The 230,686-nt window shown below is 43.5% G+C and carries 210 protein-coding genes, 3 tRNA genes, 1 pseudogene and 1 riboswitch; of the genes and pseudogenes, 131 read left to right on the top strand and 83 right to left on the bottom strand.

Annotated elements, in window-relative coordinates:
- Positions 1-22: 22 nt before the first annotated feature.
- The gene (locus tag FQV37_RS03620) at positions 23-1,837 is read right to left on the bottom strand and encodes an FMN-binding glutamate synthase family protein (RefSeq protein ID WP_160021332.1); all 1,815 of its coding nucleotides are present in this window, start codon (positions 1,835-1,837) and stop codon (positions 23-25) included.
- Between the two features lie 268 nt (positions 1,838-2,105).
- Here FQV37_RS03620 and FQV37_RS03615 point away from each other — a divergent pair, with 268 nt between their 5' ends.
- Genes FQV37_RS03615 through FQV37_RS03605 form a run of 3 tightly spaced genes read left to right on the top strand, consistent with a single transcriptional unit; the run spans position 2,106 to position 4,207 of the window.
- The gene (locus FQV37_RS03615) at positions 2,106-2,321 is read left to right on the top strand and encodes a hypothetical protein (protein WP_160021331.1); all 216 of its coding nucleotides are present in this window, start codon (positions 2,106-2,108) and stop codon (positions 2,319-2,321) included.
- 3 nt (positions 2,322-2,324) lie between these two features.
- Positions 2,325-3,176, top strand: coding sequence for a hypothetical protein (locus tag FQV37_RS03610; protein ID WP_160021330.1), 852 nt, complete (start codon positions 2,325-2,327; stop codon positions 3,174-3,176).
- 35 nt (positions 3,177-3,211) lie between these two features.
- Positions 3,212-4,207: a Hint domain-containing protein gene (locus FQV37_RS03605; protein ID WP_160021329.1), complete on the top strand. Its 996-nt coding sequence runs from the start codon at positions 3,212-3,214 to the stop codon at positions 4,205-4,207.
- A 73-nt stretch (positions 4,208-4,280) separates the two neighbouring features.
- On the opposite strand, the gene FQV37_RS03600 is transcribed toward FQV37_RS03605, so the two are convergent.
- Positions 4,281-5,108, bottom strand: a complete 828-nt coding sequence (locus FQV37_RS03600; RefSeq protein ID WP_160021328.1) for an IclR family transcriptional regulator — start codon at positions 5,106-5,108, stop codon at positions 4,281-4,283.
- A gap of 176 nt (positions 5,109-5,284) precedes the next feature.
- Here FQV37_RS03600 and FQV37_RS03595 point away from each other — a divergent pair, with 176 nt between their 5' ends.
- Both FQV37_RS03595 and FQV37_RS03590 read left to right on the top strand, forming a co-directional pair.
- Complete coding sequence (locus FQV37_RS03595; protein ID WP_160021327.1) at positions 5,285-6,469, top strand: acyl-CoA dehydrogenase; 1,185 nt, start codon at positions 5,285-5,287, stop codon at positions 6,467-6,469.
- A gap of 205 nt (positions 6,470-6,674) precedes the next feature.
- Complete coding sequence (locus FQV37_RS03590) at positions 6,675-7,883, top strand: CaiB/BaiF CoA transferase family protein (RefSeq protein WP_160021355.1); 1,209 nt, start codon at positions 6,675-6,677, stop codon at positions 7,881-7,883.
- A gap of 53 nt (positions 7,884-7,936) precedes the next feature.
- Here FQV37_RS03590 and FQV37_RS03585 read toward each other — a convergent pair whose 3' ends face one another.
- Entirely contained in the window at positions 7,937-8,707 is a 771-nt protein-coding gene (locus FQV37_RS03585; protein WP_160021326.1) for an IclR family transcriptional regulator, read from the bottom strand.
- 230 nt (positions 8,708-8,937) lie between these two features.
- Between FQV37_RS03585 and FQV37_RS03580 the strand changes: the two genes are divergently transcribed.
- From FQV37_RS03580 to FQV37_RS03565, 4 genes are all read left to right on the top strand, one after another.
- On the top strand, positions 8,938-10,401 hold the full coding sequence (locus tag FQV37_RS03580) for an NAD-dependent succinate-semialdehyde dehydrogenase (protein WP_160021325.1): 1,464 nt from the start codon (positions 8,938-8,940) through the stop codon (positions 10,399-10,401).
- A 201-nt stretch (positions 10,402-10,602) separates the two neighbouring features.
- A complete protein-coding gene (gene gabT / locus FQV37_RS03575) occupies positions 10,603-11,865 on the top strand; it encodes a 4-aminobutyrate--2-oxoglutarate transaminase (protein ID WP_160021324.1) in 1,263 nt (420 codons plus the stop codon).
- Positions 11,866-12,181: 316 nt separating this feature from the next.
- Positions 12,182-13,624 (top strand): APC family permease, encoded by a 1,443-nt coding sequence (locus FQV37_RS03570; RefSeq protein WP_160021323.1) that lies wholly within the window; start codon positions 12,182-12,184, stop codon positions 13,622-13,624.
- A 270-nt stretch (positions 13,625-13,894) separates the two neighbouring features.
- Positions 13,895-14,119, top strand: a complete 225-nt coding sequence (locus FQV37_RS03565; RefSeq protein ID WP_160021322.1) for a hypothetical protein — start codon at positions 13,895-13,897, stop codon at positions 14,117-14,119.
- Positions 14,120-14,582: 463 nt separating this feature from the next.
- Here FQV37_RS03565 and FQV37_RS03560 read toward each other — a convergent pair whose 3' ends face one another.
- The 9 genes from FQV37_RS03560 to carA all read right to left on the bottom strand — a co-directional run bounded on the left by FQV37_RS03560 (position 14,583) and on the right by carA (position 27,167).
- Positions 14,583-15,956 carry an NAD-dependent succinate-semialdehyde dehydrogenase gene (locus tag FQV37_RS03560; protein ID WP_160021321.1) on the bottom strand — a complete coding sequence of 458 codons (1,374 nt, stop codon included), beginning with the start codon at positions 15,954-15,956 and terminating at the stop codon, positions 14,583-14,585.
- Positions 15,957-16,027: 71 nt separating this feature from the next.
- The gene (locus FQV37_RS03555) at positions 16,028-16,297 is read right to left on the bottom strand and encodes an agmatine deiminase family protein (RefSeq protein WP_338103977.1); all 270 of its coding nucleotides are present in this window, start codon (positions 16,295-16,297) and stop codon (positions 16,028-16,030) included.
- A gap of 2 nt (positions 16,298-16,299) precedes the next feature.
- On the bottom strand, positions 16,300-17,616 hold the full coding sequence (locus FQV37_RS03550; protein WP_160021320.1) for a glycosyltransferase family 4 protein: 1,317 nt from the start codon (positions 17,614-17,616) through the stop codon (positions 16,300-16,302).
- A gap of 154 nt (positions 17,617-17,770) precedes the next feature.
- Positions 17,771-18,643, bottom strand: coding sequence for a TIGR03915 family putative DNA repair protein (locus tag FQV37_RS03545; protein WP_160021319.1), 873 nt, complete (start codon positions 18,641-18,643; stop codon positions 17,771-17,773).
- 76 nt (positions 18,644-18,719) lie between these two features.
- The gene (locus FQV37_RS03540) at positions 18,720-19,988 is read right to left on the bottom strand and encodes a putative DNA modification/repair radical SAM protein (protein WP_057760729.1); all 1,269 of its coding nucleotides are present in this window, start codon (positions 19,986-19,988) and stop codon (positions 18,720-18,722) included.
- Positions 19,989-20,336: 348 nt separating this feature from the next.
- Positions 20,337-21,230 (bottom strand): hypothetical protein, encoded by an 894-nt coding sequence (locus FQV37_RS03535; RefSeq protein ID WP_240990932.1) that lies wholly within the window; start codon positions 21,228-21,230, stop codon positions 20,337-20,339.
- 471 nt (positions 21,231-21,701) lie between these two features.
- Positions 21,702-22,178 (bottom strand): transcription elongation factor GreA, encoded by a 477-nt coding sequence (gene greA / locus FQV37_RS03530; RefSeq protein WP_057760725.1) that lies wholly within the window; start codon positions 22,176-22,178, stop codon positions 21,702-21,704.
- A 330-nt stretch (positions 22,179-22,508) separates the two neighbouring features.
- Positions 22,509-25,772: a carbamoyl-phosphate synthase large subunit gene (gene carB / locus FQV37_RS03525; protein WP_102091162.1), complete on the bottom strand. Its 3,264-nt coding sequence runs from the start codon at positions 25,770-25,772 to the stop codon at positions 22,509-22,511.
- 153 nt (positions 25,773-25,925) lie between these two features.
- Positions 25,926-27,167 carry a glutamine-hydrolyzing carbamoyl-phosphate synthase small subunit gene (gene carA, locus FQV37_RS03520; protein ID WP_160021318.1) on the bottom strand — a complete coding sequence of 414 codons (1,242 nt, stop codon included), beginning with the start codon at positions 27,165-27,167 and terminating at the stop codon, positions 25,926-25,928.
- Between the two features lie 502 nt (positions 27,168-27,669).
- Here carA and FQV37_RS03515 point away from each other — a divergent pair.
- The 4 genes from FQV37_RS03515 to ppnP all read left to right on the top strand — a co-directional run bounded on the left by FQV37_RS03515 (position 27,670) and on the right by ppnP (position 30,649).
- Entirely contained in the window at positions 27,670-28,206 is a 537-nt protein-coding gene (locus tag FQV37_RS03515) for a gamma carbonic anhydrase family protein (RefSeq protein ID WP_160021317.1), read from the top strand.
- Between the two features lie 158 nt (positions 28,207-28,364).
- Positions 28,365-29,066, top strand: a complete 702-nt coding sequence (locus FQV37_RS03510) for an HAD family hydrolase (protein ID WP_160021316.1) — start codon at positions 28,365-28,367, stop codon at positions 29,064-29,066.
- Between the two features lie 124 nt (positions 29,067-29,190).
- A protein-coding gene (prfB, locus tag FQV37_RS03505; RefSeq protein WP_102078362.1) for a peptide chain release factor 2 occupies positions 29,191-30,286 on the top strand; the annotation gives its coding sequence in 2 pieces (ribosomal slippage) (positions 29,191-29,262 and positions 29,264-30,286; 1,095 coding nt in all).
- 78 nt (positions 30,287-30,364) lie between these two features.
- A complete protein-coding gene (gene ppnP / locus FQV37_RS03500; RefSeq protein ID WP_160021315.1) occupies positions 30,365-30,649 on the top strand; it encodes a pyrimidine/purine nucleoside phosphorylase in 285 nt (94 codons plus the stop codon).
- A 126-nt stretch (positions 30,650-30,775) separates the two neighbouring features.
- Here ppnP and FQV37_RS03495 read toward each other — a convergent pair whose 3' ends face one another.
- Positions 30,776-31,228, bottom strand: a complete 453-nt coding sequence (locus FQV37_RS03495; RefSeq protein ID WP_160021314.1) for a GNAT family N-acetyltransferase — start codon at positions 31,226-31,228, stop codon at positions 30,776-30,778.
- 189 nt (positions 31,229-31,417) lie between these two features.
- Here FQV37_RS03495 and FQV37_RS03490 point away from each other — a divergent pair, with 189 nt between their 5' ends.
- The 9 genes from FQV37_RS03490 to FQV37_RS03450 all read left to right on the top strand — a co-directional run bounded on the left by FQV37_RS03490 (position 31,418) and on the right by FQV37_RS03450 (position 46,137).
- Positions 31,418-32,548 (top strand): DNA topoisomerase IB, encoded by a 1,131-nt coding sequence (locus tag FQV37_RS03490; protein WP_160021313.1) that lies wholly within the window; start codon positions 31,418-31,420, stop codon positions 32,546-32,548.
- 304 nt (positions 32,549-32,852) lie between these two features.
- Complete coding sequence (locus FQV37_RS03485) at positions 32,853-34,568, top strand: AMP-binding protein (protein WP_160021312.1); 1,716 nt, start codon at positions 32,853-32,855, stop codon at positions 34,566-34,568.
- A gap of 72 nt (positions 34,569-34,640) precedes the next feature.
- Positions 34,641-35,432, top strand: a complete 792-nt coding sequence (locus FQV37_RS03480; protein ID WP_160021311.1) for an SDR family NAD(P)-dependent oxidoreductase — start codon at positions 34,641-34,643, stop codon at positions 35,430-35,432.
- Positions 35,433-35,543: 111 nt separating this feature from the next.
- Entirely contained in the window at positions 35,544-36,131 is a 588-nt protein-coding gene (locus FQV37_RS03475) for a L,D-transpeptidase family protein (RefSeq protein ID WP_160021310.1), read from the top strand.
- A gap of 309 nt (positions 36,132-36,440) precedes the next feature.
- Complete coding sequence (gene clpB / locus FQV37_RS03470; protein ID WP_160021309.1) at positions 36,441-39,038, top strand: ATP-dependent chaperone ClpB; 2,598 nt, start codon at positions 36,441-36,443, stop codon at positions 39,036-39,038.
- 207 nt (positions 39,039-39,245) lie between these two features.
- Complete coding sequence (locus FQV37_RS03465) at positions 39,246-40,511, top strand: PQQ-dependent sugar dehydrogenase (RefSeq protein ID WP_160021308.1); 1,266 nt, start codon at positions 39,246-39,248, stop codon at positions 40,509-40,511.
- Positions 40,512-40,700: 189 nt separating this feature from the next.
- Positions 40,701-42,344, top strand: coding sequence for a BCCT family transporter (locus FQV37_RS03460; protein WP_160021307.1), 1,644 nt, complete (start codon positions 40,701-40,703; stop codon positions 42,342-42,344).
- 244 nt (positions 42,345-42,588) lie between these two features.
- Positions 42,589-44,241: a BCCT family transporter gene (locus tag FQV37_RS03455; RefSeq protein WP_160021306.1), complete on the top strand. Its 1,653-nt coding sequence runs from the start codon at positions 42,589-42,591 to the stop codon at positions 44,239-44,241.
- A 243-nt stretch (positions 44,242-44,484) separates the two neighbouring features.
- Positions 44,485-46,137, top strand: coding sequence for a BCCT family transporter (locus tag FQV37_RS03450; RefSeq protein WP_160021305.1), 1,653 nt, complete (start codon positions 44,485-44,487; stop codon positions 46,135-46,137).
- A gap of 283 nt (positions 46,138-46,420) precedes the next feature.
- On the opposite strand, the gene FQV37_RS03445 is transcribed toward FQV37_RS03450, so the two are convergent.
- The 8 genes from FQV37_RS03445 to dnaQ form a co-directional block, all read right to left on the bottom strand.
- On the bottom strand, positions 46,421-46,777 hold the full coding sequence (locus FQV37_RS03445) for a hypothetical protein (RefSeq protein ID WP_160021304.1): 357 nt from the start codon (positions 46,775-46,777) through the stop codon (positions 46,421-46,423).
- A gap of 233 nt (positions 46,778-47,010) precedes the next feature.
- Entirely contained in the window at positions 47,011-47,367 is a 357-nt protein-coding gene (locus FQV37_RS03440) for a DUF3144 domain-containing protein (RefSeq protein ID WP_160021303.1), read from the bottom strand.
- Positions 47,368-47,443: 76 nt separating this feature from the next.
- Positions 47,444-48,610 carry a methionine adenosyltransferase gene (gene metK, locus FQV37_RS03435; protein ID WP_160021302.1) on the bottom strand — a complete coding sequence of 389 codons (1,167 nt, stop codon included), beginning with the start codon at positions 48,608-48,610 and terminating at the stop codon, positions 47,444-47,446.
- 489 nt (positions 48,611-49,099) lie between these two features.
- A complete protein-coding gene (gene nth, locus FQV37_RS03430; RefSeq protein ID WP_160021301.1) occupies positions 49,100-49,795 on the bottom strand; it encodes an endonuclease III in 696 nt (231 codons plus the stop codon).
- Positions 49,796-49,915: 120 nt separating this feature from the next.
- Positions 49,916-50,761 (bottom strand): RnfABCDGE type electron transport complex subunit B, encoded by an 846-nt coding sequence (locus FQV37_RS03425; RefSeq protein WP_160021300.1) that lies wholly within the window; start codon positions 50,759-50,761, stop codon positions 49,916-49,918.
- Between the two features lie 257 nt (positions 50,762-51,018).
- Positions 51,019-51,963: an NAD(+) diphosphatase gene (gene nudC / locus FQV37_RS03420; protein ID WP_160021299.1), complete on the bottom strand. Its 945-nt coding sequence runs from the start codon at positions 51,961-51,963 to the stop codon at positions 51,019-51,021.
- Positions 51,964-52,230: 267 nt separating this feature from the next.
- Entirely contained in the window at positions 52,231-53,913 is a 1,683-nt protein-coding gene (locus FQV37_RS03415) for a hypothetical protein (protein WP_160021298.1), read from the bottom strand.
- A 144-nt stretch (positions 53,914-54,057) separates the two neighbouring features.
- On the bottom strand, positions 54,058-55,698 hold the full coding sequence (gene dnaQ / locus FQV37_RS03410; RefSeq protein ID WP_160021297.1) for a DNA polymerase III subunit epsilon: 1,641 nt from the start codon (positions 55,696-55,698) through the stop codon (positions 54,058-54,060).
- Between the two features lie 350 nt (positions 55,699-56,048).
- Between dnaQ and FQV37_RS03405 the strand changes: the two genes are divergently transcribed.
- Both FQV37_RS03405 and FQV37_RS03400 read left to right on the top strand, forming a co-directional pair.
- Positions 56,049-56,594: a hypothetical protein gene (locus FQV37_RS03405; protein WP_240990931.1), complete on the top strand. Its 546-nt coding sequence runs from the start codon at positions 56,049-56,051 to the stop codon at positions 56,592-56,594.
- Positions 56,595-56,686: 92 nt separating this feature from the next.
- Positions 56,687-56,992, top strand: coding sequence for a hypothetical protein (locus tag FQV37_RS03400; RefSeq protein ID WP_102078823.1), 306 nt, complete (start codon positions 56,687-56,689; stop codon positions 56,990-56,992).
- A gap of 108 nt (positions 56,993-57,100) precedes the next feature.
- On the opposite strand, the gene FQV37_RS03395 is transcribed toward FQV37_RS03400, so the two are convergent.
- Positions 57,101-57,580 (bottom strand): YkvA family protein, encoded by a 480-nt coding sequence (locus FQV37_RS03395; protein WP_160021296.1) that lies wholly within the window; start codon positions 57,578-57,580, stop codon positions 57,101-57,103.
- 199 nt (positions 57,581-57,779) lie between these two features.
- On the opposite strand from FQV37_RS03395, the gene FQV37_RS03390 reads away from it, so the two are divergent.
- Positions 57,780-59,057 (top strand): LD-carboxypeptidase, encoded by a 1,278-nt coding sequence (locus tag FQV37_RS03390; protein ID WP_160021295.1) that lies wholly within the window; start codon positions 57,780-57,782, stop codon positions 59,055-59,057.
- A 19-nt stretch (positions 59,058-59,076) separates the two neighbouring features.
- Here FQV37_RS03390 and FQV37_RS03385 read toward each other — a convergent pair whose 3' ends face one another.
- The gene (locus FQV37_RS03385; protein WP_160021294.1) at positions 59,077-60,099 is read right to left on the bottom strand and encodes a GlxA family transcriptional regulator; all 1,023 of its coding nucleotides are present in this window, start codon (positions 60,097-60,099) and stop codon (positions 59,077-59,079) included.
- A gap of 181 nt (positions 60,100-60,280) precedes the next feature.
- Between FQV37_RS03385 and FQV37_RS03380 the strand changes: the two genes are divergently transcribed.
- The 6 genes from FQV37_RS03380 to arfB all read left to right on the top strand — a co-directional run bounded on the left by FQV37_RS03380 (position 60,281) and on the right by arfB (position 66,689).
- Positions 60,281-62,086 (top strand): acyl-CoA dehydrogenase family protein, encoded by a 1,806-nt coding sequence (locus FQV37_RS03380; RefSeq protein WP_160021293.1) that lies wholly within the window; start codon positions 60,281-60,283, stop codon positions 62,084-62,086.
- 22 nt (positions 62,087-62,108) lie between these two features.
- On the top strand, positions 62,109-63,116 hold the full coding sequence (locus tag FQV37_RS03375; protein WP_160021292.1) for an NADP-dependent oxidoreductase: 1,008 nt from the start codon (positions 62,109-62,111) through the stop codon (positions 63,114-63,116).
- A gap of 3 nt (positions 63,117-63,119) precedes the next feature.
- Positions 63,120-63,902: an SDR family NAD(P)-dependent oxidoreductase gene (locus tag FQV37_RS03370; RefSeq protein WP_102078818.1), complete on the top strand. Its 783-nt coding sequence runs from the start codon at positions 63,120-63,122 to the stop codon at positions 63,900-63,902.
- Between the two features lie 174 nt (positions 63,903-64,076).
- Complete coding sequence (locus FQV37_RS03365; protein ID WP_101205627.1) at positions 64,077-64,838, top strand: SDR family oxidoreductase; 762 nt, start codon at positions 64,077-64,079, stop codon at positions 64,836-64,838.
- Between the two features lie 237 nt (positions 64,839-65,075).
- On the top strand, positions 65,076-65,918 hold the full coding sequence (locus FQV37_RS03360) for an HpcH/HpaI aldolase/citrate lyase family protein (protein WP_160021291.1): 843 nt from the start codon (positions 65,076-65,078) through the stop codon (positions 65,916-65,918).
- Between the two features lie 357 nt (positions 65,919-66,275).
- A complete protein-coding gene (gene arfB, locus FQV37_RS03355) occupies positions 66,276-66,689 on the top strand; it encodes an alternative ribosome rescue aminoacyl-tRNA hydrolase ArfB (RefSeq protein ID WP_102091188.1) in 414 nt (137 codons plus the stop codon).
- 151 nt (positions 66,690-66,840) lie between these two features.
- On the opposite strand, the gene FQV37_RS03350 is transcribed toward arfB, so the two are convergent.
- The 3 genes from FQV37_RS03350 to FQV37_RS03340 all read right to left on the bottom strand — a co-directional run bounded on the left by FQV37_RS03350 (position 66,841) and on the right by FQV37_RS03340 (position 71,932).
- Positions 66,841-68,694 carry an autotransporter domain-containing protein gene (locus tag FQV37_RS03350; RefSeq protein WP_160021290.1) on the bottom strand — a complete coding sequence of 618 codons (1,854 nt, stop codon included), beginning with the start codon at positions 68,692-68,694 and terminating at the stop codon, positions 66,841-66,843.
- A gap of 398 nt (positions 68,695-69,092) precedes the next feature.
- Positions 69,093-70,454: an MFS transporter gene (locus FQV37_RS03345; protein ID WP_160021289.1), complete on the bottom strand. Its 1,362-nt coding sequence runs from the start codon at positions 70,452-70,454 to the stop codon at positions 69,093-69,095.
- Positions 70,455-70,732: 278 nt separating this feature from the next.
- Positions 70,733-71,932, bottom strand: coding sequence for a sugar transporter (locus FQV37_RS03340; protein ID WP_160021288.1), 1,200 nt, complete (start codon positions 71,930-71,932; stop codon positions 70,733-70,735).
- Positions 71,933-72,674: 742 nt separating this feature from the next.
- Between FQV37_RS03340 and FQV37_RS03335 the strand changes: the two genes are divergently transcribed.
- The 6 genes from FQV37_RS03335 to FQV37_RS14205 all read left to right on the top strand — a co-directional run bounded on the left by FQV37_RS03335 (position 72,675) and on the right by FQV37_RS14205 (position 77,057).
- Positions 72,675-73,589, top strand: coding sequence for a hypothetical protein (locus FQV37_RS03335; RefSeq protein WP_160021287.1), 915 nt, complete (start codon positions 72,675-72,677; stop codon positions 73,587-73,589).
- Positions 73,590-73,646: 57 nt separating this feature from the next.
- Positions 73,647-74,231: a YqiA/YcfP family alpha/beta fold hydrolase gene (locus FQV37_RS03330; protein ID WP_160021286.1), complete on the top strand. Its 585-nt coding sequence runs from the start codon at positions 73,647-73,649 to the stop codon at positions 74,229-74,231.
- Between the two features lie 97 nt (positions 74,232-74,328).
- Positions 74,329-74,961 carry an acrylate utilization transcriptional regulator AcuR gene (acuR, locus tag FQV37_RS03325; protein WP_160021285.1) on the top strand — a complete coding sequence of 211 codons (633 nt, stop codon included), beginning with the start codon at positions 74,329-74,331 and terminating at the stop codon, positions 74,959-74,961.
- Positions 74,962-75,041: 80 nt separating this feature from the next.
- A complete protein-coding gene (gene acuI / locus FQV37_RS03320) occupies positions 75,042-76,025 on the top strand; it encodes an acrylyl-CoA reductase (NADPH) (RefSeq protein WP_160021284.1) in 984 nt (327 codons plus the stop codon).
- Between the two features lie 396 nt (positions 76,026-76,421).
- Positions 76,422-76,820 carry a hypothetical protein gene (locus tag FQV37_RS14210; protein ID WP_240990930.1) on the top strand — a complete coding sequence of 133 codons (399 nt, stop codon included), beginning with the start codon at positions 76,422-76,424 and terminating at the stop codon, positions 76,818-76,820.
- Positions 76,821-77,057, top strand: coding sequence for a hypothetical protein (locus tag FQV37_RS14205; protein ID WP_240990929.1), 237 nt, complete (start codon positions 76,821-76,823; stop codon positions 77,055-77,057). It abuts the gene before it with no gap.
- Between the two features lie 67 nt (positions 77,058-77,124).
- Here FQV37_RS14205 and FQV37_RS03310 read toward each other — a convergent pair.
- A pseudogene (locus FQV37_RS03310) lies at positions 77,125-77,872 on the bottom strand (IS5 family transposase).
- 208 nt (positions 77,873-78,080) lie between these two features.
- The gene (locus FQV37_RS03305) at positions 78,081-78,719 is read right to left on the bottom strand and encodes a TetR/AcrR family transcriptional regulator (protein ID WP_156410701.1); all 639 of its coding nucleotides are present in this window, start codon (positions 78,717-78,719) and stop codon (positions 78,081-78,083) included.
- Positions 78,720-79,097: 378 nt separating this feature from the next.
- Between FQV37_RS03305 and FQV37_RS03300 the strand changes: the two genes are divergently transcribed.
- From FQV37_RS03300 to FQV37_RS03270, 7 genes are all read left to right on the top strand, one after another.
- Positions 79,098-80,249, top strand: a complete 1,152-nt coding sequence (locus FQV37_RS03300; RefSeq protein WP_160021283.1) for an acyl-CoA dehydrogenase family protein — start codon at positions 79,098-79,100, stop codon at positions 80,247-80,249.
- Between the two features lie 62 nt (positions 80,250-80,311).
- Positions 80,312-81,520, top strand: a complete 1,209-nt coding sequence (locus FQV37_RS03295; protein WP_160021282.1) for an acetyl-CoA C-acetyltransferase — start codon at positions 80,312-80,314, stop codon at positions 81,518-81,520.
- Positions 81,521-81,591: 71 nt separating this feature from the next.
- Positions 81,592-83,781 carry a 3-hydroxyacyl-CoA dehydrogenase NAD-binding domain-containing protein gene (locus FQV37_RS03290; protein WP_227679255.1) on the top strand — a complete coding sequence of 730 codons (2,190 nt, stop codon included), beginning with the start codon at positions 81,592-81,594 and terminating at the stop codon, positions 83,779-83,781.
- Positions 83,774-84,913 carry a CaiB/BaiF CoA transferase family protein gene (locus FQV37_RS03285; protein ID WP_160021281.1) on the top strand — a complete coding sequence of 380 codons (1,140 nt, stop codon included), beginning with the start codon at positions 83,774-83,776 and terminating at the stop codon, positions 84,911-84,913. The genes FQV37_RS03290 and FQV37_RS03285 overlap by 8 nt, the downstream gene beginning before the upstream one ends.
- A 283-nt stretch (positions 84,914-85,196) precedes the next feature.
- Positions 85,197-85,901 carry a hypothetical protein gene (locus FQV37_RS03280; RefSeq protein ID WP_160021280.1) on the top strand — a complete coding sequence of 235 codons (705 nt, stop codon included), beginning with the start codon at positions 85,197-85,199 and terminating at the stop codon, positions 85,899-85,901.
- Between the two features lie 312 nt (positions 85,902-86,213).
- On the top strand, positions 86,214-87,218 hold the full coding sequence (gene rluF, locus FQV37_RS03275; protein ID WP_160021279.1) for a 23S rRNA pseudouridine(2604) synthase RluF: 1,005 nt from the start codon (positions 86,214-86,216) through the stop codon (positions 87,216-87,218).
- An 81-nt stretch (positions 87,219-87,299) separates the two neighbouring features.
- Complete coding sequence (locus tag FQV37_RS03270; protein WP_160021278.1) at positions 87,300-87,743, top strand: SRPBCC family protein; 444 nt, start codon at positions 87,300-87,302, stop codon at positions 87,741-87,743.
- A gap of 75 nt (positions 87,744-87,818) precedes the next feature.
- Here the strand turns inward: FQV37_RS03270 and FQV37_RS03265 are convergent, their stop codons facing one another.
- The 4 genes from FQV37_RS03265 to FQV37_RS03250 form a co-directional block, all read right to left on the bottom strand.
- Positions 87,819-88,130 carry a DUF1244 domain-containing protein gene (locus FQV37_RS03265; RefSeq protein WP_160021277.1) on the bottom strand — a complete coding sequence of 104 codons (312 nt, stop codon included), beginning with the start codon at positions 88,128-88,130 and terminating at the stop codon, positions 87,819-87,821.
- A gap of 131 nt (positions 88,131-88,261) precedes the next feature.
- Positions 88,262-88,882, bottom strand: a complete 621-nt coding sequence (locus FQV37_RS03260) for a class I SAM-dependent methyltransferase (RefSeq protein ID WP_160021276.1) — start codon at positions 88,880-88,882, stop codon at positions 88,262-88,264.
- Between the two features lie 23 nt (positions 88,883-88,905).
- Complete coding sequence (locus FQV37_RS03255) at positions 88,906-89,979, bottom strand: HNH endonuclease family protein (protein ID WP_160021275.1); 1,074 nt, start codon at positions 89,977-89,979, stop codon at positions 88,906-88,908.
- Positions 89,980-90,244: 265 nt separating this feature from the next.
- Positions 90,245-90,319: transfer RNA gene (locus tag FQV37_RS03250), tRNA-Gly, on the bottom strand.
- 260 nt (positions 90,320-90,579) lie between these two features.
- On the opposite strand from FQV37_RS03250, the gene FQV37_RS03245 reads away from it, so the two are divergent.
- The 3 genes from FQV37_RS03245 (at position 90,580) to FQV37_RS03235 (ending at position 94,844) form a co-directional block, all read left to right on the top strand.
- Positions 90,580-92,250 carry an alpha-keto acid decarboxylase family protein gene (locus tag FQV37_RS03245; RefSeq protein ID WP_160021274.1) on the top strand — a complete coding sequence of 557 codons (1,671 nt, stop codon included), beginning with the start codon at positions 90,580-90,582 and terminating at the stop codon, positions 92,248-92,250.
- A gap of 189 nt (positions 92,251-92,439) precedes the next feature.
- Positions 92,440-92,775 carry a GlpM family protein gene (locus tag FQV37_RS03240; RefSeq protein ID WP_224737711.1) on the top strand — a complete coding sequence of 112 codons (336 nt, stop codon included), beginning with the start codon at positions 92,440-92,442 and terminating at the stop codon, positions 92,773-92,775.
- 278 nt (positions 92,776-93,053) lie between these two features.
- Positions 93,054-94,844, top strand: a complete 1,791-nt coding sequence (locus tag FQV37_RS03235; protein WP_160021273.1) for a potassium/proton antiporter — start codon at positions 93,054-93,056, stop codon at positions 94,842-94,844.
- A gap of 16 nt (positions 94,845-94,860) precedes the next feature.
- Here the strand turns inward: FQV37_RS03235 and FQV37_RS03230 are convergent, their stop codons facing one another.
- Positions 94,861-95,763 (bottom strand): LysR family transcriptional regulator, encoded by a 903-nt coding sequence (locus FQV37_RS03230; protein WP_240990928.1) that lies wholly within the window; start codon positions 95,761-95,763, stop codon positions 94,861-94,863.
- 212 nt (positions 95,764-95,975) lie between these two features.
- Between FQV37_RS03230 and speB the strand changes: the two genes are divergently transcribed.
- The 6 genes from speB to FQV37_RS03200 all read left to right on the top strand — a co-directional run bounded on the left by speB (position 95,976) and on the right by FQV37_RS03200 (position 104,688).
- On the top strand, positions 95,976-96,944 hold the full coding sequence (speB, locus tag FQV37_RS03225; RefSeq protein WP_101205270.1) for an agmatinase: 969 nt from the start codon (positions 95,976-95,978) through the stop codon (positions 96,942-96,944).
- Positions 96,945-97,093: 149 nt separating this feature from the next.
- Positions 97,094-98,815 carry a 5-guanidino-2-oxopentanoate decarboxylase gene (locus tag FQV37_RS03220; protein ID WP_160021272.1) on the top strand — a complete coding sequence of 574 codons (1,722 nt, stop codon included), beginning with the start codon at positions 97,094-97,096 and terminating at the stop codon, positions 98,813-98,815.
- Between the two features lie 105 nt (positions 98,816-98,920).
- Complete coding sequence (dld, locus tag FQV37_RS03215) at positions 98,921-100,756, top strand: D-lactate dehydrogenase (RefSeq protein ID WP_160021271.1); 1,836 nt, start codon at positions 98,921-98,923, stop codon at positions 100,754-100,756.
- Positions 100,740-102,146: a YjiH family protein gene (locus FQV37_RS03210; protein ID WP_160021270.1), complete on the top strand. Its 1,407-nt coding sequence runs from the start codon at positions 100,740-100,742 to the stop codon at positions 102,144-102,146. The genes dld and FQV37_RS03210 overlap by 17 nt, the downstream gene beginning before the upstream one ends.
- A gap of 155 nt (positions 102,147-102,301) precedes the next feature.
- A complete protein-coding gene (locus FQV37_RS03205) occupies positions 102,302-103,828 on the top strand; it encodes an aldehyde dehydrogenase family protein (RefSeq protein WP_240990927.1) in 1,527 nt (508 codons plus the stop codon).
- A gap of 248 nt (positions 103,829-104,076) precedes the next feature.
- A complete protein-coding gene (locus tag FQV37_RS03200) occupies positions 104,077-104,688 on the top strand; it encodes a TetR/AcrR family transcriptional regulator (RefSeq protein WP_160021269.1) in 612 nt (203 codons plus the stop codon).
- Between the two features lie 44 nt (positions 104,689-104,732).
- Here FQV37_RS03200 and FQV37_RS03195 read toward each other — a convergent pair whose 3' ends face one another.
- The 7 genes from FQV37_RS03195 to FQV37_RS03165 all read right to left on the bottom strand — a co-directional run bounded on the left by FQV37_RS03195 (position 104,733) and on the right by FQV37_RS03165 (position 113,183).
- Complete coding sequence (locus FQV37_RS03195; protein WP_160021268.1) at positions 104,733-105,359, bottom strand: CDP-alcohol phosphatidyltransferase family protein; 627 nt, start codon at positions 105,357-105,359, stop codon at positions 104,733-104,735.
- Positions 105,360-105,439: 80 nt separating this feature from the next.
- The gene (locus FQV37_RS03190; protein ID WP_160021267.1) at positions 105,440-106,072 is read right to left on the bottom strand and encodes an ATP-binding cassette domain-containing protein; all 633 of its coding nucleotides are present in this window, start codon (positions 106,070-106,072) and stop codon (positions 105,440-105,442) included.
- A 79-nt stretch (positions 106,073-106,151) separates the two neighbouring features.
- Positions 106,152-107,915 (bottom strand): ABC transporter permease, encoded by a 1,764-nt coding sequence (locus tag FQV37_RS03185; RefSeq protein WP_160021266.1) that lies wholly within the window; start codon positions 107,913-107,915, stop codon positions 106,152-106,154.
- Complete coding sequence (locus FQV37_RS03180) at positions 107,912-109,210, bottom strand: ABC transporter substrate-binding protein (RefSeq protein ID WP_160021265.1); 1,299 nt, start codon at positions 109,208-109,210, stop codon at positions 107,912-107,914. The genes FQV37_RS03185 and FQV37_RS03180 overlap by 4 nt, the downstream gene beginning before the upstream one ends.
- 182 nt (positions 109,211-109,392) lie before the next feature.
- Entirely contained in the window at positions 109,393-111,546 is a 2,154-nt protein-coding gene (locus FQV37_RS03175; RefSeq protein ID WP_160021264.1) for an FAD-dependent oxidoreductase, read from the bottom strand.
- 244 nt (positions 111,547-111,790) lie between these two features.
- A complete protein-coding gene (locus FQV37_RS03170) occupies positions 111,791-112,195 on the bottom strand; it encodes a hypothetical protein (protein WP_160021263.1) in 405 nt (134 codons plus the stop codon).
- Positions 112,196-112,649: 454 nt separating this feature from the next.
- Entirely contained in the window at positions 112,650-113,183 is a 534-nt protein-coding gene (locus tag FQV37_RS03165) for a DUF2058 domain-containing protein (protein WP_102078489.1), read from the bottom strand.
- Positions 113,184-113,603: 420 nt separating this feature from the next.
- On the opposite strand from FQV37_RS03165, the gene FQV37_RS03160 reads away from it, so the two are divergent.
- Positions 113,604-114,467, top strand: a complete 864-nt coding sequence (locus FQV37_RS03160; protein ID WP_160021262.1) for a universal stress protein — start codon at positions 113,604-113,606, stop codon at positions 114,465-114,467.
- A gap of 92 nt (positions 114,468-114,559) precedes the next feature.
- Positions 114,560-115,243, top strand: coding sequence for a cupin domain-containing protein (locus FQV37_RS03155; protein ID WP_160021261.1), 684 nt, complete (start codon positions 114,560-114,562; stop codon positions 115,241-115,243).
- 145 nt (positions 115,244-115,388) lie between these two features.
- Here the strand turns inward: FQV37_RS03155 and FQV37_RS03150 are convergent, their stop codons facing one another.
- The 5 genes from FQV37_RS03150 to FQV37_RS03130 all read right to left on the bottom strand — a co-directional run bounded on the left by FQV37_RS03150 (position 115,389) and on the right by FQV37_RS03130 (position 119,895).
- On the bottom strand, positions 115,389-116,357 hold the full coding sequence (locus tag FQV37_RS03150; protein WP_160021260.1) for an acyltransferase: 969 nt from the start codon (positions 116,355-116,357) through the stop codon (positions 115,389-115,391).
- Between the two features lie 531 nt (positions 116,358-116,888).
- Entirely contained in the window at positions 116,889-117,431 is a 543-nt protein-coding gene (locus FQV37_RS03145; RefSeq protein WP_101205252.1) for a peroxiredoxin-like family protein, read from the bottom strand.
- A gap of 187 nt (positions 117,432-117,618) precedes the next feature.
- Positions 117,619-118,506 carry a glutathione-dependent disulfide-bond oxidoreductase gene (yghU, locus tag FQV37_RS03140; protein WP_160021259.1) on the bottom strand — a complete coding sequence of 296 codons (888 nt, stop codon included), beginning with the start codon at positions 118,504-118,506 and terminating at the stop codon, positions 117,619-117,621.
- A gap of 70 nt (positions 118,507-118,576) precedes the next feature.
- A complete protein-coding gene (locus FQV37_RS03135) occupies positions 118,577-119,230 on the bottom strand; it encodes a DsbA family oxidoreductase (protein WP_160021258.1) in 654 nt (217 codons plus the stop codon).
- Positions 119,231-119,340: 110 nt separating this feature from the next.
- Positions 119,341-119,895 (bottom strand): carboxymuconolactone decarboxylase family protein, encoded by a 555-nt coding sequence (locus FQV37_RS03130; RefSeq protein WP_160021257.1) that lies wholly within the window; start codon positions 119,893-119,895, stop codon positions 119,341-119,343.
- A 593-nt stretch (positions 119,896-120,488) separates the two neighbouring features.
- Between FQV37_RS03130 and FQV37_RS03125 the strand changes: the two genes are divergently transcribed.
- From FQV37_RS03125 to FQV37_RS03115, 3 genes are all read left to right on the top strand, one after another.
- Positions 120,489-121,169, top strand: coding sequence for a glutathione S-transferase family protein (locus FQV37_RS03125; RefSeq protein ID WP_160021256.1), 681 nt, complete (start codon positions 120,489-120,491; stop codon positions 121,167-121,169).
- A 171-nt stretch (positions 121,170-121,340) separates the two neighbouring features.
- Positions 121,341-122,510 carry an IS200/IS605 family element RNA-guided endonuclease TnpB gene (gene tnpB / locus FQV37_RS03120; RefSeq protein WP_338103976.1) on the top strand — a complete coding sequence of 390 codons (1,170 nt, stop codon included), beginning with the start codon at positions 121,341-121,343 and terminating at the stop codon, positions 122,508-122,510.
- A 113-nt stretch (positions 122,511-122,623) separates the two neighbouring features.
- Positions 122,624-123,208, top strand: a complete 585-nt coding sequence (locus tag FQV37_RS03115; RefSeq protein ID WP_101205246.1) for a TetR/AcrR family transcriptional regulator — start codon at positions 122,624-122,626, stop codon at positions 123,206-123,208.
- Between the two features lie 199 nt (positions 123,209-123,407).
- On the opposite strand, the gene FQV37_RS03110 is transcribed toward FQV37_RS03115, so the two are convergent.
- Positions 123,408-124,325, bottom strand: a complete 918-nt coding sequence (locus FQV37_RS03110) for a haloalkane dehalogenase (protein WP_160021254.1) — start codon at positions 124,323-124,325, stop codon at positions 123,408-123,410.
- Positions 124,326-124,604: 279 nt separating this feature from the next.
- Positions 124,605-125,900: a siderophore-interacting protein gene (locus FQV37_RS03105; RefSeq protein ID WP_160021253.1), complete on the bottom strand. Its 1,296-nt coding sequence runs from the start codon at positions 125,898-125,900 to the stop codon at positions 124,605-124,607.
- A gap of 193 nt (positions 125,901-126,093) precedes the next feature.
- On the opposite strand from FQV37_RS03105, the gene FQV37_RS03100 reads away from it, so the two are divergent.
- The 7 genes from FQV37_RS03100 to FQV37_RS03070 all read left to right on the top strand — a co-directional run bounded on the left by FQV37_RS03100 (position 126,094) and on the right by FQV37_RS03070 (position 137,573).
- A complete protein-coding gene (locus FQV37_RS03100) occupies positions 126,094-126,858 on the top strand; it encodes an ABC transporter ATP-binding protein (protein ID WP_101205244.1) in 765 nt (254 codons plus the stop codon).
- Positions 126,859-126,971: 113 nt separating this feature from the next.
- Positions 126,972-127,883 carry an ABC transporter substrate-binding protein gene (locus tag FQV37_RS03095; RefSeq protein WP_240990925.1) on the top strand — a complete coding sequence of 304 codons (912 nt, stop codon included), beginning with the start codon at positions 126,972-126,974 and terminating at the stop codon, positions 127,881-127,883.
- On the top strand, positions 127,880-130,078 hold the full coding sequence (gene fhuB / locus FQV37_RS03090; protein WP_160021251.1) for a Fe(3+)-hydroxamate ABC transporter permease FhuB: 2,199 nt from the start codon (positions 127,880-127,882) through the stop codon (positions 130,076-130,078). The genes FQV37_RS03095 and fhuB overlap by 4 nt, the downstream gene beginning before the upstream one ends.
- A gap of 207 nt (positions 130,079-130,285) precedes the next feature.
- Complete coding sequence (locus FQV37_RS03085; RefSeq protein WP_160021250.1) at positions 130,286-131,785, top strand: MFS transporter; 1,500 nt, start codon at positions 130,286-130,288, stop codon at positions 131,783-131,785.
- 639 nt (positions 131,786-132,424) lie between these two features.
- On the top strand, positions 132,425-134,821 hold the full coding sequence (locus FQV37_RS03080) for a TonB-dependent receptor (protein WP_160021249.1): 2,397 nt from the start codon (positions 132,425-132,427) through the stop codon (positions 134,819-134,821).
- 192 nt (positions 134,822-135,013) lie between these two features.
- Positions 135,014-135,181: riboswitch (yybP-ykoY riboswitch) on the top strand.
- Positions 135,153-135,764, top strand: coding sequence for a manganese efflux pump MntP (locus FQV37_RS03075; protein ID WP_240990924.1), 612 nt, complete (start codon positions 135,153-135,155; stop codon positions 135,762-135,764). Its footprint overlaps the riboswitch before it by 29 nt.
- Before the next feature lie 558 nt (positions 135,765-136,322).
- Positions 136,323-137,573, top strand: a complete 1,251-nt coding sequence (locus FQV37_RS03070; RefSeq protein WP_160021248.1) for a tyrosine-type recombinase/integrase — start codon at positions 136,323-136,325, stop codon at positions 137,571-137,573.
- Here FQV37_RS03070 and FQV37_RS03065 read toward each other — a convergent pair.
- From FQV37_RS03065 to FQV37_RS02990, 16 genes are all read right to left on the bottom strand, one after another.
- Positions 137,570-137,869 carry a hypothetical protein gene (locus FQV37_RS03065; protein ID WP_160021247.1) on the bottom strand — a complete coding sequence of 100 codons (300 nt, stop codon included), beginning with the start codon at positions 137,867-137,869 and terminating at the stop codon, positions 137,570-137,572. The genes FQV37_RS03070 and FQV37_RS03065 overlap by 4 nt on opposite strands.
- Positions 137,856-138,113 carry a HicB family protein gene (locus FQV37_RS03060; protein WP_160021246.1) on the bottom strand — a complete coding sequence of 86 codons (258 nt, stop codon included), beginning with the start codon at positions 138,111-138,113 and terminating at the stop codon, positions 137,856-137,858. Before FQV37_RS03060 ends, FQV37_RS03065 begins: the two co-directional genes overlap by 14 nt.
- Positions 138,110-138,370: a hypothetical protein gene (locus FQV37_RS03055; protein WP_160021245.1), complete on the bottom strand. Its 261-nt coding sequence runs from the start codon at positions 138,368-138,370 to the stop codon at positions 138,110-138,112. The genes FQV37_RS03060 and FQV37_RS03055 overlap by 4 nt, the downstream gene beginning before the upstream one ends.
- Positions 138,363-138,914, bottom strand: coding sequence for a hypothetical protein (locus FQV37_RS03050; RefSeq protein ID WP_160021244.1), 552 nt, complete (start codon positions 138,912-138,914; stop codon positions 138,363-138,365). The genes FQV37_RS03055 and FQV37_RS03050 overlap by 8 nt, the downstream gene beginning before the upstream one ends.
- Positions 138,907-139,452 carry a hypothetical protein gene (locus FQV37_RS03045; protein WP_160021243.1) on the bottom strand — a complete coding sequence of 182 codons (546 nt, stop codon included), beginning with the start codon at positions 139,450-139,452 and terminating at the stop codon, positions 138,907-138,909. Before FQV37_RS03045 ends, FQV37_RS03050 begins: the two co-directional genes overlap by 8 nt.
- Positions 139,453-139,464: 12 nt before the next feature.
- Positions 139,465-139,875, bottom strand: a complete 411-nt coding sequence (locus FQV37_RS03040) for a hypothetical protein (protein WP_160021242.1) — start codon at positions 139,873-139,875, stop codon at positions 139,465-139,467.
- 9 nt (positions 139,876-139,884) lie between these two features.
- Positions 139,885-140,274: a hypothetical protein gene (locus FQV37_RS03035; RefSeq protein WP_160021241.1), complete on the bottom strand. Its 390-nt coding sequence runs from the start codon at positions 140,272-140,274 to the stop codon at positions 139,885-139,887.
- Positions 140,275-140,419: 145 nt separating this feature from the next.
- Entirely contained in the window at positions 140,420-141,211 is a 792-nt protein-coding gene (locus FQV37_RS03030) for a hypothetical protein (RefSeq protein WP_160021240.1), read from the bottom strand.
- A 14-nt stretch (positions 141,212-141,225) separates the two neighbouring features.
- Entirely contained in the window at positions 141,226-141,885 is a 660-nt protein-coding gene (locus FQV37_RS03025) for an ATP-binding protein (RefSeq protein WP_160021239.1), read from the bottom strand.
- Positions 141,885-142,115 (bottom strand): hypothetical protein, encoded by a 231-nt coding sequence (locus tag FQV37_RS03020; protein ID WP_160021238.1) that lies wholly within the window; start codon positions 142,113-142,115, stop codon positions 141,885-141,887. The genes FQV37_RS03025 and FQV37_RS03020 overlap by 1 nt, the downstream gene beginning before the upstream one ends.
- Positions 142,112-142,780 (bottom strand): hypothetical protein, encoded by a 669-nt coding sequence (locus tag FQV37_RS03015; RefSeq protein ID WP_160021237.1) that lies wholly within the window; start codon positions 142,778-142,780, stop codon positions 142,112-142,114. The genes FQV37_RS03020 and FQV37_RS03015 overlap by 4 nt, the downstream gene beginning before the upstream one ends.
- A complete protein-coding gene (locus FQV37_RS03010) occupies positions 142,777-143,055 on the bottom strand; it encodes a hypothetical protein (RefSeq protein ID WP_160021236.1) in 279 nt (92 codons plus the stop codon). The genes FQV37_RS03015 and FQV37_RS03010 overlap by 4 nt, the downstream gene beginning before the upstream one ends.
- Positions 143,056-143,352: 297 nt before the next feature.
- The gene (locus FQV37_RS03005; RefSeq protein WP_160021235.1) at positions 143,353-144,207 is read right to left on the bottom strand and encodes a DNA adenine methylase; all 855 of its coding nucleotides are present in this window, start codon (positions 144,205-144,207) and stop codon (positions 143,353-143,355) included.
- A gap of 7 nt (positions 144,208-144,214) precedes the next feature.
- Entirely contained in the window at positions 144,215-145,909 is a 1,695-nt protein-coding gene (locus FQV37_RS03000) for an AAA family ATPase (RefSeq protein WP_160021234.1), read from the bottom strand.
- A gap of 66 nt (positions 145,910-145,975) precedes the next feature.
- On the bottom strand, positions 145,976-146,368 hold the full coding sequence (locus FQV37_RS02995; RefSeq protein ID WP_240990923.1) for a hypothetical protein: 393 nt from the start codon (positions 146,366-146,368) through the stop codon (positions 145,976-145,978).
- A 121-nt stretch (positions 146,369-146,489) separates the two neighbouring features.
- The gene (locus tag FQV37_RS02990) at positions 146,490-147,230 is read right to left on the bottom strand and encodes a helix-turn-helix domain-containing protein (RefSeq protein WP_160021233.1); all 741 of its coding nucleotides are present in this window, start codon (positions 147,228-147,230) and stop codon (positions 146,490-146,492) included.
- 115 nt (positions 147,231-147,345) lie between these two features.
- Here FQV37_RS02990 and FQV37_RS02985 point away from each other — a divergent pair, with 115 nt between their 5' ends.
- From FQV37_RS02985 to FQV37_RS02915, 15 genes are all read left to right on the top strand, one after another.
- Positions 147,346-147,555 (top strand): hypothetical protein, encoded by a 210-nt coding sequence (locus FQV37_RS02985; RefSeq protein WP_160021232.1) that lies wholly within the window; start codon positions 147,346-147,348, stop codon positions 147,553-147,555.
- A gap of 2 nt (positions 147,556-147,557) precedes the next feature.
- Positions 147,558-147,947, top strand: coding sequence for a hypothetical protein (locus FQV37_RS02980; protein ID WP_160021231.1), 390 nt, complete (start codon positions 147,558-147,560; stop codon positions 147,945-147,947).
- The gene (locus tag FQV37_RS02975; RefSeq protein WP_160021230.1) at positions 147,944-148,108 is read left to right on the top strand and encodes a hypothetical protein; all 165 of its coding nucleotides are present in this window, start codon (positions 147,944-147,946) and stop codon (positions 148,106-148,108) included. Before FQV37_RS02980 ends, FQV37_RS02975 begins: the two co-directional genes overlap by 4 nt.
- Positions 148,105-148,317 carry a hypothetical protein gene (locus FQV37_RS02970; RefSeq protein WP_160021229.1) on the top strand — a complete coding sequence of 71 codons (213 nt, stop codon included), beginning with the start codon at positions 148,105-148,107 and terminating at the stop codon, positions 148,315-148,317. The genes FQV37_RS02975 and FQV37_RS02970 overlap by 4 nt, the downstream gene beginning before the upstream one ends.
- Before the next feature lie 3 nt (positions 148,318-148,320).
- On the top strand, positions 148,321-148,821 hold the full coding sequence (locus tag FQV37_RS02965) for a hypothetical protein (RefSeq protein WP_160021228.1): 501 nt from the start codon (positions 148,321-148,323) through the stop codon (positions 148,819-148,821).
- A gap of 69 nt (positions 148,822-148,890) precedes the next feature.
- A complete protein-coding gene (locus FQV37_RS02960; RefSeq protein WP_160021227.1) occupies positions 148,891-149,631 on the top strand; it encodes a phage antirepressor KilAC domain-containing protein in 741 nt (246 codons plus the stop codon).
- Complete coding sequence (locus tag FQV37_RS02955; protein ID WP_160021226.1) at positions 149,631-150,632, top strand: YdaU family protein; 1,002 nt, start codon at positions 149,631-149,633, stop codon at positions 150,630-150,632. The genes FQV37_RS02960 and FQV37_RS02955 overlap by 1 nt, the downstream gene beginning before the upstream one ends.
- Complete coding sequence (locus FQV37_RS02950) at positions 150,629-150,949, top strand: hypothetical protein (RefSeq protein WP_160021225.1); 321 nt, start codon at positions 150,629-150,631, stop codon at positions 150,947-150,949. The genes FQV37_RS02955 and FQV37_RS02950 overlap by 4 nt, the downstream gene beginning before the upstream one ends.
- A gap of 12 nt (positions 150,950-150,961) precedes the next feature.
- Entirely contained in the window at positions 150,962-151,159 is a 198-nt protein-coding gene (locus FQV37_RS02945) for a hypothetical protein (RefSeq protein ID WP_160021224.1), read from the top strand.
- Positions 151,159-151,503: a DUF1064 domain-containing protein gene (locus tag FQV37_RS02940; protein WP_160021223.1), complete on the top strand. Its 345-nt coding sequence runs from the start codon at positions 151,159-151,161 to the stop codon at positions 151,501-151,503. Before FQV37_RS02945 ends, FQV37_RS02940 begins: the two co-directional genes overlap by 1 nt.
- 25 nt (positions 151,504-151,528) lie before the next feature.
- Positions 151,529-151,690, top strand: coding sequence for a DUF4222 domain-containing protein (locus FQV37_RS02935; protein ID WP_160021222.1), 162 nt, complete (start codon positions 151,529-151,531; stop codon positions 151,688-151,690).
- Positions 151,687-152,262 carry a hypothetical protein gene (locus FQV37_RS02930; RefSeq protein ID WP_160021221.1) on the top strand — a complete coding sequence of 192 codons (576 nt, stop codon included), beginning with the start codon at positions 151,687-151,689 and terminating at the stop codon, positions 152,260-152,262. Before FQV37_RS02935 ends, FQV37_RS02930 begins: the two co-directional genes overlap by 4 nt.
- 49 nt (positions 152,263-152,311) lie before the next feature.
- A complete protein-coding gene (locus tag FQV37_RS02925; protein WP_160021220.1) occupies positions 152,312-152,536 on the top strand; it encodes a hypothetical protein in 225 nt (74 codons plus the stop codon).
- Positions 152,537-152,647: 111 nt separating this feature from the next.
- Positions 152,648-152,806: a hypothetical protein gene (locus FQV37_RS02920; protein ID WP_160021219.1), complete on the top strand. Its 159-nt coding sequence runs from the start codon at positions 152,648-152,650 to the stop codon at positions 152,804-152,806.
- Positions 152,807-152,882 (top strand) — tRNA-Ile (locus FQV37_RS02915).
- A 339-nt stretch (positions 152,883-153,221) separates the two neighbouring features.
- Here the strand turns inward: FQV37_RS02915 and FQV37_RS02910 are convergent.
- Positions 153,222-153,614: a DUF6173 family protein gene (locus tag FQV37_RS02910; protein ID WP_160021218.1), complete on the bottom strand. Its 393-nt coding sequence runs from the start codon at positions 153,612-153,614 to the stop codon at positions 153,222-153,224.
- A gap of 86 nt (positions 153,615-153,700) precedes the next feature.
- On the opposite strand from FQV37_RS02910, the gene FQV37_RS02905 reads away from it, so the two are divergent.
- From FQV37_RS02905 to FQV37_RS02750, 33 genes are all read left to right on the top strand, one after another.
- Positions 153,701-154,264, top strand: a complete 564-nt coding sequence (locus tag FQV37_RS02905; protein WP_205962046.1) for a putative metallopeptidase — start codon at positions 153,701-153,703, stop codon at positions 154,262-154,264.
- Between the two features lie 32 nt (positions 154,265-154,296).
- Entirely contained in the window at positions 154,297-154,773 is a 477-nt protein-coding gene (locus FQV37_RS02900; protein ID WP_160021217.1) for a DUF2280 domain-containing protein, read from the top strand.
- Positions 154,754-156,019 (top strand): PBSX family phage terminase large subunit, encoded by a 1,266-nt coding sequence (locus FQV37_RS02895; RefSeq protein WP_160021216.1) that lies wholly within the window; start codon positions 154,754-154,756, stop codon positions 156,017-156,019. Before FQV37_RS02900 ends, FQV37_RS02895 begins: the two co-directional genes overlap by 20 nt.
- Positions 156,016-157,539 (top strand): phage portal protein family protein, encoded by a 1,524-nt coding sequence (locus FQV37_RS02890; RefSeq protein ID WP_160021215.1) that lies wholly within the window; start codon positions 156,016-156,018, stop codon positions 157,537-157,539. Before FQV37_RS02895 ends, FQV37_RS02890 begins: the two co-directional genes overlap by 4 nt.
- 1 nt (position 157,540) lies before the next feature.
- A complete protein-coding gene (locus FQV37_RS02885) occupies positions 157,541-157,864 on the top strand; it encodes a hypothetical protein (protein WP_160021214.1) in 324 nt (107 codons plus the stop codon).
- Between the two features lie 11 nt (positions 157,865-157,875).
- Positions 157,876-158,676 (top strand): phage head morphogenesis protein, encoded by an 801-nt coding sequence (locus FQV37_RS02880; RefSeq protein ID WP_160021213.1) that lies wholly within the window; start codon positions 157,876-157,878, stop codon positions 158,674-158,676.
- Positions 158,677-158,797: 121 nt separating this feature from the next.
- On the top strand, positions 158,798-159,025 hold the full coding sequence (locus FQV37_RS02875) for a hypothetical protein (RefSeq protein WP_160021212.1): 228 nt from the start codon (positions 158,798-158,800) through the stop codon (positions 159,023-159,025).
- The gene (locus FQV37_RS02870; protein ID WP_160021211.1) at positions 159,003-160,208 is read left to right on the top strand and encodes a S49 family peptidase; all 1,206 of its coding nucleotides are present in this window, start codon (positions 159,003-159,005) and stop codon (positions 160,206-160,208) included. Before FQV37_RS02875 ends, FQV37_RS02870 begins: the two co-directional genes overlap by 23 nt.
- The gene (locus tag FQV37_RS02865; RefSeq protein ID WP_160021210.1) at positions 160,208-160,588 is read left to right on the top strand and encodes a hypothetical protein; all 381 of its coding nucleotides are present in this window, start codon (positions 160,208-160,210) and stop codon (positions 160,586-160,588) included. Before FQV37_RS02870 ends, FQV37_RS02865 begins: the two co-directional genes overlap by 1 nt.
- A 12-nt stretch (positions 160,589-160,600) precedes the next feature.
- The gene (locus FQV37_RS02860; RefSeq protein WP_160021209.1) at positions 160,601-161,695 is read left to right on the top strand and encodes a major capsid protein; all 1,095 of its coding nucleotides are present in this window, start codon (positions 160,601-160,603) and stop codon (positions 161,693-161,695) included.
- 55 nt (positions 161,696-161,750) lie between these two features.
- The gene (locus FQV37_RS02855; protein WP_160021208.1) at positions 161,751-162,032 is read left to right on the top strand and encodes a hypothetical protein; all 282 of its coding nucleotides are present in this window, start codon (positions 161,751-161,753) and stop codon (positions 162,030-162,032) included.
- Between the two features lie 2 nt (positions 162,033-162,034).
- Positions 162,035-162,472 carry a gp436 family protein gene (locus FQV37_RS02850; RefSeq protein WP_160021207.1) on the top strand — a complete coding sequence of 146 codons (438 nt, stop codon included), beginning with the start codon at positions 162,035-162,037 and terminating at the stop codon, positions 162,470-162,472.
- Positions 162,473-162,474: 2 nt separating this feature from the next.
- Positions 162,475-162,912 (top strand): phage virion morphogenesis protein, encoded by a 438-nt coding sequence (locus FQV37_RS02845; protein WP_160021206.1) that lies wholly within the window; start codon positions 162,475-162,477, stop codon positions 162,910-162,912.
- The gene (locus tag FQV37_RS02840; protein ID WP_160021205.1) at positions 162,909-163,331 is read left to right on the top strand and encodes a phage tail terminator protein; all 423 of its coding nucleotides are present in this window, start codon (positions 162,909-162,911) and stop codon (positions 163,329-163,331) included. The genes FQV37_RS02845 and FQV37_RS02840 overlap by 4 nt, the downstream gene beginning before the upstream one ends.
- Positions 163,332-163,341: 10 nt before the next feature.
- Positions 163,342-164,091, top strand: coding sequence for a phage tail tube protein (locus FQV37_RS02835; protein ID WP_160021204.1), 750 nt, complete (start codon positions 163,342-163,344; stop codon positions 164,089-164,091).
- A gap of 92 nt (positions 164,092-164,183) precedes the next feature.
- Positions 164,184-164,615 carry a hypothetical protein gene (locus FQV37_RS02830; protein ID WP_160021203.1) on the top strand — a complete coding sequence of 144 codons (432 nt, stop codon included), beginning with the start codon at positions 164,184-164,186 and terminating at the stop codon, positions 164,613-164,615.
- Positions 164,616-164,654: 39 nt separating this feature from the next.
- Complete coding sequence (locus FQV37_RS02825; protein ID WP_160021202.1) at positions 164,655-164,927, top strand: hypothetical protein; 273 nt, start codon at positions 164,655-164,657, stop codon at positions 164,925-164,927.
- Positions 164,920-165,177, top strand: coding sequence for a hypothetical protein (locus FQV37_RS02820; protein WP_160021201.1), 258 nt, complete (start codon positions 164,920-164,922; stop codon positions 165,175-165,177). Before FQV37_RS02825 ends, FQV37_RS02820 begins: the two co-directional genes overlap by 8 nt.
- A 72-nt stretch (positions 165,178-165,249) precedes the next feature.
- The gene (locus FQV37_RS02815) at positions 165,250-168,870 is read left to right on the top strand and encodes a hypothetical protein (protein ID WP_160021200.1); all 3,621 of its coding nucleotides are present in this window, start codon (positions 165,250-165,252) and stop codon (positions 168,868-168,870) included.
- A complete protein-coding gene (locus FQV37_RS02810; RefSeq protein ID WP_160021199.1) occupies positions 168,870-169,214 on the top strand; it encodes a hypothetical protein in 345 nt (114 codons plus the stop codon). The genes FQV37_RS02815 and FQV37_RS02810 overlap by 1 nt, the downstream gene beginning before the upstream one ends.
- A gap of 1 nt (position 169,215) precedes the next feature.
- Positions 169,216-169,440 carry a hypothetical protein gene (locus tag FQV37_RS02805; RefSeq protein ID WP_160021198.1) on the top strand — a complete coding sequence of 75 codons (225 nt, stop codon included), beginning with the start codon at positions 169,216-169,218 and terminating at the stop codon, positions 169,438-169,440.
- Positions 169,441-169,573: 133 nt separating this feature from the next.
- Positions 169,574-170,458, top strand: a complete 885-nt coding sequence (locus FQV37_RS02800; RefSeq protein ID WP_160021197.1) for a hypothetical protein — start codon at positions 169,574-169,576, stop codon at positions 170,456-170,458.
- 1 nt (position 170,459) lies between these two features.
- Positions 170,460-170,783 carry a hypothetical protein gene (locus FQV37_RS02795; protein WP_160021196.1) on the top strand — a complete coding sequence of 108 codons (324 nt, stop codon included), beginning with the start codon at positions 170,460-170,462 and terminating at the stop codon, positions 170,781-170,783.
- Positions 170,784-170,792: 9 nt separating this feature from the next.
- Entirely contained in the window at positions 170,793-173,243 is a 2,451-nt protein-coding gene (locus tag FQV37_RS02790) for a hypothetical protein (protein WP_160021195.1), read from the top strand.
- A complete protein-coding gene (locus FQV37_RS02785) occupies positions 173,243-173,476 on the top strand; it encodes a hypothetical protein (RefSeq protein WP_160021194.1) in 234 nt (77 codons plus the stop codon). Before FQV37_RS02790 ends, FQV37_RS02785 begins: the two co-directional genes overlap by 1 nt.
- Before the next feature lies 1 nt (position 173,477).
- Complete coding sequence (locus FQV37_RS02780; RefSeq protein WP_160021193.1) at positions 173,478-173,951, top strand: hypothetical protein; 474 nt, start codon at positions 173,478-173,480, stop codon at positions 173,949-173,951.
- Between the two features lie 2 nt (positions 173,952-173,953).
- Positions 173,954-174,088, top strand: a complete 135-nt coding sequence (locus tag FQV37_RS14285) for a hypothetical protein (RefSeq protein ID WP_277342675.1) — start codon at positions 173,954-173,956, stop codon at positions 174,086-174,088.
- Positions 174,089-174,142: 54 nt separating this feature from the next.
- Complete coding sequence (locus tag FQV37_RS02775) at positions 174,143-174,745, top strand: hypothetical protein (protein ID WP_160021192.1); 603 nt, start codon at positions 174,143-174,145, stop codon at positions 174,743-174,745.
- A gap of 61 nt (positions 174,746-174,806) precedes the next feature.
- Positions 174,807-175,124, top strand: coding sequence for a hypothetical protein (locus FQV37_RS02770; protein ID WP_160021191.1), 318 nt, complete (start codon positions 174,807-174,809; stop codon positions 175,122-175,124).
- A gap of 72 nt (positions 175,125-175,196) precedes the next feature.
- On the top strand, positions 175,197-179,021 hold the full coding sequence (locus FQV37_RS02765) for a tape measure protein (RefSeq protein ID WP_160021190.1): 3,825 nt from the start codon (positions 175,197-175,199) through the stop codon (positions 179,019-179,021).
- Between the two features lie 135 nt (positions 179,022-179,156).
- The gene (locus FQV37_RS02760) at positions 179,157-180,137 is read left to right on the top strand and encodes an acyltransferase family protein (RefSeq protein WP_160021189.1); all 981 of its coding nucleotides are present in this window, start codon (positions 179,157-179,159) and stop codon (positions 180,135-180,137) included.
- A gap of 64 nt (positions 180,138-180,201) precedes the next feature.
- Complete coding sequence (locus FQV37_RS02755; protein ID WP_160021188.1) at positions 180,202-180,594, top strand: hypothetical protein; 393 nt, start codon at positions 180,202-180,204, stop codon at positions 180,592-180,594.
- 64 nt (positions 180,595-180,658) lie between these two features.
- Positions 180,659-181,240 (top strand): M15 family metallopeptidase, encoded by a 582-nt coding sequence (locus FQV37_RS02750; protein WP_240990922.1) that lies wholly within the window; start codon positions 180,659-180,661, stop codon positions 181,238-181,240.
- A 180-nt stretch (positions 181,241-181,420) separates the two neighbouring features.
- On the opposite strand, the gene FQV37_RS02745 is transcribed toward FQV37_RS02750, so the two are convergent.
- The 7 genes from FQV37_RS02745 to FQV37_RS02715 all read right to left on the bottom strand — a co-directional run bounded on the left by FQV37_RS02745 (position 181,421) and on the right by FQV37_RS02715 (position 190,784).
- Positions 181,421-181,497, bottom strand: a tRNA-Ile gene (locus FQV37_RS02745).
- Between the two features lie 95 nt (positions 181,498-181,592).
- A complete protein-coding gene (locus FQV37_RS02740; RefSeq protein ID WP_240990921.1) occupies positions 181,593-182,405 on the bottom strand; it encodes a pteridine reductase in 813 nt (270 codons plus the stop codon).
- 40 nt (positions 182,406-182,445) lie between these two features.
- Positions 182,446-183,624, bottom strand: a complete 1,179-nt coding sequence (locus FQV37_RS02735; protein ID WP_160021187.1) for a tRNA nucleotidyltransferase/poly(A) polymerase-related protein — start codon at positions 183,622-183,624, stop codon at positions 182,446-182,448.
- Between the two features lie 278 nt (positions 183,625-183,902).
- Positions 183,903-186,221, bottom strand: a complete 2,319-nt coding sequence (locus FQV37_RS02730) for an NADP-dependent malic enzyme (protein ID WP_160021186.1) — start codon at positions 186,219-186,221, stop codon at positions 183,903-183,905.
- Positions 186,222-186,603: 382 nt separating this feature from the next.
- Positions 186,604-188,070 carry a protein adenylyltransferase SelO gene (locus FQV37_RS02725; protein WP_160021185.1) on the bottom strand — a complete coding sequence of 489 codons (1,467 nt, stop codon included), beginning with the start codon at positions 188,068-188,070 and terminating at the stop codon, positions 186,604-186,606.
- Between the two features lie 335 nt (positions 188,071-188,405).
- On the bottom strand, positions 188,406-189,584 hold the full coding sequence (locus FQV37_RS02720) for an acyl-CoA desaturase (RefSeq protein ID WP_191115423.1): 1,179 nt from the start codon (positions 189,582-189,584) through the stop codon (positions 188,406-188,408).
- Between the two features lie 471 nt (positions 189,585-190,055).
- A complete protein-coding gene (locus FQV37_RS02715) occupies positions 190,056-190,784 on the bottom strand; it encodes a glycerophosphodiester phosphodiesterase (protein ID WP_160021184.1) in 729 nt (242 codons plus the stop codon).
- 331 nt (positions 190,785-191,115) lie between these two features.
- Between FQV37_RS02715 and FQV37_RS02710 the strand changes: the two genes are divergently transcribed.
- Complete coding sequence (locus FQV37_RS02710) at positions 191,116-192,090, top strand: hypothetical protein (RefSeq protein WP_160021183.1); 975 nt, start codon at positions 191,116-191,118, stop codon at positions 192,088-192,090.
- Positions 192,091-192,222: 132 nt separating this feature from the next.
- Here the strand turns inward: FQV37_RS02710 and FQV37_RS02705 are convergent, their stop codons facing one another.
- Positions 192,223-192,819, bottom strand: coding sequence for a cob(I)yrinic acid a,c-diamide adenosyltransferase (locus FQV37_RS02705; RefSeq protein ID WP_160021182.1), 597 nt, complete (start codon positions 192,817-192,819; stop codon positions 192,223-192,225).
- A 232-nt stretch (positions 192,820-193,051) separates the two neighbouring features.
- Between FQV37_RS02705 and cysS the strand changes: the two genes are divergently transcribed.
- From cysS to pdxH, 5 genes are all read left to right on the top strand, one after another.
- Positions 193,052-194,512 (top strand): cysteine--tRNA ligase, encoded by a 1,461-nt coding sequence (cysS, locus tag FQV37_RS02700; protein WP_160021181.1) that lies wholly within the window; start codon positions 193,052-193,054, stop codon positions 194,510-194,512.
- Between the two features lie 154 nt (positions 194,513-194,666).
- On the top strand, positions 194,667-196,652 hold the full coding sequence (locus tag FQV37_RS02695; protein ID WP_240990920.1) for a mechanosensitive ion channel family protein: 1,986 nt from the start codon (positions 194,667-194,669) through the stop codon (positions 196,650-196,652).
- 277 nt (positions 196,653-196,929) lie between these two features.
- Positions 196,930-198,402, top strand: a complete 1,473-nt coding sequence (gene guaB, locus FQV37_RS02690) for an IMP dehydrogenase (RefSeq protein ID WP_057760534.1) — start codon at positions 196,930-196,932, stop codon at positions 198,400-198,402.
- Positions 198,403-198,614: 212 nt separating this feature from the next.
- On the top strand, positions 198,615-199,982 hold the full coding sequence (glmM, locus tag FQV37_RS02685; protein WP_160021180.1) for a phosphoglucosamine mutase: 1,368 nt from the start codon (positions 198,615-198,617) through the stop codon (positions 199,980-199,982).
- A 109-nt stretch (positions 199,983-200,091) separates the two neighbouring features.
- Positions 200,092-200,763 carry a pyridoxamine 5'-phosphate oxidase gene (pdxH, locus tag FQV37_RS02680; protein ID WP_205962048.1) on the top strand — a complete coding sequence of 224 codons (672 nt, stop codon included), beginning with the start codon at positions 200,092-200,094 and terminating at the stop codon, positions 200,761-200,763.
- A 142-nt stretch (positions 200,764-200,905) separates the two neighbouring features.
- Here the strand turns inward: pdxH and FQV37_RS02675 are convergent, their stop codons facing one another.
- From FQV37_RS02675 to FQV37_RS02645, 7 genes are all read right to left on the bottom strand, one after another.
- Positions 200,906-202,177 carry an HlyD family secretion protein gene (locus tag FQV37_RS02675; RefSeq protein ID WP_160021178.1) on the bottom strand — a complete coding sequence of 424 codons (1,272 nt, stop codon included), beginning with the start codon at positions 202,175-202,177 and terminating at the stop codon, positions 200,906-200,908.
- A gap of 85 nt (positions 202,178-202,262) precedes the next feature.
- Positions 202,263-203,951 (bottom strand): MFS transporter, encoded by a 1,689-nt coding sequence (locus FQV37_RS02670; protein ID WP_160021177.1) that lies wholly within the window; start codon positions 203,949-203,951, stop codon positions 202,263-202,265.
- Between the two features lie 398 nt (positions 203,952-204,349).
- A complete protein-coding gene (locus FQV37_RS02665; protein WP_160021176.1) occupies positions 204,350-204,979 on the bottom strand; it encodes a glutathione S-transferase family protein in 630 nt (209 codons plus the stop codon).
- A 30-nt stretch (positions 204,980-205,009) separates the two neighbouring features.
- Positions 205,010-205,687: a type 1 glutamine amidotransferase domain-containing protein gene (locus FQV37_RS02660; RefSeq protein ID WP_160021175.1), complete on the bottom strand. Its 678-nt coding sequence runs from the start codon at positions 205,685-205,687 to the stop codon at positions 205,010-205,012.
- A 239-nt stretch (positions 205,688-205,926) separates the two neighbouring features.
- Positions 205,927-206,976, bottom strand: a complete 1,050-nt coding sequence (locus FQV37_RS02655) for an NADP-dependent oxidoreductase (RefSeq protein ID WP_160021174.1) — start codon at positions 206,974-206,976, stop codon at positions 205,927-205,929.
- A gap of 164 nt (positions 206,977-207,140) precedes the next feature.
- Positions 207,141-208,355, bottom strand: a complete 1,215-nt coding sequence (locus FQV37_RS02650) for an iron-containing alcohol dehydrogenase (protein WP_160021173.1) — start codon at positions 208,353-208,355, stop codon at positions 207,141-207,143.
- Positions 208,356-208,722: 367 nt separating this feature from the next.
- Entirely contained in the window at positions 208,723-209,322 is a 600-nt protein-coding gene (locus tag FQV37_RS02645) for a TetR/AcrR family transcriptional regulator (RefSeq protein ID WP_057760518.1), read from the bottom strand.
- A gap of 428 nt (positions 209,323-209,750) precedes the next feature.
- Here FQV37_RS02645 and FQV37_RS02640 point away from each other — a divergent pair, with 428 nt between their 5' ends.
- Positions 209,751-211,229: an aldehyde dehydrogenase family protein gene (locus FQV37_RS02640; protein WP_160021172.1), complete on the top strand. Its 1,479-nt coding sequence runs from the start codon at positions 209,751-209,753 to the stop codon at positions 211,227-211,229.
- Between the two features lie 114 nt (positions 211,230-211,343).
- On the opposite strand, the gene FQV37_RS02635 is transcribed toward FQV37_RS02640, so the two are convergent.
- Entirely contained in the window at positions 211,344-211,592 is a 249-nt protein-coding gene (locus FQV37_RS02635) for a hypothetical protein (protein WP_057760515.1), read from the bottom strand.
- A gap of 210 nt (positions 211,593-211,802) precedes the next feature.
- Between FQV37_RS02635 and FQV37_RS02630 the strand changes: the two genes are divergently transcribed.
- The 4 genes from FQV37_RS02630 (at position 211,803) to FQV37_RS02615 (ending at position 215,945) form a co-directional block, all read left to right on the top strand.
- Positions 211,803-213,173, top strand: a complete 1,371-nt coding sequence (locus tag FQV37_RS02630) for a DASH family cryptochrome (protein ID WP_160021171.1) — start codon at positions 211,803-211,805, stop codon at positions 213,171-213,173.
- A 69-nt stretch (positions 213,174-213,242) separates the two neighbouring features.
- Positions 213,243-213,680, top strand: a complete 438-nt coding sequence (locus tag FQV37_RS02625; protein WP_160021170.1) for a DUF3429 domain-containing protein — start codon at positions 213,243-213,245, stop codon at positions 213,678-213,680.
- Positions 213,681-213,891: 211 nt separating this feature from the next.
- Entirely contained in the window at positions 213,892-215,145 is a 1,254-nt protein-coding gene (locus FQV37_RS02620) for an NnrS family protein (RefSeq protein WP_160021169.1), read from the top strand.
- A gap of 284 nt (positions 215,146-215,429) precedes the next feature.
- Complete coding sequence (locus FQV37_RS02615; RefSeq protein ID WP_160021168.1) at positions 215,430-215,945, top strand: Rrf2 family transcriptional regulator; 516 nt, start codon at positions 215,430-215,432, stop codon at positions 215,943-215,945.
- Positions 215,946-216,070: 125 nt separating this feature from the next.
- On the opposite strand, the gene FQV37_RS02610 is transcribed toward FQV37_RS02615, so the two are convergent.
- From FQV37_RS02610 to FQV37_RS02600, 3 genes are all read right to left on the bottom strand, one after another.
- Positions 216,071-216,817, bottom strand: coding sequence for a hypothetical protein (locus tag FQV37_RS02610; protein WP_160021167.1), 747 nt, complete (start codon positions 216,815-216,817; stop codon positions 216,071-216,073).
- Between the two features lie 119 nt (positions 216,818-216,936).
- Complete coding sequence (locus tag FQV37_RS02605) at positions 216,937-217,683, bottom strand: hypothetical protein (RefSeq protein ID WP_160021166.1); 747 nt, start codon at positions 217,681-217,683, stop codon at positions 216,937-216,939.
- 309 nt (positions 217,684-217,992) lie between these two features.
- On the bottom strand, positions 217,993-218,925 hold the full coding sequence (locus FQV37_RS02600; RefSeq protein WP_160021165.1) for a dienelactone hydrolase family protein: 933 nt from the start codon (positions 218,923-218,925) through the stop codon (positions 217,993-217,995).
- A 536-nt stretch (positions 218,926-219,461) separates the two neighbouring features.
- Between FQV37_RS02600 and FQV37_RS02595 the strand changes: the two genes are divergently transcribed.
- From FQV37_RS02595 to FQV37_RS02565, 7 genes are all read left to right on the top strand, one after another.
- Positions 219,462-220,652, top strand: coding sequence for an MFS transporter (locus FQV37_RS02595; protein ID WP_205962047.1), 1,191 nt, complete (start codon positions 219,462-219,464; stop codon positions 220,650-220,652).
- Positions 220,653-221,131: 479 nt separating this feature from the next.
- Positions 221,132-222,802, top strand: a complete 1,671-nt coding sequence (locus FQV37_RS02590; RefSeq protein ID WP_160021164.1) for a fatty acid--CoA ligase — start codon at positions 221,132-221,134, stop codon at positions 222,800-222,802.
- Positions 222,803-223,115: 313 nt separating this feature from the next.
- The gene (locus tag FQV37_RS02585; protein WP_160021163.1) at positions 223,116-225,137 is read left to right on the top strand and encodes a propionate--CoA ligase; all 2,022 of its coding nucleotides are present in this window, start codon (positions 223,116-223,118) and stop codon (positions 225,135-225,137) included.
- Positions 225,138-225,511: 374 nt separating this feature from the next.
- Positions 225,512-226,996 (top strand): CoA-acylating methylmalonate-semialdehyde dehydrogenase, encoded by a 1,485-nt coding sequence (locus FQV37_RS02580; RefSeq protein WP_160021162.1) that lies wholly within the window; start codon positions 225,512-225,514, stop codon positions 226,994-226,996.
- A 219-nt stretch (positions 226,997-227,215) separates the two neighbouring features.
- Positions 227,216-228,376, top strand: coding sequence for an acyl-CoA dehydrogenase family protein (locus FQV37_RS02575; protein ID WP_160021161.1), 1,161 nt, complete (start codon positions 227,216-227,218; stop codon positions 228,374-228,376).
- Between the two features lie 32 nt (positions 228,377-228,408).
- Positions 228,409-229,191 carry an enoyl-CoA hydratase gene (locus FQV37_RS02570; RefSeq protein WP_160021160.1) on the top strand — a complete coding sequence of 261 codons (783 nt, stop codon included), beginning with the start codon at positions 228,409-228,411 and terminating at the stop codon, positions 229,189-229,191.
- 59 nt (positions 229,192-229,250) lie between these two features.
- Positions 229,251-230,510: an enoyl-CoA hydratase/isomerase family protein gene (locus tag FQV37_RS02565; protein ID WP_160021159.1), complete on the top strand. Its 1,260-nt coding sequence runs from the start codon at positions 229,251-229,253 to the stop codon at positions 230,508-230,510.
- Positions 230,511-230,686 lie beyond the last annotated feature (176 nt).

Raw genomic sequence — 230,686 nt, 5'->3', positions numbered from 1 at the left:
GTACAACGATTTAGGCGCTGATTCAGTCGCTAGCAGGCGGGAAGTCGCGGATTGTATTATTCACATTACCAATTAATCGTCCACCATCGGTGAGATTGGTCAAGTGCTCAGAATTATATCCAGCGCTGTGTTCTGTTGGTGCGCCAGTCTCTTTGCCCTTATCGCGTGAGTCCTTGTTATAAGCAATGAGCGCATCGTTGTTGGCTAAGAAGCTATCAGGGCTTGCCATGACCCACATCTGGTTAAATACGTCGGCACGGGCGCTATGATCTAGCAGCGCACCTTTATCAGCAAAATAGAAAAACTTGGACAATAGCTTAATCTGCCCATCGTCTAAGCGGCGTGCGATATGATACGGCTGTAATTGGCTAGGATGCTGTAAACCGACCGCGCCTACGATACTGGCAAGCGATTTTAGCGTGTTTTTGTGGAAACTTGCAACACGCTCAGCCTTACTAGGGACGTCGAGCGCCTTTTGACGGTAAGGGTCTTGAGTTGCCACACCTGTCGGGCAAGTGTTGGTATGACAAGAGCGCGACTGAATGCAGCCGACTGCAAACATAAAGCCACGTGCTGAGTTACACCAATCGGCACCTAGCGCAATCATGCGCGCGATATCAAAGCCTGATACGATTTTTCCACTAACACCAAGCTTAATTTTGTCACGAATACCTGCACCGACCAAGGTATTATGTACCAGCAAAAACCCTTCGACCATTGGCATGCCGACATTGTCCATAAACTCGACGGGCGCTGCACCTGTGCCGCCTTCAGCACCATCGATAACGATAAAATCAGGATAGTTATCCGTCTCGATCATGGCTTTGACAATTGCCATAAACTGCCAAGGTTGACCCACGCATAGTTTAAAACCAACAGGCTTGCCGCCAGATAAGTCACGTAGCTGTTGCCAAAAGGCGACAAGCTCGCGCGGTGTACTAAATGCAGTGTGCGAGGAGGGTGAGATGCAATCTTGACCCGTAGGTACTTGACGAGTATCCGCAATCTCTTGCGTGATTTTGCTAGAGGGTAGGACGCCACCTTTACCAGGCTTAGCGCCTTGTGACAGCTTGATTTCGATCATTTTAACTTGTGGATCAATGGCTTTTTCGGCAAAAGACTGTGGATCAAAGTTACCATCATTATCGCGGCAACCAAAATAACCCGTACCCAACTCCCAAATCAAATCACCACCGAACTTGCGATGATAGGGGCTGATAGCGCCTTCGCCCGTGTCATGAGTAAAGCCGCCGAGTTTTGCGCCTTGATTGAGCGCCATGATGGCGTTGGCTGACAGGCTGCCAAAGCTCATCGCGGAGATATTGAATACCGACATATCGTGCGGCTGCTGACAACGCTCACCGCCGACCATGATACGAAAATCTTTGTTCTCTAGTGGTGCACTGATGGTGGATTGCAAAAACCACTCTTTGCCATGAGTATATAGATTATCCAACGTACCAAAGGCATTGGTGTCACTGACGTTCTTAGCACGTTGATAGACTAGCGCACGCTGCTGACGTGAGAACGGTACTTGTTCTTTATCGTCCTCAAGCAAGTACTGGCGAATCTCAGGACGGAAATCTTCCAATACATAGCGAATATGTCCAGCGACAGGGTAGTTGCTCAATATCGCGTGCTTGGACTGAATCAAATCATAAATACCAAGCGCCACAGCCAAACCACCGATTACAATCAGCCACCAACTTACCAACAATAAACCCGCTAATAGAATTAAAATCGCCGCGCCAAACGTACTATAGCGAAGTAATAATCCGATAAAATACGGCGAGCTGGTTTTTGGTTCAGGGTTTAGATTGGTACGAGATTCAGGCATAGCGAGGCTCAATAGTAATGATTGATATAGATAAGATGCTTACATTTGTCGCGTACATCATACACGCATGACGTCATTACGTCGGTATCAATGGGTAACAGTTTGGTCAGAATCACTTTCGTTAGGAGCTGCGTTAGTTCGGTTGCACAAACAAGTAATGACAGTATATGCAATAAAGTGATTAAAAATAGCTCATATGCTACTTTAGATAGCGAAAACCATCGAGCAGGGTAGCCATAATATTTTAAGAAGATATTTCGATGAAGACATGCTGACAACTATTGATCCATTTGATGCGGTGCAATTGGCATGTGTGATTGAGATTTGTATTAATCATAGAAACCAAGCGCCAGCAGGGCGCTATCTGTATGCCAACTCTAGAAATCAGCTAAAAAGCAATAACGACAGCGACCGACTGCGTAAGTATCTGCTAAAGTTTGGACTGAGGTTTGATGGGTTAAAACGACAAGATCAAAAAGGATAAGACATGAATAACACAGGATTCGTGGCAGGTACCCTTATTCATACGGATAAAGGCTTAGTACCGATTCAGGATGTCAAAGTGGGCGACTTAGTTTTATCAAAGCCTGTACTCTCCAAGCCTGAAGATGGTAGTGGTGACATAGAGTATAAGCCTGTGGTCAAGACCTTTGTGCATGAAGACAAAGCGGTATGGATCGTGCGTTTAGAGAGAAATCATACTTCACCTTATAGATTAAAACCAGGTGATGAAAATTTTGATATTCAAAACTATTTGCTTGCTGATGAAAAAATCCAATCAGCTAGCCGCTTTAGTAGTTTTCTAGCGACGCCCAATCACCCTGTTTGGGTAGTCGGTGCCATGGAAAATCCACAGGAAGATATTGAGTTCTATGATCAGCCTTACTTTAAACGTGTGGACGAACTACAACAGTATGAGATTGCTGTGAATACCGATGGCGTAATGTATACCGTTGAGCGTGTGCAACCTACCTATCAAATCGCTCATGAAGATTTGGAGAGTAATCCAAACTATTTTTGGTATCAAAAGCATTATCATGAAGACTACTACGATGATTATGTGCAAGATGCCGAAGCGCACATGCTCGACTACAGCGAAGTAGAATATAAGGGTATGGGATATGTTAATGACATTAGCTTTTATCAGGAGAAAGGCTATTTGGGTCAACATATTGAAGATAATGGAGGCACCATGCGTATGTTCAATCAATTGACCAACGCGCAAGGTGAACATATTTTATATCAGGCAACTGTCTATAATTTTGAGGTGGTAGACAACCATACCTACTTCATTGGTCGAGCAGGACTATGGGTGCATGACGCCAGTTCAAATAACTAATTGCATCAATAATAAAAACAGTAAAAGGAAAGTACATGAACAACAAAGGATTTGTAGCGGGAACGCTCGTCCATACGGATAAAGGTCTAGTGCCAATTCAAGATATTAAAGTAGGTGACTTAATTTTATCAAAGCCTGTGCTCTCCAAGCCTGAAAGTGGCATTGGTGATATAGAATATAAGCCTGTCATAAGTACGTTTACATCTCCGAAAAAGGAAAGAATCTTTAAAGTTGAATACTTTAACGAAACGGTAGCCAAACAAGGTAAAAAAGGTAGAAACTATATCTTATGTACCAGTAACCACCCATTTTGGGTAACTCGCCAGCCTGAAGATACGAAAGGTGAATGGCTATCGGCAGAGCACTTGCCAGCTGGATATCTAACGTCTGCTCATGTTGATACGATTGCGCTTGATGATTATTCGTTTATCCCTGTACGCACCTTACCGAACTTCCCTGAAGGTACAGCGTATACTCAAAGTATTGAGGAACATGACTTATGGGAGACAGATGGTCTGGTTCAGTTTGTGAGATTTACGGATGATGGCTACGAGTTTGTTAGTTTAGCCAATACAGAAGAAGCGTTCAAAGAAGAAATCAAAACCGTCAATATGCAAACTTCCGATGCCAAGTTGCTTATTAATGAAAAGGCACCCTTTATTATAGACCCTGATCTTTATAAAACTTTAAATACTAGACTAGATCAAGACATGGGTGGTTTATATACACACTCCTCTGAAAGCTTTATTGAGTTTGCAAACTCACCTTTAGTGCATGAGGGTAAAATAGTAAGAGAAAATAAGATAATTAACTTAGGTAGACATAAGATAGTTCTTAATAACATTGAAAGATATGGTAATGCAACAGGATTGTTAGAGGGTAGTATTCACGAGCAGATGCGACGCTATAACGATGTCTGCCCCAATCCTTATGAAGACTACGTCTATAACATAGAAGTGGCGGACCATCATACTTATTTTGTCGGGCATGATGTGGTGTGGGTGTTGGACGCTAAAGAGCCAGCCAATTAACCAGTCCTTTAGTCTATATCAATAGAAAAATTATGACTGGCTAGAAGGCTTATATCTTCACCATATTACTGCTTTAAATCCCACCACCAATCTGCTCCGCTAATGCCTGCAACTTAGGCACTATCATCGCAGCATACTCATCCGCTTCCCAGTTGGCACTTGGCACACTAGCATTCAGCGAATACGCGTATTGTCCTGTTGCGACATCATAGACCCCAACCGCGACTGCCAGTATGTCAGTAGAAAACTCCCCATCAGACACGGTATAGCCGTATTTTTCATAATGCTCTGCTGAGCTAGCTAGGGCATCTTGTGCATGGTTGAATTCCTCAACAGATAAATTCTCTTGGAGATTATTAATGATGATCGCCTGTCTCGCTTGCGAGCTTGCCGCATAAAAAGCGCGTCCAATAGCAGTGCGTGCGATAGGTACAGCGGAGCCAACCTGTAAGTTGACCGATAGACGAGCAGGGCTACGGCAGCAGGCGTGATAGCGCATTTCTCCTTCGACTTCGGTTGCCAAATTCACCGATACTTCATTCTCACTAGCGAACTGACGTAATAGTGGTTCAGCCGCTGCCACCATGTCGTGGCGACTCCACGCGGTAGCACTGAGACGTACTGCACTACTGCCCAATTGATACTGTCCGTACTCATTAGTACGCAAAAATCCCAGCATAGTCAATGTGTGGATAAGACGGGTAATGGTCGCTTTTGGCAAATCTGTCATCTGACACAATTGCTGATGGGTGAGCTGCTCATCATGTTCAAAGGCAGCCAGTATGACCAATCCACGACCCAGTGCCGTCACAAACTGTCGGTCATTCTCTTCCTTGTTTTGACTCATTGTCGCATGCATACGTTCGAGTAGCGGAGTAGCTGTTGATAAGGGTTTTGTCATTTTATACTCATCTTTTTTTGATAAAGGTTTACAGGGCAGCGAAAGTTTGGTTAAATGGTTTTAAATTATGAAACTAAGTTTCGCACAGCGGAATAATGAAGTCAATGACTTGTTAGACCAAATGATGTATCAATCACTATTCGTCAGTCAGGATGACTGATACCAAGGAGATCCACATGGCAACATCTACCAGCCCACGTTTTGATTGGGAAGATCCTTTTTTACTACGTGACCAGCTCACTGAAGAAGAGCGTATGGTCACCGACAGCGCGCGTCAGTTTTTTCAAAAAGAGTTGATGCCTGGCATTATTGAGGCCAATCGTAACGAGAATTTTGACCGTAATATCATGCGTCAAATGGGTGAGATGGGTCTGCTAGGCGTCACGATTGAAGGTTATGGCTGTGCTGGTCTATCAAGTGTCGCCTATGGTCTGATTGCCAAGGAAGTGGAAGCCGTTGATTCGGGCTACCGTTCAGCGATGAGCGTACAGTCAAGCTTGGTTATGCATCCTATCCATGCATACGGTACTGAAGAGCAGAGAGAGCGTTATTTGCCTAAACTTGCCACAGGTGAGTATGTTGGCTGCTTTGGTTTGACTGAGCCAGACTCAGGGTCAGATCCTTCATCAATGTCTACTCGTGCGCGCGCTGTAGATGGCGGCTATGAGCTGACGGGTAACAAAATGTGGATCACCAACAGTCCTATCGCAGACGTATTTGTCGTCTGGGCAAAAGATGATGCTGGAGAGATTCGTGGTTTTGTTTTAGATAAAGGTATGAAAGGATTATCTGCGCCGAAAATCGAAGGCAAGTTTTCACTACGTGCGTCAGTTACGGGTGAGATAGTCATGGACAAAGTATTCGTTCCTGAAGCCAATGCTTTCCCAGATATCCGTGGTCTAAAAGGACCATTTGGCTGCTTGAACAAAGCCCGTTATGGTATCGCTTGGGGTTCGATGGGTGCGGCTGAATTCTGCTGGAAAGCCGCCCGTCAATACACGCTCGATCGTAAGCAGTTTGGTCGTCCGCTAGCGGCAACGCAGCTCGTGCAGTTGAAGCTTGCCAATATGCAGACAGAAATTACCTTGGGCTTACAAGCAGCGCTACGTGTCGGTCGTCTGATGGATGAAGACAACGCAGCGCCTGAAATGATTTCACTCATTAAACGTAATAACTGCGGTAAGGCACTGGATATCGCTCGTATCGCTCGTGATATGCATGGTGGTAACGGTATCTCTGATGAGTTCCACATCATCCGTCACGTGATGAACTTGGAAGCCGTCAACACTTACGAGGGTACACATGATATTCATGCGCTTATCCTAGGCCGTGCACAGACAGGCATTCAAGCGTTCTTTTAAGCGTTTTTAGCTAATAATTTTTGGTACAGCTGTATTTTATGACGTACGTTACTGCTTGGCTTTTTATCAAAAGAGCATTAACAGTAGCGTACGTTTTTCAGTTGTTATTCATGATTTAACTACTTTGTAATTACATCCTGAATAACAATTTTCTAATCAGAAAATCGAAGAATACGCCACAGAGTAAGGGAATCTCATGACAGATATGATTGATATGGCTAATATGCCAAAGGGCGCATTGCATGGTATCAAGGTGCTCGATTTATCGAGAGTGCTTGCTGGCCCTTCTTGCACACAAGTACTTGCTGATCTTGGTGCCGAAGTTATCAAAGTTGAGCGTCCACATATCGGTGATGAGACTCGTCATTGGGCACCGCCAACATTCAGCGATGACACCTCTGCTTATTACGCTACGATTAACCGCAATAAAAAATCGCTGACGGTAGATATCACTACGCCGACAGGGCAAGACATCATTAAGCAGCTGATCGCTGAGAGTGATATTTTGGTTGAGAACTTCAAAGTCGGTGGTCTGAAAAAATACGGCTTGGATTATGACAGCTTAAAACAAGACAATCCGCGTCTGATTTATGCGTCATTGACAGGGTTTGGGCAGACAGGACCAGATGCTGCGCGGCCTGGTTATGATTATATTATCCAAGGATTGTCAGGGCTGATGAGTATCACGGGTCCAAGCGATGGCGAGCCGCACAAAGTTGGTGTGGCAGTGGTTGATTTGTTTGCAGGTTTGCAGCTGACGATAGGCATACAAGCGGCACTATTGGCGCGTCATCGTACTGGACTTGGACAACACGTCGATGTGGCATTGCTTGATAGTGCACTCGCCATGCTTGCCAATGTCGGCATGAATCATTTGGCCTCAGATAAGATACCGCCAAGGCTAGGCAATCAGCATCCTAATATCGTGCCGTATCAAGTATTTGCTGGCGAGGGTGAGCAGCACTTTATTTTAGCCTGTGGTAATGACAGTCAGTTTGCCAAACTGTGTGAGGTGCTCGCAGTTGATTGGCATACCGATGAGCGCTTTGCGACCAATCCACAACGCGTTGCCAATCGCGAACTGCTGTGCGGTGCGCTGAGCAAGAAATTTTCTGAGCAACCACGTACCTATTGGCTAGAGGTTTTAGATCAGGCAGGTATTCCATGCGGCGCGATTCATAATGTGGCTGAAGCCTTGGCCATGCCGCAAGCGCAAGCGAGGAATATGATTGTTAATTTCACCGAGCAAGGCAGTCCAGTACGCGCACTTGGTAACCCTATTAAGTTATCCGCATCACCAGTCAGCTATCGTACGCCGCCACCGCAGTTAAGCGAACACACTGATAGTACGCTTGCTGATTTAGGTTATGACAGTGAGATGATTGCTAAACTAAAAGCCGATGGGGTCGTTTAACAGAGTTTTTTGGTTTATATTTTTTAGACCTGCACTGATATTCAATCCTAACGCTACCTTTCAGCGTTAGGATTGAAGCCTAAATGCTGCTCAATTTGCTCCGCCAATTCAATCAATACCGCACTGACCTCAGCCCGCTTAGACTCATACTCCCCTTGCAAAAAACTCACTGCCATACCAGCGACCGCATTGCCTGATGCGTTACGGATATAAGTGCCCAAGCAGTACATCCCATCGCGCAACTGTCCATCATCGAGTGACAATCTACTTTTCTGAGTCGCTGCAAGCTCAGCGGATAAATCCGTAAAATTCTTGACCCCATGCTGGGTCATAGGCGTTGGAAAGGCATCTTTATACAATGATTTGATACTGTCCATAGATAACGTAGATAGCATAGCCTTGCCAGTTGCAGAAAATACCGCAGGTACACGAACACCTGCACGAAAAGTAAAGCCAAGCGGAGCAGGAGACTCGTGGCATGCCAAAAACACCACCTCTCCCAAATCCAGTTTGGATAAGGTAACCGTGTGCTGAAGGAGCACCGGATACTGCACAATCAAATCTTTAAACAACTGGGTGACGCCTTGCTGCTGCTCGTATTTTCCTGCCCAATACATCAAATATGAACCCAAATAAAAACGGCTTTCAGGGTCTTTATAAATGACATGCTTGGTCAATAGACTTTGCAAAATGTTGTGAGTGGAGCTACGCGGTAGCCCAAGCTCTTTTGCGATATGAGCCGCTGTCAGAGGCTGTGAGCTATCAGTAATTAAGTCTAAAATCTGAAAGGTTTTGTCTAGCGCAGGCACGGCAGTCGAGCTCATAAGTAACCTATAAAAGTAAATAAAATGAAATAAAAGATAGAAGTACAAGATAATTTTTAAAATAATGAGATTAAGGGTTGCAAATCGCGTCATATCGTTCTTATAATAACGTCTCGTATATAGAATACGTGTTCAGTATATTGAACAAAAAATAAATTATCAATAATTATTTACGACTTACTATTTTATCCATTCTTATAAATACACCCTATATGACAAGGAGCGTCAACATGTCACACGCGCTGCAGTTATCAAATCCAGATTTACTCAAACAATCTTGCTTCATCAAAGACGGCTGGCATGCTGCTAGTGATGAAGCTGTACTTGATGTAAACAATCCTTTTAATGGCGAGCTCATTGGTACTGTACCAAGTCTGACCACAGAAGATGTCAACGAAGCCGTTGCTTATGCTCATGATGTCCAAGCAGACTGGGCAGCAAAAACAGCCAAAGAGCGTGCAGAGTTATTGCAAAAGTGGGCTGATCTGATCGATGCCAATAAAGAAGATTTGGCCATTATCATGACCGCTGAACAAGGCAAGCCGCTGACTGAATCACGTGGTGAAGTGGGTTATGCCAACAGCTTTATCCGTTGGTTTGCTGAAGAAGGCAAACGCGTCTATGGTGATGTGATTCCTGCTAATAGCACACATCTACGTCATGTCGTTCTCAAGCAGCCAGTCGGTGTTTGTGCCGCTATCACGCCTTGGAACTTCCCAGCTGCGATGATCACGCGTAAAGTTGCTCCTGCACTAGCAGCGGGCTGTACGATTATCGTCAAACCAGCCACCGAGACACCTTACTCTGCATTGGCACTGGGTATATTGGCAGAGCAAGCGGGTATTCCAGCTGGCGTCATTCAGGTCGTCACTGGTAAGTCTTCTGTCATCGGCGACATCCTAACGGGTGATGCTCGCATTCATAAATTGTCATTCACAGGCTCTACAGAAGTAGGCCGTACGTTGATGGCACAATGCGCGCCAACTATTAAGAAGCTATCGTTAGAGTTGGGTGGCAATGCGCCATTTATCGTCTTTGATGACGCCGATCTAGAGAAAGCCGCTGCTGGTTTAATCGCTTCTAAATATCGCAATGCTGGTCAGACCTGTGTTTGCGCCAACCGCGTATACGTTCAAGACAGCATTAAAGACGAATTTTTAGATATCTTTGTCAAAAAAGTTGCTGAATTAAAAGTAGGTAACGGCTTAGAAGAAGGCGTAGATATTGGCCCTCTAGTCAACAAAAAAGCCTTAGATAAAGTCCAAGCCTTGCTAAAAGATGCGCTAGACAAGGGCGCAAAGCTGGTCACTGGTGGTAGTGTCAATGATGCTTCAGAACTGACTTATAACCCAACCGTTATCACTGATATTAGTAGTGATATGGATATCGCTTCTGAAGAAATCTTTGGACCGATTGCGACTATCTTTACCTTCAAAGACGAAGCAGAAGTTATCCGTGCTGCTAACGATACTATCTATGGCTTGGCCGCTTACTTCTATAGTAGCGACTATGCACGCTCATGGCGTGTTACAGAAGGGTTGGAGTACGGCATTATCGGTCATAATACTGGTCTAATTTCTACAGAAGTTGCCCCATTTGGCGGTGTGAAGCAGTCTGGCTTTGGCCGTGAAGGTTCAAAATACGGTATCGAAGACTATATCACGACCAAATACTGGTGTTCTGATATCACCTAATAGCCATAACCTAATGAGTTGGATTAATGGTTAGCAAAGTAACAATTAATAAAGTATCAACTAGCGCAAATTTTTAGATATCTATGGTGTTTTGGGTCAAACAAGCACCATTTGATATCTAGTGAGTACAAAGATAAACATCAAATAAACCGCCAATCTCTAGATGGCACTTATGTTACGAACACAGAAAAGGACATTCCCATGACGACTACCAATCAATCATTACTTGAGCGCCGCAAAGCTGTTTTACCAACAGGACTTGGGGTTGCCTTTCCTATCTTTGCAGAAAAAGCAAAGAACTCAGAAATCTGGGACATCGAAGGCAAGCGCTATATCGACTTTGTCGGTGGTATCTCAGTATTGAACACGGGTCACAGCCATCCAAAAATCACTCAGCGTGTGCATGAGCAGCTAGACAAATTTACGCACACTGCGGCACAAATGATCAACTATGAGTGCTATGTGGATTTGGCTGAAAAGTTGTGTGAAAGAGCGCCTATTACTGGTCCGACAAAAGCGTTCTTTTTGACCACTGGCGCAGAAGCGGTCGAAAACTGCATCAAGATTGCTCGTGCTAAAACCCGTCGTCCAGGCGTGATTTCTTTCGTTGGCGGCTGGCATGGTCGTACCATGATGTGTATGAGCTTGACTGGTAAAGTATTGCCATACAAAAAGAACTTTGGCCCGATGCCAGGACCTGTGTTCCATGCGTTGTTCCCTGCAGAAGAGTTGAACGTGACAGAAGCACAAGCGCTGCATAGCCTTGACATGATCTTCCAAGCAGACATCGATCCTAGTGAAGTGGCGGCAATGATCATCGAGCCAGTCCAAGGCGAGGGTGGTTTCCATCAAGTAACGCCATCATTTGCCAAAGCGCTACGCGACATCTGTGATGAGCATGGCATCGTGCTTATTTTTGATGAAGTACAGTGTGGTTTCGCCAGAACCGGTACGCTATTTGCGGGTGAGCAGTTAGGTGTTGAGCCTGACCTTATGACGACTGCCAAGAGCTTAGCAGGCGGCTATCCTATCTCTGCGGTCATCGGCCGTGCTGACATTATGGATGCGCCGCAAGTCGGTGGCCTAGGCGGTACTTACTCTGGTAATCCACTAGCCTGTGTGGCAGCACTCGCTGTTATGGAAGTCATTGAAGAAGAAAACTTGCTTGAGCGTAGTGTGGTGATTGGCGATACCATTGCTGCATTCTTGAAAGGCTTAGACCTAAGCAGCATCGGTCATATTCGTTATAAAGGCGCTATGCTAGCGTTTGAATTGATCGATAGCGAAGGCAAACCTGATGCAGCAGCAGCAAACAATCTAAAAGCCAAATCATTTGAGCAAGGCTTGCTACTAGCGTCTTGTGGTATGTATGGCAATGCCATTCGTGTGATGGTGCCATTGACGGTTGAAGATGACGTATTACAAGAGGGCCTTGATATCATTGGCGGCATATTAACTGCGTAATAAGTACTGAGTGTCATTTATTTAAGCGATGGATCACTTCTAACCAAACTGCAAAGTTGGTTAGAAGGTTATATTTAAAATAACGGCAAGGTTGCCCTTATGACACTCCATTTGAGTATGTTGTTAGACGGCGCCTTGCAAGTCAAGACGCCGTTTTTTTTGTGCCTGAATATTTGTGCCTGAATACCCAAATGGCACATAGGCGGTCTGATGTGAAACAACGCAAATAGTAAATAGGATGAGTGCTGTCGCACGACATAAACATGGTGTAACCGTAAAAGGTTCACACGGATGAAACACAGACAAGGAGTAGGTTATGTCTGAATTAAAAAAGTCGCTAGGGGTGTTCGATATCATTGCACTGGCATTCGGTGCAATGGTCGGTTGGGGCTGGGTTGTATTGGCAGGTAGTTGGATCATCTCAGCAGGTATATGGGGCGCAATTAGCGCCTTTTTGATAGGCGGTCTGGTAGTTGTGTTGATTGGTGTGACGTATGCTGAACTTGCGGCCTCTATGCCAATTACTGGCGGTGAGCATACTTATACCCACCGAGCACTAGGGGTCAATGTATCCTTTATTTGCTCATGGAGTATTTTGTTTGGTTATTTTTCCGTCGTTGCTTTTGAAGCGGTGGCATTACCGACCGTTGTTGAATATGTCATTCCTAATTACAGCCAAGGGTATCTTTGGAATATCGCTGGCTGGGACGTATATGCCACATGGGTCGCTGTTGGGATGCTTGGTTCAATCATTGTCACATGGCTAAATATACGCGGTATGGAGGTCAGTGCTTGGTTTCAAAAGCTGGCAGTCGTGGGTATTTTCTGTGTAGGTATATTACTGTTCGTTGGGGCATTGATGTTTAGTCCTGAAACCTCTAATACAGTACAAGCGCCTAACTTCATCGGTGGTATGGGTGGCATCATGACTGTGATGGTAATGGTACCGTTCTTATTCGTTGGCTTCGATGTTATTCCGCAAGCTGCAGAAGAAATCAATCTTACCCGTCCAAATATCGGAAAATTTTTGATTGTCTCTATTATTATCGCGGTGCTTTGGTACGTGGCTGTCGCTTGGAGTGTGGGTAAAACATTACCACTATTACAAGCGCAAGACTCAACATTGGCAACGGCTGATGCGATGACCAATGCTTGGAATGGTAAGTGGGCAGGCACCTTGCTAGTTATTGGCGGCGTGCTAGGTATTTTATCGAGCTGGAACGCGTTTCTTATTGGTGGTAGTCGTCTGCTATATGCTATGGGCAAAACGCACATGTTGCCGCAGTTTTTATGCAAACTGCATCCGAAATACAATACGCCCGTCAATGCGATTTTATTGATCGGTGGTCTAGCGACACTTGCGCCATTATTTGGTCGCAAAATGCTAGTATGGATTGTAGATGCTGGTGGGTTCGGTATCGTTATTGCTTATACTTGTGTGGCCCTGTCTTTCCTAGTGCTGCGCTACCGTGAGCCTGATATGGTACGTCCGTTTAGAGTACCAGCAGGTAAGTTGGTTGGCATCATCACTATTATCTTAAGTCTCGGTATGTTGGCGCTTTATCTACCGGGTATGCCATCAGCTCTTGTTCCTATCGAGTGGTGGATATTCCTTGGTTGGACGGTTCTTGGCGGCGCAATGTATGGCTATGCATCGATGAAGAATCCTGGTAAGAGTAAAGAGATTATGGATCATGAGCTGCATGAGCTCAAAATTGTTAATCAACAATGGTTAAAAGAAAATCCATATAAAAAGTAGACTTACTTTAATTACCTTTGCATAAAAAAGCCTAACGTCAAACGTTAGGCTTTTTTTGTTGTTTTTGTTCTGTTCAAAAATGAGTTTACACATTTAGGACAGTAATAATTTACTTAAAGTCGTTTTCTATCCTTTCTTGATTAGATGAGAGTCTTAATTATTTTTGTTAAATAATCAACTAGCATAATATTCGCATATTGACATTTAACGATAAAAAAGTAAAATAGCTCACTCTTGTTTACTATTATCGTTGTCGTGAAGGTTAGCTATATGATCAGAAGTGGAGATAAACTAAAATGTATTTGTGGCAACGATTTTTTTGTAGAAGGCTCGGTCTACACTGTCGGTAATATTATAAGCAATAAGTTTTTCCAAATAAATATTAGTGCAAATGATGAGTATTGGTATGCAACAAAGGACAGTGAAGGGATATATGTTCGTTTTAATCAAGAGGACCACTTAGTCAATGACGCCTTTTTTGCTTTAGAAAAATAATAGTATTAGCGTCTCATTGAGAAAGCTATGAGTTTCGAGTGTCAGGTGATAGATTGAGGTGCTGCTACTGCCCGATATTATATTTAATAAACAGAACGACATTTTTCTAGTTTTTGGCAGTGTACTCGACATCGCATCATCTAACTATGTAGAGACAATTTAACGTAAAAATAATGAATAAAAATATCCTAACGAAAAAACCTAATATTTGATATGAGGCCTTTTTTGGCGTTCTGAAATACTTGCAATCGTAATACTCTTGAACATGCGTAGAAAAATAACTACGTCTAAGCTTTAGATTTCGTGAAATGAGTATGATCAATGAGATTAACCAAGTCTTTGATGTTCGATATCGTCAACTAAAAATAAGAAAATCCATATAAAAAGTAGACTTACTTATCGTTAATAAAAAAGCCTAACGTCAAACGTTAGGCTTTTTTTATTTCACTAAGGTTTTAATCTATTAAGACTTATCACGAATCAGCTTATAATTTAAGAACTCGGTGATGCCAAGAGTGCCAAGCTCACGGCCAAAGCCTGAACGTTTAACACCGCCAAATGGTGTATTGGCTTCAGAACCAGAAGGCGCATTGATAGTGACCATACCCACTTCTAGTTTGTCTGCGATTTCAGCAGCCAGTGCCGCATCTTGCGTCTGGATAGACGCACCCAGACCGAAAGGCACATCGTTGGCAATCTTGATAGCATGGTCGATATCATTTGCTTTATAGACGACTGCTACAGGACCAAACAGCTCCTCACGATATACGTCCATGGATTCTGTCACATCTGTCAGTACCGCAGGTTTAAACCAAGCGCCAGGCTTGTCTTTATCCATGCCGCCTTCTACCAATACTGTCGCACCTGCTTGGATAGCACTGTCTAGCTGCGCTTGCAAGTTGACCGCAGCGGCTTTTGATGACATTGGGCCAATGAACGTATCTTCTTTAAGCGGGTCGGCCAAAGTCATGTTACTGACCGCATTGGTAAAGCCTTCAACGAATTTATCATATACGGATTCAATGACGATCAAACGTTTGGCAGCATTACAGGCTTGTCCAGTATTACCAAAACGACCAGAGATAGCGCCTTGTATCGCTTGCTCGATATCGGCATCTGCTGCAACGATAAAGGCATCTGAACCGCCCAATTCTAAAACGACCTTTTTGAGTGCGCCGCCAGCTTCTTTTGCGACCGCTTGTCCAGCGCGTTCAGAACCTGTTAGCGAGACACCTTGTACGCGTGTGTCATTGATAATGGTCGCTGATTGCTCATTGGTTGCAAAGATATTGTTATAAACGCCTTCAGGTACGCCTGCATCTTTAAAGATATCGACGATAATTTCTGCTGTATTTGGACACTGCGGTGCGTGTTTTAAGATAATTGTATTACCTGCCATAAAGTTTGGCGCGACAAAACGGGCTACTTGGTAATGTGGATAGTTCCACGGCATGATACCTAGTAGCGCGCCTACAGGGTGCTTTTCTACCGACGCTGACCCTGAGTCTACATCAATAGTGCTTGGCGCTAGTAGCTGCTCAGCGTTGTCTGCATAGTAGCGATAGATATCAGCAACCAGACCAATCTCACCTTTCGCTTGGGCAACAGGTTTGCCCATCTCGTTGGCAACGATACGTGATAGCTCGTCTTGACGCTCAAGATAGATATCAGCGATTTTATGCAGTAGTGCACTGCGCTCATTTAATGGCACTTTACGCCAATCTTGATAAGCAGTGTCTGCTTGTTCAATGACTTGTTGGATATCTTGTTCAGTGGCGGTAGGGTAAGTGGCTTCTACTTCACCAGTGGCTGGGTTATTAACTTGATAATCGCTCATATTATGTCCTTTATTTTAAAATATTATTGGGTTCAAAATCCATTTGGGTCTATATTTTTATGCGGGTACTTTTAGTTACTGCCTTTGATGGATGGTTCTGGTTGCTGTTGCGTAATACAGTGAATATTACCGCCACCAAAAACAATCTCTCTTGTTCGTACTCCCACTACCTGATGCTGAGGAAAGACTTTTTCAAGCTGCTCGATGGCGAGTGCATCATTTATATCATCATATTGGGGTACGATGACCGCGTCATTACAAATCAAAAAATTGGCATATGAGGCGATACAAACATCACCCGTTAGGCGAGGTTTGGCATCGTCAGAATGACAAGTATTTATGGCTATTGATTGTCTTCTGTCGTATCTACATTATGCGTTGTCTTCGATTTTTCTTTAGTTAGCTTTATTTTTGGATTTTTAGCAACAGGTTCAATATTTTTTACAGCGACGTTGAGCGCAGGTTTAGATGCTTTCTTCAGACTGCGTTTGATGCGTCGAACTGCGATAGCATCTGCTTTTGCTTGTTCTTCGGCAAGCGCTGCATCATGTAAGCTTTGATAGACTTCAAGCGTCTTTTCAATCATCTCACGCATGGTGAATTTGTTGGTCATTTCAGGACGCGTCACGCTCTCTAGCTGATTTCTAACCGCTTTACAGAGCGCATTGGCATTATATTTTTTTACCAGTCCTTGCGGGTAGAGCGGTTGTAAAATCTCGCTAAAGGCTGCTTGATCCCAACCAATGACTGGCGTACCTAGATGTATGGCTTGTAGGGCATTGATACCGATTGACTCGGGCTCATTGGCAAGTGCCATGACAATGTTGGCCGCCGATAGCCATTCTCGCATATCATTACGTTTGCTGCCCACATAGGTAATGCGCTCAGCCAGTCCCAAGCTGTTAGTACGTTGACGAAAATCTTCATGAGCGACATCGCCGTCTTTATAGTCTTCATCCATAATAATAACGTGAATATTGGGGAATTGCTCTTGCAGGTTACCCAAAATATCTATCAGCCACTCTTGTCCGTACTCATTACCGATTACAGTTGGGAATACGAGCCATTTTTTGTGCTCAAGCTCAGGGTATTCAGCAAAGGTATGACGTAACCAATAGACCGAAGGATTATGACGATAAGGGTAGCGCCGAGTGTCGATACCACGATAGATACGCGTGATGACTTTGGGATCTACGTCTTCGAGGCGCAGTCCTTTTTTTAAGTATTGAGTGACACTGTCAGATACGGTGATTATCGTATCAACATTGAGTAGGGCTTGAGAGTATTTATTAATAGGATAAAACCCATACATAGTCGAGACCAGTTTGGGAAAACGCCTGACGCGTGCGCGGCGCAGTGCCAAATGTAATATCCATGCAGGGGTACGCGAATGTACATGAATGACATCGGGTTCGTACTTTTCTATCAAATGCCGTAGGGCAGAGACTTGCAATAGCGATAGCCAAGACTTTTTATTCACGTGCAACTGATGGTAAATATTGCCATCACGTTTGAGACGTCTGACCAAGTCGTTGTCTTCATCGGCACTCGAGACAATGATAGAGGTATGCTCATTTTTGACCAATGCCCGCCCAAGATGAAAAATGCCGCGCTCGGATTCATCATGCTTTAGAGACGACAGTAAGCGCATAACTTTCATAATAGCGTTGGTTACCGGTTAGTAATATCAATTTGCTATTGTCAGTTAAAAGCGATTAAAACTCAACCATCAAGATAAAAAGATGAGGTCAGATAGGCGGTTTTTAGACTATATAAGCGTAAGACGTAGATTAATTAATAAGCACCAAAAGCCATTAGCGTCGTTTTTGTAAGTGCTCAGCATTGGGAAGTACTTGTTTTTCACTCAAGTATTTCCAGTAGCGCTGCGGGAGATATTGTTTATGCAGCTTAGGGTTTTTGCGCTCTTTGATATTGACGTTGGTAAAATACCCTTGCCAGAATTTTTGATAGCGCTGTTCATCAGGGCTATGGATGCTAGCAGGGTTGAGTAGTACCGCATCATCGAGGTCGGTGATGGTTTGTAGCTTTGCTGGACGTGATGGTGTGCTATTACTTTTATCGTAATAGATGCCATAGCCCCGAGTCAGATCATAGATCGCCCAGTGTTGATCTTGATAGCGCTGACGAAAGTGCTCTCCGATGAGTGGCAATACGTTAAAATCAGGCTCTACACGTGCAAAATAAATATCATCGGTTGTATGCTCAAAACGTACAAACGCCTCCATACGATGTTTCTCACGGCCAACCGATTTGACTGTCTGCACCAGTTCAAGCACGTCCAAATTACCCAAATCCTGCATAATCTGACGGCTAGGGTAGTCGATGGCGTATTTGACCACACGAAACAATGTCGTACCGATATCATCCTTTTCTGATAAAAAACCCCATAAGATATTTCGCATGCCTGAGCGACCTAATAGGGTATTTAATTTGACCAACACACGCTCGGCTCTATCCTCATCAGTTGCCACGCTAGTCGCCTGAGCGATGAGTGATGGCACATAGCAATCTTGCGCAGTTAGTTTCAGTGACATATCATTTTGCAGACGATTGGCATAGACATAAAACACAGCACTCAGCCAACCTTCAAAGCTAGGCTCATACAGTACAATGCTAGGCGTCAATTGACCGACAGCGTAAGAGTCGTTTTGCATAAGTGCTGACATGTTTTATCCTAAATTTTTATTATAAATACAGTAGCCAGATGGCAACTTTCTCTAGCACCCACTATCTAGAGCCATTCTAAAATAAAGCCAACTGCCCAGTACGTTGATCGTTAAACTTGGTTTGCGTTTGAGCCAATACATACTGACGGAAATTATCGCGCGTTAAATGAGCAAGGTGTTCGTTTTTGCCAGTGGTCGCGATGAAGTATTTAGCACGGTTGACCGCAGCGCCCATCTTTTTTAGATGGTATAGCGTTAATTGATTGAACTTACGTGCTTTGACGATTTTTTTAGCAGTTTTTGTACCGATACCTGGGATACGCACTATCATTTCATAAGTCGCTGTCTGGATATTGACTGGGAAATGCTCGCGATGGCGTATTGCCCAAGCAAGCTTTGGATCGCAGTCTAAATCTAAAAATGGCGACTCTGGCTCCACAATCTCATGCGCGCCAAAACCATAAAAGCGCATTAACCAATCTGCCTGATACAGACGATTCTCTCGTACCATCGGCACAGGCGTTCCAATCGCAGGCAAGCGATTATCAGAGAGCATAGGTACATAACCTGAGTAATAGACCCGCTTGAGATCATACGTTTTGTAGAAGTGACTCGATAGCTGAATCACCTGCAAGTCAGTCTCGTTACTCGCACCGACAATCATTTGACTGGTCTGACCTGCTGGCGTGAACTTAGGTGCTTTTTTGTGAGTTTTACGGCTTTCACGAATGGTGATGATTTCTTCTTTTACCGTCTCCATCGGTGCTTTTAATTGATCATGAGATTTTTCTGGCGCAAGCAAAGCCAACCCTGATTTGGTTGGAATCTCAATATTGACGCTCAAACGATCCGCATATAACCCTGCTTCTAGCAGCAGTTCTTTTGAGGCACCTGGGATGGTTTTTAGATGGATGTAACCATTAAAGCGCTCACGCGTACGTAAGAGTTTGGCGACTTCGACCAGTCGCTCCATTGTATAGTCGCCACTTTTAAAGATACCAGAGCTGAGAAATAGCCCTTCGATATAGTTACGGCGATAAAACTGCATGGTCAAGTCGACGACTTCTTCCACACTAAACGCAGCGCGCGGCGTGTCATTGCTTTTACGTGAAGTGCAATAAGCACAGTCATAAATGCAGTGATTGGTCAAAAGAATCTTTAATAGGCTGACGCAGCGACCATCTTCGGTGTAGCTGTGACAGATACCTGTTGCTGAGGCATCACCTAGTCCGCCGCCTTGGTTCTTACGAGTACCAGCGGAGGATGAGCAAGAGACATCATACTTGGCAGCATCGGCCAAGATATTGAGTTTGCCCTGTAATCTTTCATAATTGATGTTTGCCATAAGTCGCGTTTTACCAATTAATTATTGAGAGACTATTTTACCAAAATTATCGCTAAGTCATTGTATTTATAGGTGAAGTTAGAATGATATGCGACAACGGTTGTCGTCACAAAAATCTGAATTTTTGGATGTGATTTGAATTTATATAAAGATTTTTTCAGATAATAATCCAATGACCAAACCGCCAACGATACCTGCAATACCGAGTAATAAGAGAGGAATGGCTAGTATCGTGAATACCTGTGCTTGGCTTTTTTCCAAAAAAAGGTCTTGCTGACTAGAGCTAGTCCACAAGACCTTTTACATATTCAGATAGCTGTTAAATAATAATATGCGACAGTTTAATGTTTATTGAACCTTGGCACGTATGACGACGGTTTTGGCCGCATTGGCATCAAAGTTCACCAAGTTCCATTTTAGACCAGAGTAGTTTTCTTGGACAACTACCGTATTACCAACTTGCTGAATGGTTTGATAGCTGTCTCCGCCAGTGGTAGCAAGCGTCGGCAGAGGACTATTTAACGAGACTAACTGGACGCCACTTGGTAATGAGATCATGGCGTTGATGTCATTAACCGGCTGTGCTGTGGTATTGGTGTACGTGGTGTGATACTCAATCACATCACCAGGGGCAATATGATTGGCAGGAACGGCAACTTCACGTCCATCAGCATTTTTTAGAATTTTCATGACTTTGGTGTTGGCATTGACTACGCCAGGCGTGCTAAAAGTTGGGGTCAGTTGCAACGTATCCAAAGTTGTCGTCGTTGTCGTTACTTGATTGGTCACTGGCTGCTGCATAATCACTGGCGGGGTGACATTGGTTGCGACAGGTAGTACTTGCGTCACGCTGCTGGCAGGCGTGGTAATCACATCTACTTTAGTGACTTTATTGGTAATAGAGTTAGTCACTGGTACGCTAGTAACGGTCGTCGTACCTTGGACAACAGGAGACTGACGTACGACGTAGCGTGGCACAGTGGTCACCTGAGTCACCGCGTACGGCATGCCGTCTTGCATGGTGATACCGTTTGGTGTCGCCGTAATCGTAGCAGTTTTGCCATCAGAGTATTGCTCGACCACCGTGGTGCTACCGCTCGCAGAGGAGCTAATGGCAATCTCAGGGGCAGCATTGGCCGATGATGCGGCCAACATGATACCTGCTAGTAATGCAGACAGAGTTGCATTTTTTGCCATAGTCGTTTTAGTAGTTAACGCTTGAAAACCATCGTTCATAATCATAAAAGACTCCTCAAAAATAATAGTAAGTAATACAACAATAGATAATGCCTAGATAAACAAAACCCCCGCTAAATGACACCGAAAAATATGCCAAATAACGAGGGTAGTAGTGCTGATATTAGCCTATGTGTGCGATCAGACCATCATTATTTTTAGTAAGAGCGCAGCAGTGTTGACTTATATCAAAGTTATTCAATCTTAACTATTTCTTATTGAATAAACTTAATATTGAAGCTGTTGTGCACTCAAACTCAAATAATTATGCGCCAAAACAAATCACGGATAAAAGCAGCATTGTGTAACCGAAATGGTATAAATGCTATTTATGTGTAGTACAGTTTTCATCTATGGAGTCGCATAACTAAGTAGCTAGGCGCAATTATTGTCATCGAAGCTGCTATCTAAAAGACATTTCTCAAACTGTCTTCAATTGAGAACATCAAATTTATAGATTAGAACGCAGTGTAGCTATTAGTCGTATATAACTTTCATGACTTCATATTCGACTACACCTTTTGGCGTTTCAATGCGCACTTCGTCGCCTTCGAATTTACCAATCAAACCACGAGCGATTGGAGAGTTGACTGAGATTTTGCCAGCTTTAAAGTCAGCCTCATCATCGCCAACGATTTTGTACTGTTTCTCTTCTTCGGTGTCCATGTTTTCAATCACGACGCTGACACCAAACACGATACGGCCTTCTTTTGGCAGTGTCGAAGGATCGATGACTTGAGCGCCACCAAGTTTGGCTTCGATGTCACGAATACGTGCTTCACAAAAACCTTGTTGCTCACGGGCAGCATGGTATTCAGCATTTTCTTTCAAATCGCCGTGTTCACGTGCTTCAGCAATTGATGCTGTGATGCGTGGACGGTCGACACTTTTTAGCTGTTTTAATTCGGCTTCTAGAGCCGCGTGTCCTTGCGGAGTCATTGGGTAACGTTGCATGTTTTTTCCTTAAACCAATAACACCACACCACCTCATAATGAGATGGTGTCAGTGTTGTTGCAATGGATATAAAATATAAAAGAGTGATAATTAAGACGATGTAATGAATAAGTTGGCTATCATTTATGAGTGTATCTCACCTCAATTCAAGCATAGGCGCACTTAAGCTTACGTAATAAAAAGCATAGTCGCAATTTAGCCACTATGCTTTTTAGGTCTATCACGGTAAAGGTATCGTTCCTCAAGCATGGTTGGCTATATTTAAAGCAAACAACGATACTTGAGTGAGCTTTTAGGCAAGCCTAACGGTTATGCTTAATCTACTGAAATTATTCAGCCACGTCAATAGACTTTGCTTGCTCATGCAAATCTTGTAACTTATAAACATCAAATGGTAAGTCAATCGCGTAAGATTTGCAGACGGCATCAGCGGCACCTAACGTGGTGACGTAGAATACTTTGCCCTGTAGCGCACTGCGGCGAATAGAGAACGAATCCTCTTGAGCTTGCTTACCTTCAGTGGTATTGATGATAAGGTCGATTTTGCCATTTTTCAAGGCATCAACGATATGCGGGCGACCTTCAGTGACCTTGTTGATTTGCTGACTTTCGATACCAGCGTCGCTCAGTACTTTTTGTGTGCCAGTAGTCGAGACAATCTTAAAGCCAAAGTCTGCAAGCTGACGAGCAATCGGAGCGATTTGGGCTTTGTCACTGTCACGAACTGAGATAAAGACGGTTTTTGTCTCGCCTTCAGTTGGTAGACCTGGCAGACGCTCGTTACTACCGATAATGGCTTTGTAGAATGCTTCGCCAAAGGTTTTGCCCACGCCCATAACTTCGCCCGTTGATTTCATCTCAGGACTCAAGATTGGGTCAACACCTGGGAACTTAGCGAATGGGAATACCGCTTCTTTGACCGCATAGAATGCTGGGACAATTTCAGTGGTAAAACCTTGGTCTTTGAGCGAGGTGCCAGCCATACAGCGAGCAGCAACCTGTGCTAATGAAGTACCGATACACTTAGAAACAAACGGTACTGTACGTGCAGCACGTGGGTTCACTTCTAGGATATATACGGTTTCGCCTTTTACAGCGAACTGTACGTTCATTAGACCGATAACGCCTAGCTCTTTTGCCATAGCGACCGTTTGTGCGCGCATCACGTCACATAGCTCTTTAGACAGTGAGTATGGCGGTAGTGAGCATGCTGAGTCACCTGAGTGGACACCCGCCTGTTCGATATGCTGCATGATACCGCCGATGACAACATCAGTACCATCGCATACACAATCAACGTCGACTTCGATAGCGTCATCTAAGAAGCGATCGAGTAGGACAGGCGCTTCGTTTGAAGCCTGAACTGCGGTACGTAGGTAATGTCTTAGCTCGTCTTCGTTGTAGACGATTTCCATCGCGCGGCCACCTAATACATAAGATGGACGTACAACCAATGGATAGCCTACGTCTTTTGCTTTAACCAAGCCATCTTCCAAGCTGGTTGCTAGTGCGTTTGATGGCTGTACTAGGTTTAGCTGCTGAATCATATGCTGGAAGCGCTCACGATCTTCGGCACGGTCGATTGCATCTGGGCTAGTACCGATGATTTTAACGCCTGCTGATTCTAGTGCACGAGCAAGTTTCAATGGTGTTTGACCACCGAACTGTACAATCACGCCATCAGGGTTTTCGATACGAACAATCTCTAGCACGTCTTCTAATGTGATTGGCTCAAAGTATAAACGGTCAGAAGTGTCATAATCGGTTGAAACCGTTTCAGGGTTACAGTTGACCATGATGGTCTCGTAGCCGTCTTCACGCATGGCAAGCGCTGCATGTACACAGCAGTAGTCAAACTCAATACCTTGGCCGATACGGTTAGGGCCACCGCCGATAACCATGATTTTCTTTTTGTCTGTTGGGTTTGCTTCACATTCGCTATCGTACGTCGAGTACATATAGGCCGTGCTAGTAGCAAACTCTGCGGCACAGGTATCTACACGCTTATAGACTGGATAGACGTTCAAATCCCAACGCTTTTTGCGTAGTTGCTTTTGTGAGATACCTAGCAATTTAGCCAAGCGCAAATCTGATAAACCTTTGCGTTTAAAGCTGCGTAGATTTTTCTCGTTCAAGCCGCCAAAACCCAGTGATTTTACGGTAGCTTCTGTTTTAACGATGTCTTCGATTTGTACCAAGAACCATGGGTCAATCTTAGTAAAGTTAAACACTTCATCGACACTCATACCGACGCGGAATGCATCTGCAACGTAGTAGATACGCTCAGGTGTTGGAATGGTTAGGCGGTTGATGATTTCGCTACGTGCTTTTTCGGCGCTTACTTTTGATAAGTCAATTTGCTCATCAAAACCATCCGCACCTGTTTCCATACCGCGTAAGGCTTTTTGCATCGACTCTTGGAAATTACGACCAATCGCCATCACTTCACCGACCGATTTCATCTGAGTCGATAGGATGTTGTCTGCTTGCGGGAATTTTTCGAAGTTGAAACGAGGTATCTTAGTCACGACATAATCAAGCGCAGGCTCAAAGCTCGCTGGCGTTTTGCCACCAGTGATGTCGTTTTGCAATTCGTCTAGCGTGTAACCAATGGCCAGTTTCGCTGCGATTTTGGCAATCGGGAAGCCAGTGGCTTTTGAGGCTAGGGCAGACGAGCGTGACACGCGTGGGTTCATCTCGATGACGACCATGCGACCAGTATCAGGGTTGATACCGAACTGTACGTTTGAGCCGCCTGTTTCAACACCGATCTCACGCAGTACTGCTAATGACGCATTACGCATGATTTGGTATTCTTTGTCCGTCAAGGTCTGTGCTGGCGCAACGGTGATTGAGTCACCGGTATGCACGCCCATTGGGTCAAAGTTTTCGATAGCGCAGATGATGATGCAGTTGTCGTTTTTGTCACGAACCACTTCCATCTCGTATTCTTTCCAACCAATCAATGATTCATCGATCAATAATTGATGGTTTGGAGACAAATCAAAACCGCGCTCACAGATTTCAATGAACTCATCGCGGTTATAGGCGATACCGCCGCCTGAACCACCCATCGTGAATGATGGACGAATAATACACGGATAGCCCATTTTTTCTTGAGTAGCAAAGGCTTCTTCCATGGTTTCAGCGGTTTCAGCGCGAGGGCACTCAAGGCCGATACGCTTCATGGCTTTATCAAACAAGTTGCGGTCTTCTGCCATCTCGATTGAGTCTTTGGTCGCGCCAATCAACTCGCAGTTATACTTGGTCAATACGCCGTGCTTGTCTAGCTCTAGCGCACAGTTGAGCGCGGTCTGTCCGCCCATGGTTGGCAAGATCGCATCAGGACGTTCTTTGGCAATGATTTGCTCAACGGTCTGCCAAGTAATCGGCTCGATATAGGTTGCATCAGCCATGACAGGGTCGGTCATGATGGTCGCAGGGTTTGAGTTGACCAAGATGACGCGGTAGCCTTCTTCTTTTAGTGCTTTACACGCCTGTGCGCCTGAATAGTCAAACTCACATGCTTGGCCGATGACGATAGGGCCTGCGCCAATGATAAGAATGCTTTTTATGTCGGTACGTTTTGGCATAGTTAGAGCTACCTTCGTTTGGGTGATAATTTGAGTAATCTTTATTTTTGATAACGCTCATGGCGTCTTATGCTTGCAGTGCTTTATTTAATGCCGCTTGAAGCGCTATGGACGATTCAAGCGTTTACTTATTATGTAGTTATAATCAACCGTTTACGCTTGGGCAGTTTTAGACTGTTCCATCATATCCGCAAACTTATCAAACAATGGCGCGCAGTCATGTGGACCAGGGCTGGCTTCTGGGTGACCTTGGAAGCTAAATACAGGCTTATCGGTCAGCTCGATACCTTGGTTGGTACCATCAAATAGTGAGCGATGAGTAGATTTAACGTTGTCAGGTAGCGTGTCTTCATCAACCGCAAAACCATGGTTCTGACTGGTAATCATAACCGTGCCATTCGCCAAATCTTGTACTGGATGGTTGGCACCATGATGGCCTGTTTTCATCTTGATGGTATTTGCACCGCTAGCCAGACCAATCAGCTGATGGCCTAAGCAGATGCCAAACGTTGGCACGTCAGTTTGCTCAATGATGTGGCGTACCGCATCGATAGCGTAATCACAAGCTGCAGGATCACCAGGGCCGTTTGATAAGAAGATGCCATCTGGGTTCATTGCTAGCACATCAGCGATAGGGGTCTGTGCTGGTACAACCGTTACGTGACAACCGCGGTCGACGAGCATGCGTAGGATGTTGGTTTTGCTACCGAAGTCATAAGCGACTACGTTGTGTTTAGAATCGATGTGAGTGCCGAGTTGCTTAAAGAAGCCGCCAGTACCGCTATCATGACTACCAGGGATATCGCGGTTGAGTAGGGTGTCTGATAAATCCCAGGTACCCGCTGTCCACTCGAAGTTCTCTTTAGTACAGCATTCTTTTGCCAAGTCCATGCCTTTTAGACCTGCAAAGCCTTTCGCTAACTCAATCGCTTTTTGCTCATCGTCGCTACTGATCGTCTCGCCGTTTGAGGCAGTCATGATACAGCCGTTCTGTGCACCTTTATCACGTAATAGACGTGTTAGCTGACGGGTATCAATTTCAGCGATAGCCACTGTCTCATTACGCTGTAAATAGTCGCTAAGTGACTCTGAGTTACGGAAGTTAGAGGTTACCATGGTGGCATCACGGATGATAAGACCGTCTGCCCATACTTTATGGCCATTGCCAGATTCTGTGTCCTCAGCGTTGGTGCCTGTATTACCGATATGAGGGTAAGTCAAAGTCACCAGCTGGCGGGCATAACTTGGATCGGTTAGGATTTCTTGATACCCTGTCATGGCTGTGTTAAATACCACTTCACCAATACGATGACCTAGGCTGCCGATACTGACACCGCGAAAGATTGTACCGTCTGCTAGTGCCAAAATTGCTTGTATTTCTGCCGATGAATTCAAGGATTGCCTCCGCTGTTATTGGTGAGTGCCATCGTGTTTTGTTGGTCTAGAATTGCTCCGTATCCTTTTATTTACGGCATTTGACTGTTGTCATATAAAAGTAAAAAAAGGGCGATACACAAAAATTTTCCACAAAAAAGCGAGAAGACATTATTGATGAAAACTACAAAACCCACTAGATAGTGAATAGGTAACTTGCATCATGTCCGCTCGCTTAGGCACAGATTTTGCGTATTATATACAAAATAGACGGTTATAGCTAGCCGATTTACTGGGTTAATAGTCATTTCATGGCTAATAATGAGGACTTTATAAAGATATTGACTTTATAAAATAGCCTAAGCAAAAATTAACTACTTACTCTTTTATCGAATTCGACATCAAGCGTATATTAATAGCGCTGGATTTTCGCAGTTGGCTTTGCCACAATGGACAGCGCAGCGCTAGACCCAATTTTTATGGTCGTTTGTTATAACAATAATGAAGATGACAAGGAGTCGTTATGATTTATCAGTATTTAGACAAAACCCCTGAGTTTGCTGCACCGTTCAATGGCTGGGTAGCAGATTCAGCGCAAGTGATGGGCGATGTATATTTAGGTCATCAAGCCAATGTGTGGTTCGGTGCAGTGATACGCGGTGACAACGATCGTATCCATATCGGTGACTATAGTAATGTGCAAGAAAACAGTGTGATTCATACTGATGCAGGTATCAAAGTCACTATTGGTAATTACGTGACTATCGGTCATCTGGCTATGCTACATGGCTGTGAAGTCGGTGATAACAGCCTGATTGGCATTGGCGCTGTGGTACTTAATAATGTCAAAATCGGTAAAAACTGTCTGATAGGGGCAAAAGCCTTGATTACTGAAGGTCAGGTTATTCCAGATAACTCGCTAGTGATGGGTGCGCCTGCAAAAGTGGTCAAGACGCTGACAGATGAGCAAGCAGCGATGCTAAAAATGTCAGCGCTACATTATGCTGAGCGTTGCCAGAAATTTAAAACAGGCTTAACAGAAATAGCGATGCCTGATTAAAGGTAAATAAACGAGTTAAGTTTAAATAGATAGACGATAGGGCGCATACTTATTTCATTGATAGACTGTTCAATTAATACGCTCAGCCTTAATACATAACTGTACCCAGTTTTATAAAACGATTTATATTTTTTCGCAACCAACGATAAGGTCTCACCATGCAGGCAAATCAAGCACAAACAAAACAAAAACAACTGGCATTATTTGATTTAGATCATACATTACTTGATGTCGATAGCGATTATCTCTGGGGCGAGTATATCGTAAAGCATGACCTTGTCGATGAGGCGCAGTACCGCACTGCCAATCAGAAATTTTATAATGACTATATCGAAGGCACGCTAGACGCGACAGAGTACAATGAATTCGTCGCGCAGTTTTTAAGCAGTCTGCCGCTTGATAGACTTGATGAGCTAAGAGAAGACTATATCAAAAGCGAAATCGAGCCACATATTCGCCCAAAAGCGATGGAAGTGTTGTGTCAGCATATTGAACAAGGGCACGATGTGGTGATTATTTCTGCGACCAATGATTTTGTAGTATCCGCCATTGCCAAGCGTTTTGGTATAGAAGCCGCCAATGTGTTATCAACACCGCTCGAGATAAAAGACAATCGCTATACAGGTAAGTTAGCGGACAAGCCCAATTTTAAAGAAGGTAAGATATATCATCTAGACAAATGGGTGAATAAGCAGCAGTTAGCTGGTGTTACCTTTGAAAAAACGTATGCGTATTCAGATTCTAAGAACGACATCCCATTGCTCGAATGGGCAGATGTGGCCGTTTGCGTGTCACCTGATGATGCGTTACATGCGCATGCTTTGGCCCATCGCTGGGCAGTAGAAGATTGGTCGATCTAGATTATTTAAGCTAGTAATAGTAGCAACATTGGCAATAGCGACAATTAGCGAACCATTTAGTCTCAATCTCATTTAAAATAGCGCCACATGCGTTATTTATTTTATTAGAAAAACAGGAACATTTATGGAAATCAATCCGTATCAAGAGCAGATTAAAGATTTATCAGAGCGTGGTCAGGACTTGCGGAGGTATCTTTGACTTCGATGGTAAGCAAGAACGCCTAGAAGAAGTCAATTTGGAATTAGAAAACCCTGAGCTATGGAATGATCCAGAGCGCGCGACCAAAATTAATAAAGAAAAAAGTCACCTTGATGGTGTCATCGATGTGGTAGTGTCACTTGAGACGACATTAGAAGATGCGTCTGCCATGCTAGAGTTGGCAGTCGAAGCAGAAGATGAGTCATTGCTAGCCGATGTGCAGAGCGAGCTAGATAGCGCTGAGAAACGCGTTGCTGATTTAGAATTTCGCCGGATGTTTAGCGGTGAGATGGATCCAAACAATTGCTACTTGGATATTCAGTCAGGCAGTGGCGGTACTGAAGCGCAAGATTGGGCCGAAATGCTACTACGTATGTATACGCGCTGGGCAGAAGCACATGGTTTCAAAGTAGATGTGATTGAAGTGTCATCAGGTAGCGTAGCTGGTATCAAGTCGGCAACCATTGAGATTAAAGGCGATTATGCGTTTGGTTGGTTGCGTACCGAAATCGGTGTCCACCGTTTGGTACGTAAGTCACCATTCGATAGTAATAATGGTCGTCATACGTCGTTTGCTGCGGTGTTTGTGTCACCTGAGATTGACGACAACGTCGAGATTGATATCAATCCAGCGGATTTGCGTATCGATACCTATCGCTCATCTGGCGCGGGTGGTCAGCACGTAAACACGACAGATTCTGCGGTACGTATTACCCATGAGCCGTCGGGCGTGGTAGTGACCTGTCAGAATGAGCGTAGTCAACATGGTAACAAAGCCACCGCGATGAAGATGCTGCGTGCTAAGCTCTATGAGCTAGAAATGCAAAAACGTATGGAATCGCAGCAAGCGGTTGAAGATGGGAAGTCTGATGTCGGTTGGGGCAGTCAAATTCGCTCGTACGTGCTCGATGACTCACGTATCAAGGACTTGCGTACGGGTGTTGAAACCTTTAACACCGGAGCGGTGCTAGATGGTGACCTCGATCAGTTTATCGAAGCGAGTCTAAAAGCAGGACTGTAAAAGGCCGTTTTAAATAAGCAGCCGTTTTAAATAAGCAGCCGTTTTAAAATAGTAACCAATATTTAATTAAGGAAAATTATGCCAAGCGTTAATAATTATTTTGATGATAAAGTGACTTCTATTGCTTTTCAAACGGTGACCAAGCCTGCGACTGTCGGCGTCATGGAAATTGGTGAATATGAGTTTGGCACCAGTGAATTTGAAACCATGAGCGTGGTGAGCGGTGCATTGACCGTAAAATTACCAGAGAGTGATGAGTGGCAAACGTTTAACGCTGGCGAGCAGTTTACCGTTGAAGCCAATCAGAAGTTCCAAGTAAAAGTAGACGTCGAAACCGCTTACTTATGTGTATACGGCAAATAACGACTTCTAAGTTATAGCAATATTAAAACGAAAAACGCCAAGTATTTTATGCTTGGCGTTTTTTATGCATGTTTTTTAAAATAGGCATGAACTTTAATAAAGCAGTCAACACAGGGTTAATTAAAATTATAGGTTTTTACGATACTGCACCATGTTGGTCAAGCTGGCGATATTGTCGTATAGCTTACGTGCAGATGTATTATTTTCTTGCGTTACCCAATAGACACGGTTGCAGTTTTTCTCATTGGCAAAAGCATATACCGCTTCGATCAACGCACGTCCAACGCCTTGACCGCGCATATTTTCACTCGCGTATAGATCTTCTAAATAGCAACAGTCAGTAGTGTTCCAAGTATTGGGGTGCAGCACGACATGGGTAAAACCTACCAAGATATCATCCTTCCATGCTCCAAATCCATAAATAGGGATATCGTTGTTAAGCAGGTTGTGCCATGTCGCATCAATTATGCTCATTGGTAAACTGGTCTCATAAAATCTGAGATAATTTTGCCATAAATTTAACCATGAAGAGTAATCGTTGTGAGCCAGTAGCTTAATTTTTACAGATGAATGTTTCATTTTTTTAATAAACTTAAGTCGTGGATAGCGCTAAATTATGCCTCAAAAAAGTAGCGTTTAGAACCCATATCACGATTTTGTCACTGCTTTATTTTACACAGCATTACACTTTGTCTGTGTCAAATAAACAGCAAAAAAGACGGTCATTAATTATGCTAAGACCATGAATTCTCGAAGGTATATAGTGTTATGACAAAGGCAAAATTACAGACAAGCCAGCAAACGATGACCAAAGATGCGCGCCACGATTACGAGCATCTCGCACGCCGCGCTAATTTGCGTTATGTGAGTGACGACGAGCCAGGCTACGAGCGTAGGCGCTGGGGACGCGGCTTTACTTATCGTGATGCAATGGGCAACACGGTAAAAGACAAAGCGCTGCGTCAGCGTTTTGATGCATTGGTGATACCGCCCATGTGGTCGGAGGTGTGGATATGCCAAGACGAAAGGGGTCACCTGCAGTCAACAGGGCGAGACGAAAAATCGCGCAAACAATATTTGTATCATCCGTCATGGAATAACATCCGTGACCAAGCAAAGTTTGATGCGATGATAGGGTTTGCAGAGGCACTGCCAAATCTACGCGCGCAGGTGGAGGCAGATTTGGAAGCAGAGTCCTTATCGCGCACCAACGTACTCGCTGCCGTTGTTAAATTGCTAGAAACAACATTGATTCGTATTGGTAACAGCCGCTACGCCAAGCAAAATAAAAGCTATGGTCTGAGCACATTACGTAGTAAGCATGTCAGCGAAACCGACAATGGACTGGCGTTTGATTTTGTCGGAAAAAGTGCAAAAGAGCATCATATTGAGCTACAAGACGAGCGATTGATTGACATCGTGCAGGCCTGTTCTGAGCTGCCAGGCTATCAAATATTCAAATACTTAGATGACAACGGACATAAGCAAGTCGTTGACAGTAGTGATATCAACGACTACTTGCGGATGCATACGTGCGGCATGGACTGCGAAAGTAAACTGTACAGCGCAAAGGATTTTCGTACATGGATGGCAAGTGTGCTCGCGGCAAGCTACCTATATGACGAGCTACAAACGACGGCAGGTGCTAGCATACTAGCCAGTGCGCCAGAAAGCGCTGAGCGACAGCAATTAGTCACTGATATGGTAAAAAGTGTGGCAGCAGAGCTAGGCAATACACCAACCGTATGCCGTGCCTCTTATATTCATCCCATTGTCATTGAGCGCTTTTTGGCAGGGCAGTTTTTTGAAACTTACAAACAAGCGCGCCGTGGTCGAACCAAAAAATACCAAAGCTGTGAAGAAAAAGCATTGTTAGGGTTTTTAAGAGCCGGTGTTTAAGTGTGAGGTTTTAGATAATAATATTGAGGTATTAATTCTTTAATAGGAAATTGAAAATATGCGGCAGTACTTTGGCTATTGTAGGTGTCTTTGCAGATTTATGGTGAACTAATGATAATTAGTTATAGATTATCTCTATTTCTATAAAATAAAAATGATACGTTATGTATTGAAATAAACGTAAAAATGCGTTACTAATAGAGCATGATAAATACGAACCTATGAAACGGTCTATAGGATGTGGCCGTTTTTTAATCATAAATACCATTTTACCAGTTACCTGATATTGCTAAAGGATTAGCTTATGAACACCGCCTCTCAAACTCCGACGAATATTGATACAGATACTACCATTACGCCAAAAAACTATAGCGATTACTATAATAATTTTGATATGGATAAACTGCTGTCAGAAATCTTTGGCGAGCAGGTAGACGATCGGTTAAATGCTTATATGGCTTGCTGTGGTCGCCATGTACGCGATGGCCGCGCTGACAATGCTGCGTTAGTACATGAAGACACGGCAGGCAATATAACGCGCATGAGCTTTGGTGAGCTTGACAAAGCAAGTGCTCAAATCGCCAATTTGCTACAGTCGTATGGGGTAAAAGCGGGCGACAAAGTAGCGACGATGCTACCGCGTACGCCAGAGCTTCTTACCGTTGTGTTGGCGACATGGCGCATCGGGGCCGTATATCAGCCGCTATTCACTGCTTTTGGCTATGATTCAATCAAATATCGGATGGACAAAGCCGACACCAAAGTCGTTTTTACCAATCTAGAGAATCGCAGCAAGTTTGAAGATTTGGCTGAGCAAACCAAAATGGTGTTGGTCAGCAGTATAGAAGATGCTCAGACATGGGGTGACGATCACTATAGCCAGTCTATGGCAGCACAGTCGCAAACGATCGAACCCGTGATGCTCGATACGGATGCGCCATTCTTGCAAATGTTCACCTCTGGTACGGTTGGTAAATCAAAAGGCGTCAGCGTTCCATTGGCCGCGTTACCTGCTTTTTACCTATATATGCGTTATGCCATCGACCTACGCGAAGACGATCAATATTGGAACATGGCCGATCCCGGTTGGGCATATGGATTATATTATGCCATTACAGGGCCTTTGCTACTGGGTATCACAACTTATTTTAATGAAGCAGGATTTGACGCGACCCATACCCGTGACTTTATGGTGCGTCATAAGATTACCAATTTAGCCTCTTCACCCACCGCATTTCGAATGATGAAATCTAGTGGTGTGTTTGATAGTGTTGATAAAGGCGCTCATAACGATACTAATACTAAGCTGTCTTTACGCTGTGCCAACTCGGCAGGGGAGACATTGAATACCGAAGTGGTCAACTGGGTTGAAACCTATCTGGCGTGCCAAGTCAAAGACCAATATGGCCAAACAGAGACTGGCATGACTTGCTGTGCACATCATGCATTGGCGCATGATTGTCCTGTTGGTTCGATGGGTATGGCGCTACCAGGTCATACGCTAGTCGTACTAGATGATGATATGAATGTACTGCCAGATGGTGAGCAAGGGCAACTGGCAGTCGTGGTCAGTCAGTCACCTGCGTTTTACTTCCGTGGTTATAGCTGGAATGAGAAGCAAGCCTTTGTAGATGATTACTATCTGACAGGCGACGTGGTCGAGCGTCATAGTGATGGCAGTTACTGGTTCTCAGGCCGTGATGATGACATCATTATTACCGCAGGTTACCGCGTAGGGCCTACTGATGTAGAAAATACCGTCTTAGAGCATGAAGCAGTCGCAGAGTCTGCGGCGGTAGGCGTGCCAGATGAAGTGCGCGGTCATACCATCAAGTCTTATGTGATGCTAAAAGATGGCATCGAAGGCAGTGAGCAAATCGCCAAAGAAATCCAAGAGCTGGTACGCAAACGGCTATCCACTCATGCGTATCCGCGTGAGGTCGAGTTTGTGACAGAACTGCCGAAAACACCGAGTGGTAAGATTCAACGCTTTTTGCTGCGTAGTCTGTCTGCCGCATAAATAATTTGGTAAAACTTACATAAATTTAATAGAAAAATGTCTAATAAAAAGTGAAGATTTAAAGGAATAATCATGCAAGTTAAAGAAAACAGCTTTTTGGTCACAGGCGGTGCATCAGGTTTGGGAGAGTCAGTGGCTCGGGCGATTGTAGAGCAAGGTGGTAACGTCGTTATTGCTGATTTAAATGAATCTGCTGGGCAAGCATTAGTCGCTGAGTTAGGTGATAATGCGCGCTTTGTACGCTGTGATATAACTAATGGCGATGAAGTACAATCAGCGGTCGAAATGGCAGAGTCAGCTTTCGGTGGTTTGCAAGGTTCAATCAACTGTGCTGGTATCGTAGTGGTACAAAAGCTGCTAGATCGTGATAACAATCCGGCAGACCTTGAGGCATTTAGCCGCGGAGTCAATATCAATCTGGTCGGCTCATTTAATGTCGCTCGTTTGGTAGCTGCTAGCATTGCCAAGCGTATAGCGAATGATAGCAATGCAGGCGACCATGTAGAGAAGAACATAGATCAAGGCATTATTATTAATACAGCATCTATCGCAGCCTTTGACGGTCAAGTAGGACAAGCAAGCTATTCATCGTCTAAAGCAGGTGTGGTTGGTCTGACCTTACCGCTTGCTCGCGAGCTGGCACGTCATGGTATTCGCGTGATGACCATCGCACCAGGTGTCTTTGCTACGCCGATGATGGAATCTATCCCAGAAAAAGCCCGCGAGCAGCTAGAGGCAGGTGTGCCATATCCTAAACGTTTGGGCGCACCCAATGAGTTTGCTAAACTTGCCCTCCATATCATTGATAATGCCTATCTAAATGGAGAAGTCATTCGCTTAGATGGTGCGATTCGCATGGTGTAACAGTCTCGTGAGTGATTCATCACTTTTGCACAAAACGTATCTACAGAATCTGGCATAGTGCTTTGATACATATGATTAATGACAAAAAATTAATTATGGGAAACAGAGTCTATGCCATTTTTTTATAAAAAATCTTACTCATCAAATGAGCAGCGTACACCTTGGTTGCCCATTGTCATTGGCCTTAGTCTTGCTGCCATTGTTAGCACTAGCACCAGCGCCATTGCTTATGCCAAAAGCACCTCAAAAATCAAAAACCCCATTCCTCCTTCCATAGTTATTGACCGAGTCTTTGTCGACAAATCAGATCGTATCTTAAAATTGATGAGCGATGGTAAAATCCTTAGGTCGTATCGTATTGCGCTAGGGGGCAGTCCATCAGGTCACAAGCAACAAGAAGGTGACCAGCGTACGCCAGTTGGGGTTTATACATTAGATTATAAAAATGAGAACTCTATTGCCCATCGCTCTATTCATATTAGCTATCCCAATGATGAGGACAAGGCACGAGCGAAATCATTAGGAGTCAGCCCGGGCGGTAATATCATGATTCACGGGCAAATGAATGGCTTTGGACATTTGGGCTGGTTGAATCAACAACGCGATTGGACCGATGGTTGTATCGCGGTCACCAATGATGAGATGGATGAAATTATGGCAGCGGTGACACTTGGTACTCCTATCGAAATCGTGGAGTAGAATAGTCGGTTTATGATTGGGTCTATGCCAAATAGGTACATTGCTCATTACCGTATCCAATGGAGATTTATTTTTAATTTTCATTGATAAAATGGCATAACTTATCTACTAACTACCTTTAACTGATATTAATAGCTCATTTAAATATTATTAATAGTAAATATCATTGCTTTAAGTAAGGTTTTATTTGGTAATCGTCTTGAAATAGGTATATATATACCTTATATAAGTGACAGATAACAGTAGGCACTAAACTAAGATAATCCTTAGAGGTGCTACTGAGAATACCAATTATAAAAGGATATAGACATGAGATTTGAGAAGTTTACTCAAAAACTGCAATCCGCCATTCAAGAAGCACAAAGCCTAGCATTAGGTCGCGATCATACAGGCATCGATCCTGTGCATTTGCTTGCCGTGTTGCTACAAGATGAGTCTAATTTATCGATCTGCCAACAAGCAGGTGCTTCTATTCCAGCACTAAAAAATGGCGTTGCGAAAGCATTGGATAACCAAGCAACGATTTCGGAGCCGACAGGTGACGTCAATCTAAACCCAAACTCGGTCAAAATCTTGAACTTGGCCGATCGTCAGGCGCAAAAAGAAGGCGATGATTTTATCGCAACAGAATGGGTGATGTTGGCACTCGCTGAGCAGGGCGAAACCAAGAAAATCTTTGAAAATGCAGGCGTAACGGCAAGCAAGCTAAAAGCGGTAATTGAGCAATTGCGCGGCGATGATACAGTGAATAACCAAAACGCCGAAGATCAGCGTGATGCACTCAACAAGTACACGATTAATCTGACTGAACAAGCAGAGCTTGGCAAGCTAGATCCAGTCATTGGCCGTGACGAAGAGATCCGCCGTACTATTCAGGTGCTGTCACGCCGTACCAAGAATAACCCTGTGCTGATTGGTGAGCCGGGCGTTGGTAAAACAGCCATCGTCGAAGGTTTGGCACAAAAAATTATCAATGGTGACGTACCAGAAGGTCTGCGCCGTAAAGAAGTGTTGTCATTGGATTTAGGTGCGCTCATTGCAGGGGCAAAGTTCCGAGGTGAGTTTGAAGAGCGCCTCAAAAGCGTACTCAGTGATTTGGCCAAGCAAGAAGGCAATGTCATCCTATTCATCGATGAGCTACATACGATGGTTGGTGCGGGTAAATCTGAAGGTGCAATGGATGCGGGTAATATGCTAAAACCTGCACTAGCTCGCGGTGAGCTACATTGTGTTGGTGCAACGACGCTTGATGAATACCGCAAGTACATCGAAAAAGATGCAGCGCTTGAGCGTCGTTTCCAAAAAGTACTAGTCGATGAGCCAACGGTCGAAGATACCATTGCGATATTACGTGGTCTAAAAGAGCGTTACGAGCTGCATCATGGCGTCGATATTCAAGATAGTGCCATTATCGCTGCTGCGCGCATGAGTCATCGCTATATCACTGACCGTAAGCTACCAGATAAAGCGATTGATTTAATTGACGAAGCGGCCAGTCGTCTGCGCATGGAGATGGATAGCAAGCCTGAATCATTAGGTAAGCTTGATAGCCGTTTGATTCAATTAAAAATGCAGCGTGAAGTGCTCAAAAATGAAGAAGATGCTGGCGCGCAAGCCGAGCGTAAAGTGCTCGATGCGCAAATAGCGGAATTGGAAAAAGAGTATGCTGATCTCAACGAGGTTTGGCAGGCAGAGAAAGCACTGGTCAAAGGCAGTCAACAGCTAAAAGACGAGCTAGATAAAGCCCGTATTGCGTATGACAAGGCTAGCCGAGAAGGCGATTATGAGACCATGAGTAAGCTGCAATACGAAACCATTCCGCAGTTAGAACGACGTATTCATGAGTCTGACTTGGCAGAGCAAAAAGAACAGACAGGTGAAGGTAGCGGTGTCAAATTGCTACGTAATAAGGTGACAGACAATGAAATCGCCGAAGTGGTTGCGGCCGCGACTGGTATTCCAGTCAGCAAAATGATGCAAGGCGAGCGTGATAAGATGATCGCAATGGAAGAAAAGCTCCATGAGCGTGTTATCGGTCAAAACGAAGCGGTCGAATCGGTGGCCAATGCGGTACGTCGTAGCCGTGCAGGCTTATCTGATCCAAATCGTCCTTCTGGTTCGTTCTTGTTCTTGGGACCTACTGGTGTTGGTAAAACTGAGCTGACCAAATCACTAGCAAACTTCTTGTTTGACTCTGAAGATGCGATTGTACGTATCGACATGAGTGAGTATATGGAAAAACACAGTGTCAGCCGCCTCGTAGGAGCGCCTCCAGGCTATGTTGGCTATGAAGAAGGCGGTACATTGACTGAAGCAGTACGCCGTAAGCCGTACAGCGTCATATTGTTCGATGAAGTAGAGAAGGCGCATCCTGATGTATTCAACATCTTGCTGCAAGTATTGGACGATGGTCGCTTAACCGATTCGCAAGGTCGGGTGGTAGATTTCAAAAACACTGTGATTATCATGACCAGTAACTTGGGTTCGCATAAGATTCAAGAAATGGTAGGTGAAAGTTACGATGATATCAAAGCGGAAGTAATGGATTCTGTTGGGCAGCATTTCCGTCCAGAGTTCGTCAACCGTATTGATGAAATCGTAGTCTTCCATCCGCTTGGTATGTCGCAGATGGCAGGTATTGCAGATATTCAACTGAATCGCTTACGTCAGCGTATTCAAGAGCGTGAGATGGATATTGAGCTGTCAGCAGATGCGATGAATAAATTGGTTGCCGTGGGTTATGACCCTGTTTATGGTGCTCGTCCTTTGAAGCGTGCCATTCAACAAGAGATTGAAAACCCATTATCATTGAAGCTATTGGCAGGTGATTTTGTCGCTGGTGATATTATCAAAGTCGATGTAGGTGCCGATGACAAGCTAACCTTTGATAAGCTTAGAATGAGCTAATCAATTTATCTTTGACGTCTTTATGAGCTAACTTTACGCTTAAAATAAACCCCTTATCTACAATTGTAGGTAAGGGGTTTTTATTTATAGGGCGCGTTTTACGTTACTGTTCCTTTACCATTTCGATATCTCTTAAGTCTTAGGACTATGCTATAACTAACTCAAAGACTAATAGCATAAGTATCAATTGAATGGAGAAATAGACTGATGACAGCCCATATTGAACGTATAAATATACCTTTAACCTCGCCGCTAATCATTGCAGCACTGCTGTTTAGCACCGCCGCGTGCTCCAATCCTTCAGCAGTAAGTACTAGTAATAATAAAAGTACCACAACAGAGCATAAAGAGGTTTCCACTTCAGATAGCGATACTCAAACCATCACACAAACAAAGACTAGCAAGCCTGACTTTACGACCAAAGCAATCGCTACCTTTGATGAGCCTTGGGCCATGACAGCGTTACCCATTACAGATAGCAAAGCGCCAAAATTACTAGTAACACAAAAAACAGGTGAGCTATTTATCGTAGATACCGCGACGGGTAATAAGTCCAAAATCGAAGGCGTTCCTACAGTCGCTTACGGTGGTCAAGGCGGCTTGGGAGACATCATCGTGGCTCCAGATTTTGCGACGTCCAATACCGTCTATCTTAGCTACGCGGAAGCAGGAACAGGAAATGATAGCAATAAATTTGGTGCCAAAGTGATCAAGGCGACACTCTCAGGATTAGAGACAGCCACACCTACGTTGCAAGGTATCACACCTATCTGGCAACAGTCTCCGAAAGTCACAGGGCAAGGACATTATAGTCATCGCCTGCTGTTTTCACCCGATGGCCGCTATCTATATATCAGCTCAGGCGAGCGTCAAGACAAAGACCCAGCACAAGACATGAGTGGTAATTTGGGTAAGATAATACGGTTGAGTCCTGATGGTAACGCCCCGACAGACAATCCGTTTACTGATAATGAGTTGGCCAAACAGTTTTGGACCATCGGACATCGCAATGTGCTTGGTATGGCATTTGACGATAGCGGACAGCTTTGGGCGCACGAGATGGGACCAAAGGGCGGGGATGAATTTAATATTATTGAGAAGGGTAACAACTATGGCTGGCCAGTGGTATCCAATGGACGCAATTATTCAGGTCTAGATATTCCTGACCATGATACTAAGCCAGAGTTTGCGGCACCCAAAATTACTTGGACACCTGTCATATCACCATCTGCTATGAGCATCTATGCGGCTGGTACTCATAATGACTTTCCTAGCTGGCAGGGCAATGCGCTTATCAGTGGCTTATCGTCTAAAGCGCTTATCGTAGTGGGCATAAACGACGACAATACCGCGGCTGAGCGTTATCGCTATGACATGGGAGAGCGTGTACGCAGTGTGCTAGCAGTAGACGGGCAAGTGTGGACACTTGAAGACGGTAATGATGCACAATTACTCAGATTATTGCCCAAATAACATCGAAACAATATTGAAAAAACATCAAATTAAAGACGTATTTATCTACCTGTATATTTAATTATTTTAATAAAACTATCGAATTCTTTTAGAGTAAATTAATAGTTTTATCAAGTTTTATTTTGTAATAGATTGATAGTTAAGACCTATTTTGTTAAGGTAACGTTCCTTGAAATTTGAGACTTGCACATGGAAGAAGTAAAAGTAGGCAGATTAGGACCTTTTCCGCGGGTAAGTAAACCTGTGTTTATTACATCGTCACTGCTGATTGTTGGCTTTATTATTTTCGGTGCGTTTTTCACCGAAACAGCAGGGGCTGTTTTTAGTTTTTTACAAAATTTTATTACCGATAAGTTTGGTTGGCTATTCATTATTCTAGTTAATACTGCGCTTGCGCTTTGTATTTACTTGGCAATGAGTCGCTATGGTGATATTCGACTAGGTAACCAAACAGAACGACCGCAGTACAATCTGTTCTCTTGGATTGGCATGCTATTCTCTGCCGGCATCGGTATTGGACTTGTCTACTGGGGTACAGCCGAGCCGTTGTATCACTTTATGGCACCACCAATGGGCGATGCCGAGACAGTAGAAGCCGCCAAGCAAGCAATGAATATCTCGTTTATGCATTGGGGTCTACATGCTTGGGCGATTTATACGATTGTAGCGCTATCTTTAGCGTACTTCCATTTCCGTCGCGGCCTACCATTATCGATTCGATCTACTTTGTATCCTTTACTTGGTAAAAAGATCTATGGTCGTTGGGGACACACGGTCGATATCTTGGCTGTGTTTGGTACGATGTTTGGTGTGGTTACCTCACTCGGGCTTGGGGTTATGCAGATCAACTCTGGACTCGAAAAGCTGTTTGGTATGCCTAACAGTCTTACCGTACAGTTTGGTTTGATCGCTTTCATCACAGCGCTAGCAGCAGCTTCAGTCTTGATGGGTTTGGATAAAGGTATTAAGCGTTTAAGTGATATCAATATTGGTTTCACTATCGTCTTATTAGCGTTTATGGTCATCTTAGGACCAACGCTATTTATCTTTGATAGCTTTATCGAAAACATCGGCAACTATCTGACTGTGATTGTACCTCTAGGTACATGGGGTGAGTCTTATAGCGGTACAGATTGGCAAAGTAGTTGGACGATATTTTATTGGGCATGGTGGGTAAGCTGGGCACCATTCGTTGGTATCTTTATTGCTCGTATCTCTCGTGGCCGTACTATCCGTGAATTTACGCTTGGTGTACTACTGATTCCAATGCTGATTTTGTTCTTCTGGTTTACCACCTTTGGCGGCGTTGCTGTTCATATGGAGCTTGCTTCTGCTCTGTCAGGTGTTAGCCCAGGATTGGTTGAAGCAGTACAAGCGGATTCTGGTAGTGCCATCTTTAAGTTGGTCGAGTACTATCCATTGGCAAAACCGATTACGCTACTGATTGTCGTCATGATTATGCTATGGTTTGTGACCTCGTCAGATTCTGCTAGCTTTGTCATCGATATGTTGACTGCTGGTGGCGATACCAACCCACCTAAAATCCAGCGCTTATTTTGGGCGACGACAGAAGGCGTTATCGCCGCTATCTTGCTAGCGGCTGGTGGATTGTCTGCGCTACAGGCGGCGGCTATCGTAGCGGGACTACCGTTTGCCTTAGTGGTCTTTGTCATGATGTATGCGCTACTGCGTGGTTTGAGTCGCGATCGTCTGATTCTATACAGAGCGCAACAAGGCTTTATTACGGATGAATCAGCAGACCATAACTCAGCGAATGAATTCGTTGATGAGCATCTGCTAAAAGGGCCACCTAAGATTGTTAAAGGTGACTAAGAAGTAGATAGGATTAAGACAGCTACTTAAGCTTTTAATAGAAGAAGCCCCAATTTAAAAGTAAATTGGGGCTTCTTTATTGGGTAAAGATATTTAAATTTGTTCAGAACAAATTCAGTTTGTCGAAATATTATTGCTGCAATGTTACTACGATTTCTATACATTCGGCAGTATTTACATGGTGTTATATTTAGTGATTCGTTCATACCTTGCTATGGTTACGCTCTTTTTTGGGGATATACCTATGGATCATGTAAAAGTTGGCAGGTTAGGCCCTTTCCCGCGGGTAAGTAAACCTGTTTTTTTAACTTCAGCATTACTTATTATTATATTTATTGTTCTTGGCGTTTTTTTTACTGAATCTGCCGGTACGTTGTTCAGTTTTTTACAAGGCTTTATTACCGATAAATTTGGTTGGTTTTTCATTATTCTCGTTAATGTGGCCTTAGGACTTTGTGTTTATTTGTCTATGAGCCGTTATGGCGATATTCGTCTTGGTGCTCAAACTGAGACACCACAGTACAGTCTATTTTCGTGGATCGGTATGCTGTTCTCTGCTGGCATCGGTATTGGACTTGTCTACTGGGGTACAGCAGAGCCCTTATATCACTTTATGGCACCGCCACTCGGTGAAAAGGAAACGATAGAAGCCGCCAAACAGGCGATGAATATTACCTTTTTACATTGGGGCTTACATGCTTGGGCATTGTACGCAATTGTAGCGCTATCTTTAGCCTATTTCCATTTTCGCCGTGGCTTACCACTATCGATTCGCTCAACCCTTTATCCTATATTCGGTAAAAAGATATATGGCTCGTGGGGTCATGCCGTTGATATCTTAGCCGTATTCGGTACGATGTTTGGTGTGGTGACGTCACTCGGTCTTGGCGTTATGCAAATTAACTCAGGGCTTGAGAAGTTATTTGGTATTCCTAATACTCTCACAATACAAATCGCTCTGATTGCTTTTATTACTGCTTTAGCCGCCTGTTCTGTCATGATGGGCTTGGATAAGGGTATCAAGCGTCTAAGCGATGTGAATATCGGTTTGACGGCTATTCTACTTGGTTTTATGGTCGTCTTAGGACCGACGCTTTTCATTTTTGATAGCTTCCTAGAAAATATCGGCAACTATCTTTCAGTGGTTGTGCCATTAGGTCTGTGGGGTGAGTCCTATGAAGGTGAGGCAAACTGGCAGTCAGCATGGACGATATTTTATTGGGCATGGTGGGTAAGTTGGGCACCATTTGTCGGCGTGTTTATTGCTCGTATCAGCCGTGGTCGTACGATTAGAGAGTTTGTACTTGGGGTGTTACTTATTCCTATGGCCATATTGTTCTTTTGGTTTTCAACTTTCGGCGGCGTTGCTATTCATATGGAGCTGCTCGCTGCCATTGATCCAGCGTTGGTTAGTCCTGGACTGGTCGAGGCGGTACAAACAGATTTTGGTAGTGCCATTTTTAAATTGGTTGAATACTATCCACTGGCGCAACCCATCACATTTATGATTGTGATTATGATTGTATTGTGGTTCGTGACCTCATCAGATTCAGCAAGTTTTGTCATCGATATGTTGACTGCAGGTGGTGATACCAATCCGCCAAAGATTCAACGTTTATTTTGGGCAAGCACTGAAGGTGTCATTGCTGCTGTTTTGTTGGCTGCTGGTGGATTGAGCGCGTTACAAGCAGCCGCTATCGTAGCAGGATTGCCATTTGCCTTGGTTATATTTGCAATGATGTATGCGCTACTGCGTGGTTTGAGTCGTGATCGACTGATACTATATAGAGCGCAGCAGCATTATATTACTGAAGAATCAGCAGATCACAACTCGGCAGATGAATTTGCTGATGAGCATCTGCTAAAAGGACCACCCAAGATTGTAAAAGGTGACTAAGAAGTAGATAAAAGTAAGACAGATACTTAAGCTTTTAATAGAAGAAGCCCCAATTTGTTTTTAAATTGGGGCTTCTTTATTGGGTAAAGATACTTAAATTTATTCAGGATAAATTCGGATTTTTGAAAATTATTACCGAAATGTTACTACCATTTCTATACATTCGGCAGTATTTACAAGGTGTTATATTTGATAATTCGTTCATACCTTGGTATGGTTACGCACTTTTTTTTGGATATACCTATGGATCATGTAAAAGTTGGCCGATTAGGCCCTTTTCCGCGGGTAAGTAAACCTGTATTTTTGACTTCAGCAATCTTGATACTGGCGTTCATTATTTTTGGCGCTTTATTCAACGAACAAGCAGAAGTAGTATTTAACCAAGCAAAAGCATTTGTCTCTTTACGCTTCGGCTGGTTCTTTATTGTCGTGGTCAATTTAACATTGGTCATGAGTATATATATGATATTTAGCCGCTACGGCGATATAAGACTCGGTCATCAGAATGAGAGACCAGAGTACAATATGGTTTCTTGGATTGGCATGTTGTTTTCAGCCGGTATCGGTATTGGGCTGCTTTATTGGGGCACCGCTGAGCCGTTGTATCACTTCATGGCACCACCATTAGGCGAGGCGGAGACAGTTGCCGCTGCCAAACAAGCGATGAATATCTCGTTCCTACATTATGGTCTACATGTATGGGCGCTATATGGCATGGTTGCGCTATCGCTTGCTTATTTTCATTATCGAGTAGGTTTGCCACTGGCTATCCGTTCGACACTTTATCCAATATTGGGTAAAAAGATCTATGGCGGTTGGGGGCATACGGTAGATACGCTTGCCGTATTTGGTACGATGTTTGGGGTAGTGACCACGTTGGGTCTTGGTGTCTTGCAGATTAACTCAGGCCTCGAGACGTTATTTGGTATACCCAATAATATTACGGTGCAGATTATTTTGATTGGCTTTATCACCATGCTAGCAGGGTTGTCTCTGTTTATGGGATTGGATAAAGGCATTAAGCGTCTGAGTGATACCAATATATTGTTCACTGTGATATTGCTCAGTTTTGTGATTATCTTTGGGCCTACGCAGTTTATTTTTAATAGCTTCGTAGAAAACATCGGCAACTATTTGCATCAAATCGTGCCGTTAGGTCTATGGACAGAGTCTTATAGAGGCGAAGAAAACTGGCAAGCTTCTTGGACGATTTTTTATTGGGCTTGGTGGATCAGCTGGTCACCATTCGTAGGGGTGTTTGTTGCGCGTATTTCTCGTGGCCGTACCATTCGTGAGTTCATACTAGGTGTATTATTAATTCCTATCACGATACTTTTCTTGTGGTTTACCGCCTTTGGTGGTTCTGCGGTAAATATGGAATTGATGGCAGCGGCAGATCCTAATCTCGTTAGTCCAGGTCTGATCGAAGCCGTTAAAGCAGATACAGGCAGTGCTATCTTTAAGCTCATGGAATCTTATCCACTTACTGATGCGGTGAACCTACTCATCGTGGTCATGATTGTACTGTGGTTTGTTACGTCATCAGATTCAGCTAGCTTTGTTATCGACATGCTGACCTCGGGCGGCGATACCAATCCGCCAAAGATTCAACGTTTGTTTTGGGCAGGTGCTGAAGGCGTTATCGCTGCTGTACTATTGGCAGCAGGTGGCTTAAGTGCATTACAAGCGGCATCGATTGTCTCAGGCTTTCCTTTTGCTATTGTGATCGTCGTGATGATGTATTCTCTATTGCGCGGTCTCAGTCGAGATCGTTTGATACTGTATCGTAATCAGCAATGGTTCACCACAGAAGAGTCAGCAGAGCATAACTCAGCCAATGAATTCCGTGATGAAGAGTTACTAAAAGGTCCACCAGCACTTGAGAAAGATGCTTAAGCTTTAGATTTTATTTTCTAGCTACAAAAATACCCAGCTTGTCATAAGCTGGGTATTTTTATGGATGTTCAATATTTTTAATAAAAAATCTTCCAATACAGCAGCTTTCAGTACAGTAGCTTTCGATATAATCGTTGATGGTGTGTCAAAAAGTATGCTGATTAAAATTTGAACAATTTTTGAAGCCTTGAAAGCCCTATAGAATCAGAGAACTTAGCATAGATTTCGTATTGACTTTTATCGCCAGCATACTTTTTAGAACACCACCTAATCGTTTTATAGATTAATTGCATTTGCCTTTTGTATAACCAACGGCTTCGGGGATATTACAGGCTGAGCAGGCATTACTAGCCGTTCGGTAGCTGATCACTGTTCCAACTTTCGTCTTTACACAGACGGGTTCATATTGTACCGTACAGATATTATTGGCGGGGTTAGCGGGCGGGCATTGAGTCAGAGGACCTTCAAACTGCTGACTGATATCAGGACTGGATGGGGTAGGTATTTGACCAGACGTGCCTACATCAGACATAGAGCTACAGCCAGTTAAAGCTAAGGCTAAAGTCAGTATCAGTAATGACGGTTTGAACGAAGATTGATTAATTGTGGAAAATCGACGAGTAGATATAGTTTGTTTCATAAGAAATGTCCTTATTCATAATATTCGATAGCGTCCTGTTATCGCTGATGTATTTGCCTACTAATGATAAATATTTAGTCTTTTATGGTAGCTCATTTGTCAGTAGCTATCTACTTAAACACCATACAAAAACCCCCAAGCTCAATTAAGCTTGGGGTTTTATTTTCTGCCATCAAATACTGATTTTACAACAGTATATCTAAATCAAAGACATCTAAACTGACGACATTCGCTTATTCAGCTGGTTTGTCGTCTTGATTTAGCTGTACGTACTTGTCAAAGTTTTGAGCATAATCCGTTAAGTTATCGCTTAGCATTTGGCGATACTGTTTGACATAAAACTCGATGATATCGTCTTTTTCTTTGGCGAAATCATCGCTTTTGACGAAGCCGATAGAGGCAACTGATGCGCTATAGCGTGCTGCAGCATACAATAAAGAAGCACCTACTTGACCTGAGTGCGCTTCAGGGCCTAGCTGACTGTTGGCGATACCGATGATAGCGTCAGCACGTTGATAGAATGCCTGCATTTCAGGGGTGATTTCGATGTTGGCATCAGCGTTTTGGTCTTGAATATTGTCTTGAGACATAAGCAACTCCTAATAATAAGTGTCAGTAGTTTTTAGTATATAAAAATGGTTGGTAAACGTTTTAAAGTAGTGACTCTTATAAACCAGAGTCTGCTTTTAAGATATCAGCTTTGTCTGTTTTTTCCCACGTAAAGGCAGTCTCTGAACCTGGACGACCAAAGTGTCCAAAGGTAGCAGTCTGCTGATACATTGGCTGTAGTAAGTTCAACATACGGGTAATGCCGTAAGGACGTAGGTCAAAGTGCGTACGAATCAAGCGGATAATCTCATCGTTACTTATCTTGCTAGTACCAAAGGTATTAACAGAAATAGAGGTCGGCTCAGCGACACCAATCGCGTAGCTGACCTGTACTTCACAGCGCTCAGCTAATCCTGCTGCTACGATGTTTTTGGCCACATAACGTACCGCATAAGCAGCACTGCGATCCACTTTTGAAGGATCTTTACCACTGAATGCACCGCCACCATGACGTGCCATGCCGCCGTAAGTATCAACAATAATTTTACGACCAGTCAGACCAGCATCACCAACAGGACCACCAATCACAAACTTACCAGTTGGGTTGATATGATAGCGTGTGCCAGCGTGTAGCAAATCAGCTGGTAGCACTTGCTTGATGATAGATTCCATCACGGCTTCTTGCAGATCTGACTGCGAGATGCTTGGATCATGCTGTGTTGATAATACAACAGCATCGATGGCGACAGGACGATTGCCGTCATACTTCAAGGTTACCTGCGCTTTGGCATCTGGACGCAACCATGGCAACTCGCCAGCGCGGCGCAGCTCCGACTGACGCTCCATCAAACGATGGGCATACTCGATAGGCGCTGGCATCAGTACTTCGGTCTCATTACTTGCATAACCAAACATCAAGCCTTGGTCACCTGCACCTTGCTCTTCTGGGTCGCTACGATCGACGCCTTGCGCGATTTCAGGAGATTGCTTACCTAGCATGTTGATGACTGCACAAGTCTCGCCATCAAAGCCTAGGTCTGAATGGTGATAGCCGATGCCATTTACGGTGTCACGAACCAGACGCTCTAAATCGATATTTGCCGTTGTAGTGATTTCACCTGCAAGTATGACTGCGCCTGTTTTTACTAAGGTTTCGCATGCCACACGTGCATGTAGATCTTCACGTAAGATAGCGTCAAGGATAGCGTCTGATATTTGGTCAGCCATTTTGTCAGGATGGCCTTCGCTCACAGATTCTGAGGTAAATAAGTTGTATTCACGCATAATGGGATCGCTTAATTGAATCAATAAGGGTAGGAAAATCAGCACATCTGGGTGCTGCTCTAATTAATTTTGACCACGCATTTACGCGGCAGATAATCGGTATTTCTTAATTTAAAATCGGTTTTGACTAAAATCTTTGCTAATAAATTTGACCAAAGGGTGAGCTGACTATCATTCAATCAATATATAAAATGATACTGCCTTGCTCTAATATGGTCTTGGCGGTAATGAGTTGAGTCTGTACTTGCCCTAATAGACAACGCTAATGTGCAGATTGCCTTATCAGAAGCAGGGTAATGGCCAAAATCTCTTAACGCAAAATAGGGTTATTCTACCTTGAAACGTTATAAAACTCTAGTGAGCAACACTTGCTCTACTATAAGAAATGCTCAACAAGCAGTTCACTGCAATCAAAGGTGGTTACTAGATAGCGGTTTATCTAGCTGAGTGATTAGCTAGCAGTAGCGTCTGCTTTAAATGAACAATACGTTACAACTCTAAAAATGCAGCTTTATCTTTGAACATACATTCTTCATAGACAGGGCAAGCGCCGCATTTGGGTGTACGTGCCTGACAGGTATAGCGGCCGTGTAAGATAAGATAATGATGGGCGTCTATGATGAAGTCTTCTGGGATGCGCTCGACCAGCTTTTTTTCGACGATAAGTACGGTTTTGCCAGTGGCAAGCCCAGTACGATTGCCCACGCGAAAGATATGTGTGTCAACAGCCATGGTCGGCTGGCCAAATGCCGTATTTAACACAACATTGGCAGTTTTACGACCGACACCTGCCAGTGACTCTAAGTCTTTGCGGTTATCAGGAACAGTGCTATCAAATTTCTCAATCAAATCACGGCAGGTTTTGATAACGTTTTTTGCTTTGGTATTATATAAACCAATGTTTTTGATATAAGGTTTGAGACCGTCTTCGCCTAATGCTAGTATCGCCTCAGGCGTATTGGCCACAGGGTACAATTGCTTGGTGGCAATATTGACACTGATATCAGTCGCTTGTGCGGACAAAATTACCGCGATAAGTAACTCAAAATTACTATCATAATTAAGTTCGGTGACAGGCTCATCAATAGTCGCTGCTAGCTTTTCAAAGAATGGACGCACGTCACGATTGGGCATTCGTCTAGAGGGCGGTGTGTCAGCTGTTTTATGTTTGACCGTTTTACTCATGGCATTTTGACTATTATTTTGATGAATGATTGTGCCAAATTATATGCTAGCGTTAGCATTCATGTTAATGATTAAAGTATCAATTTATTAACGCATTAATTGCGTAATCAGCTATTACCGTTATAGCGCTACTTGCAATGACTCAAGCTCGGCTTGTAAAGATTCGAGCTCTACTTGTTTCTTATCGTTTGCACGCACACTCAGTTGCTTTTCCAGTTTTTTGATTTTGGTACGGAGCTTGGCAGCCGCAATGGTATTTTTCGCTTGCGACTCACTGATGTTTAGAGACTGGCTTGCTGCGTTATTGAGCTTAGCCTCTACCATACTAACGACAGGTCTACTATTGCTCGTATCAGCAAGCTGTTCTGTCACACGTTTCAAATGAGTGTGGTAGCGTTGTCTTAAATCCTCTTGCTCTGCTATTCGCTCAGGCTCAGATATTTCCCGCTCAATCGTAACTAAGTCGATGCAATCAACAGGGCAGGGCGCGATACATAGCTCACAGCCCGTGCACAAATCTGTAAAAATCGTATGCATATGCTTGCCAGTACCAACGATAGCATCGACTGGACAAGCAGGAATGCATTTGGTACAGCCGATACAGTCATCTTCACGGATAACCGCACGAACCTCAGTCGGACGTTCAGAGGTGGCATCTATTGGCCACTGTGAAGGCACTGCCGTCAGCGTAGTGTTAGAAGTATCTATATCGAGAGTCTGAGCAATCGCATTGGTGACTGGCTGACCACCAGGCACACATTTATTATACGGCTCGCCATCTAATACAATTGCAGCGGCATATGGCAGGCAACCATCTGGATGCTCACATAGACCGCACTGCGTCTGTGGCAGACACGCATCCACACGTGCAATTTTTGCCTGTATGTCAGCGGACAAGGTATCAATGTGTAATGCATCGAATAAGATAGGTAGATTGACTAAGCGTATATTGGTGCTACTTTGCATTTAATTAAGGACCTTAATACCAGTCGTAAGAATTGGTATTAGTATAAATAGAGATAAAAGGTTGAGAAAGCGGTCTTTGTAAAACAGTATCTATAAAAGCATCTGCTCATGTTAGCGTGTTACTTCTCATTTTGGCGTGTTACTTACTAAAAATGAAGTTCGAAGTAAAACGCTTATCACAGGAGCAGCGATTTTAAAGAGATGAGATTGAAAATACAATACTATAGCGTAATGAGGTATTGATAGATAAGGACTGATTATAAATCTATATTTTGCTCTTTAGCTACTTGGTCAATCAAATCGCGAGCGATACTACCCTTTGGCGGAATTCTAGGTAGGTTTGAGAGATCAAAGAAATCAGCATGAGCTAGCTCATCTTCTTGCAAGATAATATCGCCACTGGCATACGATGCTCGAAAACCGAGCATCAAGTTAGAGGGGAATGGCCATGGCTGACTACTGACGTAGCGGATATCTGATACGCTGATATTGACCTCTTCTGCGACTTCACGTACTACAGCATGCTCCAGACTCTCTCCAACTTCTACAAACCCTGCGATCAAACCATACATTGGCGGTAGGTTTTGCTGTCCATGACGATGATGGTGAGCCAATAAGATTTGCATCTCACCCGTTACTGGATTTGGCCGAGTAATAGCAGTAATGACGCACGGTTGTACGCGAGGGTATTGGCGCAATCGACATACTGGACAAACCATGGCACGCTCGCCTTGGTCAGCATGTACAGTAGGGCTAGCACAGCGACTACAAAACTGTGTATCTGCTTGCCAGCTTAATAGTTGTATTGCTTGGCTAATCTGATCTGACAAGGCGACTGGCAAATGAGTCATCAGTTTTCGATAAGGAACAAAAGTGTTACCACTACTTTCAGCAATAATTGGTAGCGTCACGTTATGAGCAACTGCATAGTCATAAGTCATGGCGCTCGTCGCTTGGGCAGTAAAGCTATGAGCTATATTGGCATCAACCGTATCATCTGCATGGTTGCCAGTGCTATTGCTATCGTTTGATAACCAATGATTTGGTGCTAGGCTCTCGTGTAGCGTTACGTGACCAACCTGATAAGCTTGCTCATTTGAGTCATTACTATCAGACGATAGCTGAACCTGTAAAGGCCACCAACCATCTGGCATTTGACGGCATAAGATACTGTCATCACTTAATATAAAAGCATGGGCCATATAAAATTCCAAACATTATAAAGTAAGTCCGCATCGACGTAGACACAGACTGTTTTAGAGTAAAATATCATCAATTCTATGTAAACCAGATACCCAGATATCCATATATGTTGCCAGGCTGGTTCAGCCTCATGACCAGGCTAGTTCAACCTAATGACTGTAGCGCTTTCACGTGCCTGACTCGTACCTACATTATCTTGAATTATCTATACGTAAATGAGATGTCATGGCTAAGAGATAATAACCATGCCATGACAATAAGAAAAGTTAAGCAGCAAGTAGGTGGCTTAAGCTTTGCTGCCCCACATCAAGCGCTTGTTTGCTGACAGGGCGATTATTCTCAAAACCATCTAAGTGATGATCGACCGCCATGATAACATCAGCGATGCAGGCTAACGTACTGTCTTCGATACGTCGTCCGCCTTCGATACGCTTTTCAATGTAGTTGGCTAGCTGACTCAGCATGCTGGAAGGTGTGGGCAGTTGTAAGAAGCGTACTGCGCCTGCTACTTGACGCATCATCCCAGGAATATTTTGGATATTGAGCATATCGCGCTCAGGCTCCGCCAAATAATCATTGATGGCTTGCTCGGCACTAGCAATAGCAGTTCGGCTTTCTTGTATCAAGGTATCATTAGCCGTATTAAGCTGATGCAATGAGATATGCGGGTTATTCAGTGGCAGATAGATTGCCCCTGGTGTATGCATCTCTGCCATGGCAATGGCGGCGTTCTCTGCATGCATTAACGCTAGTAGCAAATGATCAAAATCGTCAGGGGAAGGTGCTTGCCAATGGCTCACAGCTTCTGCTGCTTCGCTAAGACTATTGGCTGCGTTGGACAGACCTAATAAACGTAATGCTGAACTAAGCTCAGTCAGCTCTTCGATAATTTGCGCGGTCTGCATATCAATAGGGTTGATTGAATCGCCACGTGCATAACTATCGACGTGTTCTTTAATATTATTGATCTGATTTTGAATAATTGTGTTTAACGTATCGGTAAGTTCGCGGTTAGGACCGAATAAAAAGCGTTTCATTTGTTCTAGCTGAGCACCTTCTAAATGGTTACTGGCATACTGTTCACGTAGTTGATGCGCTTGCTCGTTATCACGTTGACAGGCAAAGCTCACTAAATCTGCAAAGCGGGTATCCATGACTGGTAAATAGCTTTGAAATTGCTGCTCTAAATAGATAAGTGTGTGTTTTTGACTCAAGTTTAATGGTAATACTGCTGCGATATCAGTCACAGCAGCAGTCGCCGCTTGCCAAAATAAGCTATCAGTATTTGAGGCAATTAATGCACAAGCTGCACTCATAGCATCCAGCTTTTGCTGATCTGCTGAGTCAATTTTGCCATCTTGATTGAGTAGTGCAATGCTAAGGCCACTACGATACGCGTTGGTCAGCAGCTCTGTGTCTAGATTAAGCGTGCTTAGAGATTCAAAGTTTTGTTCAGGATTGGCGATGATGACACTACTGCTACCAAAAGCTGCAAAATAGTCTGCCGTAATAGGAGCTTCTTGACTATGCGCATTAAGCTTGTTGATTACAGGTATCAGTAGAGTAGGCTCTACCGATTCAGTCAAGAGGACAAACTCAACATAACGATCCAAGGTCATGATGGCTTCTGATAGATCCATGATCAAATCAGTATCGTTATTATCACCATTGTCATAAAGTCTCTGTAAACCACCAACAATGGCATCATTCAATGCTTCTGCACCGACCAAAGAAATGAGTTTGAAAATACAAGACAGCTGCTTTAATACTTCGATAGAATCTGACAACAAAGGCGCCTGACTACTATCATCATTGAACTCACCTAAATGAATCTCGGTATCTTTAAGCGTTGCTATAACCTCATCATGCAGTAAATGGAGTGATGGTAGGTTAAAATCAGTAACACTAAGCGTTGGGGCGGTTAGCTTCATTTGCGCAGACTGGTCCATAAGTATTTTTCCATAATGTACTGATGAGAATAGCAATATAAATTTGATTCAGAAAGTATTGGCTAGTGATGTTTTAACGCTTTCTATCATAATAATCAAGACTAAATTATACAAATGTCGGTTCAATAAAAATTCGAACGACAATTACATGCTAGCTTTTAGGGCAGGATAATCTTCTGCCAAAGCGGCATACCAGCTTTGGTCAGCAGTTTCATCCGCCGTTGATGCCAGCAATAAATTCGCTAAATTGGCGAAACTTGCATGAGCGGTTTGTCCGCCATCGGTATCTGTATCCTCTTCGATGGCAAGCGTGACCTGTCCACCAGTCATCGCCAGATAAACTTCGGCTAAAATCTCTGAGTCAAGTAATGCCCCGTGAAAAGTACGGTCTTGCTTACCAACATTTAGGCGACGCACGAGGGCATCTAGCGTGTTTTTTTGCCCAGGATACTGCTGCTTGGCCATCGCCAGTGAATCGGTTACTTGCACTCGATTAGCAAAATCATTCAGACCAACTTTTGCAAACTCCATATTTAAGAAGTTCATATCAAAAGTAGCGTTATGAGCGATAATCTCAGCGCCATCCATAAAGTCATACAAAGACTGAGCCACTTGATCAAAGGTCGGTTTGTCAGTCAAAAATGCTTCAGAGATACCATGAATACGAATGACTTCGTCATCCATGCCACGCTGTGGATTGATATAAACGTGCAGCTTTTCACCAGTAAACTTACGTCCGACCAGCTCCACAATACCGACCTCGATAATACGGTCGCCTTTTAGTGCATCAAGCCCTGTGGTTTCTGTATCCATAATGAGCTGACGATCTGCTTCATGACGATGTATCGGCTTTGGTAGTAGCGGCTTAAAATGTGGGTTGGCACGGCTAGTATCCCCATCGAACTTAGGGGCGTCAGATTCTACACTTGGCAACATATCATTGTCGACGGTATCATCTAGGTGCGTTTGAATATCTGGCATAGCTTTGGTACTCGTCGGGTTGTATGTATTATCTTGATGGCTGTTAGATTCTACAGCAATGTCTTTATTTATTTTAAGGGTGTTAGCAGCACGCTGACTATCTTCTCTTAGCGGCTCAGGTTCTAAGAGCTCTTCATCAAAATTATCGTCCATCATATCTAGACCCAATGGATCGAAACTTAGCCAGTCAGCGCTAGACGATTTTTGCAAGGTATCAGTGTCAGTATTAGGATTAATATCAGTCGCTATGTGGTCTTTTTTTTTAGCCGTATCTGCTTTACTGACTATAGCTGAATGGCCGCTGTTTGAGGTGACACCTAAGTTTGCCAGCTCATCTGCTTTTTCGTTACCAGCATGTCCAGCGTGACCCTTGACCCAATGCCAGCTAACATCACGCTGTTGGCAGAGCTTATCCAATTGTTGCCATAGGTCTTGATTGGCGACGGGCTTTTTACTGGCAGTTTTCCAGCCCTTTTTCTTCCAACCTTCAATCCATTCAGTTATGCCTTTTTTGACATAACTGGAGTCAGTCCAAATCTCAAGAGTATGCTCATGCGGGCTATGCGTCAGGGCTTGTATCGCACCCATTAGTTCCATACGGTTATTGGTGGTTTCTTTGTCGCCGCCGTATAAATCTTGTGTGCTGCCATCACTAAATATAAGATGTGCGCCCCAGCCGCCAGCGCCAGGATTGCCTTTGCAAGCACCATCAGTATAGGCCACAGTGGTGTTTGTTTTAGCAGCCAATGGATCAATCGCGTTGTCTTTATGAGTGTTTGGCATTGAATTACGGTTGTCTGACATAAAAGAGTATGGACCTGATAAGTGGTAAGCATAGGGTAGTACTAGAGCATCTCGTTTACGTTATTCGAACGATGATGATGACGTTGTGAGTATAGCAAATCTATCATAAATATGGGCAGTCGTGACGCACAAAGTCAGAAAACCGTTACGGTAACTTATAACATAATAGTAACGTCCTAGTTTTCTGTTAAAATAGCGAAGCTCACTGAAAGCCACTGGTTTTTAATGACTGAGCTGTCTTTGCTACCAAGATGCCTAAGCGCATTTTTCTTATACAGCTATCTAGTGACATTTTGATAATAGTACACTTAATAAAAGTTTTTAATGCATGATTGCAGGATAACCCCATTATGTCCTTACGCTCGAATTTATTTAATAAGAGACTGACGTATCTGATGCTCAGTGTAACTACTAGCAGCGCGATTTTTCTGAGCGCTTGTAGTGATACTAGCCTTCAAGCAGATACCGAAGTTGCGGCAGATCTGTCTGTCTTTGAGGGTTGTTATACGGTGAGTCAAGATGAACCTGCACAGATAAAGGTCAGCCAGCAAGATGACACTTGGGTGATGCAGATGAAAGAGCCCGTCACTGCTAAGCGCGTCTGGGACAATCCAGAGCCGTTAGAAATAATAGACAATAGCGACATACCGCAGTTTTTCTCTATTGATCCAGATAATGTCGATGCGGTTATTGGTCGTCCTGATCGAGTGCTTGTACTGGCTCATGTCAAACCAGCTTACGCAAATATTGATCCGCTCTTAGACAGTGAGTACTTGTCGTATATCTACCGAGGTGCCAACACGATCTACCGTGTGGAGTGTGATGAGGTGAATACCGATATTTTAGCCAATCCACATGCTAATCTTGTTATCGATAATGTTGATGATAGTATTTAAATAAGTATCGACTATAAATATCATTGTTGGTCGATAATATTTGTATAAACAGTATTTTGTTATAAACAGTCATACCATTAGAGTTAAGCGATATGAATTTTTTCAGTTACGTGGTATTAGGTGGGTTCTCTTATGCAGCTGGTTGGGCGGTAAGGACGTATGTATTAGACAAACAACCGACGCCTGAACAGCCTTATAATTTGAAACACCCTGCGATTTTGGCATATTTGGGTGCATTTTTTATTATCATGTTGATCGTCTCTTGGCTGCTTGGTCGCTATGCGCTTGGTCATGCTGCGATTGATTTGCCTTTCATTATTGTCAATAGCCTCGTTGCGACCTTCGTTTACTCGTTTGGTCTTAACCCAGAAAAAGCCAATTATGAAGTGCCTGATTAAAATATAGTATTGAATAAGTCAAAAATAACAAAAGCCACGACCGAAATATTAATTCGCGGTTGTGGCTTTTTCGATAGTGCAGTTTTTAATCGCTGAAAGTATTAATATTTATGAGGCTTTCTTCAGATTCGTACCAGTCTCGTCGCTGTCTTTCTGATCACTACTAGTTTTATCGTTATCAGTCTTATCCGTGTCGTTCTTATCTTCTAATTTATCCTTAGTAGCTGATTGTTCCTGCTTCCATTCTTTATATTTTTGCAGATCTTTTCGGGCCTGCTTTAAACAAAATTTAAGTACTAACGCATCATCGATATGGCCGATAAACGGAATAGAATCAGGAATGAGGTCAATTGGATTTAGCACATAGAGCGTACCAATAACGCCAGCTGAGATTGTCTTAAAAGGAATTTTACGGTAGTCACCTTTGTAATAGTCTTTGACAAGACTCATAAATAGCATTAAATCATCACTAAACGGCTCAAGGTAGCCGTTGTCCTCTAACTTTTCTTTCAGCTTGTCTTCTTTGCCCAGCAAGTATTCCAAATTAGAATCAAGTGACTTGTTTTTATCGGTTTTTTTATTAAACATAATTATTACCCTTTGTTTTTTGCGATGAATTTGTATTTACAGTAACAAATCTAGTCGACCTATATTGTGTGTCTCAGTAGCGAAAAAGTAAATATCGGTAAAGATCAGGCAACCATCAATGTCAGAAAAGCGTCTACAATATGCTGTCATAAGGTTTAAAAAAATCATAAAAATAAAAGCGATAAGGTAGCAGTAAGATATGGGGATTAAGCGTCAGTCATGGAAAGATGATAAAAATAATCGTGCAACTGAAACAACATCTGGGCTAAACCGTCGGCAGTTTCTACGTCGAATCGGTGTGAGTGCAGGCACAGCAGTACTAGCGAGCCAAGGTATGTCTCAAGCGCTGGCAGCCAGTCCTATCGAGTCTGGTCATAGTACGCAGCTGACCAAGGATGATCTGCCAACTTCGTTATTGGATGATAGCTCATCATCACAAACGTCACAGGAATTATTGACGCAGACAGGTTGTATCACGGCTATGATTGAGACGCGACTTTTTGCTAGCTCTAACGTTGGTGGTAGTGATGAGCGTAATCAATTGGCATTAGATCGTGTGGCTTGCGCTGGGTTTAAAGTAGAGAATCCTGCTATTACCAATCGTCAGTATTTACGCTTTGCGGGAACGGACTCACAGCGTGCTAGCGATTTTCAAAATCTTGCCACTGGGGCAATAGCCGCGCCCAAGTTACTGCTAGGTGTGCGCGGTGGTTACGGTGCCATGCGCATATTGCCTATGGTGGATTGGGCGACGCTAGGACGGATTATGAAGGAGCGTGGCACGATACTCGCAGGCTTTAGCGATGTAACGGCTATTCAGTGTGCGCTATTGGCAAAAGGGTCAATGAGCTCGCTTGCCGCGCCAATGCTCTATAGCGAATTTGGTAAAACCGCGCCCGATAAAGTCAGCTGTCAGCAGTTTGTTGAAGCACTAACCAATCCCAATCTAACTATCAGCATACAAGATGCTTCATTAACCAGTCAGCAGCTACCTGTCATACTGACAAAGGGTGAGCCGAAACCATTAACTGGTACGATTTGGGGTGGCAACCTAAGTGTCGTATCGGCGCTGGCAGGTAGTGAGTACTTACCGCGTATCGATGGCGGCATTGTGTTTTTAGAAGATGTCGGCGAGCAGGCGTATCGTATTGAGCGCATGTTATATGACTTATATCTCGCAGGTGTGTTCAAAGGGCAGCAAGCGATTGTATTTGGGGCATTGTCTGGTACGGGCGAGGACAGCTATGACAAACGTTATGATGTCGCCACAGTCATTCGTCAGCTGCATGAATTAACAGGATTGCCGATATATAGTGGTATGCCTTTTGGTCATATCGGCAAAAAATACAGCTTTCCGCTGGGAGCGACTTGCCAGCTTATACCTAATACAGATGGTGGCTATCAGTTATCATTTAACGATTACCCAACTATTAAAGCTGATGCTATCCAAGTAGAAGGCTTGTGGCAGACTGCTTAAACGTTAATCACTGTCCTTTTTAAATAGCCAACCGCGAAAACTTATCTTGATACTCTTTAGGCGTCAGCTCTGTCGCGCGTTTAAATAGACGCGTGAAGGAGGAGATATCATCATAACCTACTTGATCGGCAAGCGACTTTATCGATACATCGCCCAACTCAAGTAAGCGTTTGGCTTGTTCAATTCTAACGGCCTGAATATACTCAATCGGTCGCATCGCCACGCAGGACTGAAAGCGCCTGTTTAAAGTGCGCGGGGTAATATTTACCATGGCAGCCAGACTGCTGACCTGCAAAGAATGTTGAAAGTTCTCTTCGATATATTCTTGGACATGTTTAATTAAATGGTCGGAATGCGGCTTGTGTAAGGTCACATTGGTATAGCTATTTTGACTGCCTCTTTTGCTATCGATAATTTGGGTTTTTGCCACTTGCGTAGAGATCTCACGTCCGCAGTAGCGCTCAATCAATAATAACCCCAAATCATAAAAGGCGCTGCCGCCAGCTGCACAAAATATATTGCCTGATTGGTTTGTTGACTCGCTTCTTGAATGGGTCACAAACTGATTTTCTTGTAGATCCACCAATGGAAAATCTGCCTTAAACTTATTGGCATAGCCCCAGTGTGTGGTGGCTATCTTATGATCTAATAATCCCGCCTTTGCCAAAAAAAATGCACCGCTACAGTTGCTTGCTATATCGGCCTTGGTATTTGCAAGCCGTACTAAGTGTGGCAGTAGCTCACTGTTTTGTTTTAGCACCTTGTCAATAGAGTCGCCAATGGTGGGCACGAGCAATAAATCGCACTCTGTCACGTCTCGGATATCACAGTGGGCTTGCATGATTAAGCGATTACTGCACCTGATATCACCGCCACCCAAGCTTGCGATCTGCACATTAAATCGTGGCTCTACAGACTCATCCGAAAAGCGCTGCCAGCTGACCCCTGTGAATGAAAACAAGTCCAATGCGCCAGAGAGCACACTGCCAAGTACACCATCAAAGCCAAGAATAATCATTTTAAAAGGTTTGAAATAGGGCATAAGTCACTCTTTTCCTTTGCTGTACTGACCAAAATAGCCATTATTTGGTTGATTTTAACTGGTTAGATACTCTGTTTATGTCTTATTTAACCATAATTATGTCATAAATGACAATACGGACAGGTGTCAAATTAGACTAATATCAATTGATAACCACATTTAATCAGTTAACGAGAATACTATGGCCGCAGATACCCTCCTAAACGATTTTGAATTACCTTTCCAATTGTATGATGTACTAGGCACAGAATCACTCACCGAGCACGCAAAGTTCTCAGAACATAGCCGCGAGACATTTGATGCTGTGTTAGAGACGGCAAATAAGATTGCGACAGATTTATTTTTACCACACAACCATATCGCAGATAAGAACGAGCCGCAGTTCGATGGTAAAAAAGTCAGCATGATAAACGATGTAAAAGTCGCTTTTGATGCGTTCCGTGAGTCTGGCTTTATCGCAGGTCGTTATAGCTTCGAAGATGGTGGCATGCAGTTACCTGAGACGGTTATGACTGCTGTGGCAGGCTACTTTATGGCAGCCAATCCATCAACGACTGCCTATCCATTTTTGACCACTGCGGCAATCAACGTTATCTCGCATTTTGCTAGCGATGATATCAAAGCAGCCTTTATGCCGCGTATGCTGACAGGTGAGTTCACCGGCACCATGGCACTGACTGAACCACATGCAGGTTCATCGCTTGCCGATATCAAAACCATCGCGGTAAAACAAAACGATGGCTCGTACCGCGTCAAGGGCAGCAAGATTTATATTTCAGCAGGTGATCATGAGCTATCTGACAATATCGTGCATTTGGTATTGGCCAAAGTGCCAGGTGGTCCAGGTGGCGTAAAAGGCATCTCTTTATTTGCCGTGCCTAAGTATCGCTTGAACGATGACTTGTCTGTTGGCGAGCGTAACGATGTACATCTGACTGGACTGATTCATAAGCTTGGTTATAGAGGTGCGACTTCTACGGCATTGAGCTTCGGCGATGAAGGCGATTGTTATGGTTATTTGATCGGCGAAGAGCATTTTGGCTTGCGTTATATGTTCAAGATGATGAATGAAGCACGTATCGCAGTTGGTTTTGGTGCTTCTATGATTGGTTATCGCGGCTATCAGTATTCGCTAGATTATGCCAAAGACCGTACACAAGGTCGCATTGCGCCAAACAATAAGCCTGAAGATGATGCAACGGCCATTATTCAGCATGGTGACGTAAAGCGCATGCTATTGGCACAAAAAGCTTATTCTGAAGGCGGCATCTCATTATGCTTATATGGCTCAAACCTAATTGACCGTATCAATACCTGTGAAGACGAAACACTAAAAAATGAGCTAACTGAACTATTAGATTTGCTAACGCCAGTGCTAAAAGCATGGCCATCTGAATATGGTCCAAAAGCCAATGATTTGGGTATTCAAGTATTGGGCGGCGCAGGCTATACACGTGAATATCAGGCTGAGCAGTTTTGGCGTGACAATCGTCTAAATCCTATCCATGAAGGCACAAACGGTGTGCAGGCGCTAGATTTGTCATTCCGTAAGTTATGGCAAAAAGGTGGGTTAGGCATTCAAATCCTAAAACGTGAAATTACACAAGATTTAGAAAGCATCACTACACCTGAGAGCGCGCAACTTGCAGGCAAGCTGATGCCTTATATGGGTCAGTTGCATGAAGTGCTCGTGCATTTGGGCAAAGTGTTGCAGACAGAAGAAGCACTGACATTGACTGGTAATGCTCAAGCACTAATGAATATTTTTGCCTCAATTGTACTGAGCTGGATTTGGATTCGCCAAGCCAGTAAAGCCGAGCAGCTGCTAAGTACGACGCAAGATGTCGAGCAGCAAAACTTTTACAAAGGCAAGATACAAGCAGCCAAATACTTCATCGATTGGGAACTACCATTAGTTAAACGCGACATCGAATTATTAACCAACACCAATTCAGTTTGCACTGATATGCAAGCGGACTGGTTCTAAGGACAACTCTAAGGAAAGAGACATGACAAAGATAAATAAACAATGGCGCCTAAAAGCAAGACCAGTAGGCGAGCCGAGCGCTGAAACTTGGGATTATACCGAGACAGAAATACCGACGATTACTGATGGTCAGCTACTGATCAAGGTTGAATACATCTCTATCGATCCGGCGATGCGTGGTTGGTTGAACGATGCCAAATCTTACATCGCGCCAGTACAAATTGGTGAAGTGATGCGCGCCGGTACTGTGGGCGAAGTGATTGAAAGTAAGCATGAGAAATTTGCAGTAGGTGACTATGTCGCAGGTCACGACGGCGTGCAGTCATATGCAGTCAGCGATGGTACAGGTCTACATAAAGTTGATCCAAGTCTAGCGCCGCTGTCTTACTACTTAGGCGTCCTCGGTATGCCGGGGATGACAGGATATTTTGGGTTGCTAAAAACGGGTCAGCCAAAAGCAGGCGAGACGATAGTGGTATCAGGAGCTGCTGGTGCGGTTGGTAGCTTGGTCGGTCAGATTGCCAAAATTAAAGGCTGCCGTGTCGTTGGTATCGCGGGCGGCGCTGAGAAATGCAAATTCTTGGTCGATGAGCTTGGGTTTGATGCGACGATTGATTACAAAAATGAAGATGTGAAAAAAGCACTAAAGAAAACTTGCCCAGACGGCGTCGATGTATACTTTGACAACGTAGGCGGAGATATCTTAAATGACGTGCTTACCCAGATTAATCTACATGCGCGTATCGTTATTTGCGGAGCTATCAGTCAATATAACAACACCACAGCAGTAAAAGGCCCATCGAACTATTTATCATTATTGGTCAATCGTGCTCGCATGGAAGGCATCGTGGTGTTCGATAATATCAAAGAATATCCAATCGCAATGAAGGATATCGCTGGCTGGATTCAGTCAGGTGATATGAAAGTAAAAGATCATATCGTTGAAGGTATCGAGACGTTCCCAGATACTTTGATGATGCTCTTTAACGGTGAAAATTTCGGCAAACTAGTACTTAAGGTAGAGGGATAGATCATGACACTGAATACAAACGGAATTGCATCAGATGTAGCTGGCAAACGAATTTTGATCACGGGCGGTGCATCAGGCATCGGTGCAGCCAGTGCATTGTTGCTGGCCAGTCGTGGCGCAAAAGTCGTCATTGGTGATATGGCAGAAGAAATGGGCGAAGCAGTTGCCAAACAAGGTCAAGACGCTGGCAACAGTATCGTCTTCAAAAAAGTAGACGTGACCAGTGGTGATGAAGTACGTGCGTTGTTTGACTTTGCAGTAGAAACGCTTGGTGGCCTAGATGTTGTAGTAAACAACGCTGGTATCGACCACAAGCCTTCACCAATGCATGAGCTAAGCGATGATGATTTTGATCGTAATATCGCAGTGAATTTAAAGGGTGTTTGGCACTGTATGCGTGCTGCGGTCAATTGTATGATACCTAATGGCGGTGGTCATGTGATTAATGTCGCATCTATTGCAGGTCTGCGTTCAGCGCCTATGATCTCAGCTTATAGTGCAGCTAAACATGGGGTTATGGGTCTGACCAAATCTGCTGCTCATGAGTATGCTCGTGCCAATATCCGCTTTAACGCGGTATGCCCAAGCTTCATTGATACGCCGATGGTACGCAATACCATGGCAACGATGGATGAGCGTACGCAGCAAGCAACGATTAAGGCCAGTCCACTGCGCCGCCTAGGAAACGTCAGTGAAATCTCTAGTGCAATTGCATGGCTTGCCAGCGATGAAAGCAGCTTTATGAACGGTCATGCCTTTACACTCGATGGTGGTATGCTAGCGTAACCGTGATCGTTGAGCGCTCTTTGTTCAGTTCATTAGTGCTCGATAATCGCTGTTAGTTGTGACAGCGATTATCTGCGTTTAGTTATCTGATTTTAGATACACGTTTTAGATATATGAGTTCAGCGCTCAAAAATTATTGAAAATATAAAGTTTATAAAAATATAAGGAATAACGATGAAAGATTTATTTGATTTAACCGGTAAGGTTGCTCTAGTAACTGGTGCTAGCCGCGGTATTGGTGAGTCTATTGCTCGTCTATTGGCATCAAGAGGCGCACATGTGATTGTCTCAAGCCGAAAAATCGATGCTTGCCAAGCAGTCGCTGATAGCATCAAAGCTGACGGTCATAAGGCCAGTGCTTTTGCTTGTCACGTAGGAGACATGGAGCAAATTGACGCAATTTTTGAGCATATCAAAAGTGAATTTGGTCAAATTGATATCTTAGTCAATAACGCTGCAGCTAACCCTTACTATGGTCATATCTTAGATACAGATTTAGCCGCCTTTGATAAAACGGTTGAAGTTAATATCCGTGGTTACTTCTTTATGTCGACTGCTGCTGGCAAAATGATGAAAGAGCAGGGTGGCGGTGTCATCTTGAATACCGCATCGGTCAACGGCTTAGTAGCAGGCGATAAGCAAGGTATCTACTCAATTACCAAAGCGGCAGTCATCAGCATGACCAAAGCATTTGCTAAAGAATGTGGTCCACTTAATATCCGTGTCAACGCGCTATTGCCAGGTTTGACGGATACTAAGTTTGCCTCTGCATTGACTACTAACGATAAAGTCTTAAAAATGGCATTACACTCGATTCCGCTAGGACGCGTGGCTGAACCTGACGAAATGGCTGGTACCGTATTGTATCTAGTGTCGGACGCTTCAAGCTATACCACAGGCGCGACTATCGTTGTCGATGGTGGCATGCTAGCTTAATTAGCTAATCTATAAGACATAGGTTAGATAAGAAAGTAATTGTTCAAAACTGCATTAGACTCAAGAGCCGCATGAAATTTATTTTCATGCGGTTTTTTTGATTTATTTTTTAATAGAATGTCTAAGTAATCTTGGTTTTGCACTATCGAATAAATTGCTAATCTTAAATGAGCATCAACTGTATAGTGGCATAATAAATATGCTAATAGCTACTTGAACAATATAATGGGGTCACGCATGGATTCAGTTATCAATAATAAAATAAAAACGATTTCTCAAAATAAAACATGGCTGTTTGTGCCAGCGACTCGCATCGATAGAGTGGCGAAAGCCTTTGCTAGTGGCGCAGATGCGGTTATTGTCGATTTAGAGGATGCCGTGGCGCCAGGAGATAAAGCATCCGCACGCGAAGCATTACAGCAATATCACGACAGTGCAGGTTATCAGCCGATTTGGGTGCGTATTAATAAGGCAGGTAGCGAGGAGTTTTTTAAGGACATAGTTCTCTGTCAGAAGATGTCTCATTTGGCTGGCTTGTTATTGGCCAAAGCTGAGCAAGCAGAAGATATTAATAGCGTATATCAGCTTACCAATTTACCCGTGATTGCATTGATTGAGAGTGCGATAGGATTGTATCAACTCGATAGTATGGCAAAAGCAATCGGGTTAGCCGCGTTTAGTTATGGATTTTTAGATCTGTGCAATGATTTGCAAGTGCAAGTAGGAACGCCTGCTGCTGATATCATCGCCAATCAAATCCGCTATCAACTAATCCTGACGTCAAAAGTGCACCAATTATCGCCACCCATCGATACCATTTATCCTGACTTTAATAATGAAGTTGGACTGAGCGATCGAGTACAGTTATGGTCACAAATGGGGATGTCAGGAATGCTATGTATCCATCCCAAGCAAGTGGCAGTTGTCCAACAAACATTGCAACCAACAGATGAGGCCCTGTTATTCGCACAGCGTGTGGTTGAGGAGTACGAGCGGAGCGGGCAGGCAGTATTCAAAATAGATGGCGAGATGGTAGATGCACCTGTAATTGAGCGCAGCCGTCAACTGTTGGCAAAGTAGCAGACCAATCCGTATATAGTTAAATATAAGTAGTCGGTTCAGTATAATTTAGATACTAGGGCGTGTCCTCAATTCAATCGATAGTTATCTAAATGGGTTAAAAATGGCTAAATCTTGCCAAATGGCGTCAAATAGCTGACTAATATCTCGATATTATCTGCGCTATTTTCCTTGTTTGACTGCGATTTATCTCATTTTTATTATCATTCTTAAAATGAGGACACGCCCTAGGAAGCCGAGTGAAAGTATTACAAGCAGTATACTAAGCGAGACTGACACCGTACCTAATTTATAGAGGATTGACTATATAATGCTTTATCATAAACCATATCCATTCACATTCGATAACAGCATACTATGATTTTCATTAATAACAATATTAGCCTCAATGATAATGAGGTAGAGATCAGCGCCATACGAGCGCAAGGCGCAGGTGGGCAGAATGTCAACAAAGTATCTTCTGCCATTCACCTACGTTTTGATATTAACAACTCAAGTCTGAGCGATGAGTACAAGCAGCGACTGCTAAATAGCAAAGATAGCCGAATAACCAAGGAAGGCGTGCTAATTATCAAGGCGCAGCAGTTTCGAACGCAAGAGCGCAATAAAATAGATGCGCTTGAACGTTTGCAAAGCTTTATCACCAAAGCCACTTACGTTAATAAAACCAGAAGGCCTACCAAGCCAAGCAGAAATGCCAAACGTAAACGGGTGGATAAAAAGACCCAGCGTGGTAAGACAAAGGCTTTGCGCGGTAAAGTAGATTTTTAGAGAGTTTGTGATAGTAGGTTTGGTCGTTGAGAAGTTATACGGCAGAAAACTTATAGAACAAAAGCTATAGTAGGTTATGGCAACGTTTGAATTTAGAATGGTATAGGCGATTAATTACCACCTATACCATTATTCTAGATTAACGACTTATTTAGAATGCACCATTAAGTCCAACAAATAGGCTGGTTGAGTCATCGTCATTACCTTGTGAATGTGTGACACCAGCGTTGGCATTCAATAGACCAAAGCTTCTAGATAGGCCAAGTGTCATAGCAACGTTATCATCATCAGTTTCGACCATAGGCGTCTCAAAGCTGATATTTGGTAGCGTATTCAAACGTGCGGTTACCGCTTCGCGATTGTCACTCAGCTGTTTTTGGTAATGAATGTCACCAAATAGGTTGAGGTTCTCCATCAAGCTATGATTGGCTTTGAGACCAAGCTTGCCATATGTCGTAGAGTATTTCTGCTCATCGAACTGCATAGCAATGCCAGACATCTCTTTTTCTTTGAGTCCGTCAATTTTTACGCGGCTCGCTGTTGCACCGATATAAGGTGTGACAGCAATATTGCTCACTTGCATTGGGTAGCCTGCCTGCAAGTTGGCATAAAAGCGCTTGCCATCAGCATTTGACTTAAACTGCTGTTGATTACTGCCTAGTGTCACAGCACGTGTGACATCGACATCCATGTTGCCAAATCCTGCAGCACCATTGATCTGTAAACCACCAAACTTGTTGCTGTGATAGACACCAAAACCGACCTCTCCTAGATCAATATCACTCAAACCTGTGCCAACGTCTGAGTTTTCAAAGTCTTTTTGGGTAATGTTACCGTATAAGCCTGTCACTGCATTGGCTGAGTTAGGATGAGCAAAATCTACGCCAAGTAATACTTGGGTATTATTATCACCATCAAACCCTGCAATTTCTTGATTAGCGACTTCACCAACGGCCCATAGTGTACGGGCAGGTTTTTGCTCACTGCTTTGAATTTGGTTGACGTGTGACTGTAAGCGCTCATTGGTTGCAAGTCCAGTTGTCGTTGCAATATGTGGCAGCACACCGATTAAGCTAGGCGCTGTGACTACAGCATTTGCATAGTCAGCAATCAGTTGATGAGTAGCACCTGTTGGATGTATGCCATCAGCGAAGAAGTAGGTTTCGTTGGCATTTGCTTCTACAAGAGTATCAGGTCCACAAGTTAGAGAGCTATTGTTGTCGCCGCAAGCTTCATCGGTGACATTAGTGAAACCATACTGAGCAGGCGATGCAATGATCTCCTGAGTTAAGCTAAACATATCTAGCGGTATGATATTAGCGCCAGTATTTGCTGCGGCACTAAGCATAAATTGATTATATAGGCTAGTAGCACCAGTACTTTGCGCCTGTGCTACAGGCCCTTGATCGATAACTCTAGGGGTTAGACCGACATCGGGAATATTAGGTACCAAGATATATTTGGCACCATTGTCTTTTAATGCATTAATCGTTTCGGTTTGGCTAGCGACTGCTCCAAGTATGGTTGCTTGGGCATTAGCAGGATCTTCAGCCGCCGCAAGCAAGTCATTTGCACCTGCCCACACGACATATAATCCGTTAGGATCTACTGTGTTATTAGCGAGATAGCTATCGACTTGGCTATTGGCAGAAGCAATAGGAATACCGCCAGGGAAAAGCGCTTCTTCGCCTGCTCTTGCCCCGCCGATAGCGTAGTTATTACCAGTTTGAGGACTACCGAATACAACGGGAACAGCCGTGGTACCTAGCTGCTCAGTGAATGAGGTTGCCCAAGTGTTGTCAGGGTTGGTGGTAAACTGAGCAGGACCTGGTACAACTTGACTAAAATAGCCACCATCGGTCAGGCTATCACCAAAAAAGGTGACACTGTCATAAGCATTTGCGTGAGAAATACCAGCGATAGATAGGCTGACAGCCAGCATGCTTTTGGTAAAAGTTTTGAAAGGGGTATGGCTAATTTTAGAACGTGAAGTATTACGAGGCATAGTGACTTCCTTGTCATCAATGTAATAGTTTGTCAACCGAGTGTAACCACTTTTTAGAAAGCTAGCAATCGTTTTGATTGCAAGTTGCAAGAATATTGCCTTATCTAAGTAAGTTTTTAGAGCATAAAAAAGGGGGAGCAAGTACTGAAAAATCATACTGTCTCGCTCACATAATATTTTATTTCCTTCTATGTAATTATGCTGTAAGCACCTGATTTTTATTGAAAGGTATAAGAATTATCTATCGATATTGCTTGTTTAACCTAAGCAACTGCCCAATCATAAATAGTATCAAAGCAGCACTCCACAATAAGATAGTCAGACTAAATGCGTATAAAGATGTCACTGGCGGTAATAGCAAAGTATAGCTAGCAGTATCAATACTATAGAAACTGAAATTAAGCTTGTTTTTGTGGACGCAATAATAAGGCAAGTCCAAGCGCTACAAAAGCGGCGATACCAGATATCATATAACTGATACTAAAGTCACCAGTGACTTCTGCAAGATAACCTGCGGTTACTGGCCCAAGAGCTTGCCCACTTGAAAAAGCAAACGTCAGCGCCGCGAGTGCACTTGCCGCCGCCGCAGGCCCGAAATAATCACCTGCAGAAGCTGCCATAATGACAGGCACACTCCACACCACTATGCCAAACAAGATAATGGACAAATACAGCCCTAAACTCCAATTAGTAAGTCCGACTAGCAGATAAGCGATGGCAAGGAAGAAATAAGCCAGCGCTAGACCAAGGCGTCTACCAATATGGTCAGAAATCCAGCCAAACAACATGCCTGAGAACATGCTAAGCAGCCCAATCCATGCCCAAACACCACCAGCAGTCGCTTCACTCAGCTGATATGAGCCAACCATACTGGTCACGATGAAGGTAACGTAAACCATATAAGTAGCACCATAAATAGCAAAGATGACACCTAAATGTACGAGCAGCTTAATATTGCTACGTTCTAGCTTTTTCTTATTTTTAACAGGTAAGGTAGGTGCGCGCCCAAAAGGGCTTTGTCTGACATCGTCTGGATGATTGCGAATCAAAGTAAAAGTAAGCCAAGCTACCGCAATATTAATCACGGCAAAAATTAGCCAACCTGTCTGCCAAGACAATAGAGTAGAGAAGGGTAAGAGTTTGGGTACGACGAAGCCTGATAAAATGATACCAAAGCCGGGTCCCGCCATGACTAATCCTAAAGCAAGCCCGCGGTGCGAAGGAAAAAACCAATGAGACATGACGCTCATCATTGGTAAGACCACGCCGCCGCTACCGATACCAGTCAGCACATAGAGTGCGCAGAGTATTGGAAAACTGGTGGTAAAAGCCATACCGAGCATAGAGACAGCAATGAGGAGGAGACTTGCCGTCGCAGTCGTTCGAGTACCCAACCGAGGTAGGATAAACGGGCTTAGAAGCACTGCAACCAGATATCCTATCAGGTTGGTGAATCCCAAGATTCCGCTTTGAGTATAATTTAATCCTAAAGAGGATGACATTGACGGTAGTAACATACCAAATGCGAATCGTCCTAACCCAAGTCCGCAGAACATTGCTACAGAGCCTGTCGCAGCAACGATCCAAGCATAGTGTAATCTGCCTAGCTTAGGGGGCGCAGGGTTATCTTGATTTCCTTGATCTCGACTGTCTCGTTGAGTCATTCCATCAGGCTCTCCAACAAGTTGAAAACTCGCAGTATATATCGTCACTAAATTTAGATCGTAGGTAATGACTTCCTTGTTTTGAATAGTATCCATTTCACACTCATCCTTTTGTGCTTAATCCCTATCAGTCCTTTATTAAATATACTTATAGTTTAAGTATACTTATGTCCAATAAAATTAGTATAACTGCACCTGAACGTTCGTTCAATCAGTGTGTAAGAAATCTTTGAAATGTTTTATGGGCTACATTGTTGTATTCATACATAAAGAAAATGCCAGCCTATTTATATGGCTGGCATTCTGCTTATTATTTTCTGACGGTTACTTACTGACTACTGTTTTTTGGGTATCCTTTAATATCGACTTATTATTTAGCCAAGTCGTTTACTCAATTCAGGAAAACGCTTGATCATAAACAGCATTAATAGTAACGCCACAACTGCGATAGCCGCACCGGTGTATCCTACGCTAGATAGTGAAATATGCGTCACGGCATAACCGCCGAATAGTGCACCCGTACCAATTCCCAAATTAATAATACCTGAGAACATCGACATCAGCATGTCTTGTGCATTGACATCGACCATGATGACTTTGGCCTGCATTGAGATAATCAGTAGCATAAGCGCCGCGCCCCAAAGCAAAGCAATAAAGCTGAGCGCCCATACAGAGGTCACTGCTAGCAATAGTGCAAGCATAGACACGAGCATGAGTATGGTCGATATTAGCATCAATCTGGTATTGAACCGATCTCCCCAACGACTGAAAATAATACTGCCTACAATTCCTGCTGCACCGAATAGCAACAGTACAAAAGTAGCAGCGTTTTCACTGATATTACCGACTTGGCGCATGAATGGTTCTATATAAGAATAAGCCGTGTAGTGGGCTGTAAAGACTAATAAAATAAGCAGGTACAAACAGACTAATAGGGGGTTTTTAAGGAGTTCTGGAATCTTTCTAAAAGATCCTTCAAACATACTAGGTAACGTCGGTAAGAGTCTCGCTTGTAGAATAAATACAATTGAGGCAATGACGCCAATACCGCCAAAGGTAGCCCGCCAGCCAAACCATTGCCCAATTAAGCGTCCTAGCGGCACACCGAGTACCATTGCTAACGACGTACCCGTCGCCAGTACGCTAAGCGCCATGGCTTTTTTGCCTTCAGGTGCGACACGTATCGCGATTGCGGCCGTAATGGACCAAAATATCGCATGCGATAACGCAATCCCAACTCGGCTAATGAGCAGCACGTCAAAGCTCCATGCAAATACGGAAAGTACGTGACTGGCAATAAATACTACAAAAAGCCCCAAGAGCAAGCGTTTGCGTTCAAATCGACTGGTCAGTAGCATTAGTGGTAATGACATCGCTGCGACAATCCAAGCATAGAGTGTCAACATCCAGCCAGTTTCTGCCGTCGTAATAGAGAAGTCTTGGGCAATGTCGCTCAACAGCGCCACAGGGACAAATTCTGTGGTGTTCATAATAAAGGCACTAACGCCCATCAAAAATACTTGAAAATACTGAGTTCGGCGAGCGTTGGGGCTTACCTCAAGGTTATGTGTCATAAAATCCAATATAGATGCAGATACTACGTGTGATAGGTCAAAGTGGGGTAGGTTTAATTAGAATACAAGGGTTGCGCGGCAAGATAGCAAACCCAAGCCAATCGTGGAAGTTGTTTTTTGATAAGGATTGTTAATCGAGCGTTTGGTAAGGATGCTTGAGCAATATGAAACTGTCGCTAATGATACTTATTGCGTTGGGATACTTGCTAACGACTAAACTACAATTCATTTAAAAAGAAGCGACACCAGTTGTCGTAGAAGGTTTTAAACAGCTTTATTTTTATGTGAACTTATACTATAGTTATTAGGTCAGGCAAAATGACATGAGATAAAAACCAGTTAACCCTCGGAGCGCAACGCTTCACTTTTTAACTAAGTTTTTGAAACGCTATTTTAGCGAAGTCTTTCTAGTAGTGTTATTTACGTTTAATCCTAAACTTCTACGCCTGTACAAACCCAAAAAACCATCATTATTAATAAACAAAAAAAACTAAACAGAAAAAATGCTCGTTTGCGTTGCAAAAATATAAGCAATGCAACAGCGAAAAACTGTGGCTAAAAAGTCTATCAGAATTAAAAACTACCACCTTACCAAGTCGATTAATTTACTTAATTTTATAGATAATGACGTCATTCAAACAATGGCGAACAGACTCGGCTGGCTTGAAATCGGCACTCAGAATATAACAACAACGAAAAACTGCAGCTAAACAACCGAAATCAAAATAATAAGGATATAACGATGACCACATTAACGTATCAGTTTGAGAAAAAACAATTAGACAATATGCAGTGGTCGGGTGGCTCAAAGCTATCTGGTATAAAGGCACTAGCAAATGATGAGAAAGGCCGAGTACGAAAACAGCCATTGTTTTACCTCGAAACGGTTTCTATAGACAGTTATGAGGATGATATTTACTTCGTGAACAATACCGATGAGACGCTCAGATGGGTAGCACCCTTTAAGCTCTATCGAAATATAGGGGAAGCAAGAGCAAAGTTGGGCGATACCAGTGATGAAAACTTACGTAAAGTGACGCTTTATAGTGATGACATGGATAGCGTATATCAGGATGTACTGCCTAAGCAGGGCGTGCGGATTGGTAGCACTCATATCATGTACGACAGTGATGTGATGATGCAGTGGTTTATACATGTGCCTTATAAGGGGCCAGATACGAATTATGCGATCTGGCAATTTAATGTAGTGGAAAAGGGCGGGATTCGAGGAACTTATCCATTGCTATGGGATGATTTTAGTAAGCCCTCGCACATGGTGAGTTGTGACTGTTTGTTTGATCAAGCTGATATGCCGATAGAGGTCAGTATTTATGAAGAGCGCTGTGCAATGCTTGACAGGCTTGTCGGTTCATTTGGGGTGTCCAATGCTGTATTCATATTGGCGATCAATGATGTGCTCTATCGTTATGGCGTGGGCTGGAGCGCGCCCTATAGCGAGTCGGATATACAAGCGCAAGACATTGCGATGAAACTAACAGAACAAAAGCCAGAAAATGCAGAAGCGGTGAAAGCTATTGTCCAAGCGGTTTATGACTTTTGGTTTAACGAAGGCTTTGCAAGAAATATCTCAATGCAGGCTTGTGAGGAGCTTTTAAGCTTGTACCAAGCGCAGGTTGCTAGTCAAAAATCGGTTTAATTCATAAACTAAATTACCAAGAATAAGCCTAAATAATAATTAAAAAAGGAGAACCTTATGATGTTCCCTATCGAAAACAATGATACGTTTTTACTGTTTTTTCATGGTCTTGATTCAAGCAATGAGACTAGTAAATATACTTGTATCACGCGTGAGCCAAAATACTGTCAAACGGTCAATTACCGCGAGAGTTTTGCAGAAATATTTGAGATCTACGACGCCTTAATCCGCGAAAAAATGACACAGTATCCACGAGTGGTGTTGGCAGGGCATTCGCTTGGTGGTTGGTTTGCCAATCATTTTGCTCATAAATACAACTTGCGCGCACTATTGATTGCACCTTGTATCTATCCAAGTGAGGTATTGGCGGACCGTATCCCTGACGTGGCTGATATGAAGCTGTCTTTTCCCACGACCAATACCGAGATGGTACGAGTTATGGTAGAAGTTGGCGATGAAAGTTTGGACGTAGCAGTCGCCAGACGAACATTAGTAAATCTGCCAGACAGCTGGGAAGTCGATTACTTTGAAGGCGGTCATCATCGTATCGCTCGTAGTAGTGATATTTGGTATCACATAACTGATTTGTGCGAAGATCCCATCGTTTGGATGGATGAGACGACATATCATGGTGAAGACTGATAGCAAGGGCAGTCAAAAAACTGTCGCGACTGATGGATAAATAAACTGCTTAAAATAATTAATTGACATTAAAGACGATCGGTCATAATATCTATGCATGACGATTACTAAGCCAAAAGCCCGTCGAGGGCGTCCACCCAATGTTGAACGAGAGTTTACGGATACCCGTGAAGCTCTTTTGAGATCTGGGATGGAGATGCTGACAGAGCAAGGCTTTGCGACCACTGGTATCGATGCCATACTCAAACGTATCAATGTGCCTAAAGGTTCCTTCTACAATTACTTCAAAAACAAAGAGGCGTTTGGACAGGAAGTATTACGGCAGTACGCGTTGTATTTTGCTCGCAAGTTAGATTATTGTTTTTTAAACGAGCAAGTGTCTCCTATGCAGCGCATTAGTGACTTTGTTGAAGATGCTAAGTCGGGAATGATCAAGCATGAATTTCGACGCGGCTGTTTGGTAGGGAACTTGGGTCAAGAGATTGTCGTGTTGCCTGAGAGTTTTCGCTGTGAGTTAGAAAACATACTGCTTGATTGGCAGGAGCGTTTAGCGGCTTGCTTGCGTCTTGCAGTACAACAAGGACAAATACATTCTAATAGTGATTGTGATGAGCTTGCTGCTTTCTTTTGGATCGGATGGGAAGGTGCGGTTTTGCGTGCTAAGTTGACGCAAGATGTCAGTCCATTAGATGCTTTTTTCCGAGGTTTTGTAGCAGGAATACAGAAGTAATTTTTTATCTATATTTTTAGACGACCGGTCTAAATTATTTTTTACTCATTTATAGACGATTGGTCTAAATAGGAGCTACCATGTTTAATGCAATATTAATTGAAAAAAATGACGATGTTTATCAGTCTAATTTGACAGAGATACAGGATACGCAATTGCCAGAAGGCGATGTCACGGTTCGTGTGGCATTTAGCACGCTTAATTATAAGGACGGATTGGCCATCACAGGCCGTAGTCCTGTGGTACGCACATTTCCTATGGTTCCAGGGATTGATTTAGCGGGAACTGTGGAAATGAGTAATCATCCTCGCTACAAAGCTGGCGACAAAGTGTTGTTGAATGGATGGAGTGTGGGTGAGAAGTATTGGGGCGGTCTATCACAAAAGGCGCGATTAAACGGTGATTGGCTGATCCCGCTCCCTGAGTCGATGACTGAACGTCAAGCAATGGCGATAGGTACAGCAGGATATACCGCAATGCTTTGTATAATCTCATTAGAGCGTCATGGACTCACACCAGAGCGCGGTGAAGTATTGGTGACGGGTGCTAATGGCGGCGTTGGTAGCTTTGCCATCGCACTTTTAGCAAACCAAGGTTACTCTGTCACCGCCTCTACGGGACGTCTGGAAGAAGCAGAATACTTAAAAAGCCTTGGTGCAACGACGATCATTGACCGAGCTGAATTAAGTAGTCCGGGACGCGCACTTGGTAAAGAGAAATGGGCCGCTGCAATCGATTCTGTCGGTAGTCATACGCTGGCCAACGTTTGTGCTAGCACCTGTGAAGATGGTTTAGTCGCTACCTGTGGATTGGCTCAAGGCATGGATTTCCCTGCTACTGTCGCGCCCTTTATTTTGCGCGGTGTCAGTTTGCTTGGTATCAACAGTGTGACACGACCTTATGATGAGCGTGTAGAAGCATGGCAGCGTTTGAGCACAAGCTTGGATATGACACAATTGGATGCAATCACTAGAGAGATTGGACTAAGCGAAGTCATTCCGACAGCCAGCGAGTTGTTGGATGGTAAGGTTCGTGGTCGAATAGTCGTTGACGTCAATCGTTAGGCGTTAAGCGTTAATACTTCAACCCTAATATTTCGATGTTGAACCTCGTGTTAACACATGAATAAGTGGCGCATCGAAACGTCTAAGATTGAGTGCTCAACGTGAAAAAAAATTATTCACAAACGGTCACAAATATCGGTATTTATTTTTTGTCATCTGATGTGCTATCATCGTTGAACGATCTATCGTGGGTTTAACAGTTTTGTTATTGCCGACCATGACAATAGTCTAATGGCAGCGTAACAAACCTTGCAACTTCCAGCACGATATAAAACAACTCTGGTAAAGCGCATGAGCCTGTACTCCGACAACCTCATTTGTGCCTGATTTTTTGCCTATTTGGGCGTATATCATACTTTTTCGTCGGAGTTACAGGAGTCTAAGGTGTTCAATATCATGAGCCACATTGCTAACCCATCTAAATATACCCGTCGTTATCACCCACGCCATTCTTTAGCGCAATATATTATCAATCAAATAGAGTCGCTTGAGCTGCGCCCGCAAGATATCGTCAAGCAAATGGGCTATCCTCTTAAACATACCATACCTGCCTATGACCGCCTGCGCCATGTACTGTCGAGCAAATTCCTTGGGCTTGATGGTAGCTATATGGACAAACACTTTACCGCTGATGAGTTTTTGGCAAAACTGTTTGCCGTGCTTGAGATACCGTATCAGCCATTCGCAGAAGATATTGCGCAGATTAAATATGACTTGGCGAATCACTCTAACACGCTACCTAGATATAGCTTACGAGCGGAAGTAGATTTTACATTTACGAGTGCTGACAATTAGATGTCTCGTGGCGCGGCTTTACGTTTTGCGCAAGTACATCTGCCTAGCGGTTTTGCCAAATTAGACGATGCTGCACGTAAATCAGTGATTCAAGACAGCATCTGCGAGCATTATCAGCAGTATGAGGGCAGTTTGCCATACGACGGTATAATCAAAGCCTATCGACTGACTATTGAACAAGACAACCATGTGGTCGACCATGCAGAGTATGGATTGCCAAAATCTAGCAGTATCTAAAATGCTGTGAGTATATGAAGAGTGTAATAATCTAAGCTCATCGACTAAGAAGCCTTAGGGCGTGTCATCAATTAAGCCAAATGACACAAGAAACCAGATAAATAGCACTCAAGAAATGACGGGCTAACTTATCATAGCGAGTAGCAATCGCACGATACTGCTTAATCTTGGCAAAGAAGTTCTCAATTAAATGCCGTGCTTCATAGAGCTCTTTGTCAAAGTCTCTTGGCTGCAACCGATGACACTTAGACGGTATAACTGCGTTGCCTTGTACGGCTTTAATCGGTTCAATGACACGGGCATCAGCATCATAAGCTCTATCGGCAAGCCAGGTTTGGCTAATACTGACATCTAACAACACGTCTGACCCCTGCAAGTCATGAGCGCCGCCACCCGTCAAATAAAAGCCTGTAGGATTGCCTAGCGCATCTGTACGAGTATGTATTTTGGTCGTCAGTCCACCTTTACTGCGACCGATGGCTTGATCCCTTTTTTCCAGCACTATGCTGATGGGCTTTAACAATAGTGGCATCTAGCATGGCATATTCATCATCGGATTGCTCAGACAACTGATTAAAAACCTGTTCCCATACGCCTTTTTGTGACCAACGGCTAAAACGAGTATGAATCACTCTAAAGTCGCCAAAACGCTCAGGTAGGTCACGCCAAGGTATGCCTGTTTTATAGCGGTACAAGACGGCTTCTACAAATAAGCGGTTATCCTTTGCAGTAACACCAACGTCATTTGGTTGACCTGGCAGAATGTCTTTAATTCTCGCCCATTGGTCATCTCGTAGGGCATGGCGTCTTGTCATGAGGGTTTTACTCAGATTGCTAAATATAGAGTTACTATAGCTTATTCTAAAATAACTGTGCTAATTGATGACACGCCCTAGTATAAATTAGAAGACTCAGTATAAAAAAGCCTCACTTTATTGTGGGGCTTTTTGGTTTTTTACGTTATGTTTTCTTGTAAGAGACAAACACTGCTAAATATCAGTTTTATAAAATTCATTTTAAGCGTCAGGCTTCAGGCTTAGAGATGGCGCGCCATAAAATCACAAATAGCGCATCAAACTCTGCATTTAACGGTGTTTCTGTTTGGCGAATGGTATGCATTAAACCAAGTCGACTGATAAACCCCATAAACACATCAAAGAGTATGTGCAAAGGAACAGTGTCATTGAGCACCCCACGATTTTGTCCATCTTCTAATACCGCTAAAAACGCCCCAATTAACTCTTTGTTTTCATAGATTGCGATATTACGTATACGTGAGGCCGAGACAGAAGACAGAACCATCACCGCATCTGGATGCGAGTCTACAAAATCAAAGCAGACCCACAGTGTCTTACGTAGACGATCTTGTACGCTATCAATCCCTTGCAGATGATCCATAATTCGAGCGGCTAATCTGCCGAGCACAATATCCATAATGGTATAAAACAGCGTTTGCTTGTCTCCGAAATACTTGTAAAGCGTTTGCAAAGAAACGTTTGCAGACTTTGCAATCTGCGCCATCGTCACCTCATTGGCGTCAAATCCTGCAAAGACTTTACGAACAGCTTGTTCAATTTTATCCAAAGTTGCGGGCCGCATATCGGATAGGGGCGCTAGAGATCGAGTTTGCGTGAGGCTATCTGATTGATTAAAGGTTTTCATATTTATCGCTTCTTAAAGTATTGACTATTTGATACGTCCTATCAGTTAAATGATTTTCTCAATAATTTAAAGTGATTAAATCAATAAGTAATATAAATTACCATTTTTATTTAATTGATTGCGAAGTGGTTTTTCGTAGCCTAGTATAAGACTCATATATTAATAAATACAAAGCATTTATAGTATATCTATAACGGTAATATAAATTACCATAATTTACAAAATGGCTTAGATATAGTCAGTTCAATATAATTTCGATACAAGGAAACCGAGTGTAAGTTATATATTAGTATGCTTAGCGAGGATGACGATGTAGCGGATTTATATAGACTTGACTATATAGTTGTTATTCACTCCACCTTGTCAAGGATAGACATCATGAGTATCGAAAAACTTACCCCAAACTGGATGACCGAAGAGCATCAGATGGTGTACGACAGCGCCTTAAAAATGTTTCAATCTTGGGATCCTAAAGATGAGCAGTGGCGCAAAAATGGCATGATTGATCGCGCTGCTTGGGAAGAGGCAGGCGAGATGGGGTTTCTGTGTGCGGCGATACCAGCTGAGTATGGCGGCGGTGGCGGGGATTTTGGCCATGAAGCGGCACTTATCTACGCACAGACTGAGGCCAATCAATCGGGATTTGGCGGTATGGTGCACTCAGGCATTGTCGCGCCTTATATTTTAGGCCACGGTACTGAAGAGCAAAAACAAGCGTGGCTACCCAAAATGGCAACGGGTGAATATATCGGCGCTATCGCCATGACCGAGCCTGGTACTGGCTCTGACTTACAAAACATCAAAACCTATGCGGTAAAAGATGGTGATGACTACATTATCAATGGTTCTAAGACTTTTATCACTAATGGTCAGCATGCCAATCTTATCCTATTAGCATGCAAAACAGACCGTGAAAAAGGCGCACAAGGCGTCTCACTTATCATCGTAGAAACGGACAAAGTAGAAGGGTTTGAGCGTGGACGCAATCTCGACAAGATTGGTTTGACGTCGCAGGATACCTCAGAGTTGTTCTTTAGCAATGTACGTGTGCCACAAACCAACCTGTTGGGTACGGTAGAAGGTATGGGCTTTATCCAAATGATGCAGGAGTTGCCACGTGAGCGTTTAATCATTGCGCTATCAGGGGTTGGCTCGATGAAGCTGGCAATCAATTTAACCTTAGATTACGTAAAAGGGCGCGAAGCCTTTGGCAAACCTATTTGGAAGTTTCAAAATACCCGCTTTAAGATGGCGGAATGCTATGCCGATTATCTTGCTGCTAGCACCATGTGTGATGCGGCAGTAGATGCGATGTTAGATGGCAAACTGTCTGTACCGCATGCCTCATTGATCAAATATTGGGTCACCGAAAAACAGTGTGAAGTTATCGACGAATGCGTGCAGCTGTTTGGTGGCTATGGTTATATGACAGAGTATCCTATCGCACGTTTATATGCTGATGCGCGCGTGCAAAAAATCTATGGCGGCACCAATGAAATTATGAAAGAGCTGGCTTCACGCTTTATGTAGACGCTTATATTATAAGACTACGATAATTGTTGTTTATTTAAAAAATAAAAAAAGGATTTTTTATGACTGAGACTGCTTACATTTATGACGCTATCCGTACGCCACGGGGTAAAGGGAAAAAGGATGGTTCGTTGTATCAGGCATCACCGATTTGGCTGACGCGAACTTTACTAAAAGAGATGCAACAGCGCCACAACTTGGATACCAGTTTGGTCGATGATGTCGTACTTGGCTGTGTGACGCCAGTGGGTGAGCAAGGCTCTGATATTGCCCGCATTGCTGTTATTGATGCTGGCTGGGCACAAAGTGTGGCAGGTCTTACTCTGTCTCGCTTCTGTGCCTCTGGTCTAGAGTCCATTAATTTAGCTGCTGCCAAAATCATGTCAGGTATGGAAGACATGGTGGTGGCAGGCGGCGTTGAGTCTATGAGCCGCGTACCGATGGGCTCAGATGGCGGTGCTTGGTACATGGATCCGCGAGTCAATGAAGCGACGCATTTCGTACCGCAAGGAGTAGGTGCGGATACCATCGCAACGCTCAAAGGCTTTAGTCGTAGTGATGTCGATGCCTTTGCCACCGAGTCGCATCGCCGCGCTGCAAAGGCTTGGGAGAATGGCTACTACGACAAATCTGTCGTCCCTGTCACCGATATCAATGGCATGATGCTGTTGGATAAAGATGAAACCATCCGTCCTAATACCAATGTCGAAACCTTAGCGGGTCTAAAACCTTCTTTTATTATGCCGGGCAAAATGGGCTTTGATAGCGTTATTTTGGACAGATACACTACGATTGAAACCGTCAATCATGTGCATCATGCAGGCAACTCTTCGGGCATCGTTGATGGGGCTGCCATATGTTTGGTCGGTAGTGCGGCGGCTGGTCAAAAAGCAGGGTTAAAACCACGTGCCAAAATCACGATGGCCTCAGTCATTGGCTCAGAGCCTGCCATTATGCTCACAGGCCCAACGCCAGCTTGCCAAAAAGCCCTCGATAAAGCGGGCATGCAAGCTTCTGATATAGACCTTTGGGAAATCAACGAGGCATTCGCTGCTGTCCCGATGAATACCGCTGATGATTTTGACATCTCGCTTGATATCGTCAATGTAAATGGTGGTGCAATCTCCATGGGTCATCCGCTTGGAGCAACAGGAGCGATGCTAATGACGACCGTCCTTGATGAGTTAGAACGCCGCGATCTACAGACCGCTATGATTACGCTATGTGTGGGCGGTGGCATGGGTATTGCCACCATTATCGAGCGCGTTTAACTTTTTCTAAAATAGACTAAAGCACAATTAGATTAAGAAATAATAGATAAAGAATCATTTAAGGGATAAAAATGATGACAAATAACCAGACAGCAGATAGCGTGACAGCCATTAATGCACTAGAAAACTTCTCAGCTCAGCGTGATGAGGATGGTATCGTCACTGTCACGATTGACCAAAGCAAACGCAAAATGAATGTCATCGGTGGCGGTTTTACAGAGTCGTTCGCCACGATAGTTGATAGTTTTATCAAGGATGGCACAGCCACAGGCTTGATTCTCACATCGACCAAAGACACCTTTGTGGTTGGTGCAGATATTGATCAATTGAACCAGATAAAGACAGCCGAGCAAGCATTTGCACTGACTGAAGAATTAAAAGGTAGTTTGCGTAAGCTTGAGACCTCAGGCAAACCTGTCGTCGCTGCTATGACAGGAACCGCATTAGGCGGTGGTTTAGAGTTGGCACTTGCCTGTCATTATCGTATTGCCATTGACACGCCTAAGACCAAGCTAGGTTTGCCTGAGGTGAAATTGGGTTTGCTACCTGGCGGCGGTGGTACTCAGCGCTTACCGAGGTTGGTCGGTATTCAGACGGCATTGGAGCTCATGACGCAAGGCAAAAAATTAAGACTAGCAGCGGCAAAAGACATTGGACTTATTGATGCAATAGCTACTGATCAAGCAGATATGCTGAAGCAAGCAAAAGACTGGATTCAAAATAATCCAAGTGCGCAGCAGCCATGGGATAAGAAAGGCTTTAAAATTCCTGGCGGCGATAGTAAGCATCCAAAGGTGGTTCCTATATTCTCTATCGCCCCAGCCATGGCCAATCAAAAGTCACATGGCAACTACCCAGCGATTACTCATATCATGTCTTGTGTGTTTGAAGGGTGCTTAGTAGACATTGATACTGGGCTTGAAATTGAGTCGCGTTATTTTGCCGCTTGCGTACTGTCCACTGAATCTAGAAACATGATCAACACCTTATGGACGCAGCTGAATAGCATCAAAAAAGGTCAGTCTCGTCCTCAAGGGTTTGAACGCACAACCACCAAAAAAGTCGGTATTTTGGGTGCTGGTATGATGGGTGCAGGCATTGCTTATGTCACTGCCAAAGCAGGGATAGACGTCGTTTTATTGGACACAGAGATTGCCAATGCTGAAAAAGGTCAAGCGTACTCTGCTGATATTTTGGATAAAGCCATTAGCAGAAAGCGTGCTACCGAAGAGAAAAAACAAGCTCTCTTAGAACGCATTATGCCAACCGTTTCTTACGATGATTTGGCAGATTGTGATCTTATTATCGAAGCAGTGTTTGAAAACCGAGAAATCAAAGCCAAGTGTACCCAGCAAAGTGAGGCAGTGATTTCAAACACGGCCGTCTATGCTTCTAACACCTCAACGCTACCGATCACAGGACTGGCAAAAGCCAGCACTCGTCCAAACCAATTTATCGGTCTGCACTTTTTCTCGCCAGTAGACAAGATGCCGCTGGTTGAGATTATCATGGGCGAGAAAACCGACGATGCAACGTTGGCCCAAGCTTTCGATTATGTTGTGCAAATAGGTAAAACGCCTATCGTCGTCAATGACAGTCATGGCTTCTATACCTCGCGGGTATTTGGTACCTATGTGTCAGAGGGCATTGCGATGCTAGGAGAGGGTGTGCATCCGCGTAGCATTGAAGTTGCCGGACTGAAAACAGGTATGCCAATGCCGCCGCTAGCATTACAAGATGAAGTGTCATTAAGCCTCGCATTGCATGTCAGCGAACAGCAGCAAGCGGATATGGTAGCCGAAGGTAAGCCAATCGTAGTGCGTCCTTCTTATGACATACTAAAAACACTGGTCAATGAGCATGGGCGCGAAGGTAAGAAAAATGGCAAAGGGTTCTATGACTATCCAATAGAGGGTGATAAGCATCTATGGCCTGATCTGATAAATTTATATCCGCCAAAATCAGAGCAACCGTCGCAGCAAGATTTGGTTGATCGCCTGATGTTTATTCAAGCCAATGAATCTGCTAAATGCTATGAGGAAAATGTTGTGCGCTCAGTAGCTGATACCAATATAGGGTCTATCTTTGGTTGGGGGTTCGCACCGCAGCATGGTGGTACGCTACAGTTTATCAATGCAATGGGTGTTAGTGCGTTTGTTGAGCGGAGTCGTGAGCTGGCTGCGAAATATGGTGAACGTTTTGAGCCAGCTCAAATCTTGCTAGACATGGCAGTCAAAGGCGAGGCGTTCTCTGATGACTGATAGATATGTATCAAATCCTGATCAAATGAAGGACTGTCTACAAGGGTTACGAGTGATCGATCTGACTCGTAATCTACCTGGGCCTTTTGCCACGCGCCTGCTTGCGGACTTAGGCGCGGACGTTCTTAAAATCGAGCCCAAACAAGGCGATCCTGCTCGGGTATTTGGTGAGCTCTTCGCAGCTCTGAACCACGGTAAGACTACCGAAAAATATGACTTTCATGACGCTAAAGCGATTGGAGCTATAAAAGCACATCTTAAAGAAGCTGATGTGATGCTAGATAGCTTTCGCCCAGGTATTTTGGCAGAAATGGGACTAGATGCTAAGACCTTGCATACCATCAACCCAAAGCTAGTAATGGTATCTATTACTGGTTATGGCTTAGCAGGCAATTACGCGAAAGAAGGTATCTATTTAGAAGATGCTGACTCAAAAAATAGCTCTCAAGTGAATCATGACTGGTCCAATAAGGCAGGTCATGATATCAACTTTATGGCCATGAGCGGTGTGCTGGATCAGTTAAAAACAGCGCAGGGTGAGCAGGCCATGCCCAATATCCAGTTTGCGGATTTGGCAGGTGGTAGTGACACAGCAGTGATAGCACTGTTGGCTGCCGTATTTGCCGCCCAGCGTACTGGCAGAGGACGACACATTGCTATTAGCATGACGCACAGTTTGTACAATCATATGGTCATGCCAAAGGTCACAGGCAAACTGATTAATAGCCTTTCAGGAGATGGCTTAAACGACACTCTACTGCCGCAGCATGACTTTTTGGGTGGTGCCTTACCATGTTACCGACTATACCAAACCGCTGACCAGCGCTATATGGCGGTTGGTTCCTTGGAGCTGAAATTTTGGCAAGGGCTATGTGAGGTACTGGAGCTGCCGTCGCTTAAAGAAACACACTGGCAGCTTGGTATCATGCCCAATAGACCTGAGAGTGAAGCGGCGACCAACACAATCGCGGAAAAATTCGCCAGTCAAACGCTTAAGCATTGGCAACGTGTATTTGCAGCAACGGATGTCTGTGTGACCCCTGTGCTGAGTTTGCATGAAGCCAAAGCTCACCTTTTATTTGCGCATCAAGATGAACATCACGCAACGTCAGGATGGCAGCAAGTGAATTAATAATTAGTATGTAATAGCTCTGGAGAAAAGAGAAGAAGATATTGAGCCGCTGCTGGCTAGTATCGTCTTTTTAGTCTGTATTATTCTGACTGCCTGTCTAAACCAGAGTGATTGAACTTGTATATTTACAACTGTCTATCTAAAATTGCCTGAATAAGAGACAATACGCCCATAAATCCTAAAGTCTTAGGGTACTGAAAAATAGTAGCACGTTTAAAGGCTCTTAGAGATTGAGCAGCACAGACATTTAATAAATTCAACTTAAGCAAAAAGGCAGTTCTGAATGACCAAACATAACCCGTATAATTTTTTACCTTTGCAGCCAACAGGTAGAAACGAGACCAATACTGCTAATACCTATGCTCCTGAAGATATGATTAAAATATACGAGCAGCAGTTTCTCATTCAAGTGCCAGAAGAAGAGCTGACCGAGTTTTTGCCAGCGTTAAAAGCATTCTATGATATCGACAACCATACCTTAGATGTCAGTGCCATTATTTTTGATGCAATCGCAGACTCTGCTATCATTTATAATCATAAAATCAAAGTCGGCGAATATCAGATATTAGGTGAGTTGATAGAAGAGGCGATTGAATATGATGAAGATAACAAAAGTGATGAAAGCGCTGAGAGTGAAGAGATTCAAGCCTATACATTAGAGTGCCAACGTACATTTTTCATCAATGATGTAGAGATACCTTATCATTTCAACCTGTTCATTTATGGCGATGGTTATTCTACTTTGACCAAAAAAGAAACCGTACTAGAAAAAATGTACTGGTTTGTCAGAGGTAGATTTGAAGAGGATTTATTAGATGACGCTGAAGATAACGACAGCTTAGAATCTATTAATTCGCAACTAGCCAGTTTAGGTATTCGTGAAATGGATCTGACGACTGTGGATGAGATAATCAGCTATGTAGAAGGTAGCATCATTGACGATCCAATGGTGGACGAGCTTAACAAACTGTTAGATGATGCTGAGTAGTGTGGAAGATAAGTTAGTAGAGTAATCAGCAAAAGAACAGATTTGAAAAATTATATAGCTGAAAAACTAGAAAAAAGCCTCACTGCTCGTATGATGAATGGTGAGGCTTTTTAAATTTCTAACCTCATAAACCAGTTCTTTCGACATCATCCAAAATTACATGACGCGATACATTTCTAGGTTTTTACCCATCTCCCCTCAAAGGGTCAGTCGATTTCATATATAATGTGAGCTATTTCGTTATTGTTGATCCATTCAATTTAGGCTTTTTTCTTAGCAAAAAAAGCTTCATATCAGGTAAAACGGTGCTTTATGTTCAACGCTTCCTCGACTCGTTTAAATAAATACATCAGCGAAAGTGGTATTTGCTCTAGGCGAGACGCTGACCGCTTTATTGAACAAGGTAATGTATATATCAATGGCAAACGTGCGTCGGTAGGTGATCAGGTGGTCGCTGGTGATGCAGTAAAAGTCAACGGGCAGCCTATTGAGCCAAGAGAGCCTGATGATTTTATTTTTATTGCATTAAATAAGCCAGTGGGCATTGTGAGCACCACGGAAAGCTCTGAGAAAAATAATATTGTCGATTTTGTGCGACATAGTTTGCGTATTTTTCCGATTGGCCGTTTGGACAAAGATTCTCAAGGTTTGATCTTTTTGACTAACAATGGTGATTTGGTCAATAAGGTATTACGTGCTGGCAATAATCATGAGAAAGAGTATCTAGTTACAGTAAATAAGCCGTTAACGGATAGTGTTATCGAAGGTCTGGCGGGCGGTGTGCCGATGCTTGGCAAGATGACCAAAAAATGCCCAGTGACTAAAGTGGCGCCTAATGTATTTAACATCACGCTCGTTCAAGGTCTAAACCGTCAAATTCGCCGTATGTGTGAGCACTTTGGCTACGAAGTCGTCAAGCTTGAACGTACGCGGATTATGAATGTAAGTCTCAAGGGTCTTCCTGTTGGTGACTGGCGAGACTTAACCCCAAAAGAGCTGTCTGTGTTACTTAAATCTGTAGAAGACTCTTCTTCACAAGACAATCACTCAAACAAGAAATCTCGCAATACGCCACGAAAAAAACCTCGTGCTGATGCTTCATCAAAGTCAAAACCATCTACAAAATCGGCAGGTGCAGCAAAGGGGCGTAGCAAATACGCCAAAGATGATGCTAGAAAACCAGCAGGTTCTAAAGGTAGGGATGGACGTCCTACTGGTCGTGGTAAGCCATCAGGGGGTAATGGTAAGTCCGGAGGCAATGGCAAACCTACTACCAATGGCAGGCGTCCTTCAAAAGGAAGAGGCTCTTCACGGTAATAATTTTTCACAATGTGGCCACTATATTTATTTCTAAAATAGCAGTAAGCTAAATAAATTTAGTCTTAACGAGATAATATTATGTTTAAAATAAAAGTAGAGCGCATTGTCAAAAAACCGATTGATGAGGTATTTGAAGCACTGAGTGACCATGCCAGTTATGGCTCATTTAAAGCGGTGGGGGCTGCTAAGTTAGTAGCTGAAGGTAACGAAGAGCGCAATGGCGTCGGGGCTTTACGTAGCATTCAAACGGGACCTGTTAAGTTCTGGGAGCGGATTACGGCGTTTGAGCGTCCTACTCATATGCAATACCAAATCGAGAAATCTAAACCTATAAAAATGCAGCATGATAAAGGTATCATTGATTTAAAGGACTTGGGCGATGGCACCACACACGTGACTTGGGTATCTGAGGGTCGATTGATTGTACCACTGCCATTAGTCGGTCGCCTATTTGACCGTCAAATGCAGAAACAAGGAACCATAGGGTTTAGTAGCATCCTCAAATCCATAGAAAGCCGCTAATCTAGCGGCAATGTTGGGTTTTTTGATATTACTTTCTACTGGTGGCTTATTTTATCTGAGCCATCACTGTCAGTTTTAATTCGCTTTATTTTTAGCAGCTTCAATCTCGTTAAAACGCGCTAACTGCTCTGGCGTTGCTTTCTGTTGATATTTCTCTTTCCACTCAGCATAAGGCATACCATAAACAAGCTCGCGCGCATCCTCGTAGTCGATGCCAATACCACGCTCTTCACCAGCCGCTTTATACCATTTGGATAAACAGTTACGACAAAAGTCGGCAAGGTTCATCAGTTCGATATTTTGTACATCTTTACGTTCATCTAAATGAGCTAGTAAGCGACGAAATGCCGCGGCTTCTAGCTCAATGTTTGATTCTAATTTTGCCATGATATTTTCCTAATTGTAATTGAGTCATTTCAAAACTGAAATGATACTAACGATATAAATATTGCGCAACCTATGTCGTTCTATATTAAAAACGTGCACATCGAAACTCATCATAGCTTCGGCTCATTTGTTTAAACCTTTTTAATCATAATATTAAACCATGCTTTATTTCTATTCGTTCTTTGATCAATCGTAAGCCAAGTTTCTTCTTTGAACTTATGATTGATTTTTTGCTTTAAGGTTTCCCAGCATTCTTCATTCATATCGCAGAAAAAACGTCCATTATCAACGTACTCACTATTGCCATACTTGAAAGATGCGTAAAAACTACCTTTATCTGTCAGCGTAGTAAGCAAATTATCTACTAATTCAGGAAGCTCTTTAGAAGGTACATGAAGCAGCGAAGCACATGCCCAAATACTCGTAAATCGTTTATACCAATTTTGAAATGGAATTTGCTCGAAAGTTAAGCATTGCCAATAAATCATATTATTGTGATGGATTTTTGCCCGCTCAATCAGCTCTCGGCTACCATCAATAGCAGTAACATTGAAGCCTAAGTTAGCAAAGTGAATACTGTCACGACCTGAGCCGCAGCCTAAATCTAGTATGTTTTGCTGGTGTACTGGTCTAACAGGCAAGTTGTCTATAAAGGGTTGGTATAGTCGATGCATATCCACACTAATGGTTTGCTCAAAGAATGAATTTGCGTTGCTATTATAAAAATCTAGGGTATTTGATTGATTTATCATGGGCTATATATCGCTGTTCATTATTAGAAGAGACTACTTCCTTGTTGTCTAGGTTGCCAGACATGAATCAAATGTTCTTTTGAAAAGTTGAAGGACTTCTGCAAAAACTGTTGACGTGTCTTCTCATTTATACCCGTTTGATTGATTAAGGTTTCGCGTAATGGGTGGTGACTGCCAATCAAATATTCGTTGCGTGTATGCAGTCTTTTCAATAACTCAATATTAGGTACTTTAGCAGCTTTACCATCTATACCACGGTTGCAATTAGAGCAAGCAAGTACTAAGTTCCAAACCCCATCGACATTAACTGGCCGACAGCAACCAGCGGTTGCTACTTGGGCTTTTAAAGTATGCGGAAAGAAGTGGTCAACGTCTGCTAGCATCATGTCATTAGAAGCAATACTGATTTCTGTAAAGCAGTAAAAGCATTTGCTCTTTTGATACCCGTTTAATGCACCTCTTGAACTGGTAATATCAATGCGGCAATGTTTCGTATCTTTAGTAAATAATTGTTTGGTATCTTGGTCAAATTCAACCGAAATTAAACCTTTATTAATATTGAGCTCCCACGCTTTTTCTACCAAGTTCCAACGTGACTCTGTCTCTAAATTCAGATTTTTAGCTGAATTGTCAAATACATGAAATAATTTGAATAAGTTATCTGTTAGACGTATTCCTTTATTGTGTTTACGCTCGTCAACAAAAAACTCTTCATCAATTACATCATAAAAACGTTCTTGCACTGCTTTAGTATTGACTACATGAAATGCGTCCAAAACGTATTTAAATCCTTCTTTATTCGTGACATGAATGAGTTCATCTTCGCTAATCTGTTGATGGTTGAATTGAATGCAAGCATTGATAAACTTACTACTATTAAAAGTGCTTTGTTTAGGGGTATGTTTTAGATGTTCACATAGATGAAAGGCGTAGGGCAGCGCTAAATCTTCGAGCGAAATCAAGTCAGAATCTCTCTCTAAGCTGACATCGATTAGAGTTTTGGCAAGCGCGAATTTATAAGAAGCAGTGTTTCTACCAAACAGAATAATAGCTCGCCAGTAATTTTCTAGCGTGGGCTCAACGTCTATGAAGTTCATGAATGGCTCAATCTGTCGTTAATTAGAATGGACTGTAGTGATAGTCAACTCTAATAGTACTATAACTTTGACAATTGAAATGATATTTCCACTTTAGATGGTTAGTTCGAAATAGTCACGTTTTGGTCACGGTGCTGATTGTTGAGCTTTTAATATATTAGCTAGACTTAGCAATTAGACTGAATAGCTCATGTTGAAAAACGCTACAGACCTTGAAAATTAGACAAAAAAAAGCCTCACTGTTAAGTGAGGCTTTTTAAGTATTTGGAGCGGGAAAAGAGATTCGAACTCTCGACCCCAACCTTGGCAAGGTTATGCTCTACCACTGAGCTATTCCCGCTAATTATCAATTAACTATCGTCAGTTGATGAAGGCGTATTATACGCAGTTTTTTTTAGGTGTCAACACCTATGACGAAAAAAATTAAAGTTATTAAAATAGGCGTGTCTTCTGGCCATAGATATATGTTATAACGGTTTATTATAATATGTATTCCAAAAGCTTTGTAGTACATAAATAAGCTGGGACGCACTTTATAATTTAACCGTAATTACATTCACAGTTATCAATACTTACAAAGATAAGTCATAAGGATAAAAAATGAGTCAACAATATACCATCGCTGATTATTTGTTTGATCGTGTCGCAGAAGCGGGTGCATCTGAGATATTTGGCGTACCTGGTGATTTTAACTTAACTTTTTTGGATAACGTTCTCGCCTCTGACAAGCTGCGCTGGGTAGGTAATACCAATGAGCTAAATGCTGGCTATGCTGCCGATGGCTATGCACGCGAGCGTGGGTTTGCCGCCATGGTGACGACTTTTGGCGTAGGCGAGCTGTCAGCGATTAACGCAACTGCAGGTTCTTTTGCTGAGTACGCGCCAGTGTTGCATATCGTCGGTGCACCAAGCACAGCGCTACAAGATTCAAAGCGCCGTATTCATCATTCGCTTGGTGATGGCGTATTCAATCATTTTATTAAGATGGTTGAGCCTGTGACGGTAGCACGAGCGCAGCTTACTCCTGAAAATGCTGCTTCAGAAATTGATCGAGTGATTCGCTTAATTCTCAAAAAGCATCGCCCAGGTTACTTACTATTATCACCAGATGTTGCTCGTCAGCCTATCTATCCACCAACGACCAAGCTGATCGATAGCCAAGAAGACATTACTAGCCAAGCGGCATTATCAGATTTTAAGCAAGCACTAACCGAGTTTTTGCCAAATAAGACCACGACGCTAATGGCAGATTTGATGGTGCATCGTTTGGGGTTACAATCACAGCTCAAAGCACTGATTGCTGATACCGATATTCCTTATACCACGCTATCTTGGGGCAAGACACTGCTTGATGAAAATAGTGATCGTTGGGCAGGCACTTATGCGGGTGTTGCTTCGCGTCCAATTGTCAAAGATGCGGTAGAAAACTGCGAATGCCTTATCAAAGTAGGGGTGCAATATACTGACACTACTACCGCAGGGTTTAGCCAAGATATCAATGAAGATGTGGTCGTAGACTTACATTATGAGCGTGCTTCTATCAGTGGTAAGAACTTTGCACCGATTGCGCTAAAAGATGCGTTGCAAGCCCTGCATGAAGTGATGACCTCTGGCATTAACATCGTGCCAAAACCTTTCTGTGAAGAAGTTAAGCCGCACGAACAAAAAGGCAAAGACAGTGAGGCTATCCGCCAAGATGATTTATGGCATATTATCGCCGACCGCTTAGATCATAATAACTTGGTGTTTTCTGAACAAGGGACAGCCTATTTTGGTATCAGTGATGTGCGTCTGCCAGAAGGGGTGACATCATATGGACAGCCGATGTGGGGGTCAATTGGCTACACGTTACCTGCCAGCTTGGGCGCAGCGATTGCATCACCAGATAAGCGCAGTGTGTTATTAATTGGGGACGGTTCAGCATTGCTAACAATCCAAGAGTTGGCGGTCATGATTCAAGAGCGCATCAACCCTGTAATCGTCTTAATCAATAATGATGGCTATACGGTAGAGCGCGCAATTCATGGCGAAAACCAATACTATAATGATATTCCTAAATGCGATTGGCAAATCATGCCGCGAGCGTTTGGCGCGACAGAAGAAAATAGTGTACTACTCAAAGCAGAGACAGCAGGCGAGCTAAAATCTGCCCTCGAAAAAGCTGCAGCGACGACCGATAAGCTTATAATGATTGAGGTGATTGCAGACAAGCATGATATCCCACCATTGCTAGCAGACATCAGCGCGGCATTAAAGCCAAAAAAGGACTAAGTAATTCGTAAAAGCTTACTGAATAAAAGTAACAGCCCCATTTAGCAACTTAGCTAGATGGGGTTTTTGCATTTTTTTATCATAGGAATTAATTAATCAGCGATTGCTCTTATGTCAGTTTGCAGACTTTAGTATCATGGCGGATTGGGCTACGTTCAGCCTTTATAGTCAACAGGAGATGGACCCGTCGTGATTTGGTTAAAAATGCTTATCGGCGCATTGATGGTACTGGCGATTCAAATGTTCGCCCAAACCCGATTTTTCTATTTGGCGGCACTTGCGCCACTATTCCCCACTTTTACGTTAATCAGTCACTTTATCGTTGGTACTGAGCGCAGTCCCGCTGATTTAAAGGTCGCGCTGATATTCAGTATGCTTGGCGTCATACCGCATTTGATTTATACCTTTGTGGTGTTTTTTAGCATCAGTTATATGAGCTTATATAAGGCATTGCTATTAGGCGTAGTCGCTTGGACGGTTGCGGCTGCGATTCTGGTACTGACATGGCAATACATTCAAGGTTAAGTAATATTAAGACGTAAACTCTTTTAGCGCAGCAATGGTATTTCGTAGGCTTCACTTTAATATTTGAACTTTTTTTATTGAAGGATTTTTATGGATTTAGTATTGGCTGCTAGTTCTGATGGTGATGCTAATATCATTACAAATAATTGTCATTCATATTTTGAATAATGGCCGCTTATGATAGGCTCACTGGTGTAATATCTACTAACAGCAAGATAACGAAAACCCCATCGCAATCAATTACTATTCTTAATAATAAAAAATAGGGCTCAAAAAAAATGGATACCTTAAATATCCTGTATCTCGTAGGCGCAGTACTAATTTTCGCCAGTATCATGGCGAGTACATTATCGGCGCGCTTAGGTGTACCATTGTTGTTGCTGTTTTTGATAGTGGGTATGTTGGCAGGCGAGCAGGGTATCTTGGGTATTGAGTTCTCTCAATATGCGCTAGCCAATTTCGTTGGGCAGGCAGCCTTAGCCTGTATCTTGCTAGATGGTGGTTTACGTACGTCCTTTAAATCGTTTCGAGTAGGGCTAAAACCTGCGATTACGCTGGCCACATGGGGCGTGTTGGTCACGGTCATGGTGCTAGGGGTCTTTGTCACTTGGCTACTTGATGTCGATTGGCGCTTTGGTCTACTGATGGCAGCGATTGTCGGCTCAACCGATGCCGCAGCGGTATTTTCTCTATTACGTAATGGCGGCGTCAAGCTTAACGACCGTGTGCAAGCAACGCTTGAACTTGAGTCTGGTGCCAACGATCCTTTAGCTATTTTATTAGTCACTGGTTTGATTGCCTTAAATGTTGATCCTGATGGTCAGACAGTATTCGGCTTTTTAGTTTTATTGCTACAGCAGCTGAGCTTTGGGCTAGGTATGGGCTTATTGTTCGGTTATTTTCTATCCCGATTATTGCCTAAAGTACATTTAGCAGAAGGTATGTACGCGATCTTAATCCTCTCCGCTGGCTTGGCCGTGTTCGCTGCGACCAATCTTATTGGCGGCAGTGGATTTTTGGCGGTATACCTCACTGGTGTGTTAATCGGCAACCACAAGGTGCGCTCGACAGAGCATGTCATGCGAGTGATGGACAGCTTTGCTTGGCTGTCTCAGGCAGTGCTTTTCGTAGTATTAGGACTGCTGGTCACTCCATCAAACGTCCTCAATGTCTGGCATTATTCGGTTGCGATCGCGCTCTTTATGATCTTTGTCGCGCGTCCTATTGCCGTCTATACCAGCGTAAAACCATTCAAATTTAAAGACAGAGAGATTGGGTTTATCTCTTGGGTTGGCTTGCGCGGTGCAGTGCCTATTACCTTGGCAATTTTACCCGTCATGGCTGGTATAGATAACGCCTTTATGCTGTTTGATATTGCCTTTGGTGTCGTGGTTCTGTCGTTGATTTTGCAAGGCACAACCATTCCTACAATGGCCAATCTATTTAAAGTACGTATCCCAACCAATAAAGACCCAAAAGAAGAACATGAGGTTTGGGTATCGGATAAGGCCAGTATCACGCTGTATGAGTTTGAGGCAAAGTCGGGCGCATTTGCCATTGGGCGTCATCCTATGGGTATCTCCAAAGGTATCAATCCAGATGAAATCAGTGTCTTTGCGCTAGTGCGTAACCAGCAAATCGTAGTAGTCGATGACAATACAAAGCTAAAATATGGCGACAGTGTCTGGTATGCGATGAGAGGTAATCACGCGAGCAAAATCGCCAAGATTTTTAATGACACGACACTAGATCGCAAAGCTATCGATGATTTCTATGGCGATTGGTTGCTATCACCGAGTGTCAAACTTGGAGATTTGCCGTTTTTTACAGGAATTATGGCGTCTGAGACACTGGTAAAAACACTCAAAACGTCCGATGAAGACAGCGCAAAAAACATGTGGGAGCAGACGGTGGCCGAGTACGTTAAATCACATTTAGGGACCGCGCCAGTGTCGGGCGATACCGTTGTGGTGAGTGACGAGTGGTCATTGGTTATTAAGGAAGTCGATGACAAGGGGAAGCTAAGAACCATTGGTCTAAAGTACCAACAACCGTCTGTAGTAGTGTAATAAATCTAGTGGTATCTTATAACAAGTTCATCATCTTATTCAAAAAATCAGCCGCTTGTTTAGGCTGATTTTCTCGATATGCCCAATGGTGCTCGACATCATAGCTTGCCTCATCAGGTAACAGTATTTTCATCAGTCCCATACCTTCATAACGCTTCGCTAAATCACGCGGCAAGTAGCCAATATGGTGGCCTGCAAGGATAAGCTGCGCTGTCGCCTCCATATGATAAGTAGTCGCGCTTAATGTCTTGGGGCGAATATGATTGATATGGTGCTCTACCACATAGCCTCTTTTTATCCACGGATAGTTCTGTTCTAAATCCTCAAAAGTTAACCCTTCTGAGTTGTAAAACAATCTATGTTCGCGACCACAGCAGACCACTTGTTTTTCAACAAATGCTGGCTTAAAGGTCAGTAAAGGTGGAAAGCTGCCAAAGTATCCCACGCCAATGTCACTCTCATTACTTAAGAGCTTTTCTAACATGCTCTCAGGGCTTTGTACGTCGATAGAAAAGTGTATTAACGGGTTATTACGGTAGCTATTGGCTAGACGTTGTCTAAGCGCGTCATAAAAAAACTTGGGCATTTGATCAATCAAGCAAAGCCTGATGTGCCCGCCGTGAACTGAGTCTAATTGTTTAATATAATGCAGCTGATGTTGAAAGCTGGCGACTGATTCGGTAAACCCCAAACATGCCTCGTAAACAGCGGCACCGTCCTCTGTTAGCTTAAATCCTGCTCGACCACGGTGACACAGCGTCATTCCTAAGCGATCTTCTAAGTGGGTTAAGTGTCCACTGATCACAGAAGTAGTGACATTCAAACGCGACTGAGCGGCCGTCACGCCTTGGCACTCTACGATAGCCATAAAGCTGCGTAGTGTTTTGATGTCTATCTTTATCAGTTCATCCAATATCAAAAGCGGCTCCTTATTTATTAAATCAATATCATCTTTTTTTAATTGATACTTCTTTTCATAAACTTCTGATAGTGACCTATAAGCGCACTTTACTACGAAAAAATAGAAGTTTACTTCTAAATTTTACCATGGTTCCTTCTCTTATATTTATGTATTGTCAATGGCATGTAGCAAATTGTGTACTTAAACCAAATAGAACAAGGAAGTAACTTATGACATTCAATCAACCATTAAGCGGCAACGATATGCCAAGATTTGGCGGTTTCGCTTCTATGATGCGTCTGCCAACTCAAGCCGATGCTGAAGGGTTAGATGTGGCGTTCGTTGGCGTACCTTTGGATATTGGTGCATCCAACCGTAGCGGTGCAAGATTGGGTCCTAGACAGATTCGTGATGAGTCAAGAATGATTCGTCCCTACAATGTGGCCACTCGCGCTGCGCCCTTTGAGTCATTACAAGTCGCTGACATCGGCGATGTGCCTATCAATACCTTCAACCTGCTAAAAAGTGTTGATATCATCGAAAAATTCTATACCGATAAAATCGTCAAACACGGCGCGATTCCTCTAACACTAGGCGGCGATCATACTATCGCATTGCCTATCCTGCGCGCACTTGCCAAAAAACATGGCCCTGTCGGTATGGTACATATCGATGCTCATGCTGATATCAATGATGATATGTTTGGCGAAAAAATCGCTCATGGCACACCTTTCCGCCGCGCTGTCGAAGAAAACCTCATCGATGGTAATCGTGTGGTACAGATTGGTCTACGTGGTACAGGCTATAGCGCAGAAGAGTTTGACTGGTCAACCCAGCAGGGCTTCCGTGTGGTACCTGCTGAGGAGTGCTGGTACAAGTCGCTAACACCGCTTATGGCTGAAGTACGCGAAAAGCTAGGTGATGGCCCTGTCTATTTGAGCTTCGATATCGACGGTATCGATCCTGCTTTTGCCCCAGGTACCGGCACTGCTGAAATCGGTGGTTTGACCTCTACTCAAGGTATCGAAATCATTCGCGGTATGCGCGGCCTAGACGTGGTAGGCGGTGATTTGGTTGAAGTATCACCACCGTACGATCCATTTGGTAATACCTCGGTATTGGCGGCGAATTTATTGTTCGAGATGCTATGTATCCTGCCGGGCGTACGCTATGACGACAAGGTTAAGGCGGTTTACTAATCACCATCAATGATTACCTCTATAATGAGCAACCTTTGCAGCCAGTAATTAGTGACTAATAATCGGTATGAAAGAAAAAATACAAAGGTTATTTTGAGGTATTGATAATTATCTGAATATTCAGCGAAATTTTTTAGGATGACTGACCCATGACCCAATTGACGCAAACGCCTTCTTCTTTGTCTGACACATCATCACTGACCTGCGGTGAGCTATTGGTGCAGTGGCTAGAGTATTATGGTGTAGAGACTGTTTTTGGTATCCCTGGTGTACATACGGTAGAGCTGTATCGTGGTTTGCCAAATACCAATATTCGTCATGTGACACCGCGTCATGAACAAGGCGCTGGGTTTATGGCAGATGGCTACTACCGTGCTTCTGGCAAGATTGGCGTATGTTTTATCATCACTGGCCCTGGTATGACCAATATTATGACGGCGATGGCGCAGGCATTGGCCGATTCGATACCGATGCTAGTGATCTCTAGTGTCAATAAAGTCAAAGACACGGGTAGTGGCGAAGGGCATTTACATGAGCTTCACGATCAGCAAGGCATGATTAGCAAAGTAGCATTGACGAGTAAGACCGTTTGGCAACCTGAATCGTTACCGAAAGTCATCGCAGAAGCTTTTGCCTTATTTAATGGCGCACGTCCTGGCCCTGTACATATTCAGCTGCCTATCGATGTCATCACCGCTGATGCGAGTCATGTTGCTAAGCCCCCTAAGTTAGATGCTGTAGCAAATAGCGAAGCTAGTACAAATAGCTTGAGCCTACCGCAGGTCACAAGACCATTGCCTAACCCTACGCAGTTAGACCTAATCGTACAGTCATTACAAACCGCGAAAAACCCTGTAATACTTTATGGGGGCGGCTGCGTCGATGTCGATCACGATGCACAGCGATTGGCAGAGCTGATAGATGCACCAACGTTTTTGACGATTAATGCCAAAGGTTTGCTGCCACCTGGTCATCCGTTAAGTTTGGGTAGCAACCAGTCGTTAGACGCAGGCCGAGCCGTGATTACAGAAGCAGACTGGATATTAGCGATTGGTACTGAGCTTGGCGAGACTGACTACGATGTGTTCTTTAACGGTGAGTTCAAAATCAACGGCACGCTAGTCCGTATCGACTGTGATGCCCAGCAATTGCAGCGTCCATTTAGAGCCAATATCGCGGTATTGTCTGACGCACAGATGGCGATTAGTGGTTTATGTAGTCGCTTAGAAGGTCAGACATTCGATCATCAAGCACTGTCACGAGTAAACGAGGCAAAGCAGGCCATCTTGAAGGATGTAACGACAGATTTTGCGGGTCAAAATGCTTTACTGAAGCTAATTAGAGATGAGGTAGAAGACGTCATTTTCGTTGGTGATTCAACGCAGCCTGTCTATAGCGGCAACCTTGGTCTTGAAGCCTTAGCGACACGTAAATGGTTTAATTCATCGACGGGTTTTGGCACGTTAGGCTATGGTTTGCCTGCTGCTATCGGGGCCATGGTTGGCTCAAATCTACCTGTTGTTAGCCTGATGGGTGATGGTGGTATTCAGTTCACGATTGCCGAGCTTATCTGCGCAGCCGAGCTTGAGCTACCATTGATCATATTGCTATGGAACAACCAAGGCTACGGTGAGATTCGCCGTTATATGGAAGAGGGCGGCCTACCACTGATTGGCGTCAATATCAAAACGCCAAACTTTGAGCCATTAGCAGCAGGGTTTGGCGCTGGCTATCGCAGAATTACTGATAAGCAGCAATTGCTAGACGCATTAAAGGCAGACATAAAGGGTAAACAACCAATCATTTATGAGATTGATGAAGCAGATGACTTTCTAAAAGAAATGGCTGAGACAGTGACTTATTTTAATTAACAGTAATACGGTCTTTAATGCTACGGATAATAACGAGACCGATAGTCACAGGTCTAAAAAAAGACAAAAAAATGACAAACGCTGGTTACGCAAGGAAGCACGTTCATGACGCCCAATGCTAGAGAAATGTCAGAAAGTAGACATGAGCACATACCGCATTTGTTGACGGCGCTTGCTGCTGTCGTTGGTACGACCAATGTATTGACAAAACCTAGCCAACAGCAGTCTTATGTGCAAGGTGCAATTGAGGCTATCACAGACGCTACCGTCGCAGTTGTGATACCGCACTCTCTTGTGGCACTATGGCGCGTCATTAATATCTGTGCCGCTGCCGATGTGATTATCATTGCTCAAGCAGCCAATACAGGCCTAACAGGTGGCTCAACGCCGAATGGAGATTATGACAGGCCGCTAGTCGTAATCTCTATGCAGTTATTGGGCGGTGTGCATTTACTTAATGATGCAGCAGAACTGGTTGCTTTGCCAGCCGCTACTTTGCAGCAATTAGAGTCCACCCTTGCGCCACTAGGGCGTGAGCCACATTCAGTACTGGGCTCTAGTTGCATAGGTGCATCGGTGATAGGCGGCATCTGCAATAGCTCGGGCGGGATGTTGGTGCAGCGTGGACCTGCCTATACTGAGATGGCGTTATTTGCCAGACGCAATACCTCAGGAGCGTTTGAGTTAATTAATCATCTGGGACTGGATTTGGGCACACAGCCAGAGGAAATGCTAGAGAACCTGCAAGCTGGCACGTTTAATAAGGTCTCAAACAGTACGAGCAACAGTAACGCCTGCACCAACCATCATTATCAACATAAAGTCCGTGATTGTGAGGCAGAGACACCTGCTAGATTTAACAACGATCCTAACGGCCTGTATGAAGCGTCTGGTTCAGCTGGCAAGGTCATTGTATTTGCGGTAAGGGTAGCGACCTTTGCCAAGCCCAAGCAAGAGCAAACATTTTATATCTCGACCAACGACGCTGACACCTTGACCACACTCAGAAAACAATGGTTAAAGAGCGAGTTGAAATTGCCCGTGTTAGCTGAGTATATGCATAAAAACTATAACGACATCACGATGTACTATGGTCGAGACACTTGCTTGAGCATGCGTAAGCTTCCTGCTAGCAAGATAGGGTCGCTGTATCGACTGCAAGCAAAGATTGGCTACTATCTGGATAAGTGGCATCTCCCAAAGACGCTGCCAGATCGGATATTACAGATGACATCTAGGTTTATGCCGCCGTCGTTACCAGCCACTTTGACCACGCAGGCACTCTCATATAACTACCATTTGATTATAAAAGTCGCAGATGGTTTTGTTAACGACTTTGATAATGGCATTAATAAAGATTCAGATAAAGATACTAATAAAAACGACGGCGAAAATATCGCCGCAGCTAAAGCTTTTTTGCAAAATCATATACAGCAGTATCAAGGTGCGCTGCATGTGTGTACAGAGCTTGAATCGCAATCGTTATTGGTATTTCGCAGTGCCGCGACCGCTGCCATGTTTCGTTATCATAATTTAAATCAAGATAAATTTGGCGAGCTGCTATCGACCGATATTGCCTTACCTAGAAATGCCGTAGATTGGGACGAGACTCTACCTGAACATTTGCAAAATCAAGTCAGCAAAAATTTTTATTTGGGGCATTTTTTCTGTCATGTCATGCACCAAGACTATTTATTGAAACCTAAGACCAATGCCAAGCAATTCAAGGAAGACCTGCTGGCATTTTATGATAAGCGTCATATTGAGTATCCTGCTGAGCACAACGTGGGGCATGTGTATCCTGCTAAAGCTGAGCTACATTATTTTTATAAAAAACTGGATCCAACCAATTTGCTTAACCCAGGTATTGGTCAGACAGAGAAATGGAAAAACTGGCAATCATCGCCCATCAAGGAGAAGTTAAATGACGAATACTATTGATAAATCGCAGCAGCCGATTTTAGGAAACAATACTGTCGATCCAGAAACGCCAAAAGCAGGACAGTGGCGTGCAGCAATGTGGAAGTTCCTATTGTTTTCAGCACTGGGTATTGCACTTTTTATCATACCGTTTGAGTGGGATGGTAAGGTCACAATTTTATTAGGTGTACTGACCGATACGCTACAAACCGTGTTAGGTGGATTTGTGGCCTATATTGCGATGGCGATAGTGACTATCTCCGCTCTTGGTGCACTGGCAGTCAAAGCGTTAAAGCCCAAGTTGCATGAAGATTCACTGGTAAAAAAGCTCTTTGATGTTGATTGGTTTTGGCTGTCCACACGTTTTTTAGGTATGTTGTTTGTTTGGATGATTTTCCTACAAGTCGGCCCTGAGTTCATTATCAATCGTAATACAGGCGGCGTCATCTTCGAAGATTTGATTCCTATTCTGATTCCGTTGTTTTTCTTCGCCATTTTATCGCTGCCATTTTTGACTGATTTTGGCTTGATGGAATTTTTGGGCACTTTAGCCAGTAAAGTATTTATCAAGCTTTTCAAACTACCTGGTCGTTCTGCTGTCGATGCAATGTCTTCTTGGTTTGGTGCCGCGTCTATCGGCTTGCTAGTCACTATGCAAGAGTATGATAAAAGCTTTTACAGTCAGCGTGAAGCTGCCATTATCGCGACCACATTTTCAGTCACTTCTATTGCCTTTACCTATGTGGTTGCCAAAACCATCGGCGTAGACAATAACTTCGTCTTCTTTTATCTGACCATTGCGCTAACCGGTTTTATTGCTGCGATTATTATGCCGCGTATACCACCATTATCACTTAAGCCTGATACTTATCATTCTGGCAAAAGCATGCTAGATGAAGGCATCCCTGCTGAATATACAACGTATAAGTGGGCAGTCAATCGTGCGGTTACTCGCGCGCATTCTATGCCAAGCTTAGGTAAAGTGTTCAAACGCAGCGTACAAAATCTGTTTGATATCTACTTTGGACTGATTCCTGTTATCTTTGCGATTGGTACCATCGGTCTTGGCTTAGCAGAGTACACGCCTGTCTTTAATTGGCTTGCGACACCACTTGTACCACTACTTGAGTGGTTACAGATTCCAGAGGCGGCAAAGGCTGCACCTGCCATGATTATGGGCTTTGCAGATATGTACTTGCCAGCGCTCGTCGGTAAAAGCATTGAAAGTGAGATGACACGATTCATCGTTGGTGCTGCTTCAATTACTCAGATTATCTACATGTCTGAAGTGGGTGCGCTGATTTTGAAGTCAAATATTAAGCTAAATGTATTAGAGCTATTTTTAATCTTTATCCTTCGTACGCTTATCAGCTTGGTAGTAATTACGTCTGTGGCGCATCTACTGTATTAGTGGCGTGTCTAGTATTCATAAGGCATCTAGCCTAACGATAATATACAAATGGTCGGTTTTTCTGTAGGCAGTTACACCGACCATTTAGCCAATCACATTACGGACGTTACGTACATAAAGACAATTTGATCAAACATATAAGGCGATTGACCATTATGGAAATGCTGAACTCTACAGAATTAACCAGAGAAACTGCCATACAAACGGCTCAAAACGAAGTTGTATTAAATGCCGCTTATATCAATGGTGACTGGGTTACGATTAAAGCCCTCGCGACCGATTCTGGTGATGCAAGCTTTGATAATAGAAATAACCATGCATTGTATGATCCAAATTCAGGCGAGGTGATTGCAACGACGCGCTTATGCACCAGTGCCCATGTAGAGCAGGCAGTCGAAGCGGCTGATGAAGCCTTTGCTAGTTGGTCACAGACTAGTGTAAGCGAGCGTGCCCGCTATCTAAATGCGATTGCAGAGTCTATGGAGCAGCAATTCGATACCTTGGTTGGACTGTCTGTATTAAACAACGGAAAGCCCATTGAGGAAGCGAAGATAGACGTCGGGGACGCCATTGCTTGCTATCGCTACTATGCCAACCTCATCACAGAGCAAGCAACATGGTCTAAAGTATCAACGCTTGAATCGGGCATTCGTTTGTTAAAGACATACTCGCCAGTGGGTATTTGTGCGCTGATTACCCCTTGGAATTTCCCAATGGTGACGACTTCTTGGAAATTGGCCCCTGCGCTAGCGGCAGGTTGTACCGTGCTATTGAAACCGTCTGAGGTGACATTATTACCAGAGCTTATGCTAGGTAATATCTTATCTGAGATTGGCTTGCCGAAAGGGGTGGTTAATATTTTACCAGGTGCTGCTGAAGTGGGCACTGCTATGACCAGCCATCCGCTGATTGACAAAGTGTCTTTTACTGGTAGTAATGTCGTCGGCGAAAAGGTGATGGTTCAAGCAGCAAAAGGCATCAAAGATATTAGCCTAGAGTTGGGTGGTAAGTCTGCTATTGTGGTCTGTACAGATGCTGATATTGATTACGCTTGTGATTTAATCATCGGCGGTATATTTACCAATGCAGGTCAGATATGCTCGGCCACGTCGCGTTTGGTTGTTCATCAAGATATCGCTACACAGCTGTTTGAGACGTTAAAAGTTAAAACGGAAAGTTTGCAAATTGGTGATGGTTTTGCGACAGAGACGCAAATGGGTCCATTAGTAAGCGAGCAGCAATTGAACCAAGTTAAGAAATACTTTGATATTGCGACAGCTGAAAATCTGGATTGCTTAACTGGCGGTGAGTTAGTAGAAGCATCTGGCTATTTTGCGATGCCAACTGTCTATACGGATGTGCCAACGACCAGCCAATTATGGATGGAGGAGGTGTTTGGGCCTGTATTAATCTGTGCAACCTTTACTGACGACGCAGAGGCTATTCGCCTAGCCAATGATAGCAAGTTTGCTCTAGCAGCTACCATCGTTTGCGCCGATGAGACTGCCGCGCTTGAGATGGCGCTACAAATCAAAGCGGGTCATATTTGGATTAACGAGCAACAAATCGTACTGCCAGAAGCAGGATGGGGCGGATTTAAGCAAAGCGGTATCGGCCGTGAGTTGGGCGGTGATGGTTTGTCCGCTTATCAGAAGACCAAACATGTATTGTTGACCGATTAATTGGTTTTTTAACTAGTTTGTCACTAGCCACTGTAGAGACTATTTACTAGCTATCAGCATGACTGTTGAATTATTGTAGAGTGATTGTTGATAGCTAAGTCGCGCCCTAGCATTACGTTTGTTTACCAGACCGTTTCTTATATTAACTTTACTGTCGCACCCATCTAGGATAAAATTGAGCAATCATTCAAGTTTTATAGCCGTGCCCATTTTTATATGAGGTCACGGCTTTTTAAATGGGGCACATTATGTCACGCACCGCACTTTACAACCGTCATGACGCCTTGGAGCGTGCGCTACAGCTTTTTTGGCAAAAGGGCTTTCATGCCACATCTCTAAAAGATATCGAGCAAGCGCTCGATATGCGCCCAGGCAGTATCTATGCCGCTTTCGGTAACAAAGAAGGCTTGTTTCAAGAAGCGCTAGAATACTATGCGCGTCTAGGATTGACTGAGCTTGAGCGAGTGTTGAGCCATCATGAAACGCCTTTATTAGGCCTTGCCGCTTATATACGTCAGCTTGGCGGGATTCGTGATAAAGCGTTACCGAGCCGAGCCTGTATGTTGGTCAAAAGCTTACTAGAGCTGGGTGCGCGTGAGCAAACAGCGTTAACCAAGGTGGAAATGCTGCTGGCAGGTATGGAGGCGCGATTTATAGAATGCTTTAAGGAGGCGCAGAGTGTCGGTGAGATGGATAGTGAGCTTGATCCGGTTAGACTTGGACGCCGTCTACAGGCAGAAGTCATGGGATTGCGTGCCTTTGCACAGCGTGACATAGAGAGCTCGACGGTACACGCCCTTGCTGAAGATATGGCCTTATCTATAGAAGCACTGCGACTCGATGATTCGGTAAATGCTTAGCGGTATTATGGCTGGGTTTCAATATGGTATATATCTTTAGACGCTTACTTGGTAGATTCGAGCTGCTTGAGGGTATGATACCCACCATGTATACGAGTAAAAATAGTAACAGCGCAGGCAGTAGCAAAGATACCAGCAAGTAGCACAAAATGCTGAGGCCAAATGCAAAGAGCAATAAAAAGAGCAATAGTTTCGGTACCTTCAGTAAGACCATTAAGATAATAAAAGCTCTTATATTTAAACTGCGGCTTGTCTAATTGAAACTTTTCTGCAGAAATCGCAAAAGCCAAAAAGCTCGAACCTGTCCCGATAAATGCCGCTAATAACAACGCGCCTGCAATGGCATTTTGGGCAGGATTGGCCAAAATAAACCCAAGTGGCACAGCGGCATAAAACAAAAAATCGAGGGTTATATCTAAGTAGCCGCCAGCGCTAGAGCTTTGCTGGGCATAGCGTGCCATTGCGCCATCAAGTCCATCAAAGATACGATTCAATATTATCACTGCCAGTGCGCCATACCATAGCTCAAACGCGAGTAGTGGCAATGCCAACATACCAACCAAGAATCCAGCTACTGTAAGCTGATCAGCCGTAATACCGAACTTATGCAATGTCGCTACTATCGGGGTTAGCAGCGGCTTGATGACGGGCGTAATAAACTTGTCTAGCATGCGAGCTGCCTTTTATATTTTGCTTGTTTTGATACTTTTTTTGGGCATTTAGCGTTGATATTTGACTCTGATGTCCAAAACTATTGTCCTACATAGATAACTTTACCGTTGGCTGCTTTGGCATCGCTTTGGTCGTGCGTGACCATAATAGCAGGCAACTTATGAGTACGAATCTGATCGAATACCAATTGCCGCGTATCCATTCTCAATTGAGTATCAAGTTTGCTAAACGGCTCATCAAGTAGTATCGCTTTGGGCTCACTTAGCAGTGTGCGTAGTAGAGCGACACGTGCTTGTTGACCACCTGATAGGTTATCAGGATGACGATCTCTCATCCCCTCTAAACCCACTTGCGCTAAAGATTGCGCTATTTTTTCAACACGCTGTTTTTTGTTTCCTTTTGGCATGGCAAAAGCAATGTTGCCTGCGACTGATAGATGCGAAAACAGCAGTGCGTCTTGATACAGCACACCAATACGTCGCAAATGCGCAGGCAGGTGCGTCACGTTCTTATCGTTTAACCAGACAGTACCAGTCGCGGTAAAGTCATTCGCCAAAGTGCCTGTTAGCCAGTTCAGTAAGCTGGACTTGCCACTACCAGAAGGGCCCATCACGGTTAGGATATTGCCACCAGCGATGTGCTCATCGATACTCAGTAATTGCTCGCTTTGACGAAACAGTTGTAAGTCTTTTATCTGTAGAGATGATGGCATCAGGATCCCTTTATTTGTGTTTTTTAAGACTGATTATTTTAATATTTGATAACGTTTGCTTTTGTTTATGACCAGCCTACTACCGAGCGCCACTTCTAAAAAAATGTTTGGGTAGCATCCAAGCCAATATAAAACCGATGAGCGGTAGCGCCATTTGCATGATGGCATAGACGGCACTAGTGCGCCTACTGGCTCCATTTGCCAGTGTCACCGCTTCAGTCGTGATAGTGGCAATACGTCCACCACCTGCCAATAGAGTTGGCAAATACTGACCAAAGCTAATCGCTAGACCAAGAGCAATGGCAATCAAAATAGGAGCAAATAGCTGCGGCAGCTTTATCTGAAAGAATACCTTAATAGGTGCAGCGCCAAGGCTAGCGGCCACATGAGCAAAACGAGGATCTAGGCGTCGATAACTACTGGCCAGTGATAAAAACACGTACGGTAGCACGAATAAAAGATGGGCAAACGCCACATTAAAAAATTCTGATTGATGATTGGCCAACTGCTGTAACCATACTAAGCCGAATAGAAACGCAATACTTGGCACCAGTAGCGGTAAGTAAATAATAAAACTGGTGAAGTGTGACAATGGCCTAGCACTCAGTTGCTCAGCTTCCAAGCATAGCAACGTCAGAAAAACAGCAAAGGCAGTACTAACGGCACCAATGCTAAGTGTATTGACCAATGGTGTGCTCATTTGAGTAAAGGCACTTTGAAAGTGTAATAGCACGAATTGCTCTGGTAGCATCGCTGGAAACCGCCAAAATCCTGCAAATGCCCATAAAACAAGGCCAGCAAGTGACAGTAGCATAAAACCAATCACGCCTACGGTAAGCATAGCGGTGACTTTTTGCCAAATAGCATCTGCATAACGACGTTTGCCATTAACTGATGAAACATTAAATATTGCCTTGACAATTTTTTCGCCGCCCAGCCAAAAGGCGACTAAACCTGCTGTCAGTACGAGTTGTAATAATGCGCCTGCTGATGCTTTGATACGCAATGTCAGGTCAACATCGTTGAACCATTGTATGATAGAGACAGCAAGCGTTGGCGGTGTGTTAGGGCCTAGTATCAACGGCATCTCAACGCTCGCACTGGCATAGGCCAACACGGCCAAAATCGGTAAACGCAGAAAAGGATATAACAGGGGCAAGACCGCCTTAAAAAAAGCAGTAATTGGGTAATAACCAAGATTGAGTGCAACGGTATACTGTTGACGCAATTTTTTGCCAAGCTCAGGCTGAGCAAGCGCGCCTAAAGCCATTAATAGCAAAAACGGCAGCTCCTTTAAGGTTAAACCCAAGATGATGCTGATACCGTATGGATCATGCGGAAACATACCATCGGGTGCCATCTCCCAACCAGTTAGCCACGGAGAGATGAGCCGTGCAAACATACTTGACGGCGCAATCAAAAACCCAACGGCAATGGCTGCGGCTGCATGAGGAATGACCAAGATAGGGCTTAATAAATGCTCAATACGCTGCAACCAAACACTGTTAAAAAACGCAGCCAATATCATCAGGGCAATGACAAAAGCAAGTAGGGTGCTGATCAGTCCCGTAGCAAGACTTAATGCAGCCATCTGCGTGATACCAGGCGTTTGCCATAGAACTATAAACCCTTGCAGGTTTAAGGTTGTTTTTTCTAGGGCAGGAACCCAGCTCAGGGCAGGCAACAGTACACAGATGAGGCCACAGAGTACCGGTAGTATTAATATGAGAATTAAAAGTTTGGGACTAAAAGACACGATACGCGTAAACAGATCTTTTTTCTCAAGCGTAATAGGTCTAGGACTATCACCTTTTTTCGTTATTTTATCAAAACCGTGGCTCATGGACTCACCCCATAATGTGCTTGCCAGCCTTGCTGGATGGCCTCTACCCAGCTTGGATGTGGCTCGCTTACCGTGCGTTTGACACTGTCAAAGGGCAGGGCGCTTGGATGAGGCTGCTTGGTTTTGAATAATGCTTGTTGTGCAGGGCTAAGCGTAGATTGAACCAGTACGCTTTTGTCACCCCATACCGAAGGGGTTTGTTTTTTTGCTTGGGCTTCTGGACTCATTAAGAAGTTGGCTACTAATTGTGCCGCCTGAGGATGGCTAGCGTTATAAGGAATGGCAACAAAATGAGTATTGCTTAAGCTGCCATCACTCATGGCATAGCTGCGAATGCTTTGGGGCAAGTCATAACGTTGTACCGCTGCAGGAACCTCTGGTGCCGAAAAGGTAAAGGCGAGACTCAGCTCCGTATCATCGACCAGACGGCGCATCTGCGCGCCTGTCTGTACAAACTGCTCGCCACTGCGCCATAAAGTTGGATGAAATTCATCCAAAAACGCCCATAGTGGGTCTAATACGAGCGCAGTATTTTCTTCAGTAGCCGGTAGACCTAATTGAGCGCTAGTATTCTTACCGGTACTGGCATCTTGTTGTTCATGCAGCATCACTAAGACGTACTTTAAGAAACTCATACCCAAAAAGTCAGGCGGTTTGGGATAGCTAAAGCGGCCAGGGTTTTTTGCTGTCCAAGCGGTTAACTCATTTAGAGTCGTTGGTGGTTTACTGGTCGATAAGCTATCGTAATAAAACGTCAGAGAGGCTTGTCCCCAGGGTGCTTCCATACCATCGGTTGGCACGCCAAAATCGAAATTAACCGTTGGATTATTCTCTGGGTCAGTCAGCACAAAATTGGGCAACTTGTTTGCCCATTGTTTGAGTAATAACGAGTTCTCACTCATGGTGGCAAAGTTAGCACCATTAATCCAGACCAAATCAACACTGCCTTGATCGTCATTATGAGCGGATTTTTCGGCGAGAACGCGACTGACCGCTTCACTGGTGTCGCTTAATTTAACATGCACTAGATTAATATTGTATTTGTCATCGACTTGATCAGCGACCCATTGTAGATAGGCGTTAATCTGTGGATCACCGCCCCACGCATAAAAGTAAACGTCTTGATTGCTACCTTGGGCTTCTATCTGCTGCCAAGGTGACAAGTCTTGGTTAATGTTGGCAGTAGTTGGCGATGCAGTGCTTGCTGATATACCAATACAAATACTCATCACCATAGCGTAGGTGCTATAGCGCGTAAGACGTTTGAGCATCGGTAAAGCGGTAATAACGTGCATTCAAGTTTCCGTTATGATTTAAATGTTAGTAAAGCCGGTAAAGATCTCATAGCCTGTCATATCAAACCAAACAGATACTACGAAATCTAAACCAGCTTTGTTCGGCTTTTTTAGAGCTTTCCTACCAGTCGCATCATTTAACGATGCCTACCAGCAAGCTGCCATTAACTAACTGTCATTAATTAACCGCGACGCCAAGTATGGTATTTCTCCAACCAATTCAATACAGTCTCAGGGGCGTGGGCACGTTTCCACTCACCAGCGGCGTATTTGTTACCTTCAGCCCAAGTAGGGTAGCTATGAATGGTGCCCAAAATTTTATTGAGACCCAGACCATGTTTCATTGCTAATACAAACTCAGCGATTAGGTCGCCTGCATGTTCAGACACTACCGTCACACCCAATATTTTGTCTTTACCTTTTGGCGTGATGACTTTGATAAAGCCTTTAGCGGCACCATCTGTGATAGCGCGATCTAGCTCTTCAAATTCAAAGCGAGTAATCTCGTAATCGATGCCCTTATCGATGGCTTCTTGCTCATTGATACCGACACGAGCGACTTCTGGGTCAATAAACGTAACCCATGGAATCACGCGATAATCTACTTTGAACTTCTTCAGATTGCCAAACAGCCCATTCACTGCGGCGTACCAGCCCTGATGGGCAGCGACATGAGTAAACTGATAAGGCCCGACGATATCACCCGCGGCAAAAATATTGGGATACAACGTCTCGAGATATTCATTGGTCACGATGGTACGATTGGTTTCGATACCTAACGCCTCTAAACCATAACCTTCAAGGCGTGCGCTACGACCAACGGCACAAAGTAGCTCATCATACTCGATATCGATTTCTGTTTCATTGTGTTTGACGATAATGTATTTTTTGCCATCACGTATCTCGCAGCGCATCGCTTGATGTGAGGTCAAAATATTAACACCGCTGTCAGTGAGCGACTGATGAGCAAAAGTAGAGACTTCAAGGTCTTCTTTACCCATGATTCGATCGCTCATCTCAATTTGCGTCACGTTAGAGCCTAAGCGAGCAAAGCTCTGCGCAAGCTCACTACCGATTGGGCCACCGCCCAGCACTACTAGCTTTTTCGGCGCTTCTTCTAGCTCAGCAAACTTAGTCCATAAAGTGTCACTGGTTACGTAGCCTGTTTCTTCTATACCTGGTAGAGGCGGTACAAATGGACGGGCGCCCGTGGCAATGACAATGGTACGCGCTGTTAGGGTTTGCATGCCGCCGTCGTTCAGTTTGATTTCTACTGTCCACGGGTCGACCAATTTGGCATAGCCTTTGACCACATCGACGCCCAGATTGGTATAACGCTCAACACTATCGTGCGGTGCGATATCAGCCACTACTTGCTGTACACGTGCCATCACTTTTTTGAACGAAAACTGCGGTACAGTGTTCTCTAACCCGTAGTTTTCACCATGGCGAATTTGATCAGCGATTTTTGCGCTCTTAATAATGGCTTTACTAGGTACACAGCCATAATTGAGACAATCACCACCCATCTCACCTGCTTCAATCAGCGTGACTTTTGCTTTGACGGCAGCAGCAATGTAGCTTGTAACCAATCCTCCAGCGCCTGCGCCAATCACAATCATATTGCGATCGAACTTTTTAGGTTTGATGTGGTCTTTATAGACACGGCGTTTTTTAAACATGTTCAACACTCCTTTTGCTATTAATGGGAAGAAACCTAATAACGCAAACGAGACAATTAAGTTGAAAGACAAAATACCCGATAAGCTGTCTATCTGTGCCAGCTGTGTCCCTGCATTGACGAAGACAAAGGTCCCAGCCAGCATACCGATTTGACTGACCCAGTAGTAAGTCCATGTTTTAATAGACGTTACACCCATCAATAGGTTAATCAAAAAGAATGGAAATATGGGTACCAGACGTAAGGTAAATAAATAAAATCCACCTTCTTTTTCGACGCCTGCATCAATAGCTGCCAACCGCTCAGGAAAGCGCTGTTTGATGGTGTCACGCAGTAAATAGCGCGATGCCAAGAAGGCAATGGTAGCACCAATACTCGATGCAAATGACGCAACGAGTAAGCCCTGAACCAAACCAAATAGCGCACCAGCGGCTAGCGTTAAAATCGCAGCGCCTGGTAAGGAGAGGGCAGTGACGACGACATATAGTAAGAAAAATCCACCGATAATCAACAGCGGTGACTGCGCTTTGTATTCATTAAATTGCGCCATCGACCCTTTTAAGCCATCAAGCGTCAATAATTGATTTAGGTCAAAATAAAAAAAGCTTGCCGCTAATATCAATATTAATAGTATTAAAAATATTCTTTTAATCATGAAAAGTCCGGCCAAATAAGGGAGCGAAGGCTAAAATCGTAGTTATTACTCAAACAGTAGAATACTCATTGTCTAAGTAACAGAATTCGAGTAACTATATTTAACAAAAATTGGCGATCAAAGCTAATTGTCTGAATCGCCTAACTACGATAAAAAAATGAAGTCGGCAGTCTTGATAGTATATACATTATGTCTTGTTGTCTGACATTTATACGACTGAAGCAATAAGCACTGCTGCCAACAGTTATACTGGAGACGTATTTTTACCCAATGTTAGGGAGTCATAGTCTCTCATTAGGTATAGCGACAAACAGGCTGCCAACATCGGCCAAGCGGCAAAAAATAATAAGTTCTCAAAAGGCGTTAAATAAAGACCAAAGGATGCAAACGTAGAGGCGGCATGTAGCAATAAAGTGATGCCGTATGTCCATTTTTTGAACAAACCCATGACGAACGAGAAGATAAGAATAATTTGTAAGCTACCAATAACGTAAACAATAGTAATGCCCAAGTTTTCCAATGCATAGAATTTAGCAAACACATTGGCGGCATGCTCAGGATTTACAAATTTGTCGACTGTCCAAAAGAAGAATACGATGAAAACACCAAGGCGAAGAAATAATAGTGAGATTGGCAAGTGTTTTGGCATGAATTATCTCTTTTTGAGAAAAAGTAAAAGTGAATTGGAACAAATTAAGCAAATAAAACGAGCACGATGGCACCGAACTATCAGGTAACAAACATAGGTAAAATATGAATAATATTGAGTGATTACTCAAAAAAAACAAAGTATTACCACCATATGTGCTAAAAATGCATTGTAGTAGTTATTGAATAACTGTTCAAGTTGGTTGTATCTATGTTCTGGCAATTATGGAGCTGGGTTACTTTCTTTAACTAAACCAGCAATGTTAGGTTAAAGAAGCCCGATTTGTGTACGTTTGATTGAGTCTATCGACACATTTAACGTTTATTTTGCGCTATAAAGATTCGCCTAGCCCGTATAAATGCAAAAAGCCCTTTATAGAACGTAAATTCTATAAAGGGCTTTTGAGGGGATGCTTATAACACTATAGTAAAGTCAACAGCAGTAAAATAATGCCTTACCACATCAAATCATCTGGAATCACATAAGCAGCATAAGGATCGTCTTCTGCCAATGCTTCCTCAGCAGTGTCGTTGGACACAACCATAAAGCCTTCCATTTTTGAATCAATTCGATCAGCCAATGGGCGAGGTAATAGCGCGTAGCTCTCTTCCAAACGTGCGATAACCACATGACCAGCCACGATTTGATCGTAGAGTTTCTGAGTGATAGCGATTTTCTTTACTTTGGACTCATCGACAAACTGATAGCTAACTTCACCTTCTGTCTCAGTAATCTGATGCTGCTTAATCATTTGCACGATATTGGCTTTTAATGCTTTCTCTTCCAATACGCGTTGTTTTTCTTGATTAAGCTTTTGATCCTTTTCCAGCTTTTGAGCTTGCGCCTCTGCCAACGCTTTTTTTGCTTCGACGCTTTCTGAGTCACCAGTACGCTTGGCATGTTGCGTTTGTTTGCTGATTTTTTTGGCCTTTTTGCTATCAACCAATCCAGCCTTTAATAATTGAGCCTGTAGGGCATTTTTTGCCATAATCCAATCACCTAAATAACGATACCGAAATCATAAATGCTAAAAAATACATTGTAGCAAACTTTGCTAGCGCATGTGGTCAGACGACGATAAGACTTTATATATAGTTAGGTATTAGTCTGCGGTGAGCTATGCACGATGCTGTCAGTAACAAATTGCAATTATTGCAAAAGGGTCGCACACATCGCTGGATGAAGCCGTGTAAATTGGTTATTATCAAATGAATGGGTAAATTTACTTAATAAGATAATTTTTGAAAGGGTAACTATTATAAGGTAAATGAAACATACCCCAGTCAGAGTACATAAGCCAGAGAGCATAAGCTAGAGACTATAAGTTAAAGGACATAAGCCAAAGAGTGTAGCTTGGTCAGATCTAACAAGCTGTATAGGATTAAATAATTAAATTTAAGGATAGATTATGACAACATCACAGCACATTTTGGCCTGTATCGACGGCTCGGCAGTGACTGAATCGGTTTGTGACTATGCAGCGTGGTATGCCAATAAATTAAACGTACCTGTTGGATTATTGCATGTCAGTGACATACCGGCATCGACCAGACGAGATTTATCAGGTGCTATAGGTATAAATAGCCGTCAGTTTTTGTTAGAAGAGTTGTCCCAGCTGGATGAGCAAAGAGCAAAAGTCGTCAACAGCTATAGCAATGCATTGGTACAAGATGCAAAAAGCCACATTCAAAGCAGTTTCGCTGATGTCAATGTTCGCGTTTATCAACGCCACGGCAAACTGCTTCCTAGCATTGAGCACTTCAAAGAAGAAAATCGTGCGATTGTGATGGGACGCCGCGGAGAAGATCATAAGAAGAGTCGGATCAATATTGGTAGTCAGATCGAGACAGTCGCTCGTGGGTCAGATATTCCTATATTGATTTGCTCAGAGAAATTTGAAGAGCCAAGCTCTTATATGATTGCCTTTGATGGTAGCAAGACCTCTATTAAAGCGGCACGAATGGTGTCAAAAAGTCCACTACTAAAAGGTCTAAAAGGTCACATCGTGATGGTTGGCAATCATAATGACGCCGCCAAGCAAAGTATGAGCGCCGCCGCCGCACAGTTAGAAGATGCTGGGTTTGTCGTTGAAGCACATCATTTATCTGCTTCTGATGCGGTGGACGGATTGTTAAAGTTTCAGGTAGAGAACAATGTCGACATTATGGTGGTGGGGGCGTACGGACATTCGAAATGGCAGCAACTGTTTCTCGGTAGTACAACGACAGAAATTATCGCTAGCACGTTATCACCGGTCATTCTAGTGCGGTAATAACGTCATGTATTTGTGTTTATCGTCTAGGGCGTGTCCTCAGTTTTATATTGTGGGTACGCCCTAATCATTTAATACTTTTGGAATATTTTATGCTAATTAATGCAGATTTTTCACAACGTGCTTCACTGACCCCTGAAGCACATCAATGGATTAAGTCACCACAAAATGGTGTGGAGCGTGTCATGCTTGATCGTGTAGGCGCGGAGAAGGCTCGCGCTACCAGTCTTGTGCGTTACGCGCCAAACTCTTACTTTCCGCATCATCTACATCCAGGCGGCGAAGAGATTTTGGTATTATCAGGCACTTTTTCTGCAGATGACACTCATTACCCAGCAGGTTGGTATCTACGTAATCCACCGTCTTCAGGCCATAAGCCTTATAGTGACGAAGGTGCTGTCATTTTCGTCAAGTTGCGGCAAATGTCGTCTGACGAAACGCAGCATGTGGCTATCAACACTTATGACGATGCTAATTGGCAACAACAAGGTAGTCGTACTGTCTGCCCGCTTTTTTCCGATGGGGTAGAGCACGTTAGTCTACAGCGTATCGATGCAGGCGAGTTGCTATGCACTGAGACAGTTCATGGCGGTGCAGAAATATTAGTTGTAGCAGGCGAGCTAATAGAGGGTGGACAGTTATATCAGCAGGATAGTTGGATACGCCTGCCGATAGATATAAATGTACAAATAAAAGCAGGGGTAGAGGGCGCGACGATATACCTAAAAACTGGACATGTTAATCATGTCATTGGTTTGGAGGTTGAAGAAATTTAAATAATGCTTATTAATTATATAGACAAAATATAAAAATAATTTGGTACTTCTAGTTCTTAATCATGACGTACCAAATTATCTGTATTAGAACTTACTACACTATGAAAAACTCTTATCTATATATGAATATCTTTAGGTAAAAGTATCAAAGATCACTTGTTTTGATAGCATCTTTGCTCTCAAAGTCAGCCAGCATATCCGTGATCAGCTGATCCTTTTGATGCCATATTTGCTCTACCCATTCAAACATCTTTGCTTTTATAGCCTCATCTGTTTCATAGCCGCCGTTTTTGATCGCCGTAAACAGGTCCTTGGGTATATCAATATGTCGCACATCGACGCCTAAACGCTTGATATTGCCTTTCCATAGATCGCTATAAGTGGGTACACCGTCAGGGTAGACGATCGTCATGTCCAAAATTCCATCGATCTCTTCCCCTAAGGCACTCATAGCCAGTGACAACCCGCCAGCGCGCGGCTTAAGTAAATGTGTATATGGGGATTTTTGCTTATCGTGTTTGCTAGGGGTAAAGCGAGTCCCTTCTAGATAGTTCAATAGCGTAAAGGGCTTGTCTTTAAGTAATGCACATGCTCGTTTCGCTTCTTCGATATCTTTACCCTTTAGAGCAGGGTTTTTAGCGATGGCTTCTTTAGAGTGTCGACGCATCATAGGAAAGTCGAGAAAGTAGAAAGCTTGACCAATGACAGGGATATATATGAGCTCAAACTTGGTAAAAAAGCGCGTCAATGGTAAACGTTTCTCGCTGATATATTGCACGATACTGGTATCAACCCATGACTGATGATTGCTCACCAGTAGATACTTACCGTTGGTATGCACATCATCAGGTAAGTTAATGCGCCAGTCTTTGCGCGGTAATACGTTATCGATCAATGCATTGTTGCTATTGATCCAATAGTTCGTCACATCGATAACGGCTTTGTCAGCGATGGCAGCACCGGTGATAGCCTTGGTAGCACCCATTACCCAGACAGGTAAACCAGCTAACATACTATTAAAAGTGATAACGCTGGTTGCTGTCGTCAGTGAGGCAGCTTTGCCCAATTTTGGAGCGCGTTCATGTAATTTTTGAACGATTGATTTCAATCGCATATCGAATCCTTTTACTCATACCTATGATGAGATATTGATAATGTTGCTGCATGATTTTAGCAGAAATTAATATCAGTGTACGAGTGTTAACAACAAATAATAAATAGCATTGGTGAATTAGAACGTACAATTATATCAAGATTTTGCCAAAGCGAAATACGAACCAGACCATAAACACAGTCTGTTTTATTTATAAAAACTAACCGATGAAAAAAGAAATATAGCTTGCTCAAAGGTAAAATGTTTGTAGATGATATTTTGAGTTCAAATATAGCCCTTATATGCTGGCTAGTCTATGAATTTTGTACAGAACCTCTTTTTATAGATTCACAGTGCTACTCGCACATTAGTACTGAGCAAATACTAAGGAAGTTAGATATGAAGCGACTACGTTTGATAGCAGATAGGTTATCAATAAATAAAAAAAGGGCGTATCAAGAATTATCTCAATACGCCCTTTGCAATTTAACTGGTTAGATATTAATCAGCCAAATAATCGAGTGAATCAACACTCTATATTTACTATATCAATTAGCCGTGCATACCACGGATAGGGTAGTTGTTTTCTGGGTTTCTAACAAAAGCCAAACCGTTTGCCAAGGCTTCAAGATCTGGTCTAGAGAACGGTGCGTTCGAGATATCAACGATATGTACTTTTCCTTCAGCATTGATAACGAATACAGCAGGTTCAGCGAAAGGATGATCAGTTTCTTTTTCTGAACGTGGGTCAGAGATATATAGACCTAGCGTATTCATCTGTTCGATAGTCAGACCATAAGCCATAGGGAAGCTAACATCTATTTGATCTAGATGACCTTCTAACTGCTCTTTGCTGTCTGCAGATACTGCGATGATATCGACACCAACGTCATAGAAAGACTGTTTTACTGTCTCTAAGGTATTTAGATATTTTGTGCAAATTGGGCAATGCTTACCGCGGTATACAACGACCAGTTTCCAATCATGACCGTTTTCAGGTTTGCCTAATGAAGTCATTTCACCATTTAATACTTGTACTTCCATTTCAGGAAACGTAGTACCGGCCTGAATTTTTTGAGCATAATCTGTTGACATAGTTTTTATCCTTTTTAGTAGTGTCTTTATAGTTAGTTGGTATTTAACAGCCTTACATCAGCAGTCTTAAGTGCAAAAGTATTGGATGTTTACAGTAGTCCCAAGTAGTAATAGGAAAAGTTAACATTACCTTTAAAATCGACCAATAAGACTACTTAAGTAAGCTAGTAAGTCATAGACAAAGCGTCTATTTTTTTGCTTCTTCAGTTGTCTGAGCGTCTAGTTTATCTTGAGTTTTTAGCTCAAAATCAGAGGCATCATGACGTTCGTGTAATTGCTCAGCAGGTTCACCCCAAGTGCGGTTTACCTTTCGACCACGTTGCACAGCAGGACGCTCTAAAATCTCAGTTGCCCAGCGGCGTACATTTGGATAGCTCTCAACTTGTAGGAACTCTCCTGCATTGTATGCTTCACCTAGTATTAGATTGCCATACCAAGGCCAAGTGGCGATATCTGCAATCGTATACTCATCGCCACCTAGATAGCGATTGTCTGCAAGCTCACGTTCTAGTACATCTAATTGACGTTTTACTTCCATCGTGAATCGATTGATAGGGTACTCAAACTTTTCTGGCGCATAAAAGTAGAAATGTCCAAAACCGCCGCCTAAGTAAGGAGCAGAGCCTTGTAACCAGAAGAGCCAATTCATCACTTCAGTACGTGCTGCTGCATCTTTAGGCAGTAGTTTTCCGAATTTTTCGGCAAGATAAAACAAAATAGCGCCACTCTCAAACACACGACTACCAGTCTCTGTATCCAAAAGCACAGGGATTTTTGAGTTTGGATTTAGCTCAACGAAACCTGATGAGAACTGTCCGCCTTCACCAATTTGAATCAGGTGCGCGTCGTACTCAGCGTCTGTCACACCTAATGCCAATAACTCTTCGACCATAATGGTGACTTTTTGGCCGTTAGGGGTGCCCATTGAGTAGATCTGTAACGGATGTTTGCCGCGAGGTAGTTCTGCTTCATGCGTTGGGCCAGCGATAGGGCGGTTGACGCTTGCCCACTTACCGCCGCTTTCTGCATCCCATGTCCAGACGCTGGGTGGCTCGTAATGATTAGAGTTTGACATAATGATGATACCTTTTTATATACTGTGCTCAGTAGGGTGTAATTGGTAAATCAGATCCAGTTTATTGTTTTTATTCTGGCATGTCTGCTAGTTGCTTTAAGATGTTTTTGTAGTTGTCTACACCTTGCGCGCCGCTCACCAGATGCCGACCGTTGAAGATAACGGATGGTACGCTTTGAACACCTTGCTGCTTTGAATGCTGTACGGCTTCACGTATCACATTGGCAAAGCGTTGATCTGCGATAACGGCGAGTGCTTCATTACGATCTAGTCCAATATCTGCTGCGACATCTGCCAGTACGGTACTGTCAGCCACGTTTTTATTATCAACGAAGTGTGCAACGAATAATGCTTGTTTTAGGTCGTGCATACGTCCTTGCTGATCAGCCCAATGCAGCAACTGATGCGCATTAAAAGTATTGTAGGTACGGAAATCATCGGTAAACTGAAAATTAAATCCAGCTTCTGCACCTGCTGCTGTCATTCTAGCTCGGTTCTCTTTAACGTCCTCAGCAGTCGTACCGTACTTCTCCATAATATGCTCACGATAGTTTCGTCCTTCCGGCGGCGTATTAGGATTTAATTCAAATGGGTGCCAGTGAATCTCGTGCGGCGTGTTGGTTTGTTTTAATGCCTCGGCCAATTGGCTATAACCGATAGCGCACCAAGGGCATACAACGTCTGACACGATGTCTATTTGTAAGGGTTTTTTTGCCTGTTCCATAGGATCTCTCATTAGCGATAAATTAAAATGAAAAACTGCTGCCCGAAGATGTTTCGAACAACAGTATGAAAACATCAAATGGACTGTGTCAGCGTTAGCTGAAAAACGTATTAGTCAGCTTTGTGCCATTCAAATTTTTGGAATGGCTTGTCGACTGGGGTATTAGCTAGGTGGTTCGTATAGTTGCTCATTACTTTTTGAGCAGCACCAAGAATAACTTCAAGAATCTGACGCTTAGTGTAGCCAGCATCTAAAAACGCTTGAACCGCGCTGTCATCAACGTTACCACGACCACGTACTACAGATAGTGTGAAGTCACGTAGCGCTTCTAGACGTTCAGTTGGTAGTGGCGTCTCATCACGTAATGCATCAGTGATAGCGTCATCTACTTTCATGCTCTTAGCAATACCAGTATGCGCAGGCACACAGTAATGGCAAGCATGCTCAACGTTGATAGTTTGCCATACAACAGTGGTTTCTTCATCATCAAAGCTGCTGTCTAAAAACAGTTGATGTAGCTGTTGATAGCCTTCAAGCAAGCCAGGCGCTTCAGCCATCACGGCATGTAGGTTAGGTACCATGCCAAATGCTTTGATAGAAGAATCAAGTAAGTCTTTGCTTTCTGCTGGGGCTGTGTCTTTATCGTGTAGAGTAAATTCGGTCATAATATAATTCCTAATAATAGGTTTGAGATTTGGTCTGTTTTAGAGTTTTCATGCCCGCTTCAAAGCAATCGCTGATTACATTCAATTATTGGCTTGAGTAGTTACTCAAAATTAGCAACTTTGCTTAGTAAGCGAGTCAATAGAGACTACTATAAATGATATTGAGCAGTCGCTCAATAATTATTTGAGTAATCGTTCAAGTAAATTGTAATGGCTAAATTACATTACTCTGCTTAATTCATACTACTCTATTAATATCAATATCTTAAGAAGGTAACACTGTGTAAGTAGTAAGAAAAAACAACGATAAAAATATTTTTTAACTTTAGTGGCTCTGTAGTACGAACAAGACTTATCGAAATGGAGCTGATCGACTTCATCCATTGCATGTAGAGAAAATAGTATTGATATGATGCTTATTATATCAATATATAACATTACTTGAACGACCGTTCATTTGTGGTTATAGTGTATGTCAGACAATAAAAATGTGCTTCAAATCAGATGCTTGTTTTTGTTATCTCATTACAATTTTTATAGTTGTCAGCTTTTGTAGTCATTAGACGACTGTCTTCATATAATAGGATAAAGTTATGCTTAAATTTTATTTCCATCAAACGCCAAACCCAATGAAAGTAGCATTGTTTCTTGAAGAAACTGGTCTGCCTTATGAGCTTGTGGCAGTAGATACTCTAAAAGGTGAGCAGCATACACCTGAGTACCGTGCTATCAACCCAAACGGCAAAACACCTGCCCTAGAAGATGATGGCAAACGCGTGTTTGATTCTACGGCTATCTTGATGTATCTTTCTGAAAAAACAGGCAAGCTGGCAGGACAGCCAGAAGATCGTAGCGAGATGCTATCGTGGCTAATGTTTGTAGCATCTGGATTGGGCCCTTTTTCTGGTCAATCTGTTCACTTTAGACATAAAGCGCCAGAAAAAATCCCATATGCAATTAATCGCTACCTTCGTGAGGCTGAGCGTCATTATGAAGTGCTAGATACGCACCTAGAAGGCCGTGAATATATGGTTGGTGATAGCTACTCAATCGCTGATATTTCTACTTGGGGCTGGATTGATAAGGCGACAGTTGTACTAAGCGAAGGCGGCTTGGATAATTATCCGAATCTAAATCGCTGGTTTGATAGCATTAATGCTCGTCCAGCGGTACAAAAAGCCCGTGACATTCCTAAAGGTATTGATTTCAAAACTGAGTTTGACGACGTTGCTGCACGCGCGCTTTATCCGCAAAACTTTGATAAAAATAGTTAATCGAAGCAAAGAGACTCAATAAGTCTTATAATATAAAAAGTGATTAAAACCAGTAACTAAGGTTGATTCTACAAACTTTGCCTTAAAATAGATTTTAATGACTATGTGCAGAATTCCTCTACCTTTAAAGTAGAGGGATGAGTATATCATTATTTTTTAGTATAGCTTAAGATGTTATCATACCTTATGCCCAAACAAATCTTAAAAGCTTATAAAGTGAGATTATATCCAAATGACGAACAGCAAGTATTCTTTGCTAAATCATTTGGATGTACCCGCTTTATTTGGAATAAGATGTTGTCTGATAAGGTTAATCATTATAAAGCAAATAAAACGATTCTAAACAACACCCCTGCTCAGTATAAAAAAGAGTTTGAATGGCTCAAAGAAGTAGATAGCTTAGCATTAGCTAACGTGCAGCAGAACCTTCGCAGCGCCTATAAAAAGTTTTTCGAACAAGGCACAGGCTTCCCTAAATTCAAGAAAAAAGGTATCAAAGACAGCTACACCACTAATAACCAAAAAGGGACGGTTGCACTCACATATAACAGTGTCAAACTCCCCAAAATTGGTCATATCAAAGCAAAAATACATCGCCGCATTAATGGGCTTATTAAAAGTGCCACTATCAGCGCAACCCCATCTGGTAAGTACTTTGTCAGCCTATTGGTTGAAACAGTAGTGGAGCCGCTACCAAAGACTTATTCTAATATAGGCATTGATTTAGGATTGACCAACTTTATTGTCTTATCAGACAGTACTAAAGTTGCTAATCCTAGGTTTCTATCGAAGCTGAAAGACAAGCTTGCGCGTGAGCAAAAGATTTTAGCCAAACGTAGAGAGGTTGCTAAAGCTCAGCAGCGTAAGCTGTCAGACAGTCGTAATTATCAAAAGCAAAAAGCTAAAGTCGCGAAGGTTTACGAAAAAATAACCAACCAGCGTCTTGATTTTCTACATAAACTCTCATTCAATATCATCAAAAACCACGATGTCATTGCTATAGAGGACTTGAACATCAAAGGGATGGTTAAAAACAGAAAGCTTGCCAAAGCTATTAGCGATAGTTCATGGTCAGTCTTTACCATTATGCTTGCTTATAAAGCAGAATGGTATGACAAAGCGCTTGTGAAAATAGACCGATGGTATCCGTCATCTAAAACATGCTCAGGCTGTGATTATGTCCTTGGTAAAGATGACCTTAAACTCAGCGATAGATTATGGGACTGCCCAAGATGTCTACAGACCCGTGATCGAGACATTAATGCCAGCATCAATATCTTAAATCAAGGATTGATATTGGTTCAACAATCAAAAACTGTCGGTGCGATAGGGTTAGCTTAGTAAATTCGCTTAACCGCTGATACAGAATAGCGTATTAAGTAAGAGCGTTACCTAAGAAACCTCTACCTCTAAGGTAGTGGGTAGTTCATGGCAAAGATATTAAGGTGAAAATTATGAGTGCTCCGATAAAGTTCAATCGTGAGGATGTGATCGAAAAAGCAAAAAATCTCTATTGGGAAAAAGGCTATCACGCAACATCCATGCGAAACTTGCAAGATGTGGTAAATATGCACCCAGGTAGTATTTATGCAGCTTTTGGTAGTAAAGATAAACTATTTACAGAGTCGCTAAATCGCTATGCTGCAGATGGCGCCAAGAGATTGGCCGACTGTATTGAGCAAAAAGACACAGTGTTAGATGGCTTAAAACATTTTATCCATACGGTGATTGTCTGTAATAGCGCCACTGCGCCTAGTGGTATGTGCATGATCGTCAAAACAGTCGCTGAGCTTACTCAAAACGATAGTCCAGATTTGCTCGCACATGCAACGAATATCTTAGAAGGTATAGAGGCGTCATTTGCCGTGCTCTTTGGACAAGCCATTGATAGCGGTGAAATTAGCGCAGAAAAAGATCCAGTTGAGCTGGCGCGTTATTTCCAAATTCAAATTATAGGTCTCAGGACTTATGCGCAGGTCACTAACGACAATGATGCAGTAGAGAAATATATCGATGATATTTTTAAAAATATCGTATAGCAGGGCTGGATAAAAAGCAGATTTTTTAGTGTCGATCACGCTGTTGCTTTTTATAAGATGCTACTTGATAAAATACAATTTGATTAAATACCAATGATTTGGTTTTAACAGCTCGCGCACTTTATCATTGACCAATCATTATAGTATTACTAAAAACTCTGATGGCTAGTACATTAGCAATCAGGGTTTTTGTTATCTATTACTGTGCTTTTGGATTGTCATTGATGAACTTTAGTAGAAGCTCAGCCAATGTTTCGCCTTGGTCTTCTTGCAGGAAATGACCACCGTTAGTGATAGTCGTATGATTTTGGCCTTTGGTACCCGGAATCAGCTTTTGCATGATGCGATCGCCGCCACCAGTTACGGGGTCGGAATCACTAAACAGTGTAATAAATGGCTTGCTCCATTTGCTTAGCACGACCCAAGCTGCTCGGTTGTTTTCTGAAGCAGGATCATCTGGTGTCGTGGGCACTAGGATAGGAAACTGTCTGGCGCCTTCTTTATAGGACTCATCAGGGAAGGGTGCATCGTAAGCATCCAGTACGGCTTGAGGCAGTGTTGTTGTGGTACCGCTTTTGATGGTGCCTGCTACATTAAATTGCGGCGTCTCTTGAGAAAACTTCTGCCACTTACGAAAACCTTCGCCAGGATCATGATCTCCAGTCGGTAGCATCGTGTTGCCTGCTGCGACGCGATCGAATTTATCAGGATGCGCTGCTACTAAGCGTAGGCCGATTAAACCGCCCCAATCTTGACAAAACAGTGTGATATTTTTTAAATCTAATTGATCAAGTACCGATTGCATCCAATCGACATGGCGCTGATAAGTGTAATCAGTACGCGATGCAGGTTTGTCTGAACGTCCAAAACCAGGAAGGTCTGGCGCGATAACGCGGTGTCCTGCTGCTGTTAGTATTGGAATGACTTTACGATACAGATACGCCCAAGAAGGTTCGCCATGTAATAACAAGATAGGGTCGGCATCGCTTGGGCCTTCATCAAGGTAGTGTACGCGCAGCTCGCCACCCTCTGTATCATCGACCATCAAATAATTCGGTTCAAAATCGTAATCTTGCAAGTTAGCAAAATACGAGTCAGGTGTCCTAAGTTTTTTCATATATCATCCTTGGTTTAGAAAAATAACAGTGCATTCTGGCACAGGTGTTAGACAGTCTATTAGAAGTGAGTCTCTGAGTGCTACTCGACTATAACTTGTAATTTTAGTGATAAGGCTATCTGCCTATAGTCTATATTGATTAAACGTTCAAAATGAAAACTATACCCTACATGCATTCGTTGCTGCAAACATTAACGGTGGATGCGTCAGTAGCATCCACTATATATAGGATAAGTTTTGATATAGGATAGGTTTTGAGTTTCATCTTATAAGGCTAAGCTAATCGTGACGCCAATATACCTTTACCACAACATCTGTACGACTAAGCTCAAGTCGGTCTTTCAGCAACGGGCGCAATGCTTTGGCAGTATTTGCTTCTAGTGCTCCCCAAACTTTATCAATCTTTAGAGGGTTGTTAGTCAAATAGTCGCCTAACTCTCTGTCGATTAGCGTGGCTAACTCTGCTCCTGAGTTTGGTTGATTGGTTACTATAGGCAATACGGTAAAGTAGTTATTACTACTGTTTTCAGTATCGCAATTGAGGCAACTGCGCATTTTTACAGTATCGAAATAACTTTGATCGCCTGCATCTTGCGTCACGCAAATGACCAATGGTGGTGTAGGGTTGTTCCATAGCTCTAGCAGTCGTGCTGCCGTTGGCATTGATGTTTCATCGACAATCAGTACCGCTTGACCGTCTCGTAAGTGCTCTACTTTTTCCGGAAACTCTCGTTTTGTGACAACGGTCTCGCCTGCTTGGAGTGTTGCTGCCCAGTTGCCGCCCGGTGTATTCCCATGCAAAAAAACATCGACCCAAGCTCGTATTCCATTATCAGCTTGCCATGCTTTTCTCAAAGTGTAATAGCAGTGAGGACGAGCAGGGCGTACGTTTTCCTTTTCGCTATCATTAGTTTTATAGTCACTAGCTTTATTGCCATCAGTGCTGTCAGTCATCAATGCATCGGTCATTGCATTGTGTTCTAAATCAAACAAGTACGCGTAACCCGCTTCGTTGGTAGGTACTGACATCGAGCTTGTTGCGCCCTTAGCATTACTTAACTGAGCGGTATTAATTAATGGCGTATCACTATTTAATGACGGCATGCTCAATTCAAGGCGCAGCATATTTTTGCTGACTCTATAACTGTTTTGTACATCAAATACTTGCTTGGTCAGTTTGATTGTTTTTTTGCCTAGCTTTTTATCTGCTCTTTGTTTTAGCAAGATATATTGGGCTTGCAAGTCATCAAGCTGGGAGATAGGTGCGGCAAAAGCGATAAAGAAAGTCTGGTCATCAAGCGAGGTGTTGTGAGCGCCAGCTGGTTGAATCTCTGAGCTTTTTAGAAAAGTCTGTATAGCAATACCTTCAGCATAAATATCAGTTATCTGCGCATCGACCAGATCTAATTCGGTGGTAGATAATGAGGTAAATGCACTCAAGAATCCAAGCAGTTCATCGAGGTGCTCTTCATTAATATGAGCGACCACACTTGCTATTTCAGGGTCGTTTAGGGGGGTGTATTGGCTGTTTTGGTTATCGATGTTTTCTGTAGAAGCTAAAAGAAGGTTGGTCATATAAATACTCGCAATCAACAGAGCGTTGAAATTAAAGTGAATGAGTTTATAGTTAATGATAATTGTTTTTGTTATCATTTACGAGTAAAATCAATTTTTATTGTGGTTTGATCATCAAAAATCGGTCTATAACCGATGGCCGATAAACCATCATTTTTATGACATATTATTTTTATCAACAATGAGTGCTTATATGCTACGTGCAAACCAGCTGACTATCAGCCGTCAAGGAAATACTCTATTAGACAACGTGACTTGTGAGATTGATACCAATCAACTGGTGGCTTTGGTTGGGCATAATGGGTCTGGCAAGTCGACCTTGATCAAAGCGCTAGCAGGTGAGATGGCAAGTAGTAGCGGCAATGTCACATTAGATGAGCACAGTATCAATGACTACGGCAGTAAGGAGTTAGCGCGGCAAATGGCATATCTGCCGCAGCAATTGCCAGAAGCTGCTGGATTCACGGTGCGTGAACTGGTTATGTTGGGACGGTATCCGCATCAAAAATGGCTACAAAAGCCCACCCAGATTGATAAAGATAAAGTGGCACAAGCATTAAAAGTGACTCAAACCGAAGCCTTCGCTGATCGAATCACGGCCACGCTGTCAGGTGGTGAGCGCGCTCGTGCTTGGCTTGCCATGTGTCTGGCACAGGATACCCGTTACCTGTTGCTCGATGAGCCACTTGCTGCCCTCGATATGCATTATCAAATCGAGGTCATTCAGCTCATTCGTCGTTTGGTGGACGAGCAAGGCTTGAGCGTGGTAATTATTATTCATGATATTAACTTGGCAGCGCAATATGCCGATCGAGTCATCGCGCTGAAAAATGGCCAAATATGTCACAACGGCGATATCGCCAGTACCATGCAACCTACCGTGCTACACGATATTTTTAATGTCGATATGCAGTTGCTCAGTCATCCTATTACTGGACAGCCTGTCGCAGTCGCTTAACGTCTAGTTTCTGCTCCTTCTTTTTAATTCGCCTACAAAGATACGCTTCTATGCCTCCCGTTTTTTATACAGATAAATTATCAAAACATCCAATAGTTACGTCAGTATCAGTAATGACATCACTGAAATGGTTCGCCCTCGCATTGTGCTTGGTATTGACGGCCTGTAATAGTCAGACATCCACTACCTCAGAAGCAGAAGAAAGTGATAGCGATAGGATGAATATCGTGTCTCCCGACTGGGGTAATGCAGCGACTTTGACGGCGATGGGGCATGCACCAATTGCAACAGGTGATGTCAGGGTTTGGGACAGATGGGTGGGTAGCCCCAAACTGCCAGCGTCGATCACAGACTTAGGCATACGCTATCAGCCTAACGCTGAGCTAATCGCTCAACTGCCTGTCGATATGGTCATAGATAATTATTTTTATGAGCATGCACGCAACTTATACGGCGATGTGCCTGCAGAATCTGTAATGTCTGCGGCAAAAGGAGAGACAGCAATGTGGGCTGACTATACCGAACCGACGCGGGAGCTTGGCGTACTGATCGATAACCCGAAGATGGCTGAAGACTATATTGTACAAAGTCAGAAAGACATACAGCTCGCCAGTCAGCAATTCAAGGAGCGTTATCCAAAAGCCAAGAAATTCGCAGTGGTACAGTTTGCGGATGCCAATAACATGCGTATGTATGTGGCGAACAGCCTATTTCAGCCTGCGCTAGAGCAGATGGATAGAGAGCTTGTGGTATTGGGCAAAGGCAATAATTGGGGATTTGTGCCGATACGGATGGGAGATTTGGCGCAACTAGATGATGAGACTTGTCTATTAATTATCGATCCACTAAGCCCAATTACTAGAGCTGAAATTGATGACAGCTTGATTTGGCAGCGCCTGGGTTATGGCAATACCCGCTGTGTGGGCGAGCTACCACCAGTATGGATTTATGGTGGGATGTCATCATTGGTTAGCCTAGCAAATAACTTGTCAGAAGTTTCATTAAAAGGCGGGGAAGTACTATGAGCGCCAATGCAGATACTCACAACAACCAAAACAATAATATCAATAACCACATCGACAGTTCTCATAACGACAGTGCTCATACGATGACATTAGCTTCTCAAGCAGCAACAGTTCCAAAACCCTCATCAACGTTATCATCTTCGCAATCATTGAAACAGTCATCATCACCACTGAATCAGCCACCGAACCAACCCAATCCCCAAACTTCTTTATTTGCCAGTATGTCTTGGCGACTATGGACCATGCTCATCGGACTAGCGGCTTTGTCATTATGGAGTAGTTGGGCGCTGCTAGATCAACAGTGGACGCGCCCACTGAGTGACTTGCTTATACCAAGCTCGCAATTGGATATTGCCAGTATGGCGATACAGCTGCATCTAGTGGCGACCAGCGTGGTGGCGTTGTTGGCTGGCGGGCTATTAGGCGTGGTCAGTATTTTACTACAGCAATTGGTAAAAAACCCCTTAGCATCAGATACCACGCTAGGTGTGGGCGTGGGTGCACAGTTGGCCATGCTTATTGTCACGTTATTTTTGCCAAGCTTGGCTATTTATGGCGGAATTTACGTGGCCTTTGTAGGGGCTATCATTAGTATGGGTCTGGTATTTGCCTTGTCAGCACCCAGTCGATTTAATCCATTGATTTTGATATTGGCCGGTTTGGTCGTCAATATTTTGCTGGCCGCAGTAGCCAATGTTCTAGTACTGTTTTTTGCTGAGCGTAGTAATGGCATGCTGTCATGGGCGGCTGGGTTTTTGGCACAAAATAGCTGGCATACCAGTATAGCGCTAGTCATCACTGCTATTTTGATGGCGGTCGTATGTCTGCCATTACTAAAACCATTAACGCTGATGAGTCTAGATGACACGCAGGCAAAACGTCTGGGTGTACCTATTAATGGGATTCGCGCACTTGTTGTATTGGTGGTCGCCGTTGTGACCGCTTTAGTGGTTAGTGAAGTGGGCTTGATTGGTTTTATTGGTCTTGGTGCGGCAAGTTTGGTCAATGCGCTAGGTATTTCTGCTATTGGTAAGCGTTTGGCTACTGCTTTTGGGTTGGGGGCGCTGCTGTTGTTGTTGACCAGTAATGTCGCGTTACTGCTTGAGCCGTTACTTGATATGCAGATTCCAGCTGGTGCCATGACAGGTATCTTGGGTGCACCGCTGATTATTTGGCTGATTTTGCGTCAGCGTCGCGAGCGGATAGAGACAGTGACACCGATGCTTGCAGGTAAGCATACATCCATTGCCTTTTGGCGATGGGGCGTTGGCGTGCTCGCTATTATCATGTTTGCCTGTTTATTTGTACAAGATATCAATGGTTGGGGGTTAAGTACGGACTGGGCGCTTACGCAGCAGTACCGATTACCTCGCAGTTTGAGCGCTGCGGCCACAGGCTTGATGTTGGCGGTCGCCGGTGTGCTACTGCAAACTTTAACGCGTAACCCCATGGCCAGTCCTGAGGTGCTGGGGGTCAGTTCAGGCGCGGCACTTGGGGTTATTTTAGGGTTTTTATTACTGCCAAGTTTAGGACTATCTGCAGGAGCAGGGACGTTGCTGGTTTCAGGACTGTCAGGGGCGATGGCCGTGCTGCTATTGATTATTTGGCTAGCACGCAGGGTCAGCTCAGGTTATTTATTATTGGTAGGTATAGGCATTGCCGCCATGATGGATGGGGTGATGCATATGGTCAAGCTCTCAGGAGATCCGCGTCTAGAAGCGATGCTCAGCTGGCTTTCAGGGACGACTTATAGCGCTCAGCCTAGTACAGTATGGTATCTCATTGGCATTGCCGCTATCTTATTTGTACTCAGTCTATTGCTGATTAAGCCTTTGCGAGTTCTTGGGCTAGGTACAGGTGTGGCGCGTAATTTGGGTGTGGCGGTTACGCCAGTGACTTTGTCGTTATTGGCATTAGTAGCAGCACTTAGTACGGCCAGCACGCTTGCCGTTGGCCCATTGAGCTTTATTGGTTTGATGGTGCCGCATTTGGCTACTTCACTGGGAGCTGTGAAGCTTGAACGACAATTGCCACTAGCTGCACTTTTAGGGGCAGGGGTAATGGTGATAGCGGATTGGATTGGCCGTTATGTTATTTTCCCTTATGAGCTGCCAGCTGGTACGATTGCTGCCATTATCGGTGGTGGGTATTTCTTATGGCTCATTCGTAAGGTACCAGCCTCAGCAAAAAGGTAGCTCATGTCTGCAAGCATTGAATTTGAATAGCCGGCAATTTTGACTTCATTCAGCAGAGGCTTATCTAACCTTATTTGATCAGTATTTTGATAAGAATAATGATGCTAAGTTTCAGCGAGATTGGATGACGTGCTCGGCAGGCTAACAAAATAATAACTAGGAGCAAGTCATGCCGACCGTCACCCAATTTTATGGTGCCACTGCTTAATGAGCAACGCTCCTATAAATAAAGTACTTATAAATAAGACATCTACAAATGAGTCGCCTATAAACGAAGCCTCTCAGAGTAGTAGTGATGGCTTGAGCAACAAACAAGTACAGCAGGTATTACTGACACTATTACTCGGCGGTACGGTCGTCAGCTTTAGTAATAGTGCACTTAATCCAGCGATTCCTGTCTTTATGTCGGTGTTTGATGTCGATATTGTGATGGGCGGCTGGGTGCTAAATGCTTATGTATTGGCCATGAGTGTGGGGCTGATGCTCAGCGGCTACCTAAACAAAAAATTTCCTTTTAGATATATTTATTTAGCGGCAATTTTTGGGTTTATGCTAGGCTCAGTCATTGGCATGCTAGCCTATATTATGAGCTTTGTTATCATTGCTAGAGCCATACAAGGGCTGAGTGGCGGTCTGATTATTCCACTATCTATTGGCATGCTATATCAGATTTATCCGCAGCAGCAGCATGGCAGAGTAATGGCGCTATGGGGCATCGTTATTATGATGTCGTTGGCGTTTGGCCCTTTGGTCGGTGCTTACTTGGCTGAGCAGTTTGCATGGTGGACACTGTTTGCCATTACGTTACCACTTAGTATGGCGGTCATGGCGATGGTGTGGTGGTTAATACCGGACATGCGCTCATATGAAAAAAAGAGCCCTTTCGATACCATCGGGTTTGTCAGCTTACTCACTTGGCTGCTTGCGATGATGGTTTGGCTGAGCACGCTGAAGATAGACTTCACTAGTGGATTGTTCAGCAGCGACGGGTTATTAAAGATAGCCACGTTGGGTTTATTGTCTGTCGGATTTCTACTGTCCGCGGTGGTTTGGTGGGCCTTTGAGCAGCGTCAAAAATATCCATTATTAAACGTACGCTTGTTTAACAATAAAACCTATTTGCACAGTAATATAATTAGCATTAGCCAAACAGTCGGTTTGATGCTGTGTCTCTTGCTATTGCCCGTGTTAATCCAAGATGTAATGGGTGAGAGTGCCTTATGGACAGGTATTGTCCTGATGGTCGCGACGCTCGTAGCCAGTGTCACCACGCATTACGCTGGCAAGATGGTAGATAAGCAAGGTGCCCGAGGGATTGGCATCGTAGGAATTGCGATTAGTGCGCTGTCTACTTTGATGCTGGCATGGTGCTTGTATCAGCCTACGCTTTGGCTATTAATGCTAATTATGAGTGTGCGAGGTATTGGGGTAGGTTTGGCGTATCTGCCGACCACTACCGTTGGTTTTAGCAGCTTACCCAAAGACGCGGTCACTGAGGGAGCCGCCCTTAATAACATCAGTCGCCGTATCATCTCTACTATATTTATCACGCTGTCCACCCTTTATATAGGCAGTCGAAGTGCGCAGTTATTAGCAGCAGGTAGTAGTGACGGCATGGCAAGCGCGATCCAAGAAATACTGGTGGTCATCGCGATGATTTTATTATTCACAATCCCTTCAGCGTGCAAATTACCACGATCCCCATAAACGAATACCCCCTATCGGGGTTTAATTTAACTTATCAAGACGGAAATATCATTGATTTTTGGCACTAGGCATTAATCGCCGCAGAACAGTGGGCATCATTAATCAATTGTCCTTTTCACCCACTGGATAAAAGTAAGTTAGGTTTCCCTGTATTTATGCAGGGTATCAGCGCTGTGACTATGTGCAAGAGTAACTAAACACAAGGCACTCTAGCACCCAATATTTGCTATCGCTTCGGTGAGCAGATAGCGATTATTCGTTCAGGCGATATTGCCATTATCGATAGTGATGGTGTATTTATATTATCTGTGATGTAGCATAGCAGCTATTATCAGGTCGTCAAAATAAGTATAGAGAGGATGAGATGGAACTCCAACGCTTCTTTAAGGCCTATCATAACAATGAGCTAGATAAATTATTCAATGACTAATGAAATTATCAAAGATTAAATAGCCAACTATACCTGCGAAAACAACACAAATAAACGCTACTAACAAGATATAGATACATATGGAAATAAAAACGATTATCATTTACAATGCTCTTCACAAAGTTAGTACACACAGTATTATTAGCTAAATATTACTCATATCACTGTTTATTTATCCAACTAAGTGAAATAACCTAAGTGAAAAAATTATGAAAAGCCATCATCAAGTTGCTCTATCTGTTCTTACCCTCTGTATTAGTCAGCAATTATATGCACAAAACAATATCAATGAAGCAGATGCCGTATTGGATGCGCAGACATCAGCGGAAATGGCTTCAAGTACTGTGTCAGATGAGACGCCTAATGTGACTTTAGATACTATTAATGTCACGGCCAAAGCCAGAACGGGTACAGCACTGGCACAGAAAATTAGTGAGATGCCAGCAGTCACCCAAGTAATTACTGAAAATCAGATTCAGATGCAGGCAACGGGTGACCGTACCACTGGTGATATCTTGGCACAATTGATACCGAGTCTGGGTGCCAGTAGTGGCTCAACTAGTAACTATGGTACGACCATGCACGGTCGCCCTGTACAGTTCTTATTGAATGGTGTGCCTTTAAGCAGTTCACGTAGTCTTTCACGCGAGCTCAATAGTATCGATCCTGCGCAGCTTGAGCGGGTAGAGGTACTCTCAGGTGCCACCAGTATTTACGGTGCTGGTGCAGCAGGTGGCCTGATTAACCTTGTGACCAAATCTTTGGTAGGTTATGGCCCTATCAGACAGACTAGAGTCGGTGTCAGTAGCAGTCGTGGTTTTGAGTCAGACTCATTGGGTTATCATGTAGGACAAACCTTAGGATATGGCGGCGAGCGAGTGTATGGTCGATTAGATGTTGATTATGATAATAAAGGCGGCAAGTTTGATAGCAAAGGCAATCGAATCAGCCCAGATGCCAACCAAACTGACCAGCAAGATACCGAATCGCTAAGTGTAAATGGTAGCTTGGGTGTAGAGCTCACTGACAGCCAACGTCTTGATCTTGCAGTGACTTACTATAAAGATGAGCAAAACACCGACTATGGCCCGGATTATGGTGATAATTTACAGGTTTTGTTAAAACCTAAGGATGCACCACCGTCTTTAAAAGCCATTGATGGTGCCAACGTAGAAAATGAGCCATATACCGAAAAAAGCTCAGTAAATTTAAGCTATAGCGATGATGACTTTGTAGGCTCAGGGTCTAGCTTAAGCTTGACAGGCTATTATAGAGATGAGAAAGGCCGTTTTTATCCTTCTGGTAAAGATTTCCCTAAACAAGCGGGCAAAGTCTGGGTAGCTAATGGTCTTACCGATAAGAGTACGCTAGAAGAATTATTGGGCGGGGCTGTCGTCGTCACTCAGTCAGAAGCTGACATCGAAGTAATGGGCTTACGTGCCGCCATGCAAACCGAGACGGAAGTCGCAGGCAAAAAGACTCTACTTAGCTATGGTGCTGATTTCGAGCGCGAAAACAGTGAGCAAACTTACTATGGTCAAGACCTAAATACGTTCCTTGCTAGCAATGGTTTAAGCGCCCAAACCAATGGGCTTACCTACAATGGTGGTCCAGATACTACCATTGATAAATGGGGCGCTTTTGTCAATGCAGATGTAGATATAACCGACAAGTGGCATACCAGTGCTGGTGTGCGTTACCAAAAATTGAAGTCAGAGACTGATACCTTTACGCCCATCTATGAGCAACTGCTTGAAGAGTATTTTAATAGCTCTGCTATCAGTGGAACAAGTGCAGCTTACGGCATTGACTATCAGGCAGGCGATGTAGAAAACGGCAGCACAGATCACGACAAAACCTTGTTTAATCTCGGTACTAGCTATCAATTAACCCCAAATGATCAAATCTTTGCTAATTTTTCACAAGGGTTTACCACAGCGGATATCCAACGTGCGCTGCGTGATGTGCGTGCAGGGTTTGTAGTTAATTCAGACAACGTACAACCGATCGCGATCAACAACTACGAGTTTGGTTGGCAAGGTAAACATGGCGATACAGCAGCACGCTTGAGTGGTTTTTATAACGAATCAGATAAAGTCGTGCGCTTTACTGACAGCTATACCGTAGAAGTTGTCGATACCGATGAGCGCGTCTATGGCGTAGAAGGGTCGCTTAGTCATGATATCAGTGACAAGTGGCAAGTAGGCGGTAGTGTGGCGTATACTCGTGGTCAGTATGACAAAGATGGTGATTGGCTAGAGCTCGATGCAGTACGTCTAACACCGTTAAAAGGTACCGCATTTGCTCAGTATAACTTCGATGAAGGCAGCAATATTCGTCTACAAGCATTGGCAATCGGTGGGGATGATAAAGCCTTTAAAGACCAACAACAAGACCCTGACTCTAGTGCCTTACCTGTCACTGGTTATATGACCCTTGATGTATTAGGGCAAGTAAATATGCCAGTCGGCCGAGTAGATTATGGCGTTTATAACTTGCTTAATAAAGACTATCTAACGGTCTATCATCAAACCACATTTGGTGATTTAAACCGCTTACCTGCATCAGGAACGACTTATGGCTTAAGCTATACCGTTGATTACTAAAAAGCGCAACACATTAAAAAACCCTTCAGGCTATGAAAATTTAGCGTGAAGGGTTTTTTAATGTTCATAACTCTCTAAAGTATTCATCTGCTCCAAAAGTATTTGTCAACGTTTTCCATTCTATATTTGATGAGGTGCAAAAAATTATTTTTTGGCATTTTATGATTGACTTATAGCGTATCAATGCTAATCTAACCTCTCTTTGGGGAGTAGCCTGCTTTCGTACTGCGAAAGCGTTCGTATCAACATACTTGGCCACATGCCATGGTGCGAACACCTCTCGGTTGGCGAGACCATCGATATATCTACACTGCAGGTCGGGGGTGTGGCTATGTCGTGGACTCTATACTCGACCAGAGAAAATCACATGAATCCTATCGCACTTCTATTACTTGCGCTTTCTATGTCTACTGATGCCTTTTCTGTGGCAATCAGTAAAGGCACAAGTCTTAAAAATCCTCGTTTTACCGAAGCCTTCAGAATGGGTGTTATTTTTGGCACCATTGAAGCGATCACGCCTATTATTGGTTGGTTAATTGGTCATTCTGCCACCTCTTTTGTAGACGCAGCGTTCATTGAAGCATGGGATCACTGGGTCGCATTTGTCATTCTTGCTGCTCTCGGTATGCATATGCTGTATGAGGGCTTCAAGCCAAGTAACGAATCAGTAGAAGCACCGCGTAGACATTCGTTCTTTAAACTTGCCATAACTGCGTTTGGTACTAGTATTGATGCAATGGCTGTCGGTGTAAGCTTGGCATTTATAGAAGTCAACATTTTATTAGCAGCAGGTCTGATAGGCTTGGCCACTACGGTAATGGTCACGCTAGGCGTGATGCTAGGAAAAGTATTGGGCTCCTTAATCGGTCATAGAGCTGAAATATTTGGTGGTGTGATGCTAATTGCCATCGGTGCATGGATTTTATTAAGCCATCTTCAATAATTATATAAAACTGTCTACTACGAACAGATAGTCATTACGTGTATAAGTTTATTACTGACTTGTAAGGGCAAAGCACTTGTTTACCTAAGAAAAGCCTATCTATATTAATAGTTAGGCTTTTTGGGTCTAAAACTAGCACATTACGCTGTAGCGGCTCGCAAGAGGTCTGAAAAAAATCAGCACTACAAAACCATCAATAATTATCCGTTGTCAGCGAAGAGGCTTGAATAAAGTGCCTATATCTATGCTTACACACATAGTTGTTATTTACTAAAAAAACAGCAGACAATAAAAAAGACCTCCAATCTCTTGAAGGTCTTTTTTATTAATACTTAAATTTGGTGGGCCCAGTAGGACTTGAACCTACGACCAAAGGATTATGAGTCCGTGTCTAAACGTATCACTCAGTTTACCGCAATATCATTTACAATATAGTTATTTAAACAATATCAGTAACTTAGAGTGCATCACCTCAAAATAGTATCACTCAGTTTATGGCAATTTACTTTATATGTGATTACTATATGATTACTTTTTATAAAATAGATTAGTAATCACATGGAAGCCAAGTTAACCACTGCAAAAATTGAGAAACTAGAACCGCAGGACAAACAATACTTCGTTTGGGATGTGAGGTTCACAGGTCTGGGCTTACGCATTTCACCTGGTGGCAGCAAAGCATTTATTTATCAGGGTAGGGTTGGCGGTACCGGCACACCTAAGCGTATCACTTTGGGTAAATTCCCTGTTATGAGTTTGCAAGATGCAATCGATAAAGCATCTGAGGTTAGTAAGCAGTTAGCATCTGGTATTGATCCAAGTCGCACCAAGGCTGACAATCTAGCCAAGAATAAGGCTTTTGCTCGTGACCAAGTACGCAAGCAGCTGACGTTTGGCGACCTGTTTACGCACTACATTAATACTCATAAATCTGAATGGTCAAAGACTTATCTTAATGATCACTATCAAGCAGCACGTCCGTATCTGACAGACAAGCCTTATATGGCTCAGCCAATCGGTAATATATGGGAGGTGTCGCTTGCTGAGCTCACGCCTGATTTTGTAGAGTCTTGGATTCGTAAAGAGAATGAGACGCGCGCTACTACAATGGCTAAAAACTTTCGTATGTTCAAAGCCTGTGCGAACTGGGCAGAAGATACAGACAAATATGCTGAGCTAATACCAAATAAGACTTATAACAGCCGTAAGGTAAATAAGTCAGTACAAAGTGTGCGTGCTCATAAAGGTTCGCTGCAGAAACAACAGTTAGAAACTTGGTTTAGTGTAGTTGGCCAGATTGGTAGCGTTCAACGAGCTGCTTTAATCTGTATGCTAATGAACGGATCTCGACCGGGTGAGATGCTGCAGCTTAAATGGACTGACATAGATTTTGAGTGGAATACGATTAAGATTGTCGATAAGGTTGACCAGTGGGAGCGCGTAATACCGCTGACGCCTTATACTAAGCAAACTATCCAAGCTTTGCCGCGTATCAATGATTTTGTTTTTGGGAGTAAGGTAAGGCAGGAAGGGTATATTGAAGTTACTAAGAAGTATCGCACCTTGCTTGTGGAGAACGGCTTGCCGAACTTGCCGCCTAAAGCTATGCGTAAGTCATTCAGAACACTGTCTGAGTGGGTAGATGTACCGCGTGGGATTGTCAATCAGGTTATGGGTCATCGTCCAAGTGCTATCGATGAGAAGCACTATGTTGACCGTCCGATTGATTTATTGAGAATGTGGCATGGGAGGATTGAGCAATTCATACTGAAAGAGGCCGGTATAAATACCGACCATCTTTATGATTAAAGGTCTAACAAGTTACGTATGTCACGCATACGCCAGTAAGGTGTGCCATTGATGCGCTTTGGTTGTATAGGCCCATTGCTTTGACTGGACCAGTTACGCAATGTGGCTGCGCTATAACCAAGCATACTAGCAGCGTAGATATGATTCACATGTGGTGCACCTGCATAGATGGCGGTGTGAAGTAGCTTTTCACCGTCATACTGCAGCTCTTTAAATGCAAAGTTAACGAGCTCACGACCACGTTTACCAGACTTTTTGAGTGCTTCAAGGTCAATATCAGTTTCAATCGTTGCCATTGGTAGTCACCTCTTTATTGATAGCAATCATAATATCACCATGCTTTGGCTCACTTGGCTCAGGCAGCTTTTGACCGCTAGCTATGTACTTGTCTAGCGCGTCTATCGCTGTGCTTACAGCATCAATAAACGACTCATTCTGACCACCGCTTATCTCAGGCATATCTCGCAAAAATACTCTGTATCGAGTTCCGCTTATTTTACTGGTCATTTCTTTAAACTGGGCTGGATAAAGTTTGCTCACTTCGCCACCTCGCTTGCGTGTAATCGCATCTGCTCTTTGATTGTCTCAAGATTGGCTATAATCGCGTCTATCTCAGCCTTAGACTCAAATAACTCTGCAACAGGTTTGTACGTGCATCCCGAACGAGGATCGTCGCAAACTTCTTTAGCTTCATCTTCAGTGTAAAAGCCTGCTTCGATTCTATTGTTTGTGTAACCACAACTGTCAGGTCGCCAATAAACGCCTGGCTTTTTTATTACAAATAGCTTATCACTCACAATCGCTCTCCTTATCCAACTTCATACCCATCACAACGAATGATCGCTCACCATCATTGGCATACATAAAATTTTCGCCATCGTCTTTAGTGTGGACATGCAAGATAGTTTCACCTTTGGTCGACATACCAAACAGCGACTCAAGCACGTAGATGCGCTGAAATTTACTACTACGGTCTTTTGGCACCAACTGACCATAAAAGCCATTCTGTACATAAAAATCCGATGCAGTGACTTCACTGGCTGGATTAAATGCTTTGGCCGCTTGCTTGATCATGACTACTTGCGGCTTGAATCCATCAGGTATTTCAACATCAGTTTCAACCGGAGGTATGCTGTCGTTATCCAAGCTTCTTGCAATCTCATAACGACAATAAGCTCCATCATCTAGCTTGCAAGGTGCTACATGCAAGCGGTGGCCATTTGTAGCATAGGCATTGCCATTAGCGACGTGTATGAGCTCGAAATGTTCGTTCGATATACAATCGTCTTTTAACGCCAAGCACAGCCAATTAAAGTCGCTTTCTTTAATAAACTTATCCATGTTTACTCTCCAATTCAGCACCGCACGTCTCACAAACGCTTAGCAATTCCAAATCAATTTCTAGCAGCTCAGCGGCTATGTTCTCGCGCTCGATTAGCGAGTTTTGCCAGTTGGTTGTGTCGTAGCCTTTAAGCATTGGCATTGTTGAGCCAGCAGTTGAGTACCAAATCCCCAGCTCTAAATTGTATTTAGGCTTGTCGCTAAAAAATATAGACCGGCCATTAGCATTGATTGCTGCGTAATGAAAATGACTTGTCACATACTTATGGTCAAACACTGACTGGTCGAGCTGCTTTGGTTTTGGCTTAACTAGCCCAAGTCGTACAGCGTGTCTCGCTAGTGACTCTTCCACAGCGACTGAATTTTGCTCACACCAGGCATCGTACTCAGGGTCAGGTAGTGCGTGGTTTAGCTCAGTGGTTAGTTCATCAAGATAGGTTAGCGCCTTATCCATTTTTTTGATTTTCTGACGCATATCGTAGTTTTGGACTTCTAGCTTTCTAACTTTATTAGCCAGTCTTTTTTTACTTATTTTCATAGTTACCATCCTTCACGCATAAATGCGTATGTAAGAGTTATCAAAGTCAACATCGTCGTGTCCTTTCGACATCTTGTCTGCCATCTGTGCAGCAAGGTCAACGATATTCTCTTTCGCTATTTCAGTTTCTGTGGCCCATTCGAGCTCAGCAGGTTCAATGCTTTTATCAAACTTAAAGAGCTTGACACCTACCAAGTAGCGGCGCGGATTCTTAAATATCTGATAGCTATTCTTTAGCCAGTCATCACAGCGGATCACGTTTTTGCGAATAGTCTCATCGTCTGTCTCACGCTTGAATGTGAGCTGCATATAACCAGTGAACGACTTAACAAACTTGCCATCATCGCGCTTCTGCTGGACGGCTTGGTTGCGCTTGCGCTGTGCTTGCTTCTTGCGACGGTCGCGGTTTTTAGGTTTTGCCATGTTTAATACTCACGCTTCAAACAAATCAGGCTGAGCCTTGATTGTGGGTTTAGTTTTTGGTTTGGTGCTCACAGCCGATAGGTCAGGGCAGAACGTGTTGCGGCAATACTCAAAAGTTTCTTCTAGCGATAAATTGGTATCGAGTAGCCCTAGTAGCTGCTTATCAGTGGGGTGAATTATCCCAGTAGCGTCTTGCTTGTTAATGTAGATGCTGATAAATACGCTTCTATCACTTAGACAAATCAGCACGCTTTCTTTGTTGTATTTACTAATTTCACGCTCAAGCCAATAGGTTTTTTCATGTTGGCCAAGTACGTGGCTGTAATAGCCTTTTGATATATTGCAGCTATAGATAGCACCGTTTGGCATCGTTACTTTGCTCTCAAAAGAGCCTTTCATGGTCACTCCTTAAAAATTAGGGTGTTTAGGACAGTGGGCATCGTCGCCTTGGTGCGCCCGTACTCGGACACGCATTTTATGAGCCATCACCTCACCAACTAGCTAATACCTACCGGCCTAAACGATTGACGTGATTTCTAAAAATTTAAAACTGACCGTCAAAGTGGGGAGCAAATGGAATATCGTCATCTACTGGACCAGGTGGCGTGCTTGAATGCGTTTGGTTGTTCGGCGCATTATTATTTTGATAACTGTTATTCTGTGCCGGTGCTGATGTACGCTGATAACTGGCACCGCCATGTGGGGGCTGACCTGTCGTCTGATTGTTATAACCCCCGTTGCCGCCACTATTTTTTAGCTGCTCATCTACTTTATTTTCAGAGTTAGAGGAGTAAGTCATCATCCGTTCTTTTTGCGTTTCAATCTGCTGAGGTGCTGCCTGATCTTTCTGTTCCTGTAAAGACTGACGCTTCTGGTTGAAGGCAGCAAATAACTGTGTCTTTGTTTTCTTTTCACCGTTATAAATCTCAAACTCATTGATAAATAAGCCAGTAAAGTATTTACCCATTAGCTCGTTGGCAACCGTCATTTGAGTTGGTACGTTTCTACCAGCGTTGGTATCCCACTTATCAATATTGGCCTGCGTTGGCGTAAGTGTATTGACACCAGTGACAGCCATGATGCTTTGCAGTTGGTTGTAAAAACCATCAATGTACTCGCCATTAGTTTTCAAGAACCATAGGGTGAAGTAACCTTTTTGACCGTCTTTGTTGAATACATCGAAAGCCATGCCAGTTGTACCAGTGTTGGGCGATACCACAAATTCAGCGCGACCAATCTTTACTAATTGCTCGCTATTGCCGTCAAAGAAAGCACCGCCACCAGTGTTGGCTTTAAGGGCTGCTGTTTCGTTTAGCTGGATAGTTGGAAAGTTCATAAATAAATCCTTAATTAATTGGTTTCTAATACTTGATTAGGGTTTTTGATTAAGCCGTAGTAGTCGCAGATAGCGTCGTCTACAGCGTTTAAGTCATTCGATATCAGTTCGCTACTGAACATTTCATGCGGTGTTTTGACAGTAGTGGTGCCATCATTCTTAGTCATGAAGTGGTGTTCGCCGTTGCGGATAGCTGTCTGCAGTACGATAGTCACCATGCCTTCAAGTACAATTTTTTCATCTAGCATCTTGCCCATCGTTTTAATCTTGGTTTTACCATCGACTTCTTCGATGTGCGATAGAATGTAAATGCGCTGATTTGGGTCAGTGCAGTTGATAGCTGTGTTCAAAATGTTCCAAGCATTCTGACCGATCCGATTAAATCTCTGGAATACTGAGTTGCCACCACCTTCATCAGTGACACCGCGCATGAACTCGTTTGCCATGACATATTGAAAGTCATCAATAATCACAATTGGTGCTCTAAACGTAGGTAACCGGTCATTGATTTCATAAGCGTTATCAGTGTTTAGCTTTCTGAAATTCTTTCCAGCTCGAAAGGGAAGCGGCTTACCCATGACATTAATCACGCCACATAGGTTTGGGTCCAAATTGTGCATGCTGTATGACTTACCTGAACCGCTATTGCCTAATACTAAAGTTACGATAGCCATCAGATGCTTCCTCCTAGCTTGCCGCTGCCTGATAGCCTACCGCTATAAATAGCGTCAAGCTCTGCATCGGTAGGGTCAAAAAATATAATAGATTTGTCGCTTGGTGCATAAGTAGGCACTGGCTTAGCAGTTAGGTCGCTTGTGCGTATTGGTACAAGCGATTGCGTACCAAGCCTTGCGAGTATAGCCATGGCTGCTTTATGTCTTTTGCTACTGTTAGGTGAGCTCATGACCGGCTCCTTTGAAGTTGACGATGGTCGTAGCGAGATCTACCGAACTCTTTGCGCGCATCTTGGTTCGCTGCCCATGAGCCGCCACCAACTGGCCTACTGTTTACGCCTCGCATACGGTTTTTCTTTGCTACTTCAAGCTGCTTGTTTAGCCTGTCAGCCATGCGTTTATCTACCACAATGTTCAGCCTATAAGTGCTGTCAGAGTCACCCATAACCTGATACTCAATCGTTTCTTGGCCGTAGCCCACAAGCGAGTAAGCATCTTTTGTTATAAATACCTTTTCGCCTATCTTGAGCTTATGACCTTTTAAACTGGTAGCTGGTGAGACAACCGTGTCGCTATACATACCAAACCGTGACCCATCTTTCTTCTTAGATACGTCTTTAGTAAATAAGTGGCCATAGCCTGCAATCAGTGTGCGCAGTGGATAGGTTAGCTCCATAGCCTTGGTATCATCTACGCTGACCTTCTCCCAATGACTATCAACAAACTGATAGATGTTTTCGCGGTCCAGCTCTACTTTAAAAGCATCTAATCTTTTAACCCGGCAAGCATAGAAAGTCTTATTACCGTCGTCGTCTTTAGCAATCACTTGACCACCAAAAGTACCGTTAGCGTACTTAACAACAGATTTGATATTAACTTTGGTAGATAAGCTCATTTGACACCTCCAGCAGCGTATAAGCGCATTTTTGCCAACTTCACATTGGCGTCTTGGTTTTGGCGTCTGAACTCTATGAGCTCAGGGCTATCGATTGAGTTGATACGTGGCTCAATCGTTGAGGTAGCTACATCTTGCTCAGCTTGGTTAAGTAGGTAGCTGGTACAGCCAGTGATGTTGCCTACGATTGAAATAGTCACTGCTACTGCCAGTCCTCCAGCAATGTGAGCTGCTACTGACTTTATTTGGTTGAGTAGTTCTATTGGTTGTGTCATAATCCATTCACTCCTTTGTGAGTAAAGCCCTGTGTTCTTGGTCGGACGTTCAGGGCTTTTTTTCGTCTAAAATTTGGTACTTCGGCTAACTCGTTATTAGCTGATAAGGTAATAATATCGTAATCACGATATAATGTAAACCGTTATTACGATAATAAGTAACGTAAATACGATATTAATATGTAAGTTAATGTAAAGACGATATTTATAGACACAAAAAAACCCGCTCAATGGCGGGTCGGGTGCAGGATAGGCGATAAAAAACCCACTGTTAGGTGGGTTTTATCGTTCTAGGTATTAGGCCATCTTCAATCTTTCATGTTCAAGGCTATCAAAGTGTGATGAGGTAATAAACAACTCATTGCCAACTCGCTTTTTTGCAGCACTGTAGTTTATGTCAAACTGATACTGAGCAAATTTTTTATATAAGTCACTAATTTCAGGGGTGTTGTCGTAAGTAAGCAACCAAGGCAAATCCGTTTTGGCCAATTTTTCAGAAACGGCCGCATGGTCTTCATGATTATAAAAATTAGTGTATAAAGACTGGCCTTTATTATAGTAAGGAGGGTCTACCATAAGAAGGGGCTTGGGCAGTGCAAGACTCTCTAGCTTTTCAATGAACTCAATTGCATCCATATTATAAATATGAATCTTATCTTTAATAGCAGCAATCTGATGAACTTTTTTTATTAAAGCTACCTTGTTGAAGCGACAATCCATTCTATATGCACCATCTTGCTTCTTTCCGCCTATTACTCCAGCTTTGATGATACCAGATCGATTGGTACGGTTAAGGAAGAGGGTAGAAAACGCAAGCTCTAAAGGATCCACAGTATCTTTAATATCTTGTATGGCTTTTTGCTTGTACCACTCGTCCATATCAATTTTGGCCAAACTAATAAGACTAGCGAGCTCTTCTGGTTGATTAACTATACAGTTCCATAATGAGGCGATCGATTGATCAATATCATTGAGGTGCAGTTCTTCAACCACATTGCTCGTTAATAACCTTAGGGCAAGACCACAGCCTCCAGCATAAGGCTCAGCGTATTGGCACAGCTCCATATCATGGCACGCAATAACATCGCGAGTCATATCATATATACTAGCTTTTCCGCCTGGATAGCGGAGCGGGGAAAGTGAGCGTTTCATAATTAACTCAATGACTGGTAATCTTAGGAATACTGTCAATGGCAGTATTAAGCTTGTTAAAAAAATCCAAGGCTTCAGGTTCATTTATTATACACCAAAGCCTCCCTATACTATAATGATCTAAGTCTTCTACATGATCCTTGAACCAAACTTTAGCCTTTTCTCGATTGTAAATATCTTCGTGTTTTTTTAGAAGCAAGTTCGATGCTATAAAGTTTGTAGTCAAGCCTTGTTCTCTCATAAAAAGCTCTATGAAGTCGTCTATATTATCATCACACACCAATCTGTTTAATAGAGAGTGTATTAGAGCTTGTACAGTCTTTTCTCTATTTTCAGTATTTGTATTTTGCTCAGATGTAGCTGGTAAAACAACCGCATTGCGATTTTCATCTATGAATTTCTGTTTAGAGTTATTATTAAAGTCATTATCAAAAATTACTATTGTAGATTTAAAGTATTCGTCAGCATTACATAATTTCATTAAAGTATCACAACCAAGCTTAATCGAAACTAACTCGAATTTATCTGATATTCTTTTGTTGTGATTAGATTCACAGTAGTTTATTATCTCCTCAAAAAACCACTTCGCTTCATCATCCTCAAAATATATTTTTGGCTTCAGTTTATTGGTTGTCTTAGTTGGACTCGTTAAGAACATATCCTGCTCTATAATGTCGTAATCTAAATTTTGTTCTAAATAAGGCCTTTTAGTGTCTTTTAGGTATATAACAGAATCATAGGTATGTCCTGATTTTTTCTGATTACTATTATCTTTTAAGATACTTCGCAACATGAATAAAGAATGTGTCGTTGCTATAAGCTGAATCCGCAATCTTCTACATTCTTTTTTTAGCATTTCTATCAATTTTTGCTGAGCGTGGGGATGAAGTCCAGCGTCTAGCTCATCTATAATAAGCACCCCTCCCTTATAGTCAGCATCATTATCTCTTTCAAGAGCATTGAAGGAAGCTAAAGCAGTTATTATCGTCATTAGTGAATCCTGACCAGTGGATATGCCCAAAGGATTATGTCCAAGATCAGGTACTTTCATTTTTTTTCTAGTATTTTGGACCCCAACATCCATCATTTTTGTGTCGATAGAAAGCATGCTATCCATAACTAAATTATACTTATCTAAAAAATATATTTTATCTTTTTCTTCAAATGATCTATTTTCTGTAGAACGTACAAGACTCATAGAGAACTCTGCACTTGGTGCTACCCTTGTCATACCTAAATATATTGTAGGTAATGGCACTTTTGAATCTTTGCCTATTCCATGGTCTATTACATCGAGACCTGAAGCGCTTCTAGGTATAACCCTATATCTGTCATCGTTGACTTTAGTTATGCTACATATTTTTTGAAACTCATGGATTTTATTTCCATCTGTAATTTCATATTTTATATGTACATAAGGTTTTTCACTTCTTTTTTCTTTGTATTCGTTGTCATCAATGTGAAATATCTCATTGAATTTAGCTTGATACGTCCAACCAAATAAGCTGCGGTGTTTTTTCTCAGTAAAGCCAGATGCGTTTGCTAGAAGACCTAATATTGTCGATTTCCCTATTCCATTATGGCCTGCTATTAAAGTTATTCTCTCTGAAATAGGCAAGAACAACCCTTTTAGTTTCCTGAATTTCTTATCAGTAAACTCTATACTTACGATTCTCGTTTTATATTTTTGTGGATAAGCCATTTATTCGTCCAACTTTGAAGTATTTAATGAGCGTATTTAAGATCAATTACTCTTGGTAAGTACAGTTTACTGTTTACCACAAACCCTCAACCCAACCTGCACAGCTTCACTCAAGTCAGCACCTTCCTTAATACTATAAGGCACATTAGGTTTCATGCCATCGCGCTTCAGAGCCTTAGCAGCGGCCTTATTGAGCGGTGTACCGATAGATGAGTCTTTACTATAGCCTGCAGGTTCAAAATACACCTCAATGCCAAAATCAGGGTAATAGACACACAATATCTCGCCTGATGTGGTGAAAGGGTAAGGCGTCTTGTGATCAACACCCCAAAACACTTCATTTACCACAGTATTACCAGAAACGAACTTACTAGCGTAACTTCTATCTTGGGAAGGAGTGCAGGCAGCTAAGAACAGTGCAGCAGTGCCAATTAACCACCTGGACATATTGATTCGCATAACTACATCCTTGTATCAATCCCAATCCAACGCCTCACGATACACGCACCATCCCAATGGTAGCGTGTCGACTGGCTTGGCGTGTTTTAGGAAGTGGAGAGTCCATATATACACCCAACCATTAGTATTCGACATATTTACCAATCACTTTGCCTACTAAGTTGCAATCGCCCATCGGCATCATTCGTTGCTCATGCCAGTTTGGATTGAGCGGCCTTAAATACATATCTTTTGATGTCTCACCTATTACTAGCTGCTTGAATGTGGCCTCTGTATCGTCATTACATTGAACTATCACAAGATCGTTATTCTTTAATGCAAATAATCCCGTTTCCGGTTCTACGTAGATAATATCGCCTGGGTCAAACTTAGGAAGCATGCTTTCACCGCGCACGATTAAAGCAAAGCCATTTTTTGATAATTTGGCTGGCCTTGATACTCGCCCTATGGCGTCATCAAAGGTTACAGCCTCGACATTAGACCAACTGCCTGCGGCAACCCAGCTCAATATAGGTACCATACTTGGATTTTCTGTCATAGCTACACGCTGAGTATCGACAGGGATGTTTAACAAACCATCCTCACCTTTACTTTGCATCTGGTCTATTTGTGCTCTTAATTCATCAATAGATGCGGTTTTAGGTGTATCTAGCATTTCACCGTGGTTGTTAATCAACCAGTCTGCACTCACACCAGTAGATTTGGCTATATCGTACAAACTTGATGACTCTTTGTTTCTGCCATTCTCAATATCCGATATAGCACCTTGTGATGTTTTAACTTTCTTTGCAAGTTGCACTTGGGTTAGCCCTGCATGTTTACGGGCTTTTTTAACCCTATCTCCAAGACTTTCGATATTCATTTCCGCACCCCTTATAAATTATCGTAATTATGATACAAATAAATATCGTTTTGACGTTTGATTAAATAACGTAATTACGATATTATGATTATTATTAAACGTTGGAGCGATATTTATGATTAATACTATTAACTGGAAAGCTATTGTTCGAGACCTTTTAGAAGGTCGGACGCAGCTAGAACTGCAAGAAATCACCGGCGTTCATCAAGGCGTTATTAGCGATCTTAAGAGCGGCAAACCTAAACCACACCTTACATACGTCAATGGAGCAGCGCTTCTAAAAGCCCATCAAGAACTATGTCAAAACGAACCAGAGGAAGCCTAATCATGACAACCAAGTCCACAAATCAATTATCGCTTGAGCAGGCTGCATGGTCACGCAATATGCAAATGCAAATCCTGCAAGCGATTGACGCTACAGGGCAACAAACTGTAGCTGACTGCATCGGCATTGATACCACTGGCATCACTAAAATGAAAACAGCGCATGGCACAGCAAAACACAGTGACATAGAGCGTCTTTGTCACCTGCTTGCTGCTTGCGGCTTAAAGGTCGTCGATAAAGATATGCAGTGCTATGCCAAAGAGCATGTTAGCTGGCTGTTTGGTATGGCAAAGCTCGGAATGAACCGATCAATAGATGTTGATGATTTTTTACATGCAGATGCAGCTATGCAAATAGCAGAGGGCACGTACCAGCCAAGGAGTGAGCTATGACTTGTAACGACTGCCCAAACCAATTAGCTGATAGCGATATGTGCTGTCACCCATCGACCAAGTATCACGGCACCGACTTCGACGATAGAGCAAACGACGAAGCAGACCGTCACGCACAGATGATGCAAGAGCAGCGAACCAGACAAGGAGCAGGAAAATGAAAAGTGAGCACGGCGCATATCTCGAATTAGCAATCGATGCTCAAGACGAGCAAAAGAAACTCAAGGCTCAAAACATGAAAACCATCAAGAAAGAAAACGACCGTAAGCAATCAGTAAATATGCAATTTTGGCACAGTATGAAAGAAATCATCTTCATGATTGCTTGTGCAGCCATTGCTATTTATACACTTATTCATTTCGCGGGGTAGGTCATGGAACAAAAAGAAATGCAGTTTCAGCCACTGAGTCGTTACCCGAAAACTAGCGGAACGCCTGAATACGCAATCAAGGCATTTAAGCGCAAAAACGGCTTTATAGATTTGGATGACCCGAAGCAAAAGCGCAAATTCGTATCAGGCGATAAACCTATTTTTAATCCGGCCATGGACGGTGAGCGCGAAAGAGGTATCAAAAAAGCCAAAGCGGAGCACGAGCAAGCTCTAAAAAACCTCAAGCAAGGCACCGCCAAGACACGGGTTAAGAAAAAGAAATCAGTAGGCAGACCAAAAACAGCTACAGAGATGCCGACCGCTAAGGGTCAAGAGGTTTTAGAAATACTGCGGGACAAGGGTTTTTACGACGTATCTGACTGGAGTCTGTCGCAAGTTTATCTAAGCAACATCATTGGCCAGATTCGCGAGCTGGGTTACACGGTAAATATGACCACAGGTAAAAACCAAAAAGCTGTGCGCTACGCGATGGACAAGCAATAAAAAACCCAAATCAGCTCTAACTGAAATGGGCTCACTACTTAAAACGCTTACTAAGAAGGAAATTATACGATGAATATTCAAATGATGCAAACAACAGACAAAACAATGAGTAGTCGTGAAATAGCGAAGCTAGCCGATAAGCAACATGGTCATGTCATTCGCGATATCGAGCTGCTTAATGAAACCCTTGCTCAAGAATCACTATCCATAATTGGAGAGTCGTTTTACACAGCAGATAACGGTCAGACCTACAGAGAGTTCCTACTGACCAAGGAGCAAACTATCGATCTGATGACTGGCTATAACAGAAACTTGCGCATTCGCATAAACCGTCGTTGGGCAGAACTAGAGCAGCAAATTGCGGCACCAGTCGTCGCACTACCACAAGACTATTTATCAGCGTTAAAAGCACTAGTCATGAGTGAGGAGGCAAAAGAGCGCGCCAATGCTGAAATCAAGCAACTACAGCCAAAAGCAGCCGCATTAGACGCCATTAGTCACTCAAAAGGCTCAACTGGTATTCGTGAGACTGCAAAAGCGGTAGGTATGGGCCAAAACGAGTTTGTAGCCTGGTGTACTAACCCAGACAAGCCTATGAGTGCACGCTTTATGTATCGGGACCACTCAGGCGCCCTTAATGCTTATTCGCACCGTATTGATCAAGGATTTGTCACACAGAAGCTATCTTGCTTCATTGGTGGCGATGGTCGTGACCGTACAGCGCCCAAAGTTAGATTCACGCCTTCGGGAGTCACTCAGATAGCCAAACTACTACAGCAAGAACGTTCAAGAGAATTGGAGGCCGTGTAATGCACTATTACAGCTTTAACATCAAAGACTATCGTAAAGATACTCAACACTTAAAACCGATGGAGCATTACATCTACCGCATGCTAATAGACCTCTATTACATGGACGAAAAACCAATACCTAAAAAAACCCATTGGGTTATGCGTCGCTTAATGTTGGATAACCCAGAACACGAAACTATGCTTAAAAACGCCTTAGATGACTTCTTTTATGAGTGTGATGACGGTTTTAGGCACAAACGCATAGATTGTGAGATCACTAAATACCATGGTAATGCTCAGAAAAACCGTGAAAACGGCAAAAAAGGGGGCAGACCTCGTAAGAATAACCCAGAAAAAACCCAGTCGGTTTCTAATGGGTTGCCAAATAAAAGCCAAAATAACCCTAACCAAGAACCAATAACCATAAACCAAGAACCAAAGAATAGTAATAATAATAGCGCGAGTGATTTTTCAGTGATTGATTCGATTGCAGATTGGGTTCATCCAGAGCTTACTGAAATTAATGCCATGCTCATGCTAGGAGCACCACCAGTACCAGCCATCAGTCAAGCAGACTACGATTATCAATTGAAAAAATTCAAAAACTACTACGCTGAGGAAGAGCAAAAGGGTTCATACATCAGGACTGAGGGCAGACGCAAGGATGTGCTCACGGATTGGATCAAGCGCGATTACATACGTCAGCAGAAAATTAAAGCTCAGTCACAGCCAGCTAGATTCAACATCGACAATGAAGATTGGAGTGGTACCACTGCTAGCAAATCAGAAGGCCATGACAGTGATCTGCCAGCCGTCTATCACCCTAGTCACAGCAAACCAGCAACTCAAGCTAAGCCAAACCCCAGTACATCGGTCATGGTAAACGGTTTATGGAAAGAGCCGTTGCCCGGTATGAGTGTCCAGCAGACTTATGATCATATCAGCCAGCAGCATATGCCAGGCGAAATGCAAGATGAGACCTACGACAGGCTGTTAAATCAGATGCAGGAGGCGGTATGAAGCAATTAACGCAAGAGACATTTAATGGCATGCCTAAATGGGTTAAGAGCGCGCGTATAGATGCAAAAGGGAAGCTGGTTGTTTACAGCCTAGAGAAATCTTTAGTCACTAGAATTTTAAACAATGAGATTCTATTGCCGTGGAACTGCGGCATATGGGACTCAGGGTACGACACTACGGACTGGAAAAACAGTGCGATAGATAGAGTTGTGATTGAAGTTAAGCCTGGCTATACATGTGGTGACTGCGGATATCATCACGAGCCGCACCAGTGCCGGACGACATTTTGCGAAGGCTGCGACGCTCTACTTAGTTAAGGTGATGTGAGCATGAAAACCACAAAAGGCCTCAACGTCTTAGGACTGCAAAAGTCGTTTGATACAGCGATTTATGCTTACCAAGGCTGGTCTGGTCGAGTGAGAGTGGTTGAGGGCGACCCTTCCTGTGATGACTACGCTAAGTGGGATGAGCAGGGCAAAGCTAACGATCATGAATATGGTGATATTAATTTAAAGGATGGTAAGTGATGAATAAAAACATACAAGCATTAGGCCGCATGAAGACGGGGAAGATGAACAACACTGAGAAAGCCTATGCCCAGCATTTAGAAATGCAGCGGCGCGCAGGTGAGATTTCTTACTACTCTTTCGACAATATCAACCTACGACTAGCAGACAACACGTTTTATAAGCCTGATTTCTTGGTCATGCGCTCAGATGGTCAGTTGGAGATACACGAAGTTAAAGGTCATTGGACTGATGACGCTTTAGTGAAAATCAAAGTCGCTGCTGACAAGTTCCCGTTCAAGTTTATTGCAATCATGAAGCAGACCAAAAGAAATGGCGGTGGTTGGGATATTCGAGATTTCTAAAGTATAGAAAAATATAGGTGCAGCCATGATTAACAAAGACCAAATCTATATCAATAATGAGACAGGGCAGCGCGTCTTAGTGCTACGAGTTGATGATCACTACGTGCATTACCAGCAAGACGGTTTTATCAAACCGTTATTCAAATATGAGTTTTTAGAGCAGTTTACATTGGAGTGTGATGCATGAATAAAATATTGAGTCAACGATTTGCCACGAGCCCACGCTTAGAATTGCAGCATGGTGATTGGCTAAAGCAGGGTATGGGTGCCAAGACAGTTAAGTTTGATATTGGTCAGGGTGGTTTGCCTCCTGAAGTAAATTGGGAGGATAAAGCTGCTGCTATTGGGTTGATCAAGAGCAAAACAGGTAAGGCACTAGCCTCTCTCTTGGTATGGGGCGACAATGAGCTATATGATTGGTCAGAGTCGTTTGATGACGTGATTAATCACTTAGCAGCTAACATGATTAAATACTGCTTAGAGGACGATAGAGGCGCACCTAAGTCTAAATATACACTGTATGAGTTAGCGTACAAAATGGCACGTATGACACTGCATTTTGAGCTATATAATTTGTGGCCCCTATATTCAGTTGAGGGCCGCTTACTTTTTAGTGGTATCGATATGTCAGCGAGCTCATACAGTCAGATATGGTCCAAGTATCAAGAGAGGATGCTGCATGATATTGATTACCTGATAGGGTTTATTAATCAAGACGTAGATAATTATCGGCATAACTTGACCCTTGCTAACAGTTGATGCTATATTTCGTAGTATGGCGAATGCCAACCAAATTTAGGGTGTTTCGATGATAAAGCGTATAGTTGAGCGATATTGTTTGAAACAACTTGGATTAATCACTCGATTGCAAGAAGAAAGCAACGAGAAGATGTCCGCAGATCCTACCTATGTCGAAAGCTACGGTTACCACAAGCAAAAACGCTCACTGGTAATAGCAGCGACAAAATATAATACAGCTATCGATTTATTCTTGAAAGATTCAGAGTTTAAGAAAATAGAAATAGAGTTGTAGCAATAGGCCTTATCTAACTGATAAGGCTTTTTTTTGTGCCCATGATTTGCCCGATGCCGGAATACCGATATCGGGCTTTTTTACGTCTACGATTTAGCAGGGATGCTAACCATGTGTGATCTAACTAACCAACAGGCTTATGATTATTATCATGAGGTAACCGAGTCGTGCGCCAAGGATTATTGGCTGCAGTTCCTGAAGGACCGAGCTAATAGAGGCGTAGAAGGCGCCCAAGGTTTTGTAGATAAGATTGAGCTTTGCAACAATTAAGTGCCTATAGCTCAGCGGTTAGAGCAGAGAACTCATAATTCTTTGGTCGCAGGTTCAAATCCTGCTAGGCGCACCATATTTTATTAACCACTTTTGCCTCCCTTGATTGGACGAGGCATTTTTTACATCTGCGGTGAGCCTTTAACGAGGAAGCAAGCACCCAAGCCACAGCGGGCAGATCAACTAAGACTGGCAGTGAGACACACTGTCGCCAATTGCAGAGGTTTACATGTAGAAAAGCAAAGGCTTTGACATGCGCCTAAATTAAAGCACTCACGTACTACCTATCAGATTTAGCCACTGGTAGCACATGCCAACGAGACAACCGCTAGCAGATGGCAACTGCGACATACGATAAGTTATCAGCCACCATCTTATTTGCATGTGATGAAGATGCTAGTTGATGACACCTTATCTATTCACTATGGATAAAACCAATAGGTGTACGCTTCTCATCAGGATCCTGTTTGGGAACAGCTTGTAGTAAAAAGCTTAACTGATTGCAATGTTGAATTAGTCGTGTAGTTCCACCATCAATTGTTGTGCCATGAAAAATAATCATTGACGGTTGACCAAACTCTATTGAATCGACATAGAAAGTAACTGAGCTGCCAAATGAAGCTGCCATAATCATTACTTCCTGTTCTTCATCTAGATTAGACTCAAAATCTCTAACTTGGCGCTCTAAGGTTTCTCTGATTTGAATAACAGGGTTTCGGTGGCGTTCAGTCGTTTCTCGTTGTTCTCGTAAGATACTCATCATACGTTGATCATGACTAGGTCCTGTTCCATATGAATAATTAGACATTGTGTATTCCTTTCCTACTGTGAAATGAAACTATATCTTATAACAATTTTTTAGACTTTAACGTGCTTAATATTTACGAGGTGAGCATGATAAAACGACCAATGCCACCAACTAATGACTTGCGACCGCTAATGGCAGCCCCTGAAATACATGAATGGCTACACGCTACGATACTCAATCCTGATCATGAATGGTTCAACGAAGACCACAGACACTTGATGGAATACTCAGTAACTGAAATAGCCTTTATGTGGGCCCAAAGCGAATACGTGAAAGCAGGTAAGCAGGTGTTAGGTCAGTGCGAGAAAGTCATGATGATGGCTGGTGGTTGGAAAAAGACACGTCAGGAAATGTGGTTTGAAGACACGTTAGGTGATGTGCCTGAGTACTTGGTAACTCTTGATGCCAATTATTGCCGTGATTGTACCGACGCTGAGTTTGCTGCATTAGTTGAGCATGAGATTTATCACATGAGGCATAAACCAGATATGTTTGGTGACCCATCATTCAAAGCAGACGGTAGACCACAGCTCGAATTGATAGCTCACGATGTTGAGGAGTTCTTTGGAGTCGTCAGACGATATGGCGGTGATGAAGCAGTCAGGCGCATGGCTGAGCTGCAAGATTGTGAGCCGCAAATAAAATACTAATTACCTTTACTTAGCGATACGAGAGAGCATTTATGGCGACCCTTAACAATAAGGTTAAGGCCTTTATTGTACAAGGGCTTGCTACCTATATGACCCCATCCGAAGTAGTGGAAGCTGTCAATCAAGAATTTGATGGACTGAAAGTTACAAGACAGCAGGTATCGAATTACGATCCGAGTAAAGCAGCTGCAATTAATTTATCGCAAAAATGGAAAGACCTGTTCAAGCAATTCCGTGATGACTTTAACAACGACATCCAAGCAATACCAATTGCTAATAAAGCCTATCGATTGAATATGCTGGACCGTATGGCGCGTGATGCTGAGAAGTCAAAGAATAGACCATTAGCAGCGGCACTAGCAGAGCAGGCAGCCAAAGAAATGGGCGAGGTGTTCACCAATAAGCAGAAGGTCGATAACACATCTAGTGATGGATCAATGGCGACTAAACCGACAGTAATTAGGCTGGTTGCACCAAAGGTAGATGAAAATGGGCGAGCAATTAAATGATGAAGTCTATGCTGACATAACGATACCGCCAAAACTTATACCAGTATTCAGTGCCAAGTCGCGCTACAAAGGCGCTTACGGTGGCCGTGGTAGTGCTAAGACACGTACATTCGCATTGATGACAGCCGTAGAGGGTTATCGACTAGCCGAAGCAGGCGCTAGCGGCATAATCCTATGCGGCCGTGAGTATATGAACTCACTAGAAGAGTCGTCATTAGAGGAAATTAAACAGGCTATTAAGTCAGTCGGTTGGCTCAATGATTACTATGAGATTGGCGAGAAATACGTTCGCACTAAGAATAAACGTGTTGCTTACGCCTTTACCGGCCTACGCCATAATCTAGATAGCATCAAAGGTAAGTCGCGAATACTACTCGCTTGGGTAGATGAAGCTGAGAACGTCAGTGAGGCGGCATGGCGTAAACTGCTACCAACCGTACGTGAAGATGATTCAGAAGTTTGGATAACTTGGAACCCTGAAAACAAAGGTAGTGCAACAGACAAGCGATTCAGACAGGTTGAGCACGAGTTCATCGTTGAGATGAATTACAACGATAACCCATTCTTCCCTGATGTTCTTGAGCAAGAGCGACTTAATGATCAAGAAAACCTTGATGATGCGACCTACTGCTGGATTTGGGAAGGTGCTTATCTTGAAGCGTCAGATGCTCAGATATTTAACGGTAAGTTTATTGTTAAAGAGTTTGAAAGACATCCAACATGGAATGGGCCATACAACGGCTTAGACTTTGGGTTCTCTACAGATCCAACAGGCGCCACAAACTCATGGGAACATGACGGCATACTCTATATCGAATACGAGGCATGCAAGGTTGGTCTTGAAATTGACGATACGCCAGACTACCTGAAAGATAATATACCAGGCATCGAAAACTACGAGGTGATAGCTGATAACGCTCGACCTGAATCAATCAGCTACCTGAAGCGTAACGGCATACCAAAAATTAAGGCATGCGTTAAAGGTAAGGGCAGTGTTGAGGATGGCATTGCTCATCTAAAAGGCTATAAGCAGATTGTCATTCACCCAAGGTGCACGGCAACCGCCAAAGAGTTCAGATTGTACAGCTACAAGACGGACCGATTAAGCGGTGAGATCTTGCCAGAGATTATTGATAAGCATAACCATTTGATTGACTCACTCAGATACGCACATGAGCGCACTATGAAGCGTGGTGCTAATACTAAACGACATAGAGCCACTGCTGGCAAACGGACGTATAGATGAATGATATAACTGAAAAGCCGCGTTACCGTGTCACAGCAGGTAAGGCGCTAAGCCAAGAGCAAGCAACTGACCTACGAGGTAAGACCTTTTACCGCTACCTGATTCGTACTGACACTGACGAAATACTTAAAAAGGCCGGTATCAGTCGTCATGCGCTAAAGACATTACTCACTGACCCAGACATTGACCAAGCGATTGATAGACGTGAAGAAGAGTTAGGCAGTGCTGAGTACACGATTACGCCAAGTGAGGGCGCTGTTGCTGATTTTATCTATGGGCAGTTAGACCTGCATCTTGAAACGATATTACAAGGCTCATCGCTTAGTAAGTGGTACGGTTATGATGTGATTGAAATGCTATGGGGCAAAGATAGCAATGGGCGTAATGCGGTCACCTCGATGATGTCAAAACCTATTCAATGGTTTGAACCATTATCTGGTGGTGCTCTGCAATGGTTTCCGAACGATGGTAGTCAGCCGATCATGATTAGTGATCAAGCTGACTTTTACTATCGCTATCTATACCAGCAGCACAAGCCGACATATCTAAACCCTAAAGGCAAATCATTATTAAGCCGCGTGTACTGGCTGCATTACTTTAAAACCAATGGCTGGCGTTTTTGGTCTAAGTTCTTGGAGCGTTTCGGTTCACCCTTGCTGATTGGTAAGACTGACGCAAGCAGTGATGCTGACGCCCAGGACTTTGCTAATGCACTACTAGCAGCGCATAACTCAGGCGTCGTGACTATCGGCGTTGATGAGGATGTGACGGCGGTAACTGGTGGCAGTAACGGTGAAGCGTTTGTTAGCTATGACTCAGTGGTTAAGCAGAGTATTACGACTTACTTGCTAGGTCAGACGCTTACCAGTGGTACGGATAAAGGCGGCACTTACGGCCAAGGCGTAGTACATCAAGAGCAGCAAGAGATTATCTTTAGCAGCGACCGTAAGCATGCGCTTAAAGCCGTCCAACGATTCATCGATGTTATCTGTACCGCTAATGGGTTTGAAGCGCCTGAGTTTAAGTGGGTGGCTAAGAAGTTCATCAACCAAGAGCAGTTAGACGCAGATAAAAAAGCGCATGAGATGGGTGTTCGCTTTACTAAGTCATATTTTGTTGATGAGCATGGCTATAACGAGCAGCATATCTCGCACATGGATTATGGTGATGGACAAGGCGCTATTGAGTTACCAACGTCGACACAAGCCAATCGCTATACGTCAATGGCTAATAAAACGTGGCTGCCATTTAAAGCGGCTGACGACGATAGTGAATTTACTGACGAGCAGCAAGAGCTTGAGCAAGTGGCAGATGATGCACTAAATGCGAGCGTACAGCCGTTTGATGCTGATGCGGTGCTATCGGCTATAAGTAACGCTACGGACGCTGACAGCTTACGTGAGGCGTTATTTGATATGGTCGGCGATAGCTTGGCTCAAAGTGAGTTTACGCAGTTGGTCAATACGGCTTTACAGGTCGCTGATGTGCATGGTTTTGCAGATGAATCGAGCGAGGTTTGATATGAATTTCTTTCAAAAGATATTTGCCAAAAAAGAAATAATCAGAGCGCGTCGTTATGATATGGCTTGCAGCGAAATAGACAGATGGTTAGCAAGTGACCCCAAAGCGGTAATGATTATTGAGCATATCACTAACTACGTTAACGATAAAAACGCATTGCGACCAGATAAGTTGCGTATGCAGTTAGAGGCCATTGAGCAAGAACAAGATGACCTATGGGTATCAAGAGAGTTGAATAATGAGCGTCAACGTAGTGATTGGAATGGGTGTGTGCCGAAAAGCAAGAAAGCACCACCTAAGCCACCGCACAATCCCCACAAGTAAGAGAGCAATCAATGGCAACGACAACAGCAGGATTTGACGTACAGTTTATCGAAGCCATTGCTTACGCGCTCAATCGTAACGTGGTCTTACCAGATGAATACTACGAGAGCATGACACCGATACAGCGTCAGCAAGCGGTATCTATTGCAGGATTAGGGCAGACTGAGCAGATTAAGCATGTGATGGGCCTTGTTAATGACCAACTAGATAGTGGCGGAACATTCGCAGACTTTCAAAAGGCAGTCAAAGACGGTGATATTGATATCAATCTGCCAAGGCGTCGGCTCGATAATATCTTTAGAACTAACATACAAGGCGCTTATGGCCGTGGTCGATGGTATCAACAGCAGCAAAACAAAGATGAACGCCCGTACCTGATGCGCGATGGTATCAATGATATTAGACAGCGACCAGCTCACAAGGTACTAGATGGCGTAGTCAGACATATCGATGATCCATTTTGGCAACAGCACTACGCCCCTGACGGGTATCGCTGCCGTTGTATTATGCGTTCGCTTACTGAGTCCCAAGCTCAAGCGAAAGGCATTACCGATGATGGTGACTTGCCCAATGTACCAAATGACAAAGATTGGATTGGCGGCACACCTGCACAGTACACAGGCAACATGAACAAGCTAGTCAACGACAAGATAGCTGAACTCGCTATCACGTACTACAAGCAGTCAGATGCGATACTGGCAGCGAGACAGCGCATTGAAGCGGCTATCACAGCGATGTTAGCGCAGCCAGTGCCGGAGCTTGCTTTGATGATTGATGAAGCTAAAGAGCTGATTGAGGAAGAGAGCGAATGAATAAATCACGAATACTCAGAGCTATTGTGCTGATAGCTGATATAGCGCTGACCATTTACACCAAGCGCAAGCAACACAAACAAGACCGCCGATAAGGGCGGTCTTTTTAATGGGTGATGATATGAATAATTTAGCAGTCATAGCTGGGCGTCTTGTAAATGTCGATAACTTACTATTCATCGATGCTACACCGAACGTCAACGGCGGTTTTGATATATCTATCGTGATGGCGGGGAATATCATTAAAAAGGTTGGAGAGGTTGACGACCAAGGTGAGGTCATGGCCTACATGGGTGCGCTACATAACGAAATTAAAGGCAAAAAACATGAACTTACAAGCAAAGATTAAGCGCGACATTGACAGTCATGCGCTCATGAGCTGCACAGGGCTTGAGCATCAACTTGCGTCTATCGACTTCAAGGCGCTATCACGCTATGACGATGATGATAGCGAAGCAGCTTACACGGTTGAGAATGGCGTAGCGACTATTGATGTGCGCGGTCTGCTGGTGCCTGAAACCTCAAGTGATTATCGCTCATGGGGTGTCACAGGCTATGCAAACTTAGCTGACTACATACAGCAAGCCAATGACGATTACACAGTGACTAGCATCGTCTTAGACATTGATAGTGGCGGTGGTTATGTCGCAGGCCTTGACGGTATCACTGAGACCATCTACCAGTCTGCAAAGCCGATTGAAACGTTTGTTAGTGGTGATATGTATTCAGCCGCTTACTGGTTAGGTGCTAGCACAAGCAAGGTTACAGCGTCTAAGCAATCAGGCATTGGCAGCATCGGTGTTTATGTGGTCCACACTGAGGAAAGCGGATGGCTTGAGCGTTACGGTGAAAAGGTTTCATTGTTCCGATCAGGCAAGTGGAAGGCAGCATTCAACTCATTCATGCCACTGACAGACGATGAAAAGCAGCGCCTACAAGAAGGCGTCGATGAGTCAGCAAGTATCTTTTTTAACCATGTAGCAGCACAGCGTAATGTTGATGCCAAAACAATCAAAGGCTGGGAAGGTGACGTATTCACCGCCGTTAAAGCCAAAGAATTAGGTCTAATTGATGCAATTGCCGATAGCGTAGCAGTGTCAAGCAGCACCAATCAGAGCAATACAAATCCAAAAACCGAGGGGGAATCAATGGATTTACAAGAGGCGCAAGCCAAAATTAAAGAGCTAGAGGCATCCGAGGCCAAAGCTGTACAAGAAGCTGCTGACGCAAAAGCTGCTGCGCTTGTAGCGCAAAACGCATTGGCAGAGTCGCAAGCATCAACACGCCAAGCTGCTATCGATAAGCTAGCCGCCGATACTGGTCGTGAGTTTACAGACGAGCAAGTAACTGCGTTTAAAGCAATGGACGACGCACAGTTTGCTGTAGCTGAGTTTATGGCTAAACCTGTTGAAGTAAAAGCGCCTGAGCTACCAGATGGTTTGGATAAAGCGCAAGCAACCAATGGCCGTGAAGGTGGCGAAAGTAAAATTCTAGCAGCTGTTGAAGCAGCTAAAGCACAAGGAGCTAAATAATGGTTGATTTCAACTATACAACTGAGCAGCCGTTAACGGTCGATGTCGCACCTATCACTGATAGCGTAGTGCCTACCACTGCTACAGCGTACAAACGCGGTGATTTGCTAGTAATTGCTGCTGGCACCAATGTAGCGACTCACAGTAATACTGAAACAGGCGCGCAAACTGATTGGCATGTCATCTGTCTTGCTGACGTAACTGCTGAGCAGGCAACAGCTAAAGCAGCTGCAGGTATTGAAATGCCTGTATATGTTGCGGGTAAGTTTGATGTGGATCAGGTCAAGCTGAACGGCACAGCACTCGATGCGACTCAGAAACTAGCGGCACGTGCATACGCTAATCGCTCAACTAAAATCACGCTTAGCGTAGTTAAATAAGGATAAATATTTATGGCTACTTTTAATATTGAAGGCGTTGAAATTGAAACAGCATCTTTTGAAGAACTTGGCGCGGTTTATGATTTAAGCAAGCCGGTCGATACTTTTTTACGTGACCGCTACTTTAGCGATGAAGAATACTTAAACAACGAAGACCATGTACCAGTAGGTGATATCAAAACCTATATTCCGCTAGCACCTGCTGTGGTGCCAACAGCTCAAGGCCGCGTGATCAAAGATAAGGTCGTATTGAATGTTCGCCAAATTCCAGCGCCTTACTTTAAACCAGCATGTGTTGTAGAGCCTAGTAGCAAAATTAAAGCAAAAATGCTCAAGCTATTGCAGAGCATGCGTGTGATTGCTACCAATGCCGCAGGTGTACCGCCTACCATGCAAGATGAATGGGAAATGGCTGCTGCTGTATCGTACTGGACCATCCGTGAGTCACTAGCTGCTCGTATCGCTATTATGTGCCGTGATGCTTTGCTGTATGGCAAGGTTGTTGTAGAAGGTGATGATAATGCAGGTGTAACGGTTGATTATGGTCGCCACAGTGATTTGACGTTTAGTCCGCTTATTGCATGGGACCAAACAGGTGCTACGCCGTATGAAGATATTCGCGGCATGGTTAAGGATTTGGTTAAGCATGGTAAGCGTCGCCCAGTTGACGCGTTGATGTCTAGCCGCGTTTTTGATGCGATGGCCGACAACGAAACCTTCAATGACAAGTTCACAGCATCAAAAGACAGTACAGCAACTCGTGTGTTTGATGGCAGTTTTGGCGGCGAGACTAAAGCAACCTTGCGTGGCACACTTGACGGTATTGAGTTCTGGACGTATGACGCTGATTTTGATGCCGAAGATGGTACGAGCGACTTGATGATTCCAGAAGATGGTTTTTGGTTAATCTCTGAGCGTGCTAACAAACTGTACTTCTGCATGATTAAGCATCGCAAGAACCCTGCTAAATTAGCAATGGAGCTGATGCCGTACCATGTATTTAGTGATGATCCTTCAGTTGATAAATTCATCGCTGACTCAAGCCCTCTACCTGTACCAATCAATAAAAATGGTGCGTGTGGCGGTACTGGTTTTATCACTCTTTAATACCAACTAACTTTAATAACCCTGTCTAATCGCAGGGTTTTTTTTGGAGCAAATTATGTCTAAGTATATTGCAAAACAATCGGTAGGCCGTTTTAAGACTGGTGAAGTGGTTGAAGGCTTGACCGAAAAGCGTGCCAAATTCTTACTTGAACAAGGCGTCATCGTAGAAGCTGAAGCCGTTGAAGGCGAAGATGTTGATACTGGCGAAGGTGGTGAAGTGGTTGATTTAGACAAACTCACCAAAGCCGAGCTAACAGCTTTGCTTGATGAAGAAGAAATCGACTACAACGACTCAGATACCAAAGCTGAGCTAATCGCACGCTTTCCAAAGGACTGATTATGTACGCGACTCATGACGATTTAATAAGCCGCTTTGGTGAGCTTGCTATAGCTGAGCTTGAGTCGATGCATAACGACGGCTTGCTTGCAGTCACTAACGCGCTAAATGACGCATCAGAGAAGATGAACAGTTACTTATCAATACGCTATCAAACGCCATTGAATAAGACTGAGCATTTAAAACTGGTGTGTGCTGATATTGCTCGCTACTTGCTCTATATGAACGAGCCAACCGATGAGGTTGAGTCACGATATAAGGAAGCGCTTAAATGGCTGCAAGATGTTGGTGCTGGTAAGGCTAATGTCACATTTGCTGAGCCATTGACGGCCGATGAGCAGCAAAAGACTTATGTTAAGCCTGCGGTACCAATCGGTAGTAGCTATCCTGGTCAAATATTTGGTGACGATGTTTTTGCAAAGATGCCTAATGTGAGGTGACTATGTTTGATGCAGAGTTATCAGGTGGTGACGAGATAATCAGACGGCTAGGCGACTTGTATTTTGACAGTAAAAAAATGCAAAAGTTTAGTCGTTTGGCTGGTGCTGAAATGGTCCATCAGACTGAAGAGCGTTTTGCTAATCAGCACGATCTACAGCGTCAACCTTGGTTGCCATCACAAAGAGCTATTGCAGACAACGGTAAAACACTGCGCGATACTGGTCGATTGATGGCGTCACTCACTTATATAGCGCTACCTGATGGCGTCAAGTGGGGCACAAACGTGGTTTACGCTCGCATGATGCACTACGGCGGCAAAAAGGCGCTATTCCCTCACTTGTGGGGTGATATACCTGCTAGACCGTACTTAGGCATGAATGACAACGACCGCGCTAGCGTGCTTAACATCATCAATCGAATTATGGACGTGGACTTATGAGTAATTATTTTGCAGTAGGTCTTGGCCTAATCGAGCACTTAGAGGCTAAGGCTGACGAGTGGGGTGTTAAGCATGTTGGTGTGGCTGCAACAATCAATCAAATCAACAAGAACACGACGCCTGCCTTGTATGTAGTCAATACCGCCAATAGTCCAGTAGCTAATGGGTCGATAGATAGTCAAGACATACAGCAATGGACGGTAGTAGTGGCAGTCAGTAACCAAGCTTCACAAACTGACTTTAAAGCACTCATGCAGTCATCAGGTGAGCTTATTAGTCAAGTTATTAACTATATGCAGGGTTATCAGTTGGATGACTATCACGATCCGTTGGAGCGAACCAGCACGTCAGGACGTATTAAATACTTTTCGACTATTGCGCTAATACCGTTTACTTTTCAAACCAAATTTCAGCCTTAGGGGGCAATAAATGGAAAACCAAAATCAATCATACGCTTTTGAGGGGCGCGGTAAAGTTTACCTAACGCCTGTTACGGGCGGTACAAGAGGCGAAAGCTTTTGGGTAGGCGTTTCTGACACCGCTGCTTTATCTCACAGTGTAGACGGCGGTGAAGACCTATACGAGCGTCACACTGGCAAAGATGAGCTGTGGGATACTAGCGATGGTACGACCACCACATCAATGAGTTTTAACATTAAAGAGCGTCGTATTGATGCGTTAACGGCAGCGTTACAAGCGGTTGTTGAGACGGTAGCATCAGCTGCCGTGGCAGACGAAGCCCATACCGCTAGTAACGTCGGCTCAATCGCTTTTTTAAAGCATCAAAAAGTATCAAACGTGGTCATCGAAGATAGCACTACTGGCACAGCGCAGCCATTAGCTGAGGGCGTTGATTATAAGGTTGATGCTGATTACGGTCGTATCGAAATGCTAACAGATGGTTTTGTGCAGCCTTTAAACGTGAGTTATGACTACGGCGAAGTAACTGTTGTCAAGCCGATGACCAGTAAAGTTGACCACTATGAAGTGCGCGTTGAGGGTCTGAACAAAGTCGGTCAAAAAGATAAGCAGTTGATTGAGGTCTACAAATTTAAGCCAAATCCCGTAGATACACTTGATGTGCTTAACGAGAGTTTTAGTGAGCTGACGCTTGAGGGTAATTGTTTATACGATGCCTCTGATGATCGTGAAGCCTCGTACCGTATCGTGAAGCTGTAACTACATAGGTCTATGTGATTTCACATAGACCTATTTTTATTTAACTAAGTCATTGCGTGTCGATGGCTTACTCAAATAAAAAAGGATTAATTATGCGTACTAATACACAAACCAAGCTGACGAATACAACCACAGGCGCGGTTATCGTCTTATCAGACAGTCTTTACCCAGAAGGTGAGCACGACTGGTCAGCTATCGTATCAAATACCAAGTACGCGCTAGATGGCACGATGATCGTTGAGCAATCAGAGCGTAAAGCTGGTAGACCTTACACGATGCAAGCACCCGATAGTCATGGTGTACTGACTAGAGAAACGGTTAATGCGCTCAAATCTGAGCGTGATAAGTTAGGCGCGACCTTTTGGCTGGATTATCTAGCAGATGAGGCCGTAAAGCGCGTGAAGGTAATGTTTGACACGACAGGCGAAGCGATTGAGGCTAAGCCAGTAAAGAACACGACCAGTCCAGAGCTGAACGACTATTACAACGTAACGCTTCGGTTTTTAGAGATACCGAGCGTGTAAAATGGTATAATTGGCTACAATTTACAAGGAGTTATAGCCATGAGTAACTTGAGGTATGCGCTAGGGTACGAGGTTGACGGAAACTTAAAAATACTAACTGAGAACGACAGTATTTTATTTGCTAAGCACTCGAACGGCAAAAGCAGCATCAACCCAGACATGAACAAAGTAATGTATTTTGACGATAAAGAATCAGCCATAAAAGAGGCTGAATCACAAGGCCATGAAGTAAATGGATACCAATTAATGATGTACACTTGTGATGAAAACGCCCCTACATACATTGATAGAAATGGTGAAGGTTATGAGTGAATTTGTCATAAAAACCCCAAGTGAAGATAGTAATTGTACTCAAAGCATTACAACCTCTATCGATGATGAGCATATAACTCTATCTGATACTGAGTATGGCTGTCAGTACATAACCATACCGCTAGATAGGTGGCAAGAGCTGAAAGATGCTGTTGATGCTAAGCTGTCAGCTCGAAAACCTAACTTAAGTATTAGGGATCGGATAACAACAGGGTTTGAGAGTGCGATACAAGCGCAACTTAAAGAATAAACCCTAATTAGCAAAACCACAGCCCACTCTCGTAGTGGGTTTTTTTATGCCTAAAATTTGACGGATGACGACATGGCGATTACTCAAAACGATTTAGAAATCTTAAAGTCTGAGATTATGGCTGACACGCCTGATGGTGGTGGATTGCCAACGGGTGTTGCTGTCATTGATGGCGTATCTAACAACTTATTTCCCGATGTGTCGGATATTGACCGCTTACTTGGCCGTGTGCGTCTGCGTAAAGTCTCACTCGCAGTAAAGACAGCTAATGCTGAGCTATTGCAGGCGACTCGTATGCTATTTACTGAGCTACCTGATAATCCTAATATCAGCGTATTTGCCTTTAAAGCAACGAGCTTTGCAGATCGTCGCTCAGATGCTCAGAACAAGATTGAAAGTTATTTAGCGTTTGGTACTAAATGGGCAGGGCACTTGCTTGAGACGCAGCTTGCAGGTCAGCGAGTTATCCAAATCTCACTTGATGCAAAAGACCCTGTGCCGGCAGTCGGTCAACCACTTGTGCTCGTACAAAACGAGGGGCAGTCTGATGAGTATTATCAGTATCTCAGACCGCTTAAAGTTGACACGGTAGAGCGTCGCTTTCAAAAGTCGGCTAGTGAGACAGTAACACGCACAGTCGCAACGATTGAATTTGGTGACACGTTAAACAAATCATTCAACGGCTTAACAGTGCAAGAGTTTTATCAGAACACATCGACTACTAGACGCGCTATCTTACGTGAAGCTCGTATTGCTGATGCTGCTAAGTATTACAGCGCATCACGTTTAGCTGAGCCAGTCGTGGCTATGCAATCGCGCCAAGTACGCCTTAACTCTATTTACACGCAGGTTGTACCAAGCACGCAAGTTGAGACGCCTATTTTACAGCGTGATCCAGCCAACCAAGTAGCGACTCAAGCGCGTGGCGATGGTGTGATTAATATTAATCAATCGGTTAATGTCACAACTAATACCGCTTTTAATTTACCAAGCGGTATCGCTGTCGGCACCTTGAACGTGATAGTTGGTGCAATTACGCTAACAGACCGCGACGGTGAGTTGGTTGGCACAAACGGTACAGCTTACGCATCTATCATATACGGCACCGGTCAAATTACTTGGTATAGCTCGCTTAATCTTGGACAGACTACAGTAACCGGCAGCTATAAACCTGCAAGCGAGTTTACTCGTGTAGCACAGACTGATTATCAAGTTGTCGATGATAACGCAGGCTATAACTATGTGCGTGAGCTTGGTGCTGAGCCTTTGCCTAATAGCCTAAAAATTACTTACACAGTAGGCGGTGATAACTATCTCGTACATGACGATGGGCGCGGCAACTTAGTTGATGATGATGGTAATGGTCGCGGTACAGTGCAAGGTAAGACAGTATTGCTCACAACTGCTGCTATACCTGATGCTGCTAGCTATATCATTTATAGCTTTGGCGTCGATTTAGAGACCGTTAAGTATGGCAATCAAGCGTTACCTGCTGCTTATCACGTTATTAGCGTGGCAGATAAAGTGAGTGGCAATATCACTGTCACATGGGCGACAGGAAAGACAGCGACAGTCAGCAATGGCGTTGTCACTGGTGATGCAACAGGCACCTTTATCGATGGAAAATTAAATATTGCGCCAAATGAGACAGTAGAAAAAGGCACTGAATTTGCCTTGTCTTATCAGCGCATATTGAACGCTAATAAAATAGAAACCAACCTATCTTATACTGCGTCCAATGGATCAGGTAATTATGGCGGTGTTTTGGATTTTGAAGCATCATTTACGAGCGCCGAAGTAGTTTTATATCTTGGTAGTGAGTTGAAAGTGGTGTTATCAATACCCGAGTCAAGCTCAACTGTTGTTATTAAGGATGTACTACGCCCTTTTTATACGACCGAAACCTATCAGCAAGGTAACGCTATATTTACCCAAAGTAATATTGAGGATTGGATATCGGTCAAAAATGCTTCGTCCGATTCTAATGTTTGGAAGGCAGCTTTGGTCAGTGGAACGGTCAATAAGTCTTCAGGCCGTGTGGATTTGCTCATCAATGTATCGAGACAATCAAGCGGTGTTGAAGTTATTACTAGACCAGGTGTTTCACCAGTCTTTAAAAGCACAGTAGTCACTAAAAATATGCAAGAGTCTGATGTGCTGATAAATGCTAGTGCAGTGACGGCACCCACAACTGAGGCTGCGACATCAACAGGTACAGCAACAACACTACATATCGGACTACCTCAAGATACGACTGACGCAGTGGTTAATGGTTCGTTATTTTTGGATGCGCTAGGCATTAGTCTAAGAGATAGCAACAGTAAAGTGAAAAGTGGTGACTTAGTGGTAGGTAATATCGATTATCGCTTTGGCGCCGTATCGGTTGATACATGGCAAGCAGGGCAAGCCAACATAGTGAACCTCAAGTCAATGTTGCGTGAAAATGACCCCGTACCGCTTGCTAACTTGATTTTTAGAACGCCAGTAGCACCACTTAAAGAAGCGTCTTTGCAGATCAGTGCCGAGCTTGCAGATGGTACGCCTATATCGCTATCAACAGATGAACAGGGCAATATCACTGGTCATAGTTTTGCACACGGTACTGTTGATTTTAAAGCTGGTGTGGTGGCGCTGTATTTTTACGAGCGACTAGGTGTAACTGCCAATCCTAGTGTGGTTAATGAGCCGTGGTATGACGCAAATAACATCTATACGTTGTCATCTGGCGATAACACGCAGTATATCAATCGCCCTGTTTACGTTAAGCCTGACTCAATACGTTATAACGCGATTGCTTACAGTTACTTGCCGCTTGATAAAGAGCTTATCGGACTTGATCCAGTGCGCTTGCCGACTGATGGTCGTGTGCCGTTTGTCCGTAAAGGTGACTCGATAGCTATCACTGAGCTTAAAACAATGCAGCTACCAACCAATGCGCCAAACGATACGTTTGATTTAGGCTTTGAGCGTTTGTCTGACGTGAGCGTGGTTGATGCCAATGGTTTAAAGGTTGACACAGACTATCTCGATGTTGATTTAGATGCTGGCGCTTTGACGCTAAACGGCATGTTTGATATGTCGTTTTATACTGCGCCGCTGACTGCTAAATATCGCATTATGGATATTGCGTTGGTTATTGAGACTGATATATCAGGTCGTGTGACGCTATCAACGCCTATTACTCATGACTACAGCACGGCAGCGGTTTTTAGCTCGATGTTACTTGCAGGCGATATGCAAGCGCGAGCGTTTAACGTGTTTAGTCAAAAGTCATGGACAAGTATATTTAGTAATACGCTGATTGGTGATGCGGCAACGGCACAATTGCAGATTGTTAATAATCCGATTGTGGTGACTAATCGTGATGCAATTGAAGAACGCTGGGCGCTAGTGTTTACGAATGCCACCTCGTTTAACATTATCGGTCAAACAGTTGGTCAAATAGGTGCAGGCTCAACGACTACACTGACAGCGCCAATTAACCCAATGACAGGTTATCCGTACTTTACTATACCGTCAGCAGCATGGGGCACAGGTTGGTCAGCTAATAACGTAGTGCGTATCAATACCGCCGCCGCTAAATACCCAGTTTGGATAGGTAACGCTATTCAACAACATCAGGGCAGTAGTAAAGATAACTATGATTTTACAATCGGCTATCATGCCAACATTGACCGCGAGCGAGGTGAGTAATGCAGTTAAGTATTGATGCGAAAAACGCAGCCTTACAAGGGATTGCCGACAAGCTAAATGTCGGCACAAACTCTGTCTTATCAATCTATGTGGGCGCAACGCTTGCCGCTGAGATTGCGCTAACAAATCCAGTGCAGCAATCAATAGCTAATGCGGTGATGACTTTTAGAGTACCGCCTAAAGTGCTGGCGATAGCATCAGGCGTGCTGACATCGGCAAAAGTGCTGGCGGCAGATGGTACGCTAATCGCTGAGCTTGATGTAGCAACAGAGGTCACGCTTGATAAGTCGCAAGTGTATCAAGGCGGCTATGTCACGCTGACAGCGCTAACAATGGGTATCTGATATGGCAACAATCACAGGCAGGGCAAAACGCTATGACGGCTTGCCGATTGACTATGTGCTGATTTTTCGATGGAAAGATGGCAAGTGTTTAGGTAAGTCGATACCTAATAACGCGGGTAACTGGTTATATAAGTACGACACAAACATGATAGTTGGTATTACCTATGTCGCTGATGGTTGTGAGCCGATAACGCATGGGCCGTATGAGTTTGTTGTTCAGGTTTAATACGTGGGGCACTCTACTACCAATCTTGGTGCTGTGTGCTGTGCAACCAAATCCAAATCCACCGACAGGCACTGATGGTTATACGATGTGCTTGTATGGTGATACTACCGAAATTAAAGCTTAGGAGAGAGAGATGAGTTTATTAACACCAGAGCGCGTGCCAGTTAAAGTTTACCGCTGGGATGATGCTGATGCGCCAGCGCTTGATGAGACTCCTAATTGCATGGCGACTATCTTTAAGGCGTGCCTGGTCACAGGCTACGGCACAAAAGAGGGTGCGGGTTGGACAATGCCGTTTGAGGATACCACTGCGGGGGTTAAGGTGCTACGCCCAGAGGTTGGCCCACACACTGATTTTTATCTGCGATTGTCGGCAGACACTGGTAGAGAGATGGCGGCGCAGGTCTATCTTAATATGACTGACGCAAATACGGGTGATTTGAAGTTAGAGGGTAGCCGCCCGTTTGCTTACGCTAAGGCTTCGGTATCAAATAAATGGATATTAATAGCTACACCACGCGGTATGTTTTTTAGCTGCGAACAATCAGTAAATGGAGGTCTTGATAAAAAAGGGGCGTACTTTTATGTGGGGGATAGCAAACCTGGTCCACAAGCCTTCCGATCCGTAGCGATACAACACACAGGCGGTACTTCGAGTGATTTTTCGGATATTTTAGGCAATAGATCGTCACGTCTTTACAAAGATAAGGCTGGATATGTTTATGGGAAAGCTATGAGAGGTCAGTCTTTAGTTGTTGATACAATATCTTTTAGCTCACTTTTTGACGGAGATACCGTACTAACAAACCATGAGTATTCCTCGCCAGTATTTTTTATCGCAAATAAGGATATATCTATACTGCCCGGTTTGGCAATACCGTCTTGCGGTGCCAAAGACCCTAATTACACAACAAAATTAATAGAGACAGATGGTTTTGTAACAAACGCAATTGTAGTTGGCACAGGTGCATACACAGATATGAATATGTATGTTAGCGCTGATTTTTGGAGCTACTAAAATGTATTTAGGCATTAATACGGTTCTATCCGGCACAGCATATATTGCAGGGGCGAAGGACGGCATCGTTACAGCGCTAGGCAAGCCTGCAAGTCGAAGGGTTTGGTTGTTAGATGCTCAAACAATGGAAATTGCAAGGGTAGCAACATCGCTACCAAACGGTCATTATATTTTTGCGGGTCTTAATCATGATAGTGAGTACCTAGTAATGGCACGCGACTACAAAAAAGAGTTTGAGCCGTTTGCGTGGGACTACGTCAAACCTGCTGACGATTTAACTGTCGCTGAGCAACAGGCATTATGGACATCATGGCAAACTAACTAAGGCGGGTATATGGCAAGCTCATTACAATTACGGCTTGAGCGTGTCATTAGCGCTAATCGCTTATCTAATGCGCTTGAGTTACCGCTTGATCGTAAATTAGGAGATTTATCGCGCTACACGTATGCCTATGCTGATGCGCTACCGCTACGATTAGAGCGTAAGATTAGCGAGCAGCCTAGTGCGAGCGCCTTATATCTTGCGCTGAGTCAGCCGCTTGGCACGCTTGCGCCAGTGCTGTACGTTACATCAAGCGCGCTACCCTTGCCGCTATCTGAGCGCATCAGCAATCAGTCGCCTAGCAATGCGCTACCGTTAGGACTTACGCGCAAACTTGGCACGACCACAGGTGGTTATGTACCACCTGTTACGCCGCCAGTCAATGATGATGTATCGGTCGCTATCGCAGCAGTAGCAGAGATAGCGCCTGCCGCGTCAGCATCTATAACATCAGATGCGGTAGAGGTCAGTGTCTCGGTCGTTGCTCATTGCGATCTAAGCGCTACCGCAAGCGCATCGGTCGATTATGATGCAAACGTATTTAGAGGGATGGTCGCTGACGTATCTAGTGATATGCAAAACGCTAAGCTACAAGGCGTTGACAAAAGCGGGCAGTTTGAGGATAACGAGCAGCTAGTCAGCAGTACAACAGCAGACTGGCAGCAATCAAAACTCATAGGCGCTGACAATCAAGCGCAATTTGAAGCAAATAAACGCCTCGATACTGATACAACGCCATTGTTTGAGTCGTCAAAATTAGTCGGCACCGATAGTCAGCAGCTATATGAGTCGCAGCGGTTTATCGCTGATAAATCTACGCTAAAAACCGAGACAGCAAAGCGCATCAGTCACAGCAACTGGTACAGTTTTGAGGCGATGCTCAAGCGTCAAATCGAGCGCACGTTGGGCGCTGAATATGCCGAGCTGGTAACAGATAATCTCGATACGTCTAGCGAGTACAACCGCTTTACTGCACTTAGATGTGATGCGCTCATTGAGACAGCACGACTGCCGTATTCAAAGCTACGCTATGTACCGCCGCCACTATCACAGACCGTCATACTCAAAAAGCAAGAAATTATAGTTGATTGTGGCACTGGTGATGTTAGTGTCTATGCTTACAATGACGAGCTTGCGTTACCGATGCACAGGCGTATCGCTGACAGGGGCGCATCTAGTCAGTTAGCAATACCGCTGACCATGCCGCGTGGTGTTTTGCAACTACCTGCCGAAGTGGCTAATGCGCTACCCAACAGACCTTGCAACAAACCAACGCTAGGCGTCAATCCATCGCCTGACGTGGTTATGTGCCAGCCTAAAGTGTTCGGTCGGTCGCCTGGCATAGCTATCAGTAGTCAAGCAACACTTAACGCTATTGCTTATCTTGAGTTGTTAGCTAGCGAGAAAGACGATCTTTACGGCAAAGGAGTTATATTTGTGACAAACAGTGTGTCATTAACGCGCTCAGATGATGGGCGTGAGATTAAGCTGCTAGGCTTTAGCGTGGGCATTGATAGCAACAGCTATTGCTGGACGTTTAGCGCCACCGTACCGTTGTCAGAGCTATCTAAAGTCGATACCGCACATGAGCAGCAGATAGGTGTTGAGTTTACGTGTAACGGCAATCTATGGCGATTTATCTTAGATGGTTGCGATGATAGCGCGTCATTTGGTGAAAGCTCGCTAACAATCAAGGGTAAATCACGAGCGATGTTGTTAGCGAGTCCGTATTCAGCCCAGCGCGGCTTTAAATACGATACAGCTATGAGCGCAAGACAAATAGCCGAAGATGAATTAAACCGCTTTGGCGTACCGTCAGGCTTTACGCTTGATTGGCAGCTCGCAGGTATCAACGGTTGGAATATTCCAGCCAACAGCTACAGCTACTCAAACAAGACGCCTATCAACTCATTGCAGTGGATAGCCGAAGCCGCAGGTGGTTTTATCAATGCTCACATGAGTGAGGATATTATCCATGTGCTTGCTAATTATCCGGTCCCATCTTGGGAGTGGAGCGATCAAACACCGTTGTTAACCTTGCCAATGTCGCTTATCACCAGTCGCAGCCGTGGGCGTGTCAACAAGCCTACTTACAATGGTGTCACGCTGTACGGTGACAATGACAATGGCATACACGCCCTGATTAAGCGTACAGGCACTAGCGGTGGCTATCAGCCGCCAATGGTAACAAGTGATTTGATGACTGACACAGCAGCCGCTATTAGCCGAGGCAAGATGATACTGAGTGACATAGGCGATATCGGTAACATCGGTATCTCAATGCCACTGCATAGCGATTTTGGTGTGTTAAAACCATCAACCTTAATCGGTGTCAATGATGGTGAGTCGTGGGTTGGCATGGTCAGGGGGACAACCATCACAGGTCGTCTATCAAGCAATCGAGCATTAGAGATTGACCAGTCTATTGATGTTGAGCGTCATTTTGATAAGGAGTCTGTCTAATGGCTAGCGGCAATCTATGGCAGTTATTTAAAGGCGTCACTGAGCAGGGAGCCAAGCAATTGGCCACTGTCATTGACCGTAACAGCTCAAACTATACCGTCACTATGCAAGGTGGCGGTAATACGATTGTGCAATCAAGCGCGGCTTACGAGCTGCAATCAAAGGTTTTTATCAGAGAAGGGCAGATAGTCAGTGATGCGCCTGACCTGCCTTTTACAGAAATAGAGGTTTAGTATGACAGATAAAAAAGATGATATTGATTACAGCTTTGAGCTGACGTATAGCGTTTGGAACGGAGATACGAAAAAATTAGAGAAGCAAAAAAAGGATGTTGGTGTTAAGCGCGTCAAGGTTAAAAACCTAAACGAAGTGACACGAGCATTTACGCCTTTTGTCGCTGAGTTTGAGCGTATTGTAAAAGCAAATAAAGGCTTGCCTGAGAGTGAATTACTGGCGCTGATTGGCAGCTATACAGACGAGACGGTCATACTGGCATCGGTACTAACAGACCAAACGCCTACCTTTTACCGAGAGCTTGAGCCGCTTGAAATGCTGCAAGTGATGCAGGAGGTCGTCGCCCATAGTGGCGATTTTTTTATGCGTCAGATTTTCATGCCCCTAAAAAGTCTGGGGGCACAGTTAGCCTTACTTGGTTCGACAGCTTACTACCATTCTACAAAATCGGACTCAGAGAGCACGATGTCTTAGATATGGCGTTTGGCGAGTGGTGGGAACTGTCTAAAGCAATGGCTAAAGATAAGCAGCAAAGCATTAAAGATATGGCTATTGCAATGCGAGTATCACAAGCAGATGCGAAAGGCTGGAAAGAGTTTATGAAAAGCTAGCGTAACAATGCTTAATCAACTAAAATTGAGTAAATATAATTTTGGTGATTGGTTATGAAAAGACTGTTTGCATTAGGTTTGGTGGCGATACTTAGTGGCTGCGGTGGTGGATATGACAGCTTGCCACCGCAAGTAAGCAATGGTGGTGGCGGTACTATTGGCGCAGGCGGCACTATAGGCTCTGGTGGTTCTAAAGAAGATGGGGAATGGCGTTATTCGTCAGTTGATAATAGCGCGGGTGAGGTGTTCAATGCGAAAGCGGAAAATAATGCGATAAACACATATCCTGATCCTGAAGTTAGTGGATTAAATGCAAGGCCATTTATTATTGCTGAAAGACAACGACTATTACCTGGCACTGTATCGGAATCGATAAAGATATTTGCGGGATCAGCAGTGGCTTGTGTGCCAACGTGCCAGATACCTATAAAATTTAATAGTAACAGGCAAAGTTATTTGATGCAGTACAGCACTCTTGATGAGGTTTTGGTGCCCGTTAGCGCAGAAGTAGGTAAAGATTTATTTGATAAATTTACAAAATCCAATTCAGCAGTAATAACACTGCCTATTATTGGTCTTAGTGACAATGTTGAGTCTGAATTTAACCTCAGAGGTTACGAGGCAGATAGAATGAAACTAAATATAGATAGTTTGTAACTACGTTAAACACCCGCCATTTAATCGGTGGGTTTTTATTATAAATTAAAAGGAACAGGTCATGAAAACTGAGGTAGAAAAAATATCACCTGATATAAATTACATGACGCTAAAAGAATGGCCGAAAGCTCATGAAGTATGGGGCGATGATGGTTTTGAGCGCATTAATCAATTGCTAGATAAAGCAGTGCATTTGGTTGGCAGAAAAGCGCCCAACGAAGCGCCTCACTATGCTGGACTGTCAGAGAATAAAAGCAAGGCAGGTAAAACACCAGTCGTCTTTATCGACTGCGATAGTTTAAACCGCTACCACATTAGCGAACGTCATATTAAAGATGGCAAGCTGCCAAAGCCTGATAGGGCAAGCGCCTTTAAATAATAAAACGAATAAATCAACAAGCTCACTTTAATTAGTGGGCTTTTTTTATGCCCATAATTTGAGGTGCACCATATGGCAGGTGATTTAGATTTTAACGTGCAGTTGCGCGTGCTCAATGAGCAGTTTAACCGTGGTATTGATAGTGCGCGCGATAAGTTTACGCAATACGCGCAGTCAGTACAGCGCAACGTACAGCAGATGAATACTGATACCGAGCGAGCATCTACAATGCTAGCAGGGCTTGCCAATGTTGACTCTAGCCGTTTGACTAGCGAGCTACAAGCCACAGCTGACCAGTTAAGACAGATGGGCGCAGGTGCCAACATATCAGGCGACCAAATTGAACAGGCCATGGAAGCATCAGCACTGCAAGTTACAAGGCTTGGCAGACAGCTGGAAGTAGCAAGGTCTGAAGCATTAAGACTAAGCCAGACAAGTGCAAGTCCTGAAGATATTGAACAAGCAGCGGCTAATGTCAATCGATTAGAGCAAGAGCTAAATCAGGCTCGTAGTGCTAGTGTCAGTCTTGCTAACGAGCTTTCGGGCGCTATGAATAGAGCAAGCACAACCGCAGACAATGCACGCAATGCCTTATATCGTATGGCTAACATACGAGTACCTGAAACTATCCGCGGTGAGATTGACCAAATCAACCGCACACTGGTCAACTTTCAACAGAACAGCGGAAGACCAGCGGCGGAGATTGAACGAGCAACACGCGCAGCCGAGGAGCAGATCAGACGGCTTGAGAATGAGCTTAACGGCGTTGATGACACAATAAGACGCACGGATGTTAGTACAAACAGCTTTAGCGGCAACGTTGGTAAGCTCAGAACAGCCATGAGCGGATTAACAGGGCTATTGGCGGCAGCTGGCATTGGTATTGGTGCGGCTGAAATTATCGAGATGTCAGATGCGTTCGTCACGTTAGAAGCTAAAGTAAAACTGGCAACAGGTGAAGGCGCAGCATTCGTCACAGGCTTTCAAGGTGTGACCGATATCGCAAAAGAAACCTTCACCAGCATTGAAAACACAGGGGAGCTTTTCGCACGTATCACACAAGCTTCTGAGTCGTTAGGCTTGGCACAAGGCGAAATACTGTCAGTCACCAAGACAATCAATGAAGCGATCAAACTATCAGGTGGTAGTGCCGCCAGTGCGGACGCTGCAATCATTCAGCTAGTACAGGGCTTGCAATCAGGCGTAGTGCGCGGTGAAGAGTTTAACTCCATTATGGAGCAAGCGCCGCGCTTGGCCACGGCAATGGCTGACGGTCTAGGAGTGACCAAAGGCGAACTGCGAGCAATGGCCGCTGAAGGTAAGCTGACAAGTGAGGTGGTCATTGATGCGGTACGCTCACAAACGCAAACCATTAATGATGAATTTGCGACACTACCAACGACTTTTGCAAACTCCGTTCAGAACATGAAAACGACGGTGTTTGAACTCGTTGGCAGCTTAAATGAAACGGTCAATCAATCTGGTCGATTGGCTCAGGGCATACAGTACATTAGCGATGCTATTGATAATATCGACCCTGCGACAATGGCAGCCCTTGGTCAGTCGTTTGATTTTGTATTAGAGCAGTCCGCCGCGTTATTTACTCTCGTTAAAGACATTTACGGCGCGTTTAGTGACTTAACCTCGATCATTAACGGTACGGTTGCAGCGGGTAATGATGTCGGCTTAATCACCAAGCTTATGCAGCAGTTTGCAGTAACTACAGGGGTAGCGATTGACGGCATACGCGGTCTATCAATCGCAGCTGACAGTGTTTTTGGCACAATCAGCGGCATTATTGGTAGCGTGTTGATCGGTATTGCTAAGCTCAACGGTGAAACCTCGACAATGGGCGAAGCATTAATCGCCAAACAAGAAGAGCTATACGCACGATCAGAACAAAAGATGATGGACTTTAAATCTAAGTCTGGCGAAGCATGGGCTGAGATGAATAAGACAGCCCAAGACAGACTTGATGAAACCGTGGTGGAAGTCGTTAAAAATTACGATGAGATGGTTGCTAAGGGCGATATATCAGCAGCAGCGATGGAAGAACAATATATTAAAGTCGCAAAAGCTAAGATTGAAGCCAATAACATGATTATCACTGATGATATGCGGCTTGAATTAGCGGGACAAGGGTTGCAGGCGTCAATCAGTGATACAAACGATGTGATTGTTGAGTCATCTAAAGGCGTACAGGCTGCTTATCTTGGCGTTGGTCAGAGCTTTGCTGAAGTAGCACTTAAAGCGCAAGTTTCTGGTACATCAATGCGTGAATCGCTGACGGACGCAGTACCAAAAGCACAAACCATTGGCGCAGTTGACGACATTATATCGTCTCTTAGTGCACTTGGTAGCCAAGGCAAAATATCTGGTGAAGATATGGCGTTTGGTATCAACCTTGCCAATGAGCGCTACAAAGAGATTGAAAGCAACTTTGCAAGATATGCTGCAAAAACAATGGCCGACAATGGCGGAATTGTGACATCTGAGCTTGAAAAAACGGCAGCATTACAGGGGCTTGCAATACAGGCTAATGAGACAGGTGGTGCGATAGTCACACAGCTTGATAAGTCAACGGTTGCTAGTGGTCGTACTAAAGATGAGATCGACAAGCTAGCAGGGGCAGCAGGTGTAGGTCTGTCCGCAGGATTTATTAAATCCAAAGAAGGGCTTGATGAGTTAGTAGATGGCTACGACGACTTGGAAAAAGCGGGTTATGACGCAGGTGGCGCAGTAATTAACGCGCTAACCGAAATGTCCAACAAGGCATCCAATACCGCTGAGATAGAAAACCTCACTCTCACATGGAATGAGCTTTACAAAGAAGGGAAAATCACAGGTCAAGAACTTGCCGACGGCTTAGAGGGAGTAAAAAACCGAGTTGACATACTCAAGGACGGCATCAATGGTGTGACTGAGGCATACGGCTTCTTGGGATTAAAGACTCGTGAGGAATTAGCCAAAGACGCTCAAGCCTACACAGAGTCTTATAGCCTCGTTATGAAACAAGGCGAGCTGACAGCGCAGCAGCAAGAAGAAGTCTTTACAAAAACAGCTAAGGCCAACATCGCAGCAAATGGCGGGGTTATTGATAGCTTTACTCGAGCGCAAGCAGCAGCCAAAGGGTACACGGTTGAAGTTGACGAAAACGGGCGCGTAGTGGTCGAAAAGGCAGGTCGGGCAGTTAGTGCAAACGATAATGTCACGCGCTCAGTCAATAACATTCGTACAGCTTACGATGGCATATCTAGTAGTGCCGGCGGTGCAGGTAATGCCATGGTACGCGCCGCAAATGAGGCGTCATCAGCTTACGATAAGTTGCAGCAGAAAATTAAGTCAGTCAAAGAAGCTCAGGAGCTTAAAAACGCTGACGAGACACTTAGGAACTTACGGCAATATGGCACTGAGGATGCACCCATCGAGGGCAACCAGTTTGGCACAAGGCTTGGTGTTGAGAACTTCTTGAAGTCGCAGGGCTTGTCTGAGGAATCAGCTATCGAGGAAGCGCGTAAGCTGTACGCCAAGCAGGGCACATCAAGCGGTGCTTTGAACTTTGGTGAGCTGCAAGGTTTTAGTGACGGCCAGATGCTAACGGCTGCTGATATTAATCGCTATAAGTCTGCTTCAGTGTACTTGGCTGAAATTGCTGAAAAAGCACGTCAAGTAGATCGTCAGCGTGACAACTACGAAGTGGCAAGGACAGCGACGGCTCAAATCACAACGCAAGAGTACAATCGTTATGATAGTCAGCCAAGCTCAAGCAAAACAATTAATGTTAACTTCAAACTTGGCGGTGCAACGGCATCGATGAGTATGCCAGAGAGCCAAGAAGCATCGCTTACAGCTCTACTGCAACAACTACAAGACAGTAAAGCAATCGCAGGTTACTAGCCACTCATTGAGTGGTTTTTTATTATCTAAAATTTGAGGAGTTTGGCTGGTGACGTATTTGATTAACTAACTATTTAAAAAAATAAATATTGAAAATTGGATGGCATCTCTTGTAGAGTAAGAAAGTTATCAATAATGAGTACTCAAATGCATAAAATTGGAAGAAATTCTAATATTGACAAGATAAAAGGGTTGTTAATATTCTTAGTTGTATTTGGACACTTTTTAGAAAAATATATGGGGTGGCATGGCGATCTATCTAGTTCTTTATTGAAATTTATCTATGCTATTCATATGCCTGCTTTTATTTTTATTTCAGGTATGTTTTTTAATATAGAAAAGTGGAAAGAAAGTTCTTATAGATATTTTTCTATTTTTTTAGCCTTTCAGTTTCTTTATATTATATTTGATTATATTGTTAATGGTGGTGATGTTTCTAGATGGTTGAGTACGCCATATTGGATAATGTGGTTTATGTTCACATTAAGTATCTATTGCTTAATTACGCCCATTCTCATCAGACAAAAGCAAGTTTTATTTATTTCGGTATGTTTGGCTATTTATATAGGATTAGTTGAGACAGATAACTACCCCTATTCAATAGGTCGAACTTTATCGTTCTTACCATTTTTCATTCTTGGTGTTTTATACGGTAAGAAGATATACAGTGCTTTATTTGAAAAATGGTATGCAGTTATCATTTCGATAGCGGTATTAATTGCACTTGGAATAGCGAGTTATTTTATTGATATGCAACCTTCTTGGTTGTTTGGTGTAGCAAATATTAATGATTATTATGACAGTGTCGTTTTTGGAATTTTCATAAAAATTAGCTTATTGGCAACATCAATATTATCTATTTTATCTGTAATGAGATTGTCGAAAGTACTGCCAAGTTTCTTTGAAATATTTGGGAAAAGAAGCTTATCAATTTATTTGTTTCATGGCTTTGTTGTTATTTTAAGCTCCAAGTACGTTTATTTCTCTCAACCGGATTGTTTAATGCTAATAGTATGTTTTGTATTATCCCTGGCCACTTGTATTATTTTAAAAGAACAGTTTTTTGGGAGAGTTATCGCTCGATTATCTAAACCTATAATGAAAATATTTAAATAGAAATATATTTTCAAGTCATAAGCACCTTCGGGTGCTTTTTTATTATCTAAAATTAGGGGGCGGTATGCCACAGAACACACCATTTTTAGAACTAATCATACTAAAGCTAATGGTATTCCTTCCGAAAGTATTCGCAGCTGTCATCGGTGCAATATTTGGATTGATGCTGTCAGGCGACATCGGCAAAGACGGCAAGATACAAGTAAATATGTCAGTGATAATCAAATTTACTATTGCTGTCACAATCTCGCTGTTTGGCGGGGCAGCTCATATCGAGTTTATGGGCTATCAAGATTATAGCGTTATGACACAAGGCGCAATCATGCTCGTTTGGGCTGTTTTTGGCATGTTGGCTATAGGTATTGTTTATCAAGCCATAGCCTTATGGCAGGGCAAGACGATTGCCGAGGTAATCAAAGAGATCAAAGATGCAGCGTTTGCGATTTTTGGCAAGTAACAATCAGCATTAAGTACGGCCCCAAATTTGGGGCTTTTTTAATGTCTAAAATAAGGTGAGATATATGCAAGAATCTACAATCAAAAACCTACAAGCGACTATGAAACTACATGGATTTTATGGTGGTGAAGTTGATGGTACATGGGGCAATCAATCGCACGCGGGTTTTTATGCAATGGCTGAAGCGGCCACACACTGCCAAGCGCATAGCGACAAAGACGCGGTGAACGATGAAGACAAACCAGTTGAGTCGACAGGTAAGTACAGTTTGTCCGAAAAATCACTAAATCGACTAAAGGGCTTGCATCCTGATTTAGTAAAAATCGTTGAACGAGCTATCGAGATTACGACTATCGATTTTAGTGTAGGCGAAGGTCTGCGCTCAATTACACGGCAAAAAGAGTTATATCAGCAAGGTGCTACCACGACAATGAATAGCCGTCACTTAACTGGGCACGCTGTAGACCTAATTGCACTTGATGAAGACGGCAAAGTTTCGTGGGATTGGAAGTACTATCATCCATTAGCTGCGGTAATGAAACAAGCTGCCAAAGATGTAGGCGTTTCGATTGAATGGGGCGGCGATTGGTCAAAATTTAAAGATGGGCCACATTATCAATTACCGTGGTCAAAATACCCAAAGTAAAAATATATAAGCCCTGCCTTAATTGGCGGGGCGTTTTTTGCGCCTGGAATTTGGTCTGATCCATTTTAAAAGTCTCAACAACGATTACTATTTGATTACTTTTTACATGCTGACGGAAAATAGCAGACAATAAAAAAGACCTTCAATTGCTTGAAAGTCTTTAATGGTATAGCTTATATGTGGTGGGCCCAGTAGGACTTGAACCTACGACCAAAGGATTATGAGTCCTCTGCTCTAACCAACTGAGCTATGGGCCCTAACGTTAGACGCACAATGATACCTGATTTTTTTAATTTTTCAAGTAAAAGATAGGCAGTAATCAAGATATTTTTTATTGAGCCGTATTTTTGTATTACAGGTGACCACCAGCTATGGTTAGACTACGACCTCCATCCACAGTGATGATCTCTCCTGTGACATAATTTGCCTGCACAAGATACAGCACACTATGAGCAATCTCATCAGGTTGGCCTATTCGCCGCATAGGGATAGCATCGATGATACTTTTCTGTTGCTCGTTATCAATAGCTTGGTCACTAGTAGGGTCAGGTAAAATGTTGACCCCAGGAGCAACCCCGTTGACCCGTACTTCTGGCGCCATCTCTAACGCTAGCGACTGTACCATCATTCGATGCGCAGCCTTTGCCATGTTATAGACAGTATAGTTGTTAAACGGTCTATCATGCGCGTGTATGTCCAATAAACTGACAATACAGCCTTGTTGTTGCTTCAGATAAGGTAGTAGGGCTTGGCTTAGTAATAAAGGGGCTTTCGCGTTGGTCAAAAGCAACTCATCCCACTGTGCATGATTGATACTACCGAGTGGGCTAGGATAAAACCGCGAAGCATTATGCACCAGTACATCAAGCTGTTCAAACGCCTCTACGATACTTTTAACGAAGCTATCTAAAGCCATACCATCGTTGACTATCGTTAAATCAGCAACGATAACTTTTGCACTATTAGCACGGATGTCGTTCAGATGGTCAGCCAAGTCATTAGCGTCTTGTTCACTACGATGACAATGAATAATGACGCGGTAACCTTGCCTATGAGCCGCTTTAACAATAGCCGCTCCAATGCGCCTAGCACTACCTGTGACAAGCATCACTGGCGCTTGGTTATTCATATTTTCTGCTTGGTAGGCATTAAGTTCTTGGTTCATAGCAATACTACTTTTTTCTCTAGGGCCCTTGTCTATATCGTTATTGTACTTGCAAGTGTTCAATCCTGCTTTGGCGTAAGGCTGCACCAATAGCGGGGCCTTTGAGATCTGGCGCAATGTCAGTCATGCTGACAGCGTGAAAGCTGTTTAGTGCCAACATCATTTGGCAATGCTGTGTTGCTAGCTGTAACACATGACTGCACACTAGCAGTTGAGAGAGCTTGTCAGGCTCTTTATGCGCACCGCAGGCTTGGATTAGATCAATTTTTTCAGCCGCATTTAGGTTGTTTATTGTGCTTAGTTTTTCAGCTTGCTGAACGAATAAAGTCGCGAACTGAGTATGTGCTTTTGGGACTTTGGCTTTATTACCGATACCGCTAATATTTTTTATAGCGGTTGATACGTTAGAGGTAGACTCAGAGTTTTCGCTATTAAATAATGATGAAGACAGGCTAGTCATTAGTAGCGCCCAACGCTGTGATAAATTCAAACGCATCTGTCCTGCAAAGTATAACGCAGTCTGCACTGTTTCTCTTATTTGGACATTGTCCCAAGCATGATGCAAAGGCGCGAAATACTCTATGAATGCACCAATTTCAAACAGTTTTTGCCAATAGACTTGCGGTGATAGTTGCATAGTCGCACGGCTTGATTCTTGCCAGATACGCTCGGCACTCAAATGAGCCAGCTCTCCTGTATCGACCAATTGACGCATCAGTGTTAAAGTGTCATCCGCGATGCTGAACCCCAAATCGTAGTAACGGCTATAGAAACGCACTGTTCGAAGTACACGTAATGGGTCTTCGCTAAAAGCATTAGATACATGACGTAATGTCTTGCTTTCTAAGTCTTGCAGTCCGCCATAGTAGTCGATGACCTGTCCGTCAATAGGGGTATCATCGGTTAAGCTGGTAACTTCGATTGCCATCGCGTTGATGGTTAAATCACGACGGCGCAAATCATCCTCTAGACTAATATCAGGGCTGGCATGTACGCTAAAACCTTTGTAGCCTGAGCCTTGCTTGCGCTCTGTACGTGCCAACGCATACTCTTCATGACTGGTCGGATGCAAAAACACAGGAAAGTCAGCGCCCACTTGTTGAAACCCAGCATCAATCATCTCTGTAACAGTAGCGCCAACGACGACAAAGTCCTTGTCCTTGATAGGACGCTTAAGCAGTCGATCGCGTACAGCGCCGCCCACAAGGTAAATTTGCATAAAAGCCTCTTATTATTATTGAGCTTTATATCACTAGCCCAATTTCTATAAATCAAAAAAACAGCCAATGCTTTATAAGTTGCATTGACTGGTTTTAGTATAGCAGAAGGGCTCTGTCAATGGATGACAGAGCCCTTCTTAATATGGTCAATCCTTTATAAATTGGGTAGGGTGTCAGCCTCGCTCAGTCTACTATTTGTAGTACTTTCACTCGGCTTCCTTGCATCCAAATTAACTTGAACCGACTACAGTGCATTCATACTGGGTATGATATATGACTATTTTTCGTTTTCTAGGTCTTGCGCTTCAGTGACGGTCAATGCAGTCATATTGACGATACCACGTGCTGTCGCTGATGGCGTCAAAATGTGTACCGGCTTATTAGTACCTAATAGGATAGGGCCAATAGAAGCACTGCCAGTCGCTGTTTTAAGCAGGTTGAAAGCGATGTTTGAGGCATCAAGGGTTGGCAAGATAAGCAGGTTCGCTGCACCTTTCAATGGGCTTGATGGCATATCGTTTAGACGAATATTTTCGTTAAGCGCGGCATCACCTTGCATTTCGCCTTCAAACTCAAAGTCGACGTTCATATTGGTCAATAGCTCATGAACCTTACGCATTTTGACAGCGCTGGCACGATCTGAAGCACCAAAATTAGAATGAGACACTAGCGCGACGCGTGGCGTGATACCAAAGCGACGTAACTGATCCGTTGCCAGGACAGTCATTTCAGCCAATTGTTCAGCCGTTGGGTCTTCATGGACATAGGTATCGGCGATAAAGATATTACGATCTTGCATGAGTACCGCATTCATTGCATAGAAGTCGTTCATACCTTGTTTTTTGCCAATGACGCTTTCAACGTATTTTAGATGCAATTGGTAATGGCCAAAGGTACCACATACCATGCCATCTGCTGCACCGTTTTCGACCAGCAAAGAACCAATCAAAGTCGTCTTACGGCGAACATCACGACGCGCAAGCTCAATGCTTACACCGCGGCGTTTGTTCTTCTCGTAGTAGCCCTGCCAGTAGTCTTTGTAGCGAGGATCATCATCAACGTTGACGATGGTAATGTTCTCGCCAGCTTTTAGACGTAGGCCTAGCTTTTTGATATTGGCTTCGATAACTGAAGGGCGACCAACCAAGATAGGTTGTGCTAGCTTCTCATCAACGACGACTTGCACAGCAAGCAAGATGTTGTTGTCTTCACCTTCACAGTACACAATACGTTTTGGATCGGCTTTAGCACGAGCAAAGATTGGCTTCATCACAAACGCAGAGTTATAAACAAACTCAGACAGACGCTGACGATAGGCTTGCATGTCATCGATAGGTAGCGTGGCAACGCCTGAATCCATCGCTGCTTTGGCCACAGCTGATGCGATTTCAATGATTAGATTTGGCTCTAGAGGGCCTGGAATTAAGTAGTCACGACCAAAGCTCTGCATCTTTTCGATGTTTCTAGCGCTAGTAGTTGGAGTAGCTTCAACGTGTGCCATCGCAGCGATTGCTTTTACGCAGGCAACTTTCATCTCTTCGTTAACAGTGGTTGCACCAACATCCAATGCGCCGCGGAAGATATACGGGAAACATAGCGCGTTGTTTACTTGGTTTGGATAGTCTGAACGACCAGTTGCCATGATGACGTCTGGACGTACCGCATGGGCCAATTCTGGCATGATTTCAGGTGTTGGGTTGGCAAGTGCAAAGACGATAGGGTCTTTTGCCATACGGCGAACCATATCTTCTGATAGTGTACCTGGCATTGATAAGCCTAGGAACATATCGACATCGTCCATGACTTCTTCGATAGAAGTAGCCGTGATATCACGAGCATAACGCTGTTTGGTTTCATCAAGGTTTTCACGGCTAGTACTGATGATACCGCGTGAATCTGAAACAATAATGTTGTTCTTATTAACGCCAAGTGCGCAGATGATATCTAGGCAAGAAATGGCTGCTGCGCCTGCGCCTGAACAAACAATTTTAATCTCTTCGATTTTTTTGCCAGTAATCAACAAAGCATTTAGCATGGCTGCAGCAACAATGATTGACGTCCCATGTTGATCATCATGGAACACAGGAATGTTCATGCGCTCACGTAATACGCGCTCGATTTTGAAACATTCTGGTGCTTTGATGTCTTCTAAGTTGATACCACCAAAGGTAGGCTCAAGCGAGGCAACCGCTTCGATAAATTTGTCTGGATCATTTTGAGCAATTTCAATATCAAAAACGTCGATACCTGCGAACTTCTTAAATAGAACGCCTTTACCTTCCATAACTGGCTTCGATGCCAATGGACCGATATTACCTAGACCCAATACAGCAGTACCGTTAGTGATAACACCAACTAGGTTGTTACGTGCCGTGTATTTGGACGCAAGTTTTGGATCTCTTTGGATCTCAAGACAAGGTACAGCAACGCCTGGAGAGTAGGCGAGTGCTAAATCACGTTGGTTGGCTAGCTGCTTAGTAGGAGTTACCGAAATTTTACCTGGGCGTGGAAACTCATGGTAATGTAAGGCAGCTTGTTCAAACTGCTCTTTTTCTGTACTGAGGTTATCCGTATTCGAAGTGGTATCGTCATTCATAATAATTGCCATGGTTGGAATAAATTGGAATAAATTAAATGGTGATAAAAAACAACGTCTAACCCTCCAAAAATCATTGAATGATAATAACTGAAAGGGTTAAAAACGTTAAACGACTCACGACCATCAGAATCATGGTCGACGATCAAAGATCAGGTCAAAAAAGCAAACTAGCTAAAATATTCATTCTAGCATTATTGCCAATTCACTGCCTAGTCAACAACGGTGAATTGTGCGAATAATATAATAAAATGATATTCGTTATTTATCTCGTTGATAATGCCAAAAAATGCGTCTAAATATCAACCTTAATTTCATAATATTTCAAAATATTACAGAATTGAAAGGTGTTAAGACGGGCAACTACTAAGATGAGCAGCTACTAAGACGAGCAACTAATAGGCACTTGCGGTGTATCCGGTGCAGGCGCACTGCTATCTAAATCATTAGCGATATCTTGCACGCTATAAGGATTGGCTAATAAGCGAAACACTCGATCAACTTCTTCAAACTGACCTTGGTCTGCGGCAGTAATTGCACGCTGCGCCATGCTATTACGAAGGACATAAACAGGATTGTTGGTCTGCATGTCGTTGACTGCCTGCTCAAGTGGTAGCTGCTCAATCTGTGCCAGATAACGTGCTGACCAGTCTTGCCATACTTGTTGCGCATCGCTGCTTAATTCAGTGGTCATAGTAGCCAACAGCTTTTGCTCATAAGGATGATCTGCTGGTGCGACCAAACCGAGTAGGGCGCGAAAGCTATTGGTATAGTCGAGCAAGTTGTCTTCTAATAGCGTCAACCATTCAAAGGCCAAGCCGAGGCTTTCTCTTTGATGCGGTAAGCCAAGCTTACGGCACAGACCTTGCTGATAGTGCTGCATAAAGGTTGCTTCATAAGGCGCTAAACAATCAGCGAGCGTCTCACGTGTAACGCCTTCTAGGCGCATAAAGTGTGGCAGCCAAACGTTTAGGTTCCAATGTCCGATAGCAGGTTGATTCTGATAAGCATAACGACCCGTATGGTCAGAGTGATTATTAATCCATGCAGGATTGAAGCGCTCCATAAAGCCAAACGGCCCGAAGTCCAGCGTGCTACCCGTGATAGAGAGATTGTCTGTATTCATCACACCATGTGCAAAACCAATCAATTGCCAGTCCGCAATCATCCGAGCTGTGCGCTCAACGACTGCTGTCAAAAATGCCGCTACAGGTGCGTCGCTATCACGGTACTCTGGATAATAAGTATCAATCATATAATCAGTAAATGTATCGAGCAGGTCAGGTGCAAAGCTTGCAATCCATTCAACATGACCAAGGCGGATATGGCTGTCAGCGACACGCATCAATGCCGCACCTGTTTCGATGCGCTCACGGCGCACCCGTGTATCAGAGACCACAAAACCTAAGGCATTAGACGATGGTATGCCAAGCTTTGTGAGTGCATGACCACAGAGATACTCTCGAATGGTACTGCGCAGCACCGCGCGTCCATCACCCATGCGTGAGTAAGGTGTGAGACCAACTCCTTTGAGGTGCAAGTCTTGTGGTTGATCATCATTATCAAGTACTTGTGCCATGAGTAATCCGCGCCCATCGCCCAACTGTCCTGCCCATTGTCCAAACTGATGACCTGCATACGCCATGGCTAATGGTTTAAAACTCGCTGGCACGTATTGGCCACTTACGATCTCAACCCAGTTGGTCATCAACTCTTTATCTTCTATCCAGCCAAGCTGCTGTGCAACTTGGGTATTGAAGTGACCGGCACGAGGATTGTCTAGTGGCGTCGGTGGCTGCTCATGATAAAGGCGCGTGTCTAGGTTGACGTAAGTGTTTTGATAACGCATACAGGCCGTTTCCATTAAAATATAAAAGTGAGAATGTCACTATAGCATAGCTCTCATATGTCATCGTTGCACTCTGTCCGTCTCTTGTAATATCTATCCAAAAAATAAAATTATCTGTCCTCAATCAATTGATTCTAGTGGACGAGATTTTTATTGTTTTTAGATTACAGGTCGTCACAGTTTAGCCGATGTATTTGACCATTTATTATGATAATAAAATTATTAGAAGTAGCTGGAATGACATAAGCGATAAATTATAAGCAAAAAAATCCCCCTATCTAGGACGGATAGGGGGATGGAGAAGCTTCAAAATTATAAAACAAATCAGAGATTAATTAAGCCGCTTTTTCGTTTGCACCGATAGAGCGGAAGGCAGTTTTTAGATTGCTGTTATGCTCAAGGATTTTCTGTTCGATTTTGGCATAATCATGCTTTAACTTATCATCAACTTCATGCAAACGATCAGCAAACTCTGTTTTCTTAAGCTCGATAGTTTTTGCTTTTAGCGCTTGCCATTCTTCAACAGTCTGCGTAAAGGCATCATATTCAAACTTAATACGGTCTTGGAAGCTCTTCATCGCATGAGGAAGATCAATGCCACTTACTGCTGCTGTATCGATTTGCTGCTGAGCCTTCTTAAACTGCATTTGTACTTCTGCATGTTTGATAGTCGTATCATCAACAGTACGCAGCTCAGAGGTTAAACCAAGTTTTGATAAACCAGCAATTAACCATTTGGTTGGGTCATATTGCCACCATTTCACGCCATTACGATAGTCGTATTGGAAGAAGTGATGGTAGTTATGATAACCCTCACCCCACGTAAAGATAGCCAAGAAGAAGTTATCACGAGCACTGTTGGTATCCGTATAAGGACGTGTACCAAACATATGACAGAACGAGTTGATAAAGAACGTAAAGTGATGCGTCAATACCAAACGTAGTAGGCCTGCAATAACCAACGTACCCCAAACATCCCCAAGCAACCAACCGATAGCGGCAACCATACCAACGTTCATGGCAACTACCCATAAACCGTAGTATTTATGCTGAATCTGTAAGACTCTATCTTTAGTCAAATCAGGAATGTTTTTGTAGTCGAACTTGCCGCTAGGGTAGTTACGTAGCATCCAGCCAATATGACTGAACCAGAATCCACGCTGTGCTGAATACGGGTCATCTAAACGATCATCTACATGACGATGATGAGTACGATGTCCAGAAACCCAGTCAAACGCAGAACCCTGTACCGCTAGGGTAGAACCAAGCAATAAAAAGTTTCTGACAATTGGATGCGCCTTATAAGCACGATGCGCCATTAGACGATGGTAACCTGCCGTAATACTGATACCAGTCCATACCATAAAGGCACCAAATACACCCCAAACAGGTGCGCTCACTTGATGAGTGAACAAGTACCATGGCGTAATGATAGCAGCAGCAATCGGCGTCGCTACCAAAATAGTCGCTGGAATCCAGTTGATCGGTGCTTTGGTAAATTCAAACTCGCGCATATCAATGCTTTGCTCTTGCGCAGAAAGATCCGCTTGCTCAGAAGCTTTCGCATAATTGCGTTTGGCAACAGGCTGCTCATCAAGCGCCATTTGCGCTTTTTTCTCATCAAAACGAGTTTTAAAACGCGTTACTTGAGTGCTGGCGGTCTTTACAAGCGTGTCACCAGATTTGATAGCGAAACGTAAGCCTTTAAGCGGTAAGCCAAGTGCTTTTTTTGCAATCATATAATATCCCTAACGGTATTAATTTAAGCCACCATAGTACCTTAAAATGCGTGTAAAGTGAACACTTATACACTATAAAAATATTGCTAAATAACAATAACTTGTATGGATTATAGAATGTATTGGTCAAAAATATGAGTGACTTATCAGACATGAAGGAGAAGTGTAACAAGGAGGGTAGATATGTAGGAAAGAATGCGTTTAACGAAAAACTGATTAAATATCAAAAAAGTACGGATAAGTCAATTAAGGCAACAGCAAATGACTTGGAAAATCCGTAATGATGACATCGGTCTGCCATTTTATGAGTTTCTCAATGGTGGGAATATCATTAACCGTCCAAGCACTTACGGGCAATCCATAACGGTGGCTATGCTTGATGACAGCTTGGGTCAAAAGCGGATAATGAATGCCCAGTTGAATACAGCCAAGTTGCAATGCGGTATTGGTCGCGCTTGCCAACGCTTCTGGCGTACGAATAAGCAAGCCGCGAGGCATATGAGATAATAGTCTGTGACGTTGCAAACGGTTGTGTAACTCGACATCGAAGCTCGTCAACACAACTGGTAAGCTGGCAAGAGGTGTATTAATAAATGCCTGCCGAAGCGCTGCAATCAACACCGCGTAGTTGGTACGGCTATGCGTCTTAATTTCAAGCTCAATAACGTTAAACCCGCTAAGCGCAGGTGCCATGCTCGCCAATGTCATAATAGGTTGGCCAAACTGCAATTGGCACTGAATCTCAGTCAGTTTTAACTGATCAATACGTGATTGCCGACCGCACATACGCTCTAGATCGTCATCATGGAATACGATTAAGTGACCGTCAGCGTTTAGTTGTATATCAAATTCTATGCCTGCTAAGCCTCTTGACTTGAGGTTTTGAGAGTATTGAAAGCCTGAAAAGGTATTTTCTAACGCCTCACCGCGTGCGCCTCGATGACCTAATAACAACGTATCTCTAAAATTTATCATATGCACCGATTATTGATGGTTTTTATGCCCAATCATATAGCGTCATATCAACGACGTCTAACAAAAACTGCGATGCAATCCGTACTTTTTTAAATATGACTTTTTAGAGTCCAAATCTGCGAATGTTTGTTATGTTTTTGCAACCAAATGCAGGTTTTTTCCACAATGAGGGGCACTATTTGTATATCCATGGGCTACACTAATGACCATTTGATTTAAACACCGTATAATGATGTGGTTTTCATATCTGTAGCAGCTAGCGTTGCGATTTGAATGTTGAACACTGTCAGTCAGTGGCGGTACGAACCTGTAAATTGGGAGTAGAGTTAGTATGAGCGTAGCAAATATAAGTTTGAGCAAGTGGCATAAAGTTGCTGGGATTGGATTGGTATGTGGTTTGGCGCTTGCAGGCTGTGATCGCTCAGATAAAGAAGACACTACTGAGCAGGCAGAGCTAACAGAACAAGAGACGGTCGATGCTGAAAATAGCGTTGCGCCTGCGATCAGTTGTGATGATCCTATGGTGCAAGATCGCCTTAAGTCAGCTCTAAAGAATACGCTCAGCCAACAAGCACAGTCATTGGCTGCCAATTATGCAAATGATGCTGAAATCAGTTTAGCAAACGGTGTGGTTAGCGAAAAAACCAATGGCGTTGTCATTGACGTTCAAAACGCTGCTATCTTGCAACAAGCCAATGAGAACGGCATGACCACTTGTCAAGCAAGTGTCAGCATGACGCTACCAAGTGAAGACTTGTATCAAGCCAGTCAGGTACAAGCGGCCAATAATCAGCCAAGTCTACAATCACGTTTAGCGCAAGACAATATCCGTATCAATAACAATATGCTCGTTGATGACGCTTTCACTTACATCGTCGGTACCCAAGGCGGTCAAGTGCGTACGCGTATTGCAGGTCAACCTGCTTTGATTACTGTTGTTGCAGATGTGATGGCAGGTTCTGTCTTTAAAACTGCAATGGATGAGCAACGTGCCCAACGTGCTGCTGAGCGCCGTGCAACACAGAACAACGATACGACTCAAACAGCCCCAATCCGTCAGCCACGAACTGTAACGCCAGTTGAGCCAATCCGTCAGCCAAGAACCGTAACGCCAGTTGAGCCAATTCGTCCAACTGAACCTACGCCGCCGCCAACCATCAACAAACCTGCTGAAAGTCAGAACAGTTCGACTGCAAACACCCAAGCAGCTGCTGCCGAGCCTAGCAAGCCTGCAACACCAAAAGCCGTACCTAAAGATGAAACCATTGATATGGTCATCATTGAAGACAACAGCGCGACTTATTAATTGGTCATTGTAATAAGAGGTAGCGATATCCAGTAAACCGAATTGTTATCGCTCAATAATAAAAACCCCGCAACAATCATGTCGCGGGGTTTTTTGTGTTTAAGCTATTTATTGTCAAATACTTAGTTTGTATTATTGACTGTCAGTGAACGTCTCCAATGCTTGACTGTCCCATAACACCTCAGAGACTTTTTCTGGGTCTGTACAAAAGCGTGCAGCGACAAATAACCAATCAGATAAGCGATTAATAAAGCTGACGGCAGTACTGCGAATCGCTTGTGGACGCTGCTGCTGCAAGATCACAGCTTGGCGTTCAGCACGGCGACATACACTACGCGCCACGTGTAATTGACTCACCAATATAGAACCTGTCGGCAAAATAAAGTCTTTTAGCGGTGGCAATGTGGCATTCATCATATCTATTTGCTGCTCTAACCATTCAATATGAGGGGCATTAACTCCTTCATACTCTGGCATAGCAAGCTCGCCGCCTATATTGAATAACAGGTGCTGAATGATGACCAAGGCTTCAGAGAACTCTTTTTCTATAGATTGCCCTTTATTGTGCTTTAATTGCGCACGTACCAAGCCGATATGTGAGTTGAGCTCGTCGATGTCACCCATGACGCTAAATAGATCGTCCGCTTTACTAAGGCGGCTGCCATCAGCCATACCAGTGCTGCCGTCATCTCCAGTACGTGTGTATATTTTGCTTAAGCGATTGCCCATCTTTACATCCTTAACGGTTTTTATGATTGAATAGCGTTAGTTGCACGCTCATTGTAGTATTTTACGCCTGTTTTCGCTAAGATAATGGGTTACGTTTTATATCACGACGTTTTTTGGTCTGAATTTTTTATTTTCTTGATTTATAGTTACAGTCGTTGGTATGGCTTATTCATACACGGCGGCTGAGATTTCCCATTTCTCTATTTTATTTACGTTACAAGGCTTTTTTACTATGACCACACCACTTGCAGATGCGATGTCCCAACTTGCCATTTACGATTCATTGACTGGCAGCAAGCGTCAGTTTGTACCACTCAAAGCAGGGCAGGTTGGTATGTATGTGTGCGGCATGACTGTTTATGACTATTGTCATATTGGTCATGCGCGAGTGATGGTCGGTTTTGATATGGCCGTTCGTTGGTTGGCACGTTTGGGTTACAACGTGAATTACGTACGTAATATCACTGATATCGATGATAAAATCATTGCCCGTGCTGCTGAAAACGGTGAAGAGATTGGTACATTGACGCAGCGCTTTATTGAAGCAATGCATGAAGATGCGACTGCGCTTGGTTGTGAGATGCCAAATGCTGAGCCACGTGCAACCGATCATATCGATGATATGCAGGATATGATTGAGACGTTAGTCACTGGCAACTACGCGTATGCAGGCGACAATGGTGATGTCTACTATGCTGTTGATAGCTTTGACGGTTATGGCAAATTATCGAAGCGTAATCTGGATGATATGCAGGCAGGTTCGCGAGTCGAAGTTGAAAATGATAAACGTAATCCATTTGACTTTGTACTATGGAAAGCGGCAAAACCTGACGAGCCGCAGTGGGCATCACCATGGGGTCAAGGGCGTCCAGGCTGGCATATTGAATGCTCAGCGATGTCGACTAAGTGCTTAGGTAGTACCTTTGATATTCATGGCGGTGGTCATGACTTACAGTTCCCGCATCACGAAAACGAAATCGCGCAGTCTGAGGCAGCGACTGGTTGTGAGTATGCACGCAACTGGATGCATGTTGGTTTTATCAATGTCGATGGCGAAAAAATGTCTAAATCATTAGGCAACTTTTTTACCATTCGCGATGTCATGGCAAAGTACTTACCCGAGACGGTACGTTTTTTCTTATTATCGAGCCATTATCGCAGCCAAGTTAACTTCTCTGATAGCGCCTTAGATGAAGCGCATAATAGCCTAAGTAGACTGTATAATGCACTAAAATTGGCTGAGCAGCAAAAAGGACAGTCAATCATAATCAATGAAGATTTAGTGGCTGAAGCTTACAATAGCGCGGTTGGTCAAGACTTCATCAAGGCGATGAATGACGACTTTAATAGCTCGACGGCTATCAGTGTCTTATTTGGATTGGCTCGTGATATCAACAAAGCCATTAAAGCGGAAGACGTCGATACCGCATGGCAATTAGCCCAGCAACTAAAAGCATTGGCTCAGGTATTAAATATTTTACAGCAGCCAGTGCAGCAGTTTTTGCAAGCAGTGATTGGTGATCAGGCAGAAGATGGTCTAACGGATGCCGTTATTGATAATTTAATCATCGAACGTGCAGAGTCTAAAGCCAACAAAAACTTTGCCCGTGCTGATGAGATACGTGAGCAATTAAAAGAGGCGGGTATTGAGCTCGAAGATAGCCGTGCTGGCACGACATGGCGCCGCGCTTAAAATAATTTTTTGCCGTCTATATGGTAAATAGCTACAAATCTCGTAATAAATTAAGTCAGCTTTAGGCTGGCTTTTTTTTGCTTACTGAATTAGGTTAAAGCAGCAGCGATATATTTTTTATACTTTCCTTTTGTAGACTGATGGCTTTGAAAACATGAATACACTTAAAGACAATCCTATGAACCATCATTGTGCCGTTTTGCGCTCAGATGATAATCATCAAGTAGATGTAGAGAAAAGTCGTTTTAAAAGCCATGTGCTGCAAGTATTGTTGGGCTTTTTGATTGTCGCTATAAGTGTCATCTATTCACCCGCTTATGCAGCAAATAGTGAAAATGAACAGAGCACGAGCGAGCCGGAAAAACAAACGCCTAGTAAGCCTGATAGTTTTTCTGAATATGCCGCTCAGCAAGTCAATGCGCTTAAAGATGAAAGTGTTAGTATTTCTGGTATTACTGAAGAGATCTTTGATCCTACTGAACGTAACGCAGTAGAGCAGGCAGGCAGGCTACAAGGGGATACGGCACTGACCGGAGAATATAGTGAGAGCTACTATATTCTCGATAAACTAAATGCTGGGTTGCCACCGTTATCTGAGCCAGCTAACTTAGAAACACCGCTTGCAGCCTTAGAGTTTTTTCAATCAGCATTAATGAAACAGCAGTATGATTTGGCCGCTTACGCACTAAATATGAACTTGATTGATGAGAAAAGCCAACGTAGTCGTGCGCTTGATCTCACAAAACGACTGGATTTTTTATTGTCTGAAAAGGAGCTATATGTATTCGATGATATGCCAGATCGTCCCGATGGCTTAATTGAACCACCGCTTGGTAATAATAGCAGTGTCATGGGTATTGCCAGACGTTCTATTCAGCTTGGCTATATTGATTATCGCGAGCGCCGTGTTCCTATTTATTTGCAACGAGTACGAGTAGGGGATGAAGCCCCTGTTTGGGTGTTTTCGGCGCAGACAGTAGGCAATATTGATAATCTCTATGAGCAGTATCATCCAGCTGAGTTCGAGCGTTATTTGCCCACTTGGTTAAAGCTAAAGTTTTTTGGAATTGCGCTATGGGAATTCTCAGCGCTGATATTGTTCTTTTTATTAACCATGGGGATGGGTTGGCTACTGAGTAAAGGTACTGCAAAAATCATCAATCATTATATCGATGAAGAAAAATACAGCGTGTATGTTGGCAGTACCAATGGCGTCGCAGATTTGGTTAGCAAGCTAACAGTACCATTAACCTTTACCATCAGTTTTTCACTGGTTTTTACCTTGGTTTCAGGTGGTTTTCCTTATTTAGATGCAGTTGCCTCATCTACGCGTCCATTGATTTGGATTGGACTGGTATTTAGTACTATGTGGTTGGGTATTCGTATCATTAACTTTTTTGCCAATCGCTATCAAGACATGCAGATTGAGAATCTGGCTGCAGAGCATTTTGATAAAGAACGTCGTCGCCGTACTTATGTATCAATATTCCGTCGTGTGTTTATTTTTGTGATGATTTTGGGAAGTTTCTGGATAGGTCTTAGTGAATTTGCCAATATGGAAGGCCTTGGCAAGACGTTACTGACTTCAGCGGGTATTGCAGGTGTGGTTATCGGTATTGCAGCACAGCCGATATTGGGGAATATCATCGCTGGTGTACAGGTGGCAGTGACGCAGCCAGTGCGGATTGGTGATAGTGTGATAATGGATGGCAATTTTAGTACGGTCGAAGACCTGCGTTATACTTATGCCGTGTTAAAAACATGGGACGAGCGTCGATTGATCGTGCCGATGCGTGAGCTAATCACTGAACGAGTGGAAAACTGGTCGCATACAGAGGTTCATCAGACCTGTCCTGTGTTTTTGTATATCGATTATGGCGCAGATATCGACGCTATCCGAGAGGCATTTATATCGATGGTCAAGGACAATAAGCTTTGGGATAATAAAACAGAACCTGAGATGTATGTGGTTGATGTGACCGAAAATACTATTCAGCTGCGCGGCGCTGTTTCATCGGTAGGGCCTATAGAAGCATGGACGCTGGCCTGTGAGATACGAGAGAAAATGCTTGGTTACCTGCACGCACAGCAGAACAAGTATCTACCTACAGAGCGCTTTACGTTAACAAAAGATGACTAGAAATTGGGAGTAGCGATGAGCTTTGCGAACTTGAATAGCTTTAAAAGCGAGGTATTCATGGTTTGAAGCATGATTGTCATCGATAAAGACTTACTTGTGTAAAATAATCTGACAAATATAGTGTGTCAGTGAGGTGCTTATTTGTTATAATGTGGCGTTATTTTTATAGGATAACTGAGTGGTTAGCGATGAGTCAGCACTGTGTATGCAGCTGCAATGATTGATACGCTTTACCCTGAGCTCCTACCCATCAAAATAACCACCACTAGGGGTCTGTATGTTGCGAATTGTCGATGAAGCCTTAACCTTTGATGACGTTTTATTATTACCAGCCTATTCTGAAGTTCTGCCAAAAACTGCTGATCTGTCTACTCGTTTGACCAAAAATATCACACTTAATCTTCCGTTAATCTCTGCGGCAATGGATACGGTGACTGAGTCTGAAATGGCTATCACTATGGCACAGCTTGGTGGCATGGGTATTTTGCATAAAAGCATGGATATCGAAAAGCAGGCCACACAAGTACGCCGTGTCAAAAAATTTGAAGCGGGTACCGTCGTTGATCCTATCACTGTGCATCCAGAGATGACGATCGGTGAATTGCTACGTTTGACTCAAGATAACAATATCTCAGGTGTGCCTGTGGTCGAAAAAGGCACAGATAACGTTGTGGGTATTGTTACCCATAGAGATTGGCGTTTTGAGACCAATTTATCGTTGCCAGTTAGTCAGATTATGACACCTAAAGAGCAGCTAGTAACTGTGCATGAAGGTGAAAGCAACGAGAATATCAAAAGATTGTTGCATGAGCACCGCATCGAAAAAGTCATCGTTATTGATGATAATTTCCGCCTGCGTGGTTTGATTACTGTTAATGATTTTGCCAAAGCTGAAAACAATCCAAATGCATGTAAAGACGAGCAAGGTCGCCTACGTGTTGGCGCGGCTGTTGGTACAGGTGCCGACACGCAAGCACGCGTTGAAGCATTAATCGCTGCTGACGTTGACGTTATCGTCGTTGATACTGCGCATGGTCACTCAAAAGGCGTGATCGATAAAGTATCTTGGATCAAGAAAAACTACCCGCATGTACAAGTAATCGGTGGCAACATCGCAACAGGTGAAGCTGCAATTGCTTTACGTGACGCAGGTGCTGATGCAGTAAAAGTAGGTATCGGCCCTGGTTCTATCTGTACCACGCGTATTATCGCAGGTATCGGTGTACCACAAATCTCAGCAATTGATAATGTTGCTAGCGCCTTAAAAGACAGTATTCCATTGATTGCTGACGGTGGTATCCGCTACTCAGGTGACATGGCAAAAGCAATCGCTGCTGGTGCATCGTGCATCATGGTTGGTTCACTCATGGCTGGTACCGAAGAAGCACCAGGTGAAGTTGAGCTGTTCCAAGGTCGCTACTATAAAGCGTATCGCGGTATGGGTAGTTTGGGTGCAATGTCAGGATCAAACGGTTCTTCAGATCGCTACTTCCAAGATGCAAAAGACGGCGTAGAGAAGCTAGTACCAGAAGGTATCGAAGGCCGTGTTCCTTATAAAGGACCAGTTGCGGGTATCGTTAATCAGTTGGTTGGTGGCTTACGTTCATCAATGGGTTATACTGGTTCTGCTACTATTGAAGATATGCGTACCAATCCGCAGTTTATCAAAGTAACCTCAGCGGGTATGAAAGAGTCTCATGTGCATGATGTGCAAATCACTAAAGAAGCACCGAACTACCGAGTAAACTAGATCGTTCCGTAAAATGCTTATCTTTTATGGTTTTAAATCGTATTAATGTTAGCTGAGACGTAAGGCTGCAGCGAGCTTAAGATACAAACAGCCAACAATGCTCTGTTATTGTTGGCTGTTTTTTTTGTAAAATACAGAAACAGATTATTACAACAATAGTATTGCCTGCGTATACGTTTGGCCTTTTATTTTTTTGACTTGAGGAAAACATAATGAGCTATTTTGGCACTGATGGAATTCGCGGAAAATTTGGTGAATTACCAATTACACCAGACTTTATTTTAAAACTAGGCTACGTCACTGGGCTTGTCCTCATAGAAAAAAATGAAAATCCTACGCGTAAGCCAAGTGTGGTGATTGGTAAAGATACGCGTCTGTCAGGCTATGTGATAGAGGGAGCATTACAAGCAGGTTTTAATGCGGCTGGTGTTGATGTCTATATGCTTGGTCCATTGCCGACTCCAGCGATTGCGCATTTGACCCGTAGCTTTAATGCAGATGCTGGTGTGGTTATTTCAGCCTCGCACAACCCTTATTATGATAATGGCATCAAGTTTTTCTCAGGTGATGGCAAAAAGATAAGTGATGAGATGCAAACTGCAATCAATGATAAATTGACGGCAATTATGAACGACGTTGGTAGTGATGTTGCCATAATGCCTATTCTTGATCCTGCAAATTTAGGTAAGAATAATCGTATTGATGATGCTAAAGGTCGCTATATTGAGTTTTGCAAAGGCAGTTTTCCTTATCAATATGACCTCAGTCATCTGACGGTAGTAGTGGATTGTGCCAATGGTGCAGGCTATAGCGTAGCACCTAGAGTAATGCGCGAGTTGGGTGCCAACGTGATTGCCATTAATAATACGCCAGATGGCATCAATATAAATGCTGAATGTGGCTCTACCCATCCTGAAAGCTTACAAAAGGCTGTGCTTGAGCATGAAGCAGATGTCGGTATTGCACTAGATGGTGATGGCGATCGTATCGTAATGGTTGATGAGACGGGTAAGTTAGTCGACGGAGACGGTATTTTATATGTGCTTGCTACCCAAGGTAAAACCAAAGCTGAAGGCGTAGTGGGTACACTCATGAGTAACATGGGGTTAGAGTTGGCACTAAAAGATGCAAATATTCAGTTTACTCGTGCAAAAGTGGGTGATCGCTATGTGATGCAGGATTTAGAAGCCAATGGTTGGATATTGGGCGGTGAGCCATCTGGTCATATTCTCTGCTTAGATAAAAGTCGCACAGGGGACGCTATCATTGCTGGTTTGCAAGTACTGGCAGTGATGCAAGCCAAAGAGCGTGCGTTGAGTGAGCTTGTTGAAGGTTTTGAAGTGTTACCGCAAAAGCTAGTCAATGTACGTTTGTCTCAAATGCAAGATCCATTCAAACATGAGGAGTTGGTTGCTGCTTTTGATAAAGCACAGGCAACACTAGAAGGTCGAGGTCGTCTATTGATACGTCAGTCAGGTACAGAGCCTATGATTCGTGTGATGGTGGAATCAGATGATGAAATAGAATGTGATGTAATGGCTAATGACTTAGCTGATCTTATAAAGTCGGTACTAGGCTAATAGCATTCTAGGCAATAACTGGTATTCAAAATAGTAACTGGTATTTAAGATAATGACTGGTATTCGAGACAACAACATTATAGTTTTCAAATAAGGAGCTGCCATGAGCATGGACTTTACCGACCAACGCCTCTCATACGAGAAAGGTGAGCTTGACCAACAGTCAGTACCAACGTCACCATTCGAGCTTTTAAAAGCTTGGATGAATGAAGCGTTAGTGCAAAAGGTGCAAGAGCCTTATGCAATGAGTTTGGCAACATGTGGCGCAGACAATAAGCCTAGCGTCCGTATTGTGTTACTACGCGAGATTACTGAGACGGGTATTGTTTTCTATACCAATTATGAAAGCGCAAAAGGCCAGGATATTACAGAAAACCCTAACGCTGAAGCGTTATTCTTTTGGCATGAGCTGGAGCGTCAAGTCCGTATCAGCGGTAGTATCGCTAAAATAGATGCTGATAAATCTGCTGCTTACTTTCAAAAACGTCCTCATGATAGTCAAGTAGGCGCTTGGGTCAGTCAACCGCAAAGTGGTGAAGTGGCCAATCGTGAAATCATGGAGCAAACGTTTGAACAGCTTCAAGCAGCGCACCCTGACAATACTACTGTACCAACGCCAGAGTTTTGGGGTGGGTATGAGATTACGGTTGAAAGTATTGAGTTTTGGCAAGGTCGAGCCAATCGGATGCATGACCGAATTGTGTATACGCAGAGTAGCGGCGATGATAGTAAAGTCAATGAAGGCAATACAAGCTGGACGACCAAACGTTTATTGCCATAGTTGTTATAGTTTGAAGCTATAGATTATACAAAACTAAAAAAGCCACTCTAAATCCAATTTCTTTGGTATCTAGGGTGGCTTTTTTACGTTAGCTATTGACCTTAATTAGCATCATCTCGTATTTAACTTTTTATTTAACCTTTCATTTAATATTGGTATCGACATCCACTGAGACTGACATGCCAGGGCGTAAGCGTGCCAGTTCAGGCTGATCTTGGTCTAGGTCGATGCGTACAGGAATACGTTGAGCGATTTTTATGTAGTTACCAGTCGCAGGGTTGGCTGCACCTGCACTAAACTCACTGCCAGTCGCTGGCGAGATATTACTGATGTGACCATTAAATTTGGCACCGCCAAGCGCATCGACATGAATGGTCGCAGGCTCACCGATTGCCATATTGGCTATTTGAGTTTCCTTAAAGTTTGCAATTATCCAAATGCCTTTTGGTACGATATACATGAGCTGCGTACCAGCGCTGACGTATTGACCTTCTTTGACACTGACTTGGCTTAGCTGGCCAGATTCAGGCGCAGTGATGATAGTATTGTCTAGATTGATTTGCGCTTGCTTGACGCCTGCCTCAGCATTTTTAATATTTGCGTCCAGCGATGAGCGACTGCCACTGGTCTTTTCACGGTTTTCTTGAGCGGCTTGCAAATTAGCCTCTGCTTGCTGTACACCTGCCTGCGCTTGAGCCAATTGCGCCTTGATATGAGCAACTTCTGCTTTAGATACCGCACCAATAGCATCTAAACCTTGATAACGGTTAACATCTTCACGTGCACTCTCCACATTGATTTTGGCACTATATAAATCAGCTCTACGTGCTTCAATTTGTGCTTGGCTGGTTTGCGTATCTTGCTCATTAGTAGAGCGGTTAGTAAGAGCTACTTCGGTATTCGCTTGTGCTTGTTCGAGCTGCTGCTGAAAGGTTCGATCGTCAATCTTTATGAGTAAGTCGCCCGCTTTTACGTTGGCGAAATCTTGCACAGCTACTTTGGTGACATAGCCAGAAACTTGCGGGCTAATAATAGTCGTCTGACCTTTAATAAAGGCATTATTGGTTTGCTGTACCGTTGGGGTGAACGGTGGGAGCTTCCATGCATACAAAATCAATGCTACGCCAATGACAATCAATAAAATTAATAAGCCTAAGTTTAGATAGGACTTTTTCTTGGGCGACCAACCAGTAGTATCGGGTATTGGCTCTTTTGGTGGCATTGGTGGCATTGGTGGTTCATTGCTATCTGAACTGTTTTCTACATCACCTTCTGCTGTCTTAGTTACTGATGGAGAAGAAGTTGTAGCAGACTCTTCTTTACTTATATCGGACGCTATAGGTGTGTCTGTTGCTGGAGCGCCAGTGGCCGTCTGAGGTGTTTGACTAAGCTCATTTGGTTTTTCTTGGCTCATGACGTGCTCCTAAATTTTTAATAAATATTAAAATAGACTGGCTATAAATGAATGGGGTGAAACATGATTAATAGAATAAACTGAGTTATTTTGACTCACGCATTTTTGCAATAACGGCAAGCTCTTTAGCAAGTGGATTGCGCTTGTGGTAACGGTTATAAAAATAGTTGATCAATAAAATGGCTGTAACGAAAGTAGCAAAACTGGCCATTAAAAAGAACAGATCGCTATAAGCGGAGACAGTTGCTTGGCGCTGAATCCCTTGCAACACTTGGCTCATCGCGGCCACATTCGCTTGTGCTGCGTCCGTCGTTTGGTTTGACAATATACTACGAGTACCAGCAATTTGAGCGCTGAACGTAGGATTACCCAAGTTCAGTGAGCTGACCATATCTGCATAATGCACTTGTGTACGAATGGTCGTAAATGCCTGAATAGCCGCTGCACCTGCCAATCCGCCAACCGTTTGAGAAATACCAAAGATAACCGAAAAACTAATGATATAAGCAGGGCCACTAGCAATAGCCCGCAAAAATCCTTCAAAAACCAAAGGTCCCATGAAATATACCGCGGCAAATGCAATCAAAAACTGGCTAATATAAAACATATAGGGGGCAGAATTAATAGAAACCCCAACGTCCATCCAAGAGCCCAAGGCAATCAATGCCACTGCAAAAATAACGGGACGGCGCAAGTCCATCGGGTTGGTACTAAAAATACTAATCACCAAAGCCAACACACTGGCAGCCATTATGACAGCATAAAAAGTAACTAACTGATCGTTACCATAGCCCAAATTGGCAAGTAACCCTGCAGCACCAACATTTTGCTCAGATAGTAAAATTCGCATGACCGCGCCGGTAATCATAAAGGCAATAATATTGCGACTACGCATCCAGCGGACTTGTAACATTGGGTTCTTTCGATGTGTTTCAATCCATAGAGCGATGCCAATCCCAACGATAGCAATCATCAGTGGATAGACAAGCCAAGGCGTCGTCCACCATAAAATCCTACCTTGCACCAAAATAACAGCCAATGCCGCCAGCCCGCTCGCAAAAAAAGCAAAGCTTAAAAAATCGAGTTTCTCAAATACTTTTTCTGTATTGCCTGGTGGTAGCTCCAATATATTAATCAGTCCAAAACAAATCAGTGCCAAACCAAATTGAAATAAAAATAAATTCTCAAGCTGACCATCGATGGCGAGATAGGGCGAGATGATTCGTGATAATGGAATACCAAACTGTACCAAGCCAAAACCCAATATTAAGCCACTAGTACGCTTGACGGTTGGCATACCTTGCAGACAGTAGAATAACCCCAAGATGGTCATGCCACTTGCGACCATACCACTAAGTCCTCTGGCGACAATTTCTAGGTAATAAGGCTCAATTCCAATATTAGGCGTATCTAGCAAATGACTACTGATTAGCCACTGTAGACTCGTGGCGGCTAACAAAAAGAACAGAGTGATTTTACTAAAAAGTGACATGCCAAATTGTTGGCGAATTTTGTACAGCAGAACGGTGATACAGGCATTGGTCATATTGTAGCTGACAGATATCCACCCACCTTCGGCTGGCGTTAAGCCCAGTTGACCTTGAATTTGAGTAAGATTTGCGACGAGCAGACCGTTTTGAAAGCTAGCAGTGAGACCAACGAAAATTCCAATCAGTAAGTAAAATAATTTACGGCGTGCAGGATGATCAGGATTGGCAGGAGAGCCCACCATTATCGGTTGTTCGTGGGGCTTAAACTGATATTCGTTACTCATGGACGTACCATAATCTGTATAAGGAAATAGAATGGCATAGAACAGATTCCAGACGCAAAATCAGGTCAGTACGATGAATGTTCATAGCTTAAAACGCAGTGGGGTAGCTGATATAAATGCTGGTCAAACTTGAAAGATAACCTAAGAAATGCAGGGCATATTTTATCATAACTTCTACAGCGCTTTTGTCATTGGCGCTGCTGAATAAAGATATAGCAGTATTCCGTGCAATGTGACAAACATTAAAACAAACGATGCAACAAGCAAAAAATGCTATACGCATAAAAACAGCTCTATACAGAGCTGTTTTTGTGTATCGAAAAATTGGTCAGTCAATACATAGTATTGTGGCTAATACCGAGGTATCAATTAATACTAAGTACTAATAATACTAAGTACTAAATCGATTCATCATATTTTGCTTCTAGCTGCATCGCACGCTGATAGCTATCAAGACCGGCCAGCTTTTCAGCATACTGTTTGATATGCGGATAGGCGTCAAGTTTCTGACGCTTAGCAAGAATAATCAAATCGAATGACAGCATAAAGTCGGCACCGCTTAGCTTATCACCTACAATAAACGACTTACCTTCAACCGAAGTATCCAGATATTTAAATAGTCTGGTTTTTTCTGTTTCGATATAGCCATTTAAAAACTCATTGTCATTGATGCCTGCTTTGTTAGTAAATAATTCAAGCATTAATGGCAACATGAGCGAGCTTTCTGCAAAATCAATCCACTGTAGATAATAGCCATAGTCTGAGCTTCCTGTAGCAGGGCGCAGACGCTCTGGCGCAAACCGTTCAATCAATAACTCAGTGATAGCACCTGACTCAGCATAAATCTGTCCATCCATTTCGATAACCGGAGACTTACCGAGTGGATGTACCGCCTTTAGAGAATCTGGTGCTAAGTGAGTTTTGGCATCGCGCTGATGACTAACGACTTCATAAGGAACGCCTAGCTCTTCTAAAAGCCATAGCGTACGTAATGAGCGTGATTGATTGAGATGATGTAAGCGAATCATGGTATCGACCTTATTGCGTAGTGAGTTTGACTAACCTTGCAGCTTCGCCATTAGACGCTTAGCAGCTTCTTCTGATGATGCAGGGTTTTGACCTGTGATTAGCAGACCATCTTCAACAACAAATGATTCCCAATCAGCCGCTTTTTCGTAGTTACCGCCATTGGCTTTCAATGCGTCTTCTACTAAGAACGGTACTACGTCTGTTAAGCCAACTGCGTCTTCTTCAGAGTTAGTGAAACCAGTCACTGTTTTGCCTTTTACTAAGTACTCGCCATCGACTTTAACGTTTTTAAGCGCTGCAGGAGAATGACAAACAAAAGCAACAGGCTTATCTTGCTTAACAAAAGTCTCGATCAGATTGATAGAGTTTTCATCTACTGCCAAATCCCACAACGGGCCATGACCACCAGGGTAGAATACTGAATCGAAATCTTCAGCGTTCATATCAGCAAGTTTTTTGGTATTAGCCAAATGCTCCTGAGCGTCTTTATCCTCTTTAAAACGAGTGGTGTCTTTGGTTTGCGTGTCTTCTGTGTCACTACTAGGATCTAGTGGTGGTTGACCGCCAGCTGGAGAGGCTAGAGTTACATTTACGCCAGCGTCAAGAAATGCGTAGTAAGGCGCAGCAAATTCTTCTAGCCAAAAGCCAGTTTTCTTGCCAGTATCGCCTAAACGGTCATGAGAAGTTAGTACCATTAAAATGTTCATAATTATCCTTGTTTATTATTTATGTGTTAGTAACGATATAGCCAACAGTCATAAGTTTTCCGTTGCATCACTAGCTGTTTTCATTTAATTAGCCTAAATGCAAATAATGACTGTTAGCATTATTCCTGCTTTGTAATCAATTTTCAGTAGTGATATTAGCAATTTATGTTGTTAAGTAGTTATTCACAACGATTGCTAACTGTCAGTAGCTACTTAACTAGCGAATGTTTAACCAGTAACTATTTGACGTCAGATACTTTGATTACAGTCTTACCAAAGTTATCACCGTTTAACATACTGACAAATGCATCTGGGGCATTATCTAGACCGTCAATAATGTGCTCTTTGGTTTTTACTTCGCCTGACTCCACCCATTTGCTCATGGTTTCTAAGAACTCTGGGAAGTGATCGCCGTACTCTTCAAAGATAATGAAGCCTCTGACAGTTAGGCGTTGGCTTAAGATAAGACCCATTAACATACCTAGGCGATCTTTGCCATCCGGTAAATCAGTTGCGTTGTACTGTGATACCAGACCACATACTGGAATACGTGCGTGGTCGTTAAGTAATGGCATTACCGCATCAAATACTTTACCGCCAACATTTTCATAGTAGATGTCGATACCATCTGGACATGCTGCTTTTAATTGCTCAGTGAAGTCATCGGCTTTGTGATCGATACAGATATCAAAGCCAAGCTCATTGACCGCAAAGTCGCATTTCTCTTTACCGCCTGCCACACCGACAGTGCGCAGACCATATTGATTACCCACTTGACCGACAGTGGCACCGACCGGTCCAGTTGCTGCTGCCACAACTAAAGTCTCGCCTTTCTGTGGTTTACCGATATCAGTCAGACCCATGTAACCGGTGAACCCTGGCATACCTAACACGCCTAAACCATAAGAAGGGTTTGACATGTTTTTGTCCAGTTTCAGGACGCCTTCGCCATCACTGACACTGTAGTCTTGCCAGCCTGAGTTTGATACGACTAAGTCGCCTACCGAGAAGTTGTCAATATTTGACTCGACCACTTGCGCTACGGTACCACCCATGATGACGTCACCGACTTCTAATGGGTCTGCATAGCTTTTTGCATCGCTCATACGTCCACGCATATATGGATCTAGTGACAGATATACCGTGCGTAGTAGCATCTCGTTATCTTTTGGCGTAGGAATGTCGCTAGTCGCCATGTCAAAGTTGTCAGCAGTTGGCTCGCCATTAGGACGGCTAGCCAATTTGATTTGACGGTTTGTTTGTTGATTCTGTTGTTTGTCGAAGCTCATTGTAGGACTCCTTTATATTTATTAATTGTCATTATTATAGTGGTGTTAAGTGTAGCAGCTACTCAGCATGGAATAGCTACTACTATAAATAGCATAACGATATGTACTTATTATTACTGTCGCGATTTTTCTTATAATTGTTCTGACAGTTCTTACTAGAGCGCTTATGAAGACGCTTTGCTAGTTACAGCGCGCTGCAAGATACGACGTGATACTTCTAGGTCGTTGGTACCATGTTCACCAAGCTTAACCATGTTATGCACTTCAAGCTGCTTGATGATTGGATCAATCGCTGATTCCGTCAAGTCAACGTCTTCTAGGCTAACTGGCAAGCCAAGCTCGCGGAAGAAGTTTTCAGTGTAGACAATAGCCGTTTCGATGATGGCATCGTCGTCTAGGTCAGTATCGGTAATGTTCCATACGTTACGTGCATACTGAAGCAGTTTTTCTTTTTTGCTTTCTTTGAGCTCACGCATGACTGATGGCAATACGATGGTTAGCGTACGTGCATGATCGATAGCGTGTAGTGACGTCAGCTCATGACCGACCATATGGGTTGTCCAGTCTTGTGGCACACCAGTACCGATCAGACCGTTCAATGCCATGGTCGCTGTCCACATAATGTTCTTACGTGTTTCTAGGTTTTCTGGATCTTGCTTAACAACTAGACCTTCATCAATAAGGATTTTAAGCAAGCTTTCAGCAAAGGCATCTTGTACTTTAGCGTTTACTGGGTAAGTCAGATATTGTTCCATTACATGAACAAATGCATCAGCAACACCATTCATAACCTGACGTTCAGGCAGGGTAAGTGTTTTGATTGGATCTAGAATCGAGAATTTAGGGAAGGCAAGTGGGTTACCAAACGGTAGTTTTGCTTGACGTTCACTATAGTTGATCACGCCGCCTGAGTTCATCTCAGAACCTGTTGCTGGAATAGTCAATACCGCGCCCAAGTCGACAGCAGAATCAATGTTTTTGCAATAACCAGTTAAGGCATCCCAAGCTTGGTCACGTGAGACAGTGCCGTCTTCTTCAGTCAATGAAGATACTAGTGCCACAAATTTGCTGCCGTCAATCACAGAACCACCGCCAACTGCTAATAAGAAGTCGATGTTGTGCTCATTAACCATATCAGCGGCTTTAAGTAGTGTGGTGAATTCTGGGTTGGCTTCAATGCCACCAAATTCAAATACCGTACGGTTACCGCTTGCCGCTAGTGCAGTCTTTACTTCGTCTAAAGTACCAGTACGCTGTGCTGAACCACCACCGTACGTAATGAGGACACGCGCATCAGTAGGGACTAGATCGGATAATTGCTCGATTTGACCTTCACCAAAAACGATACGGACTGGGTTGTAGTATTGGAAGTTATTCATAAGATTCCTAATTAGTAATAAAAAGTGATTAGTAAAAACGGTTCAATTAAATGGTTTTGACATGGGATATTGTCTGATATCAATGAATGAATGATAAGCAATGCTCGTATAGACATTCATTCTTAATATTTGCGCATTGTACACCAATTAGACCAGTCGTCTAGTTATATTTACAAAACTCTCGTATAACTGTCTAAGCCGTATTCAAATGTCTTTAAGAAATTCGTTTAAAAAAGAGAAGGCAATGAAGCACACTGAATACTCAAGCATAGTACTGACAGCTACTATCTATGAGCGTTATGAATATTCAATGTGCCTTAATGGTTACGTTAGAAGTGCAGTCGCTAGAAATCCGAACAGTTGACGATTAGCGTCCCATTTGGGTCGTGGTCATCTGCCAAATTTCTGCTAAAGGGGTATTGGTTTGGCTAATCTTTGCAATCAAGCTTGCGCCAAGCCATGCAAAATACCAACGCTTGGCCATACTCTCAGCCGAGATGTTATCGTGACGAGGGACGGACTCATCGAGCCAGCCAGCTTTGATCTGCTTAGCGAGCCACATGGTCGTCTGCTGATAGCCAGTATCGAGTGCCTTACGCATGGTTTCTGACATATCGGCTACCTCTGCGCTGAGCTTCACTACCAAGCATTTCTCATGGTCACAGCCATTCTGCTGGGTGTCATACCAGTTTTGAAAATAATCATATAGCTTTTGCTGTGCACTGACATCTTGTGCATCGATGACATCCAACCGAGTCTTATATAAGCTAAAGTAATGATTAATAATGGCTTCACCAAAGGCTTCTTTAGAAGCGAAATAATGGTAAAAAGAACCCTTTGGCACACCTGCTGTATCTAAAATTTGCTTTAAACCAACAGCGGTAAAACCTTTTTTGGCGATTAATTGGTAGCCAGTGGCAAGTAAATGAGCTTTAGTATCTGGTGTCGTTGCGTCTGTATTAGACATAAACAGGATTATCTCCCTTAGTAGTTGCTTGTATTAGCGTATGCATTAGATAGTCAGTTAAAACAGTTAGCGTTCATTTGAACGTCACGTTGATGGCGTATTGTAATAGGATATAGTTATATGTGTTACGTTTTATCAACAATATTCACTGACAAAATAGTCTTGTTTTATTAGTAGCTATGGTAGCATTAGACCAGTCGTCTAGCAAGGTAGGTTTTGTTGTTATCCGTTACCGTTAGTATTTATTGCTAAAGATCATTTTTCATTAGAGCTTTTTTTAATTGATGACTATTGATTGATAGCTTGGTAACGATTTTAGACTTACTACTTGCCAGATATTTTCTCATTAAGATATCGCCGACTTAACAATTTTATTTTAATAATCGAAAACCAATACTTAACATAATAAATTAAAAATAAGGATGATTATGTCAACCAATACTACGAGTGCATACAGTGATTTCCATTTGCAGTTCATCGCTGGTGAATGGCAGACCGGTAAAGACGATAGCACCAACACCAATACCAACCCATATAACGGTGATACGCTGGTAGAGATTCAGCAAGCGACCAAAGATCAGTTAAACGAAGCCTATGATGCGGCGACCCAAGCTCAAGAAGCGTGGGCCAAGCAGACACCAGCAGCGCGTGCTGCAGTGCTGTATAAAGTCGTAAACATACTCGATCAGCGCCAAGAAGAAATCGTCGATTGGCTAATCAAAGAGTCGGGCAGTACCCGTATCAAAGCCATGGTCGAGTTCGGTGCGACGCGCGCGATTACCCTTGAAGCAGCGACATTCCCTAATCGTGTCCATGGTGAGATTCGCCCATCAAATACCCCTGGTAAAGAAAACTTCATTTATCGTGAGCCAATCGGCGTTGTCGCTGTCATTAGCCCATGGAACTTCCCATTACATTTAACGCAGCGCTCAATCGCGCCAGCCTTAGCACTTGGTAATGCTGTCGTGCTCAAGCCTGCTAGCGATACGCCAGTGACAGGTGGTTTGCTATTGGCCAAAGTATTTGAAGAAGCGGGTCTACCAAAAGGCCTGTTAAACGTGGTTGTGGGTTCAGGTAGCGAGATAGGCGATGCAATCGTTGAACACAAAGCATCAAGTTTTGTGTCATTCACAGGATCAACTTCAGTGGGTAAACACATCGGTGAGCTAGCTAATGGTGGTGAGCATATCAAACAAGTGGCACTTGAGTTAGGTGGAAACAGTCCATTTGTTGTACTCAAGGATGCAGATATTGATCAGGCAGTAAAAGCAGCCGTGTTCGGTAAGTTCTTGCATCAAGGCCAGATTTGTATGGCTATTAACCGAATTATTGTTGAAAATGAAGTGTACGATGAGTTTGTAGAGCGTTTCTTGTCTCATGTTAAAACGTTACAGGTAGGTGATCCTAACGATCAAGGTACTGCTATTGGCCCAATCATCAATGAGAAACAAGTTCAGTCACTTAGAGATAAGATTGATGAGGCACAGAAAGAAGGCGCAAAAATGCTCTTGAGCGGTGAAATCAATGGTCAATTAGTCCCGCCCCATGTCTTTACCGAAGTTACTAGAGAGATGGATATTGCCTATAATGAAATATTTGGACCATTGATAGGAATTATTCGAGCCAAAAATGAAGAGGATGCTTTGTCGATAGCTAATGATTCTATGTATGGCTTATCTAGTGCGGTGTTTACCGCAGACATGCAAAAAGGTTTACGTTTCGCTCGTGGTATCCGAGCAGGTATGACCCATATAAATGATATTCCAGTAAACGATGAAAGTAACGTGGCTTTTGGTGGTGAGAAAAATTCAGGTATCGGCCGTTTCAACGGTGAGTGGGTACTAGAAGAATTCACCAGAACACATTGGATCTCAATGCAAAATGAGCCACGTGAATATCCGTTCTAATTGTCCTAAAATGGAATGCTAATAGCTAATAAAAAAGACCGCTTTGATAGCGGTCTTTTTTGTGTGATATTTGGCAACTTACTGAGAATGACGTATTTGAAATTGGTCAATTCCTTATCTGGCATGAAAACCAAGTAACCCTTCAATCTCTTCCATCGTCATTCGTCTTACCAGTGCTTGTTCTTCTACCGACAGGCGGTTGGTGTGCTCTTTTATCATTGTATGAATACTTCGCGATATCTCAGAGGTGGTCGCGTAATACATTTGAGGCTGCTCTTTTGTCAACCTCATCAAGAAACGATTGATAAGTTTACGCTTTTCATCTGATTTATTTTCTTCAGTCGTAGTATTATTTTGAGTCATGGTGTTCTCCTAGAGGTAAGCCATTTAAGCAATCAGACACATGAGAGTCAATGCTTATAAGTAGTTTCTGGGGCTGAGCGCATTGCCTTACAAGTATTAGGCTCGCATCATAGTTGTATTTTCAATACGCCCTAACTATGTTTTACACTGTATATGATATTTCAAGATTAAAAATAATAAATTAGCGCTAAATAGCTAGAAGGATAGAGTATGTCAAATCAAGCAGCGAACAGAAATGTCACATTGGTGCTATTTCATAATGACTTAAGAGTGGCGGACAATGCCACTCTATTAAAAGCATCTGAAATCTCCACTGATGGAAGGCTGCTATTGGTTTATGCCTCATCGTTGACAGATGTATTAGACGATAAAGATCATTACGATGCCTATCATTACGACAGTATGGGGCAAGCTCGTCAGCAGTTTTTGCATGAGAGCTTGGCTGATTTAAATGCGTCATTGATTCAGCAGGGTAATAGGTTGCTTTATTTACAGAAAGGCGATGAAGCATTAGACGTCTTTACTCAGTTGAATGATCTAATAGCGCAGCAACAAGTGACAGATATCTGCGTCAGCCAGACGGCAGACTATAATCAAAACAAAGTATATAACCTTATACAGGCGAAATATCCAGAGATACAGTGGCACATTCAAACAACATCGACTTTGTTTGATGAGTTACCGCTAGAGAGCTTACCCAAAAGCTTTACGCAATTTCGTAAACAAATCGAAACCGATTATGATTTGCTGCATGCAGAAAAAGATATAGCAATTTATCCAACACCAGAAACACTTGCTCCATTACCTGACAATATGCATAGTAGGAACGAGTACTTTTTTGAATCTCAGTTGTCTAATCAGGCAGGGCGTGATAAGCCATCACAGCCGTCATCCAGTTTTAGAGGTGGTGAGTTAAATGGCCTCAAGCACTTAGATGCCTATTTCGATTCCGATGCGCCCAGCACTTATAAAACTACCCGAAACGCGCTAGATGAGTGGGCGCATTCCACAAAGTTCTCCGGTTGGCTGGCAAACGGCTCACTGTCTGTAAATATAATATTGAATCGTCTGCGCCGTTATGAGCGCGATATGATCGCAAATGACTCTACCTATTGGATATGGTTCGAGCTGCTGTGGCGTGAGTATTTCTATTGGTATGCTGTCACCCATCAGCAAAAGTTATTTTGGTTTAAGGGCATCGCTCAGCACGCGCCTTCAACTCAATTGATTGAGAGTCTGTTAGCGCAATGGAAGAATGGTACAACACAATATCCTATCGTCAACGCATGCATGAACCAATTGCGTACGACAGGTTATATGTCGAATCGCGGACGACAACTGGTTGCTAGCTGCTTTATCCATGAGCTAGGGCTTGATTGGCGTTACGGGGCAGCTTACTTTGAGCAACATTTGGTTGATTATGATGTCGACAGTAATTGGGGCAATTGGCAATATCTGGCAGGCGTCGGCGCTGACCCAAGAGGATGCAGACAGTTTAATCTCAACAAGCAAACTCAGCAATACGATCCAAACGGTGAGTTTATCCGTCAGTGGCAAGGCAACCCTCAAAAGAGCGATTAATGTATGTTGAAAACTCCCACTCAACACGTGACAACCGTTATTAGACTAATCATAAGATAGGTTTAAACAATGAAAAAGCCCAGTCCTTATCTCACTTTTGCAGGTGCTATTCCGTTTGTCGCCTGTGCATTTTTACTGATGATAGACGTTGTTACCGTGCCTGTACTTGGCTCAGTAGCCAATATATTGAGTGCTTATGGTCTAGTGATTGCATCATTTATGGCAGGCGCACATTGGGGCAATCATTTGAACTTGGTTGATGACAATAAGTGGGCTATTAGACTTCCACTGTATAGCAATATCATTGCGCTTGGCCTCTGGCTTGGTTTTTTAATCTTATCCGCCAGTAGTTTTATTTGGCTATTAGTGATTGGGTTTATAAGTCTGTTGGTTATCGACTATAATCTGCATCGAGCGCAGATTATCAGTCATGCTTACTTCAAAGTAAGGCAGTATGTCACGGTGATAGTGGTCATATCGTTAGTCATCGCGGCATTACAGTTGTAAGTGAAATTAACTAAGTCATGGCTAAATAATAGCTAAAGAACAGCCAGCTTGATTTCTCTATTTTTATAATTGGGACATTTATTTTAGAGATTTCCGTAGGCACTGCACTTTAATGGATAGAATGTTTCAATAATCAGAATAAAGAATTATAACATTCATTTTAAATGAATGTTATAATTAAAGCCATCTATATTCCTCTAAGAAGATGGCTATGCAATCTACCAAGTTACCTAGCAAACCACCAACATCTCCGCATCCTATCCTTAATTTAAGCTTTCGCATATTTTTTAGTGCTGCTGCGCTATTTGCCGTAGTAACGATGTTGCTATGGGCATTTGTGTTCACTGGTCACACCGATATCGATGCACAGGTTTTGAACCCGTTATACTGGCACGGCCATGAAATGGTGTATGGTTATGCTCTGGCAGTGGTAGCCGGGTTCTTGCTAACTGCGGTAAAGACATGGACAGGGGTGATGATGCCGCATGGTTATAAGTTGCTAGGTATCTTTGTCTGTTGGTTACTGGCACGTCTGAGCTGGTTGGGTTTTGGGCTTGGCATAACGCTCATAGGTGATAGTATATCGTGGCTATATATAGCAGCCCTTTTTGATGTGGTATTTGTCGCCTCGATGGCATATGTAATATGTCGAGCAGTATGGCAAGTTAAGCAATACAAGCAAACGGGTATCTTGGCAAAACTGGCACTACTGACCTTTGGCAACGGACTCTGCTATTGGGGTATTATCAATGCTGATATGAACACAACTAAGATAGGCATTTATTTTGGGTTCTATTTGATCATCGGGTTAATACTAACGATTGGCCGACGCGTAGTACCATTTTTTATTGAACGTGGTCTCAGTATGGGTATAGGTATGGAAACGTCAGAACCCGTTAAGCTACGTAATAGTAAAGGACAAGATATCGCAAGCTTAGTGTTTTTCTTCGCCTTTTTTATCAGTGATGTGTTTTATCCAAACCAGTATTTGCTGACGGTTACGGCGCTCGGTGTGGCAGTCATTAATATCGTTCGTCTGATAGGGTGGTATCATCACGGTATTTGGCAAAAACCATTACTTTGGTCATTGTATATTGCGTTTTTGGGCATGTGTTTGAGTTTCTTATTATACGCACTACAGCCTTGGTTGGGTTATCCGCACAGCCTCGCCATGCATGGATTGGCGATTGCAGGTATCGGTATGATGACGGTGGCAATGATGACGCGAGTATCTTTGGGTCATACGGGTCGCAGCATTCACCAACCGCCCAAAACGGTAAATCTTATGTACGGTTTGATGGTATTGGTATTTGTTAGCCGCGTACTGCTACCATTAGTAGATATGAGTCATTACCTAGTTTGGATTATGATTGCACAGGGTGCTTGGATTGCTTGTTTTGTGCTATTTTGCATCAGTTATCTGCCCATGCTGGCACGTCCTCGGCCTGATGGTTTATTTGGTTGAAGCGGGCTAACGATACTGTTTACAAATGCTATGTCTAAACGTTATTACCAAAAATGCGACTTACTTTGTCTAGGGCGTGTGCTCAATTCAAACGAGTGTCCTTTAAATGGGCTAAAAATAGCTAAATTTTGCCAAATATCGTCAAATAGTTGGTCAATATCTCGATATTATCTGCACTATTTTTCTCGTTTGACAGCAATTTATCTTATTTTTATCACCATTTTTAAAATGAGGACACGCCCTAGCTTAATATATAAAATTTGTAAAAATAGGAACGCAAGTACATGCGATTGACCAATTATAGTGACTACGCGCTACGCTCATTGATTTATTTAGCCGTAAGACCAGATCCATCACTATTGGCTAATATTAGCGATATTGCTGACAGCTATGGTATTTCTAAAAGTCATTTGACTAAGATTATTCATCAGCTGGGTCAGCTTGGTTATATAGAAAGTGTGCGTGGCAAAAACGGTGGCATACGCTTGGCACGTGCGCCTAAAGATATTAATTTGGGCGTATTGATCAAACAGATAGAGCCTGATTTTAATTTGGTAGAGTGCTTTGCCGTACCAGTGTCTCATAATGATAGTGAGCAGGGCGCTCATCCGGCGGATTTGCCAGTGACATTCATTGAGGAAAAAAAGAATAAATCACTAGGCTGCGTGATTAGTCCAGCCTGTCAGCTTAAAAGCGTGTTCTTTGAAGCGCTCACCGCATTTATCAATGTGCTTGAGCGTTATACATTAGCAGATATTCTGAACAATGAGGATGAGCTGGCTACTTTGCTATTTCGATAATAGGCTTCGATAATCTTATATTCTATAAAGTCATTAGCTCAGGAAACGGGTCGCTACGTTAATAAATACAGTAATAGCGACCCATTTTTATATCTATAAAAAATATATGTCTAAGGTGTGAGAAATTAGGCATTTTCTAGTTTTGGACGTGCTTTCTTAACAGCTTTCACCAGTGCTTTCTCAAACCCACCTTCTTTGAACTGAACAAGATAAGAATGCGCTGCGCAAAAATTGCGAACGTCACGCCACTCATGAGCCAAATTGGTCGCCCAGTCGCAGTATTGCGCGCCAGCGTTTGGTTCATTTTTCAGTGCTTTTTTGGTCGTGGGATGCAGTATCAGCTCAGGCAATACAGCTTCTAATAACTTAATTGGTGGACTCATAAAAGTATCATCTACGTGCAAGCTTTGGCTGGCAGGATGATAGGCCAATAGAGAGCCTGCATGAATCATCTCATTGGGCGAGATATAGTAAATGCCCTCTGACATTGAGAACTTGAGCTCAGGATAGCGTGCAGCGACTGCGTCACTTTCGACCAAATCATCTGCCCAACTCACTTCTGGTATTTTTTTATGATGACGACTGCTGCCATAGAACGTTGCTTGCGGAAAGTCCTTTGCCATTTGTGCACAGTGCACCGTATGGAATGGGTGAACATTGAGGACCGCTTCGACATCTTGACCGTTATTGGTTAGCGCCATTACTTCGTTTCGAACCTCATCTGTTAAGGCGTAACTGTCCAAAAAGATAAAGCGTCCTGAAGATAACTTGACCAGCGAGCACTGGGTACCAATATTTAACACGCCACCGAGACGGAATGTTCCGCGTATGTTCCAAAATCCCGCGCCTAAATCATGAATGTGATCAGTCATTTATAATTTCCTCATCTAGTAAATTAAATAGAACATATGAATAAAACAAAGCTAATTTTTCACTATAAGCTTCATCTTTCGAGTTGTTTTAATAGTATGTTTGCTAAAGGTTCACGCTTTTATGATTTTTCAAGCTCAGGGCGAGCCAAATCAATCGCTGAGATAAGTGCTGCCTCAAACTGACCTTCCTTAAATACCACTAAGCCTGAATGTGCACCGCAAAAATGACGAACATCACGCCACTCATTTGCCAGCTCTACCGCCCAATCACAATAATGCTTCGCCGCGTTTGGCTCATCTTTGAGCGCTTTTTTGGTAGTAGGGTGTAAGCCTAGGTTAGGCTGCACGGCATTTATTAACTTGGAAGGGGGTATCTCAAAGGTATCATCGATATAGATGCTTTGGCTAGCAGGATGATAGACCAATAAGGAGCTGGCATGCACCGTCTCGTCAGGTGAGATGTAATGGATGCCTTGAGGTATAGAGAATTTGAGTTCAGGGTAGCGCGCAGCAACGGCATCGCTTTCGACCAAGTCGTCTGCCCAGTTGGCTTCAGGTACTTGCTCTGAATGTCGGCTACTGCCATAGAATGTGGCTTGCGGAAAGTCTTTGGCCATTTGAGCACAGTGTACTGTATGAAACGGATGAACATTGAGGACAGCTTCGACATTTTGACCATCATTGGTCAATGCCATTACCTGCTGACGAATATTGCCAGTTAATGTATAGCTATCCAAAAAGATAAACCGTCCTGATGATAGTCTTATGAGTGCACATTGAACCCCAATATCAAGTATGCCGTTTTTGATAAAAGAGCCTCGAATACTCCAGAACCCTGCGCCCAAATCATACATTTCATCAGTCATCAATATTGCTCCTTAATTGTGCATTTATTCAATCATCTTACTTGTTTGTAGCACCCTACAGTCGGTTCAATATAATTTGGATACAAGGAAGGCGAGTGATAGTACTACAAGTTGTAGACTAAGCGAGCCTGATACCATATCCAATTTATAGATAATTGACTATACGATTATTAATCTTTATGGCAGTAAAGTCTGTAAGAAAAAAGATAGAAGCAATGTAAATGTGTAAAAATAAAAAAGAGTTGTTATTCAAATGTCATCATCAGCAGTGAAAGCTGTCCTTCCTTTTATAAGGAGGTTAAAAATAGCTTATAAACAGTCTTCGTAATCATAGGCTGAGATACGTGGATCATCTTTGTAGTTTTCATTGCCACATAAGAATTTATCGAAACGGGTATCACCATTAATATAACGTTGCATCCATGCGATAGCAGGTTTACTTAATAGTTTCTCGTTAAAACGATGACTGGCACAGAAATGACTGCCGTTGTTAATCTCGACCTTCATTTTTGGACCGTCAGCTTTTTGATAAAAGGTATTGGTATATTTTTTATTCGGAGCGATACGGTCATTTTCACAAGCGATGAATAGAGCAGGCGTATTCATCGCACCATAGCTCGTATCGTGATAGGGCGTTTGTGCAATGATGGCTTGCACCGTACTGCGCTCAGTTGCCAATCGTAGCGCACCGCCGCCGCCCATTGACCAGCCAATCGCGCCCAAACGATTTGGATTGATTATATGACCCACTGTTTCATCAGCGAGGAGATGATCGAGAGCCGCGCTCAATTGCTCAGCACGGCTATCCGGATTATCATAAATGGAGCTAGTATTAATAGTGATAACGACAAAACCCCAAGAGGCTAGACGCGGTCCCCACCATTTGATAGAAGACTCATAAGACACGTAGCCTGGCACTACCGCGATACCACCTAGCAGACCACAGCTACCAGCATCCGTTGGATAATGTATGGTACCGCCACCGAAGCCATTGGCTGATTGGCGACTCACATGCTTGGACTTTACAGAAAACGGACCGTTATCACGTGTTTTAGTGAGCTCAGTAGCAGTGATAGCGTCATCCTTTATACAGTCTAATGCCGCTAGTGAGTTTGTAGAGTTAAATGTCGATACGACTGGATTAAGGCTTTTAACCCTAGTTTCGGACACAGTTATTTCTGCTACAGCCATCGTAGAGAAAACCAATGTACTCATCGCGATAATAAGTTTTAAAAGCACCATATTTTTCATCATTGTAAATCGTATTCTCAAAGGTTGTGGGGTCGTGCACGTCTCTAGGCTAAAAAAGATAGACGCAGGTAGTGATTGTTAACTGTCAACGTCATCAATCGTTAAAGCAGTTAAGTACTTAACAAGTGCGCAAATAGCATCTAACCATACTATCCTGTATGTGCAATAAACGTAACGTTGATCTTGACCTCGTGAGTCGAAAACTGTCTTCACCGTCTCAAGTCGAAATGTGATTCCTAGTCAAGTTTTTCTACGATAATCTCGAATCCAAATAAAGAATCTATCAAGCGTTAATAACACTTTTAAACCTGAGTATATTAGTGAATGTGCTACCATAATTTGCTTGTCATTATGATGAGCATTTATCGTTTAATAACGGTGCTTTTGCTTATACATTTAGCATCAATCACCGTTATTCCTCTCTACCATCCACGCCAGTGACGGTTATTATTTACAGTCATGGTATAACCAATATAGTCAGATCCCCTGTGAATAATTCTAAAGATCAGATCCAAGATATAACAGCTGTGCCACCAGTCACCTCCAATCATTCAACGTCGTGGATATTGAAGCTCACAATTGGCCTGATAGGTATGTTTGCTTTTTTGCAAGTGTATTCTATTCAGGCAGTACTACCGGTCATGATGGTGGACTTTGCTGCGACCGAAGTTCAGGCTGGTATGATCGTTGGTGCCACTGTGTTAGCCATTGCGATTATGTCACCATTTCTAGGTATGCTCTCAGATGCAGTCGGGCGCAAGTCGTTTATCGTTGGCGCTTTATTGTTTTTAGCGATACCAACAGCGCTTATTGCCCAGAGCTCGAGCATTGAATGGGTCGGCATTTGGCGTTTTATGCAAGGATTGTCTGTACCGGGTATTACGGTGGTGACAATTGCCTATATCGGTGAGGAGTTTGAGGGACGGGCGATGACTGAGCTGATGTCCTTTTATGTGTCAGGATGCGTGCTTGGTGGCTTTATGGGTCGGTTCTTGTTGGGGCATTTGCATGAGCTGATTGGCTGGCGTCATGGCTACTATGTGATGACGGCGATGACGCTATTGGGGGCAATATGGGTTGGCAAGATGCTACCGTCATCTCGTCACTTTGTGGCCAATCCTAATTTTCGCTCAGCGATACAGACGCTGGGTGAGCATGTCACCAATCGCTATGTGGTAACAGCATATCTGCTTGGCGCTTGCGTGCTGTTCTCCCTTGTAGGCTGCTTCACTTTTATCAATTTACATTTGGCGGATAAGCCTTATGAGCTTGGTACTGGTGCGCTCGCCAATATTTTTGCGGTATATCTATTGGGCGTTGTTATCACGCCATTGTCTAGTAAATTGCTACGTCGGTTTGGCTCAGCGCGTACAGTACGGGTGGCTATCGTCGTATCTATGGTTGGATTGTTATTAACTTTGGTTACGCCTTTGTGGGGAGTGATCATAGGACTAGCAATTATGTCGTCAGGTGTGTTTATTACGCAGTCAGCGACTATCAGCTACATAGCTGTCAACGTAAAAAAGGGTCGTTCATTAGCTTCGGGTCTATATTATATGGGCTACTATACAGGCGGTACGCTAGGGGCATGGCTGGGTGGCATAGCTTATGCGCGAGGGCAGTGGTCTCTTACCGTATGGTTATTACTGTTTGTGCAGGTATTGGCGTTATTAATAGCCAGTTTTGGAATGATTAAAACCACAGTACGGGTAAAGTGATTGGCTGTATTATGTAGCATAGGTCTGGTCGGCCATCTTATGATACTTAATGTAAGACCGCTTTACACAGCGCCGCTTTTTTCTTACTATCAATAACGATGCTAGGGTCTGTTGAACATTAAAATATTAGGGCTGCTGATTGCTAAAGGTGCACCAAACGAGGCGCAAGCCGACGATAATGTCGAGACCTTAGCTAGGCTTGCAACAACGTTTGGGGTGATTTTAGCATCAGCCTTTCAGGGCAGTACTATTTTTTGCCAGTATATGGCGAAATTGTCTAACCTAGAATGACTAGGCGTCAAAAATTGCACTGCATATTGTCTAAAAAATAGTGACTGCCAGCACCACATTTGAATGTTCAACAGACCCTATCATTATAAAAATTAAAATGGTTAGCGCAGTAGATTTTATGCTGCTATTAACTTGATTATTATTGTTATTTATCCCTTATAAGTACGACAAACAAGGAAGTCAAATCTATGTCAAACATTTACCACAGTGCACCATCTGCCTACGATTATCCACTACTGGTCAAGCAATTATTAAGCCGTGCAAAAACGGTATCGCAAGATCAAGAGATTGTGTATGCGGACAAAAAGCGCCTGACTTACAAAGAGCTATTTGAACGTATCAATCGCTTGGCCAATGTATTGGCAGACCTAAAGCTCGATGCAGGTGATGTGGTTGCCGTGATGGATTGGGACAGTCATCGCTATCTTGAGTCTTATTTTGCCGTGCCAATGTCAGAGTACGTTTTACAGACTGTCAATATCCGTCTATCGCCTGAGAAAATTCTTTATACCATCAACCATGCCAAGCCTAAAGTACTCATGCTCAATTCTGAGTTTGCGCCATTGGTTAAAGACTATCAGTTCGAGAACTCAAGTATCGAGCATATTATCTGGCTTGATGATAATGGTGTCACTGCTGAAGGTATCTTTGGTAGCAATCAAAGCCGTGTCACAGGCGAGTATGAAGCGCTATTAGAAGCTGCCAATAGCGAATTTGATTTCCCAGATTTTGATGAAAACACCATCGCAACGACTTTTTATACCTCAGGCACGACAGGTGATCCAAAAGGGGTCTTCTTTAGTCATCGTCAGCTAGTCCTACATACACTAGCAGAAGCGGCAACTTTGGGTATGCTGCCTGATAAGCAAGGCGTGAGCTATGGTGATGTTTATATGCCTATGACGCCAATGTTCCATGTACATGCATGGGGTTTTCCGTTTACAGCAACGATGGTAGGTCTAAAGCAAGTCTATCCAGGTCGCTATGCGCCTGATACGTTGATGGACTTAATTGTCAATGAAAAGGTCAGTATCACCCATTGTGTACCAACGATTTTGCAAATGGTACTCAAAGAAGCACAAGACCGTGACGCTAGCTTTAATGGTCTAAAAATGATTATTGGTGGCTCACGATTGACAGAAGGTCTAGCTAAGACGGCAATGGCACAAGGTATCGAAGTCTATACAGGCTATGGTATGTCAGAGACTGCACCGCTCATTAGTTTGACCCACTTTAGCTTAGATGAGCCAGCAATGACGGAAGAAGAGGATATTGAACGTCGTTGTATGACAGGTAAGCCAGTGCTCATGGTTGATGCTCAAGTATGGGGTGAAGGCAACAAATCAGTGGGAACTGGACCAGACAATACAGGCGAGCTTGTATTACGTGCGCCTTGGTTGACCCAAAGCTATCTTAAAAATGACGATGCTGGCAAAGAGCTGTGGGAAAATGGCTATATGCATACCCAAGATATCGCTTATATACGTCCTGATGGCTATATCAAAATTACCGATCGTTTAAAGGACGTGATCAAATCAGGTGGTGAGTGGATTTCATCACTAGAGATTGAGACCATTTTATCATTACATCCGTCAGTGGCTGATGTGTCAGTGATTGGGGTGCGTGATAAGCAATGGGGTGAGCGTCCATTGGCTTTGGTGGTATTAAAGCCTGATGCTAAGGATACCAGTGCTGATGATATTAAAGCGATTGCAGAAAAAGCGGTAGAGCGCGGTATCATTCCTAAATATGGCGTGCCAAGTCAGTTTAAGTTCGTTGATGAGCTACCAAAAACTTCCGTTGGCAAACACGACAAAAAAGTCATGCGTGAGATGTATGCCAATCAAACTGAGATATAATTAGTATTGATTAAATGTTCAAATATTTGTATTCGTCAAAATGTAGTGCGTATTACACGCTTAATAGTTGACCTTTCCGATAGGCTCTGCTACATTTTAAACCGATACATATCGTATCGGTTTTTTAATTCTGGCAAGGATGACCAGTATTTACTAAGACATGGTTTTTTATAGTTGAAGCATTTTAGAGTTGGTAACAGCCAATTGCACGCAGACAGTGCACCGTGCGAGGTGAGTACCGTGACAACTTATTGAGTGCCTTAACTATAAAATACTATTGCCTCATTTCTCGTTTATGCTAAGGACAGCTACTATGAGCGACCATTCCCTATCCCCAGTTTCCACCCAAACGACAGACACGCCAAACTTCGCTGATATTTATCATGAGTCTATTACGGATCGAGAGCAGTTTTGGGCTGAGCAGGCGAAGCGTATCTATTGGCATAAAGAGCCTGAGCAAATTCTAGATGACAGTAATCTGCCTTTTGCCAAATGGTTCGTCGGCGGTGAGACAAATCTTTGTTATAACTGCGTCGATCGCCATCTAGCAGACCGGGCAGAGCAAGACGCTTTTGTGTGGGTGTCATCAGAGATTAATCAAGAATTGATAGAAACCTTTCCAGCGGTCGTTGATTCGTTTAAAGATTTAGGTAACAACGTCGAGTTTTATACAGACTATACCAAGCGCCGCCTGACTTATAATGACTTGTATAAAGAAGTTAATTATTTTGCCGATGTGCTACAGCGTCACGGTATTGGTAAAGGTGACCGTGTCATTATCTATATGCCAATGATATTAGAAGCGGCTTATGCCATGCTGGCGTGTGCTCGTATTGGTGCCGTGCATTCAGTCGTATTTGGTGGGTTTGCCGCCCATAACTTGGCTATCCGTATGGATGATGCCGAGGCAAAAATGGTCATTACGGTAGATGCAGGGCTACGCGGCGGTAAGGTTGTCAATTATAAAAACCTCGTCAATCAAGGCGTCGAACAAGCGACTGTCAAACCAGAACATGTGCTGGTGGTCAATCGCGGTATATTGCCATTCGAAACCAAAGCGATCGATGTTGATTATGCAACTGAGCGTCGTCATAGTTGTGAGGCCAATGCAGTCGTAGAGCCAGTTTGGCTCGAGTCAAATACCCCGTCCTATTTGCTTTATACTTCTGGTACTACTGGCACACCGAAAGGGGTGCAGCGCGATACAGGTGGTCATGCAGTCGCGCTGACGACGTCGATAGATTATGTCTATGACGGCAAGGCTGGCGAGACGTTCTGGGCGATATCTGATATTGGTTGGGCCGTCGGGCATTCTTATACGATCTATGCGCCGTTACTGGCGGGTATGACCAGTATTATGTATGAGGGCTTGCCGCATATGCCAAACCCTGGTATCTGGTGGCGTATCGTTGAAGCAAATAAAGTCAATATTCTATTCACCGCACCCACAGGTGTGCGCATGCTCAAAAAACAAGATGAAAGCTGGATGACGCGTTACGATGTCTCTAGTGTGAAGTCGTTCTTTTTGGCAGGTGAGCCGCTTGATGAATCAACGGCTAGTTGGTTGACTCAGCATCTGGGCGTGCCAATTTTAGATCACTATTGGCAAACAGAGTCTGGTTGGCCAATCTTGAGCCATACACCAAAATTCAATCATAAGCCGCACAAGCAGGGATCACCTGGTTACCCAATGTATGGCTATGAAGCGCATGTCATCAACGAGGAAACGGGCGATCCTTGTCAGGCTGGCGAAAAAGGATTGCTTGCAATTAAAGCACCACTACCGCCTGGCTGTCTCACCACGGTATGGCGTAATGACGAGCGCTTTATTAGCAGCTACTTTGGTCTGTTTGATGGTCAGCAGTACTCAACCTCGGACTATGCAGTGACAGATGAAGAGGGTTATTTTTATATCTTAGGACGTACCGATGATGTGATTAACGTTGCAGGACATCGCATAGGCACACAAGAGATAGAAGAAGCAATCAGCACCCATCCAGAGATGGCAGAATGCGCTGTGGTAGGCATCCAAGATGAGCTAAAAGGCGAGCTACCAATTGCGTTCTGCGTCCTAAAAGATCAATCGCAAGTCGAAACCACCGAAAACCGTTTTCGTATTGAGCAGCAAGTGATAGGCGCAGTCGTCAAATCTTTGGGTGGCATTGCCCGACCCGCTGCGATTTATTTCCCGCAGGCGCTGCCAAAGACCCGCTCTGGTAAAATATTACGTCGCTCAATTCGTGCTTTAGCGGAAGACCAGCCAACAGGAGATATGTCAACGCTTGATAATCCAACCGCTATTGATGCGATTAAGCAAGCGATGAAGGATTATTGATCGGTGCAATATATCGATCTATAAACCAACCACCTATAAGCCAATCATCTATAAGTCAGCAATGATCTTTATTTCACATAACAAATAAATTTAATCTCAAAAAGCTCATGAGTCATCATGGGCTTTTTTGTTTTCGTTATTTAAACAATTTTTATAGAAACACGTGTCATCAAAACAAACTTAGATAAAATTTTGATAAAGCGCTTGACCGTAAAATTGATTTATTGTTATAGTCAATAATGATACAAAATAAATCATTTTAAAATTCAATTTTTTATGAATGTTTTATAGACAAACCCTCATCGCTTTTACTTTTCTAATAAATATATAGGTGCCGTCACACGGTACTCTCGCAAAAAAGATAAGGATATCTTATGCACCACGTTCAACAGCTTATCAATGGTCAGTTCGTACAATCAAACACCGACGAATGGATTGATATCACTGATCCAGCGACGCAAGAAGTCATTGCCAAAGTGCCACAAACTACTAATGATGAGATTAACCAAGCGGTTGCCGCCGCACAGACAGCGTTTGAAACCTGGCGCAAAACGCCAATCACCACGCGTGCGCGTATCTTTTTAAAGTATCAATCTTTGATTCGTGATCATATGGATGAGCTGGCAGAAATCTTGACCGCAGAGCAAGGCAAAACGATTGCAGATGCACGCGGTGATGTGTTCCGCGGTCTAGAAGTGGTAGAGCATGCCGCTGGTATTGCCAATCTGCAAATCGGCGACTTCGTAGAAAACGTGGCGTCAGGTGTCGATACTTATAGTATTTGGCAGCCACTCGGCGTTTGCGCTGGTATCACACCGTTTAACTTCCCAGCGATGATTCCACTATGGATGTTCCCAATGGCGATTGCTACGGGTAATACATTTATCCTAAAACCGTCTGAACAAGATCCGATGGTGACTATGCGTTTGGTTGAGCTAGCGATTGAAGCGGGCGTACCAGAAGGCGTGCTAAACGTAGTACATGGCGGCAAAGCAACCGTCGATGCTATCTGCGACCATCCAGATATCAAAGCCGTTTCTTTTGTAGGCTCTACTCATGTAGGCAAACACGTCTATGAGCGTGCCAGTCAATCAGGTAAGCGTGCCCAGTGCATGATGGGTGCCAAAAACCATGGCGTTATCCTGCCAGATGCCAATAAAGAGCAAACGCTCAATCAGTTAGCAGGCGCAGCATTTGGTGCTGCCGGTCAGCGTTGTATGGCGCTGTCAGTGGTGGTATTGGTCGGTACTGCAGGTGAGTGGATTGATGACATTAAAGCCAAAGCAGAAAAACTAGTTGTATCAGCAGGTAAGCATGATAAAGATCTAGGCCCGCTCATCTCTCCTGCCGCAAAAGCCCGTGTCGAGCACTTGATTGGTACTGGGGTAGAAGAGGGCGCCAGTTTGATTCTAGATGGTCGCGGCATTACTGTTGAAGGGTATGAGAAAGGTAATTTTGTCGGCCCGACTATCTTTGATAACGTCACAAGCGACATGCAGATTTACCAGCAGGAAATCTTTGGGCCAGTATTGTGTATCATGCGTGCCGCCGACCTTGATGAAGCGATTGAGATGCTCAATGCCAATCCACATGGCAATGGTACGGCGATATTTACTCAGTCAGGGGCAGCTGCACATAAATTCCAGCAAGACATTCAAGTTGGTCAAATCGGTATTAACTTGCCAATCCCTGTGCCACTACCTATGTTCTCGTTCTCAGGTTCACGTGGCAGCAAGCTTGGTGACTTAGGTCCTTATGGTAAGCAAGCCGTACAGTTCTATACTCAGACAAAGACAGTGACTGCACGTTGGTTTGATGATGAAGCGAGCCGCGGTGTCAATACAACGATTTCAATGTAATCGTCAGCTCATTGTTTTATCAGTATGACATTTTGTGTTTTCGGTATGACGATAATGCGACTTGCGGTAATATTGAACGCAATTTTATTATCGTTATACCGCTATCATGTCGCGCTAATGTCTTATAAAATCTCTGACCAACCTTTTTATTAGCGCTTTTATCAACGTTTATCCGAGATTTAAGCCCTCTATTTGATCTATAAGAACAAGGATGACCCTATGGATTTTTCATTGACCGATGACCAAGTCGCCTTTCGCCAGACGGCTCGTCAGTTTGCGCAAAAAGAGCTAAAGCCAAATGCTGCTGAATGGGATCGTAACTCGCATTTCCCAATAGATATAATCAAAAAATCTGGTGAGCTTGGCTTTTTGGGACTGTACACCAATCCAGAATATGATGGCTTGGGCCTACCAAGACTGGACTCAGCGATGGTATTCGAAGAGCTTGCATGGGGCGACACGGCTGTAGCAGCGTATATGAGTATTCATAATATGGCGGCATGGATGATTGGTGAATATGGTAGCGATACGCTATGCAAAAAATATCTACCCAATATGGTCAGCGGTGAGTGGCTTGGCAGCTATTGCCTAACAGAACCAAATGCAGGGTCTGATGCAGCCTCCTTACGTACCAAAGCGGAGAAGCAAGGCGAGCATTACGTACTAAACGGTGAAAAAACCTTCATTTCTGGCGCAGGCTCAACCGATGTATTGGTAGTAATGGCACGTACTGGTAGCGCTGGGCCAAAAGGCGTATCAGCATTCGTCGTAGACGCCAATAGTGCTGGTATCGAATATGGCAAAAACGAGCATAAAATGGGCTGGAAAGCACAGCCAACACGCACGATTAGTTTTAAAGACGTTAAAGTCCCTGTAGAAAACCTGATAGGTGAGGAAGGCCAAGGCTTTCGTATCGCGATGAAAGGACTGGATGGTGGTCGTATTAATATCGGTATTTGTGCGGTAGGTACGGCACAAGCGGCGTTAGAGACCGCAACCAGTTATGTGCAAGAGCGCAGCCAGTTTGGTAGCCCGATTGCTAGCTTACAATCGGTACAGTTTAAACTTGCTGATATGTTGACCCAGACCATCGCCGCACGCCAAATGCTGTATCTAGCAGCTGACAAAGTCGACAATAACGATGGACAAGCGTCTACCTACTGCGCAATGGCAAAACGTCTGTCTACAGATCTTTGTTTCGATGTTGCTAATGAGGCCCTGCAGTTGCACGGCGGCTATGGTTATCTAAATGAGTATCCGCTTGAGCGCCATGTACGAGACTTACGTGTCCATCAAATTCTGGAAGGTACCAATGAGATCATGCGTGTGATTATTTCACGTCAAGTTCTACAAGATGAAGGACTAAACCAGCTACGCTAATTTATCTCGTTTTACTGAAACAAGGATGTTTTATGACAGATTATACAAATCTACAGCTATCAATTGATGGCCATACCGCAACGTTGACGTTGAATAACCCACCGGCACATACGTGGACGATGGACAGTCTGCAAGCACTTAAGCAGCTCATCACAGATCTCAATGCCAACGACGATGTTTACGCATTAATCGTGCATGGAGATGGCGAAAAATTCTTCTCAGCTGGTGCAGATTTAAACAACTTCTCAGACGGCGATAAAGGCCGCGCAATAAGTATGGCGATTGCATTTGGTGAAGCATTTGAAGCGCTATCTACCTATCGTGGCGTCAGTATCGCTGTCATCAATGGCTATGCGATGGGCGGCGGGCTAGAGTGTGCGCTCGCATGTGATATCCGTATCGCAGAAGTGCACGCCCAGATGGCACTGCCAGAGACGGGCGTGGGATTATTGCCATGTGCTGGCGGCACGCAAAATCTACCTATGTTAGTAGGGGAAGGTTGGGCTAAGCGCATGATACTGTGCGGTGAGCGGGTCGATGCAGATACGGCATTGCATATCGGCCTGGTTGAAGAGGTCGCTGCAAAAGGTGAAGGTTTACCAGTCGCTCAGGCCTTGGCAAAAAAAGTCGCTAAGCAATCACCCGTCGCCGTCAGTTATTCCAAGAAACTTATTCAAGCGGCTAGAGACACCCCGCCTGCGCAGAACCTCATCCATGAGCGTGAAGCTTTCGTGAAGTTGTTTGATACCAACGATCAGCGCGAAGGGGTACAGGCCTTTTTAGAAAAACGCAAACCCAATTGGCAAAACAAATAAACAGCGGTCAAAACGCTTGAGCCATAACACTTATTCTTTAATCTTTGTAGGTCACTTTTATGACAGCAGCTACCGACAATACCCAAAACTCTTCGAACAATACCGAGCAAGAGGCCTCTGTATTGTTCAATACTGAGCTGACAGATTGCGGGCACTTGATTGGGATCATGACACTTAATACACCCAAATCGCTTAATGCACTCAGCGTTGATATGTGTCAATTGCTCTCAGCGCAGTTAGAGCAGTGGCAAGCGGACGAGCAAGTGGTTGCGCTTGTATTAAAAGGTGCAGGGGATAAAGCGTTCTGTGCGGGCGGCGATATTCGTAAGCTCTATGACAGCATGTCTACTGATGCGCCAATACCAAACCCGTATGCTACTGAGTTTTTTAGTTACGAGTACCGTCTCTATCGTCAAATGCACTTTTATCCGAAACCATTAATACTTTGGGGTGACGGTATCATCATGGGCGGCGGTATGGGGCTGATGGCAGGATGTAGTCATCGTCTAGTCACTGAGCGTACGCGTTTTGCCATGCCTGAAGTCACAATTGGACTGTTCCCTGATGCATCTGGTAGTTGGTTTTTGCAGCGTATGCCTGCTAAGACGGGTTTGTTTTTAGGTCTAACTGGCGCGATGTGCAATGGCAGTGACGCGCTATTGGCCAATCTGGCAGAGTATGCCGTTGCTAGCCGTGACTATGATGCCGTCATACAGCGTCTTAAACAGAGCGACTGGCAGGCAGTCGATAACACGAGCGGTGCAGATAAATGCCATAGCAATAGCGCACATAGTATTGTCAGCGGGGCACTTGCTGAGCTGCCAGTAGCCGAACTACCTGATAGTAAGCTTGCAACATACTGGCAGCCTATTCAGCAACTGATGAATAGTGGCGGTCTGGCTGATATCGATGCGTTGCTACAAAGCGATACTGCGCTCGCCCAGCTAAACCAAGACTTTGCAGAAGACAGCTGGACGCAGCGAGCAGTCGCCACTTATCGTCATGGCTGCCCAGTAACATCTGCATTGACCTATGCGCTGTATCACAAAGTCGCTGACCTATCGATCGAACAAGTACTGTATTTAGAGACCAACGTCGCAGTGCACTGTGCAGCCAATCCTGATTTTAAAGAAGGCGTGCGGGCATTATTGATTGATAAAGATAAAAATCCTAAATGGTCGCGTTCATTAGCAGACTGTCTCAGTGTAGAAGGGCGAGCGTATATCGATCAGCATTTTGTCAATCCTTATCCAAAAGGTGAGCATCCTTTAGAAGGTTGGTTGGGTGATAACGCACTAGCTAGTCAAAGTGTCCGCTAACTGCCTAAAAGACATTTATACCGTAAGACTGTCAGCGATTTTATAAAGTTTTAAAGAAGGATGCTAAGACATAAGATAGCAGCATTCATTAATAAGCAATACTCGCTAATAAATACTACCCCACTCTCAACTTGAAATAAGCAAATCAAACTGAAGAGGCGGATTACCAAGTTTTT

The sequence above is a fragment of the Psychrobacter nivimaris genome (genome assembly GCF_009812035.1).
Lineage (GTDB): Bacteria > Pseudomonadota > Gammaproteobacteria > Pseudomonadales > Moraxellaceae > Psychrobacter > Psychrobacter nivimaris.
Note: the sequence above shows the minus strand (reverse complement) of the source record. Positions and strands in the feature narration are given on the sequence as shown.

Excerpts from the sequence above, each read along its gene's own strand:
- FQV37_RS03485 (WP_160021312.1), top strand. The coding sequence starts at position 32,853 with ATGAACACCGCCTCTCAAACTCCGACGAATATTGATACAGATACTACC.
- FQV37_RS02955 (WP_160021226.1), top strand. The coding sequence starts at position 149,631 with ATGCACTATTACAGCTTTAACATCAAAGACTATCGTAAAGATACTCAA.
- FQV37_RS03385 (WP_160021294.1), bottom strand. The coding sequence starts at position 60,099 with ATGCCCTATTTCAAACCTTTTAAAATGATTATTCTTGGCTTTGATGGT.
- ppnP (WP_160021315.1), top strand. The coding sequence starts at position 30,365 with ATGCCAAGCGTTAATAATTATTTTGATGATAAAGTGACTTCTATTGCT.
- FQV37_RS02565 (WP_160021159.1), top strand. The coding sequence starts at position 229,251 with ATGACAGCAGCTACCGACAATACCCAAAACTCTTCGAACAATACCGAG.
- FQV37_RS03560 (WP_160021321.1), bottom strand. The coding sequence starts at position 15,956 with ATGAGCGATTATCAAGTTAATAACCCAGCCACTGGTGAAGTAGAAGCC.
- FQV37_RS03305 (WP_156410701.1), bottom strand. The coding sequence starts at position 78,719 with ATGAAAACCTTTAATCAATCAGATAGCCTCACGCAAACTCGATCTCTA.
- FQV37_RS02880 (WP_160021213.1), top strand. The coding sequence starts at position 157,876 with ATGGCAACGACAACAGCAGGATTTGACGTACAGTTTATCGAAGCCATT.
- FQV37_RS03070 (WP_160021248.1), top strand. The coding sequence starts at position 136,323 with ATGGAAGCCAAGTTAACCACTGCAAAAATTGAGAAACTAGAACCGCAG.
- FQV37_RS03245 (WP_160021274.1), top strand. The coding sequence starts at position 90,580 with ATGAGTCAACAATATACCATCGCTGATTATTTGTTTGATCGTGTCGCA.
- FQV37_RS03180 (WP_160021265.1), bottom strand. The coding sequence starts at position 109,210 with ATGCACGTTATTACCGCTTTACCGATGCTCAAACGTCTTACGCGCTAT.
- FQV37_RS03600 (WP_160021328.1), bottom strand. The coding sequence starts at position 5,108 with ATGACAAAACCCTTATCAACAGCTACTCCGCTACTCGAACGTATGCAT.
- FQV37_RS02730 (WP_160021186.1), bottom strand. The coding sequence starts at position 186,221 with ATGAATGACGATACCACTTCGAATACGGATAACCTCAGTACAGAAAAA.
- FQV37_RS03585 (WP_160021326.1), bottom strand. The coding sequence starts at position 8,707 with ATGAGCTCGACTGCCGTGCCTGCGCTAGACAAAACCTTTCAGATTTTA.
- FQV37_RS02780 (WP_160021193.1), top strand. The coding sequence starts at position 173,478 with ATGACAGATAAAAAAGATGATATTGATTACAGCTTTGAGCTGACGTAT.
- FQV37_RS03340 (WP_160021288.1), bottom strand. The coding sequence starts at position 71,932 with ATGACACATAACCTTGAGGTAAGCCCCAACGCTCGCCGAACTCAGTAT.
- FQV37_RS02815 (WP_160021200.1), top strand. The coding sequence starts at position 165,250 with ATGGCGATTACTCAAAACGATTTAGAAATCTTAAAGTCTGAGATTATG.
- fhuB (WP_160021251.1), top strand. The coding sequence starts at position 127,880 with ATGAGCGCCAATGCAGATACTCACAACAACCAAAACAATAATATCAAT.
- FQV37_RS02890 (WP_160021215.1), top strand. The coding sequence starts at position 156,016 with ATGAATGATATAACTGAAAAGCCGCGTTACCGTGTCACAGCAGGTAAG.
- FQV37_RS02865 (WP_160021210.1), top strand. The coding sequence starts at position 160,208 with ATGGTTGATTTCAACTATACAACTGAGCAGCCGTTAACGGTCGATGTC.
- FQV37_RS03570 (WP_160021323.1), top strand. The coding sequence starts at position 12,182 with ATGTCTGAATTAAAAAAGTCGCTAGGGGTGTTCGATATCATTGCACTG.
- FQV37_RS03405 (WP_240990931.1), top strand. The coding sequence starts at position 56,049 with ATGTCCTTACGCTCGAATTTATTTAATAAGAGACTGACGTATCTGATG.
- FQV37_RS02785 (WP_160021194.1), top strand. The coding sequence starts at position 173,243 with ATGGCTAGCGGCAATCTATGGCAGTTATTTAAAGGCGTCACTGAGCAG.
- FQV37_RS03565 (WP_160021322.1), top strand. The coding sequence starts at position 13,895 with ATGATCAGAAGTGGAGATAAACTAAAATGTATTTGTGGCAACGATTTT.
- FQV37_RS02630 (WP_160021171.1), top strand. The coding sequence starts at position 211,803 with ATGTCAAATCAAGCAGCGAACAGAAATGTCACATTGGTGCTATTTCAT.
- FQV37_RS03080 (WP_160021249.1), top strand. The coding sequence starts at position 132,425 with ATGAAAAGCCATCATCAAGTTGCTCTATCTGTTCTTACCCTCTGTATT.
- arfB (WP_102091188.1), top strand. The coding sequence starts at position 66,276 with ATGATTTTCATTAATAACAATATTAGCCTCAATGATAATGAGGTAGAG.
- FQV37_RS02910 (WP_160021218.1), bottom strand. The coding sequence starts at position 153,614 with ATGTCTAATTATTCATATGGAACAGGACCTAGTCATGATCAACGTATG.
- FQV37_RS14205 (WP_240990929.1), top strand. The coding sequence starts at position 76,821 with ATGTCTCGTGGCGCGGCTTTACGTTTTGCGCAAGTACATCTGCCTAGC.
- FQV37_RS02675 (WP_160021178.1), bottom strand. The coding sequence starts at position 202,177 with ATGAGCCAAGAAAAACCAAATGAGCTTAGTCAAACACCTCAGACGGCC.
- FQV37_RS02845 (WP_160021206.1), top strand. The coding sequence starts at position 162,475 with ATGTTTGATGCAGAGTTATCAGGTGGTGACGAGATAATCAGACGGCTA.
- FQV37_RS03000 (WP_160021234.1), bottom strand. The coding sequence starts at position 145,909 with ATGGCTTATCCACAAAAATATAAAACGAGAATCGTAAGTATAGAGTTT.
- FQV37_RS03110 (WP_160021254.1), bottom strand. The coding sequence starts at position 124,325 with ATGAAAAAACTTAGGACACCTGACTCGTATTTTGCTAACTTGCAAGAT.
- nth (WP_160021301.1), bottom strand. The coding sequence starts at position 49,795 with ATGAGTAAAACGGTCAAACATAAAACAGCTGACACACCGCCCTCTAGA.
- FQV37_RS03620 (WP_160021332.1), bottom strand. The coding sequence starts at position 1,837 with ATGCCTGAATCTCGTACCAATCTAAACCCTGAACCAAAAACCAGCTCG.
- FQV37_RS02940 (WP_160021223.1), top strand. The coding sequence starts at position 151,159 with ATGAATAAAAACATACAAGCATTAGGCCGCATGAAGACGGGGAAGATG.
- FQV37_RS02820 (WP_160021201.1), top strand. The coding sequence starts at position 164,920 with ATGAGTGAATTTGTCATAAAAACCCCAAGTGAAGATAGTAATTGTACT.
- FQV37_RS03255 (WP_160021275.1), bottom strand. The coding sequence starts at position 89,979 with ATGAACTTCATAGACGTTGAGCCCACGCTAGAAAATTACTGGCGAGCT.
- FQV37_RS02835 (WP_160021204.1), top strand. The coding sequence starts at position 163,342 with ATGGAAAACCAAAATCAATCATACGCTTTTGAGGGGCGCGGTAAAGTT.
- FQV37_RS03005 (WP_160021235.1), bottom strand. The coding sequence starts at position 144,207 with ATGAAACGCTCACTTTCCCCGCTCCGCTATCCAGGCGGAAAAGCTAGT.
- FQV37_RS02715 (WP_160021184.1), bottom strand. The coding sequence starts at position 190,784 with ATGATAAATTTTAGAGATACGTTGTTATTAGGTCATCGAGGCGCACGC.
- FQV37_RS02580 (WP_160021162.1), top strand. The coding sequence starts at position 225,512 with ATGCACCACGTTCAACAGCTTATCAATGGTCAGTTCGTACAATCAAAC.
- FQV37_RS03150 (WP_160021260.1), bottom strand. The coding sequence starts at position 116,357 with ATGCGATTGAAATCAATCGTTCAAAAATTACATGAACGCGCTCCAAAA.
- FQV37_RS03025 (WP_160021239.1), bottom strand. The coding sequence starts at position 141,885 with ATGGCTATCGTAACTTTAGTATTAGGCAATAGCGGTTCAGGTAAGTCA.
- FQV37_RS02610 (WP_160021167.1), bottom strand. The coding sequence starts at position 216,817 with ATGACTGATCACATTCATGATTTAGGCGCGGGATTTTGGAACATACGC.
- FQV37_RS03590 (WP_160021355.1), top strand. The coding sequence starts at position 6,675 with ATGATTGATATGGCTAATATGCCAAAGGGCGCATTGCATGGTATCAAG.
- FQV37_RS03300 (WP_160021283.1), top strand. The coding sequence starts at position 79,098 with ATGAGTATCGAAAAACTTACCCCAAACTGGATGACCGAAGAGCATCAG.
- FQV37_RS03295 (WP_160021282.1), top strand. The coding sequence starts at position 80,312 with ATGACTGAGACTGCTTACATTTATGACGCTATCCGTACGCCACGGGGT.
- FQV37_RS02615 (WP_160021168.1), top strand. The coding sequence starts at position 215,430 with ATGCGATTGACCAATTATAGTGACTACGCGCTACGCTCATTGATTTAT.
- FQV37_RS03490 (WP_160021313.1), top strand. The coding sequence starts at position 31,418 with ATGACAAAGGCAAAATTACAGACAAGCCAGCAAACGATGACCAAAGAT.
- FQV37_RS02795 (WP_160021196.1), top strand. The coding sequence starts at position 170,460 with ATGTATTTAGGCATTAATACGGTTCTATCCGGCACAGCATATATTGCA.
- FQV37_RS03220 (WP_160021272.1), top strand. The coding sequence starts at position 97,094 with ATGACCCAATTGACGCAAACGCCTTCTTCTTTGTCTGACACATCATCA.
- pdxH (WP_205962048.1), top strand. The coding sequence starts at position 200,092 with ATGGACTTTACCGACCAACGCCTCTCATACGAGAAAGGTGAGCTTGAC.
- FQV37_RS03015 (WP_160021237.1), bottom strand. The coding sequence starts at position 142,780 with ATGAGCTTATCTACCAAAGTTAATATCAAATCTGTTGTTAAGTACGCT.
- FQV37_RS02945 (WP_160021224.1), top strand. The coding sequence starts at position 150,962 with ATGAAAACCACAAAAGGCCTCAACGTCTTAGGACTGCAAAAGTCGTTT.
- FQV37_RS02800 (WP_160021197.1), top strand. The coding sequence starts at position 169,574 with ATGAGTTTATTAACACCAGAGCGCGTGCCAGTTAAAGTTTACCGCTGG.
- FQV37_RS02660 (WP_160021175.1), bottom strand. The coding sequence starts at position 205,687 with ATGAACATTTTAATGGTACTAACTTCTCATGACCGTTTAGGCGATACT.
- FQV37_RS03615 (WP_160021331.1), top strand. The coding sequence starts at position 2,106 with ATGCTGACAACTATTGATCCATTTGATGCGGTGCAATTGGCATGTGTG.
- FQV37_RS03480 (WP_160021311.1), top strand. The coding sequence starts at position 34,641 with ATGCAAGTTAAAGAAAACAGCTTTTTGGTCACAGGCGGTGCATCAGGT.
- FQV37_RS03285 (WP_160021281.1), top strand. The coding sequence starts at position 83,774 with ATGACTGATAGATATGTATCAAATCCTGATCAAATGAAGGACTGTCTA.
- FQV37_RS03445 (WP_160021304.1), bottom strand. The coding sequence starts at position 46,777 with ATGAAACAAACTATATCTACTCGTCGATTTTCCACAATTAATCAATCT.
- FQV37_RS03270 (WP_160021278.1), top strand. The coding sequence starts at position 87,300 with ATGTTTAAAATAAAAGTAGAGCGCATTGTCAAAAAACCGATTGATGAG.
- cysS (WP_160021181.1), top strand. The coding sequence starts at position 193,052 with ATGACCACACCACTTGCAGATGCGATGTCCCAACTTGCCATTTACGAT.
- FQV37_RS02850 (WP_160021207.1), top strand. The coding sequence starts at position 162,035 with ATGTACGCGACTCATGACGATTTAATAAGCCGCTTTGGTGAGCTTGCT.
- FQV37_RS03290 (WP_227679255.1), top strand. The coding sequence starts at position 81,592 with ATGATGACAAATAACCAGACAGCAGATAGCGTGACAGCCATTAATGCA.
- FQV37_RS02930 (WP_160021221.1), top strand. The coding sequence starts at position 151,687 with ATGAATAAAATATTGAGTCAACGATTTGCCACGAGCCCACGCTTAGAA.
- FQV37_RS03165 (WP_102078489.1), bottom strand. The coding sequence starts at position 113,183 with ATGGCAAAAAATGCCCTACAGGCTCAATTATTAAAGGCTGGATTGGTT.
- FQV37_RS02755 (WP_160021188.1), top strand. The coding sequence starts at position 180,202 with ATGCCACAGAACACACCATTTTTAGAACTAATCATACTAAAGCTAATG.
- FQV37_RS03545 (WP_160021319.1), bottom strand. The coding sequence starts at position 18,643 with ATGTCAGCACTTATGCAAAACGACTCTTACGCTGTCGGTCAATTGACG.
- FQV37_RS03400 (WP_102078823.1), top strand. The coding sequence starts at position 56,687 with ATGAATTTTTTCAGTTACGTGGTATTAGGTGGGTTCTCTTATGCAGCT.
- FQV37_RS03335 (WP_160021287.1), top strand. The coding sequence starts at position 72,675 with ATGACCACATTAACGTATCAGTTTGAGAAAAAACAATTAGACAATATG.
- FQV37_RS02995 (WP_240990923.1), bottom strand. The coding sequence starts at position 146,368 with ATGCGAATCAATATGTCCAGGTGGTTAATTGGCACTGCTGCACTGTTC.
- FQV37_RS03265 (WP_160021277.1), bottom strand. The coding sequence starts at position 88,130 with ATGGCAAAATTAGAATCAAACATTGAGCTAGAAGCCGCGGCATTTCGT.
- FQV37_RS02725 (WP_160021185.1), bottom strand. The coding sequence starts at position 188,070 with ATGCGTTATCAAAACACTTACGTCAACCTAGACACGCGCCTTTATCAT.
- dnaQ (WP_160021297.1), bottom strand. The coding sequence starts at position 55,698 with ATGTCAGACAACCGTAATTCAATGCCAAACACTCATAAAGACAACGCG.
- FQV37_RS03350 (WP_160021290.1), bottom strand. The coding sequence starts at position 68,694 with ATGCCTCGTAATACTTCACGTTCTAAAATTAGCCATACCCCTTTCAAA.
- FQV37_RS02860 (WP_160021209.1), top strand. The coding sequence starts at position 160,601 with ATGGCTACTTTTAATATTGAAGGCGTTGAAATTGAAACAGCATCTTTT.
- FQV37_RS03455 (WP_160021306.1), top strand. The coding sequence starts at position 42,589 with ATGGATCATGTAAAAGTTGGCAGGTTAGGCCCTTTCCCGCGGGTAAGT.
- FQV37_RS03495 (WP_160021314.1), bottom strand. The coding sequence starts at position 31,228 with ATGAAACATTCATCTGTAAAAATTAAGCTACTGGCTCACAACGATTAC.
- FQV37_RS03030 (WP_160021240.1), bottom strand. The coding sequence starts at position 141,211 with ATGAACTTTCCAACTATCCAGCTAAACGAAACAGCAGCCCTTAAAGCC.
- FQV37_RS03605 (WP_160021329.1), top strand. The coding sequence starts at position 3,212 with ATGAACAACAAAGGATTTGTAGCGGGAACGCTCGTCCATACGGATAAA.
- FQV37_RS03510 (WP_160021316.1), top strand. The coding sequence starts at position 28,365 with ATGCAGGCAAATCAAGCACAAACAAAACAAAAACAACTGGCATTATTT.
- FQV37_RS02965 (WP_160021228.1), top strand. The coding sequence starts at position 148,321 with ATGGAACAAAAAGAAATGCAGTTTCAGCCACTGAGTCGTTACCCGAAA.
- FQV37_RS02905 (WP_205962046.1), top strand. The coding sequence starts at position 153,701 with ATGATAAAACGACCAATGCCACCAACTAATGACTTGCGACCGCTAATG.
- FQV37_RS03185 (WP_160021266.1), bottom strand. The coding sequence starts at position 107,915 with ATGAGCCACGGTTTTGATAAAATAACGAAAAAAGGTGATAGTCCTAGA.
- guaB (WP_057760534.1), top strand. The coding sequence starts at position 196,930 with ATGTTGCGAATTGTCGATGAAGCCTTAACCTTTGATGACGTTTTATTA.
- FQV37_RS03540 (WP_057760729.1), bottom strand. The coding sequence starts at position 19,988 with ATGGCAAACATCAATTATGAAAGATTACAGGGCAAACTCAATATCTTG.
- FQV37_RS02635 (WP_057760515.1), bottom strand. The coding sequence starts at position 211,592 with ATGACTCAAAATAATACTACGACTGAAGAAAATAAATCAGATGAAAAG.
- FQV37_RS03450 (WP_160021305.1), top strand. The coding sequence starts at position 44,485 with ATGGATCATGTAAAAGTTGGCCGATTAGGCCCTTTTCCGCGGGTAAGT.
- FQV37_RS03370 (WP_102078818.1), top strand. The coding sequence starts at position 63,120 with ATGACACTGAATACAAACGGAATTGCATCAGATGTAGCTGGCAAACGA.
- FQV37_RS03205 (WP_240990927.1), top strand. The coding sequence starts at position 102,302 with ATGGAAATGCTGAACTCTACAGAATTAACCAGAGAAACTGCCATACAA.
- FQV37_RS03105 (WP_160021253.1), bottom strand. The coding sequence starts at position 125,900 with ATGACCAACCTTCTTTTAGCTTCTACAGAAAACATCGATAACCAAAAC.
- FQV37_RS02935 (WP_160021222.1), top strand. The coding sequence starts at position 151,529 with ATGATTAACAAAGACCAAATCTATATCAATAATGAGACAGGGCAGCGC.
- metK (WP_160021302.1), bottom strand. The coding sequence starts at position 48,610 with ATGCGTGAATACAACTTATTTACCTCAGAATCTGTGAGCGAAGGCCAT.
- FQV37_RS03440 (WP_160021303.1), bottom strand. The coding sequence starts at position 47,367 with ATGTCTCAAGACAATATTCAAGACCAAAACGCTGATGCCAACATCGAA.
- FQV37_RS02975 (WP_160021230.1), top strand. The coding sequence starts at position 147,944 with ATGACTTGTAACGACTGCCCAAACCAATTAGCTGATAGCGATATGTGC.
- FQV37_RS02740 (WP_240990921.1), bottom strand. The coding sequence starts at position 182,405 with ATGAACCAAGAACTTAATGCCTACCAAGCAGAAAATATGAATAACCAA.
- FQV37_RS02640 (WP_160021172.1), top strand. The coding sequence starts at position 209,751 with ATGTCAACCAATACTACGAGTGCATACAGTGATTTCCATTTGCAGTTC.
- FQV37_RS02665 (WP_160021176.1), bottom strand. The coding sequence starts at position 204,979 with ATGATTCGCTTACATCATCTCAATCAATCACGCTCATTACGTACGCTA.
- FQV37_RS03145 (WP_101205252.1), bottom strand. The coding sequence starts at position 117,431 with ATGTCAACAGATTATGCTCAAAAAATTCAGGCCGGTACTACGTTTCCT.
- nudC (WP_160021299.1), bottom strand. The coding sequence starts at position 51,963 with ATGGCCCATGCTTTTATATTAAGTGATGACAGTATCTTATGCCGTCAA.
- FQV37_RS03550 (WP_160021320.1), bottom strand. The coding sequence starts at position 17,616 with ATGAAAGTTATGCGCTTACTGTCGTCTCTAAAGCATGATGAATCCGAG.
- FQV37_RS03390 (WP_160021295.1), top strand. The coding sequence starts at position 57,780 with ATGGGGATTAAGCGTCAGTCATGGAAAGATGATAAAAATAATCGTGCA.
- FQV37_RS14210 (WP_240990930.1), top strand. The coding sequence starts at position 76,422 with ATGAGCCACATTGCTAACCCATCTAAATATACCCGTCGTTATCACCCA.
- FQV37_RS03135 (WP_160021258.1), bottom strand. The coding sequence starts at position 119,230 with ATGGAACAGGCAAAAAAACCCTTACAAATAGACATCGTGTCAGACGTT.
- rluF (WP_160021279.1), top strand. The coding sequence starts at position 86,214 with ATGTTCAACGCTTCCTCGACTCGTTTAAATAAATACATCAGCGAAAGT.
- dld (WP_160021271.1), top strand. The coding sequence starts at position 98,921 with ATGACGCCCAATGCTAGAGAAATGTCAGAAAGTAGACATGAGCACATA.
- FQV37_RS02590 (WP_160021164.1), top strand. The coding sequence starts at position 221,132 with ATGTCAAACATTTACCACAGTGCACCATCTGCCTACGATTATCCACTA.
- FQV37_RS03475 (WP_160021310.1), top strand. The coding sequence starts at position 35,544 with ATGCCATTTTTTTATAAAAAATCTTACTCATCAAATGAGCAGCGTACA.
- FQV37_RS03415 (WP_160021298.1), bottom strand. The coding sequence starts at position 53,913 with ATGGACCAGTCTGCGCAAATGAAGCTAACCGCCCCAACGCTTAGTGTT.
- FQV37_RS02805 (WP_160021198.1), top strand. The coding sequence starts at position 169,216 with ATGGCAACAATCACAGGCAGGGCAAAACGCTATGACGGCTTGCCGATT.
- FQV37_RS03190 (WP_160021267.1), bottom strand. The coding sequence starts at position 106,072 with ATGCCATCATCTCTACAGATAAAAGACTTACAACTGTTTCGTCAAAGC.
- FQV37_RS03200 (WP_160021269.1), top strand. The coding sequence starts at position 104,077 with ATGTCACGCACCGCACTTTACAACCGTCATGACGCCTTGGAGCGTGCG.
- FQV37_RS14285 (WP_277342675.1), top strand. The coding sequence starts at position 173,954 with ATGGCGTTTGGCGAGTGGTGGGAACTGTCTAAAGCAATGGCTAAAGAT.
- FQV37_RS02900 (WP_160021217.1), top strand. The coding sequence starts at position 154,297 with ATGGCGACCCTTAACAATAAGGTTAAGGCCTTTATTGTACAAGGGCTT.
- FQV37_RS03465 (WP_160021308.1), top strand. The coding sequence starts at position 39,246 with ATGACAGCCCATATTGAACGTATAAATATACCTTTAACCTCGCCGCTA.
- FQV37_RS03075 (WP_240990924.1), top strand. The coding sequence starts at position 135,153 with ATGTCGTGGACTCTATACTCGACCAGAGAAAATCACATGAATCCTATC.
- FQV37_RS02870 (WP_160021211.1), top strand. The coding sequence starts at position 159,003 with ATGAACTTACAAGCAAAGATTAAGCGCGACATTGACAGTCATGCGCTC.
- FQV37_RS03360 (WP_160021291.1), top strand. The coding sequence starts at position 65,076 with ATGGATTCAGTTATCAATAATAAAATAAAAACGATTTCTCAAAATAAA.
- FQV37_RS03260 (WP_160021276.1), bottom strand. The coding sequence starts at position 88,882 with ATGATAAATCAATCAAATACCCTAGATTTTTATAATAGCAACGCAAAT.
- FQV37_RS02875 (WP_160021212.1), top strand. The coding sequence starts at position 158,798 with ATGAATAATTTAGCAGTCATAGCTGGGCGTCTTGTAAATGTCGATAAC.
- acuR (WP_160021285.1), top strand. The coding sequence starts at position 74,329 with ATGACGATTACTAAGCCAAAAGCCCGTCGAGGGCGTCCACCCAATGTT.
- FQV37_RS02830 (WP_160021203.1), top strand. The coding sequence starts at position 164,184 with ATGCGTACTAATACACAAACCAAGCTGACGAATACAACCACAGGCGCG.
- FQV37_RS02705 (WP_160021182.1), bottom strand. The coding sequence starts at position 192,819 with ATGGGCAATCGCTTAAGCAAAATATACACACGTACTGGAGATGACGGC.
- FQV37_RS03210 (WP_160021270.1), top strand. The coding sequence starts at position 100,740 with ATGACGAATACTATTGATAAATCGCAGCAGCCGATTTTAGGAAACAAT.
- FQV37_RS03395 (WP_160021296.1), bottom strand. The coding sequence starts at position 57,580 with ATGTTTAATAAAAAAACCGATAAAAACAAGTCACTTGATTCTAATTTG.
- FQV37_RS03610 (WP_160021330.1), top strand. The coding sequence starts at position 2,325 with ATGAATAACACAGGATTCGTGGCAGGTACCCTTATTCATACGGATAAA.
- FQV37_RS02985 (WP_160021232.1), top strand. The coding sequence starts at position 147,346 with ATGATTAATACTATTAACTGGAAAGCTATTGTTCGAGACCTTTTAGAA.
- acuI (WP_160021284.1), top strand. The coding sequence starts at position 75,042 with ATGTTTAATGCAATATTAATTGAAAAAAATGACGATGTTTATCAGTCT.
- FQV37_RS03035 (WP_160021241.1), bottom strand. The coding sequence starts at position 140,274 with ATGAAAGGCTCTTTTGAGAGCAAAGTAACGATGCCAAACGGTGCTATC.
- FQV37_RS02645 (WP_057760518.1), bottom strand. The coding sequence starts at position 209,322 with ATGTCTAATACAGACGCAACGACACCAGATACTAAAGCTCATTTACTT.
- FQV37_RS03130 (WP_160021257.1), bottom strand. The coding sequence starts at position 119,895 with ATGACCGAATTTACTCTACACGATAAAGACACAGCCCCAGCAGAAAGC.
- FQV37_RS03045 (WP_160021243.1), bottom strand. The coding sequence starts at position 139,452 with ATGAAAATAAGTAAAAAAAGACTGGCTAATAAAGTTAGAAAGCTAGAA.
- FQV37_RS03345 (WP_160021289.1), bottom strand. The coding sequence starts at position 70,454 with ATGGATACTATTCAAAACAAGGAAGTCATTACCTACGATCTAAATTTA.
- FQV37_RS02670 (WP_160021177.1), bottom strand. The coding sequence starts at position 203,951 with ATGAGTAACGAATATCAGTTTAAGCCCCACGAACAACCGATAATGGTG.
- FQV37_RS02625 (WP_160021170.1), top strand. The coding sequence starts at position 213,243 with ATGAAAAAGCCCAGTCCTTATCTCACTTTTGCAGGTGCTATTCCGTTT.
- FQV37_RS03195 (WP_160021268.1), bottom strand. The coding sequence starts at position 105,359 with ATGCTAGACAAGTTTATTACGCCCGTCATCAAGCCGCTGCTAACCCCG.
- FQV37_RS03425 (WP_160021300.1), bottom strand. The coding sequence starts at position 50,761 with ATGCAAAGTAGCACCAATATACGCTTAGTCAATCTACCTATCTTATTC.
- FQV37_RS03100 (WP_101205244.1), top strand. The coding sequence starts at position 126,094 with ATGCTACGTGCAAACCAGCTGACTATCAGCCGTCAAGGAAATACTCTA.
- FQV37_RS02710 (WP_160021183.1), top strand. The coding sequence starts at position 191,116 with ATGAGCGTAGCAAATATAAGTTTGAGCAAGTGGCATAAAGTTGCTGGG.
- FQV37_RS02960 (WP_160021227.1), top strand. The coding sequence starts at position 148,891 with ATGAATATTCAAATGATGCAAACAACAGACAAAACAATGAGTAGTCGT.
- tnpB (WP_338103976.1), top strand. The coding sequence starts at position 121,341 with ATGTTATCATACCTTATGCCCAAACAAATCTTAAAAGCTTATAAAGTG.
- FQV37_RS03460 (WP_160021307.1), top strand. The coding sequence starts at position 40,701 with ATGGAAGAAGTAAAAGTAGGCAGATTAGGACCTTTTCCGCGGGTAAGT.
- FQV37_RS03125 (WP_160021256.1), top strand. The coding sequence starts at position 120,489 with ATGCTTAAATTTTATTTCCATCAAACGCCAAACCCAATGAAAGTAGCA.
- FQV37_RS02695 (WP_240990920.1), top strand. The coding sequence starts at position 194,667 with ATGAATACACTTAAAGACAATCCTATGAACCATCATTGTGCCGTTTTG.
- FQV37_RS03175 (WP_160021264.1), bottom strand. The coding sequence starts at position 111,546 with ATGATTAAAAGAATATTTTTAATACTATTAATATTGATATTAGCGGCA.
- FQV37_RS03535 (WP_240990932.1), bottom strand. The coding sequence starts at position 21,230 with ATGATTATGAACGATGGTTTTCAAGCGTTAACTACTAAAACGACTATG.
- FQV37_RS02585 (WP_160021163.1), top strand. The coding sequence starts at position 223,116 with ATGAGCGACCATTCCCTATCCCCAGTTTCCACCCAAACGACAGACACG.
- FQV37_RS03040 (WP_160021242.1), bottom strand. The coding sequence starts at position 139,875 with ATGGCAAAACCTAAAAACCGCGACCGTCGCAAGAAGCAAGCACAGCGC.
- FQV37_RS02735 (WP_160021187.1), bottom strand. The coding sequence starts at position 183,624 with ATGCAAATTTACCTTGTGGGCGGCGCTGTACGCGATCGACTGCTTAAG.
- FQV37_RS03155 (WP_160021261.1), top strand. The coding sequence starts at position 114,560 with ATGCTAATTAATGCAGATTTTTCACAACGTGCTTCACTGACCCCTGAA.
- FQV37_RS02600 (WP_160021165.1), bottom strand. The coding sequence starts at position 218,925 with ATGGTGCTTTTAAAACTTATTATCGCGATGAGTACATTGGTTTTCTCT.
- FQV37_RS02790 (WP_160021195.1), top strand. The coding sequence starts at position 170,793 with ATGGCAAGCTCATTACAATTACGGCTTGAGCGTGTCATTAGCGCTAAT.
- FQV37_RS02655 (WP_160021174.1), bottom strand. The coding sequence starts at position 206,976 with ATGAGCTTCGACAAACAACAGAATCAACAAACAAACCGTCAAATCAAA.
- FQV37_RS03580 (WP_160021325.1), top strand. The coding sequence starts at position 8,938 with ATGTCACACGCGCTGCAGTTATCAAATCCAGATTTACTCAAACAATCT.
- FQV37_RS02720 (WP_191115423.1), bottom strand. The coding sequence starts at position 189,584 with ATGCGCGAGTTTGAATTTACCAAAGCACCGATCAACTGGATTCCAGCG.
- FQV37_RS02925 (WP_160021220.1), top strand. The coding sequence starts at position 152,312 with ATGATAAAGCGTATAGTTGAGCGATATTGTTTGAAACAACTTGGATTA.
- FQV37_RS02980 (WP_160021231.1), top strand. The coding sequence starts at position 147,558 with ATGACAACCAAGTCCACAAATCAATTATCGCTTGAGCAGGCTGCATGG.
- FQV37_RS03115 (WP_101205246.1), top strand. The coding sequence starts at position 122,624 with ATGAGTGCTCCGATAAAGTTCAATCGTGAGGATGTGATCGAAAAAGCA.
- FQV37_RS02990 (WP_160021233.1), bottom strand. The coding sequence starts at position 147,230 with ATGAATATCGAAAGTCTTGGAGATAGGGTTAAAAAAGCCCGTAAACAT.
- FQV37_RS03595 (WP_160021327.1), top strand. The coding sequence starts at position 5,285 with ATGGCAACATCTACCAGCCCACGTTTTGATTGGGAAGATCCTTTTTTA.
- FQV37_RS03170 (WP_160021263.1), bottom strand. The coding sequence starts at position 112,195 with ATGCCAAAACACTTGCCAATCTCACTATTATTTCTTCGCCTTGGTGTT.
- FQV37_RS02825 (WP_160021202.1), top strand. The coding sequence starts at position 164,655 with ATGAGTAACTTGAGGTATGCGCTAGGGTACGAGGTTGACGGAAACTTA.
- FQV37_RS02650 (WP_160021173.1), bottom strand. The coding sequence starts at position 208,355 with ATGAATAACTTCCAATACTACAACCCAGTCCGTATCGTTTTTGGTGAA.
- greA (WP_057760725.1), bottom strand. The coding sequence starts at position 22,178 with ATGCAACGTTACCCAATGACTCCGCAAGGACACGCGGCTCTAGAAGCC.
- FQV37_RS03095 (WP_240990925.1), top strand. The coding sequence starts at position 126,972 with ATGACATCACTGAAATGGTTCGCCCTCGCATTGTGCTTGGTATTGACG.
- FQV37_RS03280 (WP_160021280.1), top strand. The coding sequence starts at position 85,197 with ATGACCAAACATAACCCGTATAATTTTTTACCTTTGCAGCCAACAGGT.
- FQV37_RS03380 (WP_160021293.1), top strand. The coding sequence starts at position 60,281 with ATGGCCGCAGATACCCTCCTAAACGATTTTGAATTACCTTTCCAATTG.
- speB (WP_101205270.1), top strand. The coding sequence starts at position 95,976 with ATGACATTCAATCAACCATTAAGCGGCAACGATATGCCAAGATTTGGC.
- FQV37_RS02810 (WP_160021199.1), top strand. The coding sequence starts at position 168,870 with ATGCAGTTAAGTATTGATGCGAAAAACGCAGCCTTACAAGGGATTGCC.
- clpB (WP_160021309.1), top strand. The coding sequence starts at position 36,441 with ATGAGATTTGAGAAGTTTACTCAAAAACTGCAATCCGCCATTCAAGAA.
- FQV37_RS02750 (WP_240990922.1), top strand. The coding sequence starts at position 180,659 with ATGCAAGAATCTACAATCAAAAACCTACAAGCGACTATGAAACTACAT.
- FQV37_RS02895 (WP_160021216.1), top strand. The coding sequence starts at position 154,754 with ATGGGCGAGCAATTAAATGATGAAGTCTATGCTGACATAACGATACCG.
- yghU (WP_160021259.1), bottom strand. The coding sequence starts at position 118,506 with ATGTCAAACTCTAATCATTACGAGCCACCCAGCGTCTGGACATGGGAT.
- FQV37_RS03010 (WP_160021236.1), bottom strand. The coding sequence starts at position 143,055 with ATGACACAACCAATAGAACTACTCAACCAAATAAAGTCAGTAGCAGCT.
- FQV37_RS03050 (WP_160021244.1), bottom strand. The coding sequence starts at position 138,914 with ATGGATAAGTTTATTAAAGAAAGCGACTTTAATTGGCTGTGCTTGGCG.
- FQV37_RS02855 (WP_160021208.1), top strand. The coding sequence starts at position 161,751 with ATGTCTAAGTATATTGCAAAACAATCGGTAGGCCGTTTTAAGACTGGT.
- FQV37_RS02970 (WP_160021229.1), top strand. The coding sequence starts at position 148,105 with ATGAAAAGTGAGCACGGCGCATATCTCGAATTAGCAATCGATGCTCAA.
- FQV37_RS02575 (WP_160021161.1), top strand. The coding sequence starts at position 227,216 with ATGGATTTTTCATTGACCGATGACCAAGTCGCCTTTCGCCAGACGGCT.
- FQV37_RS02950 (WP_160021225.1), top strand. The coding sequence starts at position 150,629 with ATGAAGCAATTAACGCAAGAGACATTTAATGGCATGCCTAAATGGGTT.
- FQV37_RS02570 (WP_160021160.1), top strand. The coding sequence starts at position 228,409 with ATGACAGATTATACAAATCTACAGCTATCAATTGATGGCCATACCGCA.
- FQV37_RS03375 (WP_160021292.1), top strand. The coding sequence starts at position 62,109 with ATGACAAAGATAAATAAACAATGGCGCCTAAAAGCAAGACCAGTAGGC.
- FQV37_RS02770 (WP_160021191.1), top strand. The coding sequence starts at position 174,807 with ATGAAAACTGAGGTAGAAAAAATATCACCTGATATAAATTACATGACG.
- carB (WP_102091162.1), bottom strand. The coding sequence starts at position 25,772 with ATGCCAAAACGTACCGACATAAAAAGCATTCTTATCATTGGCGCAGGC.
- FQV37_RS02760 (WP_160021189.1), top strand. The coding sequence starts at position 179,157 with ATGAGTACTCAAATGCATAAAATTGGAAGAAATTCTAATATTGACAAG.
- FQV37_RS03330 (WP_160021286.1), top strand. The coding sequence starts at position 73,647 with ATGATGTTCCCTATCGAAAACAATGATACGTTTTTACTGTTTTTTCAT.
- FQV37_RS03515 (WP_160021317.1), top strand. The coding sequence starts at position 27,670 with ATGATTTATCAGTATTTAGACAAAACCCCTGAGTTTGCTGCACCGTTC.
- FQV37_RS02775 (WP_160021192.1), top strand. The coding sequence starts at position 174,143 with ATGAAAAGACTGTTTGCATTAGGTTTGGTGGCGATACTTAGTGGCTGC.
- FQV37_RS03085 (WP_160021250.1), top strand. The coding sequence starts at position 130,286 with ATGAGCAACGCTCCTATAAATAAAGTACTTATAAATAAGACATCTACA.
- gabT (WP_160021324.1), top strand. The coding sequence starts at position 10,603 with ATGACGACTACCAATCAATCATTACTTGAGCGCCGCAAAGCTGTTTTA.
- FQV37_RS02605 (WP_160021166.1), bottom strand. The coding sequence starts at position 217,683 with ATGACTGATGAAATGTATGATTTGGGCGCAGGGTTCTGGAGTATTCGA.
- FQV37_RS02920 (WP_160021219.1), top strand. The coding sequence starts at position 152,648 with ATGTGTGATCTAACTAACCAACAGGCTTATGATTATTATCATGAGGTA.
- FQV37_RS02840 (WP_160021205.1), top strand. The coding sequence starts at position 162,909 with ATGAGTAATTATTTTGCAGTAGGTCTTGGCCTAATCGAGCACTTAGAG.
- FQV37_RS03020 (WP_160021238.1), bottom strand. The coding sequence starts at position 142,115 with ATGAGCTCACCTAACAGTAGCAAAAGACATAAAGCAGCCATGGCTATA.
- FQV37_RS02765 (WP_160021190.1), top strand. The coding sequence starts at position 175,197 with ATGGCAGGTGATTTAGATTTTAACGTGCAGTTGCGCGTGCTCAATGAG.
- FQV37_RS03365 (WP_101205627.1), top strand. The coding sequence starts at position 64,077 with ATGAAAGATTTATTTGATTTAACCGGTAAGGTTGCTCTAGTAACTGGT.
- glmM (WP_160021180.1), top strand. The coding sequence starts at position 198,615 with ATGAGCTATTTTGGCACTGATGGAATTCGCGGAAAATTTGGTGAATTA.
- FQV37_RS02885 (WP_160021214.1), top strand. The coding sequence starts at position 157,541 with ATGAATTTCTTTCAAAAGATATTTGCCAAAAAAGAAATAATCAGAGCG.
- FQV37_RS02620 (WP_160021169.1), top strand. The coding sequence starts at position 213,892 with ATGCAATCTACCAAGTTACCTAGCAAACCACCAACATCTCCGCATCCT.
- FQV37_RS03235 (WP_160021273.1), top strand. The coding sequence starts at position 93,054 with ATGGATACCTTAAATATCCTGTATCTCGTAGGCGCAGTACTAATTTTC.
- FQV37_RS03160 (WP_160021262.1), top strand. The coding sequence starts at position 113,604 with ATGACAACATCACAGCACATTTTGGCCTGTATCGACGGCTCGGCAGTG.
- FQV37_RS03065 (WP_160021247.1), bottom strand. The coding sequence starts at position 137,869 with ATGGCAACGATTGAAACTGATATTGACCTTGAAGCACTCAAAAAGTCT.